The organism is Mammaliicoccus sp. P-M59 (assembly GCF_022386135.1).
Lineage (GTDB): Bacteria > Bacillota > Bacilli > Staphylococcales > Staphylococcaceae > Mammaliicoccus > Mammaliicoccus sciuri_A.
In genome coordinates this window covers 807,400-1,038,085 of record NZ_JAJNJJ010000001.1, presented here as the reverse complement: position 1 = coordinate 1,038,085, position 230,686 = coordinate 807,400, and the positions used below count along the sequence as shown (strand labels likewise).

217 protein-coding genes, 2 tRNA genes, 3 pseudogenes and 1 riboswitch (2 of these 223 running past the window's edge) are annotated in these 230,686 nt (G+C 31.6%); of the genes and pseudogenes, 161 read left to right on the top strand and 61 right to left on the bottom strand.

Annotated elements, in window-relative coordinates:
- The 12 genes from LQ617_RS05010 to LQ617_RS04955 all read left to right on the top strand — a co-directional run.
- On the top strand, positions 1 to 1,178 hold the 3' portion of the coding sequence (locus LQ617_RS05010) for a prophage endopeptidase tail family protein (protein ID WP_239739731.1). It extends 382 nt beyond the left edge of the window; the window shows 1,178 of its 1,560 coding nt (coding positions 383-1,560); its start codon lies off the left edge, out of view; it ends in the stop codon at positions 1,176 to 1,178.
- Entirely contained in the window at positions 1,171 to 1,809 is a 639-nt protein-coding gene (locus tag LQ617_RS05005; protein ID WP_239739730.1) for a hypothetical protein, read from the top strand. The genes LQ617_RS05010 and LQ617_RS05005 overlap by 8 nt, the downstream gene beginning before the upstream one ends.
- A gap of 60 nt (positions 1,810 to 1,869) precedes the next feature.
- Positions 1,870 to 4,434: a peptidase G2 autoproteolytic cleavage domain-containing protein gene (locus LQ617_RS05000; RefSeq protein ID WP_481816968.1), complete on the top strand. Its 2,565-nt coding sequence runs from the start codon at positions 1,870 to 1,872 to the stop codon at positions 4,432 to 4,434.
- Between the two features lie 11 nt (positions 4,435 to 4,445).
- Positions 4,446 to 5,945 carry a phage baseplate upper protein gene (locus tag LQ617_RS04995; protein WP_239739728.1) on the top strand — a complete coding sequence of 500 codons (1,500 nt, stop codon included), beginning with the start codon at positions 4,446 to 4,448 and terminating at the stop codon, positions 5,943 to 5,945.
- An 11-nt stretch (positions 5,946 to 5,956) separates the two neighbouring features.
- The gene (locus LQ617_RS04990) at positions 5,957 to 6,325 is read left to right on the top strand and encodes a hypothetical protein (RefSeq protein ID WP_239739727.1); all 369 of its coding nucleotides are present in this window, start codon (positions 5,957 to 5,959) and stop codon (positions 6,323 to 6,325) included.
- Entirely contained in the window at positions 6,325 to 6,474 is a 150-nt protein-coding gene (locus LQ617_RS04985; RefSeq protein WP_239739726.1) for an XkdX family protein, read from the top strand. The genes LQ617_RS04990 and LQ617_RS04985 overlap by 1 nt, the downstream gene beginning before the upstream one ends.
- A 46-nt stretch (positions 6,475 to 6,520) precedes the next feature.
- Complete coding sequence (locus LQ617_RS04980; RefSeq protein ID WP_239739725.1) at positions 6,521 to 6,937, top strand: G protein-coupled receptor family protein; 417 nt, start codon at positions 6,521 to 6,523, stop codon at positions 6,935 to 6,937.
- Positions 6,921 to 7,316, top strand: coding sequence for a hypothetical protein (locus LQ617_RS04975; RefSeq protein ID WP_239739724.1), 396 nt, complete (start codon positions 6,921 to 6,923; stop codon positions 7,314 to 7,316). The genes LQ617_RS04980 and LQ617_RS04975 overlap by 17 nt, the downstream gene beginning before the upstream one ends.
- Positions 7,317 to 7,328: 12 nt before the next feature.
- Positions 7,329 to 7,577: a phage holin gene (locus tag LQ617_RS04970; RefSeq protein ID WP_037587740.1), complete on the top strand. Its 249-nt coding sequence runs from the start codon at positions 7,329 to 7,331 to the stop codon at positions 7,575 to 7,577.
- A gap of 52 nt (positions 7,578 to 7,629) precedes the next feature.
- On the top strand, positions 7,630 to 9,009 hold the full coding sequence (locus LQ617_RS04965; RefSeq protein WP_239739723.1) for an SH3 domain-containing protein: 1,380 nt from the start codon (positions 7,630 to 7,632) through the stop codon (positions 9,007 to 9,009).
- A gap of 1,121 nt (positions 9,010 to 10,130) precedes the next feature.
- Positions 10,131 to 10,376, top strand: coding sequence for a DUF6007 family protein (locus tag LQ617_RS04960; RefSeq protein WP_325879525.1), 246 nt, complete (start codon positions 10,131 to 10,133; stop codon positions 10,374 to 10,376).
- 13 nt (positions 10,377 to 10,389) lie between these two features.
- Positions 10,390 to 10,689, top strand: a complete 300-nt coding sequence (locus tag LQ617_RS04955) for a hypothetical protein (protein ID WP_107577633.1) — start codon at positions 10,390 to 10,392, stop codon at positions 10,687 to 10,689.
- 67 nt (positions 10,690 to 10,756) lie between these two features.
- On the opposite strand, the gene glcP is transcribed toward LQ617_RS04955, so the two are convergent.
- Complete coding sequence (glcP, locus tag LQ617_RS04950; protein ID WP_239739722.1) at positions 10,757 to 12,124, bottom strand: glucose transporter GlcP; 1,368 nt, start codon at positions 12,122 to 12,124, stop codon at positions 10,757 to 10,759.
- Between the two features lie 231 nt (positions 12,125 to 12,355).
- Here glcP and LQ617_RS04945 point away from each other — a divergent pair, with 231 nt between their 5' ends.
- The 5 genes from LQ617_RS04945 to dgoD are packed head-to-tail and all read left to right on the top strand — an operon-like array spanning position 12,356 to position 17,158.
- Positions 12,356 to 13,576 (top strand): ROK family transcriptional regulator, encoded by a 1,221-nt coding sequence (locus LQ617_RS04945; RefSeq protein WP_239739721.1) that lies wholly within the window; start codon positions 12,356 to 12,358, stop codon positions 13,574 to 13,576.
- Positions 13,577 to 13,595: 19 nt separating this feature from the next.
- Positions 13,596 to 14,381: an SDR family NAD(P)-dependent oxidoreductase gene (locus LQ617_RS04940; protein WP_239739720.1), complete on the top strand. Its 786-nt coding sequence runs from the start codon at positions 13,596 to 13,598 to the stop codon at positions 14,379 to 14,381.
- A gap of 20 nt (positions 14,382 to 14,401) precedes the next feature.
- The gene (locus LQ617_RS04935) at positions 14,402 to 15,355 is read left to right on the top strand and encodes a sugar kinase (RefSeq protein WP_239739719.1); all 954 of its coding nucleotides are present in this window, start codon (positions 14,402 to 14,404) and stop codon (positions 15,353 to 15,355) included.
- Between the two features lie 13 nt (positions 15,356 to 15,368).
- The gene (locus LQ617_RS04930) at positions 15,369 to 15,995 is read left to right on the top strand and encodes a bifunctional 4-hydroxy-2-oxoglutarate aldolase/2-dehydro-3-deoxy-phosphogluconate aldolase (protein ID WP_204257725.1); all 627 of its coding nucleotides are present in this window, start codon (positions 15,369 to 15,371) and stop codon (positions 15,993 to 15,995) included.
- A gap of 14 nt (positions 15,996 to 16,009) precedes the next feature.
- Positions 16,010 to 17,158 (top strand): galactonate dehydratase, encoded by a 1,149-nt coding sequence (gene dgoD / locus LQ617_RS04925; RefSeq protein ID WP_204258311.1) that lies wholly within the window; start codon positions 16,010 to 16,012, stop codon positions 17,156 to 17,158.
- 54 nt (positions 17,159 to 17,212) lie between these two features.
- Here the strand turns inward: dgoD and LQ617_RS04920 are convergent, their stop codons facing one another.
- Together LQ617_RS04920 and LQ617_RS04915 are read right to left on the bottom strand one after the other, a co-directional pair.
- Entirely contained in the window at positions 17,213 to 17,677 is a 465-nt protein-coding gene (locus tag LQ617_RS04920) for a toxin (RefSeq protein ID WP_204258312.1), read from the bottom strand.
- A 31-nt stretch (positions 17,678 to 17,708) separates the two neighbouring features.
- Positions 17,709 to 18,038 (bottom strand): helix-turn-helix transcriptional regulator, encoded by a 330-nt coding sequence (locus LQ617_RS04915; RefSeq protein ID WP_025904388.1) that lies wholly within the window; start codon positions 18,036 to 18,038, stop codon positions 17,709 to 17,711.
- A gap of 142 nt (positions 18,039 to 18,180) precedes the next feature.
- On the opposite strand from LQ617_RS04915, the gene LQ617_RS04910 reads away from it, so the two are divergent.
- The 10 genes and pseudogenes from LQ617_RS04910 to LQ617_RS04865 all read left to right on the top strand — a co-directional run.
- A complete protein-coding gene (locus tag LQ617_RS04910; RefSeq protein WP_078099932.1) occupies positions 18,181 to 18,501 on the top strand; it encodes a phage holin in 321 nt (106 codons plus the stop codon).
- A 20-nt stretch (positions 18,502 to 18,521) separates the two neighbouring features.
- Complete coding sequence (locus LQ617_RS04905) at positions 18,522 to 19,775, top strand: N-acetylmuramoyl-L-alanine amidase (RefSeq protein WP_239739718.1); 1,254 nt, start codon at positions 18,522 to 18,524, stop codon at positions 19,773 to 19,775.
- Positions 19,776 to 20,090: 315 nt separating this feature from the next.
- Positions 20,091 to 22,094 carry a hypothetical protein gene (locus tag LQ617_RS04900; RefSeq protein ID WP_239739717.1) on the top strand — a complete coding sequence of 668 codons (2,004 nt, stop codon included), beginning with the start codon at positions 20,091 to 20,093 and terminating at the stop codon, positions 22,092 to 22,094.
- Entirely contained in the window at positions 22,094 to 22,456 is a 363-nt protein-coding gene (locus LQ617_RS04895) for a YxeA family protein (RefSeq protein ID WP_058591498.1), read from the top strand. Before LQ617_RS04900 ends, LQ617_RS04895 begins: the two co-directional genes overlap by 1 nt.
- The gene (locus tag LQ617_RS04890) at positions 22,453 to 23,085 is read left to right on the top strand and encodes an ATP-binding cassette domain-containing protein (RefSeq protein WP_037588831.1); all 633 of its coding nucleotides are present in this window, start codon (positions 22,453 to 22,455) and stop codon (positions 23,083 to 23,085) included. The genes LQ617_RS04895 and LQ617_RS04890 overlap by 4 nt, the downstream gene beginning before the upstream one ends.
- Positions 23,086 to 23,345: 260 nt before the next feature.
- Entirely contained in the window at positions 23,346 to 24,194 is an 849-nt protein-coding gene (locus LQ617_RS04885) for a DUF72 domain-containing protein (protein ID WP_126477218.1), read from the top strand.
- 11 nt (positions 24,195 to 24,205) lie between these two features.
- Positions 24,206 to 25,027, top strand: a complete 822-nt coding sequence (locus LQ617_RS04880; RefSeq protein WP_126477217.1) for a sulfite exporter TauE/SafE family protein — start codon at positions 24,206 to 24,208, stop codon at positions 25,025 to 25,027.
- A 12-nt stretch (positions 25,028 to 25,039) separates the two neighbouring features.
- A complete protein-coding gene (locus tag LQ617_RS04875) occupies positions 25,040 to 26,371 on the top strand; it encodes a bifunctional metallophosphatase/5'-nucleotidase (protein WP_239739716.1) in 1,332 nt (443 codons plus the stop codon).
- A gap of 76 nt (positions 26,372 to 26,447) precedes the next feature.
- On the top strand, positions 26,448 to 27,365 hold the full coding sequence (lipA, locus tag LQ617_RS04870; protein ID WP_025904395.1) for a lipoyl synthase: 918 nt from the start codon (positions 26,448 to 26,450) through the stop codon (positions 27,363 to 27,365).
- 12 nt (positions 27,366 to 27,377) lie between these two features.
- Positions 27,378 to 27,755: pseudogene (locus LQ617_RS04865) on the top strand (YutD family protein); the annotation flags it as partial.
- Positions 27,756 to 28,145: 390 nt separating this feature from the next.
- On the opposite strand, the gene LQ617_RS04860 reads toward LQ617_RS04865, so the two are convergent.
- Complete coding sequence (locus tag LQ617_RS04860) at positions 28,146 to 28,415, bottom strand: DUF3055 domain-containing protein (protein WP_239739715.1); 270 nt, start codon at positions 28,413 to 28,415, stop codon at positions 28,146 to 28,148.
- A gap of 108 nt (positions 28,416 to 28,523) precedes the next feature.
- On the opposite strand from LQ617_RS04860, the gene LQ617_RS04855 reads away from it, so the two are divergent.
- The 8 genes from LQ617_RS04855 (at position 28,524) to dltD (ending at position 35,279) form a co-directional block, all read left to right on the top strand.
- Entirely contained in the window at positions 28,524 to 28,967 is a 444-nt protein-coding gene (locus tag LQ617_RS04855; protein WP_025904398.1) for a DUF86 domain-containing protein, read from the top strand.
- Complete coding sequence (locus LQ617_RS04850; protein ID WP_025904399.1) at positions 28,954 to 29,721, top strand: TIGR01457 family HAD-type hydrolase; 768 nt, start codon at positions 28,954 to 28,956, stop codon at positions 29,719 to 29,721. The genes LQ617_RS04855 and LQ617_RS04850 overlap by 14 nt, the downstream gene beginning before the upstream one ends.
- Positions 29,722 to 29,743: 22 nt before the next feature.
- The gene (locus LQ617_RS04845; protein ID WP_239739714.1) at positions 29,744 to 30,712 is read left to right on the top strand and encodes a 2-hydroxyacid dehydrogenase; all 969 of its coding nucleotides are present in this window, start codon (positions 29,744 to 29,746) and stop codon (positions 30,710 to 30,712) included.
- A 299-nt stretch (positions 30,713 to 31,011) separates the two neighbouring features.
- Positions 31,012 to 31,155 (top strand): teichoic acid D-Ala incorporation-associated protein DltX, encoded by a 144-nt coding sequence (locus LQ617_RS04840; RefSeq protein ID WP_078099933.1) that lies wholly within the window; start codon positions 31,012 to 31,014, stop codon positions 31,153 to 31,155.
- Positions 31,156 to 31,170: 15 nt separating this feature from the next.
- The gene (gene dltA, locus LQ617_RS04835; RefSeq protein WP_191835724.1) at positions 31,171 to 32,631 is read left to right on the top strand and encodes a D-alanine--poly(phosphoribitol) ligase subunit DltA; all 1,461 of its coding nucleotides are present in this window, start codon (positions 31,171 to 31,173) and stop codon (positions 32,629 to 32,631) included.
- Positions 32,628 to 33,848 (top strand): D-alanyl-lipoteichoic acid biosynthesis protein DltB, encoded by a 1,221-nt coding sequence (dltB, locus tag LQ617_RS04830; RefSeq protein WP_239739713.1) that lies wholly within the window; start codon positions 32,628 to 32,630, stop codon positions 33,846 to 33,848. The genes dltA and dltB overlap by 4 nt, the downstream gene beginning before the upstream one ends.
- 16 nt (positions 33,849 to 33,864) lie before the next feature.
- Positions 33,865 to 34,101, top strand: a complete 237-nt coding sequence (gene dltC, locus LQ617_RS04825; RefSeq protein ID WP_037588840.1) for a D-alanine--poly(phosphoribitol) ligase subunit 2 — start codon at positions 33,865 to 33,867, stop codon at positions 34,099 to 34,101.
- On the top strand, positions 34,098 to 35,279 hold the full coding sequence (dltD, locus tag LQ617_RS04820) for a D-alanyl-lipoteichoic acid biosynthesis protein DltD (RefSeq protein ID WP_204168045.1): 1,182 nt from the start codon (positions 34,098 to 34,100) through the stop codon (positions 35,277 to 35,279). Before dltC ends, dltD begins: the two co-directional genes overlap by 4 nt.
- A 69-nt stretch (positions 35,280 to 35,348) precedes the next feature.
- Here dltD and LQ617_RS04815 read toward each other — a convergent pair whose 3' ends face one another.
- On the bottom strand, positions 35,349 to 35,591 hold the full coding sequence (locus tag LQ617_RS04815) for a NifU family protein (RefSeq protein WP_025904405.1): 243 nt from the start codon (positions 35,589 to 35,591) through the stop codon (positions 35,349 to 35,351).
- A gap of 109 nt (positions 35,592 to 35,700) precedes the next feature.
- Between LQ617_RS04815 and LQ617_RS04810 the strand changes: the two genes are divergently transcribed.
- Positions 35,701 to 36,027, top strand: a complete 327-nt coding sequence (locus LQ617_RS04810) for a YuzD family protein (protein ID WP_037588843.1) — start codon at positions 35,701 to 35,703, stop codon at positions 36,025 to 36,027.
- 575 nt (positions 36,028 to 36,602) lie between these two features.
- Here LQ617_RS04810 and LQ617_RS04805 read toward each other — a convergent pair.
- Positions 36,603 to 37,667: an NAD(P)/FAD-dependent oxidoreductase gene (locus LQ617_RS04805; protein WP_159315247.1), complete on the bottom strand. Its 1,065-nt coding sequence runs from the start codon at positions 37,665 to 37,667 to the stop codon at positions 36,603 to 36,605.
- A gap of 153 nt (positions 37,668 to 37,820) precedes the next feature.
- On the opposite strand from LQ617_RS04805, the gene LQ617_RS04800 reads away from it, so the two are divergent.
- The 7 genes from LQ617_RS04800 to LQ617_RS04770 all read left to right on the top strand — a co-directional run bounded on the left by LQ617_RS04800 (position 37,821) and on the right by LQ617_RS04770 (position 43,583).
- The gene (locus LQ617_RS04800; RefSeq protein ID WP_025904683.1) at positions 37,821 to 38,057 is read left to right on the top strand and encodes a YuzB family protein; all 237 of its coding nucleotides are present in this window, start codon (positions 37,821 to 37,823) and stop codon (positions 38,055 to 38,057) included.
- 11 nt (positions 38,058 to 38,068) lie between these two features.
- Positions 38,069 to 38,428, top strand: coding sequence for a HesB/IscA family protein (locus LQ617_RS04795; RefSeq protein WP_204255363.1), 360 nt, complete (start codon positions 38,069 to 38,071; stop codon positions 38,426 to 38,428).
- Between the two features lie 153 nt (positions 38,429 to 38,581).
- On the top strand, positions 38,582 to 39,796 hold the full coding sequence (locus LQ617_RS04790; protein WP_037588845.1) for an NAD(P)/FAD-dependent oxidoreductase: 1,215 nt from the start codon (positions 38,582 to 38,584) through the stop codon (positions 39,794 to 39,796).
- A gap of 65 nt (positions 39,797 to 39,861) precedes the next feature.
- Positions 39,862 to 40,182, top strand: coding sequence for a YuiB family protein (locus LQ617_RS04785; protein WP_107577233.1), 321 nt, complete (start codon positions 39,862 to 39,864; stop codon positions 40,180 to 40,182).
- 18 nt (positions 40,183 to 40,200) lie between these two features.
- Positions 40,201 to 41,676, top strand: a complete 1,476-nt coding sequence (locus tag LQ617_RS04780) for a M17 family metallopeptidase (RefSeq protein WP_239739786.1) — start codon at positions 40,201 to 40,203, stop codon at positions 41,674 to 41,676.
- Positions 41,677 to 41,877: 201 nt separating this feature from the next.
- A complete protein-coding gene (locus tag LQ617_RS04775) occupies positions 41,878 to 43,191 on the top strand; it encodes a Na+/H+ antiporter family protein (protein ID WP_257213180.1) in 1,314 nt (437 codons plus the stop codon).
- 23 nt (positions 43,192 to 43,214) lie between these two features.
- A complete protein-coding gene (locus LQ617_RS04770) occupies positions 43,215 to 43,583 on the top strand; it encodes a PaaI family thioesterase (RefSeq protein ID WP_239739712.1) in 369 nt (122 codons plus the stop codon).
- A 42-nt stretch (positions 43,584 to 43,625) separates the two neighbouring features.
- Here the strand turns inward: LQ617_RS04770 and mnhG are convergent, their stop codons facing one another.
- The 8 genes from mnhG to kapB form a co-directional block, all read right to left on the bottom strand.
- On the bottom strand, positions 43,626 to 43,967 hold the full coding sequence (gene mnhG, locus LQ617_RS04765) for a monovalent cation/H(+) antiporter subunit G (RefSeq protein ID WP_025904690.1): 342 nt from the start codon (positions 43,965 to 43,967) through the stop codon (positions 43,626 to 43,628).
- On the bottom strand, positions 43,945 to 44,235 hold the full coding sequence (locus LQ617_RS04760) for a Na(+)/H(+) antiporter subunit F1 (RefSeq protein ID WP_025904691.1): 291 nt from the start codon (positions 44,233 to 44,235) through the stop codon (positions 43,945 to 43,947). Before LQ617_RS04760 ends, mnhG begins: the two co-directional genes overlap by 23 nt.
- Positions 44,232 to 44,714, bottom strand: coding sequence for a Na+/H+ antiporter subunit E (locus tag LQ617_RS04755; protein WP_025904692.1), 483 nt, complete (start codon positions 44,712 to 44,714; stop codon positions 44,232 to 44,234). The genes LQ617_RS04760 and LQ617_RS04755 overlap by 4 nt, the downstream gene beginning before the upstream one ends.
- Positions 44,714 to 46,204, bottom strand: a complete 1,491-nt coding sequence (locus LQ617_RS04750; protein WP_037588849.1) for a Na+/H+ antiporter subunit D — start codon at positions 46,202 to 46,204, stop codon at positions 44,714 to 44,716. The genes LQ617_RS04755 and LQ617_RS04750 overlap by 1 nt, the downstream gene beginning before the upstream one ends.
- Positions 46,197 to 46,538, bottom strand: a complete 342-nt coding sequence (locus LQ617_RS04745) for a Na(+)/H(+) antiporter subunit C (RefSeq protein WP_025904694.1) — start codon at positions 46,536 to 46,538, stop codon at positions 46,197 to 46,199. Before LQ617_RS04745 ends, LQ617_RS04750 begins: the two co-directional genes overlap by 8 nt.
- Positions 46,538 to 46,966: a Na(+)/H(+) antiporter subunit B gene (locus tag LQ617_RS04740; protein ID WP_025904695.1), complete on the bottom strand. Its 429-nt coding sequence runs from the start codon at positions 46,964 to 46,966 to the stop codon at positions 46,538 to 46,540. The genes LQ617_RS04745 and LQ617_RS04740 overlap by 1 nt, the downstream gene beginning before the upstream one ends.
- Positions 46,947 to 49,358: a Na+/H+ antiporter subunit A gene (locus LQ617_RS04735; protein WP_126477207.1), complete on the bottom strand. Its 2,412-nt coding sequence runs from the start codon at positions 49,356 to 49,358 to the stop codon at positions 46,947 to 46,949. Before LQ617_RS04735 ends, LQ617_RS04740 begins: the two co-directional genes overlap by 20 nt.
- Before the next feature lie 152 nt (positions 49,359 to 49,510).
- Complete coding sequence (gene kapB, locus LQ617_RS04730; RefSeq protein ID WP_037588851.1) at positions 49,511 to 49,888, bottom strand: sporulation phosphorelay system protein KapB; 378 nt, start codon at positions 49,886 to 49,888, stop codon at positions 49,511 to 49,513.
- A 76-nt stretch (positions 49,889 to 49,964) separates the two neighbouring features.
- Between kapB and LQ617_RS04725 the strand changes: the two genes are divergently transcribed.
- The 6 genes from LQ617_RS04725 to LQ617_RS04700 all read left to right on the top strand — a co-directional run bounded on the left by LQ617_RS04725 (position 49,965) and on the right by LQ617_RS04700 (position 56,314).
- Positions 49,965 to 50,558 carry a peptidylprolyl isomerase gene (locus tag LQ617_RS04725; protein WP_025904698.1) on the top strand — a complete coding sequence of 198 codons (594 nt, stop codon included), beginning with the start codon at positions 49,965 to 49,967 and terminating at the stop codon, positions 50,556 to 50,558.
- Between the two features lie 82 nt (positions 50,559 to 50,640).
- Positions 50,641 to 50,844, top strand: coding sequence for a hypothetical protein (locus LQ617_RS04720; RefSeq protein ID WP_025904699.1), 204 nt, complete (start codon positions 50,641 to 50,643; stop codon positions 50,842 to 50,844).
- 687 nt (positions 50,845 to 51,531) lie between these two features.
- The gene (ygs, locus tag LQ617_RS04715) at positions 51,532 to 51,912 is read left to right on the top strand and encodes a S1 domain-containing post-transcriptional regulator Ygs (RefSeq protein ID WP_025904700.1); all 381 of its coding nucleotides are present in this window, start codon (positions 51,532 to 51,534) and stop codon (positions 51,910 to 51,912) included.
- 243 nt (positions 51,913 to 52,155) lie between these two features.
- A complete protein-coding gene (pruA, locus tag LQ617_RS04710; protein WP_058591479.1) occupies positions 52,156 to 53,700 on the top strand; it encodes an L-glutamate gamma-semialdehyde dehydrogenase in 1,545 nt (514 codons plus the stop codon).
- 70 nt (positions 53,701 to 53,770) lie between these two features.
- Positions 53,771 to 54,961: an ornithine--oxo-acid transaminase gene (locus tag LQ617_RS04705; RefSeq protein WP_025904702.1), complete on the top strand. Its 1,191-nt coding sequence runs from the start codon at positions 53,771 to 53,773 to the stop codon at positions 54,959 to 54,961.
- 108 nt (positions 54,962 to 55,069) lie between these two features.
- A complete protein-coding gene (locus tag LQ617_RS04700) occupies positions 55,070 to 56,314 on the top strand; it encodes a Glu/Leu/Phe/Val family dehydrogenase (RefSeq protein ID WP_204168008.1) in 1,245 nt (414 codons plus the stop codon).
- 48 nt (positions 56,315 to 56,362) lie between these two features.
- Here LQ617_RS04700 and argH read toward each other — a convergent pair whose 3' ends face one another.
- Together argH and LQ617_RS04690 are read right to left on the bottom strand one after the other, a co-directional pair.
- Positions 56,363 to 57,736, bottom strand: a complete 1,374-nt coding sequence (argH, locus tag LQ617_RS04695; protein WP_204167898.1) for an argininosuccinate lyase — start codon at positions 57,734 to 57,736, stop codon at positions 56,363 to 56,365.
- Positions 57,733 to 58,935, bottom strand: a complete 1,203-nt coding sequence (locus tag LQ617_RS04690; protein ID WP_025904705.1) for an argininosuccinate synthase — start codon at positions 58,933 to 58,935, stop codon at positions 57,733 to 57,735. Before LQ617_RS04690 ends, argH begins: the two co-directional genes overlap by 4 nt.
- A 210-nt stretch (positions 58,936 to 59,145) precedes the next feature.
- Here LQ617_RS04690 and LQ617_RS04685 point away from each other — a divergent pair, with 210 nt between their 5' ends.
- The 11 genes from LQ617_RS04685 (at position 59,146) to LQ617_RS04635 (ending at position 75,187) form a co-directional block, all read left to right on the top strand.
- The gene (locus tag LQ617_RS04685) at positions 59,146 to 60,483 is read left to right on the top strand and encodes a glucose-6-phosphate isomerase (protein WP_037588854.1); all 1,338 of its coding nucleotides are present in this window, start codon (positions 59,146 to 59,148) and stop codon (positions 60,481 to 60,483) included.
- Between the two features lie 94 nt (positions 60,484 to 60,577).
- Positions 60,578 to 61,603 carry a nuclease-related domain-containing protein gene (locus tag LQ617_RS04680; RefSeq protein WP_239739711.1) on the top strand — a complete coding sequence of 342 codons (1,026 nt, stop codon included), beginning with the start codon at positions 60,578 to 60,580 and terminating at the stop codon, positions 61,601 to 61,603.
- Positions 61,604 to 62,022: 419 nt separating this feature from the next.
- Positions 62,023 to 62,637 carry a TVP38/TMEM64 family protein gene (locus tag LQ617_RS04675; protein WP_126477203.1) on the top strand — a complete coding sequence of 205 codons (615 nt, stop codon included), beginning with the start codon at positions 62,023 to 62,025 and terminating at the stop codon, positions 62,635 to 62,637.
- Positions 62,634 to 63,164 carry a signal peptidase I gene (gene lepB, locus LQ617_RS04670; protein WP_103361877.1) on the top strand — a complete coding sequence of 177 codons (531 nt, stop codon included), beginning with the start codon at positions 62,634 to 62,636 and terminating at the stop codon, positions 63,162 to 63,164. The genes LQ617_RS04675 and lepB (LQ617_RS04670) overlap by 4 nt, the downstream gene beginning before the upstream one ends.
- Before the next feature lie 19 nt (positions 63,165 to 63,183).
- The gene (gene lepB, locus LQ617_RS04665) at positions 63,184 to 63,750 is read left to right on the top strand and encodes a signal peptidase I (protein WP_119651065.1); all 567 of its coding nucleotides are present in this window, start codon (positions 63,184 to 63,186) and stop codon (positions 63,748 to 63,750) included.
- Positions 63,751 to 63,846: 96 nt separating this feature from the next.
- A complete protein-coding gene (gene addB / locus LQ617_RS04660) occupies positions 63,847 to 67,317 on the top strand; it encodes a helicase-exonuclease AddAB subunit AddB (protein WP_239739710.1) in 3,471 nt (1,156 codons plus the stop codon).
- Positions 67,314 to 70,952, top strand: coding sequence for a helicase-exonuclease AddAB subunit AddA (addA, locus tag LQ617_RS04655; RefSeq protein ID WP_239739709.1), 3,639 nt, complete (start codon positions 67,314 to 67,316; stop codon positions 70,950 to 70,952). The genes addB and addA overlap by 4 nt, the downstream gene beginning before the upstream one ends.
- The gene (locus LQ617_RS04650) at positions 70,952 to 72,079 is read left to right on the top strand and encodes a DUF418 domain-containing protein (protein ID WP_239739708.1); all 1,128 of its coding nucleotides are present in this window, start codon (positions 70,952 to 70,954) and stop codon (positions 72,077 to 72,079) included. The genes addA and LQ617_RS04650 overlap by 1 nt, the downstream gene beginning before the upstream one ends.
- A 76-nt stretch (positions 72,080 to 72,155) precedes the next feature.
- Positions 72,156 to 73,061 carry a fumarylacetoacetate hydrolase family protein gene (locus tag LQ617_RS04645; RefSeq protein WP_037588862.1) on the top strand — a complete coding sequence of 302 codons (906 nt, stop codon included), beginning with the start codon at positions 72,156 to 72,158 and terminating at the stop codon, positions 73,059 to 73,061.
- A gap of 206 nt (positions 73,062 to 73,267) precedes the next feature.
- Positions 73,268 to 73,612: a YisL family protein gene (locus tag LQ617_RS04640; RefSeq protein ID WP_037588863.1), complete on the top strand. Its 345-nt coding sequence runs from the start codon at positions 73,268 to 73,270 to the stop codon at positions 73,610 to 73,612.
- 153 nt (positions 73,613 to 73,765) lie between these two features.
- A complete protein-coding gene (locus LQ617_RS04635; RefSeq protein ID WP_239739707.1) occupies positions 73,766 to 75,187 on the top strand; it encodes an alpha-amylase family glycosyl hydrolase in 1,422 nt (473 codons plus the stop codon).
- Between the two features lie 136 nt (positions 75,188 to 75,323).
- Here LQ617_RS04635 and LQ617_RS04630 read toward each other — a convergent pair whose 3' ends face one another.
- Genes LQ617_RS04630 through LQ617_RS04620 form a run of 3 tightly spaced genes read right to left on the bottom strand, consistent with a single transcriptional unit; the run spans position 75,324 to position 78,332 of the window.
- Positions 75,324 to 76,655: a CoA-disulfide reductase gene (locus LQ617_RS04630; protein WP_239739706.1), complete on the bottom strand. Its 1,332-nt coding sequence runs from the start codon at positions 76,653 to 76,655 to the stop codon at positions 75,324 to 75,326.
- Positions 76,656 to 76,661: 6 nt separating this feature from the next.
- Positions 76,662 to 77,507 carry a DegV family protein gene (locus LQ617_RS04625; protein WP_204173392.1) on the bottom strand — a complete coding sequence of 282 codons (846 nt, stop codon included), beginning with the start codon at positions 77,505 to 77,507 and terminating at the stop codon, positions 76,662 to 76,664.
- Positions 77,508 to 77,519: 12 nt separating this feature from the next.
- Complete coding sequence (locus LQ617_RS04620; protein WP_037588866.1) at positions 77,520 to 78,332, bottom strand: Cof-type HAD-IIB family hydrolase; 813 nt, start codon at positions 78,330 to 78,332, stop codon at positions 77,520 to 77,522.
- A gap of 119 nt (positions 78,333 to 78,451) precedes the next feature.
- Here LQ617_RS04620 and LQ617_RS04615 point away from each other — a divergent pair, with 119 nt between their 5' ends.
- Positions 78,452 to 78,760 carry a metal-sulfur cluster assembly factor gene (locus LQ617_RS04615; protein WP_037588867.1) on the top strand — a complete coding sequence of 103 codons (309 nt, stop codon included), beginning with the start codon at positions 78,452 to 78,454 and terminating at the stop codon, positions 78,758 to 78,760.
- Positions 78,761 to 78,832: 72 nt separating this feature from the next.
- Here the strand turns inward: LQ617_RS04615 and LQ617_RS04610 are convergent, their stop codons facing one another.
- Positions 78,833 to 79,525, bottom strand: a complete 693-nt coding sequence (locus tag LQ617_RS04610) for a Crp/Fnr family transcriptional regulator (protein WP_159315239.1) — start codon at positions 79,523 to 79,525, stop codon at positions 78,833 to 78,835.
- Positions 79,526 to 79,695: 170 nt separating this feature from the next.
- Here LQ617_RS04610 and clpB point away from each other — a divergent pair, with 170 nt between their 5' ends.
- Positions 79,696 to 82,293: an ATP-dependent chaperone ClpB gene (gene clpB / locus LQ617_RS04605; protein ID WP_239739705.1), complete on the top strand. Its 2,598-nt coding sequence runs from the start codon at positions 79,696 to 79,698 to the stop codon at positions 82,291 to 82,293.
- A gap of 566 nt (positions 82,294 to 82,859) precedes the next feature.
- On the opposite strand, the gene LQ617_RS04600 is transcribed toward clpB, so the two are convergent.
- On the bottom strand, positions 82,860 to 83,063 hold the full coding sequence (locus tag LQ617_RS04600; protein WP_239739704.1) for a YjzD family protein: 204 nt from the start codon (positions 83,061 to 83,063) through the stop codon (positions 82,860 to 82,862).
- A 186-nt stretch (positions 83,064 to 83,249) separates the two neighbouring features.
- On the opposite strand from LQ617_RS04600, the gene LQ617_RS04595 reads away from it, so the two are divergent.
- The gene (locus tag LQ617_RS04595) at positions 83,250 to 84,191 is read left to right on the top strand and encodes a beta-ketoacyl-ACP synthase III (protein ID WP_037588870.1); all 942 of its coding nucleotides are present in this window, start codon (positions 83,250 to 83,252) and stop codon (positions 84,189 to 84,191) included.
- A 14-nt stretch (positions 84,192 to 84,205) separates the two neighbouring features.
- Positions 84,206 to 85,450: a beta-ketoacyl-ACP synthase II gene (fabF, locus tag LQ617_RS04590; protein WP_037588871.1), complete on the top strand. Its 1,245-nt coding sequence runs from the start codon at positions 84,206 to 84,208 to the stop codon at positions 85,448 to 85,450.
- 66 nt (positions 85,451 to 85,516) lie between these two features.
- Here the strand turns inward: fabF and LQ617_RS04585 are convergent, their stop codons facing one another.
- The gene (locus LQ617_RS04585) at positions 85,517 to 85,888 is read right to left on the bottom strand and encodes a DUF3899 domain-containing protein (protein WP_025905685.1); all 372 of its coding nucleotides are present in this window, start codon (positions 85,886 to 85,888) and stop codon (positions 85,517 to 85,519) included.
- A gap of 381 nt (positions 85,889 to 86,269) precedes the next feature.
- On the opposite strand from LQ617_RS04585, the gene opp3b reads away from it, so the two are divergent.
- The 10 genes from opp3b (at position 86,270) to LQ617_RS04535 (ending at position 98,928) form a co-directional block, all read left to right on the top strand.
- On the top strand, positions 86,270 to 87,196 hold the full coding sequence (gene opp3b / locus LQ617_RS04580; RefSeq protein WP_025905684.1) for an oligopeptide ABC transporter permease: 927 nt from the start codon (positions 86,270 to 86,272) through the stop codon (positions 87,194 to 87,196).
- Positions 87,196 to 88,266 (top strand): oligopeptide ABC transporter permease, encoded by a 1,071-nt coding sequence (gene opp3C / locus LQ617_RS04575; RefSeq protein WP_191835741.1) that lies wholly within the window; start codon positions 87,196 to 87,198, stop codon positions 88,264 to 88,266. Before opp3b ends, opp3C begins: the two co-directional genes overlap by 1 nt.
- A gap of 14 nt (positions 88,267 to 88,280) precedes the next feature.
- Entirely contained in the window at positions 88,281 to 89,354 is a 1,074-nt protein-coding gene (locus LQ617_RS04570) for an ABC transporter ATP-binding protein (protein WP_037588873.1), read from the top strand.
- On the top strand, positions 89,354 to 90,319 hold the full coding sequence (locus tag LQ617_RS04565) for an ABC transporter ATP-binding protein (protein WP_048541993.1): 966 nt from the start codon (positions 89,354 to 89,356) through the stop codon (positions 90,317 to 90,319). Before LQ617_RS04570 ends, LQ617_RS04565 begins: the two co-directional genes overlap by 1 nt.
- Positions 90,320 to 90,466: 147 nt before the next feature.
- Entirely contained in the window at positions 90,467 to 92,137 is a 1,671-nt protein-coding gene (locus LQ617_RS04560; protein ID WP_126477194.1) for a peptide ABC transporter substrate-binding protein, read from the top strand.
- Between the two features lie 89 nt (positions 92,138 to 92,226).
- On the top strand, positions 92,227 to 93,882 hold the full coding sequence (locus tag LQ617_RS04555) for a peptide ABC transporter substrate-binding protein (RefSeq protein ID WP_239739702.1): 1,656 nt from the start codon (positions 92,227 to 92,229) through the stop codon (positions 93,880 to 93,882).
- A 162-nt stretch (positions 93,883 to 94,044) separates the two neighbouring features.
- The gene (locus LQ617_RS04550) at positions 94,045 to 94,755 is read left to right on the top strand and encodes a hypothetical protein (protein WP_037588877.1); all 711 of its coding nucleotides are present in this window, start codon (positions 94,045 to 94,047) and stop codon (positions 94,753 to 94,755) included.
- An 11-nt stretch (positions 94,756 to 94,766) separates the two neighbouring features.
- Positions 94,767 to 95,480, top strand: coding sequence for an ATP-binding cassette domain-containing protein (locus LQ617_RS04545; protein ID WP_239739700.1), 714 nt, complete (start codon positions 94,767 to 94,769; stop codon positions 95,478 to 95,480).
- 140 nt (positions 95,481 to 95,620) lie between these two features.
- A complete protein-coding gene (locus tag LQ617_RS04540; protein ID WP_025905676.1) occupies positions 95,621 to 97,261 on the top strand; it encodes a peptide ABC transporter substrate-binding protein in 1,641 nt (546 codons plus the stop codon).
- A gap of 44 nt (positions 97,262 to 97,305) precedes the next feature.
- Entirely contained in the window at positions 97,306 to 98,928 is a 1,623-nt protein-coding gene (locus LQ617_RS04535) for a peptide ABC transporter substrate-binding protein (protein WP_025905675.1), read from the top strand.
- A 56-nt stretch (positions 98,929 to 98,984) separates the two neighbouring features.
- On the opposite strand, the gene trpS is transcribed toward LQ617_RS04535, so the two are convergent.
- Complete coding sequence (trpS, locus tag LQ617_RS04530) at positions 98,985 to 99,980, bottom strand: tryptophan--tRNA ligase (protein WP_037588881.1); 996 nt, start codon at positions 99,978 to 99,980, stop codon at positions 98,985 to 98,987.
- Positions 99,981 to 100,314: 334 nt separating this feature from the next.
- Between trpS and spxA the strand changes: the two genes are divergently transcribed.
- The 4 genes from spxA (at position 100,315) to pepF (ending at position 104,441) form a co-directional block, all read left to right on the top strand.
- On the top strand, positions 100,315 to 100,710 hold the full coding sequence (gene spxA / locus LQ617_RS04525) for a transcriptional regulator SpxA (RefSeq protein ID WP_025905673.1): 396 nt from the start codon (positions 100,315 to 100,317) through the stop codon (positions 100,708 to 100,710).
- A gap of 151 nt (positions 100,711 to 100,861) precedes the next feature.
- The gene (gene mecA / locus LQ617_RS04520) at positions 100,862 to 101,551 is read left to right on the top strand and encodes an adaptor protein MecA (RefSeq protein ID WP_204252807.1); all 690 of its coding nucleotides are present in this window, start codon (positions 100,862 to 100,864) and stop codon (positions 101,549 to 101,551) included.
- Between the two features lie 53 nt (positions 101,552 to 101,604).
- Positions 101,605 to 102,594, top strand: a complete 990-nt coding sequence (locus LQ617_RS04515) for a competence protein CoiA (protein ID WP_239739698.1) — start codon at positions 101,605 to 101,607, stop codon at positions 102,592 to 102,594.
- A 41-nt stretch (positions 102,595 to 102,635) separates the two neighbouring features.
- Positions 102,636 to 104,441 carry an oligoendopeptidase F gene (pepF, locus tag LQ617_RS04510; RefSeq protein WP_107565922.1) on the top strand — a complete coding sequence of 602 codons (1,806 nt, stop codon included), beginning with the start codon at positions 102,636 to 102,638 and terminating at the stop codon, positions 104,439 to 104,441.
- A gap of 504 nt (positions 104,442 to 104,945) precedes the next feature.
- On the opposite strand, the gene LQ617_RS04505 is transcribed toward pepF, so the two are convergent.
- The 3 genes from LQ617_RS04505 to LQ617_RS04495 form a co-directional block, all read right to left on the bottom strand.
- The gene (locus tag LQ617_RS04505; protein ID WP_103361597.1) at positions 104,946 to 105,740 is read right to left on the bottom strand and encodes a DsbA family protein; all 795 of its coding nucleotides are present in this window, start codon (positions 105,738 to 105,740) and stop codon (positions 104,946 to 104,948) included.
- 20 nt (positions 105,741 to 105,760) lie between these two features.
- Entirely contained in the window at positions 105,761 to 106,120 is a 360-nt protein-coding gene (locus LQ617_RS04500) for a globin domain-containing protein (protein ID WP_049319860.1), read from the bottom strand.
- Positions 106,121 to 106,215: 95 nt separating this feature from the next.
- Positions 106,216 to 106,794, bottom strand: a complete 579-nt coding sequence (locus LQ617_RS04495; RefSeq protein WP_239739697.1) for a CYTH domain-containing protein — start codon at positions 106,792 to 106,794, stop codon at positions 106,216 to 106,218.
- Between the two features lie 135 nt (positions 106,795 to 106,929).
- Between LQ617_RS04495 and LQ617_RS04490 the strand changes: the two genes are divergently transcribed.
- The 7 genes from LQ617_RS04490 to fabI all read left to right on the top strand — a co-directional run bounded on the left by LQ617_RS04490 (position 106,930) and on the right by fabI (position 113,797).
- A complete protein-coding gene (locus LQ617_RS04490; protein ID WP_025905666.1) occupies positions 106,930 to 107,286 on the top strand; it encodes a UPF0738 family protein in 357 nt (118 codons plus the stop codon).
- A gap of 5 nt (positions 107,287 to 107,291) precedes the next feature.
- Positions 107,292 to 107,927, top strand: a complete 636-nt coding sequence (gene yjbM / locus LQ617_RS04485) for a GTP diphosphokinase (protein WP_037588886.1) — start codon at positions 107,292 to 107,294, stop codon at positions 107,925 to 107,927.
- An 11-nt stretch (positions 107,928 to 107,938) separates the two neighbouring features.
- On the top strand, positions 107,939 to 108,742 hold the full coding sequence (locus LQ617_RS04480; RefSeq protein ID WP_025905664.1) for an NAD kinase: 804 nt from the start codon (positions 107,939 to 107,941) through the stop codon (positions 108,740 to 108,742).
- 2 nt (positions 108,743 to 108,744) lie between these two features.
- A complete protein-coding gene (locus tag LQ617_RS04475; protein ID WP_239739695.1) occupies positions 108,745 to 109,605 on the top strand; it encodes an RluA family pseudouridine synthase in 861 nt (286 codons plus the stop codon).
- Between the two features lie 31 nt (positions 109,606 to 109,636).
- Positions 109,637 to 111,019, top strand: a complete 1,383-nt coding sequence (mgtE, locus tag LQ617_RS04470; RefSeq protein WP_025905662.1) for a magnesium transporter — start codon at positions 109,637 to 109,639, stop codon at positions 111,017 to 111,019.
- Between the two features lie 10 nt (positions 111,020 to 111,029).
- Complete coding sequence (locus tag LQ617_RS04465) at positions 111,030 to 112,871, top strand: cation:proton antiporter family protein (protein ID WP_037588887.1); 1,842 nt, start codon at positions 111,030 to 111,032, stop codon at positions 112,869 to 112,871.
- A gap of 152 nt (positions 112,872 to 113,023) precedes the next feature.
- Entirely contained in the window at positions 113,024 to 113,797 is a 774-nt protein-coding gene (gene fabI, locus LQ617_RS04460; protein WP_037588888.1) for an enoyl-ACP reductase FabI, read from the top strand.
- 185 nt (positions 113,798 to 113,982) lie between these two features.
- On the opposite strand, the gene LQ617_RS04455 is transcribed toward fabI, so the two are convergent.
- Positions 113,983 to 115,095 carry an AI-2E family transporter gene (locus tag LQ617_RS04455; protein ID WP_204252811.1) on the bottom strand — a complete coding sequence of 371 codons (1,113 nt, stop codon included), beginning with the start codon at positions 115,093 to 115,095 and terminating at the stop codon, positions 113,983 to 113,985.
- 370 nt (positions 115,096 to 115,465) lie between these two features.
- On the opposite strand from LQ617_RS04455, the gene LQ617_RS04450 reads away from it, so the two are divergent.
- The 3 genes from LQ617_RS04450 to LQ617_RS04440 all read left to right on the top strand — a co-directional run bounded on the left by LQ617_RS04450 (position 115,466) and on the right by LQ617_RS04440 (position 118,398).
- Complete coding sequence (locus tag LQ617_RS04450) at positions 115,466 to 117,028, top strand: alanine/glycine:cation symporter family protein (RefSeq protein WP_275590240.1); 1,563 nt, start codon at positions 115,466 to 115,468, stop codon at positions 117,026 to 117,028.
- A 78-nt stretch (positions 117,029 to 117,106) separates the two neighbouring features.
- Positions 117,107 to 117,856, top strand: coding sequence for an alpha/beta hydrolase-fold protein (locus LQ617_RS04445; protein ID WP_037588890.1), 750 nt, complete (start codon positions 117,107 to 117,109; stop codon positions 117,854 to 117,856).
- A 35-nt stretch (positions 117,857 to 117,891) separates the two neighbouring features.
- Positions 117,892 to 118,398 carry a YjcG family protein gene (locus LQ617_RS04440; protein WP_239739693.1) on the top strand — a complete coding sequence of 169 codons (507 nt, stop codon included), beginning with the start codon at positions 117,892 to 117,894 and terminating at the stop codon, positions 118,396 to 118,398.
- 70 nt (positions 118,399 to 118,468) lie between these two features.
- On the opposite strand, the gene ltaA is transcribed toward LQ617_RS04440, so the two are convergent.
- The 4 genes from ltaA to LQ617_RS04420 all read right to left on the bottom strand — a co-directional run bounded on the left by ltaA (position 118,469) and on the right by LQ617_RS04420 (position 122,837).
- Positions 118,469 to 119,665: a lipoteichoic acid biosynthesis MFS flippase LtaA gene (gene ltaA, locus LQ617_RS04435; RefSeq protein ID WP_025905655.1), complete on the bottom strand. Its 1,197-nt coding sequence runs from the start codon at positions 119,663 to 119,665 to the stop codon at positions 118,469 to 118,471.
- Positions 119,643 to 120,818: a diglucosyl diacylglycerol synthase gene (locus LQ617_RS04430; RefSeq protein ID WP_037588893.1), complete on the bottom strand. Its 1,176-nt coding sequence runs from the start codon at positions 120,816 to 120,818 to the stop codon at positions 119,643 to 119,645. The genes ltaA and LQ617_RS04430 overlap by 23 nt, the downstream gene beginning before the upstream one ends.
- Positions 120,819 to 120,988: 170 nt before the next feature.
- The gene (locus LQ617_RS04425) at positions 120,989 to 122,131 is read right to left on the bottom strand and encodes an ABC transporter permease (protein WP_239739691.1); all 1,143 of its coding nucleotides are present in this window, start codon (positions 122,129 to 122,131) and stop codon (positions 120,989 to 120,991) included.
- Complete coding sequence (locus tag LQ617_RS04420) at positions 122,115 to 122,837, bottom strand: ABC transporter ATP-binding protein (RefSeq protein WP_239739689.1); 723 nt, start codon at positions 122,835 to 122,837, stop codon at positions 122,115 to 122,117. The genes LQ617_RS04425 and LQ617_RS04420 overlap by 17 nt, the downstream gene beginning before the upstream one ends.
- 127 nt (positions 122,838 to 122,964) lie before the next feature.
- Between LQ617_RS04420 and LQ617_RS04415 the strand changes: the two genes are divergently transcribed.
- The 6 genes from LQ617_RS04415 to LQ617_RS04390 all read left to right on the top strand — a co-directional run bounded on the left by LQ617_RS04415 (position 122,965) and on the right by LQ617_RS04390 (position 130,562).
- The gene (locus LQ617_RS04415; RefSeq protein WP_037588897.1) at positions 122,965 to 124,449 is read left to right on the top strand and encodes a UDP-N-acetylmuramoyl-L-alanyl-D-glutamate--L-lysine ligase; all 1,485 of its coding nucleotides are present in this window, start codon (positions 122,965 to 122,967) and stop codon (positions 124,447 to 124,449) included.
- Entirely contained in the window at positions 124,439 to 124,678 is a 240-nt protein-coding gene (locus tag LQ617_RS04410; RefSeq protein WP_025905650.1) for a YueH family protein, read from the top strand. Before LQ617_RS04415 ends, LQ617_RS04410 begins: the two co-directional genes overlap by 11 nt.
- Before the next feature lie 13 nt (positions 124,679 to 124,691).
- Positions 124,692 to 126,254 carry a peptide chain release factor 3 gene (locus LQ617_RS04405; protein WP_037588898.1) on the top strand — a complete coding sequence of 521 codons (1,563 nt, stop codon included), beginning with the start codon at positions 124,692 to 124,694 and terminating at the stop codon, positions 126,252 to 126,254.
- 218 nt (positions 126,255 to 126,472) lie between these two features.
- Positions 126,473 to 127,294, top strand: a complete 822-nt coding sequence (locus LQ617_RS04400; protein ID WP_037588899.1) for a TerC family protein — start codon at positions 126,473 to 126,475, stop codon at positions 127,292 to 127,294.
- A 212-nt stretch (positions 127,295 to 127,506) separates the two neighbouring features.
- Positions 127,507 to 129,192: a S1C family serine protease gene (locus LQ617_RS04395; RefSeq protein ID WP_239739687.1), complete on the top strand. Its 1,686-nt coding sequence runs from the start codon at positions 127,507 to 127,509 to the stop codon at positions 129,190 to 129,192.
- A gap of 17 nt (positions 129,193 to 129,209) precedes the next feature.
- On the top strand, positions 129,210 to 130,562 hold the full coding sequence (locus LQ617_RS04390; protein WP_037588901.1) for a TrkH family potassium uptake protein: 1,353 nt from the start codon (positions 129,210 to 129,212) through the stop codon (positions 130,560 to 130,562).
- 36 nt (positions 130,563 to 130,598) lie between these two features.
- On the opposite strand, the gene LQ617_RS04385 is transcribed toward LQ617_RS04390, so the two are convergent.
- Positions 130,599 to 132,071 carry an ATP-binding protein gene (locus tag LQ617_RS04385; protein ID WP_239739682.1) on the bottom strand — a complete coding sequence of 491 codons (1,473 nt, stop codon included), beginning with the start codon at positions 132,069 to 132,071 and terminating at the stop codon, positions 130,599 to 130,601.
- Between the two features lie 152 nt (positions 132,072 to 132,223).
- Between LQ617_RS04385 and LQ617_RS04380 the strand changes: the two genes are divergently transcribed.
- Complete coding sequence (locus tag LQ617_RS04380; protein WP_037588904.1) at positions 132,224 to 133,735, top strand: bifunctional metallophosphatase/5'-nucleotidase; 1,512 nt, start codon at positions 132,224 to 132,226, stop codon at positions 133,733 to 133,735.
- Positions 133,736 to 133,801: 66 nt separating this feature from the next.
- Here LQ617_RS04380 and LQ617_RS04375 read toward each other — a convergent pair whose 3' ends face one another.
- Positions 133,802 to 134,407, bottom strand: coding sequence for a CPBP family glutamic-type intramembrane protease (locus LQ617_RS04375; RefSeq protein WP_239739678.1), 606 nt, complete (start codon positions 134,405 to 134,407; stop codon positions 133,802 to 133,804).
- A gap of 2 nt (positions 134,408 to 134,409) precedes the next feature.
- Complete coding sequence (locus tag LQ617_RS04370; RefSeq protein ID WP_025905642.1) at positions 134,410 to 134,595, bottom strand: YkvS family protein; 186 nt, start codon at positions 134,593 to 134,595, stop codon at positions 134,410 to 134,412.
- Positions 134,596 to 134,764: 169 nt separating this feature from the next.
- On the opposite strand from LQ617_RS04370, the gene lplA reads away from it, so the two are divergent.
- Positions 134,765 to 135,760 (top strand): lipoate--protein ligase, encoded by a 996-nt coding sequence (lplA, locus tag LQ617_RS04365; RefSeq protein WP_025905641.1) that lies wholly within the window; start codon positions 134,765 to 134,767, stop codon positions 135,758 to 135,760.
- 73 nt (positions 135,761 to 135,833) lie between these two features.
- Here the strand turns inward: lplA and LQ617_RS04360 are convergent, their stop codons facing one another.
- The gene (locus LQ617_RS04360) at positions 135,834 to 136,049 is read right to left on the bottom strand and encodes an IDEAL domain-containing protein (protein ID WP_016911637.1); all 216 of its coding nucleotides are present in this window, start codon (positions 136,047 to 136,049) and stop codon (positions 135,834 to 135,836) included.
- Between the two features lie 243 nt (positions 136,050 to 136,292).
- Here LQ617_RS04360 and LQ617_RS04355 point away from each other — a divergent pair, with 243 nt between their 5' ends.
- The 6 genes from LQ617_RS04355 to LQ617_RS04330 all read left to right on the top strand — a co-directional run bounded on the left by LQ617_RS04355 (position 136,293) and on the right by LQ617_RS04330 (position 138,502).
- Positions 136,293 to 136,658, top strand: coding sequence for a VOC family protein (locus LQ617_RS04355; RefSeq protein WP_239739672.1), 366 nt, complete (start codon positions 136,293 to 136,295; stop codon positions 136,656 to 136,658).
- A gap of 112 nt (positions 136,659 to 136,770) precedes the next feature.
- Positions 136,771 to 137,364 carry a competence protein ComK gene (locus LQ617_RS04350; protein WP_239739670.1) on the top strand — a complete coding sequence of 198 codons (594 nt, stop codon included), beginning with the start codon at positions 136,771 to 136,773 and terminating at the stop codon, positions 137,362 to 137,364.
- Positions 137,365 to 137,496: 132 nt separating this feature from the next.
- Positions 137,497 to 137,571, top strand: a tRNA-Asn gene (locus tag LQ617_RS04345).
- A 1-nt stretch (position 137,572) separates the two neighbouring features.
- Positions 137,573 to 137,660 (top strand) — tRNA-Ser (locus tag LQ617_RS04340).
- 404 nt (positions 137,661 to 138,064) lie between these two features.
- The gene (locus tag LQ617_RS04335; RefSeq protein ID WP_239739668.1) at positions 138,065 to 138,304 is read left to right on the top strand and encodes a hypothetical protein; all 240 of its coding nucleotides are present in this window, start codon (positions 138,065 to 138,067) and stop codon (positions 138,302 to 138,304) included.
- Between the two features lie 3 nt (positions 138,305 to 138,307).
- On the top strand, positions 138,308 to 138,502 hold the full coding sequence (locus LQ617_RS04330) for an LSm family protein (RefSeq protein WP_159315217.1): 195 nt from the start codon (positions 138,308 to 138,310) through the stop codon (positions 138,500 to 138,502).
- Positions 138,503 to 138,599: 97 nt separating this feature from the next.
- Here the strand turns inward: LQ617_RS04330 and LQ617_RS04325 are convergent, their stop codons facing one another.
- Together LQ617_RS04325 and LQ617_RS04320 are read right to left on the bottom strand one after the other, a co-directional pair.
- Positions 138,600 to 138,809, bottom strand: a complete 210-nt coding sequence (locus tag LQ617_RS04325) for a hypothetical protein (protein ID WP_239739666.1) — start codon at positions 138,807 to 138,809, stop codon at positions 138,600 to 138,602.
- A 230-nt stretch (positions 138,810 to 139,039) separates the two neighbouring features.
- Positions 139,040 to 139,528: a tetratricopeptide repeat protein gene (locus LQ617_RS04320; RefSeq protein WP_239739664.1), complete on the bottom strand. Its 489-nt coding sequence runs from the start codon at positions 139,526 to 139,528 to the stop codon at positions 139,040 to 139,042.
- A 212-nt stretch (positions 139,529 to 139,740) separates the two neighbouring features.
- Between LQ617_RS04320 and LQ617_RS04315 the strand changes: the two genes are divergently transcribed.
- The 8 genes from LQ617_RS04315 to LQ617_RS04285 all read left to right on the top strand — a co-directional run bounded on the left by LQ617_RS04315 (position 139,741) and on the right by LQ617_RS04285 (position 143,528).
- A complete protein-coding gene (locus tag LQ617_RS04315) occupies positions 139,741 to 139,890 on the top strand; it encodes a hypothetical protein (RefSeq protein WP_207606897.1) in 150 nt (49 codons plus the stop codon).
- Positions 139,891 to 140,036: 146 nt separating this feature from the next.
- Positions 140,037 to 140,198 carry a putative holin-like toxin gene (locus LQ617_RS04310; RefSeq protein WP_239739662.1) on the top strand — a complete coding sequence of 54 codons (162 nt, stop codon included), beginning with the start codon at positions 140,037 to 140,039 and terminating at the stop codon, positions 140,196 to 140,198.
- A 163-nt stretch (positions 140,199 to 140,361) separates the two neighbouring features.
- The gene (locus LQ617_RS04305) at positions 140,362 to 140,469 is read left to right on the top strand and encodes a putative holin-like toxin (protein WP_204167922.1); all 108 of its coding nucleotides are present in this window, start codon (positions 140,362 to 140,364) and stop codon (positions 140,467 to 140,469) included.
- 179 nt (positions 140,470 to 140,648) lie between these two features.
- Positions 140,649 to 140,762, top strand: a complete 114-nt coding sequence (locus LQ617_RS16130) for a hypothetical protein (RefSeq protein WP_371683277.1) — start codon at positions 140,649 to 140,651, stop codon at positions 140,760 to 140,762.
- Between the two features lie 67 nt (positions 140,763 to 140,829).
- Positions 140,830 to 141,330, top strand: a complete 501-nt coding sequence (locus tag LQ617_RS04300; protein WP_239739659.1) for a GNAT family N-acetyltransferase — start codon at positions 140,830 to 140,832, stop codon at positions 141,328 to 141,330.
- Positions 141,331 to 142,059, top strand: a complete 729-nt coding sequence (locus LQ617_RS04295) for an alpha/beta hydrolase (protein WP_239739658.1) — start codon at positions 141,331 to 141,333, stop codon at positions 142,057 to 142,059.
- 107 nt (positions 142,060 to 142,166) lie between these two features.
- Positions 142,167 to 142,739, top strand: coding sequence for a LysE family translocator (locus LQ617_RS04290; protein ID WP_204252818.1), 573 nt, complete (start codon positions 142,167 to 142,169; stop codon positions 142,737 to 142,739).
- 15 nt (positions 142,740 to 142,754) lie between these two features.
- Positions 142,755 to 143,528 (top strand): AraC family transcriptional regulator, encoded by a 774-nt coding sequence (locus LQ617_RS04285; RefSeq protein WP_239739651.1) that lies wholly within the window; start codon positions 142,755 to 142,757, stop codon positions 143,526 to 143,528.
- Positions 143,529 to 143,575: 47 nt separating this feature from the next.
- Here LQ617_RS04285 and LQ617_RS04280 read toward each other — a convergent pair whose 3' ends face one another.
- Positions 143,576 to 144,514, bottom strand: coding sequence for a 1,4-dihydroxy-2-naphthoate polyprenyltransferase (locus LQ617_RS04280; RefSeq protein ID WP_025905471.1), 939 nt, complete (start codon positions 144,512 to 144,514; stop codon positions 143,576 to 143,578).
- Positions 144,515 to 144,719: 205 nt separating this feature from the next.
- Here LQ617_RS04280 and LQ617_RS04275 point away from each other — a divergent pair, with 205 nt between their 5' ends.
- Genes LQ617_RS04275 through menB form a run of 4 tightly spaced genes read left to right on the top strand, consistent with a single transcriptional unit; the run spans position 144,720 to position 149,332 of the window.
- Positions 144,720 to 146,054 carry an isochorismate synthase gene (locus tag LQ617_RS04275; protein WP_239739650.1) on the top strand — a complete coding sequence of 445 codons (1,335 nt, stop codon included), beginning with the start codon at positions 144,720 to 144,722 and terminating at the stop codon, positions 146,052 to 146,054.
- Positions 146,055 to 146,056: 2 nt separating this feature from the next.
- The gene (gene menD, locus LQ617_RS04270) at positions 146,057 to 147,736 is read left to right on the top strand and encodes a 2-succinyl-5-enolpyruvyl-6-hydroxy-3-cyclohexene-1-carboxylic-acid synthase (RefSeq protein WP_206167216.1); all 1,680 of its coding nucleotides are present in this window, start codon (positions 146,057 to 146,059) and stop codon (positions 147,734 to 147,736) included.
- Entirely contained in the window at positions 147,717 to 148,538 is an 822-nt protein-coding gene (gene menH, locus LQ617_RS04265) for a 2-succinyl-6-hydroxy-2,4-cyclohexadiene-1-carboxylate synthase (RefSeq protein WP_204252822.1), read from the top strand. The genes menD and menH overlap by 20 nt, the downstream gene beginning before the upstream one ends.
- Positions 148,511 to 149,332, top strand: coding sequence for a 1,4-dihydroxy-2-naphthoyl-CoA synthase (gene menB / locus LQ617_RS04260; RefSeq protein WP_025905467.1), 822 nt, complete (start codon positions 148,511 to 148,513; stop codon positions 149,330 to 149,332). Before menH ends, menB begins: the two co-directional genes overlap by 28 nt.
- A gap of 507 nt (positions 149,333 to 149,839) precedes the next feature.
- Here the strand turns inward: menB and LQ617_RS04255 are convergent.
- Positions 149,840 to 151,438 (bottom strand): M20/M25/M40 family metallo-hydrolase, encoded by a 1,599-nt coding sequence (locus LQ617_RS04255; protein ID WP_239739648.1) that lies wholly within the window; start codon positions 151,436 to 151,438, stop codon positions 149,840 to 149,842.
- A gap of 15 nt (positions 151,439 to 151,453) precedes the next feature.
- Positions 151,454 to 152,611: an aminotransferase class I/II-fold pyridoxal phosphate-dependent enzyme gene (locus tag LQ617_RS04250; protein WP_037588924.1), complete on the bottom strand. Its 1,158-nt coding sequence runs from the start codon at positions 152,609 to 152,611 to the stop codon at positions 151,454 to 151,456.
- A gap of 126 nt (positions 152,612 to 152,737) precedes the next feature.
- Between LQ617_RS04250 and LQ617_RS04245 the strand changes: the two genes are divergently transcribed.
- On the top strand, positions 152,738 to 153,274 hold the full coding sequence (locus tag LQ617_RS04245; protein WP_239739646.1) for a hypothetical protein: 537 nt from the start codon (positions 152,738 to 152,740) through the stop codon (positions 153,272 to 153,274).
- A 52-nt stretch (positions 153,275 to 153,326) separates the two neighbouring features.
- Here LQ617_RS04245 and LQ617_RS04240 read toward each other — a convergent pair whose 3' ends face one another.
- The 5 genes from LQ617_RS04240 to LQ617_RS04220 form a co-directional block, all read right to left on the bottom strand.
- Complete coding sequence (locus LQ617_RS04240) at positions 153,327 to 154,328, bottom strand: acyltransferase family protein (protein WP_037588925.1); 1,002 nt, start codon at positions 154,326 to 154,328, stop codon at positions 153,327 to 153,329.
- Between the two features lie 148 nt (positions 154,329 to 154,476).
- Positions 154,477 to 158,193 (bottom strand): N-acetylmuramoyl-L-alanine amidase, encoded by a 3,717-nt coding sequence (locus LQ617_RS15970; protein WP_275590239.1) that lies wholly within the window; start codon positions 158,191 to 158,193, stop codon positions 154,477 to 154,479.
- A gap of 119 nt (positions 158,194 to 158,312) precedes the next feature.
- Positions 158,313 to 158,735 carry a GNAT family N-acetyltransferase gene (locus LQ617_RS04230; protein WP_239739643.1) on the bottom strand — a complete coding sequence of 141 codons (423 nt, stop codon included), beginning with the start codon at positions 158,733 to 158,735 and terminating at the stop codon, positions 158,313 to 158,315.
- A gap of 511 nt (positions 158,736 to 159,246) precedes the next feature.
- Complete coding sequence (locus LQ617_RS04225; protein ID WP_025905460.1) at positions 159,247 to 159,726, bottom strand: DUF2538 family protein; 480 nt, start codon at positions 159,724 to 159,726, stop codon at positions 159,247 to 159,249.
- An 18-nt stretch (positions 159,727 to 159,744) separates the two neighbouring features.
- Positions 159,745 to 161,031, bottom strand: coding sequence for an LCP family protein (locus LQ617_RS04220; RefSeq protein WP_239739641.1), 1,287 nt, complete (start codon positions 161,029 to 161,031; stop codon positions 159,745 to 159,747).
- Positions 161,032 to 161,228: 197 nt separating this feature from the next.
- Between LQ617_RS04220 and LQ617_RS04215 the strand changes: the two genes are divergently transcribed.
- The 6 genes from LQ617_RS04215 to LQ617_RS04190 all read left to right on the top strand — a co-directional run bounded on the left by LQ617_RS04215 (position 161,229) and on the right by LQ617_RS04190 (position 166,468).
- Positions 161,229 to 162,077, top strand: a complete 849-nt coding sequence (locus tag LQ617_RS04215) for a WecB/TagA/CpsF family glycosyltransferase (RefSeq protein ID WP_025905458.1) — start codon at positions 161,229 to 161,231, stop codon at positions 162,075 to 162,077.
- Between the two features lie 84 nt (positions 162,078 to 162,161).
- The gene (locus tag LQ617_RS04210; protein WP_239739639.1) at positions 162,162 to 163,571 is read left to right on the top strand and encodes an AMP-binding protein; all 1,410 of its coding nucleotides are present in this window, start codon (positions 162,162 to 162,164) and stop codon (positions 163,569 to 163,571) included.
- A complete protein-coding gene (locus LQ617_RS04205; protein ID WP_239739637.1) occupies positions 163,553 to 164,695 on the top strand; it encodes a thiolase family protein in 1,143 nt (380 codons plus the stop codon). Before LQ617_RS04210 ends, LQ617_RS04205 begins: the two co-directional genes overlap by 19 nt.
- On the top strand, positions 164,658 to 165,020 hold the full coding sequence (locus LQ617_RS04200; RefSeq protein WP_239739635.1) for a hypothetical protein: 363 nt from the start codon (positions 164,658 to 164,660) through the stop codon (positions 165,018 to 165,020). The genes LQ617_RS04205 and LQ617_RS04200 overlap by 38 nt, the downstream gene beginning before the upstream one ends.
- Positions 165,021 to 165,028: 8 nt before the next feature.
- Positions 165,029 to 165,280, top strand: coding sequence for a hypothetical protein (locus LQ617_RS04195; RefSeq protein WP_126477798.1), 252 nt, complete (start codon positions 165,029 to 165,031; stop codon positions 165,278 to 165,280).
- Positions 165,281 to 165,400: 120 nt separating this feature from the next.
- Entirely contained in the window at positions 165,401 to 166,468 is a 1,068-nt protein-coding gene (locus LQ617_RS04190; protein WP_239739633.1) for an acyltransferase family protein, read from the top strand.
- A gap of 42 nt (positions 166,469 to 166,510) precedes the next feature.
- Here LQ617_RS04190 and tagH read toward each other — a convergent pair whose 3' ends face one another.
- Positions 166,511 to 167,305 carry a teichoic acids export ABC transporter ATP-binding subunit TagH gene (tagH, locus tag LQ617_RS04185; RefSeq protein ID WP_037588932.1) on the bottom strand — a complete coding sequence of 265 codons (795 nt, stop codon included), beginning with the start codon at positions 167,303 to 167,305 and terminating at the stop codon, positions 166,511 to 166,513.
- Between the two features lie 207 nt (positions 167,306 to 167,512).
- Here tagH and LQ617_RS04180 point away from each other — a divergent pair, with 207 nt between their 5' ends.
- The 5 genes from LQ617_RS04180 (at position 167,513) to LQ617_RS04160 (ending at position 172,722) form a co-directional block, all read left to right on the top strand.
- A complete protein-coding gene (locus LQ617_RS04180) occupies positions 167,513 to 168,316 on the top strand; it encodes an ABC transporter permease (RefSeq protein WP_037588933.1) in 804 nt (267 codons plus the stop codon).
- 116 nt (positions 168,317 to 168,432) lie between these two features.
- Positions 168,433 to 169,488: a CDP-glycerol glycerophosphotransferase family protein gene (locus tag LQ617_RS04175; protein WP_037588934.1), complete on the top strand. Its 1,056-nt coding sequence runs from the start codon at positions 168,433 to 168,435 to the stop codon at positions 169,486 to 169,488.
- Between the two features lie 4 nt (positions 169,489 to 169,492).
- A complete protein-coding gene (locus LQ617_RS04170; RefSeq protein ID WP_037588936.1) occupies positions 169,493 to 170,545 on the top strand; it encodes a glycosyltransferase family 2 protein in 1,053 nt (350 codons plus the stop codon).
- Between the two features lie 192 nt (positions 170,546 to 170,737).
- Positions 170,738 to 172,030 (top strand): acyltransferase family protein, encoded by a 1,293-nt coding sequence (locus LQ617_RS04165; RefSeq protein WP_239739631.1) that lies wholly within the window; start codon positions 170,738 to 170,740, stop codon positions 172,028 to 172,030.
- Positions 171,919 to 172,722: an SGNH hydrolase domain-containing protein gene (locus tag LQ617_RS04160; protein WP_345773041.1), complete on the top strand. Its 804-nt coding sequence runs from the start codon at positions 171,919 to 171,921 to the stop codon at positions 172,720 to 172,722. Before LQ617_RS04165 ends, LQ617_RS04160 begins: the two co-directional genes overlap by 112 nt.
- 593 nt (positions 172,723 to 173,315) lie before the next feature.
- On the opposite strand, the gene LQ617_RS04155 is transcribed toward LQ617_RS04160, so the two are convergent.
- Both LQ617_RS04155 and tagD read right to left on the bottom strand, forming a co-directional pair.
- Entirely contained in the window at positions 173,316 to 174,434 is a 1,119-nt protein-coding gene (locus LQ617_RS04155) for a serine hydrolase domain-containing protein (RefSeq protein ID WP_239739629.1), read from the bottom strand.
- Positions 174,435 to 174,521: 87 nt separating this feature from the next.
- Positions 174,522 to 174,914 carry a glycerol-3-phosphate cytidylyltransferase gene (gene tagD / locus LQ617_RS04150; RefSeq protein WP_037588940.1) on the bottom strand — a complete coding sequence of 131 codons (393 nt, stop codon included), beginning with the start codon at positions 174,912 to 174,914 and terminating at the stop codon, positions 174,522 to 174,524.
- 234 nt (positions 174,915 to 175,148) lie between these two features.
- Here tagD and LQ617_RS04145 point away from each other — a divergent pair, with 234 nt between their 5' ends.
- A complete protein-coding gene (locus tag LQ617_RS04145) occupies positions 175,149 to 176,633 on the top strand; it encodes a CDP-glycerol glycerophosphotransferase family protein (protein WP_239739626.1) in 1,485 nt (494 codons plus the stop codon).
- Positions 176,634 to 176,635: 2 nt separating this feature from the next.
- Complete coding sequence (locus tag LQ617_RS04140) at positions 176,636 to 179,833, top strand: CDP-glycerol glycerophosphotransferase family protein (protein WP_239739624.1); 3,198 nt, start codon at positions 176,636 to 176,638, stop codon at positions 179,831 to 179,833.
- Between the two features lie 49 nt (positions 179,834 to 179,882).
- On the opposite strand, the gene LQ617_RS04135 is transcribed toward LQ617_RS04140, so the two are convergent.
- Positions 179,883 to 181,310 (bottom strand): glycosyltransferase family 2 protein, encoded by a 1,428-nt coding sequence (locus LQ617_RS04135; protein ID WP_239739622.1) that lies wholly within the window; start codon positions 181,308 to 181,310, stop codon positions 179,883 to 179,885.
- A gap of 135 nt (positions 181,311 to 181,445) precedes the next feature.
- On the opposite strand from LQ617_RS04135, the gene LQ617_RS04130 reads away from it, so the two are divergent.
- The 14 genes from LQ617_RS04130 to LQ617_RS04065 all read left to right on the top strand — a co-directional run bounded on the left by LQ617_RS04130 (position 181,446) and on the right by LQ617_RS04065 (position 199,539).
- Positions 181,446 to 183,119 (top strand): CDP-glycerol glycerophosphotransferase family protein, encoded by a 1,674-nt coding sequence (locus LQ617_RS04130; RefSeq protein WP_239739620.1) that lies wholly within the window; start codon positions 181,446 to 181,448, stop codon positions 183,117 to 183,119.
- A 14-nt stretch (positions 183,120 to 183,133) separates the two neighbouring features.
- Entirely contained in the window at positions 183,134 to 184,300 is a 1,167-nt protein-coding gene (locus LQ617_RS04125; RefSeq protein WP_239739619.1) for a glycosyltransferase, read from the top strand.
- Between the two features lie 145 nt (positions 184,301 to 184,445).
- Entirely contained in the window at positions 184,446 to 186,434 is a 1,989-nt protein-coding gene (locus LQ617_RS04120; protein WP_037588945.1) for an acyltransferase family protein, read from the top strand.
- A gap of 210 nt (positions 186,435 to 186,644) precedes the next feature.
- Positions 186,645 to 187,928, top strand: a complete 1,284-nt coding sequence (locus LQ617_RS04115) for a nucleotide sugar dehydrogenase (protein ID WP_037588946.1) — start codon at positions 186,645 to 186,647, stop codon at positions 187,926 to 187,928.
- An 18-nt stretch (positions 187,929 to 187,946) separates the two neighbouring features.
- Positions 187,947 to 188,891: a hypothetical protein gene (locus tag LQ617_RS04110; RefSeq protein ID WP_196307596.1), complete on the top strand. Its 945-nt coding sequence runs from the start codon at positions 187,947 to 187,949 to the stop codon at positions 188,889 to 188,891.
- Positions 188,891 to 191,524 (top strand): glycosyltransferase, encoded by a 2,634-nt coding sequence (locus LQ617_RS04105; protein WP_239739617.1) that lies wholly within the window; start codon positions 188,891 to 188,893, stop codon positions 191,522 to 191,524. Before LQ617_RS04110 ends, LQ617_RS04105 begins: the two co-directional genes overlap by 1 nt.
- A 27-nt stretch (positions 191,525 to 191,551) precedes the next feature.
- Entirely contained in the window at positions 191,552 to 193,381 is a 1,830-nt protein-coding gene (locus LQ617_RS04100) for a hypothetical protein (RefSeq protein WP_239739615.1), read from the top strand.
- 21 nt (positions 193,382 to 193,402) lie between these two features.
- A complete protein-coding gene (locus tag LQ617_RS04095) occupies positions 193,403 to 194,215 on the top strand; it encodes an ABC transporter permease (protein WP_037588949.1) in 813 nt (270 codons plus the stop codon).
- Between the two features lie 12 nt (positions 194,216 to 194,227).
- Positions 194,228 to 195,439 (top strand): glycosyltransferase family 4 protein, encoded by a 1,212-nt coding sequence (locus LQ617_RS04090; protein WP_239739614.1) that lies wholly within the window; start codon positions 194,228 to 194,230, stop codon positions 195,437 to 195,439.
- Positions 195,440 to 195,497: 58 nt separating this feature from the next.
- Positions 195,498 to 196,340 carry an ABC transporter ATP-binding protein gene (locus LQ617_RS04085; RefSeq protein WP_410250519.1) on the top strand — a complete coding sequence of 281 codons (843 nt, stop codon included), beginning with the start codon at positions 195,498 to 195,500 and terminating at the stop codon, positions 196,338 to 196,340.
- 23 nt (positions 196,341 to 196,363) lie between these two features.
- Entirely contained in the window at positions 196,364 to 197,689 is a 1,326-nt protein-coding gene (locus LQ617_RS04080; protein ID WP_239739612.1) for a glycosyltransferase, read from the top strand.
- A 144-nt stretch (positions 197,690 to 197,833) separates the two neighbouring features.
- A complete protein-coding gene (locus LQ617_RS04075; protein ID WP_037588953.1) occupies positions 197,834 to 198,115 on the top strand; it encodes a hypothetical protein in 282 nt (93 codons plus the stop codon).
- A 52-nt stretch (positions 198,116 to 198,167) separates the two neighbouring features.
- Positions 198,168 to 198,929 (top strand): alpha/beta fold hydrolase, encoded by a 762-nt coding sequence (locus LQ617_RS04070; RefSeq protein WP_239739610.1) that lies wholly within the window; start codon positions 198,168 to 198,170, stop codon positions 198,927 to 198,929.
- A gap of 13 nt (positions 198,930 to 198,942) precedes the next feature.
- Complete coding sequence (locus LQ617_RS04065; protein WP_239739608.1) at positions 198,943 to 199,539, top strand: nucleoside phosphorylase; 597 nt, start codon at positions 198,943 to 198,945, stop codon at positions 199,537 to 199,539.
- A gap of 701 nt (positions 199,540 to 200,240) precedes the next feature.
- Here the strand turns inward: LQ617_RS04065 and qoxD are convergent.
- The 7 genes and pseudogenes from qoxD to LQ617_RS04030 form a co-directional block, all read right to left on the bottom strand.
- The gene (gene qoxD, locus LQ617_RS04060) at positions 200,241 to 200,534 is read right to left on the bottom strand and encodes a cytochrome aa3 quinol oxidase subunit IV (RefSeq protein WP_025905215.1); all 294 of its coding nucleotides are present in this window, start codon (positions 200,532 to 200,534) and stop codon (positions 200,241 to 200,243) included.
- Entirely contained in the window at positions 200,531 to 201,139 is a 609-nt protein-coding gene (gene qoxC / locus LQ617_RS04055) for a cytochrome aa3 quinol oxidase subunit III (RefSeq protein ID WP_103361567.1), read from the bottom strand. The genes qoxD and qoxC overlap by 4 nt, the downstream gene beginning before the upstream one ends.
- On the bottom strand, positions 201,132 to 203,126 hold the full coding sequence (qoxB, locus tag LQ617_RS04050) for a cytochrome aa3 quinol oxidase subunit I (protein WP_037587365.1): 1,995 nt from the start codon (positions 203,124 to 203,126) through the stop codon (positions 201,132 to 201,134). Before qoxB ends, qoxC begins: the two co-directional genes overlap by 8 nt.
- Positions 203,126 to 204,229, bottom strand: coding sequence for a cytochrome aa3 quinol oxidase subunit II (gene qoxA, locus LQ617_RS04045; RefSeq protein ID WP_159315184.1), 1,104 nt, complete (start codon positions 204,227 to 204,229; stop codon positions 203,126 to 203,128). Before qoxA ends, qoxB begins: the two co-directional genes overlap by 1 nt.
- A gap of 375 nt (positions 204,230 to 204,604) precedes the next feature.
- Positions 204,605 to 205,030, bottom strand: a pseudogene (locus LQ617_RS04040) (immunoglobulin-like domain-containing protein); the annotation flags it as partial.
- 165 nt (positions 205,031 to 205,195) lie between these two features.
- Positions 205,196 to 205,507 (bottom strand): annotated as a pseudogene (locus LQ617_RS04035) (immunoglobulin-like domain-containing protein); the annotation flags it as partial.
- Between the two features lie 131 nt (positions 205,508 to 205,638).
- On the bottom strand, positions 205,639 to 206,067 hold the full coding sequence (locus tag LQ617_RS04030) for an RrF2 family transcriptional regulator (protein WP_037587372.1): 429 nt from the start codon (positions 206,065 to 206,067) through the stop codon (positions 205,639 to 205,641).
- Positions 206,068 to 206,254: 187 nt separating this feature from the next.
- Here LQ617_RS04030 and LQ617_RS04025 point away from each other — a divergent pair, with 187 nt between their 5' ends.
- Positions 206,255 to 207,412, top strand: coding sequence for a globin domain-containing protein (locus tag LQ617_RS04025; protein ID WP_126476990.1), 1,158 nt, complete (start codon positions 206,255 to 206,257; stop codon positions 207,410 to 207,412).
- Between the two features lie 604 nt (positions 207,413 to 208,016).
- Here the strand turns inward: LQ617_RS04025 and folD are convergent.
- Complete coding sequence (gene folD / locus LQ617_RS04020) at positions 208,017 to 208,874, bottom strand: bifunctional methylenetetrahydrofolate dehydrogenase/methenyltetrahydrofolate cyclohydrolase FolD (protein ID WP_037587375.1); 858 nt, start codon at positions 208,872 to 208,874, stop codon at positions 208,017 to 208,019.
- Positions 208,875 to 209,080: 206 nt separating this feature from the next.
- On the opposite strand from folD, the gene purE reads away from it, so the two are divergent.
- Genes purE through purD form a run of 11 tightly spaced genes read left to right on the top strand, consistent with a single transcriptional unit; the run spans position 209,081 to position 220,308 of the window.
- A complete protein-coding gene (gene purE / locus LQ617_RS04015; RefSeq protein WP_025905207.1) occupies positions 209,081 to 209,563 on the top strand; it encodes a 5-(carboxyamino)imidazole ribonucleotide mutase in 483 nt (160 codons plus the stop codon).
- Complete coding sequence (purK, locus tag LQ617_RS04010; RefSeq protein ID WP_037587377.1) at positions 209,550 to 210,677, top strand: 5-(carboxyamino)imidazole ribonucleotide synthase; 1,128 nt, start codon at positions 209,550 to 209,552, stop codon at positions 210,675 to 210,677. Before purE ends, purK begins: the two co-directional genes overlap by 14 nt.
- 1 nt (position 210,678) lies before the next feature.
- A complete protein-coding gene (gene purC / locus LQ617_RS04005; RefSeq protein ID WP_159315181.1) occupies positions 210,679 to 211,380 on the top strand; it encodes a phosphoribosylaminoimidazolesuccinocarboxamide synthase in 702 nt (233 codons plus the stop codon).
- Between the two features lies 1 nt (position 211,381).
- On the top strand, positions 211,382 to 211,642 hold the full coding sequence (gene purS / locus LQ617_RS04000) for a phosphoribosylformylglycinamidine synthase subunit PurS (protein ID WP_025905204.1): 261 nt from the start codon (positions 211,382 to 211,384) through the stop codon (positions 211,640 to 211,642).
- Positions 211,642 to 212,313 (top strand): phosphoribosylformylglycinamidine synthase subunit PurQ, encoded by a 672-nt coding sequence (gene purQ / locus LQ617_RS03995; protein ID WP_239739606.1) that lies wholly within the window; start codon positions 211,642 to 211,644, stop codon positions 212,311 to 212,313. Before purS ends, purQ begins: the two co-directional genes overlap by 1 nt.
- A complete protein-coding gene (purL, locus tag LQ617_RS03990) occupies positions 212,306 to 214,495 on the top strand; it encodes a phosphoribosylformylglycinamidine synthase subunit PurL (protein WP_239739605.1) in 2,190 nt (729 codons plus the stop codon). The genes purQ and purL overlap by 8 nt, the downstream gene beginning before the upstream one ends.
- On the top strand, positions 214,474 to 215,970 hold the full coding sequence (gene purF, locus LQ617_RS03985) for an amidophosphoribosyltransferase (protein ID WP_239739603.1): 1,497 nt from the start codon (positions 214,474 to 214,476) through the stop codon (positions 215,968 to 215,970). Before purL ends, purF begins: the two co-directional genes overlap by 22 nt.
- Complete coding sequence (purM, locus tag LQ617_RS03980; protein ID WP_239739601.1) at positions 215,954 to 216,988, top strand: phosphoribosylformylglycinamidine cyclo-ligase; 1,035 nt, start codon at positions 215,954 to 215,956, stop codon at positions 216,986 to 216,988. Before purF ends, purM begins: the two co-directional genes overlap by 17 nt.
- Entirely contained in the window at positions 216,985 to 217,551 is a 567-nt protein-coding gene (gene purN / locus LQ617_RS03975) for a phosphoribosylglycinamide formyltransferase (protein ID WP_239739599.1), read from the top strand. Before purM ends, purN begins: the two co-directional genes overlap by 4 nt.
- Positions 217,552 to 217,566: 15 nt before the next feature.
- Positions 217,567 to 219,045 carry a bifunctional phosphoribosylaminoimidazolecarboxamide formyltransferase/IMP cyclohydrolase gene (gene purH, locus LQ617_RS03970; protein ID WP_239739598.1) on the top strand — a complete coding sequence of 493 codons (1,479 nt, stop codon included), beginning with the start codon at positions 217,567 to 217,569 and terminating at the stop codon, positions 219,043 to 219,045.
- A 9-nt stretch (positions 219,046 to 219,054) separates the two neighbouring features.
- Positions 219,055 to 220,308 (top strand): phosphoribosylamine--glycine ligase, encoded by a 1,254-nt coding sequence (gene purD, locus LQ617_RS03965; RefSeq protein WP_239739596.1) that lies wholly within the window; start codon positions 219,055 to 219,057, stop codon positions 220,306 to 220,308.
- 92 nt (positions 220,309 to 220,400) lie between these two features.
- On the opposite strand, the gene LQ617_RS03960 is transcribed toward purD, so the two are convergent.
- The 4 genes from LQ617_RS03960 to LQ617_RS15965 all read right to left on the bottom strand — a co-directional run bounded on the left by LQ617_RS03960 (position 220,401) and on the right by LQ617_RS15965 (position 223,678).
- Complete coding sequence (locus LQ617_RS03960; RefSeq protein WP_206167184.1) at positions 220,401 to 221,192, bottom strand: energy-coupling factor transporter transmembrane component T family protein; 792 nt, start codon at positions 221,190 to 221,192, stop codon at positions 220,401 to 220,403.
- The gene (locus tag LQ617_RS03955) at positions 221,182 to 222,585 is read right to left on the bottom strand and encodes an ABC transporter ATP-binding protein (protein WP_206167183.1); all 1,404 of its coding nucleotides are present in this window, start codon (positions 222,583 to 222,585) and stop codon (positions 221,182 to 221,184) included. The genes LQ617_RS03960 and LQ617_RS03955 overlap by 11 nt, the downstream gene beginning before the upstream one ends.
- An 11-nt stretch (positions 222,586 to 222,596) precedes the next feature.
- On the bottom strand, positions 222,597 to 223,172 hold the full coding sequence (locus LQ617_RS03950; protein ID WP_025905194.1) for an ECF transporter S component: 576 nt from the start codon (positions 223,170 to 223,172) through the stop codon (positions 222,597 to 222,599).
- A gap of 91 nt (positions 223,173 to 223,263) precedes the next feature.
- A riboswitch (TPP riboswitch) is annotated at positions 223,264 to 223,368 on the bottom strand.
- A gap of 184 nt (positions 223,369 to 223,552) precedes the next feature.
- Positions 223,553 to 223,678, bottom strand: a complete 126-nt coding sequence (locus tag LQ617_RS15965; protein WP_255201038.1) for a hypothetical protein — start codon at positions 223,676 to 223,678, stop codon at positions 223,553 to 223,555.
- A 147-nt stretch (positions 223,679 to 223,825) separates the two neighbouring features.
- Between LQ617_RS15965 and auxA the strand changes: the two genes are divergently transcribed.
- From auxA to ptsP, 7 genes are all read left to right on the top strand, one after another.
- Positions 223,826 to 225,124, top strand: coding sequence for a lipoteichoic acid stability factor AuxA (gene auxA, locus LQ617_RS03945; RefSeq protein WP_037587396.1), 1,299 nt, complete (start codon positions 223,826 to 223,828; stop codon positions 225,122 to 225,124).
- A 347-nt stretch (positions 225,125 to 225,471) separates the two neighbouring features.
- Positions 225,472 to 226,644, top strand: a complete 1,173-nt coding sequence (locus LQ617_RS03940) for a class I SAM-dependent rRNA methyltransferase (protein WP_204254992.1) — start codon at positions 225,472 to 225,474, stop codon at positions 226,642 to 226,644.
- A gap of 72 nt (positions 226,645 to 226,716) precedes the next feature.
- Positions 226,717 to 227,253, top strand: coding sequence for a hypothetical protein (locus tag LQ617_RS03935; protein ID WP_025905191.1), 537 nt, complete (start codon positions 226,717 to 226,719; stop codon positions 227,251 to 227,253).
- Positions 227,254 to 227,403: 150 nt separating this feature from the next.
- Positions 227,404 to 228,495 (top strand): carbohydrate kinase, encoded by a 1,092-nt coding sequence (locus tag LQ617_RS03930; protein WP_239739594.1) that lies wholly within the window; start codon positions 227,404 to 227,406, stop codon positions 228,493 to 228,495.
- The gene (locus LQ617_RS03925; RefSeq protein WP_239739592.1) at positions 228,495 to 229,412 is read left to right on the top strand and encodes a pseudouridine-5'-phosphate glycosidase; all 918 of its coding nucleotides are present in this window, start codon (positions 228,495 to 228,497) and stop codon (positions 229,410 to 229,412) included. The genes LQ617_RS03930 and LQ617_RS03925 overlap by 1 nt, the downstream gene beginning before the upstream one ends.
- Before the next feature lie 136 nt (positions 229,413 to 229,548).
- Positions 229,549 to 229,815 (top strand): phosphocarrier protein HPr, encoded by a 267-nt coding sequence (locus LQ617_RS03920; RefSeq protein ID WP_016912884.1) that lies wholly within the window; start codon positions 229,549 to 229,551, stop codon positions 229,813 to 229,815.
- A protein-coding gene (ptsP, locus tag LQ617_RS03915; RefSeq protein WP_037587406.1) for a phosphoenolpyruvate--protein phosphotransferase crosses the window boundary here: on the top strand, positions 229,815 to 230,686 show its 5' portion. It continues 841 nt past the right edge of the window; the window shows 872 of its 1,713 coding nt (coding positions 1-872); it begins with the start codon at positions 229,815 to 229,817; its stop codon lies beyond the right edge, outside the window. Before LQ617_RS03920 ends, ptsP begins: the two co-directional genes overlap by 1 nt.

Genomic DNA, 230,686 nt, shown 5'->3' with positions numbered 1-230,686 from the left:
ACTTCGGTTTCAAAAGCAATAAGCTAGGTTATTCATATAAGATTGTCGGTAAGTTTGACCAACGTATAGCAATTGATGAAGTTGGCGATAAAAACGGTATAGAATTTCTAGTCGAAGGTGCTGAATTATTTGGTTATATCTTCTATGCTGATAACAAAACAATCTATATATATGACGAAGAAAGTTACGGAAGAACATCTGATGTTGAGTTGATTGGTGGTTATAACGTAGATGAGGCGTCAGTATCGGTTAATACACAAGAACAGAAAACGGTCATAAAAGGTTATGGCAAGAAGAAGTCAACTTCAGAAACAAAGAATTACAGTCCGTTTAAACCACCTAGCTTAACTTACAATGGCACGTTCTTCAAAGAGGGTACTTGGCGTACACAAGTAGTTGGTGCAAGTTATGAGAAACGTTTTGAGTGTAAATGGGGCAACGAAACACTTACATGGTCACTTAAAAAGTTATCTCGTGGAGGTCTATTAGATGTTTACTTAGATAATGAATTGATTGGTCGCTATAGTTGTTATAGCCATACAGCACGTTCTGAACAAATTGTGATTGCTCGTAATTTAAGTAAGGGTTGGCATACATTCAAAGCAGTACATCGTGGTGCAGACCCTAACGTGAAAGAGTACAAAACAGCGCCAACAATGTATGTTGGTACTGAAAAGTCTACAACGTTAAACTTAACAGCAGTGTTGAAGGGCGAGGACTTATATCATGTGAGCGATACTTATTACTCACCTTACTATGATAAGAACAACCCTAAACAAGCTGCAACAATCTATGATGATAATATTCTTGATAAAGCAGAATTACGCAAAAAACTAATTCAAGAATTAAATGACGAGCCAGTTGTCGAGTTATCTACTAACTATTTAGATACCGAACAAATCAATGAACGTGATCTAGTTTATTTTAAACATACTGGATTAGGTTTTGACACGATGTTGAAAGTCATCAAGATAACAGAATCACACCCATTATTAAACTTACCAGTTGAAGTAGATTTCAGTAATAAGAAAACAGACATTATCAAAATACAACAAACAATTAATAAGCGTATAAAAAACGTAGACAAACAAATCAAGTCGGGTACACTAGGTGGCTCGACTTTTGTTATGCCTAAAATAGCATCCGATTCATTTGGGAGTGTGTTAATCAATGAATGAACCAACAGACTTTAAATATCCATTAGATGAATACGGTGAACCGTATTTCGCTGGAAGTCATGTGGACGCAATAACAGGAATGCAAGATATAAAAGATAGACTTGATAAAGCGGAATCAGATATTAGTAATAATTCATCTAGCAGTAATACCGATATTCAAAATATTAATACGAGACTAGATACAGCCGAAGCAAACATTCAAACTAATAGTGAAAAGCAAGTGAACTTAGAAAACGCTTTAGAAGGTTATATGGGCACAACAGATTGGGTTTCATATGCTAATAGTGTAGCAAGTGGTGTAGATGCAGATGTGATGTATACCAGTAACAACGGTCTAAAATGTGCATTAAAAGAAGTAAGAATAGGTATAGAAGGTGTTACACCAGTTGTAAGGTATAAGACAATAGCTTATAACTTGAGAGGTTTTAAATTAGGGGAACAAGTAGCTCGATTACCTTCTGGTTTTATAAAAAACGCTCAATTATTCCCAGCGTTTGGTAGTGGTAGTATGAGTAGTTATCGTATAGAAATAATGCCTAACGGAAAGATGACGATACTTGGTGGCACAAACGACAAAACATTATCATCAAGCAGTTATTGGGTGTACGGACAACATACTTGGATAGAATAAAAAGGAGTGATTAATTTGAAATTTAATTTACCTATTGAAATAGGTCAAAAGTTTAGAAAAATGGTTATTGAAAACTTTAGATATATTGATTATAAATTTAATCAATATAGGGACATATTCAATAATCATAAAAGTGATAAACATGCACATGATGCTAAGAACATTGACTATAAACTAACTAACGTATCAGATCATTTAGACTATCAACGTAGTCGAATAGAACGATTAGTATTAGGACATAATGGTGATGGTATACAAGAGTTAACAGATAGCCATGTAGCAATTGATAGTACACCGTTCAACGTATTGTCGGAACGTTTGTATTATGACTTTAATAAGATTAATCAGACAATGGAAAGTAATTACAATACACTCAATAAAAAGATTGAACGTATCATTAATGTTAATGATTTCGGTGCTGACCCAACTGGTCAAGAAGATAGTACAGAGGCATTTAAAAAAGCGTTTGGTAATGGTGGACGTCACATTCACATGACAGAAGGAACTTATATTGTAAGTGGTTTGAAATTACCTAGTAACACAATTTTAAGTGGTGAAGGTAAAGAACAAACAATTATTAAACTATCAGATAACGCACCAGCAGAAAACATTGTTATTACAAACTTAGATATGAATGGTGTAGCAGAAAATATCGGTATTGAAGGTTTTTCAGTAGACGGTAATAGAAATAGACAGGGTGGTGCTTTAAAACCAGCAGGTGGTTCTCTTTCATCTAACGTAAGATTTGCAGGTGTAAAAAAAGGTTTTATCAAGAATATCAAATCATTTAACGCACTATTACATGGTATTGATGTCACGTATGCAAGCGATGAGTATTCATATGCTGGCGACGGTGTTAGAGTTCCTAGACATTTAGAATCAGAATACATTTGGATAGATAACTGTGAATCAACAGGGTTTGGTGATGACGGTATTACAACACATCACAGTAGATACTTATTCATAAGTAATTCATATGCACACCACCCATTTAATGGTGGAGGTAACAATAACGGTATTGAAATTGACGACGGTTCTCAATATGTTTATCTAGATAACAATATCACCGAAGAAAACTTTGGTGGACTTGAAATCAAAGGACATGAACCAACAAGTTCAGCATCTCATGTATTTGTTAATAATCATATTTCCATTAATGACAATAGATCATATAACATTAGACATATTGGACACCATAAAGCGAGTGATAAACAATCTAAAACAGCGTATGATGTTATGTTAAACAACTGTACAGCAGTGACACCATATAAAAATGAAATTTATCCAGGTTCAACACCTCGTGCAATGGTTATATCAGCATTTAGAAATGTTCAAATTAATAATTTTACTGCAATTGGTGACGGTACATTCACAGCAGGTCAACCTGTTATTGCTATTCAGTACAGAGCAGAAAACGTTACATTTAATGGTTTGAATATAAGAGGGTTTAAAAATGCAAGTGCTGATGTTCAAATATACGGTGGTGCTAATAGACCTAAGAAAATAACGATTAGCAATTTCAATATTATAGATTCATCTAGTAACAAAGGTATAGCCAATGGTTCTAGAGTATATGATACAAAAATCATTGGTGGAAATATGCAAGGTCAAGGTACTGGTACGGCTATATTTAGTTATAACAATAACACTGAAATTATCGGAGTTATGGCAGAAAAGTATGCAAACCAAGCTGATTTAGCAGGTAAGTTGTATAAAACTATGCCTACTGTTGCTAAGGGTGGCTTGAGTGCAGGTACTACTGGTGGTGGTGCAATTGCTCGACGTTCGGCAGCAATAGCAAGCACTGGTGGTTCATATGCACACAGTGACCGTTCATGGATAGCTGGAGTTGGTGCAAATTCACAAGCATATGGTTCACGTAGTGCAGTTATTAACTCGCTTGAATCTGAAACATTACCTGGTGCATATTGTCAAACGATTGTAAATAGTCGTGGTGTTAAATCGCCTGGTAACTATCATCTCTTATTAGGTTATGGTCTAAATGGTGCTGATTATGCAAATACAACAATTGATATGAGTTCAACAAGTGGAAATATTAAAACGAAAGGTACAGTATCATCTGGACAAAACTTTGGTGACTATGCAGAGTATTTTGAAAGTCAATCGGGACAAGCAATACCTAACGGTACAATCGTCACATTAGATGGGCGTAAGGTTAGAAAAGCACAAATAGGTGATATTCCAATCGGCGTTATCTCAGGTACAGCAGGTGTCATTTTAGGTGACCAAATGTTCCACCATAAAGACAAGTTCTTAAAAGATGAATTTGGTGTAACATTCACAGAATGGCAAACGAAAGAATGGCAAGATGATGAAGGTAATTGGTATTCAGAAGAAGTTGAAATTCCTATCCTTAATCCAGATTACGTTGAATACGAAGATGACTATATCCCACGTTCAGAACGACCAGAGTGGAATGTTGTAGGTTTAGTTGGTCAAGTATTCACGAGATTTAAAGGCGAGTTAAAACCTAATGACTATATCAAATCTGATAATGGCGTAGGCGTACGTGATAATGTGAACGGTCATTATAGAGTATTAGAAATCACAACACCATACGATAGCGAAAAAGGATATGGCGTAGCAGTCGTATTAGTAAAATAAGGAGTGATGACATGGCAAATGGTATAGATAAAAAAGCCTTATTTAGATTAAAAGCAGAACCATATTTGAAACCAATCTCTGATTTGGGGGTTGGTTTTTATAATTTAGATGAAAATACTGCAAAGATTGAATTTCAGTTGTATAACGCAAAAGGCACTTTGCAAATAAGTGAAAACAATATTGATGCTTACGCTTATTTTGAGTCTGCAAATGGTAGTGTATCGGATGTAATCGATTTAGAAGTATTAGATGGCTTAAATGGTATTGTCGGTATTACACTTGATAAAGAGTTCTTACAAGCCAGTACCGATACAAAAGTAAAAGGTCAAGTATATGTTGGTGTAAATAACGCTGATAATGACCCTAAAAATAATGAAGTTGCAGTATTTAGAGAATTTACTTTTGAAGTAGCAGACGCACTGATTAACAAAATATCATCATTTACGAAGATTGAATATATAAGAATGTTTGATCAGTTAAAAGCTAGAATATTACAACGTGTGGAAGATATAGAACAAGCCATTGCGAACGGCGCTGATTATGTAACTGAAATGAGATTAGTTAAAGACCAAGCGATTACACAAATCAATCAAACTGTAACTGACGGAAAAAATTATATTGATGAAGTTGTTAATCAATACAATCAAGATGTTTACACAATAAAGTCAACTGCTATAAATGATGTCAATACATCTAAAAATGATGCGATTTCATCAATAAATAATATTACCGAACAAAGTACAAACAATGTTGAGAATGTAACAAATACTGCTATCGAACATGTTGATGATAAGTTGAACGAATTTAATCAAGCTATTCTTGATAACGAATTTGTTAAACCAGAAGGGTTAAATGATAAATTAAGTAGTTTAACGTGGCAAAAGTACAAGCTAACACAAGATGATGGGAAACCAACATTCTATACAGATATTGATCCTTTAACTTTACCACCTGGTCAATATCAAATTTCTTACATGAGGAAGAACCCATTTAATAACAATGGTTCAGCAATGTATAATGTCGATATATTACAGGGCATTGATAACACAAAACAGGTAATTGCTGTTCTAAGTTATACAGGACAAGTATTCATAAAGAATGTTCATAAAGGTACAGATTTGGGATGGAAAGAATTAACTAAAACTCAAACAGATACAGGTTGGATTCCTTTTAATTTAATCAATGGTGGTAATTCTAATGTTCAATTTAAAAACGAAATAGACAATGGTTTTGATTGTGCATATAGAATCACAACTAACGGTTCAGTTACAAGAAAAACCATACGATTAAATGGGGCAAATTTAGTTAACAATCAATTAATCGCTCAATTGCCACAAAATTTATTCAAAAATGTACACTCTTTTCCAATAAGGACACCAATAAAATCAAATTACGCAGGAGGATATATTACCGGTAAACCTAGTGGCGAAGTTTATTTCTTTGTCAATGGCGATGTGTCCGCATGGACCGAAACACGCTACATTTACGGAGAGTATTCTTGGACAGATTAGGAGGAAATTATATGTTTAAACAAGTATATCTTTTTGACGGTACACCTTACTTAGCATATTTAAACGACGAGGGTGAATACGTTTATCCAAACGATGAATATACAGAAGTAGCACCACCAGAAGGAATTTATCAACCGTTCTACTATGACGGTAATGAATGGATAGGTACTAGTAAAGAAGATTGGGAAAGTAATCAGTCAAAACCACCTATCGAACCTAAAGTGTTAGAAATGATGGTATCTCAGTTACAAATGCAAGTCATGATTGGTAATAAAAAGACAAAAGAACTTGAAGATAAATTGAAGATTACCGAAAAGACTTTAGCAGAAACAGTGATGAAAGTTACAGAACTAGAAAACGAATACGGAGGTAATGCCTAATGTTTCCACCATTTGAAAGTATAAAATATTTTTATGATATCAATTGTTATACAAATGAAGATATTAAAATTTATTACGATTACGGTTGTATAACTAAAGAACAATACAAAGAAATCACAGGGGAAGATTTCCCACAAGGCACTGATTAATTTCAGTGTCTTTTTATATAAATAAATTACAGAGAGTGGGTGTTGTATGAATAAGATGTCCTTGCCAGAAATGATTTCAAGCACGCTACTTTTCGGTTTAGGTGTATTCAGCTTATGGCGTGGTTTGTTCTTTGCTATTCAACAAGAAACAGTATTAAACGATTCAGAATTTTATAAAGCCTTACATCAATTTATGCCTATTTGGATATGGGGAATATTGATGGCTATATCAAGTTTATTTTTAATTTATTCAAGTTGGTTGATACCTAAACGTAATCGCCTTTTCCATTGGGCGTTATTTTTAGGAGGCGTGACATGTTCGTTCATGTATTTAATGATGACAAGCGCAGGTTTGTTCAATGCGATTAATTGGCTAACACCTATGCAGTTTGCCACGTTATCTGCAATATGTGGTGTGATTGCGTTTTTCGGAGGTGCTGAGATTTATGCCAGACGAAAATAGATATGTATTAAAAACTGACCATATAGCTGACATCAGCAAGCTAACTGGTCGTATTAAAGATGTTGATAGCAAACATATGGAATTGCACAATGATTTAAAACTTACTATAAACACCCTATCAATTAGCACACAAACATTAACTGAAACGAGCAAGAAAACAAACCGGATTTTAGAATCAATTGATGAAAAAATGGATGGATATAATGATCGTATTAAAAATGTAGAGTTTAATGTTGAAACGACTACTAAACGTGTAGATGATATTGAACATTCAGTATCAGAACGCAAACAAGGCAACATACAGTTATGGGTCGCAATAATCGGTACATTAGGAACTGTTATTGTTGGGGCTTTAGCGTTTGCACAAGTATTTTTCTAAGGAGGATAACAAATGAAGATAAACTGGAAAGTTCGTATTAAACAAAAATCATTTTGGGTAGCCATTATATCGGCTATCCTTTTGTTTGCTCAGCAAGTGTCAGGTGCATTTGATTACGATATCACAGTATACACTGACCAAATAACGAATATCGTGAACAGCGTGTTAGGTGTGTTGGTATTACTAGGTGTGGTTCAAGACCCTACAACTAGAGGGATTAAAGACAGTGAACAAGCACAACAGTATAACGAACCAAAATAAGTCGGCTAATTAGTCGGATTTTTTTAATACAATAAAAGGAGTGTTATAAATAATGAAAAAACGTGACGGTGTTAAATGGGCAGTTAGCAATATAGGTAATAGGCTTACAGATGGTCAACCATATGGCGCACAATGTGCAACTTTTATAATCGAGTTTACTAAAAAATATTGGAAAGTTCATCCTAAAGGCGATGCAAAAGACTTCATCAACTATAAATGGCCAAAAGGTTTCCAAGTGATTAAAGGTAAAAATCAAATACCACAACCAGGTGATATCTTTGTATTCGACGGAAAACATGGACACACAGGTATTGTTACTGAGGCTAACGCTAAATATTTTAACAGTATAGACCAAAATTGGTTTAATGCTAATTTAAATACTGGTAGTCCTGCAGCATTTGTAGAAGACCATGAATATACAGATTTCTTAGGTGTTATCAGACCTCCATATGAAGATGCAGAAAAAGGTGCAGTTAAGAAAGCAACGAAAATCGAAACGATTAATAAAACTATTAACTATAAAATGGCTAATCGTTCAGGAAATTTAAAAGGTGTTGTCATTCATAATACAGCAGGTAGCGCTACTGCTAAACAAGATTATAACAACTTACAAAGTACATCTATTGCTCGCTATGAAGCTGGTATTGCACATTACTACATTGATAGAAATACAGTTTGGCGAGCGATTGATACGTACAGTGTTGCTTGGCATACTGCTAATCAAGACGGTAACAATGGTTATATTGGTTATGAAGTAAACGAATCATTGAGCGCTAGCGATAAGAATTTCTTAGCAAACGAGCAAGCAGCATTTAAAAAAGCAGCTGCAGATTTACTTTATTATGGTTTACCTGTTAATCGTTCTACCGTGAGGTTACATTGTGAATTTGTACCAACTGCTTGTCCACATCGCAGTATGACAATTCATACAGGTTGGAATCCAGTTACAAAAGGTGCTGCGCCATCTAATATTGTTAATCAGTTAAAAGACTACTTTATCAAAGAAATTACAAAATATTATAATGATCCGTCATTACCAGCAGGTAGTCCATCAACTGATGTAGTTGTGAAAGCTACAAAACCATCAACAGTTAAACCAAATCAAGCTAAAACAAATACAGTTGTATCTAAAAATGTAGGTAATGGTTGGAAGAAAAATAAATACGGTATCTTGTGGAAAAAAGAAAAAGGTACGTTCACTTGTAAAGCTAAAGATGGAATAGTTACAAGATACAAAGGACCAAGTATTCATAATCCTATTGCTGGTGGATTAGAATATAATCAATCAGTTAATTACGATGAAATACAAGACTATGAAGGTTATATCTGGATTAGTTGGGAAGTATACAGTGGTGCAACTGTTTATATGCCAATTGGTAAGTCAAATGGTAAAGGACAACGAGTTGGTAGTGCTTGGGGTACATTTAAATAAAAAGTTATGATATACTAAAATCATAGAGTAATTACTTGGTTACTCTCTCAAATTTCATAGACGTCAAAAGGCCCTATCTAGCGGAAACTAGGTAGGGTTATTTTTACTTAAACCAATATATATGTTACCATTTAAACAGACATATTAAGCACAGCTATACGGCGAGCCTATTCATATAATTGAGTAGGCTATTATTTTGACTAGATTATCCATAGTGATATAATTAAATTAGTTTAAACCTATTATCTCCGTTTTAGTTTTAAACTCATATTTGGTAATACCTTTTTGCACCTCACATTAGTGAGGTGTTATTGCTTATAAGGAAAAATAATGATATAGTGATTATATGAAAGTGTGTAACCCTAAACACTTACCCTCTACACAATGCCATGATGTAGGGGGTTTTTATTTGCTTTAATATAAATAGTGTAGTATTACTATATACAAGCACTTATTTTGTGCTTAATTTTCATATTAAAACATCCATTACTTACCCTGTCACTTTGCGTGATGGGGTCTTTTTTATACCTAAATTATGTTATAATATTAACGAGGAAATACAGTACAATCGTACTGGCGTGGTTAAGCAAGTGCCACGTTGTATTATGGTTATATCATTTCGGTATAACCCGTTTTGAGGTTAACTGTTGCGACGGTTTCCTCTTTTTTTTAGATAGTGATACCATTTTTGATACCATTTTGTCTGAAAACGGGTAATTCTCAAATATATATAGTTTTAAAAACGTTGATATAAAAGGTTTTATAATAACAGAAATAATTATTTAACAGACTTTCTAATAGAAATGGAAGGTTCAATTGGATAATACCAATTAAACTGCGTAAGACAATATTTATAGATAAAATAACCCTGTATAAGTTCTTAGTCTTAAGAACTTATACAGGGTTTTTCCGTTTCCTAATCTATTTTAGATAATGTGTTTATAAATTAATCTTCGATTTTGTTCGTGCATGCTTGCCTAGGGTATGGTTCGAGCCTGTAGTCTCTCACGCATACTATTCCCTCAGGCGTCAGCACTTAACAAAATCGATGGGAGATATTTTTAATATAGAAAATATATACCTATTTATGGTATTATTTTTTCAAATTAAGGAAATATAAAATGAAGTCTTACAAGGTTATCATAATGAGGTGGTCAACGTTGAATAATTTAAAAGAAATTTTTAAAAATATAACAATACTAGAAATTATATGCTTTATACCACTTATGTTATTGTTTTCGTATTTACCTAATTCAAATATGATATGTATAATTGTTAATATAGTTATAGTCATTTTTTGTTGCTTAGGTGCTTCACATTTATTTTACTTAATCAAAGATTATAAAAAGAATAAAACTAACAAGTAAATGGAGGTAGACAGTGTTTAATATCATAATAGATATATGTATATTAGTAATTTCTTTAACCATTTCTATATACGTTGCAATATCTAAAAATATAAATATTATTGCTTCTATAGAACATGATAAAGTAAAGCCAAGAAATATAGCTAAAATTTCATACATATTTGCTACTTGTTTATTTTTAGGAACAGTGTTAATTGTTGCTGGAGATTTAGTTTATGATTTTAATTTTATAATATCAATCTTTTTTATTATATTAGGTATTTCAGTTCTCTTATTGTTTTATGTCTTGTTTAAGATAATAGAAAAGAAGTGAATTTTGGATTTATAATACTACCAGATAAAGAAAGCCCCGTAGAATTTCTACGGGGTATTCCTATTTCTTAATCTATTTTAGATAATGTAACGGATGATGTTCTATTTCTTAAGTCTACTTCGATTTCTTCAAGGCTTCTGCCTCTTGTTTCTGGTAAGTATTTAATGACAAATATCATTGCAAGTATACCGATGACTGCAAAGATTAGAAATACTTGTTCGATTCCCATTACTGATGTGAGTAGTGGGAAGAATTGTGCGACTAATAAACTACCTATTGATAATGATAATGTCGCGATGCCTGTTGCTGCGCCTCTTGCTCTCATTGGGAATAGTTCTGGTAACATGATCCATAAGATTGGTCCCCAAGTGAATGCGAAGAAGACAATGAACAATGTTAAACATGCGACAATAATCCATGCGCCGACTGTTGAATGTAACCCGATTGTCCATACGAGTGTTGCCATAATAAGTAATGAACAAACCATACCGATATTACCTGTAATGAGTAGTTTTTTACGGTCAATTTTATCCATTATATATATTGCAAATATCGTTACAATTACATTGACTGATCCGATGCCGACTGTTCCAAGAATAGCTGTTGCATCTCCTAAACCTGCTTTACTAAAGATTGTTGGTGCATAGTAAATGATGGCATTAATGCCGATGATTTGTTGGAGTAGTGCAAATATACAGCCTATAACAAGTACGGGTCTTAGCCAAACGGATTTTAAGACTGTCCATGTACTTTCTGATATATGAATGATTTCTTTCATTTCATCAATTTCTTTATCAATTTCTGATTGTTTTCTTGTAATTGCCATAACTTTTCTAGCGGCTTTTTCACTTTTATGTTCAAGTAACCATCTAGGGCTTTCTGGCATAAAGTAAACACCGATCATTAAGATGACAGAAGGTACAACTGCTAATCCAACCATCCATCTCCAAGCTTCCATATCTGCGAACGCATAGTTGACTAAATATGAAGCAAGAATACCTATTGTGATCATCAGTTGGTTTAATGAACTTAAAGAACCTCTCGTGTCAGTAGGTGCCATTTCTGATAAATAGACTGGCACGATCGCAGTAGAGCCGTCGACTGCTAACCCGATTATAAATCTACCTATAACTAGGATAATCATTGATTGTGCTAATGATAGAATTAATGCACCGACGATAAAGACAATCGCAATAACAAATACGAGCTTTCTTCGACCGAGTTTATCCGATAGTGGTCCACTGAATCCTGAGCCAAATATTGCACCGACTAACATTGAACTCACGACTAAACCTTCAGTGAAACTTGTGAGTGGTATATCATTTTTTATAAAAAGCAACGCGCCAGATATAACACCTGTGTCATATCCGTAAAGCAATCCACCTAAAGCACCTAGGAAGAAAATTAACTTCGTTCTATAATTGCTTGCTTCCATTTTATTACCCCCATGTAATTTGAATAACGCCATCAGAAACTTTAGTTAAAATAAAAGGTTGAAGCTCGTTGATGGTATTTAATTATTTAAGATAACTAAAAAAGTTGTAATTACACTTTGAATCTGATTTAATTATTAATGTAAGCCTTTTCAAATAGAAAATCAAGTAATATATGAATAAATATATTCTATTTAGTTATTTTAATTTACTTAAAGTTAAGGAGGGGTGTCGTGAAGCAATCATCTCGGATCAATATTAATTTAATGAAAGATTATAATAAGCAACTTGTATTAAGGACGATTCAAAAGTATGGACCAATCTCTAGAGTAGAAATTGCGAATAGAATTGACTTATCAAGACCTTCAGTTTCAGAAATTGTTTCAATATTAATTGATGAACAATGGATAGAAGAGAAGGCAATGGAAAGAAAAGTTAGAGGCAGACAACCGATACCACTTGATATTAATAAAGAGAAAAAAGTGATGATTGGTTTAGAAATTGGTGCATATAGAACGAGTATTATTGTCAGCAATTTAAGAGCGGAAATCCTATTTGAGAAACAAATAGAAATGGACTTACAAAAAGATCCAAATGACATGATTGTTTATTTGGGACAAGAAATTCGTTTAATTGCAGAAGAATATTCAGCGCAACAAATTGAAGTGCTAGGTATTGGAGTAGGCATGCACGGATTGGTGGATACTCAAAATGGTACAAATATCTTTGCGCCAAACTTAGGATGGAGAAATATCGAAATTAAATCGATATTAGAATCTGAAACAGACTTGATGGTCTTAATTGATAATGATTGTAATAGTGCAGCACTTGCAGAAATGTGGTTTGGTCAAGGCAAAGAAGAAACAAACTTTATATCGGTTATCGTAGACTATGGTGTTGGTGCAAGTATTATCAATAATGGATCGATTTTAAGAGGTAATCATCATATTACAGGTCAAATTGGACATGTCACGATAGATCCAGATGGTCCATTATGTTCTTGCGGTAATTATGGCTGTTTAGAAACATTGACTTCAGAAACAGCAATTTTAAAAATGATTAAGCGTCAATTAAAAATTGGTCGTAAAAGTCAAATATTAAATGTACAGTCTGAAATTGATGATTTAAGTATTGAAGATTTTTATGAGGCAGTGAATCAAGGCGATGAATTATGTGTCCAAATTGCTAAAGAAGTTGGTAGGAATCTTGGTTTAGGCTTTGCAATATTAATCAATTTATTTGGACCAAAATTTATTGTATTAGGTGGTAGTTTAACAAAAATTAGTCATCTCTTACTACCAGAAATTAAAGCAATCATTCGGTTAAAAGTAATGGGTGAAGATGCGAAAGAGACACCAATCGTAACTTCTGCTTTAGGGGACGATTTATACACGATTGGCGCAGCATCTTTAATTGTAGAAGAAATATTCTCATTACCAAAACCAAATAAATGAATATAAGGAGGAATTATAAATGAGTGAATTAAATGAACAAGTCATTATTGTAACTGGCGCAGGAAAAGGAATCGGTAAAGGTATTGCAAAACAACTTGGCAGTAAAGGTGCAAAGATTGTCGTTGCTACAATTGATCCTGAGTTTGGTAAAGAAACAGTAACAGAAATAATCGATAACGGTGGCGACGCATACTTTGTTGAAACAGATGTATCTAAAGAAGAAAGTATTATTAATATGGTTAACGAAACAGTGAATCATTATGGGAAAATCAACACACTCGTTAATAATGCAGGTATCACAGTGTTTAAATCAATTGAAGAAGCAACAGTTGAAGATTGGGATTCTATTATCAATATTGATTTGAGAGGCACATTTTTATGTTCTAAACATGTCATCCCTGAAATGAAGAAACAAGGTGGCGGTTCAATTATCAACATTTCTTCAAACCACTCAATCGCGACTTTACCAGATACTGATATGTATGCTGCAGCTAAAGGTGGCGTTAATGCGATGACAAGAGGTATGGCATTAAGTTTAGGTAAATACAATATTCGTGTTAATGCGATATGTCCTGGATTTACGAACACATCACATTTAAAAAATTGGTTTAATTCAATGGAAAACGAAGATGAAGTGAGACAAGGCGTTTTAGATTTACACGCGACATCAAGAATTAATGAACCAGAAGATATTGGTAAATTAGCGCAATATTTAGCATCTGATGATTCTGTAATGATGACAGGTGAACACTTAGTCATTGATGGTGGTTTATCTGCACGTTTATACAACGCAGATGGCTATTAAGTTATAAGGAGGGCATGAAGATGGATGTATTGTCTATTGGAGAAACGATGGTTGTGTTTGCACCTAAAGAAGTAGGACCAATGCGTTATGCTCAAGACTTTTCAACGCATATAGCCGGGGCTGAAACAAATACGCTTATTGGGTTAGAAAAGCTTGGTGTTAAAACTGGCTGGATCAGTCAATTAGGAAATGATGAATTAGGACAGAAGATTTTAAATTTTGTTCGTGGTGAAGGTATTAATGTAGATTCTGTAAAATTAATATCTGAGGCGCCAACTGGCATTTTTCTTAAAGAGAAATTTCGACAAGATCAAACACGCGTCCATTATTATAGAAAAGGTTCAGCAGCTAGTCTAATGTCTGAAGCAAATATAGATGAAAGTTATGTCGCTCAATTTAAATATTTATATGTCACAGGTATTACGCCTGCTTTAAGTGCATCTTGTAAACAAACAATATTTAAACTCATTTCGACAGCAAAATCATTAGGATTACAAATTGTTTTCGATCCAAACTTAAGACTCAAATTATGGTCTGAAGATGAAGCGAAAGAGACATTAAAACAATTAATAGCTTTAAGTGATATTGTGTTGCCAGGAACGAGTGAAGGGGCATTTTTATTCAATACACAATCTGAAGAAGAAATTGCTCAAGAGATTATAAATTTAGGTGCGTCAACAGTAGTTGTTAAATTAGGAAGTAAAGGTGCTTACTATGTACATAACGACATTTCAGGTTATGCAAAAGCATCAAAAGAAATTGAAGTGGTTGATCCTGTTGGTGCTGGAGATGGCTTTGCGGCAGGATTAATCGCAGGTATTATCGAAGGATTGTCCATTCATGAAGCGACTGAACAGGCTTGTAATGCTGGTGCACTCGTGACAACAGTAAAAGGTGATGTTGAAGGATTACCAACTAAAGAAGAAATTGAACAAATGAAACATACAAGTCATGTGGATGATGTAATTAGATAAGGAGGCGTCTAAAATAGATACATTACAAACAATCAAAGAAACTAAATTAATCGCAATTTTACGAAATGCAAATCCAAATGATATTTTACCAATCGTAGAATCATTATATAAAGCAGGGATTCGTGCGATTGAGGTTACGATGAATTCACCTAAAGCGTTAGAATCTATTGAACTGATCTCTAATGAAATGAAGGGTAAAGTTGTAGTCGGAGCAGGTACAGTCTTAGATGCAGAATCGGCAAGGTTAGCTATTTTAAGTGGTGCAACGTTTATATTGTCGCCAACGGTAGATAAAAATACGATTCGCATGAGTAAAAAGTATGGTGCCGTAAGTATACCAGGTGCTTTAACACCAACAGAAATTTTAGAAGCTTATGAATACGGTGGAGATATTATTAAAGTCTTTCCAACAACAAGTTTAGGTCCTGAATATATTAAAGATTTACAAGGTCCATTACCGCATATACCACTTTTACCAACAGGTGGTGTGAGTATAGACAATGTTACTGACTTTATTGAAGCGGGAGCTGTTGGAGTTGGTTTAGGTAGTGCATTAGTTAATACGAAAGTAGAAACGAATAAAGCATATTTTGAAGAACTAGAACAAAAAGCACAAGCATTTTATAACAAAGTACATTAAAGAGGAGTGCTAACATGAAGATTGTAGACTATGAGTTGTTTCAAGTACCACCGCGTTGGTTGTTTCTAAAAATTACGACGGACGAAGGTATCGTCGGATGGGGTGAACCTGTCATTGAAGGTAAGGCTCAGACTGTTGGTGCAGCGGTTGATGAATTTATGCAACAGTTGATGGGCAAGAATCCTTTAAATATTGAAGATCACTGGAATATGATGTATAGAAGTAGCTTTTATAGAGGTGGTCCAATTTTAATGAGTGCCATTTCAGGTATAGACCAAGCATTGTGGGATATTAAAGGTAAATATTATAACGCGCCTGTTCATGAATTATTAGGAGGTGCATGTAGAGAATCTATGAAAGTATATTCATGGATTGGTGGTGACAGACCTCAAGATACTGCGAACGCTGCTAAAAAAGCTTTTGAAAATGGTTTTGAAGCAATCAAAATGAATGCAACAGAAGAATTACAGTATATAGATAGTTATGACAAGATAGAAAGTGTTGTTCAACGTGTAGCTGGCATTAGAGAAGCGGTTGGCAATCGATTAGGTATTGGAATTGATTTTCACGGGCGTGTTCATAAACCAATGGCTAAAGTATTAGCGAAAGAATTAGAGCCATACAATCCAATGTTTATAGAAGAACCAGTTTTAAGTGAAAATATAGAAGCGGTTAGAGAAATTAGTCAAACGACAACTATCCCTATAGCGCTTGGGGAAAGATTATTTTCTAGATGGGATTTCAAACCTATTTTAGAAAGTGGATTTGTCGATATCATTCAACCTGATTTATCACATGCTGGTGGTATAACAGAATGTAAAAAAATTATTTCTATGGCAGAAGCTTATGATGTAGGTGCTGCACCTCATTGTCCACTTGGACCTATCGCTTTAGCATCATGTCTACAAGTAGATGCAACTTGTCACAATGCTTTTATTCAAGAACAAAGCTTAGGCATTCATTACAATAAAGACAGTGATATTTTAGACTATATTACAAACAAAAAAGTATTTGAATTTAAAGATGGATATGTAGATATTCCTAAAAAGCCTGGCCTTGGTGTAGAAATTGATGAAGCACATGTCAGAAAAATGGCGGAAGTCGGGCATGATTGGCATAACCCAATTTGGAGACATAAAGATGGAAGCATTGCAGAATGGTAAATATAACGTATGGTCATAACATGATTAAAGGCTGAGACTATGACGTCTCAGCCTTTAATTGATTTCTCTATATTCATAAACTTGAAGGGGGTTGAACTTTATTAAATAATGATCATACCATGTGCTTAATCCATATTTTTGTTTGTAATGTTCTAAAGCTTCATCTATATAACCTTCAGATACGTCTAAATAATTACTCAGTTCAAATTTATTATGGACACCTGATTGATATGCTTGCACAATACTTTTTAAAGGTATAATTTTTTCAAATCCTAATCTTCTTGCTTTATGCTCAAATTTCCATTTCAATAATTCACTTGTATCGAGAATATCTCCATAAGATATATCATGATGGGCTAACTCTTCTCCTAGCACTTCTAACTTTTCTTTGTTAGATAAATCATCTTTCAATAAAATTAATCCATCTACATATAAACCTTTCAGTTGATTCGGAAGGTTACTTGTTTCTTTAATCACGATGTGTTCATTATTGATAAGTGTTTTTTCATATCTATTCAAATTATCCCCACCATATTATCCGTTTAATAAATCATTTGTTTTGATGCTTTAGAAAATCAACATATTCTAATACTTTCTTCAATTCTTCTTCTGTTAATTCTCCATCTAAATGTGCGGCAATCGTTTCTGCAGTAGAGTTATAAGTTTGTTTAGCTTCCCCGTCTAAAATGTAACTGACACTCACGTCAAATAACTTTGCCATTTCTTCTATTTTCTTCATCTTTGGTGCTTTTCTTCCTGTTTCCCAATATGAAATGGATTGTTTTGAAACTTGTAACGCATCTGCTAATTTTTGTTGCGTCCATCCATTTTTTGTTCTTAATAAACTTATTTGTTCAGAGAGTTTATTTTGAGACACCATAAGTTTCCCGCTCCTTATATGATTGATACTCTTATTATAACCTATAGTTATATTTTATCAATAATTTTGCAGAAAAATATAACTAAAAGTTATTGACGTCAACCAAAAGTTATATTATAGTGTAACCAAGGAGGTGATACACATGGTTAAAATGAACTTCAAAACAGATAAAGTAAATTTGAATTATTCCGAAGAAGATAACAGAATCCCAATTGATCCAGACAAAGTTAAACAATTTATCGCAATGATAGGTGGGTTCTTAGGTGCACTATATTTAGCATTGAATGCATCTGGTATTTCGGTAGAATGGTTGAATCCTCAAAAGTTAAATGCGTGGATGAACGTATTAAACACAGGGATACCTATTGTATTTGTGCTTTATGGTATTTGGAAAAACACATTCATTTTTACAAATCAATCACGTGAACAAGAAAAGTTCTTAAAAGAATCTGGTAAAAAATAAAAAAAAGAAAGGATGATTGAATGTTAACAGCTATAACATATTTAACTAAAAAAGGATGGGAAATTTCATCTGACCCAAGAACGTACGATCAATATCCGAAGAACTATGGATACAGAAATTACACAGAAGATGGTATAAATTATGATGCCTATTGTAGTGGTTATCATAGAGCATTTGATGTCTATAGTAATGAAACGAATCAAATTCCAGCTGTTACTAGTGGAACAGTTATATTAAGTGAACCATTTGGTAATTTCGGAGGCACAATTGAAATTAGAGATAATAATGGCAATGATTGGATTTACGGACATATGCAAAGAGATACATTGCAATTTTCTAAAGGTGATAAAGTCATTCAAGGTGACATCATTGGTTTACAAGGCAACAGTAATTATGACAATAATCCGATGAGTGAACATTTGCATATCCAATTACGTCGAAAAGGTGAAGACATTTCTAAAGAAGTAACAAGAGTGTGCAGTGGTATGCCAATTGAAAATTATGATATATCCAAACTTAATCAAAAATTAGATCAATCTAACAATAAAGGAGCCGTTAAAATGAGTAGAAAAATTATGATTGTAGCAGGACATGGATATAATGATCCGGGCGCAGTAGGAAATGGAACAAATGAAAGAGATTTTATTAGAGCGAATATCGTAGACAGAGTAGCAAATTATTTAAAACAAGCAGGTCATACAGTTGGAATATATGGTAAAGACCAAGATATGTATCAAGACACAGCATACGGTGAACAAGTCGGAAATAAAACAGATTACGGATTATATTGGGTGAAATCACAAGGTTATGAAATTGTAGTAGAATTTCATTTAGATTCAGCAGCCGCATCAGCTACAGGAGGTCATGTTATTATTCCAAGTGGATTAGCAGCAGACAGTATTGATACAGCATTACAAGCAGCAGTGAAAAAACATGTAGGTACTGTTAGAGGCATTACAGAAAGAAGTGACCTATTACATTGTAACGTTGCTAAAGCAGAATATATCAATTACCGATTAGTAGAATTAGGATTTATTACCTCAACAAAAGATATGAATTACATTAAAAATAATTTAAATGCATATACAAAATCACTAGCAGAAGCCATTAACGGCGGTGCCCTCAATACGAAGCCAACAACATATACAGTCGTAGCAGGAGATACACTATGGAGTATCAGTCAAAAAACAAGCGTTAACGTAGCAACATTAAAGAAATTGAACGGATTAACATCAGATGTCATACAAATCGGACAAGTATTGAAATTAAAATAGGAGACAAAACAATGAATAAAAACGCAGAAAAAAATACCTTAACCATAAAAATTATACAATGACGGCCATCATTAAATAACATTATGTAAGGTATCCGAATAAATTAAATATACCACAAAACCCTCGCTATCAACAAACAAATAGCGAGGGTTTTAAATGTAAAAAACTGTATAAAAAATAATTGACAGAATATTATGAATTAAATATATTATTCTTAAGACGTCTTGAATAACTTGAACTTAATATATAGATAAGGGGAGAGGCAAAAATATGTGCAGAAAGTAATCCAACATAGCAATTATGGAGAGTTTATAAATGAAGAAAATTACAAAGACTACTATATTTCTTATATTCTGTATTATAACTTTTATATTCTTAAATTTTTATAATTATATAGATGATATTAAATTACCAGGATACAATAAAGCATTAGTTATAGCAAAGTGGGACAAGAAACATAATAAAGAAGAAATAAATAGGTTATTAGTTAAACTTTCTACTGAACATAATATTTCGATGATTCGAGTAAATGGGAATTATGATGATAATGGTAAAACTAAATATTTATCTCAATATAATTTGAACGAGAAACTTAATTTTAATGAAAAAACATTTAATCGTAACAAGAAATATCAAATTATAAAACCAGATAATAAAATTTTGGGTAAAGTAAATTTGGTTGGAACAACTTTTTTTATAAAAGAGAATCCCAAGAGTGATTTTTATGAAACATTAGAAGAAAAAGGTTTAACAATTGAAGATTATGAATTTCCATTACATTTAATAATATTGGAATATATAAGTACCCATCAATTACCTTCTACTTTCATAATTTTATTAGTAATAATTTTCATAGCTATTTTATATGATCAACTTGCTTCAGTGAAAGAAATGTCTATTAAACGAATACATGGATTCACATCGTCAAAAATTATAGCTTTACAATTATTAAAAATTACGAAAATCTTTGTTTCACATTTCATAATAATAACTTTAATAGCAACTATTGGATTATATTTATATAATCAATTGGCACAAATCAGATATATCTTTTGGTCATATTTAATTTGTGTAGTAATATTTTATATTATTTTGATTATGGTATCGCTAATGTCTTACTGGTTAGTATCTAAACAAACTTTTAATATTCAAAAATATATAAAATTTGAAGGTGTTGGCAATAGGTTCCAATACTTACCAAATATAATTAAGTTAATAGTGACTTTAACATTACTCAATGTTATATCGATTTCAATACATAATTACATAGAAACGGTTGACATTGTTAACAGTGAAAAGCATTGGTTTAAGAATAAAGATTTATATATTGCTGATTTGACAACAAATGAAATAGAAACAGGTAAGAAACAGTTTAAATATTCAGATCAAGAAGTGATAAATTTATTAAACAAAATTCCTGAAAAGAATTGGATGCTTACATTTCATAGACATTATAATTGGAAAAAATCTGGAGAGAAATATGATTTAGATAATGCTATCTATGTAAATAAGACTTTTATTGATAGAAATAAAATTAGTATAGAAAACAAAGAATCAGTAGATTTTTCAAAAATTACAGCACTAATTCCTGATAATGGTTTTTCCAAAGAGAATATAAATAAAATAAAAAAAGATTTACATGAAGAGATTGAATTTTATGATGAAATTGAGAAAGTTCCTAATAAAGAAAGGTATCTAGATATCAAAGTTCATAAAATAAAAAATAATTATAATTTATTTAACTATAGTACAGGTGTATATAGTAAAGAGGTTATATCTTATAATCCAGTAATAATAATATTACCTAAAGGTTATTATCCAATTTCTTTCTATAGTTCTGCTACATCACAAGGGTTATTGCTCTTTAATGATTATGATCTAATTAAAAGTAAACTAGATAATAATAAGTTTGATACAGAAATTCAAGGTTTGACTAATGCTTATAGTAGTGTATTGACTGAATATAATAAAATAAAACGTAATCTATTTGTTTCTGTTACTACCTCTATACTAGGAATCATAATATTAATTTCAGTATATCTATTTATTATTAATATTTATTGTGATAGAGAGAAAAAAGTGATATTTGTAAGAACTATTCATGGAGATTCTTTTTTTAAAAAGCATATAAGTTTTGTGATAAATAGTTTAGTTTCTACATTTATAGCATTATTTATTGTGAATTTTTTTGATATTGTAGAAATTTCATTCAAATTAATGATTTCAATCATTCTATTCGAATTACTTTCTGTCATGATTTTTATTAATCGATATGAATATCATTTGTTGAAAGATGCAAGAAGAGGTGAGACTCAATAATGAAAAAGTTAATTTATACATTAATAGCAAGCATTATGATTATTTGTATAATTTTATTTACGATGAAAAATATTGATGAAAAATTGGATGTAGTAAATCCCTTTGTTAAAAGAGGGTGGAGTTATGCTAAGGTTCCATATAGTAGCGATGCTGAACATTTAAGTAAACAAGAAATAATAAATATCCAAGATTATAAAGATATTGAATCTTATGATGAAAATGGTCATAAAAATAACTACCTATTGGACTTTAAAGGTCATAGCCCTTCTGAACAATATGTCAAAATCGATCACAAAGGTAAATGGGTTTATTTTATAGAATATATTAGTAAATCTGAGTATGAGAAGATGATTAAACAATGATCCGTGTAAATAATTTAAGAAAACAATTTAATGGTGTTAATTTATTTAGTGATTTGAGTTTGAATATTAACAAAGGTGAAATGGTCGCCATAACTGGGAGAAGTGGTTCGGGAAAATCTACTTTATTAGGTTGTATGTGTGGCTTAGAAAAAATTGATGGTGGCACTATCTATATTGATGGTGATGACATAACTAAGATGAAACGTAAACATAAGATGCTTTTATATCGAAATAAGTTAGGCTATTTGTTTCAAAACTACGCACTTATCACACATGAAACGATTGAATATAATTTGGACATCGTACTAACTTATAAAAAATTGAGTAAATCACAGAAAAAAGTATTGAAAAATGATGTCATGAAAAAAGTAGGATTAAATAAACCACTTAATACTAAAATTTATACATTAAGTGGAGGAGAACAACAAAGAGTCGCAATTGCTAGGTTACTATTAAAAGAACCTCTAATCATTTTTGCAGACGAGCCAACAGGTGCTTTAGACAATGATAATAAATATAAAATACTTGAACTTTTATCAGAATTTAAAGGTAAATCTACTATATTAATTGTTACGCATGACGAGGAAGTTATGAAATATTGTGATAGAAATATACAACTTGCTACATGAATGAGTTGATACACATTTAAAACGGCTAGGACATTATAGTTTGTCATAGCCGTTATTTTTTTATGAGTTGAAAAGAATGGTGAATTTAGTAACAAAAGTCGGCGGAAGTGTAACTAAGACGGCTTATAATTACAGATTGTATAAGAAGTGTAACGAACGACATACGATTCTTTACTGCTCATTCATAGTTTTACATAATTTTAATCAAACAAACTGAACTATAAATACTCTGTGTGGTATGATGAGTATGGTGATGAGATATGATAAAAATTGGCCTAACTGGATGGGGAGATCATGATTCTTTATATGAGGACCTGTCTAATAAAAAAGATAAGTTAAAAGCATATGCTGCTCATTTTCCAATTGTGGAATTAGATGCAACTTATTATGCAATTCAACCACAACGAAATATTGAAAAATGGATACGGGAAACGCCTAATAATTTCAAGTTTGTTGTTAAGATTCATCAGGCGTTAACAGGTCATGCTGAGGTAACTGATTTTGCTGAGGACAAAATGACATTATTTAATTTATTTAAAGATTCGATGGCACCGTTGAAAGCATCAGGAAAGTTAGCGATGATTCTCGTACAGTTTCCACCTTGGTTTGATTTACAGCCTCAAAATATTAATTATTTACGTTATATACGTGAGCAATTAAAAGATTTTGATGTTTGTATCGAATTCCGTAATCGTACTTGGTTTAAAGAAGATGTTAAAGAGTATACGTTGGAATTTTTAACCGAAATGAAATTTATTCACAGTGTTTGTGATGAACCGCAGAGTGGAGAAGGGTCTATACCACTTGTTAATCGTATTACGCATGATGTTGCTTTCGTCCGTTATCATGGTCGAAATGTAAACGGATGGACGAAGAAAGATATGACAGATCAAGAGTGGCGTGATGTCAGATATTTATATAATTATAATGAAGCAGAACTTAAAGAGTTAGCTGATAAAGTTAAAATTTTAGAGCATAAAGCGAAAGATGTTTATGTAGTATTTAATAATAATTCTGGTGGACATGCTGCACAAAATGCCAAAACTTACCAAAAGTTATTAGATATAGAATACGAAGGTTTAGCGCCTAAGCAACTTAAATTATTTTAGAGGTGACAGGTATGGCATATTTAGTGTTAATTATTATAGGTGTATCGTCTGCAATATTAGGGGCGTTAGTTGGAATTGGTGGCGGAATTATTATTGTTCCGTCACTCGTATATTTCGGTATAGACCATCAATTATTGTCTGGTATGACACCACAAAGAGCGATTGGTACATCATCCGTTATTTTAATTACAACGGGTTTAACAGCAACATTAGGTTATTTGAAAACGAAGCAAGTTGATGTAAAAAATGGATTGATATTCTTAGTTGGTATCATTCCGGGTGCTTTACTCGGTGCATATTTAAGTAAGTATTTTACTTTAGATTCATTTAATTTGTACTTTGGTATTTTCTTAATCTTTATTTCTATCGTATTAATGATACGTAATCGTGTGAAACCAATAAAGTATTTCCAACAAGAAAAGTATTTAAAATCTTTTACAGATAGATATGGCGAACATCATAAATACGGTGTACCACCGTTTGTTGCTATTGTTTCATCATTTATTGTTGGTATAACGACTGGTTTATTCGGTATCGGTGGTGGTGCACTGATGACTCCATTGATGATTATTGTATTTAGATTCCCACCACATGTTGCTGTTGGTACAAGTATGATGATGATATTCTTCTCAAGTTTATCAAGTTCTGTCAGCCACATTGTGCAAGGTAATGTACTTTGGGTACATGCGATTGTATTGATTATTTCAAGTTACTTTGGTGCAAAAATTGGTGTAAGAATAAATAGTAGAATGAAGTCAGACACTGTCGTTTTAATTTTAAGATTTACAATGTTAATCTTAGGTATATATTTGATTATAAAAAGTGTTTTATAAGGAGTTGGATTTGTGAAGCTCACGATATTTCATACAAATGATATACACAGTCATTTAAATACATATGCCAAAATATCTCAGTATATTAAAGATGAAAGAAGTCGTTGTCAGCATGATACTCTATATATTGATATAGGTGATCATATAGATTTATTTCATCCTTTAACAGAAGCATCACAAGGTAGAGAAAATGTTAATATTTTAAATGACAGTCACGTAGATGTTGTAACAATAGGTAACAATGAAGGTATGACAATATCTCATGATGCCTTAAACCACTTATATGATGAAGCTCAGTTCGATGTTACTTGTTGCAATTTATTTGATTTAGATGGCAATTTACCGAATCATATAACTTCTCATGTTGTTAAAGATATTAATGGTATTAAAGTATGTATGATTGGTTTGACAGCACCTTTTAATCATATTTATGAAAGACTTGATTGGAAAGTAACGTCACCATTACTTGCGCTAAAAAATGAAATCGAGCAAGTGGAAGAATCGTATGATGTACTGCTCGTATTAAGTCATGTTGGCATCTTCTTTGATGAGCAAATTTGCAAAGAATGTCCGGAAGTTGACGTTATTTTCGGCGCACATACACATCATTATTTTGAAAATGGCGAAGAACAAAATGGTGTGTTAATGGCTGCAGCTGGTAAATATGGGCATTATGTTGGTAAAGTAGATTTAATTATTGAAAATCAAAAAGTTATTCATAAAGAAGCGGAAATTATTAATTCTGACTTAATTGAAGAAGTACCAAATGATTATGAAGAAAAAGGTAAGGCATTATTAAATAAACCGATTCTTAAAGGGAATTTTTCATTACCACGACGACTTAACAGTGCAAGTTATACAACGGATTTATTATGCGAAAGTGTATTAGAATTTACAGGAGCAGACTGTGCAATTATTAATGCAGGTCTTATCGTTAAAGGTAAGACGGGTAATGAGTTAACAGAATACGATATTCATCAAATGTTGCCGCATCCTATAAACACTGTTTCAGTAGATTTAAGAGGTGTAGAACTTAAACAAATTATCTATAAAGCGATGGAACAGTTCTATATGGATGAAGTAGCATTTGGATTTGGCTTTAGAGGAGATATTTTTGGAGGATATGTATTTAAAAATATCGGCTATATTGAGTCTACAGGTCAATGTTTTGTGAATGGTAAAGAAATAGAAGATCACGAACAATATAAGCTCGGTACAATTGATATGTACACATTCGGAAGATACTTCCCGATATTGAAAGATATGAATATAAATTATATTATGCCAGAGTTTTTAAGAAATATTTTTGAACAAAAGTTATTACAACATGAAAAGAAAGTGTAATGAGCATTTAAATTTATACTTATATTCGTTATAATATATAAAGATGAAAATTAATAATAGAAGGGTGTTCACGTATATGGCTACTAAAAATGAAGAAATATTACGTAAACCAGACTGGTTAAAAATAAAATTAAACACGAATAAGAATTACACAGGCTTGAAGAAAATGATGCGTGAGAAGAATCTTCATACAGTTTGTGAAGAAGCTAAATGTCCAAACATTCACGAATGTTGGGGAGAAAGACGTACAGCTACATTTATGATTTTAGGTGCAGTTTGTACGAGAGCATGTCGTTTCTGTGCTGTTAAAACAGGTCTTCCAAATGAGTTAGATTTAGATGAACCACAACGTGTAGCAGAATCAGTTCAACTTATGAACTTAAAACACGTAGTAATTACAGCTGTAGCAAGAGATGACTTGAAAGATGCTGGTTCTAACGTTTATGCAGAAACAGTACGTAAAGTAAGAGAGTTAAATCCATATACTACAATTGAAATATTACCATCAGATATGGGTGGTAGTTATGAAGCTTTAGAAACATTAATGGCTTCTAAACCAGATATTTTAAACCATAATATCGAAACAGTTAGACGCTTAACACCAAGAGTTAGAGCACGTGCAAAATACGACCGTACATTAGAATTCTTAAGAAGATCTAAAGAAATGTACCCAGATATTCCTACAAAATCAAGCTTAATGGTTGGACTTGGTGAAACAGTTGAAGAAATTTACGAAACAATGGATGATTTACGTGCAAACGGCGTAGATATTATGACAATCGGTCAATATTTACAACCATCACGCAAACATTTAAATGTTCAAAAATACTACACACCTTTAGAATTTGGTAAATTAAGAAAAGTAGCGATGGAAAAAGGCTTTAAACATTGCCAAGCTGGTCCAATGGTACGTAGTTCTTATCACGCAGATGAACAAGTTAATGAAGCTGCTAAACAAAAACATATTCTAGGTGAACAAGCACTTAATAACTAATAAGGTGATTGAATGTTAACTAAAATAGAAAATAACTATTTTGAAGTGATTAAAGATGATCAGAAATCTTTCAATGAAGAACAATTTACATCACGTTATTCTGAAATTCTAGATAAATATGATTTTATTGTTGGTGACTTTGGTTACGAGCAACTTCGTTTAAAAGGCTTTTATCATGATTCTAATAAAAAAAGTGATGCAAATAAGCGATTCTCTGCTATTCAAGATTATATATTAGAGTATTGTAATTTTGGATGTAAATATTTTGTGTTGAGACGATTATCTAAATCTGAGATATCTAAATTAACAGCAGAAGAAGCAACTTTCATAGACGAAGAACATAAATTAGAAGACGTTAAAATAGAGCCAACAATTCAGCAAAACACTAAACAAGAACAACAAGACAAACAACAAGAAGCTGAAACAGTAGAAATAGAAGAAGACTTAATTGAAGAACAACCTACATCTAAAAATACTTTAAAAGATTATTTATAAAAGAAAGAGCCTGGAAAATTCCAGGCTCTTTTTTAAATTGAGCGATAGCGCGTTTTGTGAATATTTTTGAATGAAGTTGTTTATAATGACGGGTGCGTTAGTTACAAAAATCGGTCGAAATGTAACTATGGAGTGCCTTATTTACAAAACTACTGAGAATTGTCATTACTGGACTTCTTATTTGCACTTTGGGCAAAACTTGCTAATAACGGTATCAGTATTTGCACTTTCGGCCAGAACTGCTAATAACGCTCACATTATATTAATCACATACTTAATTCATACTTATATATCTATAACATCATGTAAATATTCTGTTACTTCTTCGCCTTCTTCTTCTGTTAAACCGAGGATGTGACTAATATAGCCTTCTTCTTCTAAGTCATCTATACCAATAATACCAAATGTATTGTTTTGAGTATTGAGTACCATTGTTTTTCCATAATGTCTATCTGTATAAATCAGTGTTAAGTCATAGCGACTGTGTTCACCGACAAATCCTACAAATTGTATTTTCGCTTCATCTTGCTCATCATATAAGAACATATCTATCATGTTTAGCGACTCCTTTTTAAAAATCTTTCTTTACTTGTATAGTATACAGAGCAATGCCCTACAATTCAAAATTATGATATGATGATATATGGATAGGAGGTCTTCTACATGTATTTCGTAGATAGCAAAACTTTAACTTTAAAATTAAATTATTTAGAAAAATTGACGGTAGATTTTGAAAGCGAGAAAAATTCTCCATATGCTTTAGAAAGAATCGCACATATGATGATTGAATCTGTAGTCGATATTGGGAATTTGATTATTGATGCATTTATTTTAAGAGATCCAGGTAATTATAAAGATGTAATTGATATTATGGAACTTGAAAAAGTATTCCAACCTTCAACTGCTGAAGCAATTAGAACATCTATTGATTACAGAAAAGAACTTATTCGAAATTATGAAAATCTTGATCACGATCAATTAAGAAAAGCTTTTGAAATTGCGACGCCATTTTATAAACAAGCAATTGAAGATACAAAACATTTTTTAGAAAATGAAAATGTTCCCGTAACAGCTTTTGGTGAAGGAGATAAAAATGAAAGATTATAAAGGTTATTTTATTGATATAGACGGCACAATGTATAAAGGTACGGAAGTTATTGAAGGTGCAATCGAATTTATAAATTATTTAAATGAAAATAATAAAGATTATTTATTCGTTACAAATAATTCTTCAAAAACACCTGCTGAAGTAGCAGAAAAATTAAATAATATGGGTTTTCATACTTCAAGTGAACATGTGATTACTTCTGCAATGGCAACGGCTGGATATATAAGTGAAGCTTCTCCAGGCGCATCAGTGTATATGGTAGGAGGAAGTGGATTAGAAACTTCTTTAAAAGATGCTGGCTTAGTTGTGAAAGAAGATGAACATGTTGATTATGTCGTAATGGGCTTAGATGTGAATATTTCTTATGAAAAGCTTTCAGTAGCATGTTTAGCCGTTAGAAATGGCGCGAAATTCATATCTACAAATAAAGATGTTTCGATTCCAAATGAAAGAGGATTTTTACCTGGAAATGGTTCATTGACAAGCGTTGTAAGTGTATCGACTGGACAGACGCCAGTATTCATCGGTAAACCTGAAACAATTATTATGGAACAAGCTATTGAAAAAATTGGTCATGCTAAAGAAGATTGTGTCATGATTGGTGACTTATATGATACTGATATTTTAGCTGGAATCAATAGTGGCATTGATACATTACATGTACAAACTGGTGTAACATCTTTAGAAGAAATTAATAAAAAAGAAGTATTACCAACATATAGCGTTAAGAATTTATTTGAAGTGATTAAGTAAATTCACATAAGGAGCTGAGAGCATGAATGAGAAAGTACTTGTTGCAAGACAATTACCAGAAAAATTTATCAATCAGATTAAAGAATATGCAGAAGTAGATGTTTGGAATAGCGAATTAGAACCAATGCCTAGAGAAGCGTTTTTAGAACGTTCTCAAGATGCAACAATTGTCATTACGACATTAAGCGAGCAAATTGATGAAGAATTTTTTAACAATGCAACGCGCATAAAAGGTGTCGTCAATTTAGCTGTTGGTTTTGATAATATCGATGTGAAACTTGCTGAAGAAAAAGGTGTTGTTGTAACAAATACACCAGAAGTATTAACAGAAACGACTGCCGAATTAGGCTTTACGTTAATGTTGACAGCAGCAAGAAGAATTGTTGAAGCGGTTCAATATGTACATAATGGTGAATGGAAAAGCTGGGGTCCTTATCTTTTAGCAGGAAAAGATGTCCACGGCTCAACAGTCGGTATTTATGGTATGGGCTCTATTGGAGAAGCTTTTGCTAGAAGATTGAAAGGCTTTAATTGCAAAGTACTTTATCATAATCGCTCTAGAAAAGAAGAAGCTGAACAGCAATTAAACGTTGAATATCGTACTTTGGATGAATTGCTTAATGAAAGTGATTTCGTAGTTTGTACAGCGCCATTAACGCCTGAAACAAAAGGTATATTCAATCGAGAAACATTTAAAAAAATGAAAAACTCAGCAATTGTAATTAATATCGGACGCGGTGGTCACATCGTAGAATCTGATTTAATTGAAGCAATAGAACAACAAGAAATTTTAGGTGCAGCATTAGATGTTGTTGAAAATGAACCTATTTCAGATGATCATCCATTTTTGAAAATGGATCAAGTGATCGTTGTGCCACACATTGGTAGTAGTTCAATTGCAACTCGAGATAAAATGGTGCAGCTATGCGTGGATAATGCTAAACAAATTATGTCTAACCATGATCCAATTACGCCGGTTAAATTAAAATAATTAAACGAAATTAATAACTAAAAAATAGGCTGGGACATAATGGAATGTCTCAGCCTGTTTTAGTTTCTTGGCAGTAGATGACTGGATTGAAATACGCTTGTATCAAGCTTTTTCAACTCTAGTCATCCTTGCCGGGGCGAGACTACGAAATCTTTTTTAACAAATTAGATTTCTGTCACGCTCCCTTTTTATTGCCATATATTGCTAAAATTTTACATATTATTCTTGATATTCCATTATGCTTAGAATATAATGATGAAATAGAATAATTACAAAATTAAAACACAAGGAGATTAACAATGGAAAAAATTAGGGATATTATAAACTCTGAAAATTTTAAGCTGATTGGTTTAACGATTTTCTATTTAATAATCATGATTGTGTTATTTTGGATTTACGCTGGTGGAAGCGCAAGTAATGATTTTATATATAATGAATTTTAATGAAGGAGAACTTTTATGAATGACATCTTAGAAAAAGTAACATTTATGAATAAGTGGCATGCTGATAAGGTTGCTATAAATTATAGAGATGAAGTAATGACTTATGGTGAATTAGATCTTTATTCTAATAAATTAGCTACTTTAATTAAAGGTTCTGAAAAGCCTATAGTACTTTATGGTCATATGTCACCTTATATGATTGTGGGAATGATTGCGAGTATGAAAGCAGGCATTGGTTACGTTCCAATAGATACATCTATTCCATTAGAAAGAATAGAGCATATCATTGAGAAGGTTGAGCCTGTTTTTATTTTGAACACAACTGGAAATTTATTGAATAATTTACATGTAAATCAAATAACAATAGAAGAAATACTTGCTGTTGAATCAGTGGATCAAGATTTTAATAGAATAACTGATAAAGATATTGTTTATACAATTTTTACATCTGGCTCTACAGGTTTTCCTAAAGGTGTACAAATAAGATATGAAAGTCTTGTTGATTTTACAGAATGGATGCTGGAATTAAATCAAATAGGCGAGTACAAAATGTGGTTAAATCAAGCACCGTTTTCTTTTGACTTGTCTGTTATGGCCATTTATCCATGTTTAATGACAGGTGGTACACTTCAACTTGTTGATAAGAAGATGATTGAAAAGCCTAAACAATTATATGAATTACTTGAACAAAAAGCAGTAGAAAGCTGGGTATCTACACCTTCATTTTTAGAAATGTGTCTTTTATTGCCTAATTTTAATGAAACACATCATCCGAAATTAAAGCAGTTCTTCTTCTGTGGAGAAATATTAAGTCATAAAACAGCACAGAAATTACATGATTTGTTTACGACATCAACTATTTATAATACATATGGACCAACTGAAGCTACAGTTGCTGTAACGAGTATACAAATCACACAAGAAATACTGGATCAATTTAAACCGTTACCAATAGGCAAAGTGCGCCCAAATAGTGAATTGAAGTTAACAGATGAGGGTGAATTAATTATTATTGGTAAAAGTGTGAGCCAAGGTTACTTAAAAGATGAAGAAAAACATAATAAAGTGTTTAAAATCATTGATGGCCAATTAAATTATCATACAGGGGACAAAGCGTCTTATCGAGATGGCTATTGGTTCATTAACGGAAGAATTGATTTCCAAATTAAGATTAATGGGTATCGCATGGAACTTGAAGAAATTGAAAGCGTACTTGAACATTTACCAGATGTTAAACAAGCTGTCATTTCACCAATTAAACATGGTGAGAAAATCCAATATTTACATGCAACGATTGTACCAATGGATGACGAGCTAGATAGTGAAAATGACATGACAATGCATTTGAAACATGAATTGAAATTACATTTACCAGAATATATGATTCCTAGAAAATTCAGTTATGCTAAACAGCTACCTTTAACGGCCAATGGTAAATTAGATCGCAACAAAGTATTAGAGAGGTTAAATTCATGACACCATATGGCGATTTTACTTATTTCTACATCTGTTTAATCTTAATGTTGCCCGTAATTATTTTAGGATTAATCGGTAAGAAAAGTCTTATATACAATAGGTTAATAACCTTAATTATGCTTGCTTTAATTTTTTCGGATGATAGTAAAAATTTATTCGATAATCAATATTTAAGTTATCAACTTATTTTCTTTGCATTGTACGTATGTTACCAAGTTGTTTTGATTAGAACTTATAACACGCTCGTAAAGAAAACGAATAACTTCAAGTTATATGTAAGTGCAATATTGTTATCTATATTACCGTTAATTGTTGTCAAAGTATTACAAAGTAGCTGGCTTGGAACACATCAACTTACAATACATGGTAATAGAGTCATTGAATTTATTGGATTCTTAGGAATATCGTATATAGCATTTAAGAGTATTCAACTCATTATGGAAATTCGTGATAGTCGTATTAAATCTATTGATACGATGAAATTAATAGATTTTATTACGTTCTTTCCAACAATCTCATCTGGTCCAATAGATCGATATAAACGATTTATTAAAGATGAAGAGAAGACGATAGAACCTGAAAAGTACTATGACATGCTTATCAAAGCGATACATATGGTGTTTATGGGATTCTTGTATAAATATATTATTGCTTATTACATTAATGAATATGTCATAAAAGTTGTACCAATAGACACGGATCCGACATTTTTAAATTACTTATATTATATGTATGGTTATAGTTTCTATTTATTCTTTGATTTTGCGGGATACAGTTTATTTGCTATTGCATTTAGTTATTTATTTGGTGTACAAACACCAGTTAACTTTAACCAACCATTTAAAGCTAAAAATATTAAAGATTTCTGGAATAGATGGCATATGAGTTTATCATTTTGGTTTAGAGATTGCGTATATATGCGATTTGTATTTTGGGTATCTAAAGAAAAATTATTAAAAGATAAATTATTAATATCTAATTTAGGATTTTTCTTAAATTTCTTTATTATGGGTATTTGGCACGGTATTGAATGGCATTATATTTTGTATGGTTTATATCATGCAATGCTATTTATTGGATATGGCTATTATGAACAATGGCGTAAAAAACATCCTATAAAGATGAATCCAAGCATTATGAACATAGTAGCGATTCTTATTACGTTCCATTGTATAGCATTTGGATTTTTACTTTTCTCAGGCAAGTTAATACATTAAAAAAGGGAGATATATTATGAATTTTGAAGAGAGTGTTTTAAATATTTTAGCAGAAGTTGCAGAAAATGATATCGTTAAAGAAAATCCTGATATTGAAATATTTGAAGAAGGTATTATCGATTCATTTGCGACAGTTGGATTATTATTAGAAATTCAAAATAATTTAGGCATTGATGTGACAATTACTGATTTTGATAGAGATGAGTGGGCAACACCAAATAAAATTATAGAAGTACTTAAGGAATTACAATGAAACTAAAGTTATTGTTACCATTATTAATAAGTGGATTATTATTCGGTTTATTTTTACTCGTACCTGTAGAATGGATTAAATCATTTTCAAAGTATGACAGTATTAATAACGAAGCGATATCTTTAGATGATTCAGTACTAAAAGGTGTGCACTCACAAGAAGAAATGTTATTAAGCAAAAAGTTCTATCCAATCTTTGGATCAAGTGAATTGGAAAAACAAGACATCTTCCATCCAGCGTATATCTTGAATGATAAAAAAGCGAAATTACAACCATATCTAATAGGTACGGGTGGATCAACTGATTTAATTCATGCAATTAATATGGGGAGCCAAGCACATAATCTGAAAGGTAAAAAAATAGCGATTATTATTTCTCCACAATGGTTTACGAATCATGGACTGACTAATGATAATTTTAGTGCTCGATTTTCACCATTACAAGCTGACCACTTATTTAAAAATAAAGTGTTAAGTCCAGAAATTAAAGATCGTTTTGCTAAAAGATTAGTGCAATTCAAACAATTAAAATCAGACCCATACTTAAAATCAATCATAGAAAAAGAAAATCATCATTATGATGAAGGTACATTTATGAATGATTTTGAAAAAAACATCTATGAAAAACACGACGCTTTGAAATCAATTTTTGGACAAGAAAAAGCAAAGTTACATAGAGAAGAGCACCATCATTTTAATCAAATGAATTGGAATGATTTGAAGTTATACGCTTCTGAATATGGCGCACAACATTCAAGAACAAACAAATTTTGTATGAATGATAAATATTGGCACTTATTAAAGCAGCAACGTAAAAGATATAATCGTAATTACGAGTTTAATATGCATTCGAAAGAATTTGATGATTTACAATTATTAATTGATACTTTAAAAGAAGCCAAAGCAGATCCATTGTTTATCGTTATTCCAGCAAATGGAAAATGGTATGATCATATTCATGTGGATAAAGAAAGACGTGAAGCGGTTTATGAGAAAATCAATCATATGATTCAAAAGAACGATATGAAAGTATATGATTTAACCGATAAAGAATATGAACCGTATGTTATAACAGATGCCGTTCATATTGGATGGAAAGGCTGGGTATATATTAATGAACAAATGATACAACACATCAATGGAACATATGATGGAAAAGAGAGTAGACATTATCATTAATATTACCTAGGAAATAAAAAACAGGACATCGTCTTATAAACGATGTCCTATTTTTTATTAATTATAAAGTTAGAATACTTGTTCTACTTCCACTACGCCAGGTACTTCTTCTAATAAAGCACGTTCTATGCCGGCTTTTAGCGTAATAGTAGAACTTGGGCAAGTACCACAAGCACCAAGTAGACGTAATTTAACAATCCCGTCATCAACATCTACTAGTTCACAGTCGCCGCCATCACGTAATAAGAATGGTCTTAACTTTTCGAGTACATCACTAACTTGATCAAACATTGTTTGTTGTTCGGTAGCCATATATATTAATACTCCTCTCATCAAGTGTTATTAGATACATTAATCTTATTTATCTATTATAATAGAAATAAGGTAAAAAATCTATTCATGAAACTAGGGGGATGCTAAAATGTCCAAGGCAAGTATAGTAATTTATGGGGCTGATGTTGTATGTGCAAGTTGTGTAAATGCACCATCATCAAAAGATACATTTGAATGGTTACAAGCAATTTTAGGAAGAAAATATCCAGAGTTAAACCTTGAATACACATATATTGATATTATGAATCAAACTGAAAATTTAACAGATCACGACCAACAATTTATTGAAAGAATAAACGAAGACGAACTATTCTATCCACTCGTAACAATCAATGATGAATACGTAGCAGATGGATATGTTCAATTAAAGCCAGTAACAAAATTTATAGATGAACACGTAGCAGTAGAACAATAAAAATGAATAATATTGGGAAGATTAATTGGGACAGGTGAGTTGAGTAGAGTGTAGATGTGTTATATGAGGCAAGATGTGAGTTAAAGAGGTAGTAAACTCACGAGATTGCAAAAGATGTGAGTTAAAGAGGCAGTAAACTCACGAGATCGCCAAAGATGTGAGTTAAAGGTGAAGTAAACTCACAAGATCGCCAAACATGTGAGTTAAAGGTGCAGTAAACTCACGAGATTGCAAAAGATGTGAGTTAAAGAAGAAATAAACTCACGAGATTGAAAAAGATGTGAGTTAAAGAGGCAGTAAACTCACGAGATCGCCAAAGATGTGAGTTAAAGAGGTAGTAAACTCACGAGATTGCAAAAGATGTGAGTTAAAGAGGTAATAAACTCACAAGATCGCCAAACATGTGAGTTAAAGAGGTAGTAAACTCACGAGATTGTAAAAGATGTGAGTTAAAGAGACAATAAACTCACGAAATCGCCAAAGATGTGAGTTAAAAAGGCAGTAAACTCACATCTTCACTTCCACCCACCCTCACATACAACAAAAAAGTAGCAGAGTAATCTGCTACTTTTTTCTTATCCGTTATGATATTTATATAACCATAAGACGCCTGATTTAATGACTCTTGCTAAACGACCGGTTACGGTTTGTTCCATTAAATAAGCGAATCCTTGTTTTTCACCAAGTGAACCTACAAATCCTTGTGGTTTCAATTCTGGCATCTTTTCAGGTAGTGGTTTGTTTGCCCATTGTAATTTCATGACTTCAGCGATTTGGTCAGCTTGTATTTCTGCTAAATATGCGCTTGGTGCATGTGGTAATGCTGCGCAATCGCCTACAATATATACATTTGGATATGTTGGAATTTGATGATATTGATTTACGATAACCCTTCTACCGTCATTAGTATCAACTGGAAGATTTCTAACGATTTCAACTGGTTGTATACCGGCAGTCCATACGACTAAATCAACGTTATGAATATCTTCGTTGTTATAAAGTTGTCCTGGTTCAACTTTAGTGATATTTGAATTTGGTACAACTTCTACATCATGTTTATCAAACCATTTTTTTACGTATTTACTTAATTTCTCTGGGAATGCAGGTAAGATTCGTGCACCTCTATCGAAAAGTTTGATTTTGATATCTTGTCTACTTTCGCGTAATTCACTTGCAAGTTCTATACCGCTTAACCCTGCACCAACGATACCAACAGTTGCATCGCTTGGTAAGTCACATATTGCTTGGTATGTTTTACGTGCGTTTTGAACAGTTTGAATACTATAAGTGTATTCTTTTGCGCCAGGTACGTTGTGGTATTTGTCTTCACAACCTAAACCTATTACAAGTTCATCATAATCAACTCGTGTATCTCCAACTGAAACAATTTGATTGTCTAAATCAATATCAGTAATTTCCCCATATACTGTATTAATTTTTTTATCTTTTGGAAATTGAACTCGAATATCTTTATCTGGTTTTGTGCCTGCTGCTAATGCGTAGAATTCTGTTTTTAAACCGTGAAATGGCATACGATCAATCAGCGTAATTGAATAATCGGAAGGTAATGTGCTAGGAAGTATTTCTTTCATTAAGCGCATATTACCGTATCCGCCCCCTAATAATACTAAGCTTTTCATCGTTATTCTCCTTTGTCCATAAATCAAATTTCTACAAATTTGTATGTATATATTTTATAATATATAAGTATACTTTTAGTATAATCGTTTTTGGCATAAACTACAATGAATGTTAAAATAGTTTAATGAATAAAAAGTGAGTAGGTGAACACATTGAACCCAATTGTCGAATTTTGTATTTCAAACTTGGCCAAAGGTGCTGATGTAGTGTTTAACAAGCTCGACAATGATCCAGAAGTAGATGTATTGGAATACGGTTGTCTACAAAATTGTGGACCATGTGCAAGAGGGTTATATGCATTAGTCAATGGAGATATGGTCAAGGGAGAAACACCAGAAGAATTACTTGAAAATATATATAGTCATATAGAAGAAAATTGGATTTTTTAGGAGGAATAAATATGTCAACTGTTATATTAACTGAAGCAGCAGCTTATGAAGTTAAAGATATGATGAAAAATAACGATATGCCAAATGGTTATTTGAAAGTATCTGTTAAAGGTGGCGGTTGTACGGGACTTTCTTACGGGATGTCAGCAGAAGAAGAACCAGCAGAGAATGATGAAGTTCTAGAATTTTATGGTGTGAAAGTTTTAGTAGATAAGAATGATGCACCAATTTTAAATGGTACAACAATTGACTTTAAGACATCTTTAATGGGTGGCGGATTTGCGATTGACAACCCTAATGCGATTGCAGCTTGTGGTTGCGGAAGCTCATTTAAGACTAAAGATGTTTCTGGTACACCAGAACAATGCTAAGGAATTGATATGTCACACTTGAATTTATCTTTATAAAAATATACAATAAAACTTGTATGTAAATAGTATTATCTTTATTTGTGAGGAAAAACACAAAGTGACACAACTTTCCTATAAGTGTCAAACAAAATTTAGAAAGTATAGGTGAAAATAATGGGATTTGAACGTAAAAAAGTTCTAGTATTAGGGGCAGGTTACGCTGGCTTACAAACAGTAACTAAATTGCAAAAATTAGTTTCAAACCAAGACGTTGATGTTACATTAATCAACAAAAACGATTATCACTACGAAGCTACATGGTTACACGAAGCTTCTGCTGGTACTTTAAACTATGAGGATGCTTTATATCCAATTACAAATGTAATCGACAGAAATAAAGTAAACTTCGTTAAAGCAGAAGTAACAAAAATCAACAAAGATGCTAAAACAGTTGAAACATCTAACGGTGTATTCGAATATGATATTCTTGTTGTTGCATTAGGATTTGAAAGTGAAACATTCGGTATTGAAGGTATGAAAGAACATGCTTTACAAATCGAAAACATTAACACTTCTCGTCGTATTGCTAAACACATCGAAGATAAATTTGCTAATTATGCGGCATCTAAAGAAAAAGATGAAAATGATTTAGCAATCTTAGTAGGTGGCGCTGGATTCACTGGTGTTGAATTATTAGGTGAATTAACAGAACGCATTCCTGAATTATGTAAAAAATACGGTGTAGATCAATCTAAAGTTAAAATCACTTGTGTTGAAGCTGCTCCAAAAATGTTACCTATGTTCTCAGAAAACTTAGTGAACTACGTTGTTAAATATTTAGAAGATCGTGGCGTTGAATTCAAAATTTCTACTCCAATCGTTGCTTGTAATGAAAAAGGTTTCGTAGTTAAAGTTAACGACGAAGAACAAACTTTAGAAGCTAACACAGCTATTTGGGCTGCAGGTGTTAGAGGTAGCAAATTAATGGAAGAATCATTTGACGGCGTTAAACGTGGTCGTATCGTAGTTAAAGATGATTTATCAATCGACAACTATGATGATATCTTCGTAATTGGTGACTGTTCAGCTGTTATGGCTGGTGAAGGAGACAACAAACGTCCACTTCCAACAACAGCACAAATCGCTATGCAACAAGGTGAACACCTTGCTAAAAACATCAAAAACATCTTCAATGGTGAGAAAACAGAACCATTCGTATACGATGACAAAGGTACTGTATGTTCATTAGGTAGCCATGATGGTGTTGGTGTTGTTATGGGTCGTGAAATTACTGGTAAAAAAGCAGCATTCATGAAAAAAGTTATCGATACTCGTGCAATTTTCAAAATTGGTGGTATCGGATTAGCCTATAAAAAAGGTAAATTCTAATTGATTCATTATTAAGTGTAGAGACCTGCTATTAGGCGGGTCTCTTTTTTTAAAGGAGGTTAGCTATGATATCTTTACCGCAAGTTATCATATCAATGGCATTATTTTTTGTTCTGTTTTTTGGAATCGCTTTTATATTAAATATGCTATTAAAAGGTACTTGGTTAATGGTCGTACTTTATCCATTTGTTATTTTTGCAATTGTAGATAAAATTTCCACGGCTATGTACTTTACAGATCCAACAACTGCATTTTCAAAACTTATTACAGGTTTAACACACATACATACTGCGGATATATTAATGCTTGGTTCAGGATGGATTGGCGCGATTGTCGCAGGATTTGTTATAAGGAATTTACGAAGAAGCGGTTATTCAATGTTTTAACAAAAGGGGATAATAATGATGAATATAAAAATCAAAGAAACATATTCTAATAATGAACATCCGATTGTAGTCGGTTGTCCAAGCCATTTAAATCAAATGCACAATTTTGATGAAATTAATCAAATTTTAGGCGGACAACTTGAAAATTTAAAAAAACAACAAATTATTAGTAGCGAACTTGGTAAAATCACTAGTACAGCGATTATCGTAAATGGACAAGTCGTTAAATTAATTGCTGTAGGGTTAAGTAACTTAAAAGAAATTAAAGAGAATGACTATCAAGTTGTGTACGGAAACTTAAGCAGATATTTACAAAGTAATAGAATTGAAGAAGTACATTTATTAGATGATACGTTTGTATCACAAAATGTATCTCATCAAGAACGTGCTTACCGTTTTGGCTGGTTATTCACACAAGCTACATTTGTATTTGATACGTATAAATCAAACAAATCAGCAAATGTTGATACAGTCATTAATTATGTTACATCGACAACTGAAGATGTTACGACATTTATTAATCAAGGTGAAATTTTAGGAGAGAGTGTTAATTTAGCGAGAACATATTCACAAACACCTCCGAATATTTTAACGCCAGATTATTTCGCAAACCAAATTGAACAACATTTTAAAGATTCACAAGTAAAAGTCACGATTAAAAATGAAGATGAAATTAGAGAAGAAGGTATTGGTTTATTAGATGCAGTTGGTAAAGGATCTATAAACCCACCACGTTTAGTCGTGCTTGAATATAAAGGTTCAACTCAAGATCCAATCGCACTTGTAGGTAAAGGTGTGACATATGATTCAGGTGGTTACCAAATTAAATCTAAAACAGGTATGCCAACGATGAAATATGACATGAGTGGCGCAAGTAACGTAGTAGGTATGATGCATGCTATCAATCAATTACAATTACCAATTCATGTAGTGGCCGTATTACCATTAGCTGAAAATATGATTTCAAGTAATGCAATGAAACCAGATGATGTATATACCGCATTAAGTGGAGAAACAGTTGAAATAACAAATACGGATGCTGAAGGAAGATTAGTATTAGGTGATGCTGTTTCATTCGTTAAACAATATAAGCCAGAGCTTATTATGAACTTTGCGACATTAACAGGAGCAGTTGTTGCAGCATTAGGTTTAGGGAAAACGGGGATATTCTCAAGCGATGCTGATCAATACATTGATGATGTGAAACAAGCTGCGAAATATTCAAATGAAGTAAGTTTTGAATTACCGATAACAGATGAAGAGAAACAAGATATTAAATCTTCAGAAGTTGCAGATTTAACTAACTGTATTTTAAATAAAAACGGTAAAGCATTATTTGCAGCAGCATTTGTAACGCATTTTAGTGATGAAATACCACACTTACACTTTGATATTGCAGGTTCAGGGGAAACAGAAAAGGATTCATTCAAAGGACCAAAGGGTGCGACAGGTGCTATGATACCAACAGTACTACATTTCTTAAAAAATAAATAAAATCAATCACATATAAAGCGGGATAAAAAATCTATGTACTATGATAGGTTTGAATCCCGCTTTAATTATGACGAAATTTGATTCAGAATATTCGGACTAATTCTCGAAATGTTGACATGCTATTTCTCAACTGATATGATAAGTTCATTATTTCACTTTATCATGGTAGAGAACTAAAGAATGGAGAGGGTCTTTTTGGAAATAAATGCAGTATTAGTAGCTGTTATTGTGATGATTATACTTTGTTTAATGCGTTTAAATGTTGTACTAAGTATATTCATAGGTGCATTAACAGGCGGTTTATTAAGTGGAATGTCTGTTGATAAAGTCATTTCCACATTTGGTAAAACAATCGTTGATGGTTCAGAAGTTGCATTATCTTATGCATTATTAGGAGGATTTGCAGCACTGATTTCATATAGTGGTATAACTGACTACATTGTAGGAAAAATCATTACATCAATGAAAAAAGAAAATTCACAGAAAAGTAGAGTAAAAATAAAAATATTATTAGTGGCTGTATTACTTGTCATATCAGTACTCAGTCAAAATATTATACCTGTCCATATCGCATTTATACCTATTCTTATACCACCATTATTAAGCTTATTTAATGAACTACAAATGGATAGAAGATTAATTGCTACAGTTATTGGATTCGGACTATGTTTCCCTTATATTTTATTCCCATACGGTTATGGTCACATATTCCAATCTATTATCTTTGATGCATTTGGAAAAGCAAACGTAGATATAGAATTCAATAGTATTTGGAAAGCGATGTTAATTCCATCAATGGGTTATGTATTCGGATTAATCGTTGCAATTATTATGTATTGGAAACCTAGAACATATAAAACAATTAAAGTGGAAGAAGACGAAGAAATGAAAACATTAAAGCCATATCCATTAATTGTGACTGGCTTAGCGATTTTAGGAACATTCGTTGTTCAAACATTAACGGAATCTATGATTTTTGGTGCATTAGCAGGGATCTTAATATTTTTCTTCTCAGGGTTATATAACTGGAGAGATTTAGATGCTAAATTAGTTGAAGGTATTCAAATCATGGCATACATTGGTGTTGTGATTTTAACAGCAAACGGATTTGCAGGTGTAATGAGCGCTACAAATGAAGTAGGTTCACTAGTTGAAAGTCTAGCATCAATTACAGGAGATAATAAAGCATTCAGTATTATAATGATGTATGCTATTGGTCTTGTTGTAACACTAGGCATAGGATCATCATTTGCGACAATCCCGATTATTGCTAGTTTATTTATTCCATTTGGACAAGAAATTGGGCTTAGCACAATGGCATTAATAGCCGTTATCGGAACAGCAGGTGCGTTAGGAGATTCAGGAAGTCCTGCAAGTGATTCAACTTTAGGACCAACAGCTGGTTTAAATGTTGATGGTGAACACGATCATATTAGAGATACATGTATACCGAACTTCTTAATATATAATATCCCGTTAATTATTTTTGGATTTATTGCAGCAATGGTATTATAGTATGATTAAGGGGGATTAATCATATGGATTTAATAGAGAACTTTGGAATAGAAACAATCGAATCAAGTCATGGTTATATAGAAATGACGATGCCCGTAACGGATAAAGTTAAACAACCATTCGGATTCTTACATGGCGGTGCAACAATAGCATTAGCAGAAACAGCAGCATCTATGGGAGCACATTACGCTTCAAGTGAAGATGAAATACCATTAGGATTAGAAATCAACGCAAACCATATAAAGTCAACTCGATCAGGTACAGTACGTGCAATAGGTCAAGCCCTTCATATCGGAAGAACAACTCAAGTATGGGACGTCAAAGTTACGAACGAACAAGACGAACTCATCTCCGTTATACGCGCAACAATTGCTATCAAAAAGAGAAGATAAACAAATAAGAGCATGGGATTAACTGTCCCATGCTCTTATTTGTTATTTTGCATCTTTTAAATCATCACGTATTGTTCTTTCACTAGGTCTAACGCCCATATAGTAAGCACTTCTTGAAACTAAGTGACCTGCTAATGGTCCTGTTATGAATATAAAGATAATACCTAGTAGTAATTGAACATTGAAATGTCCTTCTTTTGCGATAAAGTATATCAATACACCTAACAAGATAAGCATAACGCCTAATGTAGAAGCTTTTCCTGAGGCGTGTGCGCGAGAAAAGACATCTGGTAACCTTAGAATACCTAACGCTGCGAAAAAGCTAAAGCAAGCTCCAATGACCATCATAAAAATTGAGATACTAATAAGAATCGTTTCTATCATTTTCAATGATCTCTCCTTTATCCATAAATTTCGCAAATGCAGCAGTACCTAAGAATGCTAATATACCTATTAATAAAAGTATAACGAATAAATATCTAGTATTAGTTAATACTGAGAATAAAGCTATGATGGCCATTAATGTAATACCCAATGCATCGAGCGCAATGACTCTATCAGCAAGAGTAGGGCCAATAATAACACGAATCAGCATACCAATCATAGAGAGTGCAACGATGATAATCGCGATAATAACGAATATATTTGTCATCGTATGCTCACCTCCTTGATAGCTTTTTCAAATGAATCTTTAATCGCACTCACTTCAGAATCGATATCTGAAAAATCAATTGAATGAATATAGAGTGTTTTTTTGTCATCTGAAATTGCTACGACGATTGTACCTGGTGTTAAAGTGATTAATTGTGATAATAAACTAATTTCCCAATCTTTATCTAAATCTGTAGGATAAGCGAAAAATGCAGGCTTATTATGGATTTCTTTTTGTATGACTATTCGAATAACATCTATATTCGCTAAAATTAATTCTTTCATGAATATAACTGCTAAAATTAGTGATTTCCAAACAGGACGTAAGTATAAATGTTTGCCTGGAAGAAGCGGTAAGGCTACTAAGACGAACAATATACCAAATAGATAACCAAATACAAATGCACCAAATGTATACGTATCTGAAAGCATCATCCATAATGCAGCTAAAAGAACATTTATGAGTACTTGTATCGCCATTAATAATCGCCTCCTAACGCATTAACATAAGTCTCTGGGTTATAGAATGGTAATGCTGCTTTTTCCACTAATGGATATAAGTAGTCTGCACCAAGACCAAATAGAATGGCTACAATTGTAATGGCAACTGATGCGATCATTAATTTATTGATTGGTAGTTTAGGGTTATAAACATAACCTTTTTCTTCACCCCAAAATGCCATTAAGAAAATACGCATTACAGAATAGAGTACACATAAACTTGATAAAAGAACGATAATACCACTTATGTAATAACCATTTTCAAATGTAGACATTACGATGATATATTTACCATAGAAACCACTTAATGGTGGTATACCTGCCAACGAAAGGGCAGCTATAAAGTATATCCAACCAAGAACTGGATAGTGATTGATTAATCCACTGAACCTTCTTAAATCAGGTGTACCAGTTATTTTAATAATAACACCAATTAATAAGAATAAAGCAGCTTTGATAATCATGTCATGTAACAAGTAGTATATACTTCCCATCATGCCATTTTTATCCATCATAGCAGCACCAATTAAGATAACACCAATCGCGATCATAATGTTATAAATGATAATCTTTTTAACATCGTAATAAGCGATAGCACCGATACAACCCATGATGATTGTTAAAATTGCTAGAACAATTAATGTTTGCGTAATAAATTCACTATTTGTTGAATAGAATAAGCTAAATGTACGCATAATTGCATATGCACCGACTTTAGTTAATAAAGCACCGAATAGCGCGATAATTGGAATTGGTGGTGCATAATATGCGCCAGGTAACCAGAAATACAGTGGAAACATACCTGCTTTAGTCGCAAATACAAATAGAAACATAATAAATGTAATCACAACGATATTTAAATCTGTTCCTGAAAGTTCAGCGAATTTAACATGTAGATCTCCCATATTTAATGTACCAGTAATTGAGTAAAGCATACCGACGCCTAATACAAAGAATGCAGATGTTAATACATTAACGAGTATATATTTAATACTTTCTTGTAGTTGGATTTTAGTACCACCAATAACAAGTAATAAATATGATGACATTAAAAATACTTCGAAAAATACGAATAAGTTAAATAAGTCACCAGTCATAAATGCGCCGTTAACACCTGTCACCATCATTGAAACACCAAAGTAATAAAAATATCTTTCACGATGGAGTCCAATTGATTGGTGAGAGTATATGAGTACGATAAGCGTAATCAATAAACTTACAGTTACGAGTAATGCACTTAACATATCCACGTAAATCACAATGCTGTATGGAACTGGCCAGCTACCTAAATTTAAAGTTTGTGTTCCATTCATATATATGTGGTAGAGGTTGTATAAACTCACTAAAAATGCTAACGAGAAACCTGTTAATACTACTTTACGTTTAACATAAGGTCTGTGACCGACAAAAATTAACGTAACGGCCGTTAAAAACGTAATGACAAGAGGTACAATAATCAAATTACTCATCTTTCGGTACCTCCTTCATCTCTTCTAAATTATCTGTTCCTAATTCTTTATAACTTCTAAAAGCTAATACTAAGAAGAATGCTGTAACAGCGAAAGCTATTACGATGGCAGTTAAGATCAATGCTTGTGGTAATGGGTCAACATAGTTCTTAATACCTTCTTCTTCAATTGGTAAGGCACCTTTTTTCAATCCACCCATTGTCAGTAACATTAAATGTACGCCATGGGATAGTAATGTAGTACCAATAATTATCCTAATTAAACTTTTAGAGAGAACTAGGTACACTGATACGGATATAATAATACCTGCAACGAAAATCATTAATATTTCCATTATTCATTCTCTCCAATCGCTAATATGATAGTAATGGCAGTACCCACAACAGCTAGTAATACACCTAAATCAAATAGCATTGCTGTATGCCAATGAACTTCACCAAAGATAGGAAGATGGAATTCTCCAAATTTATGTGTGAAAAATGTTTTGTTATATGTCCAACTTAAAATTGGTGTTAGAACACAGAAGAACAAACCAGTTGCTGTTACTAATTTAAAGTCAAATGGGAACATTTTCTTTAATGTTTTAGTGTCAAATGCTATACCGATAATAATGACTGCAGATGAAAGTAATAATCCACCTACGAAACCGCCACCCGGTGTATAGTGTCCACCAAAGAAAATAGAAACAGCATACATCATAATAATTAGGAAAATGATAATGGCATTAAACTGAAAGAATACATCATTCGATTGTTTCTTCATGTTCTTCACCTCCATCTTTACCTTTGTCTCTTAATTTAACTAATGTGTAAATACCTAAGCCAGCAATACCTAAAACAGCTGACTCAAATAATGTATCGAATCCACGGAAGTCTACAAGAATTACGTTTACCATGTTTTTCCCAGCGGCTAGATCGTATACATTATCTATATAATATTGAGAAATAGAATCAAAATGTCTATTTCCATATGAAATTAATCCGATTGTGATAACACCAATACCGACACAAATCGAAATAATTAAGTTACCAATTTTAAAGTTTCTATTTTCATCATGTCTACTCATTTTAGGTAAATGGTAGAAACATAGTAAGAATAGGGCAGTTGAAATTGTTTCAATTGATAATTGTGTCAGTGCTAAGTCTGGTGCACCGAAGAATACAAAGAATAAAGCAACTGAATAACCAACTGCAGCTAACATAATGATGCTAAATAGTCTTGATTTAGCTAATACGATACAGAATGTACTCACTAAAATTAAGCCCATTAAAATCACTTCATATGGTCTGATTTCGCTTATATTATCGAATGCAACACTTACAGGATGTGTAAATAACGTAAGTGCAGTCATAATGATAAAGAATGCGAAAATATACATTAAGTATGATCTGATAAATCCAGTCATATAGCTTTGCGTGATTTTGTTTGATATATAAGAACTTAATTGAATACCTCTGTCGTAATAATAATTAAATGTTAAGTATTCAGGTTGAATACTGTAAATATTAAACCATTTTTCTACTGATTTAAATAATATAAAACCTATAATAAATACGATTAATGTACCTATTAAGGCAGGTGTTATACCGTGCCAATGAGATATATGAACATCAGGCGCATCAGCGAATGGTGCAATTGCTCTTACTGCTGGTGCAATAATACTGTTGCTTAATATATTTGGGAATAAACCAAATAACACAACTAAGAATGTCAAAATACCTGTCGGCAATAACATAAGTAATGGCGCTTCGTGTGGTTTCTTAGGTAATGCTTCAGGTTTGTAATCTCCAAAGAATATTTCATGTACATATTTAAATGAATATACAAACGTAAAGATACTACCAACAATCGCAACGATAGGTAGTAAGTACCCAAGTGTTGATAAACCAAATACATCAGCTTGATGACTATCAAACATTGCTGTTAAGAACATTTCTTTAGATAAGAAACCATTAAATGGTGGAACACCCGCCATACTTAATGCAGTAATAATTGTGAATGTACAAGAAATTGGCATGATGGTCATTAAACCGCCCAATTTCTTAATGTCTCTTGTACCAACTTCATGATCGATTGTTCCCGTAATCATGAATAACGCACCTTTAAATGTTGCGTGGTTAATTAAATGGAATACTGCAGCGATAATACTAGCCAAGAATAACTGACTTTCTTCACCAGAATAATGATAACTGACAGCACCGATTCCAAGCATGGACATAATCATACCGAGCTGTGAAACTGTTGAGAATGCTAAAATACCTTTTAAATCTTGTTGTTTAACAGCGTTAAATGATGCCCAGAACAATGTGATTAATCCGACAGCAGTTACCGCCCAAACAAATCCAGCACTTGCTGCAAAAATTGGCGTTGTACGAGCAACTAAATATATACCTGCTTTAACCATTGTTGCTGAGTGCAAATACGCACTGACTGGTGTAGGTGCTTCCATTGCATCTGGTAACCAAATGTGAAATGGAAATTGTGCAGATTTAGTCATAGCACCAATTAAAATTAAAATCATTGCAAAAATAAAGTAAGGTGAACTTTGAATTTCAGCGGCATTTTGTACTAAAGAGGTAATACTCCATGAATTACCTGCAATTGCGATACAAATAAATCCACCTAGTAACATTAAGCCACCGAACACTGTAATTAATAATGACTTTTGTGCGCCGTATATTGACGATTGTTTATGGCGCCAATAAGCGATAAGTAAGAAACTTGAAATAGATGTTAATTCCCAGAATAGGTAAAGCATTAATAGGTTATCTGATAATACAACACCTAACATAGCTCCCATAAACATAAGTAAATAACAATAAAAATTACCGAGTGATTCATTTTTACTTAAATATGTAATGGAATATAAAACAACGAGCGCACCAATCCCTGTAATTAAAGATGCGAATAATAAACTTAGTCCGTCTAAATGAACGGAGAAGTTCATACCTAATCTAGGCATGAAATCCCATATTACAATGAATGGTTTATCCGAATCTGGAACATTTATGTATGACATAAAATAACTAAATATAATAATCGGAATAGGTAGTACAAACCATCCTAGATGTATACCTTTATAAAATCTGTATAAAATTGGTATTATGATTGCAAAAATTAAAGGTAACAAAATCATAATATGCATCAAACTCATTTAATAACCTCCTTCCAAAAATCTTATAAATATTATTATACACAATAAAGTTAATGCTTGAAAATACTATCAAGTCAATCTTTCAGAATTTTTAGGTTATTTTTAAATATGAAGAAACACGTTAAAAATTTATTAAAAATTTTTTAGTTTTGCTAAAAATTCGCCTTGTATTGACGTGAATAATCTATTTTTAATTGTTCAATACACTTTAAAGCTTGTTCACTATAAGCATTATTTCTTTTAATCATTTTTTCTTCAAGTTCAGCTAATGATGTTTTTAATGAATCGATATAATTTGGAACATCGTGCGGATAGTCTTTTAAAAACTGTGCAGTTGTATATCTTTTTTCGAATTGACTTAAAGCTTTTCTTTCATGGAAAAAGACATTTTCAACTTCATTTGGACTATGTAAATCTCCTTGTCTAGGATGTTTGAGAACAGCTAATACTTTAACGAGAAACTGGTCTCCTTTTTCTTCAACTATTTCTACGACATATTGACCTGTTTTGTGTGGAAATTGATAATACATGTTGATATCCCCTTTCTAAAAAATTATGTTATGATATCACTATTGTAATTATTTTAACATGAATGGAGAATATTAAATGACAAACTATCCTCAATTAACAACTGAAATATTAGAAGGTGAAAGAGTTGTAGAAATTAAAACAACTAAAGGAAACATGACATTCAAGTTATTTCCTGAATTAGCACCTAAAACTGTTGAAAACTTCATCGGTTTAGCTGAGAAAAAATATTATGATGGCATCATTTTCCATAGAGTTATCAATGACTTCATGGTACAAGGTGGAGACCCAACTGGTACAGGTATGGGTGGCGAAAGTATTTATGGAAGTGCTTTTGAAGATGAATTCTCATTACAAGCATTTAACTTATACGGTGCGTTATCTATGGCTAATGCTGGACCAAACACAAACGGTTCACAATTTTTCATTGTACAAATGAAAGAAGTACCAGCAAATATGTTATCTCAACTTAAAGATGGTGGTTGGCCTGAAGAAATCGTTGATCGTTATGCAGAAAAAGGTGGTACACCTTGGTTAGACCAAAAACACTCAGTATTTGGTCAAATTGTTGAAGGTGAATCAGTACTTGAAGAAATCGCAAATGTTAAAGTTGGCGCTAACGATAAACCAGTTGAAGACGTAGTAATTGAAACAATTGAAATTATAAAATAAATCGACATTCAATTGTCAAAAAAAATCAATGCATTCGACTCAATCTTTGGTATAATTTAGTTGCTAAGGGAGTGGTCGGCTTATGATGGAATTTCTTTATTTTCCAGATAATAAATTAGAATATATTCCTGCTGTTGCTACGTTGATATTATTTATGATTTTGGCGTATATCGTATTTATGATGTTCCGTAAAAAATCTAAAAAAGACGAAGAAAAAATGAAATCATTTGAAAAACAAGTAATGGATCATTTAGAGCAAGAGGAGAAAAAGAACAATAAGAAGTAAATAAAGCATTCCAAACGAATACTATATATAGGAAGAGACTGAGACATATGTATGTCGAAGTCTCTTTTTTATATGTTGAGTTGAGGGGTGGGCGCTAACGATCAAGACTCGAAAACAAGATCGTTAGAAATTCTAACGTTCAAGAAATCAAAACAAGATCGTTAGCGCAGAAAAAAATCCAAAAATGAGATAAAACGAGGCGCTAACGATCAAGAAACGAAAACAAGATCATTAGAAATTCTAACGTTCAAGAAATCAAAACAAGATCGTTAGCGCAGAAAAAAATCCAAAAATGAGATAAAACGAGGCGCTAACGCTCAAGAAACGAAAACAAGATCGTTAGAAATTCTAACGTTCAAGAAATCAAAACAAGATCGTTAGCGCAGAAAAAAATCCAAAAATAGAGCAAAAACGAGGCGCTAACGCTCAAGAAACAGAAACAAGATCGTTAGCGCCCAGCATATCTCACAAAATCCCCATACAAATCCTACAACAAATAAAGAATCTTTAATCTATTTTCTCCATAGAATACTTATTTCTTAATCTAATAATAAATTCATGAATTTATAGATGATTTATATTTATGCATAATATTTTCAGAATTATATATCAAATTAATGGTTTAATAAAAATAACTATGCTATGATGAAATAGTTAATAACTTCAAGTACAAGGGGTTTTCTAAAAGTGAGAAAACAATATAAAGTTGGTCAGTTTGTAAAGGTAAAAGTGACTGGCATTCAGCCATATGGCGCCTTTGTTGAAACCCCTGATCATGTGGAAGGTCTCATTCATATTTCTGAAGTGATGAATGATTACGTGCACAACCTTAATCAATTTCTTAATGTTGGCCAGATAGTAAAAGCTAAAATAATTAAAGTTGAAGCGGATGGCAAGTTGAATTTATCACTTAAAGATAATGAATATTTCAAAAGACAAGAACGTAAGAAAGAAAAGCGCTCAGTTCTAGATGAAATTAGAGAGACAGAAAAATACGGGTTTCAACCTTTGGAAGAAAGGTTGCCTAAGTGGATTAAACAATCAAATAAACATTTTGAAGACGAATAAATGATCTATCGTCTTTACAAGCCGGATATCTTACATGATAATCCGGCTTTTTTTATACGAAAAATCACTTCATTGAATGAACATTTAAACGGCTTTTTGAATATTTATTTGAAGTAAATTTACAACTTATTTTTATTGTAAAAATTCAGAAAAAATATCTTGAAGTAATCTATAAAAGTGTGTCATTATAGGAATGTAAGGGGTTTCTTAATGCCCCGTATAAACATAGGGAGGTTTACTTTAATGATTCCATACAAACACGAACCATTTACTGATTTTACGAAAGAGGAGAATAAGGCTGCTTACTTAGAAGGTCTTAAAACAGTTGAAGGATATTTAGGAAAAGAGTATCCAATTATTGTTGGAGGCGAACGTATTTTTACAGAAGATAAAACACGTTCATATAACCCTTCAAATATTGAAGAAACAGTAGGATTAGTTTCTAAAGCAAGCAAAGAACATGCTGAAAAAGCAATGGAAGCTGCTAAAGAAGCCTTTAAAACATGGAGAGATACTGATCCAAGTGTCCGTGCTGACGTTTTATTCAGAGCAGCAGCAATTACGAGACGTCGTAAACACGAATTCTCAGCTTTACTTTCTAAAGAAGGTGGTAAACCATGGAAAGAAGCAGATGCAGATACTGCTGAAGCAATCGACTTTATGGAATACTATGCACGTCAAATGCTTGAATTAAAAGACGGTAAAAAAGTAGAAAGTCGTCCAGGAGAATATAATAAATATAATTATTTACCAGTTGGTGTAAGTGTTGTTATTTCACCATGGAACTTCGCATTTGCGATCATGGCTGGTACAACTGTAGCACCAGTGGTAACAGGAAACACTGTGTTATTAAAACCATCATCTAAAACGCCAGTTATCGCTTATAAATTTATGGAAGTTTTAGAAGAAGCAGGTTTACCAAAAGGGGTGGTAAACTACATTCCAGGTTCATCAAGTGAAATCGGTGATTATTTAATTGATCATAAAGATACAAGTCTTATTTCATTCACTGGTTCTCGTGATGTAGGTGTTTCTATTTACGAAAGAGCTGCAAAAGTTCAAAAAGGCCAAACTCACCTTAAACGCGTTATTGCTGAAATGGGTGGTAAAGATACAATTATCGTTGATTCGGAAGGCGACTTAGATTTAGCAGCAGATTCAATTGTACAATCAGCATTTGGATTCTCAGGTCAAAAATGTTCAGCATGTTCACGTGTTATTGCAGTTGAAGATATTTATGATGAATTATTAGACAAAGTAGTTGAACGTACAGAAAAATTAACTGTCGGTGATTCAACTGATCAAGCTAATTATATGGGTCCAGTAATTGACGAAAACTCATTAAACAAAATTAAAAAATATATCGAAATCGGTAAAAAAGAAGGTCGTATTGTAGCAGGTGGAACAACTGACGAAGAAAAAGGACATTTCGTTAACCCAACTGTTATTGCTGATTTAAAACATGACGACAGAGTAATGCAAGAAGAAATCTTCGGACCAGTTGTTGGTTTCAGCAAAGCAAAAGATTTTGATCAAGCAATTGAATTTGCAAATGATACAGAATACGGTTTAACAGGTGGCGTTATTACAAATAACCGCTCTAAATTAGAACAAGCACGTAGAGACTTTATGGTAGGTAACTTATACTTCAATAGAGGATGTACAGGTGCTATTGTAGGTTACCAACCATTTGGTGGCTTTAAAATGTCAGGTACAGATTCTAAAGCAGGTGGACCAGACTACTTAGTACTTCACTTACAAGGACGTACTACTTCAGAAATGTTATAATATTGTTGGAATAATAAAAATACAGTAGGGCGTATACATGCTCTACTGTTTTAATGGGAGGAGATTTAATATGACAAAGTCACAAGAAATCATTGAACAAACAAATACATTTGGTGCGCCGAACTATTTGCCATTACCAATTGTAATTTCAGAAGCGGAAGGTATTTGGGTTAAAGATCCAGAGGGCAATCGCTATTTAGATATGTTATCTGCTTATTCTGCAGTTAACCAAGGTCATCGTCATCCGAAAATTATCCAAGCATTAAAAGATCAAGCAGATCGTGTAACACTTACTTCACGTGCATTCCACAGTGACCAATTAGGTCCTTGGTATGAAAAAATTTGTAAACTTGCAAATAAAGAAATGGTATTACCAATGAACACAGGTGCTGAAGCTGTTGAAACGGCTATTAAAGCTGCAAGACGTTGGGCATATGATGTGAAAGGCGTAGAAGATAACAAAGCAGAAATCATTGCGATGAATGGTAACTTCCATGGTCGTACAATGGCTGCAGTTTCACTTTCTTCAGAAAAAGAATACCAAAGAGGTTACGGTCCATTATTAGGTGGATTCAAACTTGTTGATTTCGGTGATATCGAACAAATTAAATCTGCTATTACACCAAATACAGCAGCCGTATTAATTGAACCTATTCAAGGTGAAGCGGGTATTAATGTGCCTGAAGACGGTTATTTAAAACAAATTAGAGAAGTTTGTGATGAAAACAATGTATTATTCATTGCAGATGAAATTCAAGCTGGTCTTGGTAGAACAGGTAAATTATTCGCAACAGATTGGGATAATGTTCAACCAGATATGTATATCTTAGGTAAAGCATTAGGCGGAGGCGTATTCCCAATTTCATGTATCGTTGGTAATAAAGAAATACTAGAAGTATTTAACCCAGGTTCACATGGTTCTACTTTTGGTGGTAACCCTCTAGCTTGTGCAGTATCTGTTGCAGCATTAGATGTACTAATTGATGAAAAATTATCTGAGCGTTCTTTAGAATTAGGAACTTATTTCAAAGAAGAATTACAAAAAATTGATCATCCATCAATCAAAGAAGTAAGAGGTAAAGGTTTATTCATCGGTATCGAACTAACTGAAGATGCAAGACCATATTGTGAAAAATTAAAAGAATTAGGTCTGTTATGTAAAGAAACACACGATACAGTTATTCGTTTTGCACCACCACTTATTATCGAAAAAGAAGATTTAGATTGGGCACTTGATCAAGTTAAGTCTGTTTTTAAATAAAAAATCTGATAACGTTTACAAAAAAACGTTTAAGACCTTTTAAAAATAATCAATTATGTTACAATTATTTAGAGATTAAAAGTATTTAAAAAAGAGGCGAAGAGGATCATGAGCGAAAATTTAAATTTAGTTTCATCGACACAAGAAATTATTGGTGAAGCCCTTAATAAATTAGGTTTTGACGAGGGAATGTACGATTTAATTAAAGAACCAATGAGATTATTAACAGTGCGTATACCTGTTAGAATGGATGACGGTTCTGTTAAGACATTTACTGGTTATCGTGCACAACATAATGATGCAGTTGGACCAACTAAAGGTGGGGTTCGTTTCCACCCAGATGTTGATGTTGAAGAAGTAACAGCATTATCTATGTGGATGACGTTAAAATGTGGAATTGTAGATTTACCATATGGTGGTGGTAAAGGTGGTATTGTCTGTGACCCAAGACAAATGAGTATTCATGAAGTAGAAAGATTATCTCGTGGATATGTTCGTGCTATTTCTCAAATAGTAGGTCCTACAAAAGACATTCCAGCACCAGACGTATTTACAAACTCACAAATTATGGCTTGGATGATGGATGAATATAGTCAAATGGATGAATTCAATTCTCCAGGATTTATTACTGGTAAACCTATTGTTTTAGGTGGTTCTCAAGGTAGAGATCGTTCTACTGCATTAGGTGTTGTTATTGCAATTGAAGAAGCAGCTAAGAGACGTGGAAAAACAATCGAAGGTTCAAGAGTCGTTATTCAAGGATTTGGTAACGCAGGAAGCTTTTTAGCGAAATTCTTATATGATCAAGGCGCAAAAATTGTAGGTATTTCAGATGCTTACGGTGCACTTCATGATCCTGAAGGTTTAGATATCGATTATTTATTGGATCGTCGTGATAGCTTCGGAACAGTTACAAATCTATTTGATGACACAATTTCTAATAAAGAATTATTTGAAATTGATTGTGATATCCTTGTTCCAGCAGCGATTTCAAATCAAATTACAGAAGATAATGCTAATGATATTAAAGCTGAAATTGTAGTAGAAGCAGCTAATGGTCCAACTACAATGGCAGCAACTAAAATATTAAGTGAGCGTGGCGTTCTTCTTGTACCAGACGTACTAGCAAGTGCTGGTGGCGTAACAGTATCATACTTCGAGTGGGTACAAAATAACCAAGGTTATTACTGGACTGAAGAAGAAGTTAACGAAAAACTACGTGAAAAATTAGTTAAAGCTTTTGATACAATTTACAACTTATCAGAAAACAGAAAAATAGATATGAGATTAGCAGCTTATATTGTAGGTATTAAACGTACAGCTGAAGCGGCTAGATATAGAGGTTGGGCATAAGCCTTGACCAATAAAAAACACACCATTTTGAATGGTGTGTTTTTTTGATTATATGAGTTCTTTAGCGACATTAATTTGATGTTGTACGGACTCTTGACCTGTTGAACCATAACTTTTTCTACGGTTTAAACAGTTTTCAGGTTTCAAGTAATCATATACATTTTCTTGTATACGTTCGTTATAAGATTGATATTGTTCTAATGGAACATCTAATAAATATTTACCATTTTGAATACACCATAAGACGATTTTACCTACGATCTCATGTGCTTCTCTAAAAGGTATATTTTGTTCTACTAAATAATCAGCTAGCTCAGTAGCATTAGAAAAATCTTTATGCACTGTTTCGTTTAAACGCTCTTTATTCACTTGCATAGTAGAAATCATACCTTCGAATATACGCAATGAGCCTTTAATCGTATGAATGGCATCGAACAGACCTTCTTTATCTTCTTGCATATCTTTATTATATGCTAGTGGCAAGCCTTTTAAAGTAACGAGCATACTCATTAAATGACCCGTTGTTCTGCCTACTTTTCCTCTAATCAATTCTGCCATATCAGGATTTTTCTTCTGTGGCATAATCGATGATCCAGTAGAAAAACTATCGGATAACGTAATGAATTTAGCTTCGTCAGTAGACCAGAAAATAATTTCTTCAGCAAATCTTGATAGGTGAACCATCGTTAACGAAATATTATGCAATGTTTCTACGATATAATCACGGTCACTAACTGCATCAAGACTATTTTCATATAAACTGCTAAAGTTTAAAAGTTCTTGTGTACGATGTCTATCAATAGGGTGCGTTGTACCGCTTAAAGCTGCAGCACCTAGTGGACTGATGTCGATTCTTTTTAAACTATCTTTAAATCTCGATTTATCACGCTCTAACATCCAGAAATAAGTCATGATATGATGCGCGAAAGAAATAGGTTGTGCTCTTTGTAAGTGCGTGTAACCGGGCATGATAGTATGCACATGTTCATCAGCAATAACAAGAATTGATTTTTGAAGAGACTCTATAAGTGTGAGAATCTCTTGAACATGTTGTTTTGTATAAAGGTGCATATCCGTTGCAACTTGGTCATTTCTACTTCTACCAGTATGCAATTTGCCGCCAACTTGACCAATCTTCTGAATTAAAGCATGTTCAATATTTAAGTGAATATCTTCTAGTGATTCAGAAAGCTCAAGATTACCGTTATAATAGTCGGCTTGGATATCTTTTAAACCTTGAATAATTTGATTTGCTTCTTCTGTTTTGATGATATTTTGCTCCGCTAACATTGTTGCATGTGCAATACTACCTTGAATATCTTGATCAATTAAATTTTTATCAAAATGGATAGATGCATTAAATGCATCTACCCATGATTCAGGGTTAGACTCGAATCTTCCACCCCATGCTTTTTTTGTCATTTTAAAACACCCTCTGTTTCTAATAATGCCTTAACCTTAGTAGGTAAACCGAAGATTTCAATGAATCCTACAGCTGCTTCTTGATTAAATGCGTCTTCTTTAGTGTACGTTGCAAGTGCTTCATTGTATAAACTAAATGGAGATTTACGTCCATTAACGATTACATTTCCTTTAAATAGTTTAACACGTACTGTACCTGTTACTTGAGTTTGTGTAGAATCGATAAATTGTTTTAAGCTATCTGTTAATGGAGAGAACCATAATCCATTATAGATTTGTTCAGCTAATTGTTTTTCGATTACTGGTTTAAAGTGTGCAACGTCTTTAGTTAAAGTAATCGTCTCTAATGCTTTATGTGCTTCCATTATAACCTTTGCACCTGGTGTTTCATATACTTCACGTGATTTAATACCAACTAAACGGTTTTCTACGTGATCGATTCTACCGATACCGTGTAAACCAGCAATTTCATTAAGTTGTAAGATTAATTCATCTAACGGATATGATTTATTATTGATTGAAATAGGTAAACCTTTTTCAAATACAATTTCAAGTTCTTCTGGTGTATCAGGTGTTTCTTCAATTGGTTTCGTTAAATCATATGCATCTTCTGGTGGTGTCGCAAATGGATCTTCAAGAATACCACACTCATTACTACGACCCCATAAATTTTGGTCAATTGAATATGGAGAATCTAGATTGATAGGAATTGGAATGTTATGTTTTTTAGCATAATCAATTTCCTCCTCACGACTCCAAGACCATTCACGTACTGGCGCTAATACTTCAATATGAGGTGCTAATGCTTTAATAGCTACTTCAAAACGTACTTGGTCATTCCCTTTACCAGTACAGCCGTGTGCTATTGCAATCGCATCTTCTTCTTGCGCGATTTCAACTAATTTCTTAGAGATAAGTGGTCTACTTAATGCAGAAACAAGTGGATAACTTCCTTCATACATTGTATTACCTTTAATTGCATATCCAACAAAATCTTCACTGAATTCTTTTGTTGCGTCTATTACATATGATTTTTCTGCACCCATATCATATGCTTTTTGTTTTACTAGTTCTAAATCTTTACCTTCACCAACATCTAGGCAACATGCAATTACTGTATATCCTTTTTCAATTAGCCATTTTACTGCAACACTCGTATCTAATCCACCTGAGTATGCCAATACAACTTTGTTAGTCATTAAAAAAACCTCGCTTTTGTATTAATATTTAATATCTTGTATATTTAATCGATAAACATACAATATCATATTAGGAATGAATGTTCAATAGTTATTTTAAATATTTATGCACTTAAAAGTATATCGTTGCATTTCGATTGAAAGCCTATGAAAACTAGAGTAAAATAAAGACGTTGTTGAAATTAAATATAGATTACATAGGAGGATATTATGTCACATATTCAATTTGATTATAAAAAAGCTTTAACATTTTTTGGTGAACATGAGTTAGAACAATCACGTGATCTAGTAAAAAATATACATCATGTTATACATGAAAAGACTGGAGCAGGTAGCGACTTTTTAGGATGGGTTGACCTTCCTGTAGATTATGACAAAGAAGAGTTCGATAGAATTCTAGCTGCTTCTAAACGTATCAAAGAACAATCTGAAGTATTACTTGTAATTGGTATTGGTGGTTCATATTTAGGTGCTCGTGCAGCAGTTGAAATGTTAAATTCTACATTTGCTAATTATGAAAAAGGTGAAAATCCTCAAATTATATTTGTAGGTCATCATTTATCTTCATCTTATGTACATGATTTAATTGAGTATATAGATGGTAAAGATTTCTCTATTAATGTTATTTCTAAATCAGGTACAACGACTGAACCTGCAGTAGCATTTAGAATCTTTAAGAAAATTTTAGAAGAAAAATACGGTAAAGAAGAAGCTAAAAACCGTATATTTGCTACAACTGATAAAGAAAAAGGTGCTTTAAAAGATTTAGCGACTGGTGAAGGATACGAAACATTTGTCGTACCAGATGATGTCGGTGGTAGATATTCAGTATTAACAGCAGTTGGATTATTACCAATCGCAGCAAGTGGTATTGATATTCAAGATATGATGAAAGGTGCGGCAGCTGCACGTGAAGATTTATCATCTTCAGAACTTGATGACAATATTGCATATCAATATGCAGCAATTCGTAATATCTTATATGCAAAAGGATATTCAACAGAAATGTTAATCAACTATGAACCAGCTTTACAATACTTCAGTGAATGGTGGAAACAGTTATTCGGTGAATCTGAAGGTAAAGACTTCAAAGGTATTTATCCATCAAGTGCAAACTTCACTTCTGACTTACATTCACTTGGTCAATATGTACAAGAAGGACGTCGTTTCTTATTTGAAACAGTTGTAAAAGTTGAAAATCCTAAACATGATATTACAATTGAAGAAGACAAAGACGATTTAGACGGTTTAAACTTCTTAGCAGGTGAAACAGTTGACTTCGTTAATACGAAAGCATTCCAAGGAACATTATTAGCACATACAGATGGTGGCGTACCAAACTTAGTTGTTAAAGTTCCTCAATTAGATGCATATACATTCGGTTATGTTGTATACTTCTTCGAATTAGCATGTGCAATGAGTGGTTATATGTTAGGCGTGAATCCATTTAACCAACCAGGTGTTGAAGCATACAAACAAAATATGTTCGCATTACTTGGTAAACCAGGATTCGAAGACTTGAAAAAAGAATTAGAAGATAGACTATAATATGAAATGTATTTTAGAAAAAAGTCCCCAAATTTAATTTGGAGGACTTTTTTTATTTTGGATTTGAATTTTTTGAAGAAATGAGTGGTATTTTATGAAAATACGTAAAAATTTATTTTTAGCTTATATTGATGCATTGCATAATAGGGTAGATGTGTTACCTGAAAATGTAGATGAACAATACCAAGTTACAAAACAAGGGTACGAAGGAGAAAAAGCATTCGCTCAAATACTTGAAAGTTATGGAGCAGAATGGTGGCTATATGATTTGCAAATTAAAAATTATAACCATATTCAATTTGATTTTGTAGTCATAACAGACGATGCCATCATTCAATTTGAAATTAAAAATTATACAGGTGACTATTATTTTGATCAGCACAAACTATTTAGAAGTACAGGTTTTGTATCTAAAGATCTTATTAATCAATATGAAGTCGCTCAAGAAGGCTTAAAAAGAATCGTTGAGAAATATAAATTAAAACGCAAAGTAGAAAGCTATGTTGTTTTTATACATCCAACATTCACGTTACATGGTGATTTACGATCTCGAATGAACATTATTTTAAAAAGTGAGATACATAAAATAAAAGACATGGTATCACAAAACTTTAAATATGAAGAAAATAAATGGATATACTGCAAACTAAAAAGCCTACACGAACCATTTTTAAATACAAATCAAATACCAAATTTGAATATAGACTATAAAGATTTAAAAAGAGGCGTACGATGTACAAACTGTCGAAAGTTGATTCGAGTAGATGAATTATTTAATAAACGAAAATATTTAAAATGTCACCATTGTAAGAAAGAATTGAATAGAGCGAATATTATTATTCAATCATTAGAAGAATTATATTTATTAAAAGGCGCACCATTTTCAGTAAAAGAAGCAGAAATGTGGACGGGTGTCTACAGAAGTTCCATAAAGAGAATCCTATATAAGTACTTTATCAGAAGCGGTAATAGAAAAAGTACTAAATATGGACCGATAAAAATAATTACCGGTCCAGAAATGAGAAATATGGACGATAAAAATAATTACCGGTCCAGAAATGAGAAATATGGACCTATAAAAAAATTTATCGGTCCAGAAACGAGAAATATGGACCGATAAAAATAATTACCGGTCCAGAAATAAGAAATATGGACCGATAAAAAAATTTACCGGTCCAGAAATAAGAAATATGGACCGATAAAAAAATTTACCGGTCCAGAAATAAGAAATATGGACCGATAAAATAAATTACCGGTCCAAAAACGAGAAATATGGACCGTTAAAAAAATTTACCGGTCCAGAAACGAGAAATATGGACCGATAAAAATAATTACCGGTCTAGAAATGAGAAATATGGACCGATAAAAATAATTATCGGTCCATAACCATTGATTCTCCATACCAACAATCTCCTTATCTCCATAAACTAAATTCCTTCTCATTCCTAAAGATACGACTTTTGTATGATGTCAATTTACTTTTCTATTTACACATTTATCGGTATAATTAATCTAAATTTAAGAAGGAAGTTGCGTTACATGTTAATACAAGATTTAATGAATTGGTTCAGTGAAGAGAATATTACTGAATTAATTGAAACGTTTAGATCGTTCGGGATATTTATAGCATTTTTATTACCTTTTATTGAGGCATTCTTACCGTTTTTGCCGATTATTCTCTTTGTTATTGCTAATGTAAATGCTTATGGATTATTGCTAGGTTTTATCATTACATGGGCTGGTACTGTTTCGGGAAGTTATATTGTCTTTTTAATCTTTAGATTAATTTCTAAAAAGCCTTTTATGAAAAGGATTATTGAACAGCCTAGAGTTGTAAGATTTATTCAGTGGATTGATGAACATGGGTTTGGACCACTGTTTATTTTGTTATGCTTTCCATTTACACCAGGTGCTTTAGTTAATATGGTTAGTGCGTTTTCAAATATTAGTAAACAAGTCTATTTAATTGCGTTAATTTTATCAAAAGCCATTATGATATTTACGTTAAGTTTCATCGGTGCCGATATAAATTCCTTTTTTGCAAGTCCTAAAAAGAGTATAATAGTAGTCGTGATTATATTTATACTCTGGCTAGTTGGAAAAGGCTTAGAAAAATATTTTGATAAACGCTTAAAAAATAGGAGTCAAAAATGAAAAAAATATTCGAATGGATAATTGCAATTATTATTGCGTTAGTATTATTATTTGCTGTAAGAACATTTTTATTCATCGGTTATGTTGTAGACGGAGACTCAATGAAACCAACTTTTCATGATAATGATAGAGTAATTGTTAATAAACTTGTTAAAAATTTTGGACAAATTAATAACGGTGATGTTATCGTATTTCATGCGAATAAAAATGCTGATTATATTAAAAGAGTTATCGGGTTACCAGGCGACACAGTTGAAATGAAAAACAACAAACTGTATATTAATGGTACTCATGTAAACGAGCGTTATTTAAATGATGATATAAAAACTGATGACTTCAGTACAAGAACAATTCAAGGCTCTAAAAGTGATGTTATTCCTAACGGTGAATATTTAGTATTAGGTGACAATCGTAGCAATAGCAGAGACTCAAGAGAAATTGGATTTGTACATGAAGATGATATCGTTGGTACTGTGAATTTAAGATATTATCCATTTAATCAAATAGATGTGAATTTTGATAAATAATAATAATGAGGTGGCATTTTTGAAAAAAGAGATATTTGAATGGGTTGTGGCGATTGCAGTAGCAGTTGTATGTGTGTTATTGATACAAAAATTCTTATTTGTAACATATACCGTTTCTGGTGATTCCATGTACCCAACTTTAAAAAATAGTGAAAAAGTAATCGTCAATAAAATTGGTTATAAAGTAGGGGATATTGATAACGGAGATGTTATTGTATTCCACGCAAACGCAAATGATGATTATGTAAAACGTGTTATCGGTAAACCTGGTGATACAGTAAAATATGAAAACGACCAATTATATGTAAATGGTAAAAAAGTACCTGAAGAATACTTGAAAGCAAACAAAGCGAATAAGTCTCGTGATTTATTGACAGAGAACTTTGAAGTCAAAGATTTAGTGAATTCAAATGGCGTCAATAAAATTCCTAAAGATGAATATTTAGTCTTAGGAGATAACCGTGAAGTGAGTAAAGATGGCCGTTCATTTGGTTTGATTGATAAAGATGTCATTGTTGGTGAAGTTGCATTAAGATTCTGGCCAATTAATCAATTCCATTATAATTTTGACCCATCTACAAATTAATATAAAAGTTCTTAAACACCTTACTTTGAAATTAAGTGAGGTGTTCTTTTTATGTTAAAATAAATGAATAAGAGAACGTAAGGGAGGTAGAAATAAATGCAATTAAATGTATGGATTGGACGAAGTGGGACCGGGAAAACGAATCAAATGCTTAACCAAATGACTGAAGCTATGATTAAAGATCCATTAGGAGACCCAATTATATTTTTGACACCAACTCAAAATACCTTCCAATATGAACAAGCATTTGTTAAAAATCCTAATTTAAAAGGAAGTATTCGAACTTCAGTATTCGGATTTGAAAGATTAAGTTGGAGAGTTTTAAGTGATGAAGGCGGTCTTGTTGAACAACAAATTTCAGATGAAGCGTTAGAAATGCTTACATATCACTTATTACATACACATAAAAAACAATTAAATTTATATCAGTCTACCATTCAACATTATGGGTTTAGTCATAAAATGATGAATGAGATTAAAGACTTCAAGAAATATAATGTAAGTCCTGATGATTTATCACATTATATTGAACATAACGAAGCTATTCCTAAAAGAATGAAAGATAAACTTAGTGATATCGAAACAATATATAAAGCGTTAGAAGATCAATTAAACGGCCGCTATGTACAAGCAGAAGATGTCTTGTATAAATTAATTGAGAAAATTCCAAACTCAGACTACATCAAACAAGCCGATATTTATATAGATGGTTTTCATAACTTTTCAACACTTGAATACCGTGTTATTGAAGCATTAGTTAAATATAGTAAGTCGGTTACAATTGGTTTAACGACAGATGGAGACAAAGATCCATTTAGCTTATTTAGAAAAACATCGGAATCTCTCAATCACGTTGAAGACATTGCGGATTCATTACAACTTAAGATTAACTATACGCACTTTAAGACAACGGAACGATTCAATAATCAAAAAGTATTAAAGCATTTGGAAAGTCAATTTGACGCATTACTTCCGAATACCATTGATAGTGAAGATTTGAAAATTATTGAAGCATCCAATATGAGAGATGAAGTGCAATACGTTGCGAGAGAGATATTAAGACGTTCTAGAGAAGAACAATTGTCTTATAAAGACATCGCGATACTTTATCGTGATCCAGGTTATGAGCAGTTGATTGAAACGGTATTACCGCATTTTAATATTGCATATAATCATGACGCAAAAAAGAAAATGGCATATCATCCTTTCATTGAATGTTTAAGGTCTATGTTAGAAGTCATTCAAACTGGATGGAGATTTGAACCTGTCATGCGCATGTTGAAGACAGGCATCTTAACAAGCCATATCCCAAATGCGCCATATTTAATTGATATATTAGAAAACTATGCATTTGAAAGAGGGATATCTGGTAAGAGATGGATGAATCCAGAATTTTTCACAGTTGAATCTTTTGAAAAACTCGGCAAAAAATCATTAAGAAAAGAAGAAGATACATTTATAGAAGAAGATAGAAAAACAGTGCAAAGTGTCATCGATTTGAAAGATTATGTTGTGAATCGAATTGAAAAGTTGAACGAAGCTTTAGCGGATAGTCAAACAGTAGAAGACTTTACGAGTCGATTATATGGCGTTATCGAACAATTTGATTTACCTACGCACTTAATGACGATGCGCGATGAATTAGAAATAAAGCATCAGTTTGAAGAAGCGGAAGAAATTGACCAAGTATGGGAAGGCACAATTCGCATATTTGATGACATCGTAGAAGTGTTAGGCGATGTAAAGCTTTCTTTAAATGAATACATCGAAATATTGGATAGAGGATTGGATGAATTAGAATTCTCAATGATTCCGCAAACACTAGATGAAGTAACAGTCGGTAATATGGATTTAGCCAAAGTGGACAATAAAGAAATTGTATTCTTGCTTGGTATGAATGACGGTGTTTTACCGAAAGTATCTAATCAAATGTTGTTATTAACAGACGATGAGAAGAAAGAATTAGCAGCATCAAGCGGTTTAGAATTAAGCCCGACGAGTGATATTTTACAAATGGATGAAGCGTTTGTATGTTATATTGCGATGACACGCGCTAAGAAAGAAGTTGTATTCACATATAGTTTAATGTCTGATGGTGGCGAAATTAGAGAAAAGAGTCCATTTATCAATACGATTCAATCGCTATTTACAAATCTTGAAGTTCAATCACTAAAATCAAATATAGAGCACAATCCAATCCAACTATTAGAACATGAACATCAAAGTCAAATGCATATATTTGAACATTTAAATGATTGGATGAATGATGAAATTGTTAATGATATATGGTTGGATGCGTATCATGCTTCATTAGATATTAATCATTTAGACCATACTGTTCAATTTTTAACATCAGCTTTAACGTACAAAAATGATACAGTCCAATTGAATACAGACGTATCTGAATCACTTTATGGGCAGAAAATAAATGCCAGTGTATCAAGGTTTGAAACATATAATCAATGTCCTTTTAAACATTACGTTTCACACGGTTTAAAATTAAACGAACGTACGAAATATCAAATTCAAAGTGTCGATATCGGTAATATATTCCATCAAACATTAAAATATATTTCAGATGAAGTAAATGGAGACTTTAGTAAGTTATCAGCAAAAGCCATGACTAAACTCATAAACGAAGCTATCGATGAAAGCTTGCCTAAAATTCAATTTGATGTTCTACATCGTACTGCACATTATAGATATTTAAAATTACGCATCCAAAACATTTTGAAATCTACATTAGAAGCAATGAAGTATCAAACAAGTCATTCAAAATTCAAAGCTTATCAATTTGAATTAAACTTTGGTGCAACATCTAAACATCAATTAAAAACGACACCTTTAGCAACGAAACGAAAAATTCCAATTAATATTAGAGGTCAAATTGATAGATTGGACGTATATAAAGGTAAAGATAAAGATTATGTGTCCATTATTGACTATAAGTCATCTGTGACAAGTTTAGATTTAACTAAAGTAATGTATGGCATGCAAATGCAAATGTTTACGTATTTAGATGTCGTACTACAAAATAAAGCTTTGTTAAATCTACAAGATAACGTATCACCTGGTGCATTATTGTATTTCCATGTGCATGAACCTGAAATTAAAGCAACAAGTTGGGGAGAAATTCCAGAAGTAGATGATATTTATCAACAAACCATTGAAAAATTCAAAATGGACGGCTATGTAAATAGAAATCCTGAAGTAGTCGATGCGCTTGATGATAAATTGATAGATCAATTAAAATCTGACATGATTCCTGTTACGAAAAAGAAAAATGGTGAATTAAATAGTTATAGTAAAGCTTTAGATGAAGAACTATTTTTCAAATTAATGAATAAAAATAGAGAAAACTTTGTTGAAACAGCTACACAAATTATGGATGGGCATACAGAAGTCTCACCTATGCGCTATCAAAAGCGGTTACCTTGCCAATTTTGTGAATTTAAATCAGTTTGTCACATCGATCCTATAACTGATACAGAGCAATATAGAGAAATTGAACATACATTAACGAAAGATGAAATCATCGATATTTTGAGAGAGGAGGCGGAAGAATGACATTGCCAGAAAAGCCGATAGATGCACAGTGGACGGATGATCAATGGAAAGCGATATATAGCGAAGGGAAAGATATTCTTGTTGCAGCTGCAGCGGGAAGCGGTAAGACAGCTGTGTTAGTTGAGCGTATAATTCAAAAAATTATGCGTAACAAACAAGACGTCAATAGGCTGCTTGTAGTAACCTTCACTAACGCAAGTGCAAGAGAAATGAAAGCAAGGGTCAATGCTGCGATTCAAAAAGAAAGCATTAAATATCCTGAAGATGAACATTTGAAATCACAAAGAATTAAAATTCATCAAGCTCAAATTTCTACACTTCATAGCTTTTGTTTAACATTAATCAAATCACATTATGACACAATTGATATTGACCCAAACTTTAGAACTGCAAATGAAGTTGAGAGTATTGTCTTATTAGAACAAGCGATAGATGATGTGTTAGAAAGCTATTATGAAAAGAATGAACAGACATTTTTAGAAATCGTTGAGCATTTATCCAATGACCGTTCTGACGAGCCTTTAAGAGCATTATTGAACCGTTTGTATCGATTTAGTATTGCACATGCAGATCCTTTCGCGTGGTTAAATGAATTGGATCAACCATATGAACAAATTGATGAAAATCATGCTTATTTTAAAATGTTTGACCAACTTATTTATCGTAAATTAGATAGTGCTAAAAATGCTTTGTATCAGTCAATAGATTGCTACCAGCATTTAAATGAAGTAGATAAACATGTGAAGTATTTAGAAGGTGAACGTATTTGGTTAGAGCGCGTATTTGAAGGTAGTAAGCCACTTGATCAAATACATTTAGATATGGCAGCAAAGAAATTACCGACAAATAGTGCAAAGATTAAGTCTGAAAATGAAGGATCAGAGCAATTACTGGTACTTGGTAAAGACTATCATACAGCTTATATTGACCACTTAAAAGAACTGACTGAAGGTTATCTCAGCAGAAGTAGAGAAGATTTAATTCAAGATATGAAAGATATGGGACCAAGAGTGAAAGTGATTGCGGATATCACTAAAGATGTCATTCAATATTTCCAATCGCTCAAACAACAAAAAAGAATTATTGATTTCTCTGATTATGAACATTTAGCATTAGAAATTTTGACAGATGATGATGGTAATCCTTCAGAAATTGCATTGCAATATCGAGATTACTTTGATGAAATTTTAGTAGATGAATATCAAGATACTAATAGAGTACAAGAGGCTATCATCAGTTGTATTAAACGTGGAGAAGAGCATAATGGTAACTTGTTTATGGTTGGTGATGTGAAACAATCCATCTATAAATTTAGACAAGCTGAGCCAGAATTATTTATAGAAAAATATAAACGATTTAATGATTCGGAAATAGCATCAGGTGAAGTAATTGATTTATCTAAGAACTTTAGATCTAGAAAAGAAGTACTCGATAATACGAATTTTATCTTTTCACATATGATGGATGAAGTTGTAGGTGAAATTGAATATAACGATGAAGCTAAATTGTATTACGGTGCAGATTATGATTCACAACATACGCCACTAGAAATGGATATTATCGTCCAAGATTCTTTTAAAGTTGAAGACAATAATTTAATTGAAGCAAAGGCTATTGTAGATAAAGTGCAATATATATTAGATAACAAACGCGTATTTGATCGAAAAACGCAAAGTTATCGACCAGCAACATTCAAAGATATTGTGATTCTTGAGAGAAGTTATAGTAATGCGATGCACATGCAACAACAATTTAAAGAAGCGAATATTCCGTTTTATGTAGAATCGAAAAAAGGCTACTTCGAACAAAATGAAATTAGATTGATGCTTTCATTTTTACGAGTAATAGATAACCCGCTGCAAGATAAATATTTAGTTGGTGTTATGCGTTCGATAGCTTTTCAATTTAAAGAAGATGAACTTGCTGAAATTAGAAATAAAGCGCCGCAAGAAATTTACTATATAGATTCTATTCATAAATATATGTCAAATCCAGAAGCGGATGCAGCGCTAGTAGAAAAGCTTAATCAATTTTTAACGCAATTGAAAGACTATCAAGCATATAGTAAGTCTGTTCCAGTATGGCAACTGTTGGATAAATTGTATAATGACTATTACTTAATTTCTTACTTTAGTGGCCTCACTGGTGGTGTTCAAAGAAGACAGAACTTATACGGCTTATTAAATAAAGCTATACAATTTGAAGCATCAAGTTTAAGAGGTATTTTCCAATTTATTAGATTTATCGATGAATTAATCGATCGTGGACAAGATTTCGGACAAGAAAGTGTTATAGGGCCGAATGATGATGTTGTACGTATGATGACGATTCATAGTAGTAAAGGTCTGGAATTTCCGTTTGTTATTTATTCAGGTATTACACGCGAATTTAACCGTACTGAATTGAGAGAGCATGTTATCTTAAATAACCGATATGGACTAGCTTTAACATATTTCAATATTGAAAAAGAAGTCTCATTCCCTACATTAGCATCTATTATATTTAAAAATATCAATGAAACAGAAATGATTTCTGAAGAAATGAGATTGATATATGTCGCATTAACGAGAGCTAAAGAAGGATTATATCTTATTGGTCGAGTTAAAGGTGATAAAGCACTCGAAAAAATAGGACTCGTAAGTGTAGATCAAGATGAAATAATTGAATCTGAATATAGAGTGAAGGCGAAATCACCATTTGATCTTATCTCTTCAGTTCTAGCTAAATCGAAAGATAATGGTTTATCACACTCAATGCCATTTAAGTCTGAACGAAGTGAATCTTTTAATATCAATATTATACGTGACGAAGAACAAGATGAAGAACAAGATATCTCATACGAGAAACCAACGTTAGATACACTTATGAAATATAAACCTTCTGAGAAAAAGGATGAAATCTATAATCAGATGGTGTACAAATATCCGGATGAACAACTGTTAAACATTGCAGCAAAACAATCTGTTTCTGAAATTAAACGTCAGCGAGAAACTGAAGAAGCGGGAACGGATTATCAAATTGTGAGACAATATCAGCTCGGTACTAAATCTTATGACAGACCTAAGTTTATGACTAAACAAAAAAGACAAAGTGCAGAAATTGGTACTTTGATGCATGCAGTTATGCAACATCTTCCTTTAAAACAAGGAGGTTTATCTGTAGAAGATTTACAAAATCTTGTACACGAGTTGATGGATAAAGAAATACTACCTGATGATGCTATGCAAGATTTAGATTTATCATTAATAGAAGTATTTACACAATCTGATTTATACAAAAGGTTAGTCAATGCGGATAAAGTCATGAGAGAGGTACCTTTTGTAGTTGGTCAAGATGATATCGATCAAGGTTTATCTTTCGATGTTTCTGAAAAAGATAATAAACCCATAATTCAAGGGATGATAGATTGTATTTTTATTGAAGGAGATAAAGTATCATTTATAGATTATAAAACAGATGCATTTATCGTTCGTAGAGGCAAAACAAAAGAAGAAGTAGCAGAAACGATGAAACAAAAGTATGACGTTCAAATGCGTTATTATCAAAATACTTTAGAAACAATATTGAAGAAACCAGTTGAAGGTTATTTATACTTCTTTCAATATGGAACGAAACACATCAAGGAGAATCATTAATGGCAAAACAAAGAATATTTAGTATTGATGCTTTAAGAGGGTTTAGTTTACTAGGTATATTACTTATGAATATTTTAACCTTTGCATATCCATATCAAATCATCAATCCGTTTGAGTTTTTTCAACATCAAGATGGTGCATGGTTTAAAATCAGTTCATTATTTATAATCGCTTCATTTTATCCAATATTTGCATTTTTATTTGGTTATGGTTTGTCTATAATGTATCAAAATAGTTTGGATAAGGGATTAAACTATTATCCAATGATTACAAGAAGATTATTATTTTTATTATTGCTAGGTATCATTCATGGCGTGTTCATTTTTTATGGTGATATTTTATCAACATATGCATTGTTAGGTTTAATAGCAATCATATTTGTGCGCTTGAAACCACAATATACATTAGTTGCACTATCAATAGGAATCGGCATATTTGTACTGTTATATTTACTGCCAATGATTTTATTAAAAGATGTCACACAAATAGAAAGCTTTGTAGGATTACAAGAATTAGAAAGAGTTAATAATATATTATCAAGTGCTGATTATGTATCGATTATTGGCTTTAATTTGAAATATTTTGGTATGAATATTGCGAACGCCATTTTAGTTGGACCATTTACTATTTTACCGATTATGCTATTCGGTATTTATGCACATCAAATTAATTGGTTTAATAAAATTAAACAACATAAAATTCTATATATGGTGATAGGCGTTGTTGTATTAATTTTAGGTTTAGCGATTAAAATGATTCAAATTGTATTAGAAGGTTCAGTGACATCACAATTAATGAGTCAGATGATTGGTGGCCCAATTGTTGCATTGAGCTATATTATGTTCTTTGTCATCTTATGTGAAGATCAAACAGCTCGAAAAATTTTAACGCCATTACAATCAATCGGAAAACTAAGCTTAACGACTTATATTATGCAAAGTGTAATTTGTATTTTCATATTCTATGGTGTTGGGTTTAATTTCTATGGTAAGTTACCTGTCTTAACCATTTATATCATAGGTATTGTTATTTATTGCGTGCAACTTATCGTGAGTTATCTGTATTTAATGAAATTTAAACAAGGACCATTGGAAAAATTATGGAGAAAAGTAACATATTTAAAATAATCGATTGAAAAGCATGCGATTTATCTAAAAATTCGGTATAATCGAAATTAAGAATAAGAAGGAGTTGACAGAGTGAATGAAATTTTTAACTTTTAAACATAAAGATATCACTTCATACGGTGTGAAAGTAAAACGCGAAGAAGCGGTTTGGGATTTACGCAAAGTATTTGCAGACTTTGGAGAAGAAGGTTTTAATCCTAAGACATTATTAGAAGGTTTACAATTAAATATAAATGTTGATTTCCAAGAAGCAGTTCGTAAAGCAGTCGTTAAAGTAGAAGAATCTGCTGAGAAAGACGATTACAAATATAGCTTCGAGGATATCGAGTTTTTACCACCTGTAACACCTACAAATAATGTAATTGCTTTCGGACGTAATTACAAAAAACACGCTGAAGAATTAAATAATAAAGTTAATAGATTATATGTATTCACTAAAGCAGCATCATCTTTAACTGGTGATAACGCAGAAATTCCGAATCATAAAGATGTAACAGACAAGTTAGATTATGAAGGTGAATTAGGCGTTGTAATCGGTAAGCATGGAGAGAAAATCCCACGTGGATTAGCTTTAGATTATGTATATGGTTATACAATCATCAATGACATTACAGATAGAAATGCTCAAAAGGAACATGATCAAGCATTCCTTTCTAAATCATTAACAGGTGGATGCCCAATGGGTCCATATATCGTAACTAAAGATGAGTTACCATTACCTGAAGACGTTAATATTGTCACTAAAGTGAACAATGAAATTCGTCAAGATGGTAATACAAATGAAATGATCTTAAAAATCGACGAATTAATTGCTGAAATTTCTAAATATGTAGCATTGCATCCAGGGGATATCATTGCTACTGGTACACCGGCTGGAGTTGGTGCAGGTATGAACCCACCACAATTTTTACAACCAGGTGATGAAATTAAAGTTACAATTGATGGTATCGGAACATTAACAACATTCATTAGTGAAAAATAATTAAAGTGATAAATAAGAGTACCTTCTAAACCGAGTGTTAGAAACTTGGAATAGGGGGTATTCTTTTTAGTAGGACGAACATTTGAATAAATTGTGAATTATGCGCTAACTTTAATATTTGCTTTTGCAAAAATGGGCTTATTCTAATTGTTCCTATGTTATAATGCTATTGGAAAAGAAATATGAATATTTGGGGGGAACTAAATATGATACATTTCCATATTTTTAGCTGGTTAGTTACGATTATCTTATTCTTCGTTGTCTACATGAAAGTTACAAATAAACCAGTGCATATGGTCTTAAGATTATTCATGGTATTTACTTTAATTTCTGGTTTTGTTATTTTCATGCAAGCTATGGGAATTAACGGTATGCTATATGGTATTAAATTTATTCTTGGACTTGCAGTTCTTGGTTTAATTGAAGTGACAATTGCTAAGAAGAAAAAGAATAAAAACAGCCAAGGATTATTCATTGCAACAATTGTTGTAATGGTATTAACGATTTTATTAGGTAGTTATTTACCAATGGGCGTATTACACTTTGGTTAATAGCTACTTTAAGATCCATTCATGATTTTGTAATTACAAGACATGAATGGATTTTTTTATTGAATTTATTTATGACAATTTCATGTAGTTCTATCAGTTAAGTAAACGTTTTAGTATAATAGAATTAATTGGGTAATAAAGAGGGTTGAATAAATGAATAAATGGACAAAGATAATCATATCGATTATATTAATCGCACCACTTTTTAGTAGCTATGTTTTTGCGAAAGAGAAAGAATACGAGGATGTTAAATACCCTAGAATTTATAGTTTAGTGGTTGATCGTTTTATGAATGGAAATAACGACAACAATAAGATGATTAAAAATAATAATCAATCGAATGATTTACCACTTGGAGGGGATTTCCAAGGGATTGAATCAAAGCTAGATTATATTCATGATATGGGATTTAATACGATACATATTTCACCAGTCTTTTCACATGATCAGAAAGATTTTTTAGGATATAAAGTGAAAAACTATGATGATATCGACAAAGTACTGGGTGGAGAAAAAGCATTCAAATCATTAATTGATAAAGTGCATCAAAAAGATATGAAAATTATCGTTGATATGCCAGTTACATATACAGATGATTTTAAGCAATCTACAAATGGTGATTTAAACCAAATTCAAAAATCATACTTTAAAAATGATCAATTTATAGATTTGAAGAATAGTGAGAATCAAGGTATTTACAAAGCGAAAGTTAAAAATTTTGTAGATAAATATCATGTCGATGGTGTTTCGATGAATATCGTTCAAGATGGTATAGATGCTGAGGCGTTTCTACCAGAAGGATTGGATACATACGGTATCATTAATAAAGACGGCATAAATGCAAAAAACTTTAAACATTTATCGACAAATGGTACACGTACAGCTATTCAAAATGCATTTAAAACTGAAAATACCGAAATTCCTGCTTATAATCAAAAAGGTGAAGTACTCATTGCAGACACTTGGTTTACAGAACGTTTCACAAAACATGCTGCAGATGAGAACAAATTCCCTGGAACACGTATTAAACAATTAATGACATATATGTGGGGATATAAAGGCCCAGTTATGATGAACTATGGTACAGAAATAGCTGTAAACGGTTCGAAAATCGAAACAATCAATCAGCTACAGAACTTTAGAACGGATAAAGAAGTTATAAAATATTTAGAAAAAATTGCTGATACCTTTAAACAATATCAAGAATTGTATGAAGGTAAAGTGAAAGTATTGCCGCATGATAAAGGTACAAACTTGTTTTATTATGACACAAATACGATTGATTATATCTTGAATATTAACGATAGCAGTAAGTCTAAAAAAGTTACATTAGATGATAAGGTTATTGAAAAAAATAAAATGCTATCTGGCCTTATATTAGGAGATAATATTAAAGGTAAAGATAATCGATATGACTTAATTACAGATAGAGAAGAAAGTGAACTATACGCAATTATTAATGAAAGAGGACTGAATAATAGTTATTTAGTTGCAGCAGTACTTGTAATCCTATTATTTGGATTATTTATCTTCTTAGTATCAAGAAGAAGTAAACGACAAAAGAATAATCAATAATATGTAAAGCTGGGACATCCGTGTCCCAGCTTTTATCATTGTTAGAGGTCGTAGGGGTGTGTTTCTGGACCGATAAATAAAATTACCGACCCGAAAAACATCGTTTTCGGGTCGATCTATTATGAATCACATGCTTTTATTTTGATTGTGCTTTATATCCAATCATATTTACAATATCTTTTGGACTAGAGAATGGTGGTGCATAAGCAATCTCGATATCACGTAGTTCGTCTACTGTCAGGTCTCCTATTATTGCTGTAGCTATAATATCAATTCGTTTATCAGCACCATCTTTACCGACTGCACATGCACGTAATATTTTGCGTGTTACTTTATCAAAATAAACGCGTAATGTAAGTGGTTCGGCACTAGGATAATAGCCAGCATGTTGTTTTTGAGTTTGTTCAACTACTTCATAATCATAATTTGAAAGTTCACTTTCTGAAACACCAACACTACCTAATGCATAATCAAACATTTTTACTATATTCGTACCAAGTAAACCTTTGAAAGTAGCTTTAGGACTTGACGAATTTGATGTAATATTTTCGGCGATTAATGCTGCTGCTCTATGGGCACCCCAAGCTAAAGTGACACTAGTTGGTTTCTTTGTATGTCTATAGAATGTTTCAATCACATCACCTAATGCATATACACCTTCTAAATTCGTTTCGAAATATTCATTTACTGGGATATAGCCTTTTTCATTTAATTTAAGTGAAGATGATTTTAACCAATCACTATTCGGTTCAATTCCAACACCCGTAATGATCATGTCATATGACTCTGTTTTACCGGATTTAAAAGTTACTTCTCGTCCTGAAATATCTGCAATTTCTTCATTTAATCTATAAGGAATATGTCGTTTTTCTAACTCATCAAATATGACTTTATTTAAGTCTTTATCCATACTTTTATTAATGTGGTCGCTACGATGTATCAAAGTTGTCTGGATATTTCTATTATATAAATTCTCCAAAATTTCTAAACTCACATAACCAGCACCGACAATTAATGCAGATTGAACATTTTCTTTTTGAATAAAGTCTTCTATTTTGTCAGTATCAACTAAGTTTCTTAATGTGAATACACGGTCAGATTGAAAACCTAAATGTCTTGCACGACAACCCGGACTTAAAATAAGTTTGTCATATGCATCTTCAAAAACTTCGCCAGTTTCATGATTTTTAATCGTGATTGTTTTTTTAGCATCATTTAATTCAATTGCTTCATGATACGTTTTAACTGTAATATGTTTTTTGTCTTTAAATTGTTCAGGTGTTGCTGATAACATCATATCTCTATCTTCTACGACTTCTCCTAAATAATAGGGAAGGCCACAGTTTGCAAAGCTCATATCTCTATCTTTTTCATAAACTGTAATGTCGCTATCCGGATCAAGTCGTCGAATTTGCGATGCAACTGTTGCGCCTCCAGCAACTGCACCGATTACGATAATTTTAGCCACTTACCATCACTCCTTATAATAGAATATAGCGACTGTGCCACTACCAGTGTGTGAACATATAACTGGACCAATATTTGAAATGACAACATCTTTAGGTGAAAGATTTGATTGTATCAGTGCTTTAATTTTTTCAGCTTCTTCAATATCATCAGCATGTGTCATATAAATAATGTCATCAGAGTAATCACTATTTTCTTTTTGCATCTTATCTATAATGGCATGCCATAATTTTTTAGAACCGCGATGCTTCTCAATCGGAACAAGTTTACCTTCTTCAACATGAAGGAGTGGTTTAATATTTAATAAATTACCTAAAAACGCTTGTCCTTTAGAAAGTCTGCCACCACTAGCTAAATAGTTTAAATCTTTAACTGTAAATAGATGTCTAATTTTATCAATTCGCTCTTTAATATAAGCGTCAAGCTCTTCAAAAGTATAGGACTGTTCAATTTTATCTTGTACATCGAGAATTAATTTACCGCATCCCATTGATGCACTTAATGTGTCGTAAATCGTTAAATCAAGGTCTGGATATGTTTCTTTCACTTGTTCTTTAACTAAACAAGCCGTTTGATATGTCCCACTTAAAGCACTACTGAAAGCTAAGTAAATGGCTTGTTCTTTCTTTTCTGCAACTTCAGTAAATACTTTTGTCATTTGTTCCATAGTAGCTTGATTCGTCTTTGGATGTTTATTGTTTTTAATTGCTGCTAATACTTCTTCGTTTGAGATTTCATATTGATCAACTTTATTTTGATCATCAATGACAATTCCGAAAGGTAAGAAGTAAAATCCTTTTTCTTCAATTTGTGATAACGTTAAATCTGAACCACTATCCACGATCATTTTCATGTAAAAATCCCCTTACATATTTAAGTCAAAATGTTTGTTTAAGTATTTTCCGATACCATCATTATTATTAGTGTCTGTAACTTCTGTTGCAATTTCTTTAAGTTCTGGAATAGCATTTCCCATTGCGATACCATAATTGGCAAATTGAATCATTTCAAAATCATTATCTTCATCACCAAAAGCAATAATATTATCAAAATCTATATCTAAATATTCTGCGACATATTTTACCGCTTTACCTTTGTTAATACCCTTTTTAACAATTTCAATAACAGGAAATGGAGCACCCCAACGACGATGTTCTATAAATTCAGCATAATGTTTATTTAAATGTCTTTTAATACGTGGAATCTCACTTTCTTCTGCTTGAATTAATAAACTAGTTGGAGATTCAGGTAGTAATTGATCAAGTTCTCCATATTTTATTTCAGGATTGCCCATGCTGAAACCTTCAAATAATGATTGATCATAGTTGTTGATATACACTTGGTCTTTAACTTCAGCAATAATATTTTTAATATCAAGTTGACTAATATCTTTATAAATTTTGTATGCGATACGCGTATCAAATTGCTCATGTTTCGTTGGGAACCTATTATCTGTTGGATGATGAATATAAGCACCATTGAAATTAATGATAGGGGTATTCATATTCATTGCATTGTAATAATCCACACTTGCTCGATATGGTCTACCAGTTGAAATCATAATTTCATGACCGGATTTTTTTAAATACTGTAATACTTTTTTAGTAAAAGGTGAGATGCGCTTTTCATCGTTTAATAATGTGCCATCTAAATCTAAACAAATTAAATGTTTTTCCATATCGATAACTCCTTACCATTTTTCTTTATGATACATACAATAATATCATATCATTTTCTTTAACCCATGCTTTAAATTTGATATATTATATATAGTAACTTTTAGAATGAGGTGAAAATATGGAAGAAGCAATGAAAGATAGTATTATCGGTGCACTTGAGAATGTAATTGACCCTGAACTAGGAATTGACATAGTTAACTTAGGTCTTGTATATAACGTTGACTTAGACGACGAAGGATTATGCACAGTAGAAATGACTTTAACTTCTATGGGTTGTCCAATGGGGCCACAAATTATAGATCAGGTTAAAACTGCATTAGCAGAATTACCTGAAATTAAAGAAACAGAAGTTAACATTGTCTGGAATCCACCTTGGGGCAAAGACAAAATGTCACGTTACGCTAAAATTGCATTAGGTGTAAGCTAAAAGTAATCAAAAAGCAGTAGAGCATCATGTTTAGAACATGCAGCTCTACTGCTTTTGTTGTTTATAGTTGTCTTACTCTATCCTACATATGGATAAAGGACAATTTTCGCAATTGATGGCTCTCTTTAAATAATCTAAGTCGTGTATGGTGATTTTCTTATGATTGATGGAGACGATTTTCTCTTTCTTTAAATTACTCAACATACGGTTAACACTTTCTCTTGTTACATTACAAAAATTAGCTAATTCATGATTGGTTAAATCTACATTTATCAAAATGTTATTACCATCTTGTATGCCATAAGTATTTGCTAATTTAATCAATATTGAATAGAATGCACCCGTTTTTCCAAGTGTGTAGACATCTCTAATTTGATATTCATTTTTTTCGTTTTCATTTTGTACCCACAGTAACCATTCATATTTAAGTACTTCATCGTTTAAAATGGCTTCTTCGAATTGTACTTTAGGAATACTAAATACGACAGCTGCTTCTTTTACTCTTGCTGAAAGGCTATGTGTCTTTCTTCCACAAAATAATGTTGTCGAACCGAAAATACTATGTCTGCCTAATAGTTTAGTATTAAATTCTTTCCCGTCTTCCATTACGCGATGTGTAATGACTTTTCCCTCTACAATTACATAAATATGATTACATAAGTCTCCAGTATGGTATATATAATGGTGGGCATCAAAATGGTGTCGTTGACCATGTTGAATAATATACTCAATAATTGAAGTTGCTTCTGTATATGTAGTTTGCAAAAGATCACTTCCCCTTATGATTTCAATTATAGTTTACCATAAAATGTCATAAAAAAGGTTTGTAATTTTGGTGCTTTATATTTGTCAAAGAAGGTCAAAAGGTATATAATCAAATTAAGGTCAAAGATAGTCAAACTATTGGCCGTTGAAAATTTAAAGAGGTGATACATTTGGATATTAATCAGATGACATATTCCGTACAAAGTGCAATTGAACAAGCACAACAATTATCACAATCATATCAACTACAAAATATTGAAATAGAAGCTGTATTACTTGCAGCATTAAATGAAGATGAAAGTATTTATAAAAGAACGCTAGAAAGAGCAAATATTGATACAGAAATTTTAAAAGATAAATATGAACAAAAGTTAAAACAATATTCTGTAGTTAAAGGTGATAACGTCCAATATGGACAATATATTTCGCCAAAGCTTAATGAATTATTTAATAAAGCAGATAAAATTAAAGAAGAAATGCAAGATGACTATATGTCTATGGAGCATATCTTAAAAGCAGCTATCGAAGTTGACCAAACAACAATCGATATTGTAGGCAACAAAAAAGAAGTCGTTAATGAAATTATTAATAAAATAAGAGGAGGGAATCGTGTGACATCACAAAATCCTGAAGTACAATATGAAGCATTATCTAAATACGGTAGAGATTTAGTCGAAGAAGTTCGAAAAGGGAAAATGGATCCTGTAATCGGTAGAGATGAGGAAATTCGTAATACGATTCGTATATTAAGTAGAAAAACTAAAAATAATCCAGTATTAATAGGTGAACCTGGTGTTGGTAAAACAGCAATTGTAGAAGGACTTGCTCAACGAATTGTTAAAAGAGATGTTCCTGAATCACTATTAGATAAAACAATTTTTGAATTAGATTTATCAGCACTAGTAGCTGGTGCCAAATTCCGCGGTGAATTTGAAGAAAGATTAAAAGCAGTCTTAAAAGAAGTTAAAGAATCTGAAGGAAGAATTTTATTATTCATTGATGAAATTCATATGCTAGTTGGTGCAGGTAAAACAGACGGTGCAATGGATGCAGGTAACATGCTTAAACCAATGTTAGCACGAGGTGAGTTACACTGTATCGGTGCAACAACTTTAAATGAATATCGTCAATACATTGAAAAAGACTCAGCATTAGAAAGACGTTTCCAAAAAGTAAATGTTAAAGAACCTGACTTAGAAGATACTATATCAATTTTAAGAGGTTTGAAAGAAAGATATGAAGTACACCATGGTGTTCGTATTCAAGATAGAGCGTTAGTAGCAGCAACTGAATTATCAGATAGATATATTACAGATAGATTCTTACCAGATAAAGCGATAGATTTAGTAGACCAAGCTTGTGCAACAATACGTACAGAAATGGGTTCTAATCCAACTGAATTAGATGCTGTAAATAGACGTGTCATGCAGTTAGAAATTGAAGAAAATGCACTTAAATCAGAATCTGACCAAAGCAGTCAAATTCGTCTAGAAGAATTACAAAAAGAATTAGCCGATGAAAAAGAAAAACAACAACAATTACAAAGTAAAGTTGAACAAGAGAAAGAACAAATCAAATCATTACAAGATAAAAGAGCAGAATTAGATGAAAGTAAACAAGCGCTTGAAAATGCAGAAAATCAATATGATTTAGCTAAAGCAGCAGAACTTAAACACGGCAAGATTCCACAAATAGAAGCAGAATTAAAAGAATTAGAAGAAGCATTTGCTGAAGAAACAGGCTCTGATCATGACCGACTTATAAGAGAAGTTGTAACAGATGAAGAAATTGGTTATATCGTCAGTCAATGGACAGGTATTCCAGTATCAAGACTTGTTGAAACTGAAAGAGAAAAATTACTTAAACTTTCAGACATTCTACATGAAAGAGTTGTCGGTCAAGATGAAGCAGTAGATCTAGTGTCAGATGCTGTTGTAAGAGCAAGAGCAGGTATTAAAGACCCAAATAGACCAATTGGTAGTTTCTTATTCTTAGGTCCTACTGGTGTCGGTAAAACTGAATTAGCTAAGACATTAGCAGCAACATTATTTGATTCTGAAAAACATATGATCAGAATTGATATGAGTGAATATATGGAAAAACACTCTGTAGCACGTTTAATTGGTGCGCCTCCAGGTTATGTAGGTTATGAAGAAGGTGGCCAATTAACAGAAGCGGTTAGAAGACAACCATATTCAGTTATTTTATTAGATGAAATTGAAAAAGCACACAATGATGTGTTTAACGTATTACTTCAATTATTAGATGAAGGTAGATTAACAGATGCAAAAGGTCGCAGTGTTGATTTTAAAAATACAATTATCATTATGACAAGTAATATTGGTTCACAATATTTATTAGATGGTGTTACTGAAAATGGTGAAATTGAAGAATCAGCTAAAAAACAAGTAGATGACAGCTTGCATGCTTACTTTAAACCAGAAATATTAAACAGAATGGACGATATCGTACTATTCAAACCATTATCTATTAAAGATATGAGTCATATCGTAGATCATATTATTACAAACTTAAACATTCGATTAGTAGATCAACACATCAAAGTGAGTGTAGACCAAGATGTGAAAGAGTGGATAGCTGAAGAAGCGTATGAACCACAATTTGGTGCAAGACCATTGAAACGATTTGTACAAAGACAAATTGAAACACCATTAGCAAGATTGATGATCGGTCAAGAATTAAAAGAAGGTACAATAGTAAACGTACACTTAGTAGATGGTGAAGTTAAATTTAAAGTAAATGCATAATAATGAATCCCGTCATGTAATTGGCGGGATTTTTTTGGTGATGTGTAAAAGGTAGCAATGAAGTAATTAGCAAGTTAGGTGAGACGTGCAAATACTGAGGTTGTTATTAGCAGTTTTGGTAAGAAGTGCAAATACTGGGTACGTTATTAGCAGTTTTGGTAAGAAGTGCAAATACTGGTATCGTTATTAGCAGTTTTGATTAGAAGTGCAAATAGTGGGTGCGTTATTAGCAGTTTCGGTTAGAAGTGCAAATACTGGGTGCGTTATTAGCAGTTTCGGTTAGAAGTGCAAATAACGAGTGTGTTAGTATCACTTCGGCCGAGATTTGTAATTATAGCCGCTCTTGGTTACAGTTTAACCGAGTTTTGTAACTAACGCCCCCGTTATGAACAAGTTTGGTAAGAAGTGTTCGCAACGCCCTCGTTATGAACAAGTTTGATAAGAAGTGTTCGCAACGCCCTCATTATGAACAAGTTTGGCAAGAAGTGTTCACAACGTCCCCGTACACACCGTGAATATGGTCTAATATAAACAAAAAATCCCGTCACATAATTGACGGGATTTTTTTATGAATGTTGTGTACTTTGTTTGTCCGAAGAAGATTTACCAACTAATGCATCTAAAAGAATAATAATAACTGTAAAAATGATTGCATAAATAGTTGGACTAACAAAATTTAGCGCTTCATCTGAACCGCCTAAACTATGTAAAACAAAGTTTATCATTTGTGATAATAAGAATGCCCATATAAAAGTTAAGATGTATTGCATTTTTTATCCTCCGTAACTGTTAATGTCATATCATTCATTATAATTAACTTTTTATAAATTGTATACCTTATATGATGAAAACGATTTAAATATTTTTAAAAGTGAGTCCGCGCTTGTGTATAATGGTATAAGTATGTTAAATTAGTACCTGATAATAACAACAGATTATAAGAAGGTGTCAATATAATGGATATTGGTATAAAAGGTTTTGGTGCATATGCGCCTAAACGCGTGGTAAAAAATGAACATTTTGAAAGTTATTTAGATACATCAGATGAATGGATTACAAAAATGACAGGTATAAAAGAAAGACGTTTTGCTGATGATACTGAAGATACAAGTGATTTGGCATACGAAGCTGCGGTAAGAGCGATTGAAGATTCAGGTCTAGATAAAGAAGAAATCGAAATGATCATCGTAGCAACGTCAACAGGGGATAAACCATTTCCAACTGTAGCAACTACATTACAGAAAAGATTAGGTTTAAATAAAGTACCTTCTATGGATCAACTTGCTGCATGTACTGGTTTTATTTATGGTATAGTAACTGCACAACAATTTGTACAATCTGGTCTTTATAAAAATGTATTAGTAGTTGGTGCTGATAAACTAACGAAAATAACAGATATGAATGACAGAAGTACAGCTATATTATTTGGTGATGGTGCTGGCGCAGCTATCATTGGCGAAGTATCAGAAGGTAAAGGTATACTAAGTGTTGAACTTGGTTCAGATGGTAATGGTGGACCACACCTATATCAAGATATGGATGCTAATACAATCCAAATGAATGGACGAGAAGTCTTTAAGTTTGCAGTTAGAATTATGGGTGAAGCTTCTACTAAAGCAGTAGAAAAAGCAGGTCTACAATCAGATGACATCGATATGTTTGTACCACATCAAGCGAATATTAGAATTATGGAATCTGCTCGTGAAAGATTAGGTATTTCTAAAGAGAAGATGAGTGTAACTGTAGATAGATACGGGAATACATCTGCAGCTTCAATACCCTTAAGTATTGCATATGAATTAGAACAAGGTAAAATAAAAGATAACGATACAATAGTCCTAGTTGGATTTGGTGGCGGCCTGACTTGGGGTGCCATAACGTTACGCTGGGGTAAATAGGAGGAAATTGGATAATGACAGAGAAAAAACGTGTTGTAATGACTGGTTTAGGTACATTAAATCCTTTAGGAAATGACGTGCCTACAACTTGGGAAAATGCAATTAACGGTAAAAACGGCATAGACGAAGTAACAAGGATTGATGTTTCTGAATTTCCAGCTAAATTAGCGGGTGAATTGAAAGACTTCAATATTGATGATCATATTCCGAAAAAAGATGCTCGTAAAATGGACAGATTCACGCAATATGCAATTGTTGCTGCGCGTGAAGCTTTAAAAGATTCTAAATATGAAATTACAGATGAAAATAGTCATCGTGTAGGTGTTTGGATTGGTTCAGGTATTGGTGGTATGGAAACATTCGAATACTCACACAATATGCTTTTAAAACGTGGTCCAAAACGTGTAAGTCCTTTCTTCGTACCAATGATGATTCCAGATATGGCAACTGGTCAAGTATCTATAGATTTAGGCGCTAAAGGCCCAAATGGTTGTACAGTTACTGCTTGTGCAACAGGTACAAACTCTATAGGAGATGCATTTAAAATCATCCAACGTGGTGATGCTGATGTTATGTTAGCTGGTGGTACAGAGGCACCTATAACAGAAATGGCTATTGCAGGTTTCAGTGCGAATAAAGCATTATCTACAAATCCAGACAAAAATACAGCTTGTCGTCCTTTCCAAGAAGGAAGAGATGGTTTTATCATGGGTGAAGGTGCTGGTGTAGTCGTATTAGAATCATTAGAATCAGCTGAAGCACGTGGTGCACATATTTATGCTGAGGTTGTAGGATATGGATCAACTGGGGATGCATTCCATATAACAGCTCCATCTCCAAATGGAGAAGGCGGTGCTCGTGCAATGCAAGCAGCCATTAAAGATGCTGGTATTAATCCAGAAGATATCCAATATTTAAATGCACACGGTACAAGTACACCAATTGGTGATTTATATGAAGTATTAGCTATTAAATCTACTTTCGGTGATGCAGCTAAGAACTTAAAAATAAGTTCAACTAAATCAATGATGGGTCATTTACTTGGTGCAACTGGTGCAGTTGAATCAATCTTAACGGCTTTATCAATTGAAAATAGTATTGTCGCTCCGACAATTAATGCAAACACACCAGATCCAGAAATCGATTTAGACTATACGCCTAATGAAGCGGCTAAATTAGATATTGAGTACGCTATGAGTAACAGCTTAGGCTTTGGCGGACATAATGCAGTATTAGTCTTCAAAAAATATCAAAAATAGATCATAAAAATAAAGCAGAAATACCAATGGAAAGTTGGTATTTCTGCTTTTTAATTATGAAAAATATTAAACGATAAACCCTAGAAAGATTGAGATAATAAAAAATAATGTACTTAATACGACAAAAGGTAATACCCAGTTATGTATTGTTCTTTCTTTTAAATGTAGTTCTTTCATATTTGGATTCATGATTTCATCGTCTTTCAAATAATCTTGTGACGCTTTAGACTTCATATGAAAATTAAACTTCCGAACTGCTTGTCTAGAAACTTCTCCAACGCCATCTTGTTTCATCGCAACAATCCAACTAGCTGCAAAAGCAATTGTCATGATGTAAAAGTATATATTAGCTGCTTGATCTAGGTCTTTTAAAAAGATAAGACAAAGGACAGCGAATAGGCCAATATAACCTATAGTAAAAATACCCCAAAATTTCATTATTACCTACCTCTTATCATTAGATTTAAGTGTATTATAACAGATTAGAAAAAAATATTTATGTTTTGTGGAACTTAATAAAAAAATAAGTGTAATTTTACTTATGTATAATTATTGTATGTGACTACATAGTAAATGACTGAAAATTAGAAAAAATAGGTAATTAGTAAACATTTGTTGTATATTTATGCTAATAAAGTGTATATCGATATCGCGTTGTCGCTTTATCGTAATAAAATAATCTACTATTTTGAACACTTTCATATTCAAAATTCTGAATATTCGTGTTGATTTACATTGTATAAATTCTGTATAATGTATATAAATATTTCTGAATATTAAAAGAAATATGAATTCGATAAGGGGATTGGAGGCAAAACAATGGTTAGATATACTTTGAAACGTATTATTTATATGTTCATATCATTGTTTTTAATTATGACGATAACATTTTTCTTAATGAAATTGTTACCGGGTTCACCGTACAACGATGAGAAATTATCAGAAGAGCAGAAGGTTATTATAAATGAAAAGTATGGTCTGAATGATCCTGTACCAGTACAATACGCGAACTATTTAAAAAATGTCGCGAAAGGTGATTTTGGTATTTCATTCCAATACGATAACAGAGAGGTTTGGAGTTTAATTAAACCTAGACTTGGACCATCTGTAGAAATGGGTACATATGCGATGATTTTAGGAACTATTACTGGTTTATTATTAGGTATAGTTGCTGCAATCAGGCAAAACACAATAGTAGACTATGGGGCTACCTTCCTATCGGTGATATTTATTTCAGTTCCATCATTCGTTCTAGCTGTACTACTACAATATGTATTTGCTGTTGAATGGCAAATCTTCCCTGTAGCAGGTTGGAGTGGATTTATGACTGCTGTATTACCATCAATTGCGTTAGCAGCAGGTGTAACAGCAACAATTGCTCGTTATATTCGTTCTGAAATGATTGAGGTCCTAAGTTCTGATTACATAGAATTAGCAAGAGCTAAGGGGATGTCAAGTGCACGTGTTATCTTTGGACATGCAGTACGTAATGGATTAATTCCAATCATTACGATTATCGTTCCAATGTTAGCAGGTATCTTAACAGGTACTTTGACAATTGAAAATATATTCGGCGTTCCTGGTCTAGGTGACCAATTCGTTCGATCAATTCAAACAAATGACTATCCAGTCATTATGGCTTTAACATTACTATTCAGTTTCTTATTTATTATTTCAATCTTTTTAGTTGATGTACTTTACGGATTAGTAGATCCAAGAATCCGTGTTGAAGGAGGTAAAAAATAATGGCTAATAATGATGATAACAAGTTAAATAATAGCGGTTATGATAACGCCTCTGTTACACACTCAGCACAAGGTATGCCAGCAGAAAGCTTCGTATTACATGGTAGAGATAAAGTCGTAGAAGAAAAATTCGAAAGAAAAAGTCGTACATTCTGGCAAGATGCTTGGAAACAACTTGTAGGGAATAGACTAGCGATTGTTGGTTTAATATTCCTTATCTTACTGACAGTTATTTCTTTAGTAGGACCATTAATGAATGATCATAAATTTAGTGATCAAAACGTTTCACATGCGAACTTACCACCGAAAATTCCAGTATTAGATAAAGTTCCGTTCTTACCATTTGATGGTACAGATAGAGATGGTTTTGACTTATATGAAAGTCAAAACGTTCAAGAAAATTACTGGTTCGGTACAGATGAACTTGGACGTGACTTATGGACACGTACTTGGAGAGGTACACAAGTATCCTTATTCATCGGTCTTGTAGCAGCAGCTCTAGATATCTTTATCGGTGTCATTTACGGTGCTGTATCAGGTTACTTCGGAGGAAGAATAGATGATATTTTACAACGTATCGTAGAAATACTTTCTTCTATTCCAAACTTAATCGTCGTAATTTTATTCGTATTACTATTTGATCCATCTATATGGACAATTATTTTAGCCATGTCTGTAACAGGTTGGCTCGGTATGAGTCGTATTGTACGTGGACAATTCTTGAAAATTAAAGAACAAGAATTCGTAATGGCATCTAGAACATTAGGGGTTTCTAACTTTAAATTAATCTTTAAACATATTTTACCGAATACACTTGGCCCAATTATTGTAACGTCTATGTTTACAGTTCCAAGTGCAATTTTCTTCGAAGCATTCTTAAGCTTCATTGGATTAGGTATTCCAGCACCACAAGCATCACTAGGTTCATTAGTTGATACAGGTAGAAAAATGTTGCTGATTTACCCACATGAGTTATTCGTACCAGCAACAGTATTAAGTTTATTAATCTTATTCTTCTACTTATTCAGTGATGGTTTAAGAGATGCGTTTGACCCTAAAATGCGTAAATAAGGAGGAAATTAATTATGGCTAAGAGAATATTAGAAGTAAATAACTTACATGTTTCCTTCGACATTGACGCGGGGGAAGTACAAGCAGTAAGAGGTGTAGACTTTTATTTAGATAAAGGGGAAACACTTGCAATAGTTGGTGAATCAGGTTCAGGTAAATCTGTTACGACTAAAGCATTAACACGTTTATTGCCTAGAAAAGTAGGTAGAATTAAAGACGGTTCTATCTTATTTGATGGGAAAGATATTGCAAAATTAAGCGAAAAAGAAATGCAGAAAATTCGTGGTAAAGAGATCGGTATGATATTCCAAGATCCTATGACTTCACTCAATCCAACAATGAAAATTGGTAAGCAAGTCATGGAACCACTTATTAAGCATCAAAAATTATCTAAACAAGATGCGAAAAAGCGCGCATTAGATATTTTAAATTTAGTAGGTTTACCGAAAGCAAAAGAAAGGTTTAATAACTATCCTCACCAATTCTCAGGTGGTCAAAGACAAAGGATTGTTATTGCGACAGCATTAGCTTGTGACCCTAAAATCTTAATTGCGGATGAACCTACAACAGCATTAGACGTAACGATTCAAGCACAAATCTTAGAATTGATGAAAGAATTACAACATAAAATAGATACTTCTATTATCTTTATTACACATGACTTAGGTGTGGTAGCAAACGTGGCAGATAGAGTAGCAGTTATGTATGGTGGACAAATAGTAGAAACAGGTTCTGTTGATGAAATTTTCTATAATCCTAAACATCCATACACATGGGGCTTACTATCATCAATGCCAAGTTTAGAAACATCTCATGAAACAGAGCTTTTGGCTATACCTGGTACACCACCAGATTTAATCAAGCCACCTGTTGGAGATGCTTTTGCTAGACGTAGTGAATATGCCTTAGATATTGACTTTAAGGAAGAGCCACCTTGGTTCCAAATTTCACCTACACACTTTGTGAAGTCATGGTTGTTAGATGAAAGAGCACCTAAAGTAGAATTACCAGAAGCTGTTAAATTAAAACAAAAAGCAACACCAGATCAATTTGACAAGCCAAAACGTGTAGAAAGGGTGACGTTCTAATGGCTGATAAAAAAGAAGTACTGATTGATGTTCAAAATTTAAAGCAATATTTCAACGTAGGTAAGAAAAATGAGGTAAAAGCGGTAGATGACATCTCATTTCAAATATTTAAAGGTGAAACATTAGGTTTAGTTGGTGAGTCTGGTTGTGGTAAATCCACAACAGGACGCACACTTATTAAACTATATGATGCAACTGACGGGAAAGTCATCTTTGATAACGTTGATATACAAAATATCAAAAAGCGTAAAGACTTATTACGATTTAATCGTCGTATGCAAATGATTTTCCAAGATCCATATGCATCGTTAAATCCACGTCTTAAAGTTATGGATATTATTGCTGAAGGTTTAGATGTTCACAAACTCGTTTCAAGTAAAGAAGAAAGAAAAAAACGTGTTTACGAATTACTTGAAACAGTTGGTTTAAATAAAGAGCATGCGAATAGATATCCACATGAGTTCTCTGGTGGACAAAGACAAAGGTTAGGAATTGCGCGTGCACTAGCTGTTGAACCAGAATTCATTATTGCAGATGAACCTATCTCTGCACTTGACGTTTCGATTCAAGCACAAGTTGTTAACTTAATGCAAAAGCTACAAGATGAAAAAGGCATTACGTTCTTATTCATCGCGCATGATTTATCAATGGTTAAATATATTTCAGATAGAATCGGTGTAATGTACTTTGGTAAATTGGTTGAACTTGGACCATCTGACCAAATTTATAAGCATCCTCAACATGAATATACTAAATCATTGTTATCAGCGATTCCATTACCAGATCCTGATTCTGAACGAACAAGAACAAGATCTTCATATAATCCAGATATACATAAATATGAAGACGACGACAAACTAGAATTAAGAGAAGTAGGTCCGGATCACTTTGTATATTGTTCTGAAAAAGAATTTGCTGAGAAGAAGGCCAACTATAATAAAGACTTTGATTTAACAGAAGCATAAATTATAGTTTTTTAATCTAGGTTTATCGTATTTTAACAATTGTTTGAAAATTGTGTGAATTTTTGTTGTTATTCATGCATTTTTAAAATATAATTATAATAACTCTTCTGGTTACACAGGAGAAAGAAAACAAGGGGGAAAAGCTATATGAGGAAGAAGATTTCGGTTTTATTGTCAATACTCGTTGCAGCTGTTTTAACGTTAGCAGCATGTAGTGGTGGCGGTTCTAAAAGTGACGAAGGTGGTAAAGGCGGCGTTAAGAGCGAAAAATCTGAAAACGTCTTAAACTTATCTTCATCATCAGATATTCCAACTATGGATTCATCTTTAGCAACAGACCAAGTATCATTCTTTACGTTTAACCAAACTTTAGAAGGATTATATGTTTTAGATAAAGATGATAATCCTGCACCAGGTGTTGCAAAAGCAGATCCTGAAAAATCTGCAGACGGTAAAACTTGGACTATCAAATTAAGAGACAATGCAAAATGGTCAAATGGTGATCCAGTAACAGCACATGACTTCGTTTATGCTTGGCAAAGAACTGTTGATCCAGACACAGCTGCAGAATATGCATACATGTTTGAAAACATCGAAAACGCTAAAGACATCACTGCAGGTAAGAAAAAACCTGAAGAATTAGGTGTTAAAGCAATCGATGATCATACTTTAGAAGTTAAATTAATTAAAGACGTTCCTTGGATGCAAAGTCTATTTGCTTTCGGTTCATTCATGCCTCAAAATGAAAAATTCGTTGAGAAGCAAGGTAAGAAATTCGGGACTACTGCAGATGCTACATTATCAAACGGTCCATTTATCATGAAAGAATGGAAAACTGAAGATAACTGGAAGCTTGTACCAAACAAAGAATATTGGGATAAAGACAAAGTTAAACTTAAAGAAGTTAACTATAAAGTTGTAAAAGAAGTACAAACAGCTATTAACATGTACCAAACTGGTAAATTAGATACTGTTGGATTAGATGCTTCAAACGTTACAAAATACAAAGATAGAGAAGACTTCTCTACTCAATTAAACTCATCTAATTTCTTCTTTAGAATTAACAAAACTAAAAACAAAGATTTAGAAAATGAAGATTTAAGAAAAGCATTCGCAAAATCTATTGATAAAGAACAATATGTTAAATCATTATTAAATAATGGTTCTGTTCCTTCAGATAAATTAATGGTTAAAGATTTCGTTAAAGATGAAGACGGTAAAGACTACATCGATGGCGTTAAATCTCCATTAAATTATGACAAAGAGGAAGCTAAGAAATTATTAGAAAAAGCTAAAAAAGCAACTGGTAAAGATAAATTCAACATCGAGTTATTAACTTATGATGCTGATGAATCTAAAAAAGCAGCTGAGTTCGTTAAAGAGCAAGTTGAGAAAAACTTACCAGGTGTAACTTTAAAAATCAAACAACAACCTTTCAAACAAAAATTAGCATTAGAATCTAAAGGCGATTATGACATTTCATTTGCTGGTTGGGGTCCTGACTATCCAGACTCAACTACATTTTTAGATTTATTTAAGAAAAATAGTCCACATAACCAAACAGGATATTCAAATGATGAGTACGATAAAGCATTAGAAGAAGCTAATTCTGATGAAATGTTAAAAGATGAAAATAGTGAAAAACGCACTAAATTATTACAAGATGCTGAAACTAAATTCTTAGACTCAGCTTCAATTGGGCCACTTTACCAACAAGGTGTTGCACGTTTACGTCAACCTTACGTTAAAAACTGGCAACCACATAAATTCGGTGGAGACTACTCACTTAAAGAAGTAGAAATCGCTGGAGCTAAATAAAAGTGAATGAAAGCAATCAATGGAAACATTGATTGCTTTTCTTTATATATTCATGATGTTTGACAAAACAATGAGGAGGCGCTTTAAAAATGAAAAAGTATAAAGTCACATTTATGATACTAGTCTCATTGATGCTTATTATGTCAGCGTGTAGTAATGATAAAGATGAAAAAGGTAGTAATATTAAACAATCTAAATCTAAAAATGAGCTTAATTTATCATCAGGTGATGATATACCTACTATGGATCCATCATTAGCAGCTGACCAAGTTTCATTTACAACTTTTGCTCAAACGCTAGAAGGCTTATATGTATTAGATAAGAATGATAAACCTATACCAGGTGTTGCAAAAGATAAACCTAAAAAGTCTAGCGATGGGAAAACATGGACAATTGAATTAAGAGATAACGCAAAATGGTCTAACGGAGATCCAGTAACTGCACATGACTTCGTATATGCATGGCAAAGATCAGTGGACCCAGATACAGCTGCAGAATTTGCATATATGTTTGAAAATATAGAGAATGCAAAAGACATTACGCAAGGTGACAAAAAGCCTGAAGAATTAGGTGTTAAAGCGATTGATGATCACACGCTTCAAATTAAACTCATTAAAGATGTGCCTTGGATGGAAAGTTTATTAGCATTCGGGTCATATATGCCTCAAAATGAAAAGTTTGTTAAAAAGCAAGGTGACAAATTTGGAACAACAGCTAAGACCACATTATCTAATGGACCATATAAATTAACAGAGTGGAAACCAGAAGATAAATGGAAGCTTGAAAAGAACGATGAATATTGGGATAAAGATAAAGTCAAAGTTCAAGACGTGAACGTTAAAGTAGTTAAAAATACGCAAACAGCCATTAATATGTATCAAACAGGTAAGTTAGACATGGTTGGTTTAGATGCACAAAACATTAAAAAATATAAAGACAGAGAAGATTTTTCTACTGAAGCAACATCAGGAAGTTACTTCTTCAGAATTAATAAAGAGAAAAATGAGAACTTAAAAAATGAAGATTTAAGAAAAGCAATTGCGAAATCAATCGATAAGAAATCATATGTGAATTCGTTGTTGAACAATGGTTCTAAACCATTAGATACATTAATGATTAAAGACTTTGTGAAAGATAGCGATGATAAAGATTATACAGAAGGTGTGAAATCGTCACTGAGCTATAATAAAAAAGAAGCAAAAGAACATCTAGAACAAGCGAAAAAAGACTTAGGTAAAGATAAATTTACAATTGAATTGCTAACGTATGATGAAGATGAATCTAAAAAAGCAGGAGAATTTGTTAAAGAACAAGTAGAGAAAAATTTACCTGGTGTAACATTAAAAATTAAACAACAACCATTTAAACAAAAACTCGCACTTGAGTCTAAAAAAGACTTTGATATTTCATTTGCAGGTTGGTTCCCAGATTATCCAGATCCAACAACATTCTTAGATTTATTTACATCAGATTCTCCGCATAACCAAACAGGATATGCTAACAAAGCGTATGATAAAGCGTTAGAAGAAGCCAATTCAGATGAAATGTTGAAACCAGAAAATAGCGATAAACGTATTAAAGCATTACAAGATGCAGAATCAGAATTTTTAGATTCAGCATCCATATCTCCATTATTCCAAACAGGGTCTGCACGATTGAGACAACCATATATTAAAAATTGGCAAAACCATAAATACGGTGGAGATTACACATTAAAAGGTGTCGAAATAGAAGGCGCTAAATAAATTAATTTAATAGGGATATAAAAACCATTTGTGTATGGATTTTATATCCCTATTTATTTTGTAAATTTTTAACACTTTATTGATACTGAAATAGACTTTATATATAATTAAACTAAATAAAGTCAGAAAATTCACGCTTTTAAAAGCTAATTGGAGGGAACTATGAATCAACTTAATTCTTTTCTTGTATTTAATTTAAAATCGATATTGAAAGATAGGATTACTTTAGTTTGGACGCTAATTTTTCCGATTCTAATGATTATCATTAATTTTTCAGTTTATCAAAATAGTGTCAAGACTATTGAAGATAAGGAAATATTATTAGTTCAATTTTGGTCATTTATGACAATCCTGATATTACTTAATGGCATTGCAGTTGAAATTGCAAATATTAGAGAAGTTGGCGCACTGAAAAGTTATGTTATGTTGGCAGGGTCCAAGTATCCATTTATATTGGCAATATTAGTATCTCAAATCTTAATTTTATCTATAAGCATAAGTGTTATATCCATTCTATTTATGGCTTTATTTAAACTCTTTAGTTTGAAAATTTTATTATATGCCTTTATTTATATACTTTTAATCATTCCTATATCATTTATATTCTTAGTAGTAACGTCATTGCCTTTTAAAGCAAGTTCTATCGCTACTATTTCAACGATACTTTCAATTGCATTATTTTACATTGTCAATATGCAACTCTTTGGATTGGAATGGATTAATCCGTTACATTTCCTTTATAAATTAGGGGAATTGATTGTTCTTGGTTTTAATCATTTTAGCATGATGATTCCTATAATCTACGTACTTTATGTCGTAATTGGTTTATATGCACTTTTAAAATTAGATATTAATTCTAAAATTATTAGATAAGGATGAGTTACATGTACTATGTAAAAAATTTAAAATATACATACAAAAATAGTGATAAAGCTGTACTTTCAAATATTTCGTTTGATCTAAAACGAGACAGATTAAATGTATTAATAGGTATGAATGGAGCTGGTAAAACAACTTTATTCGATTGTATAACGAATCATTTAAAAGCAGAATGCGATGAAATCAATATGCCGAAATTGAATGATATTTCATTTCTTACACAATATAATTATTACGCACCAAATAATACTGGAGAAGACCTTATAAAGTTATTTTTAGGCATTATTCCTAAGGATGAAAAAAAGAAGTTCAAAGCTCATTTTTATAATAGTTTATCTAACATCGAAAAAGAGAAATATGACCATTTATTAAAAATGAAAATAGGGAAGATGTCTTTTGGAGAAACTAAATGGCTTTTAACAGTGATTTTTTCAAATTTGGATAGAAAGCTGTTCTTATTTGACGAACCAACGAGTGGTGTTGATCCAGTATCTAGGAAAATGATAATGGAAAAATTACAGTCATTAATACATAAAGGTAAAATTTGTCTATTAGCCACTCATCAATTACAAGATTTAGCTCATTTAAATCCACATATCATATTTATAGATCATGGAGAAATCGTATATGAAGGAAACTATGATAAATGGTTAGAATTAAATCATACTCAAAATCCAGATGTGGATTTTGAAAATACTATAGGTATAAATAAATACTAGTTTTCCTCTTAATTTTAATTTGTAAAATATTATTGCTGTCAACTTGATAACTTATGTTGCGACATAAACAAATTAACATTATAATTGAAGAAAGTTCAGAAATGACTGAATTTTCAAAAATTGAATAAGGGGAAATGTTTATGAAAAACAAACATGCAAGGTGGAGTTTTTTAGTTTTTCTGTCGATAATTTTACTTTTATCGGCATGTAGTGGTGGAAACGGAAAGGATAAAAGTGACGGTTCTGCAGGGGATGGCAAAAAGTTACGATTAATTTCTATTTCGGATATTCCATCAATGGATTCATCTTTAGCAACAGATGCTGTGTCTTTCGATGCTTTAAATAATACGATGGAAGGGTTGTATAAGTTAGATAAAAATGACAAAGCAATTCCGGGTATTGCAAAGGGTGATCCTAAAAAGTCTAAAGACGGTTTGACTTGGACGATTGAATTAAGAGATGCAAAGTGGTCGAATGGAGATGAAGTTACTGCGCATGATTTCGTATATGCTTGGCGTAAATTAGTTGATCCAAAGACTGCTTCTGAATATGCATTTATTATGTTTGATATTGAAAATGCTGAAGATATTAACAAAGGTGACAAGAAACCTGAAGAATTAGGTGTTAAAGCGATTGATGATAAGACATTAGAAATTAAACTTAATCGTGAATTACCTTATTACCAAGAATTATTGTCATTTGGTTCATTTTTACCGCAAAATGAAAAATTCGTAAAAGAAAAAGGCGATAAATACGGTACAACTGCTGAAGATACACTATACAATGGACCATTTACGTTATCTGACTGGAAGACAGAAGATAATTATACTTTAACTAAGAACAAAGAATATTGGGATAAAGGTAATGTGAAATTAGACAGTGTGAATTTTAAAGTTGTTAAAGAGCCTCAAACAGCTCTAAACATGTATAATGCAGGGGATGTAGATGAAGCACTTATCCCAGCAGAAAATGTTAAGAAATATGAAAAAGATAAAGCTTATAATACAGAACTTGAATCAAGAGTTTACTTTATGAGAATGAATCAAAAAGATGTACCTGAATTCAAAAATAAAGATTTAAGAATGGCAATCGCGCAATCAATTGATAGAGAGCAATATGTTAAGAGTAATTTAAACAATGGTTCTAAAGCAGCAAACTCATTAGTACCTACAGAATTTGTAAAGGATACTAAAGGAGAAGACTATACTAAAGGTGTTAAAACAGATAATAAATTCAATAAAGCAGAAGCTAAGAAACATTTAGAAGCTGCTAAGAAAGAACTTGGTAAAGATGAATTTACTTTTGAATTATTAACATATGACCAAGACAACGCTAAAAAAGATGCTGAATACTTTAAAGAGCAAATTGAGCAAAACTTACCAGGCGTGACAATTAAAGTTAAACAACAGCCTTACAAGCAAAAATTAAAACTAGAAGCGAACATGGATTATCAAATTTCATTCGGTAGATGGGGTCCTGATTACCCAGATGCTATGACATTCTTAGAATTATTTACAAGCGATAATGTGATGAATGAAACTGGTTGGAAAAACAAAGAATATGATAGCAAAATTAACGATGCGGGAGATAAATTGTTAGATAAAGAACAAGAACGTGTTGAAGCTATGCAAGATGCTGAATCATTATTGTTAGATGAAGCAGTTATTGTGCCTATTTATCAACAAGGTAATGCAAGATTAACGCAAAGTTATGTGAAAGATATTGAAAGACATAAGTTTGGTGGAGATACAGATTTAAAACATGCTTATGTTCAAAAGTAACAAATCGGTAGTTTAACTAAATATAAACTTAGGGGATGAGTTACATGTCGAAAATATTTAAAGTTTTAACAATGATGTTGGCAGCTGTACTCGTATTGAGTGCATGTTCATCGGGTGGCGGAAGTAAAGGCAAGAGTGACGAAACATTAGATTTACAAATCAATGGTGATATACCCACGATGGATTCAGCTATGGCAACAGATGGTTTATCATTTGATATGTTCTTCCAAACAATGGAAGGTCTCTACACATTAGATAAAGATGATAAAGCAATACCAGCAGTAGCAAAAGGTGATCCAAAAATTACGAACGATGGTAAGAAGTGGACGATTAAATTAAGAGATGATGCAAAATGGTCAAATGGCGATCCAGTAACGGCACATGATTTTGTCTTTGCTTGGAGAAAAGTTGTAGACCCAGATACTGCATCTGAATATGCATATATCTTATACGATATTAAAAATGCAGAAGAAATTAATTCAGGTGACAAAAAGCCTGAAGAACTTGGTGTTAAAGCCGTAGATGATCACACATTAGAATTTGAACTAACGAAATCATTACCATACTATAAAGAATTATTGTCATTCGGTACATTTATGCCACAAAATGAAAAATTCGTTAAAAAACAAGGTGACAAGTATGGTACAACAGTCAAAACAACTTTATATAATGGACCATTCAAAATGACTGAATGGAAAACAGATGATAAAGTAACGCTAGAAAAAAATGATGATTACTGGGATAAAGATAAAGTTAAATTAAACAAAGTAAACTACAAAGTCGTTAAAGAAGCTTCAACAGCTGTAAATTTATATGAAACGAATAAACTAGATATTGTAGATTTACCAGCAGAACAAGTTAAGAAATATAAAGATGATAAAGCATTTAATACAGAATTAGATACTGTAACGTATTACTTCAAATTAAATGAAGATACAGTACCTGAATTCAAGAATGAAGACTTTAGATTAGCATTTGCTAAAGCAATTGATAAAGAAGCATACGTAAAAAACAACTTGAATAACGGTTCTATTCCAACAGACAACTTTGTACCGAAAGATTTTGTTAAAGATAGTAAAGGTAAAGAATATCAAGATGGCGTGAAAAATACGAATCAATATAATGTTAAAGAAGCAAAAGAACATTATGAAAAAGCTAAAAAAGCATTAGGTAAAGATAAATTTACAATTGAGCTGATGACTTATGATAAAGACACAGCTAAACGAGATGCTGAATACTTTAAAGAACAATTAGAGAAAAATTTAGATGGTGTTACAATTAAAATTAAACAACAACCATTTAAACAAAAACTTGATCTCGTATCAAAAGGTGAATATGAAATGTCACTAGAAAACTGGATTCCAGATTATCCAGATCCAATGACATTCTTAGAACTTTATGTAACAGACGGTTCTCATAATAATACTGGCTGGTCTAATAAAGAATATGACAGTATTATTAAAGCAGCAGACTCATCATTAGCAAGCGATCCTGATAAGAGACTTTCAGAATTACAAAGAGCTGAAGGTATGTTATTAAATGAAGCGGGTATTGTACCACTTTATCAAGTCGGTGTAGCACAACTTCAAAAACCTAACGTTAAAAATGTAGTGAACCACCAATTCGGAGGCGTTTCTACATTAAAAGAAGCTTATATTGAAAAATAGACATTAAAGAAGCAGTAGAAATTCACTTAGATGTGAGATTCTACTGCTTTTTATAATTATTTTCTTTTTCTACCTAATCCTATAGCGTTTTCCATCTTTTTCAATGTTTTATTGGCTACGAAACTTGCTTTATCTCTACCTTTATCAAGTATTTCATCTAATACTTCTTTGTTTTCATAATAATAATTGAATTTTTCTTGGAATTCTACAAGGAATTTCTTAACTTCTTCAGCTAAGTCTCCTTTGAAATCGCCATATCCTTTATCAGCATATTGTGCTTCTAATTCTTCAATTGATTGACCTGATAGGCTAGAGTATATAACAAGTAAATTACTGATTCCTGGTTTGTTTTCTTTATCATATTTAACGATGCCATCAGAATCTGTAACAGCACTTTTAATTTTCTTAGCTGCAACGTTTGGCTCGTCTAATAATGAGATGAAGTTCTTTTGATTATCATCACTCTTACTCATTTTCTTAGATGGATCTTGTAAGCTCATAATTCTAGCACCAAACTTTGGCATGTGAATTTCTGGCTTAATTAAAACATCATTATATTTCGTATTAAAACGATCAACGACATTACGTGTTAATTCAATATGTTGTTTTTGGTCATCGCCGACAGGTACGATATTTGTATTATAAAGTACAATATCTGCTGCCATTAATGGTGGATAAGTTAATAGACCTGCTGGAATACCTTGAGATTGTTTTTGTGCTTTATCTTTATATTGCGTCATTCTTTCAAGTTCACCAATTGAACTGATTGTTGTTAAAATCCAACCTGCTTGAATATGTGCTGGTACTTCTGATTGGATGAATAGCGTTACTTTTTCTGGATCTAATCCAGATGCTAAGTAAATCGCAGCTAATTTACGTGTGTTCTCTCTTAATTTAAGTCTATCTTGAGGTACTGTAATTGCATGCTGATCTACAATGCAAAAAAAGCAGTCATAGTCGTGTTGAATTTCATTAAATTGTTTTAGTGCACCAATGTAGTTACCTAAAGTAGGGATACCACTTGGTTGGATACCTGAAAATAAAGTTTCCATTAACCTTGCCTCTTTTCTACAAAATTTCTTTATATCATTATAACAGTATTTTATTCATTTGTAAGTTGTGTTATTCTTGTAATTAGATAAATATGTCGTCATAAACATATTCATCTATAATTTATGTGCTTTTTAATGAATTATTAGCAGTTTCTCATTTAATTTTAATCTTTGAGTTATATAATATATTTATAGCAATTAGATAAAGATTAAACCAAGTGAGCAATATATGTTTAACCTAGTAAGATATAGGGTATATATAATTAAGTGTATTTTATCTTATAAGTTCACTGACGTTTAACATAAATAATATTCAATTAGGAGAGTGAGATGTATGGTAACATTATTTACTTCACCAAGTTGCACATCTTGCCGTAAAGCGAAAGCATGGTTACAAGAACATGACATTCCGTATACGGAGCGTAATATTTTTTCAGAACACTTAACATTAGATGAAATTAAATCAATCTTAAAGATGACAGAAGATGGAACAGACGAAATTATTTCAACTCGTTCTAAAACATATCAAAAATTAAATGTAGATATCGATGCATTACCTCTACAAGAATTATATACAATTATACAAGACAACCCAGGTTTATTACGTCGACCTATTATTTTAGATGATAAACGTTTACAAGTTGGTTATAACGAAGATGAAATTCGTCGTTTCTTACCAAGAAAAGTGCGTACATTCCAATTAATGGAAGCACAACGTATGGTTGACTAATTTAGTCTAATATTAACATTATAGCTCCTGTTTACAGGGGCTATTTTTGTATATAAAATTAAATGTGAATAGTTCGAACAAATTACTGTTAAAATGTACTTGTTTATAATACAATGAATGTACTATTCCTAGAGTAAGGGAGTGTGACATTATGAGAATAGAACGAATTGATGAAACAACGGTAAAATTATTTATAACTTATCAAGATATCGAAGCAAGAGGTTTCAAACGTGAAGATTTATGGACAAATCGTAAACGTGGCGAAGAATTTTTCTGGTCTATGATGGATGAAATCAATGATGAGGAAGAATTTGTCGTTGAAGGACCATTGTGGATCCAAGTGCATGCATTTGAAAAGGGTGTTGAAGTAACCGTTTCTAAATCTAAAGGTGACGAACTGTTAAATATGACTGACGAAGAATCTAATGAACAATTAGAGTATCAAGTCAATGATTTCTTATCTCAAGCACTCGATTCTGATCAGAATATCGGAGATCTCTTGAATGAAGAGAAAGAAGCTGAAAAACACTTTGTTCCTAAAGACATTGGCTTACTTGTAAGATTCGAAGAGTTAGAAGATATTATTGAATATGCACATTATAATGAACATAAAGATATTGTATTTACAGACTTATTATACATGTTAGATAACAAATATTATTATTATGTACAATTTGATCAAATAGATAATGAAGACATTATTAATGACTTCTACGGACAATTACTTGAATATGCTAATCCAACTCAAGTGTCTAAATTATATCTAGATGATTATGCGAAAGTTGTCATGAGTTATAATGTTATGGGTCAAGTGAGAAGATATTTTGAACCTAAAAATTAAATAAGTAATTTTAGCACCTCTTTACGTTTTATATAGTAAAGAGGTGTTTTTTTATGTTAATGGGACTTAATCAACATAATCAGTTAATATATGCACAACACGCTAAGGCAAATGAAATTTATAGGTGTCCGGATTGTTTATCTGAACTAGTTATCAAGAAAGGGAAATATACTGTTGCGCACTTTGCTCATAAAGTAGATAGTTATTGTTTGAGAAATAGTTATAAGAAAGAATCTCTTGATCACATATCATCTAAACATCATATTTATGCATGCTTAAATGGGAAAGTTAACATAGATATGGAATATTATATTTCAGAGATAGAACAAATTCCTGACATACTGATTAATAACAATATCGTTGTCGAATTTCAATATTCACCTATTAGCTTTGATTTATTAATGGATAGAAGTGAAGGATTTCGAGTAATGAATATGAAAGTAATTTGGATTGGTAAAGAAATTAAATATCAGAATGGTATATTAACCCTCAGTTATTTCGAAGCAGCACTCATTAATCATAGAGAAAGAACACTTATAACTTATAATCCTGAAGAGCGACTGTTAATAAGATATGAATGTTTACAATCAATTGATAAACATAGATTTATCGGTTATAGACGGGAAATTCAATGGGAACATTTATTAGAAGATTACCCGTTAAAGCAAATACCGAATTTAGCGTTAACGGATAGAGCTTATCAAGAATATTTAACTAAATGTAGGAAACAGAAGAATGTATTAGAACCGACGCTATCGTTATTATATAATGCACGCTTAATACATAAGAATAGACAACCGATTATTGGCATTATTGTACCTGAACAAATATATTTTTTAACACATTGTATAACATGGCAATCATACTTATTTTTAGAAATGAAAAATAAGACATTTACTTTTGAAAAATTTTATCAGTTCATAGAATTTAGATCATTTTATGATTGTCATTACTCTAAGAAAGAAATCCTTTTAAACGCCTTTTACTCATATATTTCAATTGTAAAACGAAAGGCTATTTCACGTGCAAAATGGACTAATTAATGAGAAAATTATAAATATGAAATATTAAGGAGGCTATTAAGATGGCGAAGTTAATTACAAGGGAAGAACAACAAGAACAATATACATGGGACTTAACAACTATCTTTTCTTCTGACGAAGCATATGAAGAAGCTTTTAAAGAGTTAGAAGGCTATTTAGGTAAAGAAGAACAATTCAAAGGTCACTTGAAAGATAGTGCAGAAACATTGTATAAAGCGTTATTACTTGATAGTGAAATTGATGAGAAACTAGGTAAAGTTTATGTTTATGCTCATTTGAAACATGATCAAGACACAGCAAATGATAAATACGCTGGATATGAAGCGAAGGCAGCAACACTTGCTAATAAATTTGCGAGTGCATGGAGCTTTATTTTACCTGAATTAATGTCTATTGATGAAGCAACATTAAATGAATTTGTTGAATCTAATGATGATTTAAAAAGATATCAATTTGATATTGAAAAACTTAATAAGAAAAGACCTCATATATTAAGCGATAAAGAGGAAAAGATTTTAGCTGAAGCAGGGGAAGCATTACAAACACCTAGCAATGTATTTGGTATGTTCAATAATGCTGACTTAACATTTAAACCAGCAGTTGATAAAGATGGTAATGAACACGAACTGACACAAGGTACATATACTAAATTGTTAGAATCTGAAGACCGCGTGTTAAGAAAATCTGCTTATGATAATGTATATGAAGCATATGGTAGTCATAACAATACATTAACTGCGACGTTAAGTGGGAAAGTAAAGACTGCTATATTTAGTTCAAAAGTTCGCAAGTACAACTCAGCTCGTGAACAAGCATTATCAAATAACTTTATTCCAGAAGAAGTATACGATAACTTAATTGCGACTGTACATAAGCATTTACCATTGTTACATCGTTATACAGCTTTAAGAAAAGAATTACTCGGTTTAGATGAAATGCATATGTATGATATGTATACACCTCTTGTTAAAAACTCTTCATTTGAAATGCCATATGAAGAAGCTAAAGACTGGATGGTTAAAGCGTTACAACCTATGGGTCAAACGTACACAGATGTAGTTGAAGAAGGTTTAAATAATAGATGGGTAGACGTTTATGAGAATAAAGGTAAACGCTCTGGTGGTTATTCTTCAGGCGCTCACTTAACAAATCCATTTATTTTACTTAACTGGACAGACTCTATTTCTGATTTATTTACGTTAATTCATGAATTTGGACATTCTGCACATAGTTATTTCAGTAGAAAACATCAACAATCAAATGAAAGTGATTATTCAATCTTTGTAGCAGAAGTTGCTTCAACAACTAACGAAGCGTTATTAAGTGAATATATGGATAAGAACTTAGAAGATCCTGAAAAGCGTAAATATTTATTAAACCAAGAGTTAGAAAGATTTAGAGCAACATTATTTAGACAGACAATGTTCGCTGAATTTGAATATCTTATTCATAAAATTGTAGAAGATGGTGAACCATTAACTGCAGATCGTTTAAACTCTGAGTATGCAGAACTTAATAAAAAATATTTCGGAGATGCTGTTGTGACAGATGAGAACATTGCCAAAGAATGGTCACGTATTCCTCATTTCTATTATAATTTCTATGTTTATCAATATGCTACAGGTTATAGTGCGGCACAAGCATTAAGCAAACAAATATTAGAAGAAGGCGAACCAGCTGTTGAGAGATATATTAATGAATTCTTAAAAGCAGGTAGCTCAGATTATCCGATCGAAGTATTGAAAAAAGCTGGTGTAGATATGACATCTAAACAACCAATAGAAGAGGCAATGGAAGTATTTGAACAGAAACTAAATGCCTTTGAAAAGCTTGTAAAAGAGAAATAAATGTATGTAGACGTTTCCAATATGACAACTGTGTGACAAATTAAAAAAAACCGATGTTTTTTGTTGAATTTAGTGTACAGACCATGTTATATTACATACATGAAATTAATCACATAACAAACATACCCCTTTGTTTGAAGTGAAAAATTTCTCCCATCCCCTTTGTTTAAGCACCGTGTAATCAGACACGGTGTTTTTTATTTATTTGTTTGTTCATTCATAGTTAACATCCCAAAAGTTATCTATTAAAATGGTAAGTATAAGTTATAAGAACGTATATTTAACCATAAAGTATGAAACTTAATGTTCATGCTAAAAATTGAGTAGGGCATAAATGTCCAAATTAAAACAGCAGCTATTCATCTTAATGATGAATGACTGCTGTTTTTTTATTTTATGCATTTTATCTAAAGCATAAAAAATAACATCTCATTTCTAACTGAATGAACAAATGAAATGAGATGTTATTTAATTTAAGTTAGGATACAGATCCTATACTTTCTATTATTTATTTTTCTTGAATTTCCAAAAATCTCCGTGTACAGAATCTTGTTGTTCTATATAATTTTGGAGTTGTAATTTTTTTAATTCGCGTTTGACGATTTTCTCTGGCCATTCATATATTGTCGCAATTTCTTGTTCAGAAATAATGGATTGCGACTGTATATAGTCGAGTAATTTTGGAGGAAGTTGTTTCTCAACTTCAGTTCCAATAAGTTCTTGAATGATATACGTATAAATATGATATGGGTATAAACCTTCTACTTTAAGTCCTTCAGAATGTACATCTTCATTAAAGAACACAAGTGATGGTGTCATATTGATATCCATTTCACGTGCAATGTGCAAATCTGTTTGTAAACTTTCAGTCAATGACTGTTCTTTTAAGTCTTTAATAAATACAGATAAATCAATTCCAGATTTGTACGCACATTTTCTAATTAACTCAGTTGTAATGATTTTTTCATGAGGTATAATTTCATTCTGAATTAAGTTTAGAAATCTGCTTGCTCTATTATGTCCTTGTAATTCTGCTGCTTTAAATGCTAAAGCTACATTATCAAATTCACATGTGCTTTGAGCCTGACATTTAGTCAAAACTTTTAGAGATGGGTTCAAAATCTGACGAATTTTAACATATTTTTGATATTCAATTTTTAACTTTGCTAATGTAGCTGATAGATTAAAACAATCTTCGCAAAATGGATCGAAAAATGAATAAATTTCGATTTTGCTTACAGGTGTTAAATCTATATTATTTTGTTCATTAGCATGGATTAGTCTTAATTCTTCGGCCATATTATCCACCTTCAACTATATTAAGCGTTAACCATGTGGTTTGCAGTTAGCTTGAGTCTTTCATATAAATATTCTTGTATATCTTTATTTAATCGAGATTGGGTAAGTGCTTCAAGCATATTCTCTAGCCAAGCATCTCTTTCTTTATTCGTAATTCTGAAAGGTAAATGACGTTGTCGTAACATCGGATGACCATGTTCTTCTGTATATAATGCTGGACCACCCAAAAACTGAGTTAAAAACTGTTTCTGTTTACGACTCGTTTCTGCAAAGTCACCAGGGAAAAGATGATTAATACGATTATCGCGTTCTACGAGATAATAAAAGTGATCAATCATGTCGTACAAATCTTGGGGGTCGATTACTTCATATGGGGTCATAATTTCACCTTTTCTTGCTTATTTCATTATTGATAATATTAATATAACATGTTCTTAAATTTTTGAAAGTATTTCGACTTGTAACGAAAGTAAATTCATGTTCTTTTGCGATCTGCATTGAAAAAGCGTACCACTTTATTATTTGGAATATTTCTTTCTATATTCATGTCATTCAAAATTTTATTAAAAGCTATTTCGCCTTTAGCATAGTCTTTAACTTCGAATTCTAATTCGTAATCTTCAATACCTAAATAAATACTATGATCTAATACTAAAAGTCCTGTGCCTATATCTTTTTCTAATCTATAAGTCGTTAAATCACCAAGTTGTCGCAGATCATTCAATGGAATATTGAACTTATTTAATATTTCAGTAATGATTTCTGGAAGATATTGTTTGTCTAATCGTTCACCTTGTTTAGGAACTTCCTCAACTATTTCGTTATATTCTAGAAGACCAACTTCTTGTGGGACTTTTAATGTCATTTCATAATTTTGATTCTTTTCACGTATTCGTAGTGCCATTTTTTGTGACATAATATCATGATTATTTGTATCTATATAGTAATTTGTTTGTTTAAAAGGCTCACTTTGTTTAAAATAATATTGTTTGATTGATTCATAGTCTTCAAGTGTGAGCATATTCTTGAATTCAATTTCGAGTTCTTGTCCCATTTTGATATACACTTCCTTTTACACTATTATTATAGAAGATTTACGGATAAACAAGTAATTATACAAAATTGACTTGATGATATGAATGTTTAAATTAAAATGTGTTAAAATAGATTGGAATAAGGAGGAACAACAATGCGTATTTATGTAAATGAAATTAAAATAAATGATAATCAAATCAAATGTTATACAGACCAACCAACTGAGGGATTAGAACCAGCAGAGCATATGATTGTAGATAGCGATAATCATGCATTTGTATATATGCTTGATAGCGGTGAACAATACCATTATTTATTATTTGTAGAGGAAACATGGTCAATGATTCATGAACACTTCGACAAAGAGGTCATCGTCAACGATCATTTAGTATTAACTTCATTTAAAGAAGAAATGGAATTTTTATTAGATAACATCGCAGATAATCACAACTATGGTAAAGCGTTTGTAGCTTCGGTAGAGGAAGCATTTGAATTAAACAAAGCGGAGTGATGGTTATGAATCAATGGGAAGAATTTTTGGCACCATATAAACAAGCAATTGACGAATTAAAGATTAAATTGAAGGGGTTACGTAAACAATATGAATCTTCAGATAAACCTTCGCCAATTGAGTTTGTTACAGGTCGTGTTAAACCTATCTCAAGTATTATAGATAAAGCAAATCAACGTAATATTCCTTTTGATCGATTAAGAGAGGAAATGTATGATATTGCAGGTTTAAGAATGATGTGTCAGTTTGTTGATGATATAGATATCGTTGTAGAACTATTAAGACAACGTCAAGATTTTGAAGTTGTAGAAGAACGAAATTATATCGAATATACAAAAGAAAGTGGATATCGCTCGTATCATGTCATTATTAGTTATCCAATTGAAACGTTACATGGTCAAACAAATATTTTGGCAGAAATTCAAATTAGAACATTAGCGATGAATTTCTGGGCGACGATTGAACACACTTTAAGATATAAGTACGATGGTGATTATCCTCCTGAAATAAGAAATAGACTAGAGAGAGCAGCTGAGGCAGCATTTTTATTAGATGAAGAAATGTCTGAAATACGCGAAGAAATTCAAGAAGCACAGAAATATTATTCCAGACAGAAAAGTAATAAACATAAACACGATTAGGGGTGAATGCTTTGAAGTATAATATATTATCAAAAGGTGATTCAAAATCGAATGCTTTAATGTATAAGATGAAAAATCATATGAATGACTTTAATATGGTTGAAGACAAAGAATCACCCGATATCGTAATTTCTGTTGGTGGAGATGGTACTTTATTACAAGCATTTCACCAATATAGTCATATGTTAGGTGATGTCAGTTTCGTAGGTGTACATACTGGGCATTTAGGTTTCTATGCTGATTGGTTGCCACATGAAGTTGAAAAACTCATTATTGAAATTAACAATTCAACTTATCAAGTTATAGAATATCCATTATTAGAAGTGATTATTCGTTATAAAAAAGGCGGATATGAAACAAGATATCTAGCTTTAAATGAAGCGACAATTAAAACAGATAATGGCGCAACACTAGTCGTAGATTTAGTATTAAGAGGCGAGCAGTTTGAAAGATTTAGAGGAGATGGTTTATGCGTATCAACACCATCTGGCTCAACAGCTTATAATAAAGCTTTAGGTGGGGCACTTATACATCCATCACTAGAAGCTATGCAAATAGCTGAAATAGCTTCTATTAATAACCGTGTCTTTAGAACAGTCGGTTCTCCGCTTGTATTGCCTAAACATCACGTTTGTCATATACATCCTGTAAATAACGATACATTACAAGTTACGATTGATCATGTAAATGTTAAACATAAAAATATTGAATCGATTCAATATAGAGTAGCAAATGAAAAAGTCCGCTTTGCGAGATTTAGACCATTTCCTTTCTGGAAAAGAGTACATGATTCATTTATTTCAAATGAGGATTAAATATGAAAGTATTACAATATCAAGCAACTTCTTCAATGACTTTGAAGACATTCTTATATGATAAAGGCATTTCTAAAAAGAGTTTAAGCGCCATTAAGCAGAATGGCGCTTTATTAGTGAACAAAAAACACGCTACCGTTAGAAAAGAAATTCATGAAGGTGATGAAATTGATGTCCATTTACCTAATGAATTGCCTAGTCATAATCTAGAACCATTTACGTTTGATTTAAATATTTTATTTGAAGATGAATGGTTTATTATTGTTTCTAAACCTGCCATGATGAATACTGCGCCTTCTAGAGAACATCCACATTATAGTTTAGTTGAAGCGGTATTAAGCCATATGATAATGAATGGTGAACGCACGATTCCACATATTGTGACACGTTTAGATCGCGGTACAAGTGGTATAGTTATATTTGCGAAGCATCAATTATTACATCATATGGTTTCAAATACGACAATTAGTAAATACTATGTTGCACTTGTACATGGCGTTGTTGAGCCGAAACAAGGTGTTATTAAAGCGCCGATTGCACGTGCTAAACATTCTATTATAGAAAGAGAAGTTTCTGAAGAAGGTAAGTTTGCACATACAGAATATGAATATTTAGATGGTGATTCTGAAAATAGCATGCTTAAATTACAGTTGTTTACAGGTAGAACACATCAAATAAGAGTGCATCTCGCACATATTGGATATCCAATTATAGGGGATAGTTTATATGGATTTGAAGATGGTCAATATGAGCATCAATTACTGCAGTGCTATCATATAGAATTTGAACATCCCATTACTTTAAAACAATTGCATATTGTTGATGAAATGCACTATAACCTAAGCGGTGTAGGTATGATATAATAAATTGTATTTTTATGAGGAGGTGGCAAAGTTGGTTAATGAAAATAATGAAAATTACATCGAAGACGAAGCTTTTGATAAAGAAAAGTTAGACGAACTATTAGCAAATGATGAAATAGACCAATTTAGAGAAGAATTTTTAAATATGCATACATATGATCAAGGTGAATACTTTGAAATATGTGATAATGAGCTCAAACAAAAAATATATCAATTCCTTTCTCCGTTAGAAGTAGCTGACTTCTTTGAAACGACTGAGTTAGATGATGAAGAATACGAAGAAATTTTTCAAAATATGAATGCTAATTATGCAAGTCAAATGTTAAGTGACATGTCATACGATAACGCAGTCGATATTTTGAATGTATTATCTAAAAGTAAAATAGCCACTTTACTCACACTCATGAATCGTGAAGATGCTAGAGAAATTAAAGCATTACTTCACTATGAAGAAGACACTGCCGGTGGTATTATGACCACTGAGTTTATTTCAGTATATTCAACAATGTCTGTTAAAGAAGCGATGTTCTATGTTAAAGAACAAGCACCTGAAGCGGAAACAATATACGTTATTTTCGTTGTTGACGAAAATAAAAAGTTAGCAGGTGTTATCTCATTAAGAGACTTAATCGTTGCTGAAAATGATGCATATATTGAAGAAATTATGAGTGAACGTGTTATCAGTTCTAATGTAGCTGATGACCAAGAAGACGTAGCACAAACAATGCGTGATTATGACTTGATTGCGTTACCTGTAATAGACTATCAAGATCATTTACTTGGTATCATTACAATCGATGATATCTTGGACGTTATGGATGAAGAAGCAAGTGAAGACTACTCTAAATTAGCCGGTGTATCTGACATCGACTCTACAAATGATTCAGTCTTCCAAACAGCTATGAAACGTTTACCTTGGTTATTAATATTAACGGTTTTAGGTATGATTACAGCATCCATATTAGGACAATTTGAAGATACACTTTCACAAGTTGCACTTCTTGCAGCGTTTATACCTATCATTAGTGGTATGAGTGGTAACTCAGGTACACAATCTCTTGCCGTATCTGTACGTAATATTTCAACAGGTGAAATAAATGAACAAAGCAAATTTAAGCTCGCACTTCGTGAATCTGGTTCAGGATTACTGACTGGTTTCTTCTGTGCAATAAGTTTATTTATTATAATTGTTTTATTATATCGCGAACCTGTATTGGCACTCATCGTTTCAGTTAGTTTAACAATCGCGATGACTGTTGGTACATTAATGGGTGCAATTATACCGATGTTTATGAATAAAATGAATATTGACCCTGCAGTTGCAAGTGGACCATTCATTACGACAATAAACGACATTGTCAGTATGTTGATCTACTTTGGTTTAGCAACAGCATTTATGTCTTATCTAATATAAGGAGAATAATATGGAGCATTCTAGTTTTACATCTCTCGTTATTGTTGTTATTGCTGCATTTTTAACACCTATACTTGTAAATAGGTTGAAAATTTCTTTCTTACCTGTTGTCGTTGCTGAAATCATAATGGGGATAATCATAGGTGACTCTTTATTTGGATTAGTAAAAGAAGATGCATGGTTATCTATCTTGTCGACGTTAGGTTTTATATTTTTAATGTTCTTAAGTGGTTTAGAAATTGATTTTAACGCGTTTAAGACGAAACAAACTTCTGATGAACAAGAAGGAAATAATATTCCAAGTAATTTATATTTAACGGCTGTCGTATTTTCATTAATTATGGTTTTATCTATTTTATTAGCCTTTATATTCAAATGGACTGGTTTAATAGACGACGTATTATTGATGGTTATCATCATTTCGACAATTAGTTTAGGTGTAGTTGTACCAACAATAAAAGAAATGAATATTATGCATACAAGCATCGGACAATTTATCTTGTTAGTTGCAGTTGTAGCAGATTTAGCAACAATGTTACTGTTAACAGTTTACGGAACAATTAATGCTAAAGGTGATTCACCGTTATGGCTTATAGGTATTCTAATCGTCTTTAGTTTTATCTTTTATATTATGGGTGGTTTATTTAAAAAATCACCATTCTTAAAAAAATTAACTTCAGGTACTACTCAAATAGGTATTCGTGCTGTATTTGCACTTATTATTCTACTTGTTGGTTTAGCTGAAGGTGTGGGTGCTGAAAATATATTAGGTGCCTTCTTAGCAGGTGTTATCGTATCGTTATTAGGACCTGACCAAGATATGGTAGAGAAATTGGACTCATTTGGATATGGTTTCTTTATTCCGATATTCTTCATTATGGTAGGTGTGAATTTAAACATACCATCACTAGTGCAAGAGCCAGGTTTATTAATTATCATACCTTTACTATTTATTGCCTTTTTAATTTCTAAGTTAATTCCAGTAGCATTTATAGGTAAATGGTATGACCGTAAAACGACAATATCTTCTGCATTCCTATTAACGTCAACATTGTCACTTGTAATCGCAGCAGCAAAAATCGCTGAACAACTTGGTACAATCAGTTCAGAAATATCTGGCATACTTATTCTAAGTGCGGTTATCACATGTGTCTTTGTACCGATTGTATTTAAGAAGATGTTCCCAATGCCTGAAGAAACTAAGAGAATTGTAAAAGTGAGCTTTATTGGTAAGAACCAATTATCGATTCCAGTTGCTCAAAGTATTCATTCTCACATTTATCAAACTTCTATGTTCTTTAGAAAAGATCTTTCAGATAATAGAAAGTTAGATGAAAGCATTAAAACATATGAGCTGGATGATTATATTGAAGAGGAACTTGTAGAATTAGGTTTATTTGATTCAGATATCATTGTATGTTCTGCAAACGATGATCATATCAATAAACAAGTGGCTTTAATGGCACATGATCATGGCGTTAAAAGAATTATTTGTAAGCAAGAAAATGGTAGTGAAGATGAAGCATTTGAAGGTAAGAACATTGAATTCTTTAGTAGTTTCTTAAGTAATAAAATCTTACTTAAAGGATTAATTGAATCTCCAAACATGCTGAACTTATTAAGTAACGTGGAAACATCTCTATATGAAATAGAGATGAAGAACCATAGCTACCATAATGTTCTGTTAAGATCATTCCCATTTGCTGGGGATGTAATCTTCGTACGTATTATTAGAGGAAAAGATTCAATCGTACCTCATGGTGATACTGAATTACAATATGGAGATAAGTTGATTGTGACAGGATCTAAAGAATATGTTTCACAATTAAAACAAGATATGGAATTTATTTAATAAACTTTGTAAAAATGAGGTTGTATAATAGACCTCATTTTTACTTTTTATTCAATATAAAATAAAAGTATAATGCTTGTCAGGTGGTCTGACCAGTGTTATTATAACGAGTGAATGTTTAGTATAATATACATATTAAAGGAGTATAGTGAATGTTTAATTTAGAAGGTAAAACATATGTAATCATGGGTATTGCGAACAAAAGAAGTATTGGCTTTGGTGTAGCTAAAGTGTTAGACGAACTAGGTGCTAACTTAGTATTCACATACAGAAAAGAACGTAGTAAAGATCAACTTGTTAAATTATTTGAAGAATTAAAAAATCAAAAAGGACAACACATCTATGAGTGTGATGTTCAAAAAGACGATCATGTTGTAAATGCTTTTGAACAAATTGGAGAAAAATTTGGTCATATTGATGGTGTTTACCATTCAATCGCTTTTGCTAACATGGAAGACTTAAGAGGAAGATTTACGGATACATCTCGTGAAGGATTCTTATTAGCACAAGACATTAGTTCTTATTCATTAACAATCGTTGCAAGAGAAGCTAAAAAGTTAATGCCAGAAGGTGGAAGCATCGTTGCAACTACTTATTTAGGCGGAGAATTTGCAGTTCCTAACTATAATGTAATGGGTGTAGCTAAAGCAAGCTTAGAAGCAAACGTTAAATATTTAGCACGTGACTTAGGCGAAGATAACATTCGAGTAAATGCAATCTCTGCAGGTCCAATCCGTACATTAAGTGCAAAAGGTGTAGGTGGATTCAATGCGATCCTTAAAGAAATCGAAGAACGTTCACCATTAAAACGTAATGTAGATATTATAGAAGTAGGTAAAACAGCAGCTTATCTATTAAGTGACTACTCAAGCGGTGTAACAGGTGAGAATATTCACGTAGACTCAGGTTACCACGTTGTAAGATAATATAGAGAACCAACAAAATCTATGATTTTGTTGGTTTTTTTGTATATGTAGTAACAAAAAGATGGGGAAGTGTAAATAAGAGCGGCCATAGTAACAAAAGTCGGCGGAAGTGTAACTAAGGATGCCCAAAATAATATCTTCCACACCAAACAAAAAACTGAAACCGCATTGGTTTCAGTTTTTTGTTATTTTAAGTTATTATCATGTATTGGGTCGTCTTCAACTGTACGGTTCGCACTTGAACTAATAGATTGTCTATGTGTGTATACATTTCGAACGATTGTCTTAAGTACTGCGTATGTTGGCACAGCTATTAAGATAGCTACGAATCCACCTAAATTACCTGCAGCTAATATTACTGTAATGATTGTAAGTGGGTGAATATTTAATGATTTACCCATAATGTTTGGTGTAATGACGTTACCTTCAAGTTGCTGACAAATTAAAGTGATAATACTTACCCAAACGAGCATCATAGGATCTTGTATTAGCGCGATTGTTGCTGCTGGTATAAATGCTAACCATGGTCCTAAGAATGGAATCATATTGGTAATCAATGCTAATAACGCTAAAAGTAATGCATAATCTAATCCTACAAAAGTATAACCAAGGTACAATAAGACACCTAATATAACACTAACTGTAACTTGACCTTGTATATAAGATTGTAAAGTTTGATTAATGTCTTTACTTAAATTCACGACAAACCATTTCGTACGTCCTTTGAAAGGTCTCGCAATAAACGGTATAAATCTTTCGTGATCTTTTAACATATATATTAAGAAGAAAGGCACTAAGATTAATAAGAACATTGTTGAAACAAATGATGAAATATAACTAAATAAGTTGGTTAACATATCTGTTACGATACCGCTTATACTTTCGATTGAATCATTAATCTTTTGTGATATATTATCTGGTAATCGATCTCTTTGTTGTAATGCATAATCTACAACATGCTGAATTTCACGTTGTATATATGGAATGTTCTTAATTAAATTATTAATTTGATTTGTTAATACAGGAGCAATGATAGAGATAAATAATACAACAATTAGTAATAATGCAACGATGATGATCGAAATACTTCCCCATCTTGGTACTTTTCTTTTTTCTAACATCTTCTGAAAAGGTAAACAAATATAGAATAAGAATCCACCTAATAATAATGGTAGTAATATGGATTTTACGATAATGATAATCGGATAAAATATTTCATTGATTTCCATAAATATTTTAATAATTAGAAACGTAAGGAGAATAGCTATTCCTGTACGAAACCATGCTTTATTTAACAATAGAAGTCCTCCTTATCAAACTTTCTCATACTTTTATATTATAAGCGAAATTACAGAATTAACAATGATAAATAAAATAGTTTCTAGAATCCGTGTATTGTTTAAAAGTTTATATTTTTATATATTACTTTAAGTTGTACGGATTAGAATAATTATTAAGTAATTATGAATATAAGCAACTCTAAGATTTTACACTTATTATTTCAAGAAAGCTTTTTTGACAATATAGTAAGCGCTTACAGTTTATGTTATGTTCATTTCAAAAAAATATTGATTGTGTATTTATACATGGTATAATCATAACAAGGTAATTTCGAAATTTTCTGAACATGAGGTTATCTTAAGGCTTACAACAAAGGGGAGATTAATTATGGAATCTATTGTTAGCTTTGCGAATGAGATTGTATGGAGTAAAGCGTTAGTATATGGTCTTTTACTGACTGGTGTTTTATTTTCATTTATGATGAGGTTTTTCCAAGTCAGGCACTTTAAAGAAATGATTCGGTTAATGTTTCAAGGGGAAAAATCACCAACGGGTATTTCTTCTTTCCAAGCAATCGCAGTATCATTAGCAGGTCGTGTTGGTACAGGTAACATTGTTGGTGTTTCAACAGCAATCTTTATCGGTGGTCCCGGTGCAGTATTCTGGATGTGGGCTACAGCATTTCTAGGTGCGAGTTCGGCATTTATAGAATCAACACTTGGTCAAATTTATAAAAGAGAAATTAATGGTCAATATCGTGGTGGACCAGCATACTACATAGAATCAGGTATAAAAGGTAAAGCTGGTAAAATATATGCAATTATATTTGCACTTGTTACAGTACTATCTGTAGGTTTATTACTTCCAGGTGTACAATCAAATGCGATTGCTTCTTCAATGAAAAATGCATTTGGTTTAAATCCTTGGATTATTGCTATAGTATTAGCTGTATTATTAGCACTTATCATTTTCGGTGGTATTAAAGCAATTGCAAATGTTGCGACAGCCGTTGTACCTTTTATGGCTATTGTTTACATAGGTTTAGCGATTGTTATTATTATATTAAATATTCAAGAAGTTCCAGGTTTAATTGCATTAATTTTCAAATCTGCATTTGGTGTTGAAGCTGCTTTTGGTGGTATATTCGGTGCGATGATTGAAATTGGTGTTAAACGTGGACTTTATTCAAACGAAGCAGGTCAAGGTACTGGACCACATGCTGCTGCTGCTGCAGAAGTATCACATCCAGCTAAACAAGGACTTGTACAAGCATTCTCAGTTTATGTAGATACTTTATTAGTATGTACAGCTACAGCATTAATGATTTTAATGTCAGGTACATTTAATACAACAGATGGTGGAACAAATAAAGATGGTTCACCACACTTAATTCATGATAATGGAATTTATGTACAAGGCGCAGATGGTAGTAAAGACGTATCAGGTACAGCGATGTATGCTCAAGCAGGTATCGATAAAGCGTTCTCTGGAGATAACTACACGTTTGATCCAGCGTACTCAGGTTTCGGTTCTTACTTTATTGCGTTAGCATTGTTCTTCTTCGCATTTACAACGATACTGGCATATTACTATATCGCAGAGACTAACGTAAGTTATATCATACCGTCCGATAAACAGAAGATATGGATTATATTAGTACGGTTAATCCTCATTGGTGCCACAATTTACGGATGTGTTAAAACAGCTGATGTTGCCTGGGCGATGGGTGACTTAGGTGTAGGTATGATGGCATGGTTAAATATCATTGCAATTTGGATACTCCATAAACCAGCCTTAAGAGCATTACGTGACTTTGAAATTCAGAAAAAACAAAAAGGATCAGGTTACTATGCGATATATAGACCAGAACCTGATGAAGTACCAACAGCAAAATTCTGGCATGAAGATTATCCTAAACGTTTAAAAGAATATAACTTGGATGATAAATAATTAAACAATATCAAACGCTTTCAAATATACGCTCTCTACTGTACAATAATATTATATGTACAGTTGGGAGCGTTCTTTATGGATAAAAAAATAGGTCTTGTTGACCAAATTAAACTCGAAAGTAAATTCTTAAAAAGGGAAGTGACAATCTCAATTTACTTACCTAAAGACTATACAGATCTATATAAACATCATGTGATTATTACATTTGACGGTAGGGACTTTTTCCAATTTGGTCAAATTCATCGTGCATACGAGAAATTAAGAACAAATGATGAGATAGAAAGGGCAATCATTATCGGTGTTCACTATGAAGATGTAGATAAGAGAAGAACAGAATTTCATCCCGATGGAGAATACCGAAAAGAAACGTCACAATTTGTGGTAAAAGAGCTATGTCCTTATATTGATAAAACATTCTCAACTTTGAAAGTAGGTAATGCAAGAATGTTACTAGGCGATAGTCTAGCAGCAAGTATTGCTTTAATGACATGTTTAGAATACCCGCATCATTTTAGTCAAGCAGGTCTGTTCAGTCCACTGATCAACGATACAGTAATAGAAGCATTTAACAATTGCTCATCTAAACATCTATTAACAATCAAACATTATATAGGCAAAGAAGAAGATTCTTTCAAACTTATAAGTGGAGATATGGCAGACTTTTTAACACCGAATCGAGCATTCAGTGAACGCGTTAAGCAGGAAGATTTAACATATGAATACACTGAATTAGATGGTGGACATACATGGAAAACATGGAAGCCTGAATTACCAAATATGTTAAGTTACTTTTTAAGTCATCAAAATCAAAAAAATTTGATATAATAATAATGTAGAAAAACAAAGGAGGAAGTATCATTATGAAATTAGGCATCGTACTTATTCCGTCTAAACCATTCCAAGAACAAGTGAATGCTTATCGTAAAAGATATGACAAACACTATGCGTTAATTGCACCACATATTACAATTAAAGAGAAATTTGAAATTGAAGATAGTAAACTAAATGAAGTGAAATCACAATTAGAGGCAACAGCTAAAGACTTTGAACCATTAAATATCCAAGTGTCTAAAGCATCTAGCTTTGCACCTACTAAAAATGTTATTTATTTTAAAGTGACTAAAACGGATGAATTAGAATCTTTATTTAGTAAATTTAATAATGAAGCATTCTATGGTGAAAGTACACATCCATTCGTACCACACTTTACAATTGCACAAGGTCTTTCAAGCCAAGAATTTGAAGATATTTATGGCCAAGTAAGAATGGCTGGTATAGATCATTCTGAAACAATTGATACAATTAAACTTATGAAGCAAAATGAAGACGAAACATGGTCTGAAGAAGCTTCATATACACTAGGATAAATTGAAATTTATCTCATATAAATAAGGAAGCAGTAGGTATGGATTTAATACCTTCTGCTTCCTTTTTATATTATGCTGATTTTCTTTTTCTATAATTAATAATAAAGAATGTACCATAGAATAATGCTAAGAATAAGAACATAATACTTGAAGCATAAATTGTATAATACACGTCTCTAAATACTTCAGATATTAAGCCACCTAATACCGGGCCAATCATTGTTCCAAATCCTTGAACGCTATTGAAGACACCCCATGTTTCTTCTTGTACTTTGTTATGAATTTGACCAGCCATAAATGTATTCCATGCTGGTAAGAGTAATCCATAAATTGTACCAATGAGTAAAGCAATCAATAGAACGATAAATAATTGTGTTAAGACCGTTAAGCCAAATATGAATGAGCTATATGCTAAAAATCCTACAAAAATGATAAGGTGTGTAAATGCTTTAGAATGTTTATCCATCAATTTAGAAAAGAATAACATCGAAATGGTACATCCAATACCGCCGACAATAAGTAGAAGTGTATATTCTAATGTCGTAACACCCATATGCTTTGTTGCGTATGTTGGCAATATAGGGACCAACATACCTATTGCAGATCCTTGTAAAAAGATACCTGGAAATAGTAATAAATGTCTTCTTGTAACTTGTACGATTTCGCGTAGTTGTTTTTTAACAGATTTACTTTCATAGTTTGTTAATTGTACTTTAACGAAATAGAATAATATCCATGCGATGAGTACACATAGCGCCATCATAAATGTAAATCGAGTAGGATGTAGTTTAAATAGTAAGTTCATAAAGATCATACCTGATAATAAACCAACTAACCAACTGAAATAAACGTATCCCATTTGTTTACCTCTAGAAGCTTCGTCTACACTAGATAACATAATGACCCAAATTGGACTGACCGCGATACCTAATAATATAGCACTTAAAATAAATACGATAGGTGACGGTATAAAAATAATGAGTGCTAAACTTGAAAAAGCTAATATAAATCCACACGTTAAAATAACAGTTGGACCAAATCGTTTTAGAAGAAAACCTATTACGAAATTGGTTAACGCATCACTGATGAAATGTAAAGAAATCGCTAAAGAAGTAATACCAACAGTCACTTTAGCAGTGGTTGTTGGTAGAATTGGTAAATAACTTAAAATGTACATTCCTCTCGCAAATTCCATCATAAATAATATGATGAGCATTAACCGAAAATCTTTTTTGTGAAATGTTTTATCTGATGAAGTATTTGGCATACATAGGAACCTTTCCATAAACTTCATTATAAGAAAGTGAATCACTTAATAATGAAAGTAAGTCTTTGCAAATATTTTCTGTTGATTTTTCAATATAGTTTTCTTCAAGTAATTGTGTCATTTCTTTTAGTCTTGATGGTTGGTTCATAAGTGAAATAACAAGTTTAGTCGCTTCTTCTGGTGTGTGTGCTATTTTACCGTATCCTTTTTGTGAGAAATACTCAGCGTTTTCTAACTCTTGTCCAGGTGCTGGATTTAAGAATATCAATGGTAGATGTCTTGAGAATGCTTCAGAAATAGTGATACCACCTGGTTTAGTAATCATAAGTTGGCTTGATGCCATCCATTCATTCATGTGTTTCGTATAACCGAGTATCAACACATTATCATTATCTTTAAAATGATGTCTAAGTTCATTTTTCAAGCTTTTACTGTTACCACAAATCATGACAACTTGAGCATCTTTAGCGTACATATCTATTTTACTAATCATCGTTGAGAAACCTGTTGATACACCGAAAGCACCAGCAGACATTAAAATGACTTTCTTATCTGGATCTAATTTATGTTTCGTTAACCAATGATATCGATCGATTGGTTGCTCAAATTGTTTCGATATAGGTATGCCTGTTACTTTGATTGCATCGCTTTCTACACCGATAGATTCAATTTCTTTTTTCAAATCTTTCGTAGCAACGTAGTATCTATTTGAGTGTGGTGTTACCCAGTTCTTGTGTAAACGATAGTCCGTCATAACTGTAGCGATAGGTATATTTAAATTGAATTGTTCCGTTAAAACTGATACGACCGGTGTCGGAAAAGTTAACAAAATCAAATCAGGCTTTTCTTTTATAAGTAAATTTAATAATTTGTTTAACCCATAGTATTTATAGAAACATTTATCAATTTGTTCAGGTCTACTATAGTAGAAGAACTTATACATATTTCTGAAATACTTAAAGCTGTTTATATACCATTGTTTCGCAATTGAAGTCATAATAGGGTGTGCTTCCAAAAATAAATCATGCTCAATAACAGTTAAATGATTTAAATTCATTTCACCAAATTGTTTCACAATACTATTCGTAACTTGTAAATGACCATTACCGAAAGAACCTGTAATAATCAATAATTTTTTGTTTTGAGAAACCATTAGCCACACTCCGTATTTGTATTTAATTTCTATGATAGTTTAACGCATTTTCGCTATTTTGTGAAAAGATATTGCATATAATTACAAAATTAATATAAAAACTTTATACTATATCAATGTTTTAGTTGGAGATATTTAACAAATTATACGTCATTATGCATGAGATATAGTTAAACTTTTCTGTATCGATTCATACCAATCATATTTAATGCTAACAGTAATAAGAATATACCTATGAGTATGATCCAATTTATATAAATATCTGATAAGTGATAGCCTCTTAACATAACATTTTGTATGGTATCACCTGCATAGTATAGTGGCATGATATGTGCGATATATACGAGTACTTTATGCATGCTTTCCACTGGTATGATGCCTGCAAAAAAAACTTGAGGAATCACAACTAAAGGAATAAATTGAATCATTTGAAATTCTGATGATGCGAATGTCGATAACAATAAACCAAGTGTAAGTGCTATAAATGACACGAGTACATTCGTAATAAATACTAATAATATGTTGCCTTCTGTAACCATTTGTAATACAGAAATAGCATATAAAACAATCAAAGTTGTTTGTATGATGGCAAATGTACCATAACCAACTATATAACCTAAAATTATTTCATGTTTTTTAATAGGTGATGATAAAGTTCTTTCTAAAGTTCCAGATGTTCTTTCTTTGAGTAATGAAATACCTGAAATTAAGAATGTAAAGAAGAATACGAAAAATGCGATTAAAATAGGACTTATTGTATCAAAATAATTTGTATCTTTATCACCATGTAAATAATGCTCTTTGGCATCTAGTTTAGTTATATGATTTGGATATTTAGCCGAAACTTGAGACTTTTCGGCATTTGGTAGTTGATGAGTGATTGACTGAATGATTTTCCCTTGTTGATTAACGACAGATGACAACTGCTTTGTACTTTGCATAATGACTAATTTATTGATGGTTAACTTTAATTGACTCGTTTTGCTTGGGTCAGTATTTTCGTAAGTTACATCTAGTTTGTTATCGTTTAATGATAGAAAACCGTCTAAATGATCCTCTTTAAATTTATGTTTTAAATCTTGTTGATTTGAATACTTTTGAATGTTAATATCCTGTTTTTTGAGGCTTGAAATGATTTGATCGTTTACTTGATATGTACCCACTTTCAGATCAGTTGACTCATCAGAATAGTTAAATAAAAAATAAATCAACGTCATTATTAATAACGGTGCAACGAGTAAGAGCATAAGGGTACGTTTATCTCTTATAACTTGTTTTAAAATACGCGTGGCAATATTAATCAACTGCACCATCTCCTAACGCTAAGAAGACATCTTCAATCGTTTTTACATTATATGATGATTTAATTTCATTTGGCGTACCGTAAGAAATGATTTGACCTTCTCTCATTAGTAATAAACGATCGCATTTATCTGCTTCATCTAATACATGTGTTGTGATCAGAATGGTCTTGCCTTCATCTCTATATTGAAACAAATCATTCCATATCGATTTTCTTAATCTAGGATCGATGCCAACTGTTGGCTCATCTAAAATCAATATGTCTGGATTTTGAATCATACTAATTGCAAGAGATAATCTACGTTTCATACCTCCAGAAAATGCCTTAACTTTTTTATGTTTTTCATGTGATAAGTTGACAATTTCCAGCGTGCGTTCTATTTGTTCATTGATGTCCAATTTAAGTGCTTTATGAATATATAATTTCGCAAAGAATTTTAAATTTTCAACAGCGGTTAAATCATCAAATAATGCATCACTTTGAGACATATAACCAATAGACCTTAGAATTTCTCTATTAGGTATACGATTGCCGTTGATCGAAATTCTACCAGAATCCATAGTTGTCATGCCTAAAATACATTTGATCAAAGTCGTCTTTCCTGCACCTGATGGGCCAATTAAACCAGTTATTAAACCAGGTTCAAATTGAGTTGTTACATCTTTTAAAATAACTGCTTTTCCATAAGATTTTGTAATGGATTGAATATCAATCATAAAAGCACCCCTTTATTTAAAAGTAAACGCTCACTCATTTTATAATTGTTTATAGTTATAGTCTAAGCTATAAAATCAACTTAAGAAAGTGTATAATAGACCTATTGAAAATAAAGGAGCAATAACGATGAATGTTAAAACGTTATTAAATAAAATAAAAATTAAACAAACTTACGGTCAAATTGACCAAGAAGTTCATGATATTACGACAGATTCAAGAAATGCTCAAGAAGGCTCTATATTTGTGGCATCAAAAGGTTATACAGTAGATAGTCATAAATTTATACCGAATGTAATAGAGCAAGGATGTAGTGTCATTGTGAGTGACCGTTACGTAGAATTAAATGATGACGTATTATTAATTGTGGTTAAGGATACATTGAAAGTGGCAAGTATCTTTAGTCATGTATTATTTGATTTTCCTAGTCAAAAATTAACGACAATTGGTGTAACTGGCACAAATGGTAAGACAACAATTGCGACAATGATTCATCATTTAACGAGAGGTTTAGGAAAAAATAGTGCTTATTTAGGAACGAACGGTTTTCAAATTAATGAAACAGTTACAAAAGGTGTTAATACGACTCCAGAAACCGTTACTTTAACGAAACATATCGTTGAAGCGGTTGATAAAGAATGTGAGAGTATGACATTTGAAGTTTCAAGTCACGGATTAGTTATCGGCAGACTTCGCGGTTTAGAATTTGATATCGCTATTTTTTCAAATTTAACACAAGATCATTTAGATTTTCATGGTACGATGGAAGCTTACGGACATGCAAAGTCATTATTATTTAGTCAATTAGGTCAAGACTACAGAAAAGATAAATATGTCATATTGAATGCAGATGATCCATATATAAAAGAATTAATACCTGTAACACCATTCGAAATATTTACATATGGTATAGATAACGAAGCAGACTTTATGGCTAAAGATATAGAAGAATCTATCAGCGGTGTTCGTTTTACACTTGAAACACCATTTGGTTCTTACAAAGTACAATCACCTTATTTAGGTAAATTTAATGTCCTTAATTTATTAGCGAGCATTATAAGTTTGTGGGCACAAGGTTATGACTTAAACGACATAACTGAAGCTGTTGAAAATATGCCTGCAGTTGAAGGACGTTTAGAAGTATTAGATAGAAACTTACCAATAGATTTAATTATTGATTATGCACATACGCCAGACGGAATGGATAAATTAATAGATGCTGTAAAACCATTTGTAAAACAAAAATTAATATTCTTAGTTGGTATGGCCGGAGAAAGAGACTTAACAAAAACACCAGAAATGGGTAAAATAAGTTGTCGAGCAGATTATGTGATATTCACACCAGATAATCCTGCAAATGATGATCCGAAAATGTTAACAGCAGAATTAGCTAAAGGAGCGACACATAATAATTATGTAGAATTTGAAGATAGAGCAGAAGGCATTAAACATGCAATAGAAATTTCTGAGCCAGGTGATACAGTTGTACTTGCATCTAAAGGGAGAGAACCATATCAAATCATGCCTGGACATATCAAAGTGCCTCATAGAGATGATTTAATCGGTTTAGAGGCAGCATATGAAAAGTATGGAGGAAAGCCAAGTGAAGATTAGAGAAAGTCATTCGCAAAACTTAAATTGTAAAGTTTATATATATGAAAATAAAAAAGAAGAATATTTTGTGATTTCAATTCCGGATTTATTTTGGTCTATTGAAGTAGATTACGATTTATACGGAGAATCTTTAATTGAGCATTTGTACTTGCATTTGTTTAATGTGCTTGATGAAGATGAAGCAAATGAATTAGCAAATAGAATTAGCCAATGGACATCCGAATTATAAGGAGAAATGAATTGTGACGATTAAACAAGAAGTAGAAAGTAGAAAGACATTTGCGATTATATCCCACCCAGATGCTGGTAAAACAACATTAACGGAAAAATTATTACTTTTTGGTGGTGCGATTAGACAAGCAGGTACCGTTAAAGGTAAAAAGACAGGGAAGTTTGCGACAAGTGACTGGATGAAAGTGGAACAAGAACGTGGTATATCTGTTACAAGTTCAGTTATGCAATTTGATTATGATCATTACAATATTAATATATTAGATACACCAGGACACGAAGACTTTTCAGAAGATACGTATAGAACATTAATGGCTGTAGACAGTGCCGTAATGGTAATTGACTGTGCGAAAGGTATCGAACCACAAACATTGAAATTGTTTAAAGTATGTAAAATGAGAGGTATTCCTATTTTTACATTTATCAACAAATTAGACAGAATGGGTAAAGAACCTTTTGAACTTTTAGAAGAAATTGAGAAAACATTAGAAATAGAAACTTATCCTATGAACTGGCCAATTGGAATGGGACAAAATTTCTTCGGAATTATTGATAGATCCGATAAAACAATTGAACCATTCAGAGATGAAGAGAATATTTTACATTTAAATGATGACTATGAATTAGAAGAAGATCATCCAATCAAAAATGATTCACAATTTGCTCAAGCAATTGATGAGTTAATGCTTGTTGATGAAGTCGGTGAGCAATTTGATGAAGAATTATTGTTAGCTGGAGAGTTAACACCAGTATTCTTCGGTTCAGCATTAGCGAATTTCGGTGTACAAAACTTCCTTAATGCGTATGTTGATTATGCACCAATGCCAAGTGGACGCAAGACTGAAGAAGGTGATGTTGTAGATCCGTTCGATCCAGACTTCTCAGGATTTATCTTTAAGATACAAGCAAATATGGATCCAAGACATAGAGATAGAATCGCATTTATGAGAGTTGTGAGTGGTGCATTCGAAAGAGGTATGGATGTTACACTTCAACGTAATAAGAAAAAACAAAAAATTACGCGTTCAACTTCATTTATGGCTGATGATACACAAACTGTAAACCATGCAGTTAGTGGTGATATTATTGGGTTATATGACACTGGAAATTATCAAATAGGTGACACACTTGTAGGTGGAAATCAGAAATTCCATTTTGAATCATTACCACAATTTACGCCTGAAATATTTATGAAAGTTAGCGCTAAAAATGTTATGAAACAAAAGCATTTCCATAAAGGGATTGAACAATTAGTTCAAGAAGGTGCGATTCAACTTTATAAAACGTTGCACACGAATCAAATCATATTAGGTGCAGTTGGACAATTACAATTTGAAGTATTCGAGCATCGTATGAAAAATGAATATAATGTTGATGTTGTTATGGAACAAGTCGGTAAGAAAATAGCAAGATGGATTGAAAATGAAAAAGATATTACAGACAATATGAATTCAAGTCGATCTATTTTAGTTAAAGACCGCTTTGATCAATATGTATTCTTATTTGAAAATGAATTTGCAACAAGATGGTTTGAAGATAAATTCCCAGAAATTAAATTATTTAGTTTGTTATAATGAACAAAACATTGTATAATAACTAAGTAAAACTAAATAGACCTACGACTTTGTCGAAGGGGAGTAACTTTAGAACTTAAAAATTCTAGCATATTATCGTCATTACGAAGCGCAAGTTTCCGGTAATATGGACATCATATAAATGTTAAGTGAGACCTTTGCCTTTTATTAGGCATGGTCTCTTTTGGTTTTTATAAAAAAGAATGGAGTGTGAATAGATGGATCCGAGTTTGTTAATTAGTTACGGCTGGGTATTGATTGTTTTAATTTTTCTTGAAGGATTATTAGCAGCTGATAATGCAGTTGTTATGGCCGTAATGGTCAAACATTTACCAGAAGATTTAAGGAAAAAAGCATTATTCTATGGATTATTAGGTGCATTTGTATTTCGTTTCTTATCATTATTCTTAATTAGTTTCTTAGCTAACTTCTGGCCAATTCAAGCAGCAGGGGCATTGTACTTAATTTATATGTCCATTAAGAATTTGATAGACTTTAGAAAACATAAAGGTGAAGAGCTCAAGACACCAGATGACGTAGAAGCTCAAGATGATTTCCCTGAATCAGAATTTCCTTCAGATGGACATGGTCATCATAAATTGAAAAAGAATTTCTGGTTGACTGTACTCAAAGTAGAATTTGCAGATATCGCATTTGCGATTGATTCAATGTTAGCAGCATTTGCTATCGCAGTGACATTACCAGCAATGGGTATACACTTTGGTGGAATGGACGCTGGTCAATTCGGTGTTATGTTTGTCGGTGGTATGATTGGTGTTATTATTATGCGATTTGCAGCAACATACTTTGTAGAATTATTAAATAAATATCCAAACTTAGAAGCAGCAGCATTTGGTATTGTAGGTTGGGTAGGTATTAAACTGTTTGTTATCGTATTGGCACATGATGAAATTGGTGTATTACCACATGATTTTCCTCATGGCATACTATGGCAATCTATATTCTGGTCAGTATTATTATTACTCGTTATTATTGGCTGGATCACTTCAGTACGTAATAATAAAAAGACAACAAATTAATATTTATTAAGCAAAACACTCACAAAGTTTATTGTTGACTTTGTGAGTGTTTTTTTATCTTTTTTTAATTGAATAATCCATATTGAATGAATTCGTAAATATATGTAAAAATAGGTGTATAATATTGAGAATTACAATGGTTTTATGTTAATAAATTTAGTATTATATGGCATAATAGATACATTAAGTGTTTAGATTGAGGAGGGCAATAAATGTCACGAAAAAAGCATGTCATTCCTAGAAATGAATATAAAAGACAGCGACGTGAATTTTTTCATAACGAAGAACGTGAAAAAAGAATCGAACAAGAGAAAAAAGAATATGAGATAAAAAAAGCTAATGAACGAGAACTTCAAAAGAAAAACGAATTACGTGTTAAGGAAAATATGCAAAAAGTACGTATTGAAAAATTAACGAAAGAAGAAATTAAAAAACAGGAAGAAGAATCCAAATCACATCCAACAATTGATTTAGATGATGACCGACTTGCTGAAACACATCAAGAACATAGTGAACAAGATGATGTATTACATAACGATGAAATTCAAACAAACAAAAAAGATAGCATAATAAACTCAGAGGAAAAACCTGAAGAGATTAAATATGAAAAAGTAAGTGAACACAAACAGGCAGAAACAGATAAAGACTTTTCTAAAGACAATGACTTTGAAACAAATAAACAGCTCGGTGCAAGATATGATGAAAAAGTAGAACAAAAATCTCAAAATAAAAATAGTTTTCTCAATACATTTTTAACTAAAATAGAAAAGCATTGGCCAATCATTGCAATTATTTTAGCAATCATATTAATATTTATTTTAGTGTGGAGTATATTCCAAAATGTAAATCCTCCTAACGAAAGTAGAAAATCGATTGAAGAAAAACAATCTCAAAAAGGATTCCAAAAACCTATTACGAATGTTATGGAAGCTGTAGAGAAATCTAAAAACTCAGTAGTAGGTGTATCTCATGAAGATTCAGATGTATCTAGTAAGAAAGAATCTTCAGCGAAGGAAAAAGAAGAAAATAGCGGCGTCGGTTCAGGCGTCGTTTACAAAGTTGAAAATAAAAAAGCATACATAGTAACAAATGCACATGTTGTATCAAGTGATAAGAAACCAATTATTACAGCAGCAAATGGTAAAAAGTATGATGGTAAAGTATTAGGATCAGATCAATGGTCTGATATAGCAGTCTTAACGATTCCAATCGAAAAAACTGAAGATTTTAAACCTATTAAATTTGAGGACTCAGACAATTTAATTTTAGGTGAAACAGCTATCGTCATAGGTAGTCCGTTAGGCGCTGAATTCCAAAATAGTATTTCTACAGGTGTTGTTTCTGGGCTAGACAGAAAAGTTCCTGTTGATTTTAATGGCGATGACGAGTATGATTGGGAAATTAAAGCTATTCAAACAGATGCTGCAGTCAACCCTGGTAACTCAGGTGGTCCTGTATTAGACTCACAAGGTAATTTAATCGGTATTGTATCATTGAAAATCGATATGCCTAATGTAGAAGGTATGGCGTTTGCAATTCCATCAAATGACGCTACTGACTACATTAATAAATTAGAGAAAAATGGTAAAATTGAACGTCCAGAATTAGGTATTATGGCTCAAAACTATTCTAAAATGAGTGATAGCGAAAAGTCACAAATATCTTTACCTGATAAATATAAATCAGGAATGGCAATTACTGGTGTTACTAAAGACGGTAATGCTGACAAAGCTGGCGTTAAATTTAATGATGTAATCGTTGGTATTAACGATACAAAAATTGAAAATAATCTTGAATTTAGAAAAGAGTTATATAATAATCATAAAAAAGGCGACAGTGTTAACTTGAAGCTTATCCGAGATGGAAAAGAAATTACGAAAAAATTAACATTGAAATAAAATAGAGGTGACAATTTGTGTCCATTATAAAATACTTTTTTCAAAAAATGACTCCACAACAAGGTATTGTATTATATTATTTGGGCGCAATTATTGTCGCCTTTTTATTATTAAATTTACCTTATGTTGTTAAACCTGGTGTTAAAATTGCACCAGTCGATACATTATTTGTTGCTGTATCTGGTGTCAGTGTAACGGGGTTAACACCTGTTACAATTGAAGATACGTTCACCATATTTGGACAAGCTATCATCCTGATTATACTTAATATTGGTGGCATAGGTGTAATGGCAATTGGTACATTACTATGGGTCATTTTAGGTAAACATATCGGTTTACGTGAACGCCAATTAATCATGTTAGATAGTAATTCAAACGCAATGAATGGTGTTGTGAAGTTAATATTAGATATTGTGAGAACAATATTAATGATTGAAGTTATTGGTGCGATATTGTTATCATTTTACTTCTATAAAGATATTGGATCGGTGAAAGAAGCAATCCATCATGGTATATTTGCATCTATTTCAGCAACTACAAACGGTGGGCTTGATATTACAGGGGAATCATTAGCGCCTTATGCGAATGATTATTTCGTTCAAACAATCATTATGTTACTTATTATGTTAGGTGCAATCGGCTTCCCTGTATTAATTGAAGTCAAAACATACATGAAAAATACAATTCCAAACTTTAGATTCTCGCTATTCACTAAAATTGCGAGTGCGACATATTTATTTTTATTTTTATTAGGAACAATCGTGATTTATTTATTTGAGTTTTCAAATGCATTTAAAGATGTTTCGTGGCATAAAGCTTTATTCTATGCAATGTTCCAATCATCATCTACAAGAAGTGCTGGACTTTCAACTATAGATTTAAGTCATTTTACTGAAGCGACCAACTTCTTCTTAGGTGGATTAATGTTTATAGGATCTTCACCTAGTTCAGTAGGTGGTGGTATAAGAACAACAACATTTACAATACTTGTCTTATACTTAGTGAACTTTAGTAATGGTCGAACAACTATTAAAGCTTTCAATAGAGAAATACATCCAATTGATATACAAAGATCATTTGCAGTTATTTCACTTGCATTAGCGATTACGTTTGTAGGTGTGTTATCTGTCGTTCGATTTGAAGATGGTAAACATGATTTGTTATCTATATTCTTTGAAACAATGTCAGCGTTCGGGACATGTGGATTATCAATGGGGATTACAGATGGCTTACAATTAGGATCTAAAATCGTCATCATGATGTTGATGTTTATAGGTCGGGTAGGTCTATTATGTTTCGTCGTCATGTTAGGTGGAAAATCAACACCTGATAAATTCCATTATCCTAAAGAACGTATACAAATAGGCTAAATATAAAAAGCAAGCGGCATAGTCGCTTGCTTTTTCTTATGGCTTAATAGTTGGTATGGTGATTATAAACGTAGTACCTTTAGTCATATTTGTAAATACGCTAATTTCGCCTTCCCAATCTTCAATGAGTTTCTTACTTAAATATAAACCGAGTCCACTACCAGATTCTTTCGTTGTAAAGAAAGGATCGAATATCTTTTGTTGTGTCTCTTTAGACATACCGACACCGTTATCTTTAAATATAATCGTTGCTTGGTTTGCATGTGTATGTTGTAATTGAATTTCAATTTCTGGTTGTTCAACATCTATTAAAGCATCTTTAGCATTTTGAATAAGATTGATGAGAATTTGTTTTAATTGATCTTCTGAAATAAATGCAAAGATAGGTGTATCAGGTAATGTTAAAGCAATATTAATGTTATGTTGTTCAAGTTCATATTTCAAAAACTGAGAAACTTCTTTGATAGATTGATTAATGTCGACATTTGAATAGGCAAGATTAGTTGGCTTTCCTAAAAATAAAAATTGAGTAACGATATTGTTAATTCTATCTAGTTCTTCTGAAATGATATTAAAGTGATGATCTTGTTTATCTTTATCATATTTCATTCTCGTTAGTTCAATAAATCCATTAATGCTTGTAAGTGGATTTTTAATTTCGTGTGCTGTATTAGCAGCGAGTGTACCAATTAATCTAAGCTTTTCATTATTAGCTTGTTCGATTACTTTTTCATGTTCTAATCGTTCGGATCTATTTTTAAATATAAGTGTCACAATAGATAATAATAAAAATACCACTAAAAATATTAAAAGAATCGGTAAAATAATACGCGTTATAAAATTATACTGTCCGCTAATTGTTAATGAAATAGGTAATTGATCATACATATAATTTATAGATTTAGAATGTTTATATTCTTTTCCAACTTGATAGATTTCAGTTCCATCGATACCATTGACTTGAATATGATATCGTTGAGAAATTAAATTAACTTCATTTTTAAAAGAAGACATATTTATTTCTGATGCGACAATGTAGTCTTTGTTTTGAACTTTTAAATGATTCGTTAATAACAATGTATTGGCATTTTTTAATGAAATATTTTCACTACTTAAACTTGAATTAGCTGTAAAAGGAAAATGAAACTTATATTTGTTAAAATCTTTAAGAGAGGTATAATCAGCCCCTTTTGAGTCATAGACGATTTCTTTCTTGTCATTCAAAATATAAATATGATCAATCCATGTATATCTAATGTGATTATCTTCTAAAAATTGATTAATAAATTTTTCATTACGGCTGTTAGATAAAATAGTCGTTAAAGATTCAGAGATGCTATTTGATTCGTTTATAAATGTATTAATTTTTAAGTTTACAATTTCTTTTGTCGTTTCTAATCTTTGATTCACTCTATTTGTATAATTTTTATTTATAATAAAACCGATAGTTAATGAAATGACTAAAGCGATAGCAAAATTAATGATGATTAATTTATTAAATGATTTCATTATTGCCTCCAAGTTTATTGTTTACTAATAGAGTATATTATGATTAACAATTATTGCCAATACATATTAAATAAATTTTCTATCCAAATGGTCGTAAACTGCCCTAACAGTATTTAAAAATGGTAAAATAAATAAAAAAGGTGGGGATAGCATTGAATACGAATGAAACCATAACAATTGATTTATTAGCTACTTCTGACTTACATGGACAAATAGGAAAAAGTGGTATTAGTGGTAACATTCTAAAGATGGCCACTTACGTTAAACATAAACGCAAAACCAATCACCATGTCTTATTGTTAGATAATGGTGGCATGTTGTCAGGTTCAATGTTTGCTTTTTATTATGCTCAAATTGCCCCATATAAGAGAAATCCAATGATTAAAGTGATGAATGAAATGCAATTTGATGCAAGTGGTGTGAGCCCTGATGAATTCAACTTTGGCTTAGACTTCTTAAATAAATCTATCGCATTAAGCAGATTTCCTTGGTTAGCAGCAAATATTGAACATAGTAAGACTCGTGAACCATATTTTACAACACCTTATACAATTAAATATGTAGAAGGTATAAAAATAGGCATCATAGGATTTACATCAAGTGGCCTTATGGAAAATAAAAACGTTGAGTTTGAAGACGAAGTGCTTGTTGGTGAGTCTATGACCACAGCTAAAAAATGGGTGAGATATTTACATGAAAAAGAAAGTCCTGACTTCTTAATTATGTTATACCATGGTGGCTTAAACACATATACAGATAAAAATAATTATAGATCATATTACAGTAATAACGCTGAAAGTATGACGAAAAGTACGGAAGGCGTTAATGTCATTATTACTGGTCATCAAGAACATATCGTCGATCTTAAAGTCGAAGAAACACAGTTTATACAACCAGGTAAAGATGCTACGAATATTGTAGATATGTCTATTCAATTTAAGAAAAGAGCAAACTCAGTAGAAATTATCGATACGTCTATTAAGCACGTAGAAATTTCAAGTTATCCTGAAGATAGAGATTTATTGGAACTAACGTATTTCGACCAAAAAGCTGTCCAACATTGGTCTGAACAGAGCGTTGTTGACGTACCTGTTGTATTAGATTATAAACATTTAACAGACTTATTTATTAAACCGCATAAGTTCATGGAATGTATTCAACAAAGTATGACGAGAGCATTTAAAGCGTCTGATTTTGTTTGTGCACAAATTGGAAATCCGACAGGAAACGGTTTACGTGGCGAGTTACAAGTTAAAGATGTTTATCAATCATATGTACATACTGATAAACCTGTCAAAATTAATTTATCTGGTGCTGAAATAAAGCGCATTATAGAAAGAACTGCTACAGCACTGTATAAAGAAGGGGACACGGTTCAATATAATGACCATATTTTAGAACCGACACTTATGACTGTATGGAAAGGTTTTGAATATACGATTGATTTGAGTAAACCTGTAGGTAGTAGAGTTAACTTAAATAATATTGATTTAGAAGCTTCTTATTCAGTTATTATGACGGACTATTTATTTAGACACGTTAATAAGATTATTTCTGAATCAACTTATGAGAGAGCGAAGAAGACCGTCATCGAATATATGATTGAAGAACTGGCAGAATCAAAAGGTAAATATAATTTAGAACATCATTTTGAAGTATTATAATATAAAAATACCCCTAAAAAGTTAGCATAATTGCTAAAATTTTGGGGGTTGTTTTTATTAAAAGTATTAGCTGAAAATGATAACGAGTATGATGATTGCTGCAATTTGAGCTACATAAGATGTTACGATTCTTTTCGTATAGAAATACAATGTAGATAATATGAGTTGTGCTAAAAATATAAACATAAATATAGCTAAATTATCTAAATATAAAAATAGTGAACTTGATGCAAGGGCACTCACAACGATTGGAATAATAGGTTGTGAAAATTTCAGTTGCAACTGATTTTGTAAAATTGTTCTAATATATAACTCATGACAAGGTATAGCAATAACAATTGTTACAAGCATTTGCCACTTATAAAATACGCCAGCATGCATTAATTCTTTTAATAAGGATGCATATGACAAGCCATTATAAATTTGTGATAATAATAGCTGAAGTAGAACTAATATAATGGCACCAATGAGACCATATCCAATTGATTGAAGTAATCGCTTAGATTTGATGTCACGTTGATAAAAGACATAGCTAATGCCCGCAATCAGCATAATACCAGTATATAAGTACCAGAATACTTCTTTTTCACCTTGCATAATGAATAAAATAATGTGAAAAATAATGAAACTAGATATGAACCATATTAACTGAGGATTAATTTGTCTCTTCACTATTATCCCTCTTCAGAAATTATTGTATAACGCTTATGATTCACTACAGTTTTTTCAGGTAACTCTAAACTTTCAAAGTTATCCATAATTGTGATATCTACGATAACTGAGTTTTCATTAATTTTTTCAACTCTACCTCTTAATCCATCTTGAAACTCTATGATATTTCCAACTTCTGCGATTGTCATCTTATTCCTCCTAAATAATACTATGAAACATTATACTAAATAATACCCAGTTTATAAAGTATTAACAAATATACTCTATTTTAACATAAACATATCATACATATGATTAATCAAACATATGGTACTATATACTTGAGGCTATTTGGGGAGAAAAGAAGGAGGAAATATAATGAAATTTGTAAGTAATAATGGTATTAACGATCCGATGATTAATTTAGCTATGGAGGAATATGTCTTAACTTCTCTTCCTAAAGATGATAGTTATTTCCTTTTCTATATTAATCAACCATCCATTATTGTAGGGAAAAATCAAAATACAATCGAAGAAGTTAACCAAGAGTATGTTGAGAAACACAACATCAAAGTTGTAAGAAGAATTTCTGGTGGTGGAGCTGTATATCACGATTTAGGTAATTTAAACTTTAGCTTTGTTACAAAAGATGACGAAGACAGTTTCCATAACTTTGCGAAATTTACACAACCAATTGTTGATGCTTTAAATGAAATGGGCGTTAAAGCAGAATTATCTGGTAGAAATGATATACAAGTCGGGGAAAGAAAAATATCAGGTAATGCAATGGTTAAACAAAAAGATCGCATGTTCTCACATGGAACATTGATGTTAAATAGTGAAATCGAAGAGGTTGTAAATGCACTTCGCGTTAACGAAGCAAAAATAAAATCTAAAGGTATTAAATCTATAAGATCACGTGTCGCAAACATACAAGAGTTCTTAGAAGAGCCAATGGATATTGAAACATTTAAACAACGTATACTTACCTCTATCTTCAAACAACAAGGTAGTGAAGATGTTGAAGAGTACCATTTAACAGATGAAGATTGGGATAACATTAATGAACTAAGTAAAAATAAATACCAAAAATGGGAATGGAATTACGGTAAGAATCCTAAATACAACTTTGAAAGAAGTCATAAATTTGATAGAGGACTTGTCCAAATTAAATTAGATGTTAAAAAAGGTAAAATAGAACACGCAGCAATATTCGGTGATTTCTTTGGTGTCGGCGATGTAAAAGATATTGAAGAAGCATTAATAGGTGTTCAACATCAAAAATCATCCATTCAAGAAGCATTAAAAGATATTGATGTTTATCACTATTTTGGAGATATCGCAAAAGAAGAAATTATTAATTTAATGCTATAAACAAATAAAAGAGACTATTTTTGAATGTTTTCAAAAGTAGTCTCTTATTATGTGTTAAATTTTAAATGACAACTCACGATTGTAAATCCTCCAACTGAATTAATTCTTCACTGTATTGTTCAAATAAAGTATTATTACGATTCGCAAGTGCTTCATCAATTAAAACCATTAATTCTCTTTTACGATTTTCACGTAAAGCAGAGTCAATTACAAGCTCAACTGATAAATCATTTAAGTTATTAACAAAAGTTTCTAAACTCTGGTGCTTAACTTGAGAATATTGTTTCATTTTAAACAACCCCTTGACTTTATTTGTTAAAATTATAGCGTATTTATTTTCTAAATGCAATGAATATTCAGAAATTTTAAAAAGTAAATTTATAATTCGAAATCAGTGATAAACTTACTCTATAAATTCATTATATGTTACTATAATCTAATTTCAAATTATTTTGCTCACAATTCAGAATACGGTTGTGAAAGTTTTGAGCAGTCGAACCATATATAACAAAAATACTTAAGAAGAATCATAATGTATCAATTAAAAAAGTGGGACCATGTACAATTATCAGCACCTAAAGGATCAGAGAATAAAGCACGATATTTCTATTGTAATCAATTAGGATTCAAAGAAGTTGAAAAGCCAGAATCACTAAGAGGTAATGGAGGCGTTTGGTTTAATATTAATCAAATTGATTTGCATATTGGTATTGAAGAAGAGTTCGAACCATTAAAAAAGGCGCATCCAGCTATTAATGTTGAAAATCTAGATGATTTAAAAGAACATTTAACGAATGAAAAAATAGAATTTAATGAAGATAATCGTTTTCCAGATGCAAATAGAATCCATTTATTAGATCCTTTTGGAAATCGATTAGAATTTATAGAAAAACAATAGAATTTCTTTCAAAAAGTATTGACTTCTATTTAAATATAGATTATATTTTATGTAATTACAATAAATGTAAATCCATTCGTTGTAATTACATAAAATTTGAAAGGAGAATATTATGACTAAATACGTAATTAAACAAAATACTATGTACATTAGAGGAGTTAAAGTAGACGATCACACCATTCATACTGAGGTGTCTGAAGCGGGTAGAGAACCATTCATCGTTAAACAGAAGCCTCAAGAAATTATGAATCAGTCATGTCGCTTTTATGGCGAACACTTCAATGAAAGAAAGCTTTTTACAAAAAGGCTTACCAGAATTACAAGCAAACCCCCGATTTTAGTATCCGCAGTAACATCCACTTATTTTTTCTGCACAGGTTCCGAAAGGTCAATAGACAACACATGGATAAATATACTCTATGTTAAAGATTTCAAAGAATATAATGGTAATAAGACCAAGATGTTTTTAGAGCAAGATCAAAGCCTCGTTTTTCCAATTTCCTACCACGTAATTAATCACCAATACTTAAACTGTTTATGTTTGTACTATAGAAATCACCAATACTTAAACTGTTTATGTTTGTACTATAGAAATCACCGTAATAATATCTTTATTAAGCAGCTAAATACACCAAATATAGATTTAACTCAAGATGGATATAGTGTACTTGATGTTATTAAGATGTATTTGAAAAATCAACATTAGCATATTAAAATAAATATTAGCGGAACAAGTGCAACTAAAGTGTAAATGTTCCGTTAATTTTTTTAGGTTTTCTCTTGAAAATATTACGATGCTTGATATAATAGTATTTGTGCTTGATAAAAATTTAATTATTCCACAGTAGCTCAGTGGTAGAGCTATCGGCTGTTAACCGATCGGTCGTAGGTTCGAGTCCTACCTGTGGAGCCATGGAGATGTACTCAAGTTGGCTGAAGAGGCGCCCCTGCTAAGGGTGTAGGTCGTTCTGCGGCGCGAGGGTTCGAATCCCTCCATCTCCGCTCAGATTAATTAGTCACGTATAGTGAAAAGAAAAAACCTTGATAATTCAAGGTTTTTTCTTTTTTTGTAGGCGAATTTAATAATCTTAATCATAACGCGACTATATATGAATACATACACAAAAGCTCACCTATGTAATAGGTGGGCTTTTTTAGTTTGTAATCGTGATTGATGTTGATCGCAATGTTTAATAACTTTTTGCTTTATTGTAAGAATTTTGAATAAATTGTATAATATAGTAAATATTAATGAATAAGTGAGATATAAGATAAAGAAATACGAAATGAAACTAGACGCCTATATGTCATCTAAAGATGCGACTGAAGCATTCCAAAAAATAGTTGAAATAGAAGAAAAAGAACAACTAATACAATGACAAATAGAAAATGGAGGGGAGTAAGTAATGTTAGTTTTAAAATTAGTAAGTAAAGACGAAAAAAGTGTGACTTATGATTATTATCCCGAAAACGAAAAAGTGTCAGGGAGAATTACTATAAGAATTGATGATTGTGAAATACTCTATGCAAAAAAATCGGAATATGATCAAGATACAAGTAACTATTTAGGGCATGCGATTTATAGAATTAAGAAATATATCAAAAATAATGAGTTTCCTGAAACCGATCTTGTAGCATGGGGGTAAATTATGAAACTGTGGACTTATGTGGGAAAAAGGGTACGAATAGAATTGACGAATGGAAATCAATTTATTGGTGAAGTTACAAATTACGATGATGAAGTAGTTAATGACAGTGGAGAACCTTCTATACATTTCGCTACTGAATCTTACTTATATGACTTCGATGAAAGTAAAATAAAGTCGATTGAAATTTTAGATTAAGCACCTAACATAAAATTACTGGTTAAGGTAATATTTTTAGACAAATTTTTAGCTATCACAATGTTGTGATAGCTTGTTTTTATATCTAAAAATCTTATTATCTTATTTTTCCATTTTTATTTTGTTTGCTAGCATCTAATACCCTTGAAACGAGAAGTGTGAGCATAATTGTAAAGATTATCATGCTTATTACAGCAATTACTCTAGCGATAGGGTTTTCTTTATATATAACAGCGTAGAATCCTTGTATAAAGAACATTATGTAGATGGGTAATGTAGATAATAATATGTACTTTGGTTGCTTCATAGTTTCACTCCTTATAATGATTTAAATCATAAAAAATAAACCATCTCTTACAACTTTTGACTAGTTTGAGATGATTTATATTATCATTTTTAAATAAGGTCACCGTCTTTATAACGGGCTCATTGAACAACGTGTAGCAGCACGTTGTCTTTTTTTCAATTGGATTATAACATAATTTGGTAGAATTTGTCTATTTTGTAGCCGGATTATTACGGGTGACTTTCTCTAAATCAGTTGAATATCTTATCTAGATTTTCATTGTAAAATGTCAAAGCATTTTTATATTCGTGAATCTCAGTATTATCATAATTTGTTAGTAATGTATCAATTAATAGTGAAACAGACTCTTGATTATTATTCATATTATAATGTGTAATAGCGAGGAATATTTTTAATACAGGGCTGTCTTCAAATTTTGTTAATCCTTCATTTAAAACCTGCTCAGCTTCTTTGTATTTGCCAATACTTCTATAAGTGCTTCCTAAACCTATATAAGCATCTTTTAGATATATTAGGTCTAAATTGTTATTAATAGCTTTATGATAATAATTAATAGCCTCGTGTTCTAATCCTAAATTATCTAGACACCATGCCATTTGATAATTGTAATATGCATTGTTAGGATCTTCGCTTAATATATCTTCCATTTTTTCTTTTGCTTTTATATATTCTTTCTTTGATCTTAATTCGATAACTTCGTCTATCGTATTCGTCATCATAAACCCCTCCAATAAGATAATATTACACTATCTATTTAATCTTATCCATACACCTTATTATATCCAATTTATGTAAAATATATTTACAAATTACAACCAAAAATTATAATAAATAAAAAGAGCTAATTTTAGTTTTATAGAAAGGGGAAGGAAAGTTGAAAAGAAAAATAAATAAAACGGGAATTGTAGTATGTCTTATTTATTGTTTTGTTATGTATTTTATATTAAGTATGTATGATCAACACATTGGCAACCATGACAATAATACACACTATGTATTATTACCAATAGGTGTAGTAATAATAAAAATTATTTTTGAATATATCATTAAGAAAGATATTTTTGATAAAGAACAAAAGTAAAAAAATAAACCATCTCTTACAACAATAGACCTGTTAGAGATGATTTATTTATTAAACACGGTCACCGTCTTTAATACGGGCTCATTGGACAACGTGTAGTAGCACGTTGCTTTCACATTAAAATCCTTAGAAAGGAGTAGGCTATAGTGTTCCCGATTGGTGACGCACTAAACTTAATGTTTAGTTTCAGTACTTTTGATGTACTATTATTGGGTTTAGTAATCGCAATTGTAAAAATGAACCAAAAAATGGCCATCTATAACTTTGACATGTTAAATGGCTATTTTCATACTTCTATAATATCATAAATTGGGATAATTTGTCTATTAAGGTTATAAATGTATATAACAAAAACTGGGAATTTGGTATAATATAACAGAGCAAGTTGGATAGATGGTGGCCAATCTTAGTATAAAGTGAGGTGATGCTTATGAAAGTATCAACAAAATCTTTAGAAAGGAGCAGGCTGTAATGGTCCCAATTAGCGACGCGTTAAACTTAATGTTTAGTTTCGGTAGTTTTATCGTACTATTATTAGGTTTAGTGATTGCAATTGTTAAAATGAACCAAAAAAAATAAACCATCTCTTACAACTTTAGACTAGTTTGAGAAGGTTTATTTACATTAAATTAGTCACCGTCTTTATAACGGGCTCATTGGACAACGTGCTACTACACGTTGTCCTTTTTCAAAGAAATTATAACACAATTTGGCAATATTTGTCTATTGTAAAAAAATAATTAAGGGGTGTGTTTGATATGAAACTAAGTATAAGTATTCGTAAAACGACGAAGAAAGAGAAGATTGAATCGCTTGTTGCTGTGAGTATTTTAATTTTAGGGATTATGTTTATTAAGTGGTTAAACAAATAATTGTATTTTTGTTTCTAATTTTTAGAAGTGTATAATGAACCTATATATAGAGATTGGTGGGGATTATATGACTGTTGAATTAAAATTAATGGAAATGCAGGACTTTAATGATTTTTATGAGGTTTCTTTGAAAGAATTTGCTGATGAACAAGTGAAAAGTGGTTCTTGGTCTGTTGAAGAAGCGGATGAGAGAGGTAGAGCATATTTTAAGAAACTTCTACCTGATGGTTTACATACGGAAGGTCATAAAATTTTTAATATCTTTAATGAAGGGGGTAAGGTAGGTATTTTATGGCTACATGTTTTCGAGAAAGATCATGTATTAAAGAGTTTTATTTATGATATTAAAATTGACGAATCTGAAAGAGGTAAAGGTTTAGGTAAAATGACGATGCAAGCTTTAGATGAGTATTGCAAGGAACAGGGCATTAAAAGTATTCGACTCCATGTTTTCGGTCATAATCAAATTGCATATGAGTTATATAAAAAATGGGATTTGAAACGACAAACTATTATATGGAAAAAGCGTTATAATAGTGATATCGAAATTGAAATCGGAGTGATTTGATTGTTGAAATTGAAAGAATCTCAAAATGTATTTTTAGAAGGTGGAGATGAAGCGGTTATATTATTGCATTCATTTACAGGTACAGTAAGAGATGTAAAAGCTTTAGCAGAGTTTCTAAACGAAGCGGGATATACTTGCTATATTCCAGCTTATAAAGGACATGGATTAAGTTTAGAAGGTTTATTAGCCTATACGACAAATGATTGGTGGGAACAGGTACAAGAGAGTTATCATTATTTAAAGGATAGTGGATATGAAAATATTCATGTGCTCGGTGTTTCATTAGGTGCGCTTATGTCTTTAAAACTTGTCGAAACATTTGATGTGAAGAAATGTATAGCAATGTCCACACCTCATAATAGAACTAATAAAGATATTAAAAGAAGACTCTATCATTATGGAGAAAGAATTAATCAGATCCAAGGTTTAGATGAAAATGAAAGTAATCGCCAACTTGCACTCATTGATGATTATGATGAAGGTGCACGTCTTTTTACATCATTTATAGAGGATATTATGAATCATTTAGACGCAGTAAAAATACCAATCTCTATAAAGTATGGAGAATTAGATCAAACATTCTATCAAGATAGTGCTGAGAAAATATATCATGATATAGCATCAGAACATAAAGAATTAAAAGCCTATAAAAATGCAACACATTTAATGACAAGAAGTAATGATAAAGAACAAATTGAACAAGATATACTTGAGTTCTTAAAAAAATAAGACCACGCCAACATTTGTTGGCATGGTCTTATTTTTGTGTGAATGCAATTTTGTACTATATCAATTTTGACATTATTGAGAAAATACAAAGATATTGGAGGGATTCGATGAGTACATTATCATTTTTATTTTACTGTTTTATGATTACTTTCACACCTGGACCTACAAATATCGTAATATTAACGACAACTCAAAATTACGGTACTAAAAAAGCTTTACAGTATACGTACGGTTCTACTGTAGCATTCTTTTTAATTTTGTTATTATCTGCAATTTTTAATACAATACTCGTAAACATTATGCCAAATATTATATTTACGATGAAAATTATTGGAACAATATATATGTTATATTTGGCATATCAAATTTTAAACGCTTCAAAATCACATAATGATACAAATTACGGTAACTTTACATCTGGGTTTGTTATGCAATTTCTAAATCCTAAAGTTGTATTATTCTGTTTAACGGTTTTACCGAGCTTTGTTTTAAAAGCAGACTCTACTTTTAACGATGTGTTTCTTAATGTAACTATCATAACGATTATTGGATTTTTAGCATTTGCGTCTTGGCTATTATTCGGTACGGTTCTGAAAAGATTTATAGATCAACATTTGAAAGTTTTTAATGTTGTTATGTCAATGGCACTAGTTATGTCGACATTATTAATTTGGTTATAGATAAGGAGGGGTTATATGGATAATTTTTTGTATAAAAAGCGTATAGGTGTTACAGCATTATTAGCTCAAATGAGCGAGTTTAAATATAAAAAACATGCGCATAAAGAATATGCACTTGGTGTAACGTTAGATGGTATTCAACACTATACTTTAGATGGTGCCGAATTTTTATCCTATCCTAATAATGTTATGTTCTTTAATCCTGAACAAATTCATGATGGTAGTTCTTTTGACAAGAAAGACCTAAAATACACAATGATTTATTTAGAGCGAGAACATATTCTTGGAAATGATAACATACCTCAAAATGTCATTTTCAATAAACCTATATCAAATGACCAAAATTTAAAAAACAAAATTATCCATCTCTCTAATGCTATTTTAACGAATCAAGAAGATGCTTATATATTAGAACAATTGCTGCAAGTTAATGATGCTTTGTTGAATAATGATATAAATGTAGCGCCTAAAGATAACAGGCTCATAAATATGGCGAAGAATATTATAGAAAGCCACTTGTTTGATACATTAAATGTAGAAATGATCAGTCTAGAATTAAATATGACTCAATATCAATTTATTCGCTATTTCAAAAAATATACTGGCTTTACACCTTATCAATATTATTTGAATAGAAAGGTAGAGCAAGCTAAATTAAATTTAGAAATGACTAAAGATATTTACGCTGCTGTTACAAACTGTGGGTTTGTAGACTTATCTCATTTAAACAAAAATTTCAAGAAAATATATGGTATTACAGCTTTTGAATATTTAAACCAACTTATATAAATCAAAAAGAGGCTGGACATTGTCCAAGCCTCTTTTTTGATGGTGTTTTATAATCCACCTAATAAACCACTAATATATACACCAAGAGCTAATAACAATCCGAAGATCGTGTTTGCTTTACCTGTTGCTGCCATTGCAGGCATCATTGTTTGTGGTGTGTCATTTTTATTAAATCGACGTACGGCTTTGATTGGGAATGGTGCAGATATTAAGACGAGCAACCATAATAGAGAGCCGTATGGTTTAAATAATGCTAAGTAAATAACAAAGACATATGCGAAAATGTAAAGAATTGCCATAGTCATGATAGAAAGTCTTTTACCGACTAAGATCGCGTAAGTCTTTCTACCACTTTGTTTGTCTTTTTCGCGGTCTCTAATGTTATTTGCTAAGTTGATAAGTCCAATTGTAATAGAAACTGGAATACTTAATAATGCTGGATAAAAGCTTAAAGTACCTGTTTGTATATAGAATGAAATCATGACAATTACAAATCCCATGAAGAATCCAGCGAATATTTCACCGAATGGCGTCCATGAAATAGGGATTGGTCCACCTGTATAAAAATAACCGATTGCCATACATACTAATCCTATTGGTATTAATAGCCATGTACTTTGCATGCATATGTAAATACCTAATATGACAGCTATAACATAGAATGCTATTGCTAAATTATAAACGGATTTAGGAGACATACCATTTCTTACGATTGCGCCTCCGATACCAACAGAAGTATGGTCATCTAATCCACGCTTATAATCAAAGTATTCATTAAACATATTAGTTGCTGCTTGTATTAAAATACTTGCGAGTAACATTGCTAATACGACTGAAATTTTAATGGATGCTTCAGCACCTGTTAAAAAAATCTTTGATGAAGCGGTACCTAATAGTACAGGAACAAATGATGCTGTAAGGGTATGTGGTCTCATCAAATGATAATATTTTTTCAAGCCTGAATGCTGTGATAAATTTTGTGACATGTATTTACCTCTTAAATTTATATTTTTGACAGTATTAGTATATGCTTTCGCTATCAATTGGTCAATCACTGTAATTGTGTAAAATTTTAATTTATATTCTGTATTTAAAGTACAATATTAACGCATGTTCACTTAAAAAATGATAAAATAAGTAGATAGATATTTTTCGGAAAGAAGTGGAAGTGAAATGGCCTTGAGGACGGATTTGAAGCAACAGATAATTTCTGAAATCGATGGAAATAAAAATTATATTTCAGTTGAAATTGAGCTTCAATATCAACCAGATTTAATCCATTTATTAAGGGAAGAAATCAATTATACAGGACAACATTTTTATTACAAATCTAAAGATTCTAAATTAGAAATGTGTGGAATTGGATATTTATTAGAAGCTAGGTATTCGCATCTAGAACATGATGATATATATGAATACTGGCAAAATATTAAAGAACAATTAAATACGATTAAGTTACATGATGAAAAGCACCATCTAAAATTCTTTGGTGGCTTTCAATTTTCTGAGCATTCATTAACAAATGAATGGAAAGATTACGGGATGAGTCATTTTGTATTGCCTAAGTATTTGGTGACAAAAGAAAATGGTCATTATTATCTCACTTATACGGATCATAGTAACAAATTCGATATCGACAACATTCACGAAGTTATAAATATTTTAGAAACAGAAAATAAAAAAATCGAATCGAGTGAACCTGTAGTAGTGGAAAATAAAGATATTCAAAGTGAAGAATGGAAAGCGTTAGTTACTAAAGTTGTTTCACAAATGAATCAATCTGTAGCTCTACAAAAAGTCGTACTATCCAGAAGAAGACAAATCGAATTTGAAGATCGTGTTAATGTTGAAGATGCATTACAAAGATCATTAGATTCAAATGAATCAAGCTATTTATTGCTATTTGAGTCAGGTAAATCCCAATTTATTTCACAAACGCCTGAACAACTGTGCCAAATAGAAGATGGTAAACTATATACAAATGCAATTGCTGGTACGATTTTAAGAACAGAAGATGAAACAAAGAATGATGAATTAAAAGATGAGCTTCTTAATGATTCTAAAAATCAATTTGAACATCGTTATGTAGTGGATAGTATTATTCATGATATTCAATCATTTACGAAACACATTGAATACGATAAAAAGCCAACCATTCTTACAAACAAACATTTATATCATCTATATACGAAAATACAAGCAGATTTACTATCTGAAAATGTATTAGAAATTGTTAATCAATTACATCCAACGCCAGCATTAGGAGGATTTCCTAAAGTTGAAGCGATAAAATTTATAGAACATGAAGAGTTTGGTACAAGAGGATTTTACGGTGCACCATTAGGTTATATCGATCTAGAAAACAATGGTGAATTTGTTGTATCTATTCGATCTATGTTAGTGAACAATCATACTGCAACATTGTATTCAGGTTGTGGTATTGTAAAAGATTCTGAAGCAATATCTGAGTTTGAAGAAACAGACTTAAAATTTAAACCAATGTTGAAAGCACTAGGAGTGATGTAGAATTGAGTACACATACTGAAAGTCTCACTAAACAAGTATTTACATTTGTTTCTAAATTATATGAATATGGTGTCGATGATGTTGTTATTAGTCCTGGATCACGATCTACACCATTAGCAATAGCTTGTGAAAGACATCCACATTTAAAAACATGGGTTCATCCAGATGAAAGAAGCGCAGCATTTTTTGCACTTGGCATAATTAAAGCAAGTCAAAAGCCTGTCGCAATCATTTGTACGTCAGGAACAGCTGCATCAAATTATATGCCAGCAGTATCTGAAGCGTTTATTAGTCGATTACCACTTGTAGTTGTTACGAGTGATAGACCACATGAACTACGTAATGTTGGTGCACCTCAAGCAATCAATCAAGTAAATATGTTCCAAAACTTTACGAAGTTTCAATTTGATATGCCTATAGCTGATGACTCAGAGGGTACATTAAATGCAATTAATATGAATATGATTAAAGCTGAAAAACATTTTGTTGGTCCACAAAGAGGGCCTGTACATTTTAATTTTCCATTTAGAGAGCCATTAATTCCTAATGTGAAATTAAGAAGATATTTGTCTTCTAAACGAAAATTAGAAACAAAATATCAAAAATCGATTGATTTTACGAGTATACAAACATATATCGAAAAACCAAGAGGTGTCGTTATTGTAGGAGATACACAAGGTCAAGATTTATCTCAAATATTAACTTATTCAGCGATTCATAATATTCCTATATTAGCTGATCCATTAAGTAATTTAAGAAAATTAAATCATCCAAATGTGATTTCTACTTATGATGCATTATTCAAAGGTGGTTTAAGTATTGAACCACAATTTATTATTAGAGTGGGGCAACCAGTCGTTTCGAAACATTTAAACAATTGGTTAAAAGAAGTTAAATGTCCACAAATTCTTGTGCAAAATAATGATACACCTGATGCTTATCCTAAAGTACCAACGATTTCAGTGGAACTAAGTCCAAATGATTTCTTCAGACAAGCTCAAGATGTATCACCAACTCAAAACAAGAATTGGTTAGAAAAATGGTTAACAATGGACAAAGAAGCAAGTGCATTGATTGAAAAATATATCGAAGAAGAAACAGATGAAGGTGCTGCAGTTGGTAGTTTATTGAAAAAAATGACTTCTAAAGATACTGTATTTGTTGGTAATAGTATGCCGATAAGAGATGTCGATACATTTAATTTAAACTCAAAAGCTGAAATAGCTGCTAATAGAGGTGCAAATGGTATAGATGGTGTCGTGTCGACTGCACTTGGTATGTCTGTATATAAAAAAGTTACACTTATCATTGGTGATGTTTCGTTCTTCCATGATATGAATGGCTTGATTATGAGTAAACTACATGATTTAGATATTACAATTGTGTGCTTAAACAATAATGGCGGTGGCATCTTCAATTACTTAGCACCAAAAGAAGAAGCACCTGAACATTTTGAGAAATTATTCGGTACGCCACTAGATTTAGATTTCCAACATGTTGCGCATCTATATGAGTTAGGTTATGAAAAATTTGAAAGCGTTTCTGATTATAAGAAACAAACATTACCTCAATTCGGTTCTTATTTATACGAAATTCTAACGAATAGAGAAGAAAATACCGCAACACATAGACAACTTTTTGAACAAATGAAAGGTATCCAATATGTTAAATCACCGCGTTAAGTCGTATGATGAACATAAACCGTCTATTATTTTATTACACGGCTTCATCAGTGATCATACTACATTTCATTTAGTTGAGCGTACGTTAAGTAAGCGCGGCTTAAATGTAATAACCATTGATTTACCCGGACACGGACATGATGAATCAAGTTATGATGAAATATGGTCAATGGATTTTATTGTCTCTAAGATTAAAGAAGTCATTGATTATTTAGAGCTTAAAAAGGTCTATTTGCATGGATATTCAATGGGTGGGCGTGTTGCGTTAAGCTTTGCTGTACAATACCCAGAGCTATTAAGCGGCTTAATTTTAGAAAGTGCTAGTCCAGGACTTAAAGATCCATCAGATAAACAAAATAGAATAGAAGTCGATCATAATAGAGCAGCGCGCATTCATGAAATTGGATTACCTCACTTTGTAGAGGAATGGTCTAAACTTCCATTATTTAATAGTCAGTCTATACTTTCTACTGAAGAAAGAGAACGTATTAAACAAATGAGACTTTCTCAAAATCCTAATGGCTTAAGTAAAGCACTTAAAGATTATGGTACAGGTTCACAACCATCCAATTGGCATCATTTGAATACAATGACTGTGCCAACTTGTATTATCGTCGGTCAAAAAGATGAAAAGTTTATTCAAATAGGTAAACAAATGAACGAAAGTATAAAAAATAGTAAATTTTATATTGTTAATGATGCTGGGCACACAATTCATGTGGAACAACCCTCAAAATTTGATACAATAATAATAGAATTTATTTTAGGAGGCAAATTATGTCAAGACAATGGGAAACTATAAAAGAATATAAAGAAATTAAATATGAATTTTTCGAAGGTATTGCTAAAATTACAATCAACCGTCCAGAAGTACGTAATGCATTCACACCTTTAACAGTTCAAGAAATGATCGATGCATTCTCTAGAGCTAGAGATGATGAAAGAGTAGGTTCTATCATCTTAACTGGTGAAGGCGACTTAGCATTCTGTTCAGGTGGAGACCAATCTGTTCGTGGACATGGTGGTTACGTTGGCGATGACCAAATTCCAAGATTAAATGTATTAGATTTACAACGTCTTATCCGTGTAATTCCTAAACCAGTAGTAGCTATGGTTAGAGGATATGCTATTGGTGGTGGACACGTACTACATATCGTATGTGACTTAACAATTGCCGCTGAAAATGCAAGATTTGGTCAAACTGGACCTAAAGTAGGTTCATTCGATGCTGGTTATGGTTCAGGCTATTTAGCAAGAATTGTTGGACATAAAAAAGCACGTGAAATTTGGTTCTTATGTCGTCAATACGATGCACAAGAAGCGATTGATATGGGTCTTGTAAATACAGTTGTACCATTAGATAAAATAGAAGATGAAACTGTTCAATGGTGTAAAGAAATGATGCAACATTCACCAACTGCATTACGTTTCTTAAAAGCTGCTATGAACGCTGACACTGATGGATTAGCTGGTTTACAACAATTTGCTGGTGATGCAACATTATTATATTACACTTCAGACGAAGCAAAAGAAGGAAGAGACGCTTTCAAAGAAAAACGTCAACCAGACTTCGATCAATTTCCTAAGTTTCCTTAATATTGATACAAAAAATAAGAGGTTGAGACATTTTATAATGTCTCAGCCTTTTTTATGGAAAAAATATCTGTATATGAAGTGTTCTACGTTGCTTGCTTGGGGAGTCTTGCAATATAGGAGGAGTCTATGTTGCTTGTTTGATGTGTCTTGCAATATAGGAAGCGCCTATGTTGCTTGTTTGATCAGTCTTGCAATATAGGAAGCGTCTATGTTGCTTGTTTGATCAGTCTTGCAATATAGGAGGAGTCTATGTTGCTTGTTTGATGTGTCTTGCAACATACAGAAGTTCTATGTTGCTTGTTTGATGTGTCTTGCAATATACAGAAGTTCTATGTTGCTTGTTTGATCAATCTAGCAATATTCAGCACTCCAACATTGCTAGTCATGCTTCACTTGCAATATTCAGCACTCCAACATTGCTAGTCATGCTTCACTTGCAATGTTCAGCACTATATTTCTGAAAATATGAAAAAGAGTCTAGAACATTTCTGTCCCAAACTCTTATTTTTATAATAAATGTTTTCTTATAACTTGCTCAATAATAGTAGGTATTTCTTCAAACGCACTTTTCATATTGATGCGTTCTGTTACTTGATGAGCATCTTTACCGATAGGTCCAATATTTATGACAGGTGCACTTATTTCTTGTATATCTTTAAATGGTATAAAGTATGATTGATTAAAGACAGGTGTTTGCTCAATATAGCTTTCAAATCCTAAATCGTCTTGTCTATATTTGGCATAACTCAGATCACTAATACCATTAAAGAAATATTGTCTTTTTGACACTCTATCAAACTGTTTTAAAGATGTTTCACTAACAGTTTGGACGATTTCATCAATAAATGGATCTTCAGAAGAGTGTGCAGCAGGATAATAAGGTGGTGCAAAGAATGTCACGACACTTGGTCCTAAACCTTTCAGCATATGCATAAATCGATCCGTAATTTCTATTGATTGTGCTCTTTCATCAGGAATTTCATGAACAATTTGTTCAATGATTTGATTAATTTTACTTTCACCATACTCTTTTATTGCAAGTGCTTTTAATTCTTTGAAAGTTAAGATATTAATGGATAACTTTTTATCAAAGCCCTCGGATTTTAATGTTTCTTGATATGCTTTTTCACAATTGTGAATGGCATCTTTAACAACATCATTAAAAATTTTAAAAGCTTGTTCTGCATTTCTGTTAAATAAGAATACATTATATAATGAAACAGTTCTAAATGGTGTTTGAACGTCATAATGATCTTTAATATCTCTACTCATGAGAGAGACAGGAAGTGGTGTCGTTTCATCTTTATATGTTTCTTTAAACAAAGTACAGTATTCCATTTTGCTATTAATAAAGCTTTGTATATAGTTCGAACTAATACCATTCAATGGTTGTCCAACATGTGTTTCTTTACCATAGCATAATACTGAAGGCATGATTTTGCCTATTGTACCTGAATAAACATAATGATTTGGGTCATTTTCTGCTTGTGAAAAAGTAGGTTCACTGTTTAAATGTAAAGCTATATCTAAATGGTCTTCTTTACGAATTTGATTGAGCTTTTGAACGGCGGCATGCATACCTTTAGACTCAACTTCTTCATCAGGTACTGAAACTACGATTATGTTAATATCCCATGATTCTTGGATTGCTTTTTCTATCAGAGACATATGTATCATAAGACCTGGTTTCATATCCATTGAACCACGTCCAAATAAATAATTGTGCGTTTGGATATCTTTTTTAGCATCAGGCGTTAAGTATTTCATATCTTGTCGAAATTTCTCTGTAATTTTATCCATATCAAAAGCATCATCTTTATATTCGCTATAATCATCGATACCGACCGTGTCAAAATGACTGATACAAACGAGCGTTTTTTTAGATTGTGGTGCTTTGTAATATGCAAGAACTGCATGACGACCATCCCCAGTCGGTTGCAGCATAACTTGATGAGCATTATGCTTAAAATAATCTAATTTTAAGTATTGTTCTCTTAAAAAGTAAGGAAAAGTCTTTTCTCCTTCTGAATGTGTTATAGATTGATGTCTGACCAAGCTTTTAAGTAAATCGCATCTATCTTCAAACGTTTGCCATAATAAATCCATTGTGTTCCAGCCCCTTTAAAATAGTTCTTGAATCATTCTTTCTAATCTATTCAGTCCTTCTTCAAGTGCTTCTAAATTGTAAGCATATGAAATTCTAATATAGCCCTTGCCAATATGGGTGAAAGCTGAACCAGGTACAATCGCGACGTGGTAATCTTCAAGTGCTTTCATACAGAATTCATAATCATCCATTCCGAAATGTGATATTTGCGGAAAAATATAAAATGCACCTTGAGGTTTTTCATTTAATTTAAAGCCGATTTCAATTAATCGCTTGTATACATAATCTCTGCGTTCTATGTACGCTTTATTCATTTCTTTAGGTGAATTAATTGCATTTGTTAATGCTTCAATTGCAGCATATTGGCTCGGTACATTTGCACAGATACAATTATAGGCATGTACAAATGTTAATTGTTTCATAACATATTGTGGTCCTAATAAAAAGCCAATTCTAAGTCCAGTCATTGAATGAGACTTACTTAAGCCACCTAGTAAAATACATTGATCTTTGATTGCGTCATATGAAGCGAAAGATGTATGGGTTTGATTAAATGTATTCTCAGCATAAATCTCATCGCTGACTATATAAATAGGGTAGTCTTTAAATACATCAACAAGTGCTTCTACTTCTTGTTGATTCAGCGTAATACCAGTAGGGTTATTAGGATAATTCAGCAAGATAGCTTTCGTCTTATCAGTAATATGAGATTTAACTAATTCAGGTGTTATTTTAAGGCCAGTTTGGGTAGTATCTATGTATATAGGTTTAGCGCCTAACAATTCGATAAGGGGGACATACCCAGCATATACTGGTGAAGGAATTAATACTTCATCGCCATGTTCAAGAATCCCTCTTAATGTCGTGTCTAACGCTTCGCTTGCACCATTAGTGATGAGGATTTCATCTGTTTTAAATGAAGCATTGAAGCGATTTTTATAATATTGTGCAACGATTTTTCTCAATTCTGGTAAACCAGCATTATGAGAATAAGATGTAAAGTTATGATTAATTGCTTCTTTCATTGCATCTTTAACACTTGTTGGTACAGGAAAGTCGGGTTGACCAACTGTTAAGTTAATCACATCATCAATTTCAGGTATACGGTTAGATATCGCTCTAATACCAGACACTTGAAGTTGAGATGCAAATTTATTTAATGGTAATTGCATTTTTTTCACCTCTTCAAAACGATAGTTTAATTATAACTTTAAAAAGCATACAAATAAATGAATATAGCAAAAATTTAGAAAACGTATTACAATAAGGGAAACATTACAATAATAGGGGATGTTTATATGGTGAATTTAGCTAATATGAATCAACGATTAAAGTTACTACTATCTTTAAATATTTTTGATTGGTTACCACATCCAACGTTTGTATTGATACAAAATAATGATGAACAATGGATGGTTTCATTTGAAGAAGATTCAATACATATTTGTAGAGCAGAAGCTCAATTACCACATTTTCATCGATATTATTTCGGGCAAGATAATCGACTTATTAAGAATGCGCAATTTCATATCAAATTTAAAGCGAAAGAAGAACTATCATTAGACGAAAGAAAATTTGTTTCTGATTTTATGCAACCAACGTCTAAAAAAGAAAATCCAATATTATTTATTCAGTCAGATACACCGTATACGCAAGAGTGGGTAGATTATTTAACATATTTATTAAGCGCGAGCTATGAAGTATTAGAAAATCTTTATAATAACAATCATGAGTTAGCACCCATAACACATAAACATGTACAAATACCAGCCTATTTATTAAATAGTGAAGATAAATTTATCGGAACGATATCGTATGCAACATTAATTAGATAAACAAAAAAGCCAATCCTTAAGTTATGTACTCAAAGGATTGGCTTTTCTATATTTATTTTTTCTTTTTTGGTGGCTTTTTAATGTTAACAACGGGATTTGCGTAATGTCTTACAAGATCGCTACTGAAGAAGTAGACAATAGCAATTGTTATAAGAATGATTGCAACCCAAACATAAGGTTGGTCTAATAACATTTGATCCCATTCTTTTGAACGGAATAGACCTACGAAAAGACCATGTAGTAAATAAATAAACATTGTTCGAGAACCAATATAAGTTAATGGTAATTTACGTTCTGGTATTAAGTTTAAGAAACTAAATGTTGAAACGAAAATGACGACATATATAAATAATCTTTTTAATGCACTATAAACGTCTACATCGCCTTCAAGTGCAGAGTATGGTTTGCTACCAAATAACCATTCAAAGTTATAATCAGTAAGTAAATAAGCAATGAAAATAACAATTAAACTAATGGAAGATAACCAAATATGTTTTTTATTTCTTAAAATTAATGATTGTTCTTTATTAATGTAATAGCCTAATAGGAAAATTGGGAAGAATACAAATGTTCTTGATAGACTAAGTTTTGCATTAATAAAGTCAAAGTAACCAACAACTAAACCTAATAATATTGCTACTGTAAATGTGATATATGGATTGAAGTTTCTCACAAAGTGCAAAATAATATGCCATGAGAATAAACTTACTAAGAACCACATTGCCCATTGTGGATCGAAGGGACTAATATTTAATGTATCGTCTCTATCAATATAGTAGTAATATAAACCATAAAATAATTGGAATATTAAATAAGGTAGTAAGAGTTTGATTGTAATTTTTTTTATGTAACCTGGTTTTCCTACACCTTTAGCAAAGAATCCTGATATCAGTACGAATGCTGGCATATGGAAACTATAAATAAACATATATAGTGCTTTGAAAATATGACTTTCATTAACATAAGATCTTGTTAAATGACCGAATACAACTAACACAATTAAGAAAAATCGTGCGTTATCAAAATAATGGTCTCTTTCTTTTTCGTTTGCCATGAAAAGTGCTCCCCTAAAACGATAATCTACAAATTACTTGAAATGTAGATTATAAATTAAATTTTTCAAAAGTACAAATAATTTTATTTCGTTAACACTATAAAATCAAACCAATGCCTTATTAAAGGCATTGGTTTTTACTTTAATATTATGCTTTATATTGGTCGACATCGTAATATTGACCGTCTGTTTGAATCTGTTGATAGAAGTCGCTAATTCGTTTTGCATTAGACTTAGCGAAGTCTATACCTGTTGCATATTGATGAACCCCAGGATTTTGTGGATTAAATCTCATTTTATAAAGTGTGTTTTGTCCTGATTTAATGTAATTATTAGCTATAAATTGAGCACCACCTAGGATTGCTTTTTCAGGTGTGTTCCATCCAGCTTGTTGTGCATATTTAATACCACCGTATAATGCATTTTTATCAATAGCGCCAACACCAAACATATTATAATATTTTGGTTGTGCATTTAAATCAACATTACCATTTTGGTCAATTGCTCCACCGTTAGCTAAATCACTTGTACCGTTACCAGTTTCTAATAATGCATGTGAAATTAAATAAATTTCATTAATACCTACTGCTTTTGCAGCTTGGCTAAAGGCACTACCTTGATTTTCAAGAATTCCTTTTCCACGTAACAAGTCATTTAGTTTAGTTACTGAAATATTTTGAGATTTGTTTAAGTCTAAAAATTGATATTTTTGAACTGGATCGTTTACATACTTACTTGTATCCATTGCATCTTTAACTTCAGCTCTAGTAGCATTTCTAATACCACTTGCTAATACTTTTTTAGGTTCAGAACCATTTCTTAATGCCATTTGAATATCAACAGCTTGATCTAACGTGTATGGGCTAGTTGAAATATTTGTTGATTCTGTAGCGAGTTGTAAATACTTAGCGTTAATCCATACAGTTTTACCATTTAATAAACCTTTATACCATAATTCATTACCAACTTTTTGAGATGTAATCACTTTAAAGTATGAATATTGATAGTTTTGTAATGAACCGAGTAATGTCTTTTTAGATACTGAAGGTTCACTATAGAAATATCCACTGTTATCAAAAATTAAGTAGTTTTGATAATTCTCTTTTAAGACAATAGGTTGATTGTTAACAGCACTTGATTTTATAGCATTAGTCTTTTTAGGTTGAGCAACAGTTGGTTTATTAACAACTTTTGGTTGTGTTGTTACTTTTTGCAATTGAATGTCTTTAGCGTTTACCCATCCTAATGGAATAGCATTATTATCTTGAAGTAGATAATATGTTTGATTGTTATAAGTTGATTGTTTACCAATCTTGAATGTTTTTCCTGCTTTGTTGATTGCAGGTACAGTTTTTTGATCATATACAGAAGTATATACACCAGAAATATTTTTATTAACTTTACCTAAATAGTTAACACGAACTGTTTTAGCAACTGCGTTTGCCTTTGTTGTCTTAGAAGCAACAGGTTTCGGAGTTGCTTTAGGTTTTGCAGTGTTAGAAGCAACAGGTTTAGGAGTTGCTTTAGGTTTTGCAGTGTTAGAAGCAACAGGTTTAGAAGTTGCCTTAGGTTTCGCAGTGTTAGAAGCAACAGGTTTCGGAGTTGCCTTAGGTTTTACAGTATTAGAAGCAACAGGTTTAGAAGTTGCCTTAGGTTTCGCAGTGTTAGAAGCAACAGGTTTAGGAGTTGCTTTAGGTTTCGTTGTGTTAGAAGCAACAGGTTTCGGAGTTGCTTTAGGTTTTACATTCTTAGAAGCAACAGGTTTAGGAGTTGCTTTAGTATTATTTTGCAGTTGAATATCACTAGATTTCACCCAACCTAAAGGTGTACCGTTATTATCTTGTAATAAATAATATACTTGGTTGTTATAGTTAGATTGTTTACCGATATTAAATGTTTTACCTACTTTGTTAGCAGCTGATTTTGTTTTAGTATCATAAACTGAACTATAGACACCTGATGCATTTGTATTAACTTTACCTTTATAGTTAACAACTACTGTTTTAGCAGGACTCGCTACAGGAGTAGTCGTTTTAGGTTTAGAAACTACAGGTGTAGAAGTCTTAGGTTTAGACGTTACAGGCGTAGTCGTTTTAGGCTTAGAAACTACAGGCGTAGAAGTCTTAGGTTTAGACGTTACAGGTGTAGTAGGTTTTGGCTTAGAAACTACAGGCGTAGTAGGTTGAGTTGCGCTACCTGTTTTATATAAATATTTTTCTCTCACTAAATCTACAAGCTCATTGAAAGTATAATTATTTTCTGCAAACCAACCATATGGATCACTATGATCTGTACCACCTAAATATCTTGAAACGGCATCATGAGACCATAAAGTACCAGTACCATCATTTTCAGCACTATCAAATGGTAAGCCATAATATGATAAGTTAGTTGCGATATAATCTGCATAATTGTTAATAGAGCGAGCAAAACGATCTCCGCCATATACACGAACTAATTCAACATGTATAAATCGTTCATTTGCGACACCACCAGCACCCCAAGCTAAGTAATCAGTTGGCGCAACTTCAATAATATTATTATCATCTACAAAGGCATGTACAAAAGCACTTTCGTAGTTGTTTTTCATATATGCAATTTCACCTTGAATTGTTGAATTAGGATTTGCAGTTTCATGTGCAATAATTCCTTCAGGTTTACCAACACCATTACGATATGGAATTTTAGGAATATGACTTGAAAAATCTTCAACATACGTCGGAACAGCATAATTATTATTTCTAATTTGACTATTAATTGATGAACTTACTGTAGGACTATAAGAACTAGTAGTAGCTACTGCTTTTTTAACAACAGGCGCACTACTTACAGATCTAAATGCAAAAGTGCTAACTCGTGGTTGAACACTAGCAGTTTCTAATTGAACTTTGTCGTTTTGAGTACTAGTAGCCGCTTCAGCATTTTGAGCATCATTAGTAGAAGTAGTTTGAACTGAGTCGTCAGAAACCTCTTCGTTATTTGTAACTTCAGAGTTATCTTCAGTAGAAGCTACATCAGTTTTTTGCTCTTCTTCGTTAGAAGTAGGCTGAGTTGAGTCTTCAGCAACTTCTTGGTTGTTTGTAACTTCAGAGTCATCTTCAGAAGAAGCTACTTCAGTATTTTGAATTTTTTCATTAGAAGTAGATTGAGTTGTAGCTTCAGAGTTATCTTCAGTAGAAGCTACTGTAGTGTCTTGATTTTCTTGATTAGAAGTAGGTTGAACTGAGTCGTTAGAAACCTCTTTGTTATTTGTAACTTCAGTATTATCTTCAGTAGAAGCTACTTCAGTATTTTGAACTTTTTCATTAGAAGTAGATTGAGTTGTAGCTTCAGAGTTATCTTCAGTAGAAGCTACTTCAGAATTTTGTTCTTCTTCGTTAGAAGTAGGTTGAGTTGTATCTTCAGCAACCTCTTCGTTATTTGTAACTTCAGTATTATCCTCAGTAGGAGCAACTTCAGAGTTTTGTTCTTCTTCGTTAGAAGTAGGTTGAGTAGTATCTTCAGAAACTTCTTCATTGTTCGCAACTTCAGTATTATTCTCAGTAGAAGCTACATCTGAATTTTGATCTTCATTGTTAGAAGTAGGTTGTACTGTTGCATCAGCTGTATTTTCCACTTCTTGTTTTGGTTCATCAATGATAGAAGGATCTTTATATTCTTTCGTACCTGAAACGTTTAAAGATTGGCTTTTTAATTCTTTTTGTTCATCTTGAATTTGACTAGCATTATCGTGTTGTTCAATGATGTTTTTATTTTCTTTGTTTGTTGTTTGTTCTTCTGCATTAACTTGATGTGTTACAAGCGTAGTACCTGCTAATGTCATTGCTACAAGTGCGGGGGTTTTGTAATAGAATTTTTTATCCATAAACAATCTCCTTTTGTATAGGTATTTATTTATAAACAGTATAAGGCTTTTTAATATTAAAAGATGAACTTTTTATGAAATGTAATGTAACTTTAATATTTGAGATATTAATAATTTATCTAAAATGTTAGTTTCATAAAATAGTGAGGAATGTTTTCTTCTAAGAATTCTTCGCCTTCAGTTTTATAACCTAATTTTTCATAGAATCCTTTAGCGTGAGATTGTCCATTAAGTACAGTACCTTTGTATCCATCTTCACTAGCTTTTTCGTTAATAAAATTCATTACATCTTTGCCGTAACCAAATTTTCTATAAGGTTTTAAAACAGCAACTCTTTCTACTTTCGCATATCCATCTTTATAATTTCTAAAACGACCTACCGCAGCTGGTTTATCATCGTGATATAGAACAACATGCTTAGAAACATTTTCAAATTCATCTATCTCTGCATCTAAAGAAACACCTTGTTCCTCAACGAAGACAGTTTTTCTAATATTTAATCCATCTTGTATATCTTTTTCGCTTTCTGCTATTTTAATCATTGTGATACCTCCATTGTGTTGATTCAATTTATTATACATTATGATTATTCTAATTGATGTAGTAAATAAAAAACTCAATAAATAACAAATATTTTGTAAAAAGAACTTGTATTTATCAAGATTGACTAAACAAGATAAATAGAGCCGTTGTATTTATCAAGACTGACTAAACAAGATAAATAGAGGCATTGTATTTATCAAGACTGACCAAACAAGATAAATAGAAGCGCTGTATTTATCAAGATTGTCTAAACAAGATAAATAGAGGCGTTGTATTTATCAAGACTGAGCAAACAAGATAAATAAACATCACCAATATTGCAAGACGATGCTGACTAGCAACATAGAGAGCTCGAATGTTGCAAGACATCCCAAACAAGCAACATAGAAGCCCCGTATATTGCAAGACACACCAATCTAGCAACATTCACACAATATATTCACAATAAGTTCCGTTTCATTTCTGTCCACACAAAAAAGCTGAACCACTTTATACGGTTCAGCTTTTAATTTATATCGTTTGTACTGCTTGTCTTCTAACGATTGCGGTATATTGCCAGAATAATCTTAATTGGTGAATGCTCCAATTTGTCATACCCATTGTATATCCGCTTGGTGTAAATATTTGAATTTGGCTTGTTTCTAGTGCTGCTGCTACTAGATATTGTAAATGAACGCTTAATGATTTCATTTCTTCTGTTAATCCTGTTTCTGTATATACCCATGAAAAAGGTAGGGGGTTATCAAAGATATTGATAACATTAAATATTTCTGGGATGGCAATGATGTAACAAGCGCCATCTACAATTGGATCGTTATTTGCTTGATTATAGTATAGTAATAACGCTTCATAATTCTCATGATGTTCGTGATTAACATAGTATAAATTTTGTCTGAAGTGAGACAAATCTCCAGAATGAATGATTTGATTTTCAAGAGCATCAAACATTGTATTGATTTGTTCATATTTTTCATATGTTTTACGTTGAATCATAATTTGCCTCCTTTCCTAGTAAACTTCTGGACCAGGTTGTTGAGCGCTTAGATCTGGTGCTTGACCACTTTGATCTGGTGTTGGTTGTTGTGGTGTTTCTTGTGATGGTACTTCTTCTGTAGGTGTTTGTTGTACAGGTTGTTCTACAGGCTGTTCGGATGGTTGCTCAGACGGTTGTTCAGTCTGCTGCTCTGTTGTTTCTTCAGTATCAGGTTCTATAGCTGGTTCAACTGTTTCAGCTGAATCGTTGTCACCTGATGTGTTTCCGCTCTTTAGACTTTTCTTAGATACTTCGATATAAGGTGTTAAATCACCATACGCTTGAATCATAAGATAATTCATCAATTCTGTTTTCTTAGTTTTAGGTAAGTTTAAGTCTTTTCTAAGTTTATTAGAAAGTTCTAATAAATTATCTAAGTCAGGATTGAAGAAGTAAACACCATTGAAATTAGCATCAGTTCCTGTAATTTGTTCTGTTTTGATTTTTACTTTACTTGATGAATAAGTCGTTGCTAAGTTTTGAATATCTTCAAATGTGAAATTGTGTTTCGCATTTTTACCAACGATTTTAACTAAGTCATCTAATTTATTAATAGAATTTGTTTCTTGAGCTTTTTTGATAATGGCTTTAATCATTTCCATTTGACGTTTACCACGCTCTAAATCTGAATCTTGTTTTCTTGAACGAACAACTGCAAGTGCTTCGTCACCAGATAAATTACGTTTACCTTTTTTAACTTTAATACGTCCTTTATCTTCTGTGTTAGGCTCGTTTAAATCAAATGGTACATCATATTCAATACCACCAAGCTCATCTACAACTTCAACAAAAGCTTCCATATTAATTCTTGCATAGTAATCTACTGGAACGTTTAAAGTACTTTCAACACTTTCCATTGAACCTTCTGGCCCATCTATTGCATGAGCGTGCGTGATTTTATCATAATATTTTACGGCTGGTATATAACTTAATGTATCACGGGGAATACTAACCATACGTATTTGCTTTTTATCTCTATTAAATGTTGTATAAATCATAGCATCCGTACGAGATTGGTTAGCTTTTTGACCACCTTCACGTCTTGATGTACTATCATCTACACCTAAAAATAATACCGACACATGATCTAAACTAGGATCTACTGGCTTATCTCTTAAAGATGATTTGCTTTTTTTAGAATCAAGAAATGAATCATTAATCGCACCTTTAGTTTCGAGATAAAGCATGAGTCCAAATACTACGGGTAGAATCATGAGTACTATTGACATCAAAAGTAAACCTATTTTTGCAAATCTTTTCATATTATATATTTACCCTTCTATTCGTATTGTGTTTTGAAATATCTATTTTTGCATATTATACATCATATATGATTATACAAGTAAAATTCAACAATTTAAATGAATTATGTGTACTACTTATCAAATATAGAATGTAAATTTGTTGTAAAATTTATGGAAATGGTGTAAATTATAGTGAAGAATGAGAGGTGAGACAAATGGCAAAAGTACTAGAAAAAGATTTAAATAGTATAAGTGAACAAATAGAGTTAAACAGAGAGAATTCGTATGACGTGATTAAGCCTCCAACCGTTAATGTTCTAGGTTTGCCATTTGCAAACCTGACGGCAAATGAAATGGTAGAACGCATTAAGTATTTTGTAAATCAGGAAACGAAAGACAATTTATTTATTGTAACAGCTAATCCTGAAATTGCACATTATGCTTATAGCAATAATCACTATCAACGACGTATTAAACATGCAGATTACATTGTACCAGATGGTATTGGTATTGTTAAAGCAGCTAAATATTTAAATACGCCATTGAAAGAACGTGTTCCGGGAATAGAGTTAATGGAAGAAATGTTGAATATTGCAAACGCAAGTAGTAAGAGAGTATTCTTATTAGGTTCTTCTAAAGAAGGCGTTAAAGCAACACGTAAAATTTTAGAAGAACAATATCCAAATATTACGTTTGATCATAAACATGGCTATAAACATGTATTAGATTATAAAGTAACTAAGAAAATCAAGAAATTTAATCCAGACTTTATTTTTGCGGCAATGGGTTTTCCTAAACAAGAAGATTGGATTTATTATAACCGTCATCACTTTGAGCATACAGTAATGATGGGTGTAGGCGGCTCATTTGATGTCATAAGCGGAAATGTTAAACGTGCACCAAAAATGTTTATTAAACTTAATTTAGAGTGGTTATATAGAATTATAACTGATTTAAAGCGTGTGAATAGAGCACTTAAAATTCCACTGTTTTTAAAAGAAGTTCAATTCCAAAAATCATGTACACCTAAAAAGAATAAATATGATTATATGAAGAATAGATAATATAGAAACATCTTAATGTTGAAATTTAACATTAAGGTGTTTTTTTATGAAGAATTTTATCTATTCAATTGTTAACTAAATGTTATGATAAAGGTAACAATAAAAGTAGGTGACATAGTAATGCAAGTACTGGAACTTATAAATCAACAATTAAATAAAAAAGAAGATAACATTGCCATGTATATTGATGAGATGCATTTATCTTATAACGATTTGTTGATAGAATCTGAAAAAATTGCCTCAATGTTAAAAGAATATCCAAAACATATCATGATTGGTATTTCGATGAAAAATCCACTTCAGTTTATAAAATGGTATATTGCAGCTTTAAAGTGTGAACTTATACCGTGCGTCCTAGATCCTTATATATCTGAAGAGAAAAAGTATGAATTAATAAGGTTATATCATATTCCGTTATTAGTAGATGACAGCAATAAGGTTACATATCGACAAATAGAAAATAATACCGCATTACCACAAGATATCTTACATATTGGATTTACTTCTGGGACGACAGGTATACCTAAAGCATATATGAGGAATCATCAATCTTGGATTCAATCATTTAAATATAATGAAGACTTATTCAATGGTCATACAGACATTATGATAGCACCTGGACCACATGCACATTCTTTAACACTATACGCTATGATTTATGCATTATGTACAGGTAGAACATTTATTGGCCAAAAGAAATTTAATACGCAAATACTAGATAAATTAATCAATATATTTAGTAAAAATCAAACGATGTTTATTGTGCCTACAATGCTATATAGTTTATTGAATCATAACGTTCATATAATGAATGTTTCGAGCATTTTTTCATCAGGTGCAAAATTATCTACACAAATATTTGAAAAATTTAAATATAAGTATCCTGATATTGATTTAATTGAATTCTTTGGAAGCTCTGAAGCGAGCTTTATTAGTTACAATATTAATGGACAAGCAGATTCAGAATCTGTAGGTAAACTATTTCCTTCTGTACAAGTTCAAATTAAAGACAAAGATGAAAATAATATAGGCAGGTTATATGTCAAAAGTGACATGACATTTAGTGGTTATTTGAATGAAGAATTCCACGATGAGTGGATTAAAATAGGCGATTGGGCATCAATTTCTGCAGACCAAGAGCTACGCTTATATGGACGAGAAAGTGACCGTTTAATTATTGGTGGTAAAAACGTATATCCAGAGATTATTGAGCAAAAATTATTAAATCTAGATATTGTTGATGAGGCAATTGTTATAAGTAAAAAACATAATAAATTTGGAGAAATAGCAATTTTATTATATAAAGGTAAAGATCATTTGCAATATATAAGCATGAAAGAGTATTTGTTAGCGTGTGGGTTAAGTCGTTATGAAATACCATCTCGAATGATACGAGTTAAACAGATGAAATATACTTCTAGTGGAAAGATAGCGAGATATAAGATGAAATCTATTTATGAGATAGGAGGAAAAGCATGGAACCAGTTATTGTAGCTGCAAAACGAACGCCATTCGGTAAATATGGCGGCATTTTTAAACAGTTAGAACCCGAATTACTCTTGAAACCTTTATATGAATATTTGTTATCTGATCATGCTGAGGCACTTGAACATTTAAGTGAGGTTGTTTTAGGAAACGTAGTAGGTAATGGAGGTAATATCGCAAGAAAGTCTTTGCTAGAAGCAGGTTTGCCGGTTGATATTCCTGGTGTCACAATAGATAGACAATGTGGTGCTGGATTAGAAGCGGTCACTTATGCTTGTAGAATGATCCAAGCAGGTGCTGGTGAAGTTTATATTGCTGGTGGTGTTGAAAGTACAAGTCGAGCACCATGGAAAATCAAAAGACCACAATCAGTTTATGACGCACCAGAATTTTTTGAGCGTGCTTCATTTGCGCCTGATGGAGAAGACCCTTCAATGATTGAAGCGGCTGAAAATGTTGCGCAAGTATATCAAATCTCTAGAGAAAGCCAGGACGAATTTGCATACAATAGCCATCAAAAGACAATAAAAGCTATGGAAAAAGGTTATTTATCAAATGAAATTTATCCGATTAAAGTAGGGAATGAATGGATCCAACATGATGAAGGTGTTAAACCTAAATTAACTTTAAAAACATTATCACGTTTAAAACCACTTATTAAAGATGGGACTGTAACAGTAGGTAATAGTTGCATGAAAAATGACGGTGGGGTATTACTTTTAATTATGAGTAAAGAAAAGGCGGCTGCTTTAGGTTATCGCGAAGGACTGGAATTTATCGATAGTTCTGTAAAAGGTGTAGATCCTAGATTACTAGGTATAGGTCCAGTACCTGCTGTTGAAAGTTTATTAAAGAAATCACATTTAACAATGAACGATATTGACGGTGTTGAATTTAATGAAGAATTTAGTTCTCAAGTACTTGCTTCAAAAGATATGTTAAATATTCCAGACGATAAATTTAATTTGTATGGTGGCGCCTTAGCTATTGGACATCCATATGGAGCGAGTGGTGCAAGCCTAGTTACGCGTTTATATCATATGAAAGAAATTGAGACATCGATAGCAACAATGGGAATAGGAGGCGGCATGGGACATGCAACATTATTTAGAAGATGGAATCGAAATAATTGACGTCATTTTCAACAAACAAGATGTTGAAGCATATAAAAAAATACTTCCTAAAAAAAAGAATAACTGCGCTGTGCCAGTATTGTATTTAGCAAGTATATGGCCGGAATTTTCAATGTTTGAGCGTTTTTTAGAAAAAGAGATTTACTTAAAAGAAACATCAGTTGAACAGTATAAAGCAATAGATGTTGATACAATTTATAGAGCAGAATTAAAAAATGAGAAAATAAAAAAAGTAAAGTCGTTTACGATTTACGAATTTAGTTTGACGATTACAAGTGGAGATAACATATACACTCGACTCAAGCAAACATTCGTTGGAAAGTGAGGTATAGTATGAAATTTGATATTAGTCTTGTTAACAAATATTTAACTATTATTCATGATTCAAATCCAATCCATCAAGAAATTGTACCCGGCCAACTTGTATGTGAATGGTTGTTAGAAGATGTTGAGTGGCAACATTATACTGTGAAATACAAAAATCCAATTTATATAGATGAAATATTAGAAAAAGTACTTCAAGATAATAGGATTAAATGTATCAATCCACAAGGGATGGTAAAGATTATTGTTGAAAAGCAATAAATTAAATGTAAGATTTATCCAACAAAAGTTTAGTTATAAAAATAATATATAATTATTTTACAATTAATTTAAAATCATGTAATCTTCATAAGTGACAAAAAATTAAGAGTTGGAGTACTTATGGATAGAAAACATGAAATTACATATGCTAGGGCAATATTTTGCTTAATTATAGTAGCAGTGCATATATTATCAAATTATTTGAGAGACGTAGAATTACAAGATCATAATCGCATGATTGTATTAACATTCCAAATATTAATTTTATTTGCAACGCCGTGTTTTATTATTTTGTCAGAATCACTGATTTCAATGGTTTATAAAGATAAATTACCGAAAAACTTTCTAGTCAAGCGCTTTAAATATATTATGATTCCTTACTTTTCAATTGGAACATTTTATGTGTATACAAAGTATAAAGTAGATGCAAATGAAGAAACATTCTGGCAGTTGTTTAAAGAAAATTTATTAATTGGGAATTGGTATGGTTGGTTTGTCATTGTCATATTCCAATTTTATATTTTACATTTAATGTTCCATAAAGCATTAAGTAAAGCTAATCCAGTTGTTATGCTGGTCATCAGCTTTGTAATCAGTCTCACACATTCATATCTAATGTACGATAATGACACGTATACGAATTGGTGGAATGAATTTTACCCGTTATTCCATAGAACGAATATTCTTTATTGGTTATTCTATTTTGTATTTGGGTTTTACTTAGGTAGATACTACAATGAAGTTCTATCGTTTATGGAGAAGAAGTATACGTGGTTAGTAGGAAGTTTAAGTGCGATGACACTTTTAGTTATTTATTCAATTCATCAAAATGATGTAACAGTCGTTCAATCTAACCGTTATGATATTTTAATATATTCAGCATTAGCGTTTATATTTATCTTGGTTATTTCTAAAAAGCTGTCTAACTTTAATATAAGCTTTTTATATTTTATAGGTGAAATATCATTCTTTATTTACTTAACACATAAAATTATGGTCTATTACATGGCAAAATATACATTTCATTTTATAGATCAATTCTTTATGTATAATATTGCAACGTATATCTTTGCTTTATCTTTAAGTGTAGGCTTAGCAGTTGTTCTGTCATTTATACCACTTTCTAGATTTATAATTGGTAGAAATTCTATTAACACAATGATAAAAGGGAATTATAGAGTAGAGTAAAAAAGCACGTCACCTTCATTGATAAAGGTGACGTGCTTTCTGTTATTTGAAATAAAAACGTGTAGCATCTAATTCGTCTTTAAAAGCTTTTTTATCTTTTGCTGACTTTTTATTGAACTCTTTTAAGAATGCTTGGTATTTTGGAAGTACATCTTCAGTAGAGCCAAATTCTTTTAATTTGCCGCCTTCAATCCAAGCTATTTTTGTACAAAAATCTTTAACTTGACCTATATTATGACTAACAAAGAAAATAGTCTTGCCAGCTTCTTTAAATTGATTCATTTTGTCTAAACTTTTTTTAGTAAATGTTTGGTCACCTACAGATAATGCTTCATCAATTACAAGAATATCTGGATCGACAGTTACATTGATTGCGAAACCTAATTTAGATTTCATACCGCTTGAATATTTCTTGACAGGTTGATATATAAATTCACCTAATTCAGAGAATTCGATAATTTGAGGTGTAAGTTCTTTAATTTGTTTTTTAGAGAAACCAAGTAATAACATCTTGTATTCGATATTATCTATACCGTTTAGTTGCGTGTTTAAACCAGAGTTAATTGCAATAACGTTAACATCACCGTGGCGTTCAATTATACCGTCTGTTGGTTGTAGTGAGCCGCCGATAATATTACTTAATGTTGATTTTCCTGATCCGTTAATACCCACTAAACCGATAATATCGCCTTCGTAAGCAGTAAATGATATATCATTAAGCGCTAAAAATCTTTGTGATTGATGCTTTGGTAAAAAAACATCTTTTAATCTCTCTTTGTTATTACGGAAAATTTTATATTCTTTTGTTAAATTATTAATGATAACTGATTCTTTCATATGTACTTCATTCCTTATAATTATTAACATTTCTATTATGCATTATTTTATGAGTTTAGTAAATTTATTGTAAATTCTGTTAGAATCATGTAAATTATATATGTTCTATAATTATGAGATTAACCTAAAGTTTAATATATCATCTATGCTCATTTGATGCTATATTAAAGATTAAGTTATAAATGTCTTAGCGAGAGAGTGATATTCATGCATGCTGTTTTTACAGTAATAAAAGAGCACGTCAAAAACTTTTATTTGATTCAAAGATTAGCACAATTCCAATTAAAAATTTCGAATCATGATAATTATTTAGGATTAGCGTGGGAACTTATTAATCCTATACTACAAATATTTGTATATTGGTTTGCATTTGGTTTTGGTATAAGGCAGAATGACCCAGTACATGGTGTACCGTTTATCTTATATTTATTAGTTGGTATTAGTATGTGGTTCTTTGTAAACCAAGGTATACTTGAAGGGACTAAATCAATAGGTACTAAGTTTAATCAAGTAGCAAAAATGAATTTCCCTTTATCTGCAATACCCGCATATATTTTAACAAGTAGATTTTATGGTCATATTATTTTAGTTTTAATTATTATTTTATTATGTATGCCTGCCGGTATTATACCTTCGATTTATATTTTGCAATTATTCATATACTTACCTTTAGTGTATTTATTTGCATTTTCTGTTTCGTTATTAACATCGACTTTAGGTGTCATTATTCGAGATACACAAATGGCAATGCAAGCTATTTTGAGAATGCTATTTTACATGTCACCAATTCTTTGGGTACCTGATAAAGGTTCGGTGATTGAAATGATTATGAAATTAAATCCAGTATTCTTCTTTGCAGAAGGGTACAGAGCAGCAATATTATATAATAATTGGTACTTCATAGAACATTGGCAATTATTACTTTATAATTTATGTGTAACAGTGTTATTCTTTGTCGTAGGTGCAATATTACATGTTAGATTTAGACAAAGATTTGCTGACTTTATTTAAAATGATTAATAAATGATAAGGCTGAGACGTTAATGATTGTCTCAGCCTTTATCTCAATATATAGCTGCTTTTGGTCAATTTTTACTTTAGTAAATTTTATATAAGGAAGTGTCATTGTGGTAAGAAGCATAATTAAACAAGTCTACCTTTCTATTATTTTTATATTTAATAAATTATTTAAAAGTAATGTGAAACGTAAAAATGTCGTGGTGTTTATGACATTTAAAGAAGATGTGTTACCTGTTATTGAAGCATTAAAGAAAGAAGAATACTATATTACGGTAATTGCGCATCCGAAGTGGATTGATTTTTTGAATGATATAGATGTAGATAAAGTGGTAAACTTAAGTAATAAATATGTCTTACAACAGATTAAAGCAATTAAAAGCAGTAAAATAATAATTATCGATACATATTATTTATTATTAGGCAGTATCAGCAAAACGCCAGAACAAAAAGTTATACAAACTTGGCATGCTGCTGGTGCTTTGAAGAAATTTGGTTTAGAAGATAAAAGTATTAATCTTGAGGATAAACAACAGATAAAAAATTACTTATCTGTTTATCATTTTACAGATTATTATCTAGTCAGTTCAGATATTATGAAAGATGTCTTTATTAAAAGTTTAGATGCCGAGCCCGATCAAATATTACCATTTGGCTTACCAAGGTTAGACCAATATAAAGATAAACATGAGTATCCTATTAAATCCAAAAAAATAGCTTTATATGTTCCTACTTATAGAGATTATACAAATGAAATTCATATGATAGATAAACAGAAATTTGAAAAAATGTGCCCTGAATACGAACTCGTGACTAAATTACATCCAAGCATTACTTCACATGATTCAGATTCGAGAGATATACAAGATCTAGTTGAAATGGCAGAAATCATCATTACAGATTACAGTTCATTAAGTATTGAAGCCGCACTTTTAAATAAAACGATTATTTTCTATAGTTATGATGAATCAAAGTATGATGAAATGAGAGGACTTAATCAATACTATTATGAAATGACGAAAGAGAACAAAGCTTATGATTTAGAAACACTTTATAAACTTGTGAATCTAAATAGAATTAATAATGAAATTAAACCTATGTGGCATCAATATACAAACTTCGATGCAACTGGGAAGTTAGTTGATTTTATAAACAAAGGAGCTTAACGATATGGAAGTAAGTGTCATCATCCCTATTTATAATGCAGAAAAAACAATAGAGCAAACCATTAAATCAATTAAAAGTCATTATGAGCATGAAATTATTTGTATTAATGATGGATCTAAAGATAATAGTGCAGATGTAATTAGCAAAATTAATAATCCTAATATTGTACTTGTGAATCGAGAAAATAAAGGTGCTGCGGCAACAAGAAATGAAGGTATTAGTATCGCAAAAGGTAAATATATTATGTTTTGTGATGCAGATGATAAATTAGGTGAAGGTATTATCGACAAGATGGTTGAAGCGATAAAAAGGAATGATACAGATATCGTGGTTGGTAAGGTTTCTCATTTAATTGGTGATCAGATTAGGCCGATTCAAACATACAATGATTTAAAAGCTGTAGATCATACAACATTAAACTTAACACCAGAAGTTACCCAATCAATAGGACCGTATGGTAAACTGTACAAACATGACGTATTAGAAAATATTAGATTCGATGAAGATATTACTTTTTGTGAAGAGCATACCTTTAATTTAAAAGCTTGGTCAAAGAGTCGTATTACAATATTAGATGATTCAGCGTACTTGTATAATATAGGTATTGAAGACTCAATAGTAGCGACAAGTTACAAAAATATTGAAAAATATTTAAATGATGCCATTGAAGTTAGAAAAAGAACTTTGGACATTTTAAGTGATTTAAAAGAAAAAGTGAGTAACTATTATAGTTATAGAATGGATTATCTTATTATTTACTTTTTAATTCGAAATAATTTTATGAAAGTAGATAACTTAAATCATGTTATAGATCCAGCAATTAACTATTTAAAAGTCGTTCAACCACTTCAAACGAATAGTGTGAAAGATTTAAAAGAACTCGTATTGACAATTGCTGCGACTTACAATTTTGAAAGATTTAAAGAAGTGGCAAGTAATTTAGATATGCAAATTGATAAAAAAACTTATCGTTCTTATAAACTCAAACTATTTAAACTTAAGACAAAAATGAATTTAAGAAATATCAGAAATAAAAGCAAGAAAATATCTCATTAAATTATAAAAAATAAAAAATACTAACTGCCTTAAATGGTTGTTAGTATTTTTTTTATTTATTTTCATATATTAATTTCTAGTATTGAATCAATATATCCGTTTATTAATTAAATATACATAAACTTTACAATAGTTAATTGTTTGATATAATTTACAATTGCATATCAAATTAAATTAAAATGGAGTTAAAATATGGATAAAAATATAATTGATATTGAAAGAAAGTTTAGGCCAGAAATTGAAGGCCTAAGGATTGTTGCAGCTTTATTAGTCGCTATATACCATATTTGGTTTGGTAAAGTATCTGGTGGGGTAGATGTTTTCTTTGTTGTATCAGGATTTCTGATTACAACATCAATCATATCTACAATCAATAAAACAGGGGAATTTAAGTTTTGGCCATACATATCTAAATTAATGAAGCGTTTATTTCCGCTTGCATTTATTATTATATTAGTGATTCTCATATTAAGTATATTTTTCTTACCATCAACCATTTTTGATAAAACAATGAAAGAAGTCATTTCATCAATGTTCTATTATCAAAATTGGCAGTTGGCAATTAGTAATACAGATTATTTAGATGCACACCAAATGAAAAGTCCACTTGAACATTATTGGGCAATGTCCATTCAAGGACAATTCTATATCATTTGGTTCTTATTATTTACATTTATATTATTCATAATAAAAAAATATAAATTAGTAAATGGAAAGAGAATAGTAAATTACTTACTCGGTTTTATATTTATTGTATCCTTTGCATACTCAGTATATTTAACAGCAGTTAATCAACCTTTAGCATACTTTATTACATTTACGAGAGTCTGGGAATTTGCGTTAGGTGGTTTACTTTGTATTAACTTAAGCAAAATTAAAATCAATAATTTAACAGCAGAAATTATTGGATGGATTGGTCTTATTGGTTTAATTTTAACGGGGGCTTTATTTGATGTATCAACAATGTTTCCAGGTTATATTGCTTTATGGCCTATGACTTGTGCATTAATGATTATTTTATCAGGTAATAAAGATACTAAATACGGTGTTAAGAACTTCTTATCTATGCCGATTATGATTAAACTAGGTGGAGTATCATTCGGGATATACTTATGGCACTGGGTATTGCTATCATTCTACAAATACAATATTTCAGAAACACCTGGTATTATTTCAGGGATACTTATCATTGTATTATCAATTGCTCTGTCATTTATTACGACTAAATATATTGAAACACCTATAAGAAGTGCAAATTTAAATAAAGTCGCATTTAAGAGAATAGGTATTATTGCATTTGCTAATATCATATTAATCGCTAGTTTAGTCTCTCATAATGCATATGTGAAAATATCTGACGATAAAACACTAGCATCGAAAGATTATCCAGGAGCACTAGCCGCAACATCAAAACAAAAATTAAAGAAAATGATCCTAAGCCTGAATTTGCCAATGTATTTGATGATTTACCACAATCACACTTAGATGATTCAAATCAAGGATTAAAAAAATCAGATTTAAAGATTGGTATTTATGGTAAGAAAAAAGACTACAAAGCAACAATTGCTTTAGTAGGTAGTTCACATTCTGAACATTGGTTAGGAGCAGTTATTGAAGCGGCAAAAGAGCATGATTACAGAGTGATTAATATCACAAGATCTGGAACAAGATTCTCTACAGGTTATGATGATAATTCATTAAAAGGGCAATGGGTTAAAAATGTCGAAAACTATTTAAAGAAATCTGATGATATTGATCTAGTGTTATCACATGTTACAGCAGCTGACTCAAATAGCGATAAGATTCAACAACAAATGGTAGATGAATTATTAAAAGTTAAAAATGATTATAATATTGATGTAATGGCGATAAGAGATATTCCTAGATATGATTTTAATGTTTCAGAAGAACTAGAAAAATCTGGTGAAAAAGAGACAATTAAACTTATGAATAAAGGAAATAACCAACAAGATACTTCATATTGGAAAAAACTATCAGAAACAAGCAAAGAATTACCAAAATTCGATCCATCAGAATACTTTAAAGTGAATGGCAATTATAGACCGATTATAGGTAATATTGTTGTGTATCGTGATATGGACCATATGACAAACACTTATTCAAAATCTTTCGGACCTATTTTAGGTAAAGAAATTAAATCTATCGTAAAAAAATAGAGAGCGGACAAAGTAGGCAACAAAAAGCATGGGACCAATCGTCCCATGCTTTTGAATATTAAAGTATAAATTATTGAATATAGTGACTGGGGAACTTTATAAATGGGATTTGTATTTCCTGTATTTTAGGGTGTATACCTAAAATTGTAATAAATGGTATTATTAAACTGGTTTATATGTTTTATAGAGGTGATATAAGTCAAATATAGTTGAAAATGGGGAATTAGGACTATGAAAAAAGATTTTTTAAACTGGATGACTTTAATAATTAATATTTTTTTGATTATAGGTCTTATTAGCATTAGTATATCGATGTTTTTTAAAGGTTTAAATTATGTTTATATTGTTTGCACGATATTAATTCTTATACTTCCATTTTGGGGAATTTATGATGTTTTAAAAAAAGATTATAAGAATAAAAAAAATAGAGATTAAAGATGGTATTTTTTTAGCGCTGACTCCTGCGGGAACAGCATGATTCGAAGACTACAGGCTGAGAACATGCCCGCGGAAAGCATGCGCATAAAAAATGCCGGCAAAGTCTAAGACTTTGTCGGCACTCTGAGAGAGCGGACAATGTCCACTCTCTATTTTTATAATTTTTGTTTGAGTATATCTTTAAAGATGTGCTTTAAAATTTTTTCAGTGTCACCATGATAATGGTCATTCAATTTATTGCTAGCAATAGAAACAATAAATTCGTTGTTAGAATATGTTACAAAATCATTTTGATAAAATATGCCTCTGTATCTTTGGTGATTAGGGTAACTATAAAATCCATATCTATAAGGGCTAGGATATAAATTTGTAGAGGCTTGTGATAGTAAATTATCAGTTGATGATTTAGAAAGTAATTTATTTGATTTAAATTGACTTACTAATTTAGCCATATCATCTGTTGAAATATAGATATTACCAGCGCCATCGTATTTATCCAAAGTGGATGGATAGAAATATATAGGTTGATTATTTTTAAATTTATAGCCTTTTACCATAAACTCTTGTTGAGTAATTGCGTCATAACGAGCAGTATATTTTAAATGAGCTTTATTAATGATAAGTTCATTTAAGTTTTGTGCGTATGATTTTTTTGTGGCATTTTCTATGACTTTAGCAATTGTGATGTAGTTTGCATCATTATAAAAATAATTATGATAATTTTGGGGTACAACACCATTTAATTTAATACTTTCTATAGCACCATTTAAGCCCATTGCACTAGTTGGGAATTTTGCTTTAGCTAAGCCACTTCTATGCAGCATTAAATCTTTAATGGTAATAGGATATACATTTTGAAAGTTTGGTATGTATTTATTAACATTGTCATTAATATTGATTTTCCCTTGATCTTCTAACGATTTCAACATTAAACCTGTTATAAATTTGTTAGCTGACCCTAGTAGGTACATTGATTTGCGATCATTATTTATATTGTTTTCAATATCCCTGAAACCATATGCTTTACTCATTACTGGTTGATTATGTTTATAAATGGTTATATTACCATTAAAAGATTTTGATTTTAAATACTTATCAATTTTTCTTTCCTCTGAAAAATTCATTTTAGATGTTTGCTTATTTTCTTTATGTTTTTTATAAATATGGGTTTGTGATTGCTCTTTTTTATATTGGCGAGCTTGGTAAACATCTTTTAATAAGATGATAAGGCATATAGCGATGATGCATAATATAAGTTTATTTAATTTCTTCATGTTCTTCTCCTGATGTTTTTACATTATATTACCATGAATGCTATTTTTTTACATTTGATATTGTAAAAAAGAACACATTGATGTGTTCTAGTCATTACCGTATAATTCTTTTTTGATTTGAGTTGTTGAAATACCTTCTGTTCTCTTAAGATAAATCACTTCACAATGGTCTTTTAAGAAGTCGAATTCGCCTTCCCAATCATGTCCCATTAAGAATGTATCAACATTAAATTTTTCTACATCTTCTGTTTTTTGTTCCCAATTATTCTCTGGAATAACTAAGTCAACATATCTAATAGACTCTAGCATCATTTTTCTTTGTTCATAATTGTAATATGATTTTTTATTTTTCAACTTATTGAATTCGTCTGTTGATAAAGCAACAATTAGATAATCTCCATGCTGTTTAGCTCTTCTTAAAAGCTCAATATGACCGTAATGTAGTAAATCATATGTTCCATAAGTAATTACTCTACGCATTATTTCACCCCATTATTTGATATCTTTAATATTAATATATATATGTATTATTGTAAATAGTTTGCAAAGTTTGTAAATTTATTTTGAAGGTATTTTAATAGGAAATGTATATATTGAAATAAATAAATTTATTATACAAGTCGCCAAATAGTCATCAGTTTAAATTTATAAATATGTAGTGTATTATAATAGAATATGTTAATTTAATGTAAATTATGAATTAGAGGAGTATCTATGGAAGAAAAACTATTTTTAATGACTGAAAATTCATTTAAAAGTACGATAGAATATTTTAATAATAAAGAAGATGTCAATTCTACAGATAAAGAGAAATTACTTTATTATTTCAACAAAGTTTTCAATCCTCTATTTCCTTATAAATTTGACTTTATACTAAAAAATAGAAATGGTTTGTCAATTTTGTTAAGAAAGATTAACTACAGCACTCCTAAAAAAAGTGTTTTTAAATATTTAGAAGGTAAAGCTATGAAACGAGGAGATTATAAATATAGTTATATGCTATCACAGTTTCGTAAATCTTTATCCATTTTACGCTCTAAAAATTATGTTTTAGATTTTAATCCAAGTAAGGTAGACAAGACTATTGTTTATGAATCATTTAATGGTAGGGCATTTTCGGACTCTCCAAAGATGCTTTATTTTTACTTAAAAGACGCACTACCTAATTATAAACATATTGTAGTAACGGATAATCATGATTTAGATGAAAATCTTAGATTATTAAATATAGAAACAGTTAAAAAAAATACTAAACAATATTTCAAAGTATATCATAAAGCCAAGGTATGGATTGCTAATACGAGATTATCGCCCCAACTTGAGAAAAAAGAAAATCAACTTTTTATTCAAACATGGCACGGTACGCCCTTAAAGAAATTGGCTAATGATCAAACGGTTATTTCTATTCCCGAAATTACGCTTGAAGAGTATCTTTATGGCTTTAATAAAGAAACGAGTAGGTGGGATTTCCTAATATCTCCGAGTGAAACTGCTACTAAACGATTTAAATCTGCTTTTAATCTGAAAGAAGAACAGATTTTAACTTTAGGATATCCAAGAAATGATGATTTAGTTCAGTTAAATAATGAAGATTATATTAATCAACTCAAACAAAAATATGAAATTCCTTCTCATAAAAAAGTCATATTGTATGCACCGACATGGAGAGATAATGATCGTACAGATATAGGTAATTACAATTTTAAATTGAAGATTGATTTAGATTCGTTTAGTAAAGAACTATCCGATGAATATGTATTGCTCATAAGAGCACATTATTTAGTATCAGAACATTTGAATTTAGAAAATTATTCAAATGTGTATGACTTATCTAATGCTAATGATATCAACGAATTATTCTTAATGAGTGATGTATTAATCACAGATTATTCGTCTGTTTATTTCGATTATGCGAATCTAAGTAGACCAATCTTATTTTTTGCATATGATAAAGATGAATATGCTAACGATATTAGAGGATTTTATTTACCGTATGAATCAGATTTACCAGGACCCGTATTTGAAACAAGTGAAGCATTAATTGAGTATATTAAATCAATGCAATATGTAGATATTCCACATTCTGATAATTATAGAAAATTCAATAATAAATATAATCAACTTGATGATGGAGGAGCAACTGAAAGAGTAAGTGAAAAGATTATCGGCACTCTAGATAAAGAAAAGGAGTTTCAATAAATATGAAAATATTAAATATTTATCAAGAACGCGATTTACTAGTCTTTGAGTTTGATCAAACATTGGATAATATTAAAAATGTTTATATAAAAAATGAATTTGATGAAATAATCATTCCACAAACCAATATCAAAAATCAATTTAAAATTAATTTGAATGACGTTTTAGAAAAATTTTCACAGTATGATAGAGAAACAATCTTTATTTTACTAGAAAGATCTGATGGTATTACGCAATCCATTCAAAAAATAAACATAAAAAAATATGAATATAATATACAAAACTTTGAAACAGTTATTCATGATGAAGCGACTATTACCCCGTATATTACTAAAAACGGAATTATACAATTCACATTAAAACCAGAATTACCAGTGTCTACTTATTTTGCAAGAAGACATATAGATAAAATTATCATAAATAATAAACAAGCATTTTTAAAAGGGAAGTTCTCAATTCAAAATTCAACACTTGAATATGCTCATATAAGAATCACTTCAAGGTTAAGTGAGCATGTTATTGAGATACCATTAGATCCAGTTGTATTTAATGTGTATAAGTCACTAAATTCTACAAGTTATGATTTTGAAATTGATATTTTTAATGAACTTAAGCAGTATTTAGAAAATGACTTTGATTCTGAAGATATTATTGATATCTACTTAAATATTAAAGTAAATGAATTTAAAAATGTAATAGATGTAAAATTGGGTAACCCAAGAATTATGGTAGAAAGATTTGCTAAAGGTGAAGTATCAATTGATCTTGGGCAAACTGTAAAAACGGCTATACCATATTTCACGATAAAAGGTAGAAACCTATCATTTAGAATTAATGAATATGCAAAAGAAGATTATGAAGCATACAAAAAATTAATGCACGACTATCCAACATTAATCAAAAACAATTTGAACAAAAATAAAGTTTGGGTGATTGGTGAAAAATCATATAAAGCCCAAGATAATGGCTATCATTTCTTTAAATATATGAGAACTGAGCATCCAAATGAAGAAGTATATTATGTTATTGATAAAAATTCTGAAGAACGAAAAAACGTAGAACCATATGGAAATGTCATTGATTTTAAATCAAAAAAACATTTCGAAGTTATGATTAAAGCAGATATTATTTGCAGTACGCATCATACAGAATTATTGTTCCCAAGTCATGAAGCAAGTTATGTGAAAAAAATTAGAGCTAAACGCGTCTTCTTACAACATGGTGTATTAGGTGCTAAAAACTTAACACAGATAAATGGTAAACAACTGAAAGACTTTAATGTTGATATGTTTATCACAAGCTCTAATCGAGAAAAACAAATCGTTAATAGAGATTTATTATTTGATTCATATCAAGCAAAAGTTACAGGTCTCTCAAGATTTGATGAATTATTTAAGGAAAACGTAGAAGTTAAAAATCAAATCTTAATTATACCTACATGGCGTGATTGGATAACAAATATTAATAGTCTTTTAGAATCTGATTATCTACAAAATTATAATAGCTTATTGAATAGACCAGAATGGAAAACAATTGCTCAAACAAAAAATGTAGATATCATATTCTGTTTACATCCTAATATGCAGGCATTTGTTGAATATTTTGATATACCTGATTACATTAAAGTCATTAGACAAGGTGAAGTAGATGTTCAATTACTTATTAAAGAAAGTAAATTGATGATTACAGACTATTCAAGTGTTGCGTTTGACTTTAGTTTCTTAGAAAAACCAGTTATTTACTATCAATTTGATAGAGATAGATTTATCGGTAAATTACCATCGCATTTAGATCTTGATAAAGAACTACCTGGTAAAATTGTTGATAATGTTGAAGCAGTTATAGAAGCGGCTAACCATTATGTTAATAATGGCTTCAAGAATGAACAACAAATTATCAATAAAGCTAATAACTTTGTAGCATATAAAGATACAAACAATTCACAGCGTATATATGAAGAAGCTAAATCATTTAAACGTAGAAATATCATAAAGGATACTTTAAAATATGATATTCTTTCACAACATGTGTTTAAACGATTTAGAAGACATAAAAAATACTTTGATATTATGTCCTATATGAATAAATTCCTTGTAAGATTTGGGAAAATAGATGAAAAACTAATTGTGATAGAAAGTAATTTAGGTAAACAAGTAACGGATAGTCCTAAAATGATTTACGATCAAATTAAAGCGCTCGATAAAGGTTATAAGATCGTATGGGTATCCAATAAAATATATCCATTTGATGATGAAAATGTAATAACAGTGAAACGTTTAAGTCCAAGTTATTATAAATATTTATCAATTGCTAAATACTGGATTAATAATCAGAACTTCCCTCATTATATTGAGAAGAAGAAAAATACAACATATATTCAAACATGGCATGGTACGCCACTGAAGAAAATGTTAAATGATGTCGATGATTTTAAAGGTAGAGATGAAGGGTATATAGACAGAATTAATCGTTCAGTGTCACGATGGGACTATTTAGTTTCACCAAGTCCATATGCATCGAGTTGCTTTAAATCTGCATTTAACTTTAATAAAGAAATATTAGAAGTAGGTTATCCACGTAATGATATCTTCTATGAAAATGAAAGTGATATTGAAGAAAAACAACATATTATCAAACGTAAACTTTCAATTCCTAAAGATAAAAAAGTGATATTATATGCACCAACATTTAGAGATGACGAAGTATCATCTGCGAAAAAACATTTAATTAATTTAAAATTAGATCTACATCAAATGAAAGAAAAACTTGGAGACGAGTACGTACTACTATTAAGACCGCATATCATTATTAGTAATAATATTATTATCGACAAATCATTAGAAGGCTTTATTTATAATGTTGCGAGTTATGAAGATATTAGTGACTTATATTTAATTAGTGATATCTGTATTACAGACTACTCATCTGTAATGTTTGATTATGCTAATACACGAAAACCATTACTCTTCTTCACATATGATTTAGAACATTATAAAGATAATTTAAGAGGATTCTATATGAACTTCGAAGACGAAGCACCAGGTCCATTGTTGAAAGACAATGAAAGCTTAATAGATGCTATACTAAATATAGAAACGGTTAATGAATCATATAAAGATAAATATGATAAATTCTATGAGAAATTCTGTTCATTTGAAAAAGGAACAGCAGCGAAACAAATTGTCGATAAATTATTTTAAATAAAAAAAGCAGAACTGACGATGTATTTTCTGGCAGTTCTGCTTTTTATTATTTATTCGTTAATTTTAACGAAAGGTTTCCATTTATAGTAGGGTAGAAGACACCTTTTTTATCCGTTAAACTGATTTTCTTATCATACCCAAATTTAATATTTAAATGCTTAAATCCATCATATACAATGATACAGTTATATATTGCTGCTGGTTTATTATTGATTTCAGTTTTAGGTATTGAGATGGTTAAGAGGTTATCTTGGACATCTATATTCTCAATAACGATATCATCTTTGTAATCTTTTCGAGACATAAGAGACAAGTTACGTATTTCTTCAATATCTATACCATCTATTCCAATTTGTATTTTGATGGATTTGTCTACTTCAGCTATGTTTAATAATGTTGCCTGTTGAAATGGTATTGTAAATCTTTCAGTGACATCAGTTAATATTGTTTGTTTTGGTTGCTTTTGAATAATTTTAGGTTGTTTTTTAAGCCACGTAAAGAAACTGATAAATGACTCAAAATCATTATTTTGAATAAACGTAATTGCGTCTGTATATTCTTGACTGATTGTTTGAATGATATCTGACTTTATATATGATTGGTTGAAAAGCTCATTCAGTTGTTTAAAATACCGAACTTGTTGTTGTTTATCACTATTTAGGAATACATGACTATTACAACTTTTCAATAAATCATACTCTAAATATCGATTTAACAATCGAATGTTTTTAGTGTTTGATTCTTGTTTTAGTAAATGTTGAATAATTTCTAAATCTGAATCACGTTTTTCATAGAAATCTATACCCGTTGTAAGAGATTCATTAGATGTTGTTCTGTCAATAATTGAACAATTATCTGTAACCGTAGAAACATCTTTAATATAAGGACTCAAGTTAGTGAAAAACATTTTATCTTCCCCGTAATGTAAGTTTTCCGGGAACTTTATATTGTGTTTTTTAATATGACTTAGTTTAATAAATTTTGATGGTGGACCAAAGTGATTATATATATATGGGATGTCATTGATGTTATAATTATAACGATTATCGTTACTCATAAATCTAGCATGTACAGTTAAAGAATGGTCATTTTGACGTAACGTTCTACCAACAATCATGTCTGATTTAAGAAGTTTATCGTCATTAGCAATTCTTGCTAATATATCTGTTGCTAAATAATCATCTGCATCTAGAAAATAAATATATTGACCTGTTGCTTCTTCAATACCGATATTACGAGGTTTTGAAGGACCACCTGAATTTTCGTCTAATATGATAAATTTGATGTTTTTAGCTTCATAGTTTTTAATTAAGGTTTGAGTATTATCCGTAGAATGATCATCTACTATGATGATTTCGTAATTTCTTGCATCTAGAGATTGGTTTAATATTGAATCAATCGCACGTTCTACTTTAGCTTCATTATTATACGTTGTGACAATAATTGAAAAAAGCTTTTTACTTTTGAATAACATAAATTAACTCCATTCATTTAAAAAATCAAATTGTATAAACAATGTGGCAAATTTGTCTCACATTGTTTGTATAATGTAATATGAATAAATAAAGAAGTCAATTTATTGTATAACTTAAAATATATGGGGTGTAAAATGATTAAAATTATAAATATTCATGACGAGCATAATTTAGAAAATTATATAATTACAGAATGTCATGAAGAAAATCATATTATTTTAATAGATAAAAATACGCGAGTTAGGGAAGATGTATTGAACAATTTAGAATTGGATAACCAATCTTATATTGTTGATTATACTAACAATGGTTATTATACAAACGATAGTAGATATATGGGAAAGGCATTTATTACAGTTGCTGATTGGTTTAATAATATAACGCTTCAACCAAATATCATTTTTAAGAAAGATGAGCTATTATGGCTAATTTCTAATTATCAGTGGGAAACGATATTTGATATTACATTAAATGCAATTTTCCACTTAGATGAAATTAAAATTGATGCTCACGTTATTTTTGATTATGTTCAACAAAGTAAACTAAGTGCAAGCTGTTTATCAGCATTTAAAAATGAAAGTCTAAGTCATGAAGAGAAATTTTATTTAAATAAAACAGCACTTTTAAATGGCATTTCACCATTGTTTAAAGCGAGAGAAACACAAATTCCTTCAATCGCCAGAACGATTGATAAAGTGATGGCAAAATCACAATTTCAATTACCGAAGATTGCTTATCAAAAATTAAGTCATACGGCACAACAAAAACAAATGAAAGCAATTAACATATATGACAAAGATGAGACGAAAATTAAGCCACATATTGTATTTTTAGGTTTCGATTATGGTTACAGAGGTAATTCAAAATATTTATTTGAATATTTAATAAAGCAACATCCTAAATATACGGTTTACTTTATTACGGACGAAGAAAAAGGTGATCACTTTGTTTCTCCTTCTCATTCTGATACGAAACAAATTATAGAGGAAGCTAACGTAGTGATACTTGAAAGTTACTTGCCAGATCAACTTAAACCTAATGGTACAATCATTCAGTTATGGCATGGTACACCTTTAAAACGACTATTCTTAGATAGCAAAGAACCTAAACAAAATATTGATATTTATAATTATCGAGCACGTAAATATAATAAATTAATTAAACAAGATTATTTTATAACGGATGTAGAATCTATAAACGATGTATTTAAATCCGCATTTCCAATGGAAAAAACTGAACTTGTTGCATGTGGCTATCCTAGAAACCAATATTTATTAGAGAAGCACTCAATTTCTAATGAAATAAATCAAATCAAACAACAGTTAAATTTAAATACTGAAAAAGAAACAATTCTGTATACGCCGACATGGAGAGATAATCAAGAAGAAGAGTTTTTATTAGAATTTACAGATGAGATGAAAGCGAAATATAACATCATTTATAAATATCACGAAGAAGATCATGCTAATAAACAGCATAATTATATCGATACAAGACAGTTTGAAACACAACAATTACTACTTGTTTCAGACATTGTAATTAGTGATTACTCTTCAATTGTATTTGATGCATTAACAATTGATAAAAAAGTGTATTTATATACACCAGATTTTAATAATTATGATTACAATCGTGGTTTATATAAAGAAGTTTATGAAACTATCAATGATAATCAATATTTTGAAAAGTCATTATTGTTTAATGCAATTATGAATAATGATTATCATACGATTAGTGATCAATTTATCAACAAAAATAATCAGTCATACGAAACTATCACGCAATTGATAGAACAAGCTATGGACTGAAAAGGGGGATTTATATGAAATCTTTTACATTTTTAGTTCACAATATTTATCATATGGGTGGGACGACAAAATCGATTTCTAATCTGGCAAATAAATTAAGTGAAAAAGGTCACGCTGTAAAAATATTGTCAGTATTTAAAGCGAGTGATGAACCTTATTTTAAGTTGCATGAAAATATAGAAATTCAACCCATTATTGAATATAACAAAACCATCAAAGGGTTGGAAAATATATTTGTAAATAGAATCAATAAGTATACACCTTTTTTGAGTCCTAAAATTATTCATCCGTCTGAACCTGGACTTCATCAATTTTCAAGTCATATTGAGCAACAAATTGTTAAAGCCATTCAGAATGTGAATACAGATATTATTGTAGGTACACGAGCAAGTTATAATATACTTGTTAGCAAATATGCTAGTCAGTCGGTATTTAAAATTGGTATGGAACATATGTATCTACATGCACATGATGAGCAATATCAAAAAGATATACTTAAAAGTTATGAACAACTAGATTTAGTGACGACATTAACTAAAGAGGATCAACAAGATTATCAACAAGGTTTAACACACACTCAAGTGATTATTGTTCCAAATATACTAAATGAAATTCAATATGATGTAGAGAAACATAATACAATTGTTGCTGCAGGTCGATTTGAGCGTGAAAAAGGTTTTGATTTGTTACTGGATAGTATCAATTTAATTCAAGACACAATGCGAAAATACCAATTTCAATTAGAATTATATGGAGATGGACAAGAAAAAGAACAATACCACCAATTGATCAATCAATATAAAATTCAAGATATTGTGAAACTTAAGCCTACTACTAATGCGTTATCACAAGTATTAGCTGAAAGTAAGATTACGGCTGTTCCATCTAGAGTTGAAGGTTTTGGACTTGTTATATTGGAGGCCATGTATCAACGAAATGTAGTTATCAGTTATAAGGGCTGTTATGGTCCAGAATTTTTAATTGAAAATCAAAAAAATGGTTATTTAGTAGACTACCAAGATGCTAAACAATATGGAGCACAACTTGCGTATGTTATTGAAAATTATCATCATCATGATGTTCAAAATGTCATTCAAAAAGGTCTAGAAAGAAGTAATGATTTCGACGGAGATGTCATTTATGAGCAATTTATAAATGATTTAAACAAACACTTTAAATAAGAAACAATCTGAATCCCTAACAAGCCAATTGTTAGGGATTTTTTAATAGAGTGTTAAGATATTGTAAATATTAATTAATTGTCTTTATAATAAATATCCTTATATATATACTTACAACTGTATAATACTTAAAGGAGATTTTTATATGCAGACAAATCCTATTAATCTAGACAAAAAATTTAGACCTGAAATTGAGGGGCTAAGAGTTATTGCAGCATTATTAGTTGCAATATATCATATTTGGTTTGGGAAAGTGTCTGGGGGCGTCGATGTATTTTTCGTTGTTTCAGGATTCTTAATTACCACATCCATTATTTCTAAATACAATAAAACAGGTTCATTTAAATTTATACCTTACATAACAGGATTAATTAAACGATTATTTCCTTCTGTTATAACTGTTTTACTCGTAACAGTTATCTTAAGCTTTTTCTTATTGCCAGAATCAATACTAGGTAAAACGATAAAAGAAATCTTTGCTTCTTTATTTTATTATCAAAACTGGCAACTCGCTTTATCGAGTACAGATTATTTAAATAAAGATCAAATGAAGACGCCAGTTGAACATTTTTGGGCAATGTCGATTCAAGGACAATTCTATATTATATGGTTTGTCATCTTTAGTTTGATTTTTATGTTATATAAAAAATACACTAACCTTAAAGTTATTAATGTCATAAATCTTTGTTTAGGTACATTATTTATCGTTTCATTGTCCTATTCTATTTATTTAACGCACGTCAATCAACCTTGGGCATATTTCCATACATTTACAAGAGTTTGGGAATTCTCACTCGGCGGATTATTAGCAATCAACCTTAATAAAATTAAAATTAATCGTCTAGTAGCAAGTTTAATTGGATGGTTAGGTTTAATTGGCTTAATCTTAACGGGGATTATTTTTAATGTATCAACAATGTTTCCCGGGTATATTGCTTTATGGCCTATGTTATGTGCCGTATTTATACTCGTTTCCGGTAACTATGAAACTAAATATGGTGTTAAGAAATTCTTAGGCTCATCTATAATGGTGAAGATTGGCGGATTGTCATTTGGCTTATATTTATGGCATTGGGTGATTTTATCATTTTATCAGTACCATAATAATGAACGACCTGGAATTGTATTAGGTATTTGTATGATTTTACTATCATGGTTATTATCATATTTCATGACACGTTATATTGAAAAGCCAATTAGATCAGCATCTTCTGATAAAATTGCATTCAAAAAATTAGGAATTGGATTAGCGATACAGTTATTGGCAATCGCATCTTTATATTTCGTTATCTTTAATAATCCTTTTGAAAAAGAAAAAGTAGCATTGAGTGAAAATTATCCCGGAGCAATGGCTGCAGAAAAGCATGTGAAAGTTAAAGAAGGTGTAGAAGCAATTCCAGAGTTTTCAAAAATTAGAAACGAATCACCAGATTCTACAAGGGACAAAGTTCATCAAAAAATAGGTGAATCAAAAGTTCTAGTTGGAGAGTACGGTAAAAAAGAAAACTATGATAAGACAATCGCTTTAGTAGGGAGCTCTCACGCACAACATTGGTTAGGTGCACTTCAAAAAGCAGCTGAAGAAGGAAATTATAGAGTATTAAGCATGACGAAAAGTGGCTGTGTATTAACAACGAAAGACAGTGACCGAGATTGTACAGAGTGGAATAAAAATTTAATTAAAGAACTTGATAAACAAGACGTCGATTTAGTTGTAACAACTGCAGATTCAAGTACAGATGTAAATGGACAAATAGATCCATTACAATTAAAACAATATCAAAACATTACAAATACAAAAACACCAATTATGGCTATAAGAGATAATCCGAGATATGAGTTTAATGTCCCAGAAACATTAGATAAATTTGGAGAACAAGAGACGATTAAGAAGATGAATGCTAAACAACGTTTGCCAAAAGTATCTAAATGGGATCAACTTGAACAAAAGCCAGAACAAACAAAATATGTAGATTATACATCGTATTTCAAAGAAGATGGAAAGTTTGCACCTGTAATAGGTAACGTCATTGTATATATGGACAAAGGACATATATCAAATAGTTACTCTAAAACGTTTGGTCCTAAAATAAAGAAAGATATCGAACAATACTTTAAAGAACTTAATCATTAATCTATAAAGCCCCTCAATCATATGAATTTATATGAGCGAGGGGCTATTTTTAACACGAAATATTGAGCAATTGTAAACAATGATAAAAGAGTGTAAACCCTTCCTTAAGTATCTGTTAAACGACTGTTTATTGTATTCATAGAAGTTACAATATATTTAACATTACGAAAGTAATAGCTTAACAATTAATTATTAAAGGATGGATAAAATATGAAATTAACTACTATTGGTTTAGGATACATTGGATTACCAACATCAATTATGTTTGCGAAACATGGTGTAGATGTTGTAGGTGTCGATATAAATAAAGAAGCAGTAGATAAATTAAATAATGGTAAAATTCATATTGAAGAGCCTGGCTTACAAGAAGCTTATGAAGAAGTGTTAGCTAAAAATAAATTCAAAGCAAGTATGCAACCTGAAAAAGCAGATGCATTTATTATTGCAGTTCCAACTCCAAATAATGATGATCAATATGAATCATGTGATATTTCGTTAGTAATGGGTGCAGTTGAATCCATCGTACCATTTTTAGAAAAAGGTAATACGGTCATTGTAGAATCTACGATAGCACCAAGAACAACTGACGATCATGTTAAACCATATCTTGAAAGCCAAGGATTTGAAATTGGTAAAGATATATTTTTAGTACATTGCCCTGAAAGAGTGTTACCAGGAAAAATATTACATGAACTTATTCATAACAATCGAATAATTGGTGGTATAACGCCAGCATGTGTTGAAGCGGGTAAACGTGTATATGGAACATTCGTACAAGGTGAAATGATTGAGACAAATGCTAAGACAGCAGAAATGAGTAAGTTAATGGAAAATACTTACCGTGACTTGAATATTGCGCTAGCAAATGAACTTGCGATGGTATGTAATCATTTAGATATTAACGTATTAGAAGTTATCAAGATGGCGAACAAACATCCACGTGTGAATATTCACTTACCAGGTCCAGGTGTTGGTGGTCATTGTTTAGCAGTTGATCCATACTTTATTATCGCTAAAGATCCAGAAACAACGAATCTCATTCAAGAAGGTAGACGTATTAATCGTTCAATGCCGCAATATGTTATTAATGAGTCTAAGAAAATGTTAGAAACTTTAAATGGTCATAAGGTTGTTGTATTTGGATTAACTTATAAAGGTGATGTAGATGATGTTAGAGAATCACCAGCATTTGATATTTATAATGATTTGAGAAAAGAAAATGATATTCAAGTAGAAGCATATGATCCACATGTTGAGCTAGGTTTTGTCCAAAAAGATATTCAAAAAGCAGTTAAAGATGCATCTCTTGTATTAATTTTGAGTGACCATTCAGAATTCAAAAATTTAGTAGATCAAGATTTTGAAGGTATGAAAGACAAAGTTATTTTCGATACGAAAAATGTCATTCAATCACAATTTGAGCAAGTTAAATATTACAACTACGGTAATTTATATACTTTCGGAAAAGATATTGCACTTTCATTTAATAAGTAAAGATTGAGGGGTCTTCATATGATAGACGTTAACAGTCCAATTATTCAAAGCGGATTGAGCTTTCAAATAATTTTAAGAGAACCAGAAAATCAAAAAATATTTGATGTAGATAAAAATGAACTTGTTGTAGGATATGCTTCTGATTATTTAAATAAAGCATTAAAAGTTATTTCTATAAAAGTGATAGAAAGTGAACTATATGGATTAATTGTAAGAGGTACGAATATTATAGGGTGGACAAGATTAAATCATTCTATCAAATTAATTTCGAAACCTATTGATACGATAAGAGTAGATTTAAGCTATTTTTCTACACCACAAATTAATAGAGAACTAGGGTTTGGTGATGACTATAATTTACTATTTAAAGAAAAAAACTTTTCATCTAGAGCATTGTATTTATTTGGAGGTGAAGTGTTAGAAGCTGTATTTAATAAAGGAACATTTGCAGGATTTGTGCATACGAAAGACATAGATAGAGCAATTCCTATTAATAAAAAAGTATCAATAGAAGAATCTACAGTCTTTTATCAAGATAGCGCATTGCACAAATCAATTGATCTATCCTTGGATAAAGAACAATTTGATTTCAATAACGTCTTGATCGATATGGTGTTCTTAAAAGCAGAATCGGTAAGGATTATTATTAAAAAGAAAAAATATTGGATGAGCTTTAATGACTTAAAAGATAAAAGCATCATTCAAGATTTAGAAGCTAAACAATATGAAAACTATAACGAATTAACGCTAGAACAGCTGGATATGATTACAAACTTTCAAGAAGAAAGAAAAGAGTCAAAATCTGCAATTGTTCGTTTAATAAACGAAAATATCTCATTACAAAAAACAAATAAAAATGAAGAGAAAAATCAGTATGAACGATTATATATGAATTTAAAAAATTCTAAATTAGGAAAGATTCAAACGAAATACTGGAGTTGGAGAAATAGGAGGAAATCATAATGTCTTCAAATATGCCAACAAATATCAATAAAAAAAGTAATATCGAATCAACTAAAGAGGCTTTAGTCAATTTTGATGATAAAACAAAAGTTGAACAATTAGAAGAAGTGTTAAATATTGTTGAACAAGATTATATGTATGGACTATATAAATTAAAAAAGGTTAAAGATCATACAAATCATCATAATTACTATAAAAAAGTAGCAGAAGAATCAAAATTAGATTTCCTTGAAAAACACCAACAACATTTATCAAACCTTGTGAATTCTAATACATCGCGTGTATTTATTAAAAACAAATACAAAGTTGGTCTTATAGCTGATGAATTTTTATATAACTCATTTAAAGATATAGGTAATATCGTTTATTTAAATAGTAAATTTACAGATTTAAGTCGTGATATGGATGTTTTAATTGTTGCGACAGCATGGAGAGGTATAGACGGAAGTTGGACTGGTTTAGCATCAGTTAATAGTAAGAAAAGAAGAATGTTATTTGAAGGTATTCAACAAGCTAGAAAATTCAATATACCGATTGTCTTTTATTCTAAAGAAGATCCCGTCAATTTCCATTTATACAAAGATATCGCGACAGAATGCGATATTATTCTGACATCAGCTGCTGAAGTAGTAGAAGATTATAAAGAATATTGTCAAAATGATAAAGTATTTGTACTTCAATTTGGTATTAATCCTCATTACCATAATCCAGTAGGGACGAGAAGTTCATATAATAAATCATTTAAAAACGATGTTATTTTTGCAGGAAGTTGGACTGAGAAATATCCTGTTAGAAACCAAGAATCTGCAAGAATCTTTGATGAGTTAATCAAAAAAAATCATAAATTAACCATTATTGATAGAAATTTACCATTGCGAAGAAAACGTTATCAATTCCCAATGAAATATATCCCATACTTAACAATGCCAATTGATCATGAAGAACTTATGAAACTGCATAAAGTATATAGATGGGCAATAAATGTCAATTCAGTAAAATATTCAGAAACGATGTTTGCGAATAGAATATTTGAATTACAAGCTTTTGGGAATTTAATCTTATCTAACTATTCAGTAGGTGTTAATAATCAATTTCCAAATGTATTTATGGTTAATCATAAAACTGATGTGGTACCAATTATGAACCAATATCAAGAATATGAAATAGAAGATATGCAAGCTAAAAGTATACGTAGTGTGATGAGAAATTGTACGACATATCATCGTTTAGATGAAGTCTTATCATATATTGGCATTGAACCGACTCAAAAAGAATCACAAATACTCGTAGTTGTTGATGCATTAACCGATAAAATGAAAGATATTCTATATCGACAATTACATGTTCAGTTTGATGTTATAGAAGCTCAAGATACAGTAGAAGATGCATCACAATATGATTTTATAACTTACATGAAAGATTCAATTGAATATGAAGAGTATTATTTAGAAGATTTATTATCAGCATTTAAATATGTAGATGTTGATTTTGTTACGAAAGATAAACAACATGAAGCACATCAATTTATTGAAAAAGCTCAAAATAAATATGTAACAATGTATCATAAAAATATATTCGATCAACAGTTGAATGTTACACAATCTCAAAATGGTTATAATTTAGATCAATCAGAAATTTATGACGCATCTTTATATGGTCAAAATAACCGCAAGAAAAAATTAAGTGTCATTATTCCAATTCATAATAACGGTACTTATTTAGAAGATAAGTGTATGAGAAGTTTAAGAAGATCTTCAATATTTAAAGAGATGGAAATTATATTCGTAAATGATGGTAGTACGGATTCTGAAACGACATCTATTATTAATCGATTAAGAAGACGATACCCAGATATCGTTTACTATGCATATGAAGAAGGATCAGGTAGTGCTTCAAGACCTAGAAATAAAGGTGCTGAACTTGCCTCTACAGATTATATTACGTATTTAGACCCTGATAACGAAGCGACTGGTGATGGTTATGCAACATTATTAGAAGAAATAGAATCGAATAAAGATGTCGATATGGTCGTCGGTAATATTATTAAAGAAGATAACAAGCGCAGAGCACTGTTTAATTATGCGGGCACAGTGATGAAGTATAACGATGGAAAATTATTAATCGACGACCCTAAAAAATATATGAAAAAATGTGGTCTACGTGCTCAAAGTATTCAAGCTTTAATCATTAAATCACAAATTATTAAAGATAATCATATTCGAATGATTGAAGGTGCTGCTGGCCAAGATACGTTATTTTTCCAAGAATTAATGATTCATTCTAAAAAAGTACAAGCTGTAACAGATGTTATTCATATGTATTACGCTGCCGTGTCTGGATCAGTTACAAATTCGATTTCTAAGAAGCTATTTGATAAATATTACACATTAGAAATTGAAAGAATTCCATTTTACGAAAAACATGGCTTACTGACATCCTACTTAGAACATAGATTTAATTTTTACGTAAAAGGCTGGTACTTGCCAAGATTAGAAAAAGTGAAACCAGAAGAAAGAAAAGAAGCCGTAGAACGATTTTTAGAAATATATAGTTTGTATGATCAATATAAACGACCTGAAGACCATGATTTAAATCAATATGTTGAACATTTAAAGCAAGAGGTTCAGCAATAATTGCGTGATTGATATAAGGGGGTGTGTATGATGGATAATACGTTCATAAGATTTAACAAAGCATATATGATTGTTCCTCGACAAATTTCAATTGAAGATCAAAACTATCGTCAACATATTCAATTCACTGACTTTACGATTTATTTTTCAAATGATTTAAGTTCATATGAGTATACAAAGAATGACATCAAAGTAGTCATATTAGGTCATTTTGTGCATACGAAAAATGTCGATTTAAAATATCCTGAAATATGCGCCCAATTATTGTCTCACGAAATTGATTCTTATGCTTTTCTTGAAGAGATGAGTTTTTATAATGGCAGGTATGTTATGTTGATAGAGTATAATGGATGTTTGCTACTATATAATGATGCAACGTCATTTTTATCATTGTATTATCATGCATCTCATGATTTGTACGCTAGTCATTCAGAATTAGTAAATCAACTCGTAAAATTATGTTTTGATAAGACTTGTGAAAGAATCGCACATAAGTCATATGGATTTTTAGACTATAGCAAATATAAAGATGTTTATAAATTCAATGCCAATACAAGATTTAATATAACAGACCATACAATTAAAAGAATTTATCCAATCAACCCATGTGTTAAGAAATCAGCAGAAGAAGTATATGATATTGTTAATGATGAAATTGAAGCAGCGGTTGATTATTTATTTCGATTTGATCAAAAAGTGATTTGTTCTATCACAGCTGGTCATGATTCTAAAGTATCCTTATCTTATATTAAAGAACATATCAATGATGTGAATTTCTTTACTTATACAAAAAATATTGATGAATTAGAACATAAACAAGCTGCTCATATTTATCGTATAGATGAATATATTTCTCAAAAGTTAGCATACAATTTAAATTTAAAGCATACGTTATTTAATATGGATCAACTAGCAGTCAATTCAAATTTGATTGATAGATATCAGTTATATGAAACAAATCATAGTATTCATTTAATCAATTATTATCATGAGAATAGGTCGTTTGATCATTGTATACATTTAAAATCTACTATCTTTGAACTTGCTAAAAGTATTATTCCGAAGCGGATACAAAGAGCAGACTCATTTTTACCGTATGAAAATGCAATCAAAAAATGGGCTAAAGATTTTCCAGTGGATCAATTATCTCACGATTATTTACTAGAATTTGTTAAAAGAAATAATCTCTATAAGACGATTGAATTAGGTTATCATCCTTATGAAACGTTGTATTACGAATCTAGAATGAACGGTTGGCATAGCTGTATTGTTCAAGAAAGTGATGATTATTTAGATGTGTTTAGCTTAATCAATACGAGGCATATCTTATTCGAATTTATGAGTATTAATCAGGAAGATAAGCAAAACCAAATGTTACATAAATTGATGATTAAACATCATTGGCCAATTTTAAATTATTTTCAAATCAATGACGTGAACACATTAGAGGATAGAATAATTCAATTAGAAGAAGACACAAATGAGCAAGTAGAAAGTTTGGCGAATATTATGATTCAAACTGAAGATTTCTATCAAGTGATACAAAATGAAAAAAAGTTATTTCGTGCATTAACACCTAAATTTAGTTATGACAATCAAAAGAAAATGATGTTAACGAATACGCAGGATAACACGATTACACTTGAATTAAGAACATTTTATCAAAATAAAAAAGGCAGAGATACGGTGTACTTTGATATAGAAAGTGAGTCAATCGACTTAGTAGATTTGAGTAAAAACAATTTAGAATTGACAATAAAACCACAATCATCTATTACAATATCTGTCTACGCAAGTAAGAGTTTTGAAAAAGAATCTTGGGTTAGCGCTTCACAATTTGAACTTATTGAAAAATAAAAATTAAGTAGGTCGTTATATATGAAGATAGTTATTGATATCTTAAAAGAACAATTTAATAATTTACCTAAAATTTTTAAACTTGCAATTTATAATATGAAAAGTCAATATGCCAATCATTATCTTGGTGTATTTTGGAATATACTACAACCCATCTTACAAGTTGCTGTATATTATCTTGTGTTTGGTTTAGGGTTAAGAGGAGATGCGAGTGCTCAAGTAGTAGGCGTACCATTTTTAGTACATCTTATTTCAGGTTTGTTTCCTTGGTTATTTATATCACAAGGGATCAATACAGGTGCATCTGCTATTCAAGGCAATATTGGACTCTTATCAAAAATGAAATTCCCATCTTCAATATTTATTTCTATAGCTTTAACGAATAATATGATTAATTTAATGATCACATCAGCCATTTTATTTGTCGTATCTGTCATTAATGGATATGTACCTTGGTGGCATTACTTTTGGTTTATATACTTTTTAGTCGCATCTTATGCAATTATTTTTGGTATTTCATTAATTATGAGTACATTAATTATTGTTATTCGCGATACTAAAAATTTATTACAAAATGTTATAAGAATGCTATTCTTTATGACACCTATATTTTGGGCGATGGAAGAAGCACATGGTATTTTACAAAGATTAGCAAGCTTAAACCCATTTGCATATTTAGTAGGTGTTTATCGTACGGCGTTTGTGCATGATAACGTTTCTGTGTACGGACAATGGCATGATCATTTATATTTTTGGCTTTTAACAATTATATTATTATTAATAGGTTCATTGGTTCATTCAAGGTTTAAACGGAAATTACTAGACTACTTATAGGGTGTTCATAATATGACAAAGAAATTATTAATGATTTCACAAAATTTTTATCCAGAACTTGGGTCTGCTGCAAATCGAATGAAAATGATGTTCAAAGCTTTTCGTTCAAGTGGTTCAGATCCGACAATGTTAACAACTGAGCCAACATATCCTAACCAAAGTTTATTTGAAGACCAATCTTATTTTACAGATGCATCTTTAAATAAATTAGAAAAGAAGAAAATTATTCGAATGAAAATGCATGGTAATAAGCAAAATAGTAATTTTATCATGAGGTTAGTCTATTATATAGAACAATACGTTAGATTAAGAGTCTTCTTGAAAATGCATAATGACGATTACGATATTGTGTATGTTTCTAGTCCAAATATATTTCTAGCATGGGCGACGTTATTTTTTAAAAGTGCGAAACATCCGACATATGTATTAGAAATTAGAGATTTATGGCCAGACAGTGTAAATGGATTAAAGCATATTAACATAAGTTTATTTATGCCACTATTAAAATATTTAGAGAAAAAAATGTATAATTCTGCTGATAAAATTGTCATTAATAATGAAGCATTTAGGTCACATATTCAGAAACGATTACAGCGAAAAGTGCCTATATTTTATTTACCAAACGGCATTTCAAGAAATGAACTGATTACTGAAGAAAAATATAATGATTTTAGTGTTATTTATACAGGAAATATTGGATATGCCCAAGATGTAGATAAACTTATTTCAATATGCTTAGCTTTAAATGATAAACAAATCAATGTTACAGCGATTGTTTATGGTGTTCAAGCTAACAAGTTTAGAAAAGCTGTGAGAGATTGTAAATATATTCAAGTGAAAAAGCCAATGGATCGTACAGCTTGTTTAACTGAAATATCTAAACATCATATTTCACTTTCCATTTTAGAATCTTCAGATGTGTTTATGAATGTGATGCCTGGAAAAATTGTAGACGCTATTGGTGTCGGAACACCTCCTATATCTAATATTAGTGGTCCAACTGAAGCCATTATTCAAAAATATAATCTAGGATTTGCAAGAAGACAAGCTTCAATAGATACAATCGTTAACGAAATTGAATCATTAAAATATGATGAACAAGCTTTATCTATTAAAGCTAAGAATGCACGTGAATATCGTGATGAACACCTCATTTGGGAAGATAATATTGAAAAGCTTATGACATTTTTAAGAAAAGGTGATAGAGATGACAAATACTTATAAAATAAAATGTGAAAATGTCTCGAAAGTTTACGACTTAAATGTAAACAGAAAAGATAAGCTGCTATCTTTATTTACTTTTGGATTAAGTTATAAATCTAAACCTTATTATGCTTTACATGATATTTCATTTGAAGTAGAAGAAGGGACATCTGTAGGTATAATTGGATTAAATGGTTCAGGTAAATCAACTTTATCTAATATTCTAGGTGGTGTTGTTGAACCTTCGTCTGGTACAGTTTATACAAATGGTAAGCCGTCGCTAATTGCGATTGGCGCAGGGTTAAATCCTGAATTTACAGGTGAAGAAAATATTCATTATAAATGTTTAATGCACGGTATGTCGCAACGAGAAATAAATGAAAAATTTGATGATATTGTACAGTTTAGTGAACTTGATGAATTTATTTATCAACCTTTAAAATCATATTCTAGTGGTATGAAATCAAGATTAGGCTTTGCAATTGCGATTCATACAGATCCAGATATACTTATTGTTGATGAAGCATTGTCAGTAGGCGATGAAACTTTTTCGAATAAATGTATAGATAAAATGCATGATTTACAAGAACAAGGAAAAACAATATTTTTTGTATCACATTCAGCAGGACAAATCAAAAAAATGTGTAAAAAAGCGATTTGGATACATTACGGTGAGATGGTTGCATATGGTGAAGTCAATGATATCGTAACGAGGTACGTTAATCTCATTCAGAAAGTAAAAAAGAAATCGAAACAAGAACAATTAGAATATAAACGTATAAAAATCCAACAACAACGTAATAAAGAAGTTGATGATTCAGTCATACAAAAAGAAAAAAGACCAACAAGTTTAATAGCGATGATTGGGATCATGAGTGTGGCATGGATATATATACTACTATTCCAAGTAGGGATACTATAAATTGCATGGAATGAGGTTATCAAATGAAAAAGGTCACAATGTTTGTATGGAATCATTTTACGAATGATGCAAGAGTCAATAGAGAGTGTACAACTTTAGCGGATAATGGATATGACATAAATTTAATTGCGATAAATGATCCGAAAAATCCTGCTATTTCAGCTTATGAAGAAATATCTAATACATTTAAAGTTCATAGAGTGAAGAGATATCCATGGTTATTGCAAGCTTATCAAGATCATGGCAAGAAATTCTTATTAGTTGTAGCTGGTGTCCAAGTTGTTATTATACCAAGTCTTTTCTATATCAGTTTCACATTAATGGCAGCTTATTTGTTATCACTCGTGGTTGCTGCAGGTATGATAAAGTTTAAAAAAATAAGAAAATGGTTTATAAATGGTGCAATTATTACGAGAATGATTGTAAAAGGTTATATACAAAATGCTGATATTTATCATGCAAATGATTTAAACACATTGCCTCAAGCTATCGTATGTTCTAAATTACGCTTAAAACCGAAGCCATTAATTTATGATAGCCATGAAGTCCAATCTGACAGAACAGGTTATAATCCAAAAACAATTAAGTCTATTGAGTCGTTTATGTTAAAATTTGTAGATCAAATGATTGTAGAAAATCATACAAGAGCAAAATACAATGAAGATATTTATGGATTCTATCCTAAAACATTGTATAACTACTCAGAGAAATACAATATTGAAGAAAAGCCACAAATCAATTTACATAAGAAAATAGGCATCAATGAAGATGAGAAAATTTTACTTTATCAAGGCGGACTCCAACAAGGAAGAGGGCTTGAATTGCTTATAGAGGCTATGGATGAAATTAAAGAAGGTCATTTACTATTTATCGGTGGTGGGAAGTTAACGCAACCTTTAAAAGAACAAGCCGAAGCTTCCAAACAAGCTGATAGAATTCATTTCTTAGATAAAGTGCCATTTCAAGAATTACCATCATATACGCGTGAAGCATATCTTGGATTCCAAGTGTTGCAGAACATTTGCTTCAATCACTATTCAGCAAGTTCAAATAAATTGTTTGAATATATGATGGCTCACGTACCAGTTATCAGTTGTGACTTCCCAGAAATTAAGAAAGTAGTCGAAGAAACTAATACCGGTTTAGTTGTGGATTCACATAATGCTTCAGAAATAGCTAATGCAGTGAATCAACTTGTAAAAGATACAAGCTTAAGAAATCAATTAAGTGAAAACACTAAACAAGCCAAAGAAATCTATAATTGGAATAATGAAAAATCAAAATTACTCGAAGTCTATAATCAATTTGTACCATTAGAGCATCCAATAACTAAAGTTCATACAAAATGACAAAAGGTCTACCATGCCTCGGCATCGTAGACCTTTTACGTTGTTTGAAGTCGTTACCATTAATATTAACTAACTTGTGTTTTGTAAATATTGGGATTACAATTATATAATTAAGATAGTAACGGTAGAAGGAGTAATTGTAAGATGTATATTAAAAAGAGTATAGAACGCGTTTGCAATTTTATTGAAGTAGGTAATGAACGAGAAGCAATGATGTTACTAAGAGATCTAGAAGCAAATGTTGTAAGATATGATTTTGAAATAATGGGAGACGGATTTAACAAATTTGCTGAAATATACGTATCACAAAAAAATAGAAAAAAAGCAATCGAAATGTATCAAAAAGCAATCCTATATTATAGAGAAGTCGGAAACCAAGAAAAAGTATCCCAAGTCAGTCGTAACTTTGAAAATCTGATTTTGTAGGGTTGGTAGAGGTAAGTAAAAAACTACATATATCTTTAATGAAGGAGCTTATATGGAAGAACAAATATTATTTCTTTCTGGTTTAGGCAGTCATAGATTATTTTTGAAAGATTTAAATAACCAATTGGATAATCTGAATTTAGTTCAAATTGATTTGCCAGGTCATGGTTTGAATTTAGATGTTATTGTTAATGATTTAAATGAATTAGTGGAGTGGTTTAAAACAGAGATAAAAATTTATGGTAATGAAGAACTGTCTATAATGGGGCATTCTTTAGGAGCGGATTTATTATCTTATATAAGTATCAAGGTTCCACAAATTAAAAATATTATATTATTAGATGGTGGATTATTTAATCTTGAAGACCTAGAATACAGCAGTGAAGTTGAAATAAAAGATACTAAAAATCATTTAGAAAATTTTCAATTCAAGAACTTGGACGAATTTATAGAGACAGAAAAAGACGCATATAAAACATGGAATCAAAATTTATTAGAAGCATCAACTGGAAGGATGACTTTCAATTTAAATAAACATGTTTATGAACTTAATATTAATGAACTTTCTATTCTAAAATTATTGAAAATAAGAAGACAAATCAACTTACCTACCTTCAATCAATTAATAGACAGAAATATAATGGTCTTATTACCACAAGAACAGGACCAATTCATCTTAGACATGAAAATTAAAAATATACCTTCACATATTTCCTGTAAAACAATCCCTAACAGTGGCCACGATATTTATATAGATAACCCTGTAACAGTAGGGAAAGAAATAAAGAGTTGGTTAAGTACTATAAATGAATAAGGGAGGTAATTAAATGATAACCGATTCATTTGATATACAAGGAAAACCAATTGTAAATTTGAGTGACTTCTATGGTGAACAACAATTCAAAGTTGAAGTTTGCTTAATTACATATTCTAAAGAAATATATGATGCTATTCTAAGAGAAAATAAATGTGAAAAAATCGGTGAAATCAAAGCCTCTAACGGAGCATTTCCTATATATCAATTCATTTATAAAGGTAAAGCTGTAGCATTTTATCTATCTGCAATTGGTTCAACGCTTGCTTCTCAATATTGCATGATATGTAATTGGATAACAGGTGCTACAAAATTTGTAATGTTTGGATCAGCAGGAAGTCTTGATAGCGAAAGGACTTTTAATAAATTTATAATACCTACTCACAGCTATAGAGATGAAGGAATGTCATATCATTACGCCCCTCCATCAGACTATATTAAAGTAAAGAATGCTAATAAATTAGCTGAAGTATTTAATAAATTAGCGTTACCATTTATAGAAGGTAAAGTTTGGACAACTGATGCAGTACTGAGGGAAACAAACAAGCAGTATAATAAAAGAAAAAAAGAAGGATGTATAGCAGTAGATATGGAGCTTGCTGGAGTATAAGCAGTTTGTGATTTTCACGGATTTGAACTATTTAACTTTCTTGTAACTGGTGATGTACTTTCTGAAGAAACATATAATGTAGATGGATTAAAAGAAGCGAATCATAATATAGACAAATTTCATGTAGCTTTGAATATTATAGAAGAACTTGACTTATAAATCATGGAAAAATACTAGTACAATTTAATCAGATACCCCTAACTTAAGTAAGTTAGGGGTATTCCATTTATCAAGACTGACAAAACAAGATAAATAGGAGGTCTGAATTTATCAAGACTGGCCAAACAAGATAAATAGGAGGCATGTATTTATCAAGAATGGCGAAACAAGATAAATAGAAGGTCTGTATTTATCAAGACTCATCGAACAAGATAAATAGGAGGCATGTATTTATCAAGACTGGCCAAACAAGGTAAATAGAAGGTCTGAATATTGCAAGACAGCCACGACTAGCAACATAGAGCCTCCGAATATTGCAAGACAACCAAGACTAGCAACATTGGATGTCTGAACATTGCAAGACGACCCAAACAAGCTACATAGCACCCTCAATACAATCCAAAATCCCAAACCAACCAACCAATCCCAACACCCAACCCCAACACCCAACTCACTCTCCATACCATTAATTAATTCTATACAAAATAAAAAAGCTGTTAATAAAGTCTCTGACTTTAATAACAGCTTTAAATATATAGGTTTTACATATGGGCGCTGTGTCCGCCAACCATAACCCAATAAGTACCGATTATTACTAATAAAGTAATAATTACTGCGAAGAGTACTTTGAATGCAGTTGCGCGTCCATCTGGTCCTTCTGTTAAATGCATGAACATTAGTAATTGAACTAATGCTTGTAAGAAAGCAAATCCAATAATGATTGATGTTCTTACTTGTAGTGACATGCCAGTGTATAACATGACATAAACAGCTACTAATGTTAATACAATTGAGAATATTAAACCGACTGTATGTGTAACGACTGTTTTATTCATGATCCACTCACCATCCCTACAAGATAAACTAATGTAAAGATAAAGATCCATACAACATCAAGGAAATGCCAGTATAAACTTCCGATAAATACTTTTGGTGCATTGTGTTCATTTAATCCACGTGTAAGGATTTGGATTAATACACCTGAAATCCAGAATATACCTAAAGTAACATGGAGACCATGTGTACCTAAAAGTATAAAGAATGCAGACCAGAATGATCCTAGTTGAGGTGTAACACCTTCATGAACATAGTGAGTAAATTCGTAAATTTCAAATCCTACGAATCCTGCACCTAAGATAAGTGTGATAATCATCCATACCATCATCATTTTGACATTTTCTTTACGCATGTAGTAAACACCGATACCACAAGTGTAACTACTTACAAGTAATAAGAATGTCATGATCATAACTAATGGTAATTCAAATAATTCTGGTGTAGTGAAACCACCGTATGAACCACTTTTCTGTAGTACTAAGAATGTTGCAAATAGTGTACCGAATAACGCAACCTCAGCAGTAAGAAAGACCCAAAATCCGAGTTTATTTAATTGTCCTGTTTCATTAACAGTATCAATTGTATTGTGGTGTTCATTACTCATCTTTATTGTCCTCCTTTTCCTGTAATTCTTGTTCACGTAATTCGCGTAATTTTGCTTCATTTTCTTCTAATTCTTCAGCATGAATATGGTAGCCGTAGTCTTTTTCGAAACTTCTCCAAACCATACATGCTAATACACCAACACCAAAGATAATTGCTGGTATATATGTTTCGAATACTAGGAAGAATCCACCGAATAAGAAACATACTGCCATCCAGAATCCGATATGTGTATTGTTTGGCATATGAATATCTTTATAATCTCTATCGTCTAAATAGTGTTTACCATTTTGTTTCATTTCTACAAATGTTTCAGTATCATACCATTTTGGTGTAATAGCGAAGTTGTAGTGTGGTGGCATAGCTGAAGCAGTAGCCCATTCTAATGTTCTACCTAAACCATTCCAGTTGTCACCAGTTGCTTCACGTTTCGCTTTACCGAAGCTGTATACGACGTTCCATACTAGAGCTAAGAAACCAATACCCATCAAGAATGCACCAATTGTAGAGATGAAGTTTAATGAGAACCATCCATCTGCTTGAGTGTATTTATATAAACGACGTGGCATTCCATCTAAACCTAATAGGAATTGTGGTAAGAAACATAAGTTGAATCCTAAAGTAAATGTCCAGAATAACCATTGATTAATCTTTTCATTTAATTTGTGACCAAACATTTTTGGATACCAGAATATTAAACCTGCGAAACATGCGAATACAACACCAGCGATAATAACGTAGTGGAAGTGTGCCACTAAGAAATAAGTATTGTGATATTGATAGTCCGCTGCTGCCATAGCAAGCATAACACCTGTAACCCCACCTAATGTGAAGTTTGGAATAAAGGCTAATGCGAATAACATAGGTGATTCAAATGTAATTCGACCTTTATATAACGTTAATAGCCAGTTGAATATTTTAACACCTGTTGGTACGGCAATTAACATAGTAGTTATTGAGAAGAATGAGTTAACTAATGCACCACTACCCATAGTGAAGAAATGGTGAACCCAAACGATAAAGCTTAAGAACGCAATACCACCAGTTGCCCAGACCATACTTTGATGTCCGAATAATCTTTTTCTAGCAAAAGTAGGGATGATTTCTGAGTAAATACCGAATGCCGGTAATACTAGAATATAAACTTCAGGGTGACCCCATACCCAGAAGAAGTTAGCCCATAACATTGGCATACCACCATTAGCAACTTCAAAGAAGCTTGTTCCCATTAAACGGTCGAATGTCATTAAAGCAAGTGCGACAGTTAAAATAGGGAAGGCTAAGATAATTAATAATGATGTAATTAATGTTGTCATTGAGAACATTGGGATTTGCATAAATTTCATTGATTTAGTACGTAATTTTAAGATCGTAACAAAGAAGTTAATACCTGTCATTAACGTACCAATACCAGCGATTTGAATTGCAATTAAATAATAGTTAATACCTGTACCTGGACTGAAGTCAGTTGCAAGTGGCGCATAGTTTGTCCAACCAGCAGCTGGCGAACCACCAATTACGAATGAAATATTAAATAATCCCATTCCGGCAGCAAATAACCAGAAACTTAAGTTATTTAACATAGGGAATGCAACATCTCGAGCACCTAATTGTAATGGTACAACAACGTTCATTAAACCAATTAAGAACGGCATTGCCATGAAGATAATCATGATTACACCATGTGTTGTAAAGATTTCATTATAGTGCTGAGATTCAAGTAATGTATTATCTGGTGTCATTAATTGTAAACGGATAAGAAGTGCATCTACACCGCCACGGAAGAACATAATGATTGCAGATATAATATACATTACACCAATTTTTTTATGGTCAACTGAAGTTAACCATTCTGTATAAAGCCATTTCCATTTTTTATAATATGTTAGTCCACCAACAACACATATACCTGTTAATACAAGTAAAACTTGTGCCATTGTTATCATCCAGTCACTTTGAACGATAAATTCATTCCATGGAAAATTCATTACTTGTCACCTCCATGGTTCTTATCTGAAGATTTTTCATCATCAGATTTTGCATCTTCTTGCATTTTTTCCATTTCGTCCATATGATGTTTTTCTTCTTTTTTGAAGTCACTGTCATATTTTTCGTTATTTTTAAGAATCATAGGTTTCATTCCATGACGGTCATAGTTAGGGTTAGTAACAGTCACTTTACGTGCAGGTAATACTGGTTTTTCTGTTACGCCTTCACTTTCATCATAGAAGTTTGGATCTTTTGGTTCATAGCGGAAACGTTTATAAGCATGGAAAATGTATTCAGGATCCGCAGCAGGATCTACATATGCTAAGTGTGTTCCACTAAAAGTAAGTTCCTCATTCTTAGTTGTAGGTAAAAGTTGATGATCGAATGTATCTTGATCAATTGTTTTACGTTTTTGAGATTTAGAAACCCATTTATCATAATCTTCATTGCTTACAGCGTTAACATTAAATGTTTGTCTAGAGAACCCTTCACCATTAAAGTTAGAGTTTCTACCTTTAAATGTACCTGTTTCGTTAGCTTGCAATGTCCAGTCCATTGTCATGCTAGTCATCGCGTACTTCTGTCCACCTAATTGAGGTACCCAGAAACTTGTCATTGTATCCATAGATTGTAATTTAAATAGAACTGGTCGACCTTCTGGAATTGTTACATGATTGACAGTTTCTACTTTCTCATCTGGATAACTAAAGAACCACTTAAAGCCTGCACTTGTTGCATAAATAACAACTGGGTCTTCTTCTGACTTTGGTGCTTCTTCATAGAAATACAATGATTTAATTGTTGGTACAGCTAATACCACAAGTATGATTATTGGAATAATAAACCATACAGCCTCTAAAACGACGTTGTGATGCATCGTACCAGATGTTTCGTTTTTTGTTTTTCTATATTTAATAATAAATATTAAAAACAAAACGGAGACCACTATAACAATAAAGACCATCATTATAATTGAAAAGATAATTAAGAAATGTTGATCTTCAGCCATAGGGCCTTTGGGGTTTAATACTTCTAAATTTGAACAACCACTAAGTAAAATACCTAATGTTGACATGAGAAGTATTGACTTTAACTTTGCCACGTTTTTTACCTCCCAATTTTCTATATACCTATATATATGGCTAGACCTTAATTTTAAAGGATTTAAACATATTTACAAGGCTATAAAATAGGGTGTAAGCGTTATAATATAAAAATGTATTTAATTAACTTTGATATGACGCGTTTTTTCCTAATTGTTAAATTTTTGTGTACATTTTAAAAATATTTAAAAAAACGAAAAAACATCTTTAAATTGTTAAAAACATTGAGTTTTCAGCTTATTAAGAATAGTTTAAAATATTTTTAATGTTCTTTAATAAGTACTTAAATGAAACATAAATTTAAAAATTACACTTTTGATAAATATAAAAAAACAAACCAAATGAATGAAGTCATTTGGCTCGTTTATATATGATTATTTTACTGTAATTGTTCTACCTTCAGCTGAAATATGACCGTCAGCATCTGATACTGCGTAACCAACTTTGTATTTACCTGGTTTGCTAGTGTCTACTTCACCACTTGTAACAATGTCAGATGTTAAATCTTTTCCTGATTTATCTTTAGCTGTTATACCTTTTAATAAGTCAAAGTCTTGACCTTTTTTAATGGTAACGTCTTTAATACCTGATAATTCAGGATTAGGTGCTAAATCTGCATCGTTTACGTAAACGCCTCTTTTGTATGTGTAGTAGTAGCCATCAGAGTCTTTTACGTGATAAGTGATATATTGTAAACCAGTTTTAGATGTGTCAATATCACCTTTAACAGTTACTTTATCAGTGATGTCTCCGTCTTTTTTGTCAGATGCTTTAACACCTTTCATCGGATCGAAGTGGTCACCTTGATAAACTAAATCTTTAGTTGGCACTGTTATAATTGGCATATTTTCATCTAAATCTTTAGTAGATGTCTTTTTGTTAGATGCTACTTCAGCTTTAGATTCATCTTTATGCTTATCTTTAGTATCGTTGTCTTTAGAACCATTTAATGAACCTTCTTTGACAACATATACATAATGCCATTTTGTTCTATATGCGCCATCAGAATCTGTGACTTTATATTGTACTTTGTATTTACCTAATTTAGAAGTATCAACGTCACCAGTTACTTTAATCTTATCTGTTAAGTCTCCATCTTCTTTATCATATGCTTTTATGCCTTTTAATGAATCGTAGTCAGCACCTTTTTCAACAACGTCACCCTCAACACCTTTAATTTGTGGAAGGCTGTTTCCAGTAGCACTCGCAGTTAATGAAGGTGTAACAAGTGAAGCAGAAACACCAAGTACTGTAAGTGATTGTAATATTTTATTCATCATTTTTTATGTACTCCTTTGTTGTAAGCTATAAGGAAAGAATAACATGTCTCGTTTTTCATTTCCTTACTAAATGATATATTATCGTAATATTTTCACATTTACATCGACCTTTAGACCGATTTCCTAACTTAAGTAGTGTAAACAGTGTCTTTTAGGGTGTTTTTAGGGATGATATCACTTAAATAATATTGATCAAGCGTACGTAAGTACTCCATTAAAGCATGATTGAGTGCACCTTTTAATCCACAATTTAATGCTATTGGACAAGTGTTTGTTTCCATATTAAAGCATTCAACTAATTCAAAATGATCTTCAGTTTGTCTAACAAGTTTACCTATATTAATGTCACTGGGGGACTGATTGAGGATTATGCCACCATTTCTTCCTCTTATAGATTTTAAGTATCCTAACTTAACAAGTTGATGTACGACTTTTGTTAAATGATTTTTTGATATGCCATAAAAGTTTGAAATCTCTTCTATTTGAGATTGTTTATTTTGTTGGGCTAAATACATGAGGACACGTAAAGAATAATCCGTGTATTGGGTGAGCTTCATAAAGTTCAACCTCCTTATAATATATTAATTATACTTAATATGAAGGTTAAAAAACAATCAATCAATATATGTATTTTTAAAAGAGTGACAACTTTGTAAACTTTTTGCAAACTGTATTGAAAAACATTGTGAAATTATTTACAATTAAACATGTATTTAAAATATATCTTTTAGAGGGGGACTTCTGATGTTATCAGAACAAACTAAAGAAATCGTAAAACAAACAGTACCAGTATTAGAACAATACGGAAATGAAATTACAAAAGTCTTTTATCAAAGAATGTTTGAAGCTCATCCAGAATTATTGAACATATTTAATAAATCTAATCAAAAACAAGGTAAACAACAGACAGCTTTAGCACAAACAGTTTTAGCAGCAGCTAAACATATCGATCATTTAGAAGCAATCGTTCCTAACGTAAATCAAATTGCACATAAACACCGTGCATTACAAGTTAAAGAGGAACATTATCCAATTGTTGGTGAATTCTTATTAAAAGCAATTAAAGAAGTTCTAGGCGATGCAGCTACAGATGATATTATGAATGCTTGGGAAGAAGCATATGGTGAAATCGCAGGCGTATTTATCCAAATGGAAAAAGCAATGTACGAAGCAGCAGCTTGGGACGACTTTAAATCATTTAAAATTACAAATATTGAAGATCAAGGTACTTCAATGAAATCATTCGAAGTTGAACCAGTAGATAACATTAAAATTCCTGAACTTGTTGCAGGCCAATATATCACTGTACGTATTAAACCAACAAACGATGATAATTTAGCATTAAGACATTACTCAATTTACTCTGTAAAAAATGACGGTAAATTAAGATTTGCTGTAAAACGTGAAGGAGAAGGCGAGAAAAAAGGTCTAGTATCTCATGATTTACATGATAAGTATTCAGTTGGAGATACAATTGAACTTTCAGCTCCAGCAGGTGATTTCAAAGTAGAATCAGATAAAGATAAAAAATTATTACTATTATCTTCTGGTGCAGGTGTTACACCAATGCTAGCTATGTTAGAAGATGAAGCATATAAAGGTAGAAATGTTCATTTCGTACATGTAAATGAAGCAGAAAAAGACGTACCATTTAAAGAAGAAGTAGACGCATTAAACGCAATGAACGAAAATGTAGAAGTTACTTATCATTTAAAAGAAAAAGACGGATATTTAACAAGCAATGAATTAAGCAATTGGATTAATGAAGACGTCGACATCTATTTATGTGGTGGTATCACATTTATGGATACAATATTTGATGAGTTAGAAAAATTAAATATTGGTCAAGCAGATGTTCACTTCGAACCATTTGGTCCAAAAATGAGTATTACAAACGTATAATATTAGTATTCGAAACACCATCCCATTATGATCAGCATAGTGGGGTGGTGTTTTTTTGAATTGTTAGGGACAGAATTTGGAGAAATGTCCGTAAGAGGCGTTGTTAGGGACAGAATTCCGAGAAATGTCCGTAAGAGGCGTTGTTAGGGACAGAATTCTGAGAAATGTCCGTAAGAGACGTCGTTAGGGACAGAATTTGGAGAAATGTCCGTAAGAGGTGCTGTTAGGGACAGAATTCCGAGAAATGTCCGTAAGAGGCGTTGTTAGGGACAGAATTCTGAGAAATGTTCGTAAGAGGTGTCGTTAGGGACAGAATTTGGAGAAATGTCTCTAAAAGAGCGCCCACCTAATTACGAGAATTCAGAATAATGGAAGTTAACGAGTTCTAATTACCAGAATTCGAAATAATGGAAGTTACAGCATTCTAACTACCAGAATTCAGAATAATGGAAGTTACAGCATTCTAATTACCACAATTCAGAATAATGGAAGTTAGCGGATTCTAATTACCACAAGTCGAAATAATGATAGTTAGCACATTCCATCTACCACAATAAATAAAAGCGGAACCGTCATCGGGTTCCGCTTTTTCTATATTATAATTTTATTCAAGTCCGTTTTTCCATTTTTCAGCTAATAATGTATTGTTCAATACCATAGTGATTGTTAATGGACCGACGCCGCCTGGTACTGGTGTGATTGCGCTAGCTACTTCTTTAACGGCTTCGAAATCGACGTCACCTTTTAATTTACCATTCTCATCTGGTGTGTTTCCGACATCGATAATAACTGCTCCTGGTTTTACTAAGTCTTTTGTAACGAGGTGTACGCGTCCGACTGCACTTACGATTACATCTGCTTGTTTTAAGACTTCTTCTGTATTTGTTGATTTTGAGTGTAATAACGTAACAGTTGCATCTTGATCTGTTAATAACTTACTAACTGGTTGACCAACAATATGACTTCTACCGATTACAGCTACGTTTTTTCCTTTTAAGTCAATATCTGCATGTTTGAGAATTTCCATTATACCTAGTGGGGTACATGGGATAAATGTTCTTTCTCCAGTATATAATCTACCAATATTTATAGGATTAAATCCATCTACATCTTTGTCAGGATTGATTGCTTCTAATACTTTTGCTTCAGAAACTTGTTTTGGAAGTGGAACTTGGACTAATATACCACTTACTGAATCGTCATTATTTAATCTATCGAGTTCAGATAATACTTCTTCTTCAGTAGATGATTCATCCATATGTACAATTTCAGAAATCATACCAATCTTTTCAGCTGCTTTTTTCTTAGAATTAACATAACTTTGACTCGCGCCATCATTACCAACGAGTATGACCGTTAATTTAGGTACGATGTTATGTTCTTTTAACTTTTCTACTTCTGCCTGAAGACCTGCTCTGTAAGTCTTCGCTATTTCTCTACCGTCTAATATCTTAGCTACCATGAAAATTGCCTCCTATTAATAATCGAACTATATTGATTGATACAATGAAAATTATGCCCTTAATACGAACATAAATCAAACTTTTTTGTAAAAAATATATAAAATGTTCGTTTTTTCATTGAAAATAGCATGATCAATTGTTATGCTATATCTGTAATATACACAGAAAAGATTAAATATTTCAACTATTTGAAAGGGTGACCTACATGAAAGTGGCAGTAATAATGGGTAGTTCTTCAGATTGGCCAATCATGAAAGAAGCATGCGATATGCTTGAATATTTTAATATTCAATATGAGAAAAAGGTCGTTTCTGCACATCGAACACCATTAGAAATGGTTGACTTTGCTAAAAATGCTACCGATCATAATATAGATATTATTATTGCTGGAGCAGGTGGAGCAGCACATTTGCCAGGAATGGTAGCTTCATTAACAACAGTTCCAGTAATTGGTGTACCTATTGAATCGAAAAGCTTAAAAGGTATGGATTCATTGTTGTCGATTGTACAAATGCCTGGTGGGATACCGGTTGCGACAACCGCAATAGGAAAAGCCGGATCTAAAAATGCTGGTATATTAGCAGCAAGAATGATCGGTATGACAGATGAAAATGTAAGAAAACAACTCGTTAATTATGAAAAAAGTTTAGTCGATAAAGTGGAGGAAATGCAAAATGACTTATTATAACCTAGAATCAGGTGACATGATAGGTATTGTCGGTGGAGGTCAATTAGGTAAAATGATGGCTCAATCTGCTCAAAGAATGGGATTTCAAGTTGCCGTTTTAGACCCTGACGAAGATTGCCCTGCAAGATTTGTAGCACACCAATTTATAAACGCTGAATTTTCGGATATAGATGCACTCAATCAGCTTGGTGACATCTCTAAAGTTGTAACTTATGAATTTGAAAATATAGATGCACAACAGTTAGAAAAACTTTCCAATCAATTTAATATTCCTCAAGGGAGCCAAACAGTTGCTTTATTACAAGATCGCTTAACTGAAAAACAAACATTAGAAAGCGCAAATGTTCAAATTGTACCTTTTATGGAAGTTAAGTCAACAGAAGACTTGAATGAAGCTATAGAAACAATTGGCTATCCATTTATTATAAAGACACGCTTTGGTGGATATGACGGTAAAGGTCAGCTTGTCATTCAATCTAAAGAAGATTTAGATGAAGCTAAGAAATTAATTACTGATACACCTTGCGTAGTTGAAAAATATCTCCCTCTATTTAAAGAAGTATCCATAACAGCTACACGTGATATATATGATCATACAGTTTATTTTCCATTACAAGAAAATGAACATAGAAACCAAATTTTATATAAGACAGTTGTTCCAGCTAGAGTAGATTTAGAAGCACAAGCTATACAAGAAGTTCAAAAAATTATGACGAAGCTACACTTTGTAGGAACGTTTACAGTTGAATTTTTTGTGACTGAAGATCATCAACTTTATGTGAATGAAATTGCACCAAGACCACATAATTCAGGACATTACTCTATCGAAGCATGTGATTACTCACAATTTGATACACATATACTTGCTGTTGCAGGATGGCATTTACCGAAAAAGATTACTTTATTACAACCAGCAATCATGATGAATTTGCTAGGACAAGATGTGTTGAATTTACAAGAAGTTTTTAGTGAGCATCCTGAATGGCACGTTCATATTTACGGTAAAAAGGTCAATAAAGTAAACCGTAAAATGGGACATATTACGAAATTATCAACAGATTTAAATAAAGATGAAAACCAATTTAATCAATTATTTGAAGGGCGGAACGATTAATATGTCATTACTTTATGAAGGCAAAGCTAAAAGAGTATTCAACACAGATCAAGAAGGTATTTTGAGAATCGAATATAAAGATGAAGTGACTGCTGGAAATGGTGCTAAAAAAGATAAAATGCTTGGAAAAGGGCGTTTAAACAATTTAATTACAGCAAAAATATTTGGAATATTGCGACAAAAAGGTGTTGAGAGCCACTTTGTTGAACAAATTTCTGAAACAGAACAACTTGTTAAAGCTGTAGAAATTTTCCCATTAGAAGTTGTCGTAAGAAATGTTGCTGCAGGTTCAATTTGTAAACGATTAGGTTTTGAAAAGGGACATGAATTTAAAGAACCTTTATTAGAACTATTCTATAAGAAAGATGAGTTAAATGATCCACTTATCACGGATGATCACGTGTCATTATTGAATATTGCTTCATCAGAAGAATTATCAACCATTAAAAAAGAAGCGTTAAAAGTAAATAAAGTATTAAGTGAAATTATGGATGACATGAATTTAATACTCGTAGATTACAAAATCGAATTTGGCATAACATCTGATGGTGAAATCTTATTAGCGGATGAAATTTCTCCAGATACATGCAGAATTTGGGACAAAGAAACAAAAGAAAACTTTGATAAAGATGTATATAGAGAAGATACAGGCTCATTAATTGATACTTATGAAACTTTCTACAAAAAATTGGAGGAACTATAAAATGAAAAAGATTGAATTGCATATTACGTTACAAGGTCAAGTATTAGATACACAAGGACAAGCTTTAAATAGAGCGGTACACGATTTAGGCTATGAACAAGTCAATGATATAAGAGTTGGTAAAGTTATTTACATGACTGTTGACGAAACAGATGAAAATTCAATCAAGAATATCGTTAATACTTTAAGTGAGAAGCTATTTGCCAACACGGTTATCGAAGAATATAGTTTTAAAATCTTAGAAGATAAGGAGAACGCATAATGAAATTAGCTGTATTAGTATTTCCAGGATCTAATTGCGATCGTGATATGTATAATGCTGCTAAACGTTCAGGTGTCGAAGCGGCATATGTAGATTATAGAGAAACTTCTCTTGAAGGTTTTGATGGTGTGTTAATACCTGGAGGTTTCTCATTTGGTGATTATTTAAGATCAGGTGCAATGGCACGCGTAGCACCAATTATTAGTGAAGTAAAAAGGCTTGCAAGTGAAGGTAAACCAGTACTTGGCGTATGTAATGGATTCCAAATCTTAACAGAGGTTGGTTTGTTACCAGGTGCACTGTTACATAACGACAGTCATTTATTTGTAAGTAGAAATGAATCGTTAACAATCGTAAATAACGAAACGAAATTCACACATCAGTATGATAAAGATGAAACTGTCATTTATCCTGTTGCGCATGGTGAAGGTCACTATTATTGTACAGATGAATTATATGAAGAACTTGTGAATCATAATCAAATTATTTTAACTTACAATGATAATCCTAATGGTTCATACAAAGATATAGCTGGTATTACGAATAAAGTAGGAAATGTTTGTGGGATGATGCCTCATCCAGAACGTGCTATGGAAACATTACTTGGTTCAGATAGTGGCGTTAAATTATTTCAATCTATGATCGAAAGTTGGAGGGAACAACATGTCTAAGTTTTTAGAACCTAGTATAGAAGAAATTGAAAAAGAATATTTATATAGAGATATGGGTTTAACGGACGAAGAATATCAAAAAGTCGTAAGCATTTTAGGACGCAAACCGAACTTTACTGAAATAGGTATATTCTCGGTAATGTGGAGTGAACATTGCTCATATAAACATTCTAAACCATTTTTAAAACAATTCCCTACTTCTGGAGAACATGTATTAATGGGTCCAGGTGAAGGTGCTGGTGTTGTAGATATAGGTGATAATCAAGCAGTCGTGTTTAAAGTAGAATCTCATAACCATCCTTCAGCAATTGAACCTTATCAAGGTGCTGCTACAGGTGTTGGTGGTATTATCCGCGATATCGTATCAATCGGAGCAAGACCTATTTCATTATTAAATAGTTTAAGATTTGGAGAGTTATCTAATAAGACAAACCGTAGATTGTTTAGTGGAGTCGTAAAAGGTATCGGTGGTTATGGAAACTGTATCGGTATACCGACAGTAGCTGGTGAGATTGAATTTGATGAAAGATATGATGGTAATCCACTTGTTAATGCGATGTGTGTTGGCATTATAGATCATGACAAAATTCAAAAAGGTACTGCTAAAGGTATCGGAAACCCAGTTATCTACGTTGGATTAAAAACGGGTAGAGACGGTATTCACGGTGCAACATTTGCATCTGAAGAACTAAGTGAAGCATCTGAAAGTAAGAGACCATCAGTACAAATTGGAGATCCATTTGTAGGTAAAAAATTAATGGAAGCAACTTTAGAAGCAATTACTTATCCTGAATTAGTAGGTATTCAAGATATGGGTGCAGCAGGATTAACGTCATCTTCTTCTGAAATGGCAGCTAAAGGTGAAAGTGGTATTCATTTGCACTTAGAGAAAGTACCGACAAGAGAAGAAGGTATCTCACCATATGAAATGATGCTTTCAGAAACACAAGAACGTATGTTATTAGTAGTTGAAAAAGGTACAGAACAAAAATTCTTAGATTTATTTGATCATCATGAATTAGATTCTGCTGTTATAGGTGAAGTTACAGATACAAATAGATTTGTTTTATCTTATGAAGATGAAATATACGCTGATATTCCTGTAGAACCTTTAGCTGATGAAGCACCCGTATATATTCTAGAAGGTGAAGCAAAAGAATTTAAGCACAATGATAATCAATATGATGAAATCAATGTAGAAGAAGTATTCCAAAAACTAATTAATCATCCAACAATTGCATCTAAGCATTACGCATATGACCAATATGATCAACAAGTTGGTGCCAATACAATTATCAAGCCAGGTATTAGTGCTGGAGTAGTTAGAGTGGAAGGTACAAATAAAGCGATAGCTTCTACTATAGATGGAGAAGCGAGATATGTTTTTAACAATCCATATGAAGGTGGAAAAATGGTTGTTGCAGAAGCGTATAGAAATTTAATTTCTGTAGGTGCTAAACCATTAGCAATGACAGATTGCTTAAATTATGGTTCTCCTGAGAAGAAAGATATATACCAACAACTTGCAGATTCTACTAAAGGAATGGCTGAAGCTTGTGAAGCTTTAAATACACCTGTCGTATCAGGAAATGTTTCTTTATACAATGAAACAAAAGGGACTTCAATTTTCCCTACACCTGTAGTCGGTATGGTTGGTTTAATTGAAGATGTGACGTATTTAAATGATTATCAACCAAAAGTAAATGATCGTGTATTTGTAGTTGGAGAAACAAAAGATGACTTTGGTGGTAGTCAGATTGAAAAGTTATTATTTAAAGAAGTTAATCATGAACCAAGTTCAATTGATTTATCAGCAGAAGTAAAACGTGGAGAACAAATTAAAGATGCTATACGTTCAGGCAATATTTCACATACACAAGCTGTTGGTAAAGGTGGTCTTGCTATTGGACTTGCAAAAATAGCTACACACTTTAACTTAGGATTAGATGTGACGTTACCAGTAACAAATGCTCAATTATTTAGTGAAACTCAAGGTAGATATATTGTTGTCGTTAAAGAAGGACAATCTATAGATATTGATGATGCCGTTGAAATAGGTCGCGTTACTGATAATGCTCAATTTACGATTAAAAATGATGCTGCTCAAATTAAATACAATGTATCTGATTTGAATGAGCAATTGAAAGGGGCAATAGCTCAATGCATGAAATCAAGAGTTTAAATGAAGAATGCGGCGTATTTGGTATATGGAATCATCCAGAATCTGCACAACTCACATACATGGGGCTTCATAGTTTACAACATAGAGGTCAAGAAGGTGCAGGAATTGTAACTTCAAATGGTTTCGAGTTAAAAGGTGAAAGAGGATTAGGTTTATTATCTGATGCGATTACAGATGTACAATTAGAAGGTTTTAAAGGGAATCAACATGCGATAGGTCATGTAAGATATGCAACTTCTGGTAATAAAGGAATTGAAAATATTCAACCTTTTTTATATCACTTTTATGATATGAGTGTTGGTGTTTGTCACAATGGTAACTTAGTCAATGCACAAAGCTTAAGAAAAGAATTAGAACAAGAAGGCGCCATTTTCCATTCTTCTTCTGATACTGAAGTGATTATGCATCTTATAAGAAGAAGTAAAGCGCCTACTTTCGAAGAAGCATTGAAGGAAAGTTTGAATACAGTTAAAGGTGGTTTCACATTTGCTTTATTAACAAAAGATGCACTATATGGCGCTGTTGACCCAAATGCAATAAGACCTTTAGCTGTTGGGAGAATGAAGACGGGTGCTTATATCATTGCTAGTGAGACATGTGCAATTGATGTACTCGGCGCAGAATTTGTGAGAGATATTCATGCAGGTGAGTATATCGTTATAAATGATGAAGGTATAAGAGTTGAATCATACACAACGGAAACAACGACTGCAATTTCAGCGATGGAGTATATTTACTTTGCAAGACCAGACTCTACAATTGCTGGTAAGAATGTTCATGCAGTTCGTAAAGCATCTGGGAAAAAATTAGCTCAAGAAAGTCCCGCTTTAAATGCTGATATGGTAATCGGCGTACCGAACTCATCACTTTCAGCAGCATCTGGTTTTGCAGAAGAGAGTCATTTACCTTATGAAATGGGTCTTGTAAAAAATCAATATGTTGCAAGAACATTTATCCAACCGACACAAGAATTACGAGAACAAGGTGTACGCGTGAAATTATCAGCTGTAAAAGATATCGTACATGGTAAAAATATTGTGCTTGTTGATGATTCTATTGTGAGAGGGACAACAAGTAAACGTATCGTCAGAATGTTAAAAGACGCTGGAGCAAATGAAGTTCACGTACGTATCGCATCACCAGAATTCATGTTTCCAAGTTTCTATGGTATCGATGTGTCGACATCTGCTGAACTGATTTCTGCACATAAATCACCTGAAGAAATTAGAGATTATATCGGTGCAGATTCACTTGCATATTTATCAGTTGATGGCTTAATACGATCAATAGGGTTAGATAAAGACGTACCTTATCACGGATTATGTGTAGAAAGCTTTACTGGTGACTATCCAGCAGGTCTTTATGACTATGAAGAAAGATATTATCAAAACTTAAGTCCACGTCAAAAATCTTATTTAGCTAGTAATAAACAATACTTTGATAAAGAGGGTAATCTTAATGTCGAAAGCATATAAAGCATCTGGTGTAGATATTGAAGCTGGTTATGAAGCGGTCAATAGAATGAAGTCACATGTTCAAAGCACAATGAGAAAGGAAGTTCTAGGCGGTTTAGGTGGCTTTGGTGCTGCATTTGATCTGTCACAATTAAATATGAAGAAACCAGTACTTGTTTCTGGAACAGATGGTGTTGGTACAAAGCTTAAACTCGCAATTGATTATAACAAACATGACACAATCGGTATCGATGCCGTTGCGATGTGTGTGAATGATATTTTAACGACTGGCGCAGAACCTTTGTATTTCCTTGATTATATTGCGACGAATAAAGTAAATCCTGAGACAATTGAAGCGATTGTTTCAGGTGTATCTGTCGGTTGTAAAGAAACGAACTGTGCATTAATTGGTGGAGAAACTGCTGAAATGGGCGAAATGTACCATGAAGGAGAATATGATATTGCTGGATTTTGTGTTGGTGCTGTTGAAAAAGATGACTATATTGACGGCAGTGAAGTTAATGAAGGTGACGTTATAATTGGTATTACATCAAGCGGTATTCATTCAAACGGCTACAGTTTAGTTAGAAATTTAATTAAAGAAAGTCAAATTAACTTAAATGATGCATTTGATGAAGAAAGAACGTATTTAGAAACATTTCTTGAACCAACAAAACTATATGTTAAACCTGTTCTTGCCGTATTAGATAAAGTAAAAGTTAAAGGTATGTCTCATATTACTGGTGGAGGATTTATTGAAAACATTCCAAGAGCGATTCCAGAAAATAAAGATGCACATATCGATGTTCAATCTTATGAAGTACCAAAAATATTCCATTGGTTAAAAGAGCAAGGAAAGATTGAAGCAGAGGAAATGTATAATGTGTTTAATATGGGCATTGGCTTTGTACTTATCGTTAATAAAGAAGATGCACAAGAAACATTAGATATCTTGAAAGAACAAAATGAAGAAGCATATATAATAGGTGAAATTTCAAATGGAACAGGTCAGGTCAAATTGACGGGGGTTCAATCATGATTAAAATAGCAGTATTTGCATCAGGAAATGGATCAAATTTTGAGAAAATAATGGAAAATATCGAAGCAGGTTATTTAGACCATATAGAAGTAACAGCATTGTATACAGATAACCCTAATGCCTTTTGTATAGAAAGAGCAAGACGATTTAATTTACCAGTTTATATCATTGATCCAAGAACTTACGATAGTAAAAAAGAATATGAAGAAGCTCTACTCACGAGATTATCTCAAGATCGTGTAAGTTGGGTTATTCTCGCAGGATATATGAAAATTGTTGGTCCTACATTATTAAAACAATATGAAGGTAAAATGTTGAATATTCACCCTTCAATATTACCGAGTTTTCCTGGAAAGGACGCTGTAGGGCAAGCATTAGATTACGGCGTACGTGTTACAGGAGCAACTGTTCATTACGTTGATAGCGGTATGGATACTGGCAAAATTATAGACCAATTAAGCTGTAAAGTATATCCAGATGATACGAGAGAGACATTACAATTAAGAATACAGAACTTAGAATACGAATTATATCCACGTGTTATGAAAGAAATTATTCAATAAAGGAGTCTTTACAAAATGAAGAATGCAATATTAAGTGTGTCAGACAAAACAAATATAGAAGATTTCGCAAGCAAATTAATAGAAAATGATTATAAAATCTTTTCAACTGGTGGTACTAAAAAGGCACTTGTAAATGCTGGGATTGAAGTATATTCAGTTTCAGAGTTAACAAACTTTCCAGAAATAATGGATGGAAGAGTCAAAACTTTACATCCAGGTGTACATGGAGGGATTCTTGCAAATCGTTCTATTCCTGAACATTTAACAGCATTGAAAGAACAAGACATCGATTTAATTGACTTAGTAGTCGTAAATTTATATCCATTTAAAGAGACTGTTAAGAAAGAAGATGTAACGGAAGATGAAGCAATTGAAAACATCGATATCGGTGGACCAACTATGTTACGAGCAGCAGCTAAGAACTTCAAATTTGTTACAACAGTTGTAGATCCTTCTGATTATAATGAAGTTATTGAACGTATTGCTTCTGACAAATTAGATGAAGGTTATCGTAAATCACTAATGGTAAAAGTATTTAAACATACAAATGATTATGATAATGCGATTGTTGAATTCTTTGGAAATACATCAGAAACATTAAGATATGGAGAAAACCCTCAACAAAATGCTACTTTTGTAAAGACTTCAAACGAACCGAATACATTAGCTGGCGCTAAACAATTACATGGTAAAGCTTTAAGCTTTAATAACATTAAAGATGCCGATGCAACGTTATCACTTATTAAAAAGTTTGAACAACCTGCAGCTGTTGCAGTGAAACATATGAACCCATGTGGAGTTGGTGTAGGCGCAACTATTGAAGAAGCATACGATTATGCATATGAAGCGGATTCTCAATCTATATTTGGTGGTATTGTCGCTTTAAATAGACATGTTACAAAGGAATTAGCGGAGAAATTACATTCTATTTTCTTGGAAGTTATTATTGCACCAAGCTATGAAGCCGATGCGTTGGAAGTCCTAACAGCGAAGAAGAATATTAGATTACTAGAAATTGATATGACAGAAACGCAAGATGAACAAGAATTTGTATCAGTTTCAGGTGGATACTTAGTTCAAGATAAAGATAATGCAACATTAACGCGCGAAGAAATGAAAGTCGTTACAGATGTTGAACCAACTGAAGCACAATGGAAAGCTTTAGAACTAGGATGGAAAGTTGTCCGCTCAGTTAAAAGTAATGCCATTATACTTGCGAACGATCACCAAACTGTTGGTGTTGGAGCTGGACAAATGAATAGAGTTGGTTCTGCAAAAATAGCAATTGATCGTGCAATCGAAATGAATGAAAATGTAGCCTTAGCGTCTGATGGATTTTTCCCAATGGGTGACACTGTAGAAACAGCTGCTAAAGCAGGTATTAAAACAATTATCCAACCAGGTGGATCTATTAAAGATCAGGATTCAATAGATATGGCAAATAAATATGGCATCAGTATGGTATTTACTGGTATGAGACACTTTAAACATTAGGAGGTCAATATGAAAGTACTTGTTATAGGATCAGGTGGAAGAGAACATGCGTTAGCTCAAAAATGTCAATCGTCTAAATTAGTAAATGAAGTCTTTGTCATTCCGGGTAATGATGCAATGGAAGAAGTTGCGACAATTATATCGGATGTTCAAGAAAATGACCATTTAGCTATAAAATCTTTTGTAGAAGAAAACAATATTGAATGGGTAATAATTGGACCTGAACAACCTTTAATAGATGGATTAACAGATGCATTAGAGGAAACAAATGCTAAAGTCTTCGGACCTAATAAAGAAGCAGCACAATTAGAAGGTTCTAAAGAATTTGCGAAAAAAATTATGGAAAAGTATGATATTCCAACTGCAGAATATAAGACAATCACAACAAAAGAAGAAGCAATCAATTATGTTGAGCAGTGTAAAATACCTATTGTACTTAAAAAAGATGGACTTGCAGCTGGAAAAGGTGTAATCGTTGCTTTAACACGTGAAGAAGCAAGAGAAGGCGTAGAAACTTTATATCAAACACCTCATGAGAAAGTCGTATTTGAAGAGTTTCTTGATGGAGAAGAATATTCAGTTATGACATTTGTAAATCAATCATATGCAGTTCCATTTGATTGTATCGCCCAAGATCATAAACGTGCATTCGATGGTGATAAAGGGCCGAATACTGGTGGTATGGGTGCATACTGTCCAGTACCTCATATTACGGACGATGTATTGGAAGAAACGAATCAAAAAATCGCACAACCTATTGCGGATGCTTTAGTGAGTGAAGGGATTAACTATTTTGGTTTGATTTATATTGGCGCAATTTTAACAAAAGAAGGACCAAAAGTAATTGAATTTAATGCAAGATTCGGTGATCCAGAGGCACAAGTATTATTGACTAAATTAGATTCTGATTTTATTGAAATATTAAACAAGGTGTATCATAAAGAACCTTTAACATTAGAATGGAAAGATGAAAGTGTAGTAGGTGTCGTATTAGCATCTAAAGGATATCCAGGTAGCTATGATAAAGGATATTCAGTTGAAGGTTTAGAGCATGTAGATCAATATTTTGTGAGTGCTTTGAAGAAAAATTCAGAAGGCAAGTATGAAAATAACGGTGGACGTGTCATGATCGTTATCGGTACAGGTGACAATATTGAAGCGGCTCAAAAAAATGCATATGAACAAGTCAAACACATTAAAAGTGAACAACTATTCTATAGAAATGATATTGGACATAAAGCATTAAAAGCATATAAATCATAATTAAAGGCTGAGACAACAAAGTTTGTCTCAGCCTTTTCATTGCGCTATATTTCATTCTTTTAGGGAAAGGTATGGTCAAATATAACGCAATGTTATCGAATATCTGAAATGTGTGTTATAGGTAAATAAACATTTAATAAATATGCGACAGCAACGAGTGCAATCGTCAATAAGATGAAATATAAATCATTTTTAGTGAAAGGTACTTTATAATAGAAAGTTCTTTTGCCGTTTGTGAATCCTTTTGCTTCCATCGCAACAGCTAACCTATGAGATTTTCTTATACTTTGACTTAATGTTGGAATGAGTAAATGGTGTATCCATTTTAAGCCTTTACGATTGCTTTTATCTATAACTGCATAACGCATCTTTAAAGCTTGTCTTAACTGCATAAAAGAACTAAACATAAGCGGTATCATGCGTATAGAAGCCATGAAAGCATATGCGATTTTAGGTTTTACTTTTAAATGTTGCATGAAACTATAAAACACATAAATGATTTGTGAAGTAAATGGTATAACCATGCCGTAAAATGAAATGACAAGTGTACGCATGGTTACGTGAATACCTCTCAAAAAGCTTTCTTCAGTAATATGAATAATACCAAACTTGAAAATTGTTTCATTTCCTTCACCATAAAAAATCATAAATAGGGAAGAAGTGAGTCCGAAAAATAAAGTGATAGCAATGACGATTAATAGTGGTAACCATCTCACGCCACTCATAAAGATTAGATAAAGAAACATAATAATCGTTAAATAAAGCATGAAATCAAATTGATGAATAAATATCGCATAGAAAAATAGAGTGATACCTAATATAAGTTTCGTTAGAATATTCACATCATCAATAAATGTAGAGTATTTCTTCCAATTAGTTAACATGAGATTCACCACCGCTTACATGTAATTGCTCGTCTTTGATCGTCAATCTTCTAGTAGCATAACGATTAATAATCTCATTTTCGTGCGTAATCATTAAGATAGTTTGACCATGTTGAACGCGTTCATGAAATAATTTGATGAGTTCAAAGGTATTGTGACTGTCTAAACCAAATGTTGGCTCATCAAGTAAAATAATTTCAGAATTCGTACTTAATGCAGTTGCGACACTTAATCTTTTTTTCTGTCCTATTGATAACTCGAAAGGGTGTTGGTCTTTCACATGATTGAGTTTTAATAGCGTCAACATGTCTTGGGTCTTGTCATGAGCTGTTTGTTTATCTTGATATGCATAATTGATAAATATTTCGTTATATACGGATGTTTCAATGAATTGTAATTCCGGATTTTGATATACGAAATACATATGTTTAGAAGCATCTTTTACTTTTTTGATCTGTTTATTTTTGTAAAATATTTGACCATTATATTTAATGAGCTGCATCATCGTTTCTAAAAATGTTGTCTTACCTGTTCCATTTGGTCCAGTGATTGTAAGCCACTCGCCACTTGAAATCGTCAATTCATCTATAGTAAATAGTTTTTTGGAGCCACGCAGCACATTTAACTGCTCTATATTTAACAATGGATTGTGCTCAGCAGTCTGGTTAGACAATTTTGGGGCATATTGCCATGAGTTAGGGTGCCAAACACCGTATTCATTTAAAATGTCTGTATGATGATCTAATATATCTTGAGGTGTACTATCATGAGTGATTTCACCATTTTCATTCATTACAATAACTCTATCAACATAATTCCAAATATAATCAACTTTATGTTCTACGATTACAACAGTTTGATTATCCCAATGCTCCATAATCAAATCCCATAGTTGTGTCGTTGATTGATGATCAAGCATTGCTGTCGGTTCATCAAGAAATAACGTATTTGTATCTTGTAATAATATAGAAGCAATCGCTAATTTTTGTTTCATACCACCACTTAAACGATTGATTTTAAGTGAAGGGTCAGCATTTAAATTTACCTGTTTCATGGCATTTTTTATAAATCCGTCCATTTTATCAGGTTCGATGTTCATATTCTCAAGCACAAACGCTAATTCTTCTTTAATCTCAGGCATACAAAATTGCGTATCTGGGTCTTGGAAAATAACACCCGGAAGTGAATCGATATCGATTGAATCTACTTTCATCGGTATGTCCATCGATCTCGGTATAATACCGCTTAATACATTTAATAATGTACTTTTACCAGATCCACTTGGACCTAGTAACAGTACTTTTTCTTTATCATTAATATTGATGTTTAAATTTTTAAATATAATGCGTTCATCATCAGGATACTTTAGTCTTAAATTTTTTAGTGATAACAATTGAATAACTCCTATAATAAGTCATAATCTTTTTTAGATGCTGGTCTGAACAATTTCGTAACACCAGTTTGGTCGAGTGCTTTTACAATTGCATAGCCTAATGCACCAGCAACGATTGCACCACTTAAAATTCTAATCGTAAACATTAAAATAACATTCCATAAAGCAACGTCACCTAAGTAATTATAGAACCAATCAATTGGTAACGTAATAATACCTGCAGCCATACCAGCTATAACAGCAACTGATAATTTTCTAGATTGATATCGAACAGCTAAGAAAATGATTTCACAAGCTAAACCTTGTAATAATGCGTATACAAATGTTGGAATATCGAATTGTCCCATTACAATTGTTTCGCCAGCACCGGCAGCAAATTCAGCAAGAATTGCAACACCAGGCTTTTGAATAATTAAATAAGTGACAATCGCTGCAATAAACCATACACCGTATACAGATTGTTCTAAATGTAGACCGAGTGGTTTTAAAATTTCATAAGGTATCCATAAGAACTTATAAATGATTGCAAACAAAGCACCAATTAATACAGTTACTAAAATATCTGATAACGTTAATCTTTTTGACATGTTAAATTCTCCTTTTAAATAAAAAAATGTGCACTCCTATATCTAAATAGAAGCGCACAAAAATATTGTTATCATTTAAAAATGAATATTATATGATTTACGAACACTTTCCTACGCTAGTATCATCTAGATCAGGTACAAAGGGTTCAGACCTTTTCATGTCTGTCTCAGTTTCAAAACACCCCTAGTGCATTTATTAATTTGTTATCCATACGATAAGTCTTATTAATCTATTTGTCAATAGTAAATCATAAAAATGAAATTAATTTCTTAAATAAATGATTTATAAGTTATTAAAATAAATTCGAAATAAAATCAGGAGCGAAATCGCAATATATCTAAATTTGCGATTTCGCTCCCGAATAGGTAATGAAATTCATTTATTCAAATGTGTCTTGTATATTTTCTTTTGTTTCATCCTGACCTTTGTTGTTGTCTTGCTTATTTTCTTGTTCTTTCTTTTTAGCTTTTTCTGCTTCTTCTTTATGCTTATCATTATGAGTCATAATAACACTCCTTTAAAATGTATGATATTATTATATACCCAACTACATATAAGTATTAAACTTCTTGCTAGTACTTGGGACTGATTTTCAATATAATTAAAGACAATTGAAAATGAAACAATTATAATGTTCAATGAGGTGAAGAACATGGCTATAAAGAAAAAAAGCTGGGAAGTTCATTTTAGTCGAATTATAGGTATATTTCTTTTGATTACTGGATTACTTATACTTTTTAATGCGCCGCGTATTAAAGACTATAATATCAAGGATTCAAGTAATATCCATATCAATAACATTTGGGACTTTTTTGTAGCTTTTTTTGATGAATTAGTAAGAATATTGCACCATTATATTGGTAACTTTCCAGTTATCGCAGCAATTATCGTATTGCTATTTGGTGTGTTTGTATTATTAGTAGGACGTACTTTAAGAAGAACAACGCATTACGATTATGATATTTCTGTATTTTATATCGGACTGACAATTATTTTAATGATTGTTATTATGATGACCATGTTCCAAGTATATAGTTTTGCATCTTTCTTATTTATTATTCCATTTGCTATTCATGTGGGATATGTCGTTTATAAAAATGAGCTTAATCCAATGCATCGAAAGAAACATTACTTATGGATTATCATTTCATATGGATTATGTTATTTCATTTCACAATTTGCAATGAACCATAATATCGATGCTCAAAATGTAAAGCCTATAGACGTTATGAGTGTTAACTTATTCTTCATTCTGTTATGGTGTCTAAGTCAAATGTCAGTTTGGATTAGTTTATATTTAAGAAGATCTTTACCTGTAAGTGATGAAGACATTGAACAATTTCATGAAGAAAGATATTCAAGAGTTAAAAATAACCGCTTAACAAGAAAAATATATACTTTAGCAGAAGGTTTTTACCAAAAATTACAGAATTTCAAACAGGCGACTTTAGAAAAATTCAATTCTGAAGAGGCAATTGCTAAAAGAAAACGCCGTAATGAAAAATGGAAAGAGATTATTAAAATCGAAGAAGACGATATTCCAAGATGGATGAGAAGACCGAAATGGTTAAAGAAAAGCTATATAGAATGGATAAGTACTGTAGTTTTATTCTTATTTACATTTATAGAGTTTAATAACCGAAATGGTTTATTCTTATCAGGTGAATGGAAATTATCTCAAATTCAATACGTTTTTGAATGGTTAACATTATTTATTATGATGTTATTGATTATTTTATATGCATACTTCAATTACACGACAAATTATAAGAATAAAAATAATTTTGGTAAGTTGTTTGTTATTTCAGCATTATTCTTTGAAATTGCAACGACATTCTTTGTATCAGCAATTCAAACGTCACAATTTTCCGTGTTTATCACACCAATTTCATTTTTACTATTATTATTTGTAACACCTGCATTTATCATTCACTTGAAAAAATCATTTTAATATCTTACACGATATAATTAGACACTTTATTGAGCGCTATGCGCTTAATAAAGTGTCTTTTATTTTATAATTTGCACGAGCAATTGCTGTATTTAAAAGTTTGAATATGTAATAAGTAAACTATTTTAATGAATTTATTAAAAAAATGTATTGCGTGGAATAATCTTATCCTTTATACTAACTTTAGTAAGCGTTTACATATAAGGGGATCAAAACTTTCTGGGGGAAATTTTGATTAATAAAATTCGGTTAACAGAGTATTCTAAAGGGGAATACTCTGTTTTTTGGTGTTTTGAATAATATACGTTATAATATGTGAGACATTTCGAAAGGATGGCTAATATATAATGAAACAATTAATGCTCAAAAAAGGAAAAGAAGATAAATATTTAAGAGGATATCCTCTAGTTGAAAAAGACGACGTTTTTGATATGCCTAAAATGGATGAAGGTGAATTAGTTGCACTTGTTGATGCAGGTAAAAGATTCATAGCAACTGCATATTATGGTGAACAAAATAAAGGTATAGGTTGGGTATTATCATTAGACTCAACTGAGAAGATTGATCATAACTTTTTTGTAAAGTTATTTGAAGAAGCTAAAAATGATAGAGCATATTATGAAAATGTAGATGGTATCAATGCATATAGATTATTTAATGCTGAAGGCGATGGAATTGGTGGACTGACAATTGATCATTATGACGGTCATTTATTAGTTCAATGGTACTCAGTAGGTATATATCGATTAAAAGATAGAATATTACCTGCAATTAAAGAAGTCTTCGATTATAAATCAATTTTTGAGAAAAGAAGATTTAAAGGAATGGAAACAGCGTCAGACTTCGTAACGGGTGAAGCACCAGAATTTCCATATGTCATAGAAGAAAACCATATGTTCTATAATATTAACCTTGATGATGGGCCAATGACAGGTATTTTCTTAGATCAAAAAGATGTTAGAAAAAAATTAAGAGACCACTATAGTCAAGATAAAGATATATTGAATTTATTTAGTTATACGGGTGCATTTTCAGTTGCAGCAAGTGAAAATGCTCTATCTACTACAAGTGTGGATTTAGCTAATAGAGCTAGACCATTAACTGAAGCAAACTTTGGTTTAAATACTATGGATCTTAATCAGAACCATATATTTATAATGGATGTATTTGATTATTTCAAATATGCTTTAAGACATGGTTTAAGTTATGACGTTGTCGTTATTGATCCACCAAGCTTTGCACGTAATAAGAAAAAGACTTTTAGTGTTCAGAAAAACTATCCTGAATTAATTGAAGGTGCATTAGAATTATTAAACGAGAATGGTAACTTAGTGTTAAGTACAAATTCAAGTGCTTTTCCACAAAAAGCATTCAAAAAAATGATTAATCAAACATTAGATCAATTAGGTGTAGATTATACAATCTCTGATGTAATGGGATTACCTAAAGACTTCAAGAGTCATCCACACTATAAACCAAGTAAATACTTGAAAGTCGTATTCGTACAAATAAATGGTTAAAATTTCCTAGTTCGGGTATATATTATTATAATAATGTTTGAATATAATCGAACTGTGAGGAGAATGGAAACAATGGGAATTTTCGATAAAATTACGACAAAAGCAGGTAATAAAGCATTTGGTATACAAGAAATAAAGAAACGTTCTGAATTACCAACTTCACAAGAAGAATTGTTAGAACGTAGAAAAAAAGCTAAAGAACTTATTCATAAGAAGTCATTAATGTCTTCAGCTGCAAATGTAGTACCAATCCCAGGACTTGGTGTTGGTATGGATATTAAATTAATGGGCGATATCATTGAAGATATTAATAAAATTTATGGATTAAGCCATAAACAAGTTAATAAAATGCAAGATGATTTAAAACAAAAAGTTTTAACATCAGCTGCAATGAGAGGTAGCCAGTTTATTGGTCAAAAAGTAACGAATGCAATGGTAAAAGTTATATTTAGATCAGTTGTAAAAAGAGAAGCGGCAAAACAATCAAGATGGGTACCATTAGTTGGACAAGCAGTTGCTGGTTCAATTAGTTATTATTTAATGAAAAAAATGGGTGAAGATCACATTAAAAAATGTGAAACAGTCATTCAAGACTTTATAGGTGAATAAAATATTGAAATAAGCTAAGGCATTTTGTAATGTCTTAGCTTATTTTTGTGTAATTTTTTATTTTATATTTGCAATTATTCTGAAAACGCTTTATAATCAAAATGTAAACTAAAGTTTGAAATATAAACAAATGTTTGTGAGGTGAAATTAATGAATGAAAATGAAAAATTAATTCTTAACTTAATTAAAGAGAATCCTTTTATATCACAACAAGAGTTATCGGATAAAGTTGGTTTGTCTAGACCTGCAGTTGCAAATATTATTTCAGGTTTAGTTAAGAAAGAATATGTTCAAGGGAAAGCATATGTGTTAAACGAGCAAAATCCAATTGTTTGTATTGGTGGGGCTAACATAGATAGGAAATTTCATATTACAGACGAATTAGTGCAGGGTACTTCAAATCCAGTAACTTCTGAAACTTCTATTGGTGGCGTTGCTAGAAACGTTGCTGAGAATTTAGGACGCATCGGTGAAGATGTTCTGTTATTAACGACTTCAGGTAATGATGCAGAGTGGCAACATATTTCTGATTTATCATCACCATTTATGAATGTGGATTATGTTGAGAAGATTTCTAGTGAATCAACGGGAAGTTATACGGCATTGTTAGATCAACATGGTAGTATGACGATGGGGTTTGCGGACATGTCAGTATATGACAAAATTACGCCAGAATTTATGATTAAAAACACATATTTACTCAATAAATCAAAATGTATTATTGCAGATTTAAACTGTCCTAAAGAGACGATAGAGTTTTTATGTTCATATGCAGAGAAGAAAAAGATTAAATTAGTATTGATTGCAGTTTCGGGACCTAAAATGAATCGTCTACCTCATAATTTACATGCGGTTGATTGGCTCATATTAAATAAAGATGAAGTTGAATCATTCGCAGGTAAAGATGCACAAACAGAAGCAGAATTAATTCAATACATTGGTGAAATTAGATCACTAGGTGTGAAGAACTTAGTTGTGACATCAGGTAAAGATAATATTATTTATGATGGTGAGGAAGGTCAACGACAATTTGAAGTTAAAAAAGTGGATAATGTCGTTGATGTAACAGGTGCCGGTGATGCATTTACATCAGGTTTAATTTATGGATGGTTGAAATCATATGAAATCGACAAAATTATTGATTTAGCAAAAGCAAATGCATCTAAAACAATTCAAACAGCTTATACAGTAAGACAAGATTTAGATAAAAAACAATTAATTAAGGACATGGAGGCTTTATAATGGAAAACTATATTCAATTTTCAAAAGAAGTAGAAAAAGCAAAAGAGGAAGGTAAAGCAATTGTTGCTTTAGAATCTACAATTATTTCACATGGTATGCCTTATCCTCAAAACGTAGAAATGGCACAAAAAGTAGAACAAATTGTAAGAGATAATGGTGGGGTACCTGCAACAATCGCAATTATTGATGGAAAAATTAAAATTGGATTGAGCGAAGAAGAATTACAATTATTAGCAAGTGCAGAAAATGTAGCAAAAGTTTCTAGAAGAGATATCGCTGAAATATTAGCAACTAAAAAAATTGGTGCAACAACAGTGGCTTCAACAATGATTTGTGCTCAATTAGCAGATATTAAATTCTTTGTTACTGGTGGTATCGGTGGTGTTCATAAAGGTGCTGAGCATACAATGGATATTTCTGCAGACTTAGATGAACTTTCAAAAACGAAAGTAGCTGTCATTTGTGCAGGTGCTAAATCAATTTTAGACTTAGACAAAACATTAGAATATTTAGAAACAAAAGGTGTACCGGTAGTTGGATATCAAACTGATGAACTTCCAGCATTCTTTACAAGAGAAAGTGGCCTTAAATTAAACACAAGAATTGATGAAGTAAGTACAATCGCGAAACTTGCAGAAGTACAATGGGACTTAGGTTTAGAAACAGGTATTGTTGTCGCTAACCCGGTACCAGAAGAGGATCAATTAGAGCCAAGTTTCATCAATGGTATTATTGACAAAGCAGTTGCTAAAGCTGAAGAAGAAGGTATTCACGGCAAAGATTCTACACCATTCCTATTAGGTGAAATCGTTAAGCAATCTGAAGGTAAATCATTAGAAACAAATATTAAACTTGTTGAACATAACGCTAAAATTGGTACACAAATAGCAGTTGAATACACGAACCTTCAAAAATAAAGAATAATCAGCTCAAATAATTGCATACTTATGTAATATGATTGAATTGTAAGTGGTTTTTTGATATTCTTTAATCGTATAGATAAAATTTGATTTTATACAAATTTAATATAGGTATCAGAAGGAGACAATAAAAATGGAACAAAATTCATACGTAATTATTGACGAAACGGGTATTCACGCTAGACCAGCAACAATGTTAGTTCAAACTGCATCTAAATTTGATTCAGATGTACAATTAGAATATAACGCTAAAAAAGTTAACTTAAAATCAATTATGGGTGTAATGAGCCTAGGTGTTGGTAAAGATGCTGAAATTACTATCTACGCTGAGGGTAGTGATGAGAAAGAAGCTATCGAAGCAATTACTGAAGTATTATCTAAAGAAGGATTAACTAAATAATGTCTGAATTATTAAAAGGTATAGCTGCATCTGATGGTGTGGCTATTAGTAAAGCATATTTATTAGTTGAACCTGACTTATCGTTTTCAAGCGAAAATATCAGCGATGTAGACGGCGAAGTTGAAAAGTTTAAAGCGGCTGTTAATCAATCAAAAGTTGAATTAACTCAAATTCGTAATAATGCTGAAAAACAACTTGGTGCAGATAAAGCTGCGATTTTTGATGCGCATTTATTAGTGTTAGAAGATCCAGAATTATTAAATCCAATTGAAGAAAATATTCGCAATAACAAAGTAAATGCACCTACTGCATTAAATGAAGTATCAACAAACTTCATTACAATCTTCGAAAATATGGATAATGAATACATGAAAGAACGTGCGGCAGATATTCGTGACGTTTCTAAACGTGTTTTGGCACATATTTTAGGTGTAGAATTACCAAATCCTAGTATGATCAATGAAAGCGTTATTATTGTAGGTGAAGATTTAACACCATCTGACACTGCGCAACTTAACAAAGAGTTTGTTAAAGGTTTTGCGACAAATATCGGTGGAAGAACTTCACACTCAGCAATAATGAGTCGTTCATTAGAAATTCCAGCTGTTGTAGGTACTAAAGATATTACTGATCGCGTTAACCATGGTGATAGTTTAATCATTGATGGTTTATCTGGTGATGTAATCATTAACCCAACAGATGACGAAGTTCAAGCATACGAACAAAAACAGAAAAACTTCTTAGCTGAAAAAGAAGAATTAGCTAAATTAGTTAATGATGAATCTGTTTCTAAAGATGGTGTTCATGTAGAATTAGCTGCGAATATTGGTACACCTAATGACTTAGAAGGTGTTAAAAATAACGGCGCAGA

What these genes read in the sequence shown, in the direction of transcription:
- LQ617_RS04555 (WP_239739702.1), top strand. Translation starts at nt 92,227, where the DNA reads ATGAAAAAGTATAAAGTCACATTTATGATACTAGTCTCATTGATGCTT.
- LQ617_RS04595 (WP_037588870.1), top strand. Translation starts at nt 83,250, where the DNA reads ATGGATATTGGTATAAAAGGTTTTGGTGCATATGCGCCTAAACGCGTG.
- LQ617_RS03935 (WP_025905191.1), top strand. Translation starts at nt 226,717, where the DNA reads ATGGGAATTTTCGATAAAATTACGACAAAAGCAGGTAATAAAGCATTT.
- LQ617_RS04900 (WP_239739717.1), top strand. Translation starts at nt 20,091, where the DNA reads ATGAAGAAAATTACAAAGACTACTATATTTCTTATATTCTGTATTATA.
- pruA (WP_058591479.1), top strand. Translation starts at nt 52,156, where the DNA reads ATGATTCCATACAAACACGAACCATTTACTGATTTTACGAAAGAGGAG.
- dltB (WP_239739713.1), top strand. Translation starts at nt 32,628, where the DNA reads ATGACACCATATGGCGATTTTACTTATTTCTACATCTGTTTAATCTTA.
- fabI (WP_037588888.1), top strand. Translation starts at nt 113,024, where the DNA reads ATGTTTAATTTAGAAGGTAAAACATATGTAATCATGGGTATTGCGAAC.
- LQ617_RS04635 (WP_239739707.1), top strand. Translation starts at nt 73,766, where the DNA reads ATGAATAAATGGACAAAGATAATCATATCGATTATATTAATCGCACCA.
- opp3C (WP_191835741.1), top strand. Translation starts at nt 87,196, where the DNA reads ATGGCTAATAATGATGATAACAAGTTAAATAATAGCGGTTATGATAAC.
- mnhG (WP_025904690.1), bottom strand. Translation starts at nt 43,967, where the DNA reads ATGATAGAAACGATTCTTATTAGTATCTCAATTTTTATGATGGTCATT.
- LQ617_RS04750 (WP_037588849.1), bottom strand. Translation starts at nt 46,204, where the DNA reads ATGAGTAATTTGATTATTGTACCTCTTGTCATTACGTTTTTAACGGCC.
- LQ617_RS04320 (WP_239739664.1), bottom strand. Translation starts at nt 139,528, where the DNA reads ATGATGACGAATACGATAGACGAAGTTATCGAATTAAGATCAAAGAAA.
- LQ617_RS04065 (WP_239739608.1), top strand. Translation starts at nt 198,943, where the DNA reads ATGATAACCGATTCATTTGATATACAAGGAAAACCAATTGTAAATTTG.
- LQ617_RS04305 (WP_204167922.1), top strand. Translation starts at nt 140,362, where the DNA reads ATGGTCCCAATTAGCGACGCGTTAAACTTAATGTTTAGTTTCGGTAGT.
- LQ617_RS04475 (WP_239739695.1), top strand. Translation starts at nt 108,745, where the DNA reads ATGAAAGTATTACAATATCAAGCAACTTCTTCAATGACTTTGAAGACA.
- LQ617_RS03940 (WP_204254992.1), top strand. Translation starts at nt 225,472, where the DNA reads ATGAAACAATTAATGCTCAAAAAAGGAAAAGAAGATAAATATTTAAGA.
- purS (WP_025905204.1), top strand. Translation starts at nt 211,382, where the DNA reads ATGAAAAAGATTGAATTGCATATTACGTTACAAGGTCAAGTATTAGAT.
- LQ617_RS04740 (WP_025904695.1), bottom strand. Translation starts at nt 46,966, where the DNA reads ATGAAGAAACAATCGAATGATGTATTCTTTCAGTTTAATGCCATTATC.
- purD (WP_239739596.1), top strand. Translation starts at nt 219,055, where the DNA reads ATGAAAGTACTTGTTATAGGATCAGGTGGAAGAGAACATGCGTTAGCT.
- LQ617_RS04640 (WP_037588863.1), top strand. Translation starts at nt 73,268, where the DNA reads ATGATACATTTCCATATTTTTAGCTGGTTAGTTACGATTATCTTATTC.
- LQ617_RS04970 (WP_037587740.1), top strand. Translation starts at nt 7,329, where the DNA reads ATGAAGATAAACTGGAAAGTTCGTATTAAACAAAAATCATTTTGGGTA.
- LQ617_RS04545 (WP_239739700.1), top strand. Translation starts at nt 94,767, where the DNA reads ATGTACTATGTAAAAAATTTAAAATATACATACAAAAATAGTGATAAA.
- LQ617_RS04755 (WP_025904692.1), bottom strand. Translation starts at nt 44,714, where the DNA reads ATGGCGATACAAGTACTCATAAATGTTCTTTTAGCTGCATTATGGATG.
- LQ617_RS04200 (WP_239739635.1), top strand. Translation starts at nt 164,658, where the DNA reads ATGCAACATTATTTAGAAGATGGAATCGAAATAATTGACGTCATTTTC.
- LQ617_RS04705 (WP_025904702.1), top strand. Translation starts at nt 53,771, where the DNA reads ATGACAAAGTCACAAGAAATCATTGAACAAACAAATACATTTGGTGCG.
- LQ617_RS04815 (WP_025904405.1), bottom strand. Translation starts at nt 35,591, where the DNA reads ATGGCTACCGAACAACAAACAATGTTTGATCAAGTTAGTGATGTACTC.
- qoxD (WP_025905215.1), bottom strand. Translation starts at nt 200,534, where the DNA reads ATGAATAAAACAGTCGTTACACATACAGTCGGTTTAATATTCTCAATT.
- LQ617_RS04420 (WP_239739689.1), bottom strand. Translation starts at nt 122,837, where the DNA reads ATGATTGATATTCAATCCATTACAAAATCTTATGGAAAAGCAGTTATT.
- LQ617_RS04625 (WP_204173392.1), bottom strand. Translation starts at nt 77,507, where the DNA reads ATGAAAATGATCGTGGATAGTGGTTCAGATTTAACGTTATCACAAATT.
- LQ617_RS04125 (WP_239739619.1), top strand. Translation starts at nt 183,134, where the DNA reads ATGAAATCTTTTACATTTTTAGTTCACAATATTTATCATATGGGTGGG.
- LQ617_RS16130 (WP_371683277.1), top strand. Translation starts at nt 140,649, where the DNA reads ATGAAACTAAGTATAAGTATTCGTAAAACGACGAAGAAAGAGAAGATT.
- LQ617_RS04940 (WP_239739720.1), top strand. Translation starts at nt 13,596, where the DNA reads ATGAGTGAATTAAATGAACAAGTCATTATTGTAACTGGCGCAGGAAAA.
- LQ617_RS04280 (WP_025905471.1), bottom strand. Translation starts at nt 144,514, where the DNA reads ATGTCACAAAATTTATCACAGCATTCAGGCTTGAAAAAATATTATCAT.
- LQ617_RS04910 (WP_078099932.1), top strand. Translation starts at nt 18,181, where the DNA reads ATGGTTAAAATGAACTTCAAAACAGATAAAGTAAATTTGAATTATTCC.
- trpS (WP_037588881.1), bottom strand. Translation starts at nt 99,980, where the DNA reads ATGGAAACTTTATTTTCAGGTATCCAACCAAGTGGTATCCCTACTTTA.
- LQ617_RS04250 (WP_037588924.1), bottom strand. Translation starts at nt 152,611, where the DNA reads ATGCAATTACCATTAAATAAATTTGCATCTCAACTTCAAGTGTCTGGT.
- LQ617_RS04450 (WP_275590240.1), top strand. Translation starts at nt 115,466, where the DNA reads ATGGAATCTATTGTTAGCTTTGCGAATGAGATTGTATGGAGTAAAGCG.
- LQ617_RS03920 (WP_016912884.1), top strand. Translation starts at nt 229,549, where the DNA reads ATGGAACAAAATTCATACGTAATTATTGACGAAACGGGTATTCACGCT.
- LQ617_RS05005 (WP_239739730.1), top strand. Translation starts at nt 1,171, where the DNA reads ATGAATGAACCAACAGACTTTAAATATCCATTAGATGAATACGGTGAA.
- LQ617_RS04115 (WP_037588946.1), top strand. Translation starts at nt 186,645, where the DNA reads ATGAAATTAACTACTATTGGTTTAGGATACATTGGATTACCAACATCA.
- glcP (WP_239739722.1), bottom strand. Translation starts at nt 12,124, where the DNA reads ATGGAAGCAAGCAATTATAGAACGAAGTTAATTTTCTTCCTAGGTGCT.
- LQ617_RS04335 (WP_239739668.1), top strand. Translation starts at nt 138,065, where the DNA reads ATGTTAGTTTTAAAATTAGTAAGTAAAGACGAAAAAAGTGTGACTTAT.
- LQ617_RS03930 (WP_239739594.1), top strand. Translation starts at nt 227,404, where the DNA reads ATGAATGAAAATGAAAAATTAATTCTTAACTTAATTAAAGAGAATCCT.
- LQ617_RS04120 (WP_037588945.1), top strand. Translation starts at nt 184,446, where the DNA reads ATGCAGACAAATCCTATTAATCTAGACAAAAAATTTAGACCTGAAATT.
- LQ617_RS04935 (WP_239739719.1), top strand. Translation starts at nt 14,402, where the DNA reads ATGGATGTATTGTCTATTGGAGAAACGATGGTTGTGTTTGCACCTAAA.
- LQ617_RS04490 (WP_025905666.1), top strand. Translation starts at nt 106,930, where the DNA reads ATGCGTATTTATGTAAATGAAATTAAAATAAATGATAATCAAATCAAA.
- LQ617_RS04535 (WP_025905675.1), top strand. Translation starts at nt 97,306, where the DNA reads ATGTCGAAAATATTTAAAGTTTTAACAATGATGTTGGCAGCTGTACTC.
- LQ617_RS04360 (WP_016911637.1), bottom strand. Translation starts at nt 136,049, where the DNA reads ATGAAACAATATTCTCAAGTTAAGCACCAGAGTTTAGAAACTTTTGTT.
- LQ617_RS04095 (WP_037588949.1), top strand. Translation starts at nt 193,403, where the DNA reads ATGAAGATAGTTATTGATATCTTAAAAGAACAATTTAATAATTTACCT.
- LQ617_RS04070 (WP_239739610.1), top strand. Translation starts at nt 198,168, where the DNA reads ATGGAAGAACAAATATTATTTCTTTCTGGTTTAGGCAGTCATAGATTA.
- LQ617_RS04650 (WP_239739708.1), top strand. Translation starts at nt 70,952, where the DNA reads ATGGCAAAACAAAGAATATTTAGTATTGATGCTTTAAGAGGGTTTAGT.
- LQ617_RS04845 (WP_239739714.1), top strand. Translation starts at nt 29,744, where the DNA reads ATGAATGAGAAAGTACTTGTTGCAAGACAATTACCAGAAAAATTTATC.
- tagH (WP_037588932.1), bottom strand. Translation starts at nt 167,305, where the DNA reads ATGAAAGAATCAGTTATCATTAATAATTTAACAAAAGAATATAAAATT.
- LQ617_RS04155 (WP_239739629.1), bottom strand. Translation starts at nt 174,434, where the DNA reads ATGAAGAAATTAAATAAACTTATATTATGCATCATCGCTATATGCCTT.
- LQ617_RS04285 (WP_239739651.1), top strand. Translation starts at nt 142,755, where the DNA reads ATGGATAATTTTTTGTATAAAAAGCGTATAGGTGTTACAGCATTATTA.
- LQ617_RS04880 (WP_126477217.1), top strand. Translation starts at nt 24,206, where the DNA reads ATGGCATATTTAGTGTTAATTATTATAGGTGTATCGTCTGCAATATTA.
- purN (WP_239739599.1), top strand. Translation starts at nt 216,985, where the DNA reads ATGATTAAAATAGCAGTATTTGCATCAGGAAATGGATCAAATTTTGAG.
- LQ617_RS04890 (WP_037588831.1), top strand. Translation starts at nt 22,453, where the DNA reads ATGATCCGTGTAAATAATTTAAGAAAACAATTTAATGGTGTTAATTTA.
- LQ617_RS04025 (WP_126476990.1), top strand. Translation starts at nt 206,255, where the DNA reads ATGTTATCAGAACAAACTAAAGAAATCGTAAAACAAACAGTACCAGTA.
- LQ617_RS04105 (WP_239739617.1), top strand. Translation starts at nt 188,891, where the DNA reads ATGTCTTCAAATATGCCAACAAATATCAATAAAAAAAGTAATATCGAA.
- LQ617_RS04620 (WP_037588866.1), bottom strand. Translation starts at nt 78,332, where the DNA reads ATGGAAAAACATTTAATTTGTTTAGATTTAGATGGCACATTATTAAAC.
- LQ617_RS04395 (WP_239739687.1), top strand. Translation starts at nt 127,507, where the DNA reads ATGTCACGAAAAAAGCATGTCATTCCTAGAAATGAATATAAAAGACAG.
- LQ617_RS04560 (WP_126477194.1), top strand. Translation starts at nt 90,467, where the DNA reads ATGAGGAAGAAGATTTCGGTTTTATTGTCAATACTCGTTGCAGCTGTT.
- LQ617_RS04850 (WP_025904399.1), top strand. Translation starts at nt 28,954, where the DNA reads ATGAAAGATTATAAAGGTTATTTTATTGATATAGACGGCACAATGTAT.
- LQ617_RS04300 (WP_239739659.1), top strand. Translation starts at nt 140,830, where the DNA reads ATGACTGTTGAATTAAAATTAATGGAAATGCAGGACTTTAATGATTTT.
- dltD (WP_204168045.1), top strand. Translation starts at nt 34,098, where the DNA reads ATGAAACTAAAGTTATTGTTACCATTATTAATAAGTGGATTATTATTC.
- addB (WP_239739710.1), top strand. Translation starts at nt 63,847, where the DNA reads ATGCAATTAAATGTATGGATTGGACGAAGTGGGACCGGGAAAACGAAT.
- qoxC (WP_103361567.1), bottom strand. Translation starts at nt 201,139, where the DNA reads ATGAGTAATGAACACCACAATACAATTGATACTGTTAATGAAACAGGA.
- LQ617_RS04075 (WP_037588953.1), top strand. Translation starts at nt 197,834, where the DNA reads ATGTATATTAAAAAGAGTATAGAACGCGTTTGCAATTTTATTGAAGTA.
- dltC (WP_037588840.1), top strand. Translation starts at nt 33,865, where the DNA reads ATGAATTTTGAAGAGAGTGTTTTAAATATTTTAGCAGAAGTTGCAGAA.
- LQ617_RS04505 (WP_103361597.1), bottom strand. Translation starts at nt 105,740, where the DNA reads ATGGCCGAAGAATTAAGACTAATCCATGCTAATGAACAAAATAATATA.
- LQ617_RS04500 (WP_049319860.1), bottom strand. Translation starts at nt 106,120, where the DNA reads ATGACCCCATATGAAGTAATCGACCCCCAAGATTTGTACGACATGATT.
- addA (WP_239739709.1), top strand. Translation starts at nt 67,314, where the DNA reads ATGACATTGCCAGAAAAGCCGATAGATGCACAGTGGACGGATGATCAA.
- LQ617_RS04810 (WP_037588843.1), top strand. Translation starts at nt 35,701, where the DNA reads ATGTCCAAGGCAAGTATAGTAATTTATGGGGCTGATGTTGTATGTGCA.
- LQ617_RS04770 (WP_239739712.1), top strand. Translation starts at nt 43,215, where the DNA reads ATGGATTTAATAGAGAACTTTGGAATAGAAACAATCGAATCAAGTCAT.
- LQ617_RS04565 (WP_048541993.1), top strand. Translation starts at nt 89,354, where the DNA reads ATGGCTGATAAAAAAGAAGTACTGATTGATGTTCAAAATTTAAAGCAA.
- LQ617_RS04760 (WP_025904691.1), bottom strand. Translation starts at nt 44,235, where the DNA reads ATGACAAATATATTCGTTATTATCGCGATTATCATCGTTGCACTCTCT.
- purQ (WP_239739606.1), top strand. Translation starts at nt 211,642, where the DNA reads ATGAAATTAGCTGTATTAGTATTTCCAGGATCTAATTGCGATCGTGAT.
- LQ617_RS04245 (WP_239739646.1), top strand. Translation starts at nt 152,738, where the DNA reads ATGGTGAATTTAGCTAATATGAATCAACGATTAAAGTTACTACTATCT.
- LQ617_RS04985 (WP_239739726.1), top strand. Translation starts at nt 6,325, where the DNA reads ATGTTTCCACCATTTGAAAGTATAAAATATTTTTATGATATCAATTGT.
- LQ617_RS04430 (WP_037588893.1), bottom strand. Translation starts at nt 120,818, where the DNA reads ATGGTTTCTCAAAACAAAAAATTATTGATTATTACAGGTTCTTTCGGT.
- LQ617_RS04425 (WP_239739691.1), bottom strand. Translation starts at nt 122,131, where the DNA reads ATGGTGCAGTTGATTAATATTGCCACGCGTATTTTAAAACAAGTTATA.
- purC (WP_159315181.1), top strand. Translation starts at nt 210,679, where the DNA reads ATGTCATTACTTTATGAAGGCAAAGCTAAAAGAGTATTCAACACAGAT.
- mecA (WP_204252807.1), top strand. Translation starts at nt 100,862, where the DNA reads ATGAGAATAGAACGAATTGATGAAACAACGGTAAAATTATTTATAACT.
- LQ617_RS04960 (WP_325879525.1), top strand. Translation starts at nt 10,131, where the DNA reads ATGAAGTCTTACAAGGTTATCATAATGAGGTGGTCAACGTTGAATAAT.
- menH (WP_204252822.1), top strand. Translation starts at nt 147,717, where the DNA reads ATGTTAAATCACCGCGTTAAGTCGTATGATGAACATAAACCGTCTATT.
- pepF (WP_107565922.1), top strand. Translation starts at nt 102,636, where the DNA reads ATGGCGAAGTTAATTACAAGGGAAGAACAACAAGAACAATATACATGG.
- LQ617_RS04350 (WP_239739670.1), top strand. Translation starts at nt 136,771, where the DNA reads ATGACTAAATACGTAATTAAACAAAATACTATGTACATTAGAGGAGTT.
- purM (WP_239739601.1), top strand. Translation starts at nt 215,954, where the DNA reads ATGTCGAAAGCATATAAAGCATCTGGTGTAGATATTGAAGCTGGTTAT.
- lepB (WP_103361877.1), top strand. Translation starts at nt 62,634, where the DNA reads ATGAAAAAAATATTCGAATGGATAATTGCAATTATTATTGCGTTAGTA.
- LQ617_RS04190 (WP_239739633.1), top strand. Translation starts at nt 165,401, where the DNA reads ATGGATAGAAAACATGAAATTACATATGCTAGGGCAATATTTTGCTTA.
- LQ617_RS04905 (WP_239739718.1), top strand. Translation starts at nt 18,522, where the DNA reads ATGTTAACAGCTATAACATATTTAACTAAAAAAGGATGGGAAATTTCA.
- LQ617_RS04515 (WP_239739698.1), top strand. Translation starts at nt 101,605, where the DNA reads ATGTTAATGGGACTTAATCAACATAATCAGTTAATATATGCACAACAC.
- LQ617_RS04965 (WP_239739723.1), top strand. Translation starts at nt 7,630, where the DNA reads ATGAAAAAACGTGACGGTGTTAAATGGGCAGTTAGCAATATAGGTAAT.
- LQ617_RS04180 (WP_037588933.1), top strand. Translation starts at nt 167,513, where the DNA reads ATGCATGCTGTTTTTACAGTAATAAAAGAGCACGTCAAAAACTTTTAT.
- auxA (WP_037587396.1), top strand. Translation starts at nt 223,826, where the DNA reads ATGGCTATAAAGAAAAAAAGCTGGGAAGTTCATTTTAGTCGAATTATA.
- LQ617_RS03925 (WP_239739592.1), top strand. Translation starts at nt 228,495, where the DNA reads ATGGAAAACTATATTCAATTTTCAAAAGAAGTAGAAAAAGCAAAAGAG.
- LQ617_RS15965 (WP_255201038.1), bottom strand. Translation starts at nt 223,678, where the DNA reads ATGACTCATAATGATAAGCATAAAGAAGAAGCAGAAAAAGCTAAAAAG.
- purL (WP_239739605.1), top strand. Translation starts at nt 212,306, where the DNA reads ATGTCTAAGTTTTTAGAACCTAGTATAGAAGAAATTGAAAAAGAATAT.
- LQ617_RS04315 (WP_207606897.1), top strand. Translation starts at nt 139,741, where the DNA reads ATGTATTTTATATTAAGTATGTATGATCAACACATTGGCAACCATGAC.
- LQ617_RS04495 (WP_239739697.1), bottom strand. Translation starts at nt 106,794, where the DNA reads ATGGGACAAGAACTCGAAATTGAATTCAAGAATATGCTCACACTTGAA.
- LQ617_RS04895 (WP_058591498.1), top strand. Translation starts at nt 22,094, where the DNA reads ATGAAAAAGTTAATTTATACATTAATAGCAAGCATTATGATTATTTGT.
- LQ617_RS04735 (WP_126477207.1), bottom strand. Translation starts at nt 49,358, where the DNA reads ATGAGTTTGATGCATATTATGATTTTGTTACCTTTAATTTTTGCAATC.
- LQ617_RS04255 (WP_239739648.1), bottom strand. Translation starts at nt 151,438, where the DNA reads ATGGATTTATTATGGCAAACGTTTGAAGATAGATGCGATTTACTTAAA.
- LQ617_RS04090 (WP_239739614.1), top strand. Translation starts at nt 194,228, where the DNA reads ATGACAAAGAAATTATTAATGATTTCACAAAATTTTTATCCAGAACTT.
- LQ617_RS04840 (WP_078099933.1), top strand. Translation starts at nt 31,012, where the DNA reads ATGGAAAAAATTAGGGATATTATAAACTCTGAAAATTTTAAGCTGATT.
- purE (WP_025905207.1), top strand. Translation starts at nt 209,081, where the DNA reads ATGAAAGTGGCAGTAATAATGGGTAGTTCTTCAGATTGGCCAATCATG.
- argH (WP_204167898.1), bottom strand. Translation starts at nt 57,736, where the DNA reads ATGACAAAAAAAGCATGGGGTGGAAGATTCGAGTCTAACCCTGAATCA.
- LQ617_RS04645 (WP_037588862.1), top strand. Translation starts at nt 72,156, where the DNA reads ATGAAATTTTTAACTTTTAAACATAAAGATATCACTTCATACGGTGTG.
- LQ617_RS04220 (WP_239739641.1), bottom strand. Translation starts at nt 161,031, where the DNA reads ATGAAAAGATTTGCAAAAATAGGTTTACTTTTGATGTCAATAGTACTC.
- LQ617_RS04980 (WP_239739725.1), top strand. Translation starts at nt 6,521, where the DNA reads ATGAATAAGATGTCCTTGCCAGAAATGATTTCAAGCACGCTACTTTTC.
- LQ617_RS04440 (WP_239739693.1), top strand. Translation starts at nt 117,892, where the DNA reads ATGAAATTAGGCATCGTACTTATTCCGTCTAAACCATTCCAAGAACAA.
- LQ617_RS04745 (WP_025904694.1), bottom strand. Translation starts at nt 46,538, where the DNA reads ATGGAAATATTAATGATTTTCGTTGCAGGTATTATTATATCCGTATCA.
- LQ617_RS04135 (WP_239739622.1), bottom strand. Translation starts at nt 181,310, where the DNA reads ATGTTATTCAAAAGTAAAAAGCTTTTTTCAATTATTGTCACAACGTAT.
- purK (WP_037587377.1), top strand. Translation starts at nt 209,550, where the DNA reads ATGACTTATTATAACCTAGAATCAGGTGACATGATAGGTATTGTCGGT.
- LQ617_RS04805 (WP_159315247.1), bottom strand. Translation starts at nt 37,667, where the DNA reads ATGAAAAGCTTAGTATTATTAGGGGGCGGATACGGTAATATGCGCTTA.
- LQ617_RS04210 (WP_239739639.1), top strand. Translation starts at nt 162,162, where the DNA reads ATGATAAAGGTAACAATAAAAGTAGGTGACATAGTAATGCAAGTACTG.
- LQ617_RS04790 (WP_037588845.1), top strand. Translation starts at nt 38,582, where the DNA reads ATGGGATTTGAACGTAAAAAAGTTCTAGTATTAGGGGCAGGTTACGCT.
- LQ617_RS04330 (WP_159315217.1), top strand. Translation starts at nt 138,308, where the DNA reads ATGAAACTGTGGACTTATGTGGGAAAAAGGGTACGAATAGAATTGACG.
- LQ617_RS04230 (WP_239739643.1), bottom strand. Translation starts at nt 158,735, where the DNA reads ATGATTAAAATAGCAGAAAGCGAAAAAGATATACAAGATGGATTAAAT.
- LQ617_RS04355 (WP_239739672.1), top strand. Translation starts at nt 136,293, where the DNA reads ATGTATCAATTAAAAAAGTGGGACCATGTACAATTATCAGCACCTAAA.
- LQ617_RS05000 (WP_481816968.1), top strand. Translation starts at nt 1,870, where the DNA reads ATGGTTATTGAAAACTTTAGATATATTGATTATAAATTTAATCAATAT.
- LQ617_RS04130 (WP_239739620.1), top strand. Translation starts at nt 181,446, where the DNA reads ATGATTAAAATTATAAATATTCATGACGAGCATAATTTAGAAAATTAT.
- LQ617_RS04685 (WP_037588854.1), top strand. Translation starts at nt 59,146, where the DNA reads ATGTCACATATTCAATTTGATTATAAAAAAGCTTTAACATTTTTTGGT.
- LQ617_RS04550 (WP_037588877.1), top strand. Translation starts at nt 94,045, where the DNA reads ATGAATCAACTTAATTCTTTTCTTGTATTTAATTTAAAATCGATATTG.
- fabF (WP_037588871.1), top strand. Translation starts at nt 84,206, where the DNA reads ATGACAGAGAAAAAACGTGTTGTAATGACTGGTTTAGGTACATTAAAT.
- LQ617_RS04690 (WP_025904705.1), bottom strand. Translation starts at nt 58,935, where the DNA reads ATGACTAACAAAGTTGTATTGGCATACTCAGGTGGATTAGATACGAGT.
- LQ617_RS04915 (WP_025904388.1), bottom strand. Translation starts at nt 18,038, where the DNA reads ATGGTGTCTCAAAATAAACTCTCTGAACAAATAAGTTTATTAAGAACA.
- qoxB (WP_037587365.1), bottom strand. Translation starts at nt 203,126, where the DNA reads ATGAATTTTCCATGGAATGAATTTATCGTTCAAAGTGACTGGATGATA.
- dltA (WP_191835724.1), top strand. Translation starts at nt 31,171, where the DNA reads ATGAATGACATCTTAGAAAAAGTAACATTTATGAATAAGTGGCATGCT.
- LQ617_RS04975 (WP_239739724.1), top strand. Translation starts at nt 6,921, where the DNA reads ATGCCAGACGAAAATAGATATGTATTAAAAACTGACCATATAGCTGAC.
- lipA (WP_025904395.1), top strand. Translation starts at nt 26,448, where the DNA reads ATGGCTACTAAAAATGAAGAAATATTACGTAAACCAGACTGGTTAAAA.
- purH (WP_239739598.1), top strand. Translation starts at nt 217,567, where the DNA reads ATGAAGAATGCAATATTAAGTGTGTCAGACAAAACAAATATAGAAGAT.
- LQ617_RS04540 (WP_025905676.1), top strand. Translation starts at nt 95,621, where the DNA reads ATGAAAAACAAACATGCAAGGTGGAGTTTTTTAGTTTTTCTGTCGATA.
- LQ617_RS04855 (WP_025904398.1), top strand. Translation starts at nt 28,524, where the DNA reads ATGTATTTCGTAGATAGCAAAACTTTAACTTTAAAATTAAATTATTTA.
- LQ617_RS04240 (WP_037588925.1), bottom strand. Translation starts at nt 154,328, where the DNA reads ATGGCAAACGAAAAAGAAAGAGACCATTATTTTGATAACGCACGATTT.
- LQ617_RS04400 (WP_037588899.1), top strand. Translation starts at nt 126,473, where the DNA reads ATGGATCCGAGTTTGTTAATTAGTTACGGCTGGGTATTGATTGTTTTA.
- ltaA (WP_025905655.1), bottom strand. Translation starts at nt 119,665, where the DNA reads ATGCCAAATACTTCATCAGATAAAACATTTCACAAAAAAGATTTTCGG.
- LQ617_RS04445 (WP_037588890.1), top strand. Translation starts at nt 117,107, where the DNA reads ATGGATAAAAAAATAGGTCTTGTTGACCAAATTAAACTCGAAAGTAAA.
- LQ617_RS04205 (WP_239739637.1), top strand. Translation starts at nt 163,553, where the DNA reads ATGGAACCAGTTATTGTAGCTGCAAAACGAACGCCATTCGGTAAATAT.
- LQ617_RS04140 (WP_239739624.1), top strand. Translation starts at nt 176,636, where the DNA reads ATGAAAATATTAAATATTTATCAAGAACGCGATTTACTAGTCTTTGAG.
- LQ617_RS04675 (WP_126477203.1), top strand. Translation starts at nt 62,023, where the DNA reads ATGTTAATACAAGATTTAATGAATTGGTTCAGTGAAGAGAATATTACT.
- dgoD (WP_204258311.1), top strand. Translation starts at nt 16,010, where the DNA reads ATGAAGATTGTAGACTATGAGTTGTTTCAAGTACCACCGCGTTGGTTG.
- LQ617_RS04290 (WP_204252818.1), top strand. Translation starts at nt 142,167, where the DNA reads ATGAGTACATTATCATTTTTATTTTACTGTTTTATGATTACTTTCACA.
- LQ617_RS04145 (WP_239739626.1), top strand. Translation starts at nt 175,149, where the DNA reads ATGGAAGAAAAACTATTTTTAATGACTGAAAATTCATTTAAAAGTACG.
- yjbM (WP_037588886.1), top strand. Translation starts at nt 107,292, where the DNA reads ATGAATCAATGGGAAGAATTTTTGGCACCATATAAACAAGCAATTGAC.
- LQ617_RS04080 (WP_239739612.1), top strand. Translation starts at nt 196,364, where the DNA reads ATGAAAAAGGTCACAATGTTTGTATGGAATCATTTTACGAATGATGCA.
- LQ617_RS04325 (WP_239739666.1), bottom strand. Translation starts at nt 138,809, where the DNA reads ATGAAGCAACCAAAGTACATATTATTATCTACATTACCCATCTACATA.
- LQ617_RS04165 (WP_239739631.1), top strand. Translation starts at nt 170,738, where the DNA reads ATGGATAAAAATATAATTGATATTGAAAGAAAGTTTAGGCCAGAAATT.
- LQ617_RS04110 (WP_196307596.1), top strand. Translation starts at nt 187,947, where the DNA reads ATGATAGACGTTAACAGTCCAATTATTCAAAGCGGATTGAGCTTTCAA.
- LQ617_RS04725 (WP_025904698.1), top strand. Translation starts at nt 49,965, where the DNA reads ATGACAAACTATCCTCAATTAACAACTGAAATATTAGAAGGTGAAAGA.
- LQ617_RS04990 (WP_239739727.1), top strand. Translation starts at nt 5,957, where the DNA reads ATGTTTAAACAAGTATATCTTTTTGACGGTACACCTTACTTAGCATAT.
- LQ617_RS04885 (WP_126477218.1), top strand. Translation starts at nt 23,346, where the DNA reads ATGATAAAAATTGGCCTAACTGGATGGGGAGATCATGATTCTTTATAT.
- LQ617_RS04780 (WP_239739786.1), top strand. Translation starts at nt 40,201, where the DNA reads ATGAATATAAAAATCAAAGAAACATATTCTAATAATGAACATCCGATT.
- LQ617_RS04795 (WP_204255363.1), top strand. Translation starts at nt 38,069, where the DNA reads ATGTCAACTGTTATATTAACTGAAGCAGCAGCTTATGAAGTTAAAGAT.
- LQ617_RS04785 (WP_107577233.1), top strand. Translation starts at nt 39,862, where the DNA reads ATGATATCTTTACCGCAAGTTATCATATCAATGGCATTATTTTTTGTT.
- LQ617_RS04370 (WP_025905642.1), bottom strand. Translation starts at nt 134,595, where the DNA reads ATGACAATCGCAGAAGTTGGAAATATCATAGAGTTTCAAGATGGATTA.
- LQ617_RS04600 (WP_239739704.1), bottom strand. Translation starts at nt 83,063, where the DNA reads ATGCAATACATCTTAACTTTTATATGGGCATTCTTATTATCACAAATG.
- LQ617_RS04195 (WP_126477798.1), top strand. Translation starts at nt 165,029, where the DNA reads ATGAAATTTGATATTAGTCTTGTTAACAAATATTTAACTATTATTCAT.
- spxA (WP_025905673.1), top strand. Translation starts at nt 100,315, where the DNA reads ATGGTAACATTATTTACTTCACCAAGTTGCACATCTTGCCGTAAAGCG.
- LQ617_RS04570 (WP_037588873.1), top strand. Translation starts at nt 88,281, where the DNA reads ATGGCTAAGAGAATATTAGAAGTAAATAACTTACATGTTTCCTTCGAC.
- LQ617_RS04700 (WP_204168008.1), top strand. Translation starts at nt 55,070, where the DNA reads ATGAGCGAAAATTTAAATTTAGTTTCATCGACACAAGAAATTATTGGT.
- LQ617_RS03950 (WP_025905194.1), bottom strand. Translation starts at nt 223,172, where the DNA reads ATGTCAAAAAGATTAACGTTATCAGATATTTTAGTAACTGTATTAATT.
- tagD (WP_037588940.1), bottom strand. Translation starts at nt 174,914, where the DNA reads ATGCGTAGAGTAATTACTTATGGAACATATGATTTACTACATTACGGT.
- LQ617_RS04215 (WP_025905458.1), top strand. Translation starts at nt 161,229, where the DNA reads ATGGCAAAAGTACTAGAAAAAGATTTAAATAGTATAAGTGAACAAATA.
- purF (WP_239739603.1), top strand. Translation starts at nt 214,474, where the DNA reads ATGCATGAAATCAAGAGTTTAAATGAAGAATGCGGCGTATTTGGTATA.
- LQ617_RS04585 (WP_025905685.1), bottom strand. Translation starts at nt 85,888, where the DNA reads ATGAAATTTTGGGGTATTTTTACTATAGGTTATATTGGCCTATTCGCT.
- lplA (WP_025905641.1), top strand. Translation starts at nt 134,765, where the DNA reads ATGAAATTTGTAAGTAATAATGGTATTAACGATCCGATGATTAATTTA.
- LQ617_RS04465 (WP_037588887.1), top strand. Translation starts at nt 111,030, where the DNA reads ATGGAGCATTCTAGTTTTACATCTCTCGTTATTGTTGTTATTGCTGCA.
- LQ617_RS03960 (WP_206167184.1), bottom strand. Translation starts at nt 221,192, where the DNA reads ATGTTAACTAATTGGAAGAAATACTCTACATTTATTGATGATGTGAAT.
- kapB (WP_037588851.1), bottom strand. Translation starts at nt 49,888, where the DNA reads ATGTATTATCAATTTCCACACAAAACAGGTCAATATGTCGTAGAAATA.
- LQ617_RS04030 (WP_037587372.1), bottom strand. Translation starts at nt 206,067, where the DNA reads ATGAAGCTCACCCAATACACGGATTATTCTTTACGTGTCCTCATGTAT.
- LQ617_RS04720 (WP_025904699.1), top strand. Translation starts at nt 50,641, where the DNA reads ATGATGGAATTTCTTTATTTTCCAGATAATAAATTAGAATATATTCCT.
- LQ617_RS04385 (WP_239739682.1), bottom strand. Translation starts at nt 132,071, where the DNA reads ATGAAATCATTTAATAAATTAATCATCATTAATTTTGCTATCGCTTTA.
- LQ617_RS04860 (WP_239739715.1), bottom strand. Translation starts at nt 28,415, where the DNA reads ATGATAGATATGTTCTTATATGATGAGCAAGATGAAGCGAAAATACAA.
- LQ617_RS04170 (WP_037588936.1), top strand. Translation starts at nt 169,493, where the DNA reads ATGGAAGTAAGTGTCATCATCCCTATTTATAATGCAGAAAAAACAATA.
- LQ617_RS15970 (WP_275590239.1), bottom strand. Translation starts at nt 158,193, where the DNA reads ATGGATAAAAAATTCTATTACAAAACCCCCGCACTTGTAGCAATGACA.
- LQ617_RS04100 (WP_239739615.1), top strand. Translation starts at nt 191,552, where the DNA reads ATGATGGATAATACGTTCATAAGATTTAACAAAGCATATATGATTGTT.
- LQ617_RS04615 (WP_037588867.1), top strand. Translation starts at nt 78,452, where the DNA reads ATGGAAGAAGCAATGAAAGATAGTATTATCGGTGCACTTGAGAATGTA.
- LQ617_RS04680 (WP_239739711.1), top strand. Translation starts at nt 60,578, where the DNA reads ATGAAAATACGTAAAAATTTATTTTTAGCTTATATTGATGCATTGCAT.
- LQ617_RS04995 (WP_239739728.1), top strand. Translation starts at nt 4,446, where the DNA reads ATGGCAAATGGTATAGATAAAAAAGCCTTATTTAGATTAAAAGCAGAA.
- opp3b (WP_025905684.1), top strand. Translation starts at nt 86,270, where the DNA reads ATGGTTAGATATACTTTGAAACGTATTATTTATATGTTCATATCATTG.
- folD (WP_037587375.1), bottom strand. Translation starts at nt 208,874, where the DNA reads ATGGTAGCTAAGATATTAGACGGTAGAGAAATAGCGAAGACTTACAGA.
- LQ617_RS04415 (WP_037588897.1), top strand. Translation starts at nt 122,965, where the DNA reads ATGAATGTTAAAACGTTATTAAATAAAATAAAAATTAAACAAACTTAC.